This is a genomic window from Thermococcus fumicolans (assembly GCF_055386755.1).
This window is the reverse complement of sequence record NZ_AP042424.1, coordinates 223,056-439,566: the sequence shown is the minus strand read 5'-3', so window position 1 is coordinate 439,566 and position 216,511 is coordinate 223,056. Positions and strand designations below refer to the sequence as shown.

246 protein-coding genes, 2 tRNA genes and 1 pseudogene (2 of these 249 only partly in view) are annotated in these 216,511 nt (G+C 55.2%); 115 read left to right on the top strand and 134 right to left on the bottom strand.

Annotated features, from left to right (window positions below; all coding sequences use genetic code 11):
- Positions 1-882, bottom strand: the 5' portion of a protein-coding gene (locus tag ACZ5AM_RS02405) for a coiled-coil protein (protein ID WP_464915350.1). It extends 24 nt beyond the left edge of the window; the window shows 882 of its 906 coding nt (coding positions 1-882); the start codon lies at positions 880-882; the stop codon falls past the left edge of the window.
- Positions 883-1,018: 136 nt separating this feature from the next.
- Here ACZ5AM_RS02405 and ACZ5AM_RS02400 point away from each other — a divergent pair, with 136 nt between their 5' ends.
- Positions 1,019-1,372: a cupin domain-containing protein gene (locus ACZ5AM_RS02400; protein ID WP_464915899.1), complete on the top strand. Its 354-nt coding sequence runs from the start codon at positions 1,019-1,021 to the stop codon at positions 1,370-1,372.
- On the opposite strand, the gene ACZ5AM_RS02395 is transcribed toward ACZ5AM_RS02400, so the two are convergent.
- From ACZ5AM_RS02395 to ACZ5AM_RS02380, 4 genes are all read right to left on the bottom strand, one after another.
- Entirely contained in the window at positions 1,373-1,957 is a 585-nt protein-coding gene (locus ACZ5AM_RS02395) for a signal peptidase I (RefSeq protein WP_464915349.1), read from the bottom strand.
- Positions 1,958-1,972: 15 nt separating this feature from the next.
- Positions 1,973-2,398: a hypothetical protein gene (locus ACZ5AM_RS02390; RefSeq protein WP_464915348.1), complete on the bottom strand. Its 426-nt coding sequence runs from the start codon at positions 2,396-2,398 to the stop codon at positions 1,973-1,975.
- Positions 2,399-2,595: 197 nt separating this feature from the next.
- Positions 2,596-3,870, bottom strand: a complete 1,275-nt coding sequence (locus tag ACZ5AM_RS02385; RefSeq protein WP_464915347.1) for a tRNA (N(6)-L-threonylcarbamoyladenosine(37)-C(2))-methylthiotransferase — start codon at positions 3,868-3,870, stop codon at positions 2,596-2,598.
- Between the two features lie 48 nt (positions 3,871-3,918).
- Complete coding sequence (locus tag ACZ5AM_RS02380; protein ID WP_464915898.1) at positions 3,919-4,434, bottom strand: CDP-2,3-bis-(O-geranylgeranyl)-sn-glycerol synthase; 516 nt, start codon at positions 4,432-4,434, stop codon at positions 3,919-3,921.
- 98 nt (positions 4,435-4,532) lie between these two features.
- Between ACZ5AM_RS02380 and ttuA the strand changes: the two genes are divergently transcribed.
- Both ttuA and ACZ5AM_RS02370 read left to right on the top strand, forming a co-directional pair.
- Positions 4,533-5,447 (top strand): tRNA-5-methyluridine(54) 2-sulfurtransferase, encoded by a 915-nt coding sequence (gene ttuA, locus ACZ5AM_RS02375; RefSeq protein ID WP_464915897.1) that lies wholly within the window; start codon positions 4,533-4,535, stop codon positions 5,445-5,447.
- Between the two features lie 102 nt (positions 5,448-5,549).
- The gene (locus ACZ5AM_RS02370; protein WP_464915346.1) at positions 5,550-6,209 is read left to right on the top strand and encodes a DUF257 family protein; all 660 of its coding nucleotides are present in this window, start codon (positions 5,550-5,552) and stop codon (positions 6,207-6,209) included.
- Between the two features lie 13 nt (positions 6,210-6,222).
- Here ACZ5AM_RS02370 and ACZ5AM_RS02365 read toward each other — a convergent pair whose 3' ends face one another.
- The 3 genes from ACZ5AM_RS02365 to ACZ5AM_RS02355 all read right to left on the bottom strand — a co-directional run bounded on the left by ACZ5AM_RS02365 (position 6,223) and on the right by ACZ5AM_RS02355 (position 9,551).
- Positions 6,223-8,190: an alpha-amylase/4-alpha-glucanotransferase domain-containing protein gene (locus ACZ5AM_RS02365; protein ID WP_464915896.1), complete on the bottom strand. Its 1,968-nt coding sequence runs from the start codon at positions 8,188-8,190 to the stop codon at positions 6,223-6,225.
- Between the two features lie 67 nt (positions 8,191-8,257).
- Complete coding sequence (locus tag ACZ5AM_RS02360; protein ID WP_464915345.1) at positions 8,258-8,884, bottom strand: diacylglycerol/polyprenol kinase family protein; 627 nt, start codon at positions 8,882-8,884, stop codon at positions 8,258-8,260.
- On the bottom strand, positions 8,856-9,551 hold the full coding sequence (locus tag ACZ5AM_RS02355) for an HAD family hydrolase (RefSeq protein ID WP_464915344.1): 696 nt from the start codon (positions 9,549-9,551) through the stop codon (positions 8,856-8,858). Before ACZ5AM_RS02355 ends, ACZ5AM_RS02360 begins: the two co-directional genes overlap by 29 nt.
- A gap of 94 nt (positions 9,552-9,645) precedes the next feature.
- Here ACZ5AM_RS02355 and ACZ5AM_RS02350 point away from each other — a divergent pair, with 94 nt between their 5' ends.
- Genes ACZ5AM_RS02350 through ACZ5AM_RS02335 form a run of 4 tightly spaced genes read left to right on the top strand, consistent with a single transcriptional unit; the run spans position 9,646 to position 13,660 of the window.
- Entirely contained in the window at positions 9,646-9,891 is a 246-nt protein-coding gene (locus ACZ5AM_RS02350; RefSeq protein ID WP_464915343.1) for a TIGR00304 family membrane protein, read from the top strand.
- Position 9,892: 1 nt separating this feature from the next.
- Positions 9,893-11,080, top strand: coding sequence for a cation:proton antiporter (locus ACZ5AM_RS02345; RefSeq protein WP_464915342.1), 1,188 nt, complete (start codon positions 9,893-9,895; stop codon positions 11,078-11,080).
- A 33-nt stretch (positions 11,081-11,113) separates the two neighbouring features.
- Positions 11,114-12,271 carry a tyrosine decarboxylase MfnA gene (gene mfnA, locus ACZ5AM_RS02340; protein ID WP_464915341.1) on the top strand — a complete coding sequence of 386 codons (1,158 nt, stop codon included), beginning with the start codon at positions 11,114-11,116 and terminating at the stop codon, positions 12,269-12,271.
- Positions 12,272-12,295: 24 nt separating this feature from the next.
- Entirely contained in the window at positions 12,296-13,660 is a 1,365-nt protein-coding gene (locus ACZ5AM_RS02335; RefSeq protein ID WP_464915340.1) for an ATP-binding protein, read from the top strand.
- On the opposite strand, the gene ACZ5AM_RS02330 is transcribed toward ACZ5AM_RS02335, so the two are convergent.
- Positions 13,650-14,510 (bottom strand): cation diffusion facilitator family transporter, encoded by an 861-nt coding sequence (locus ACZ5AM_RS02330; protein WP_464915339.1) that lies wholly within the window; start codon positions 14,508-14,510, stop codon positions 13,650-13,652. The two genes, ACZ5AM_RS02335 and ACZ5AM_RS02330, sit on opposite strands and share 11 nt — an antisense overlap.
- 641 nt (positions 14,511-15,151) lie before the next feature.
- Between ACZ5AM_RS02330 and ACZ5AM_RS02325 the strand changes: the two genes are divergently transcribed.
- Entirely contained in the window at positions 15,152-15,307 is a 156-nt protein-coding gene (locus tag ACZ5AM_RS02325) for a PIN domain-containing protein (protein ID WP_464915338.1), read from the top strand.
- A gap of 192 nt (positions 15,308-15,499) precedes the next feature.
- On the opposite strand, the gene ACZ5AM_RS02320 is transcribed toward ACZ5AM_RS02325, so the two are convergent.
- Positions 15,500-16,096 (bottom strand): TasA family protein, encoded by a 597-nt coding sequence (locus tag ACZ5AM_RS02320; protein WP_464915337.1) that lies wholly within the window; start codon positions 16,094-16,096, stop codon positions 15,500-15,502.
- A 115-nt stretch (positions 16,097-16,211) separates the two neighbouring features.
- Entirely contained in the window at positions 16,212-17,165 is a 954-nt protein-coding gene (locus ACZ5AM_RS02315; RefSeq protein WP_464915895.1) for an NAD-dependent epimerase/dehydratase family protein, read from the bottom strand.
- 64 nt (positions 17,166-17,229) lie between these two features.
- On the opposite strand from ACZ5AM_RS02315, the gene mntA reads away from it, so the two are divergent.
- From mntA to ACZ5AM_RS02295, 4 genes are all read left to right on the top strand, one after another.
- On the top strand, positions 17,230-17,655 hold the full coding sequence (mntA, locus tag ACZ5AM_RS02310) for a type VII toxin-antitoxin system MntA family adenylyltransferase antitoxin (RefSeq protein WP_464915336.1): 426 nt from the start codon (positions 17,230-17,232) through the stop codon (positions 17,653-17,655).
- Positions 17,645-18,079, top strand: a complete 435-nt coding sequence (gene hepT, locus ACZ5AM_RS02305; RefSeq protein WP_464915335.1) for a type VII toxin-antitoxin system HepT family RNase toxin — start codon at positions 17,645-17,647, stop codon at positions 18,077-18,079. Before mntA ends, hepT begins: the two co-directional genes overlap by 11 nt.
- Positions 18,076-19,071: a sugar phosphate nucleotidyltransferase gene (locus tag ACZ5AM_RS02300; RefSeq protein WP_464915334.1), complete on the top strand. Its 996-nt coding sequence runs from the start codon at positions 18,076-18,078 to the stop codon at positions 19,069-19,071. The genes hepT and ACZ5AM_RS02300 overlap by 4 nt, the downstream gene beginning before the upstream one ends.
- Positions 19,072-19,372: 301 nt before the next feature.
- The gene (locus tag ACZ5AM_RS02295) at positions 19,373-20,851 is read left to right on the top strand and encodes a flippase (RefSeq protein ID WP_464915333.1); all 1,479 of its coding nucleotides are present in this window, start codon (positions 19,373-19,375) and stop codon (positions 20,849-20,851) included.
- Here ACZ5AM_RS02295 and ACZ5AM_RS02290 read toward each other — a convergent pair.
- From ACZ5AM_RS02290 to ACZ5AM_RS02260, 7 genes are read right to left on the bottom strand one after another with little or no spacing between them, the layout of a single operon-like run.
- The gene (locus tag ACZ5AM_RS02290) at positions 20,837-22,423 is read right to left on the bottom strand and encodes an alkaline phosphatase family protein (RefSeq protein ID WP_464915332.1); all 1,587 of its coding nucleotides are present in this window, start codon (positions 22,421-22,423) and stop codon (positions 20,837-20,839) included. The two genes, ACZ5AM_RS02295 and ACZ5AM_RS02290, sit on opposite strands and share 15 nt — an antisense overlap.
- A 6-nt stretch (positions 22,424-22,429) precedes the next feature.
- Complete coding sequence (locus ACZ5AM_RS02285) at positions 22,430-23,590, bottom strand: glycosyltransferase family 4 protein (RefSeq protein ID WP_464915331.1); 1,161 nt, start codon at positions 23,588-23,590, stop codon at positions 22,430-22,432.
- Positions 23,591-23,600: 10 nt separating this feature from the next.
- Positions 23,601-24,218 carry a PHP domain-containing protein gene (locus ACZ5AM_RS02280; protein WP_464915330.1) on the bottom strand — a complete coding sequence of 206 codons (618 nt, stop codon included), beginning with the start codon at positions 24,216-24,218 and terminating at the stop codon, positions 23,601-23,603.
- Positions 24,215-25,261: an ATP-grasp domain-containing protein gene (locus tag ACZ5AM_RS02275; RefSeq protein ID WP_464915329.1), complete on the bottom strand. Its 1,047-nt coding sequence runs from the start codon at positions 25,259-25,261 to the stop codon at positions 24,215-24,217. Before ACZ5AM_RS02275 ends, ACZ5AM_RS02280 begins: the two co-directional genes overlap by 4 nt.
- Positions 25,249-25,878 carry a PIG-L deacetylase family protein gene (locus tag ACZ5AM_RS02270; RefSeq protein WP_464915328.1) on the bottom strand — a complete coding sequence of 210 codons (630 nt, stop codon included), beginning with the start codon at positions 25,876-25,878 and terminating at the stop codon, positions 25,249-25,251. The genes ACZ5AM_RS02275 and ACZ5AM_RS02270 overlap by 13 nt, the downstream gene beginning before the upstream one ends.
- Entirely contained in the window at positions 25,875-27,020 is a 1,146-nt protein-coding gene (locus tag ACZ5AM_RS02265; protein WP_464915327.1) for a glycosyltransferase family 4 protein, read from the bottom strand. Before ACZ5AM_RS02265 ends, ACZ5AM_RS02270 begins: the two co-directional genes overlap by 4 nt.
- Positions 27,021-27,024: 4 nt before the next feature.
- The gene (locus tag ACZ5AM_RS02260; protein ID WP_464915326.1) at positions 27,025-28,014 is read right to left on the bottom strand and encodes a glycosyltransferase family 2 protein; all 990 of its coding nucleotides are present in this window, start codon (positions 28,012-28,014) and stop codon (positions 27,025-27,027) included.
- A 58-nt stretch (positions 28,015-28,072) separates the two neighbouring features.
- Between ACZ5AM_RS02260 and ACZ5AM_RS02255 the strand changes: the two genes are divergently transcribed.
- Genes ACZ5AM_RS02255 through ACZ5AM_RS02230 form a run of 6 tightly spaced genes read left to right on the top strand, consistent with a single transcriptional unit; the run spans position 28,073 to position 32,726 of the window.
- Entirely contained in the window at positions 28,073-28,699 is a 627-nt protein-coding gene (locus tag ACZ5AM_RS02255) for an acyltransferase (protein WP_464915894.1), read from the top strand.
- A 2-nt stretch (positions 28,700-28,701) separates the two neighbouring features.
- Complete coding sequence (locus tag ACZ5AM_RS02250; protein WP_464915325.1) at positions 28,702-29,805, top strand: DegT/DnrJ/EryC1/StrS family aminotransferase; 1,104 nt, start codon at positions 28,702-28,704, stop codon at positions 29,803-29,805.
- A gap of 5 nt (positions 29,806-29,810) precedes the next feature.
- Positions 29,811-29,996, top strand: coding sequence for an antitoxin AF2212-like protein (locus ACZ5AM_RS02245; RefSeq protein ID WP_464915324.1), 186 nt, complete (start codon positions 29,811-29,813; stop codon positions 29,994-29,996).
- The gene (locus tag ACZ5AM_RS02240; protein ID WP_464915323.1) at positions 29,993-30,433 is read left to right on the top strand and encodes a type II toxin-antitoxin system VapC family toxin; all 441 of its coding nucleotides are present in this window, start codon (positions 29,993-29,995) and stop codon (positions 30,431-30,433) included. The genes ACZ5AM_RS02245 and ACZ5AM_RS02240 overlap by 4 nt, the downstream gene beginning before the upstream one ends.
- Positions 30,433-31,383 (top strand): UDP-N-acetylglucosamine 3-dehydrogenase, encoded by a 951-nt coding sequence (locus ACZ5AM_RS02235; RefSeq protein ID WP_464915322.1) that lies wholly within the window; start codon positions 30,433-30,435, stop codon positions 31,381-31,383. Before ACZ5AM_RS02240 ends, ACZ5AM_RS02235 begins: the two co-directional genes overlap by 1 nt.
- Complete coding sequence (locus ACZ5AM_RS02230; protein WP_464915321.1) at positions 31,380-32,726, top strand: nucleotide sugar dehydrogenase; 1,347 nt, start codon at positions 31,380-31,382, stop codon at positions 32,724-32,726. Before ACZ5AM_RS02235 ends, ACZ5AM_RS02230 begins: the two co-directional genes overlap by 4 nt.
- Here the strand turns inward: ACZ5AM_RS02230 and ACZ5AM_RS02225 are convergent.
- The gene (locus tag ACZ5AM_RS02225; RefSeq protein ID WP_464915320.1) at positions 32,699-33,814 is read right to left on the bottom strand and encodes a glycosyltransferase family 4 protein; all 1,116 of its coding nucleotides are present in this window, start codon (positions 33,812-33,814) and stop codon (positions 32,699-32,701) included. The genes ACZ5AM_RS02230 and ACZ5AM_RS02225 overlap by 28 nt on opposite strands.
- 99 nt (positions 33,815-33,913) lie before the next feature.
- Between ACZ5AM_RS02225 and ACZ5AM_RS02220 the strand changes: the two genes are divergently transcribed.
- Positions 33,914-35,047 carry a site-2 protease family protein gene (locus ACZ5AM_RS02220; RefSeq protein WP_464915319.1) on the top strand — a complete coding sequence of 378 codons (1,134 nt, stop codon included), beginning with the start codon at positions 33,914-33,916 and terminating at the stop codon, positions 35,045-35,047.
- A 6-nt stretch (positions 35,048-35,053) separates the two neighbouring features.
- Here the strand turns inward: ACZ5AM_RS02220 and ACZ5AM_RS02215 are convergent, their stop codons facing one another.
- Positions 35,054-35,833 (bottom strand): hypothetical protein, encoded by a 780-nt coding sequence (locus ACZ5AM_RS02215; protein WP_464915318.1) that lies wholly within the window; start codon positions 35,831-35,833, stop codon positions 35,054-35,056.
- Positions 35,834-35,884: 51 nt separating this feature from the next.
- On the opposite strand from ACZ5AM_RS02215, the gene ACZ5AM_RS02210 reads away from it, so the two are divergent.
- Positions 35,885-36,862, top strand: a complete 978-nt coding sequence (locus tag ACZ5AM_RS02210) for a TIGR00269 family protein (RefSeq protein WP_464915317.1) — start codon at positions 35,885-35,887, stop codon at positions 36,860-36,862.
- A 154-nt stretch (positions 36,863-37,016) separates the two neighbouring features.
- Positions 37,017-37,214 carry a TIGR04140 family protein gene (locus ACZ5AM_RS02205; RefSeq protein ID WP_464915316.1) on the top strand — a complete coding sequence of 66 codons (198 nt, stop codon included), beginning with the start codon at positions 37,017-37,019 and terminating at the stop codon, positions 37,212-37,214.
- A gap of 59 nt (positions 37,215-37,273) precedes the next feature.
- Here ACZ5AM_RS02205 and ACZ5AM_RS02200 read toward each other — a convergent pair whose 3' ends face one another.
- The gene (locus ACZ5AM_RS02200; RefSeq protein WP_464915315.1) at positions 37,274-38,026 is read right to left on the bottom strand and encodes an RAD55 family ATPase; all 753 of its coding nucleotides are present in this window, start codon (positions 38,024-38,026) and stop codon (positions 37,274-37,276) included.
- Between the two features lie 130 nt (positions 38,027-38,156).
- Here ACZ5AM_RS02200 and ACZ5AM_RS02195 point away from each other — a divergent pair, with 130 nt between their 5' ends.
- Both ACZ5AM_RS02195 and ACZ5AM_RS02190 read left to right on the top strand, forming a co-directional pair.
- Complete coding sequence (locus ACZ5AM_RS02195; protein WP_464915314.1) at positions 38,157-38,759, top strand: hypothetical protein; 603 nt, start codon at positions 38,157-38,159, stop codon at positions 38,757-38,759.
- A gap of 4 nt (positions 38,760-38,763) precedes the next feature.
- Positions 38,764-39,072 (top strand): transcriptional regulator, encoded by a 309-nt coding sequence (locus ACZ5AM_RS02190; RefSeq protein ID WP_464915313.1) that lies wholly within the window; start codon positions 38,764-38,766, stop codon positions 39,070-39,072.
- A gap of 25 nt (positions 39,073-39,097) precedes the next feature.
- Here the strand turns inward: ACZ5AM_RS02190 and ACZ5AM_RS02185 are convergent, their stop codons facing one another.
- Entirely contained in the window at positions 39,098-41,038 is a 1,941-nt protein-coding gene (locus ACZ5AM_RS02185) for a DUF460 domain-containing protein (RefSeq protein ID WP_464915312.1), read from the bottom strand.
- Between the two features lie 177 nt (positions 41,039-41,215).
- On the opposite strand from ACZ5AM_RS02185, the gene ACZ5AM_RS02180 reads away from it, so the two are divergent.
- Complete coding sequence (locus ACZ5AM_RS02180; RefSeq protein ID WP_464915311.1) at positions 41,216-41,542, top strand: hypothetical protein; 327 nt, start codon at positions 41,216-41,218, stop codon at positions 41,540-41,542.
- A 6-nt stretch (positions 41,543-41,548) separates the two neighbouring features.
- On the opposite strand, the gene pcp is transcribed toward ACZ5AM_RS02180, so the two are convergent.
- Positions 41,549-42,157, bottom strand: a complete 609-nt coding sequence (gene pcp / locus ACZ5AM_RS02175) for a pyroglutamyl-peptidase I (RefSeq protein ID WP_464915893.1) — start codon at positions 42,155-42,157, stop codon at positions 41,549-41,551.
- A gap of 61 nt (positions 42,158-42,218) precedes the next feature.
- On the opposite strand from pcp, the gene ACZ5AM_RS02170 reads away from it, so the two are divergent.
- Genes ACZ5AM_RS02170 through ACZ5AM_RS02155 form a run of 4 tightly spaced genes read left to right on the top strand, consistent with a single transcriptional unit; the run spans position 42,219 to position 44,656 of the window.
- Positions 42,219-43,331 (top strand): NAD(P)/FAD-dependent oxidoreductase, encoded by a 1,113-nt coding sequence (locus tag ACZ5AM_RS02170; RefSeq protein WP_464915310.1) that lies wholly within the window; start codon positions 42,219-42,221, stop codon positions 43,329-43,331.
- A gap of 9 nt (positions 43,332-43,340) precedes the next feature.
- The gene (locus tag ACZ5AM_RS02165; protein ID WP_464915309.1) at positions 43,341-43,694 is read left to right on the top strand and encodes an ASCH domain-containing protein; all 354 of its coding nucleotides are present in this window, start codon (positions 43,341-43,343) and stop codon (positions 43,692-43,694) included.
- Positions 43,687-44,166: a ferritin family protein gene (locus tag ACZ5AM_RS02160; protein ID WP_464915308.1), complete on the top strand. Its 480-nt coding sequence runs from the start codon at positions 43,687-43,689 to the stop codon at positions 44,164-44,166. Before ACZ5AM_RS02165 ends, ACZ5AM_RS02160 begins: the two co-directional genes overlap by 8 nt.
- Before the next feature lies 1 nt (position 44,167).
- On the top strand, positions 44,168-44,656 hold the full coding sequence (locus tag ACZ5AM_RS02155) for a ferritin-like domain-containing protein (RefSeq protein ID WP_464915307.1): 489 nt from the start codon (positions 44,168-44,170) through the stop codon (positions 44,654-44,656).
- On the opposite strand, the gene ACZ5AM_RS02150 is transcribed toward ACZ5AM_RS02155, so the two are convergent.
- The 16 genes from ACZ5AM_RS02150 to ACZ5AM_RS02075 form a co-directional block, all read right to left on the bottom strand.
- The gene (locus tag ACZ5AM_RS02150; RefSeq protein ID WP_464915306.1) at positions 44,648-45,067 is read right to left on the bottom strand and encodes a 4Fe-4S binding protein; all 420 of its coding nucleotides are present in this window, start codon (positions 45,065-45,067) and stop codon (positions 44,648-44,650) included. The two genes, ACZ5AM_RS02155 and ACZ5AM_RS02150, sit on opposite strands and share 9 nt — an antisense overlap.
- A complete protein-coding gene (locus ACZ5AM_RS02145; RefSeq protein WP_464915892.1) occupies positions 45,064-46,056 on the bottom strand; it encodes a respiratory chain complex I subunit 1 family protein in 993 nt (330 codons plus the stop codon). Before ACZ5AM_RS02145 ends, ACZ5AM_RS02150 begins: the two co-directional genes overlap by 4 nt.
- A gap of 5 nt (positions 46,057-46,061) precedes the next feature.
- The gene (locus tag ACZ5AM_RS02140) at positions 46,062-47,339 is read right to left on the bottom strand and encodes a hydrogenase large subunit (RefSeq protein WP_464915305.1); all 1,278 of its coding nucleotides are present in this window, start codon (positions 47,337-47,339) and stop codon (positions 46,062-46,064) included.
- Positions 47,336-47,902 carry an NADH-quinone oxidoreductase subunit C gene (locus ACZ5AM_RS02135; protein WP_464915304.1) on the bottom strand — a complete coding sequence of 189 codons (567 nt, stop codon included), beginning with the start codon at positions 47,900-47,902 and terminating at the stop codon, positions 47,336-47,338. Before ACZ5AM_RS02135 ends, ACZ5AM_RS02140 begins: the two co-directional genes overlap by 4 nt.
- Complete coding sequence (locus ACZ5AM_RS02130) at positions 47,895-48,419, bottom strand: NADH-quinone oxidoreductase subunit B family protein (RefSeq protein WP_464915303.1); 525 nt, start codon at positions 48,417-48,419, stop codon at positions 47,895-47,897. Before ACZ5AM_RS02130 ends, ACZ5AM_RS02135 begins: the two co-directional genes overlap by 8 nt.
- Before the next feature lie 4 nt (positions 48,420-48,423).
- Entirely contained in the window at positions 48,424-48,771 is a 348-nt protein-coding gene (locus ACZ5AM_RS02125; RefSeq protein WP_464915302.1) for a hydrogenase, read from the bottom strand.
- Position 48,772: 1 nt separating this feature from the next.
- On the bottom strand, positions 48,773-50,317 hold the full coding sequence (locus tag ACZ5AM_RS02120) for a proton-conducting transporter transmembrane domain-containing protein (RefSeq protein WP_464915301.1): 1,545 nt from the start codon (positions 50,315-50,317) through the stop codon (positions 48,773-48,775).
- Positions 50,314-50,673, bottom strand: coding sequence for an NADH-quinone oxidoreductase subunit K (locus ACZ5AM_RS02115; RefSeq protein WP_464915300.1), 360 nt, complete (start codon positions 50,671-50,673; stop codon positions 50,314-50,316). The genes ACZ5AM_RS02120 and ACZ5AM_RS02115 overlap by 4 nt, the downstream gene beginning before the upstream one ends.
- Entirely contained in the window at positions 50,670-51,104 is a 435-nt protein-coding gene (locus ACZ5AM_RS02110; protein WP_464915299.1) for a Na(+)/H(+) antiporter subunit B, read from the bottom strand. The genes ACZ5AM_RS02115 and ACZ5AM_RS02110 overlap by 4 nt, the downstream gene beginning before the upstream one ends.
- Before the next feature lie 26 nt (positions 51,105-51,130).
- On the bottom strand, positions 51,131-51,427 hold the full coding sequence (gene mbhE / locus ACZ5AM_RS02105) for a hydrogen gas-evolving membrane-bound hydrogenase subunit E (protein WP_464915298.1): 297 nt from the start codon (positions 51,425-51,427) through the stop codon (positions 51,131-51,133).
- Positions 51,424-51,687: a hydrogenase subunit MbhD domain-containing protein gene (locus tag ACZ5AM_RS02100; protein ID WP_464915297.1), complete on the bottom strand. Its 264-nt coding sequence runs from the start codon at positions 51,685-51,687 to the stop codon at positions 51,424-51,426. Before ACZ5AM_RS02100 ends, mbhE begins: the two co-directional genes overlap by 4 nt.
- On the bottom strand, positions 51,684-52,055 hold the full coding sequence (gene mnhG, locus ACZ5AM_RS02095; protein WP_464915296.1) for a monovalent cation/H(+) antiporter subunit G: 372 nt from the start codon (positions 52,053-52,055) through the stop codon (positions 51,684-51,686). Before mnhG ends, ACZ5AM_RS02100 begins: the two co-directional genes overlap by 4 nt.
- Positions 52,052-52,315: a cation:proton antiporter gene (locus ACZ5AM_RS02090; RefSeq protein WP_464915295.1), complete on the bottom strand. Its 264-nt coding sequence runs from the start codon at positions 52,313-52,315 to the stop codon at positions 52,052-52,054. The genes mnhG and ACZ5AM_RS02090 overlap by 4 nt, the downstream gene beginning before the upstream one ends.
- The gene (locus ACZ5AM_RS02085; RefSeq protein WP_464915294.1) at positions 52,312-52,815 is read right to left on the bottom strand and encodes a monovalent cation/H+ antiporter subunit E; all 504 of its coding nucleotides are present in this window, start codon (positions 52,813-52,815) and stop codon (positions 52,312-52,314) included. Before ACZ5AM_RS02085 ends, ACZ5AM_RS02090 begins: the two co-directional genes overlap by 4 nt.
- Before the next feature lie 221 nt (positions 52,816-53,036).
- Positions 53,037-53,252 (bottom strand): hypothetical protein, encoded by a 216-nt coding sequence (locus tag ACZ5AM_RS02080; RefSeq protein ID WP_464915293.1) that lies wholly within the window; start codon positions 53,250-53,252, stop codon positions 53,037-53,039.
- Positions 53,253-53,307: 55 nt separating this feature from the next.
- Positions 53,308-54,717, bottom strand: a complete 1,410-nt coding sequence (locus ACZ5AM_RS02075; RefSeq protein ID WP_464915292.1) for an acetate--CoA ligase family protein — start codon at positions 54,715-54,717, stop codon at positions 53,308-53,310.
- A gap of 183 nt (positions 54,718-54,900) precedes the next feature.
- On the opposite strand from ACZ5AM_RS02075, the gene ACZ5AM_RS02070 reads away from it, so the two are divergent.
- The 5 genes from ACZ5AM_RS02070 to ACZ5AM_RS02050 all read left to right on the top strand — a co-directional run bounded on the left by ACZ5AM_RS02070 (position 54,901) and on the right by ACZ5AM_RS02050 (position 59,758).
- Positions 54,901-55,476, top strand: coding sequence for a winged helix-turn-helix domain-containing protein (locus tag ACZ5AM_RS02070; protein WP_464915891.1), 576 nt, complete (start codon positions 54,901-54,903; stop codon positions 55,474-55,476).
- Positions 55,477-55,494: 18 nt separating this feature from the next.
- Complete coding sequence (locus ACZ5AM_RS02065) at positions 55,495-55,800, top strand: DUF211 domain-containing protein (RefSeq protein ID WP_464915291.1); 306 nt, start codon at positions 55,495-55,497, stop codon at positions 55,798-55,800.
- Between the two features lie 14 nt (positions 55,801-55,814).
- On the top strand, positions 55,815-56,372 hold the full coding sequence (locus tag ACZ5AM_RS02060) for an ArsR/SmtB family transcription factor (protein ID WP_464915290.1): 558 nt from the start codon (positions 55,815-55,817) through the stop codon (positions 56,370-56,372).
- Between the two features lie 167 nt (positions 56,373-56,539).
- Positions 56,540-57,928: an alpha-amylase gene (locus ACZ5AM_RS02055; protein ID WP_464915289.1), complete on the top strand. Its 1,389-nt coding sequence runs from the start codon at positions 56,540-56,542 to the stop codon at positions 57,926-57,928.
- A gap of 267 nt (positions 57,929-58,195) precedes the next feature.
- Complete coding sequence (locus ACZ5AM_RS02050) at positions 58,196-59,758, top strand: hypothetical protein (protein WP_464915288.1); 1,563 nt, start codon at positions 58,196-58,198, stop codon at positions 59,756-59,758.
- Positions 59,759-59,945: 187 nt separating this feature from the next.
- Here the strand turns inward: ACZ5AM_RS02050 and ACZ5AM_RS02045 are convergent, their stop codons facing one another.
- The 4 genes from ACZ5AM_RS02045 to ACZ5AM_RS02030 all read right to left on the bottom strand — a co-directional run bounded on the left by ACZ5AM_RS02045 (position 59,946) and on the right by ACZ5AM_RS02030 (position 62,668).
- On the bottom strand, positions 59,946-60,113 hold the full coding sequence (locus ACZ5AM_RS02045) for a hypothetical protein (RefSeq protein WP_464915287.1): 168 nt from the start codon (positions 60,111-60,113) through the stop codon (positions 59,946-59,948).
- A complete protein-coding gene (locus ACZ5AM_RS02040) occupies positions 60,094-60,552 on the bottom strand; it encodes a translation initiation factor 2 (protein ID WP_464915286.1) in 459 nt (152 codons plus the stop codon). The genes ACZ5AM_RS02045 and ACZ5AM_RS02040 overlap by 20 nt, the downstream gene beginning before the upstream one ends.
- 85 nt (positions 60,553-60,637) lie before the next feature.
- Complete coding sequence (locus ACZ5AM_RS02035) at positions 60,638-62,080, bottom strand: NAD(P)H-hydrate dehydratase (RefSeq protein ID WP_464915890.1); 1,443 nt, start codon at positions 62,078-62,080, stop codon at positions 60,638-60,640.
- A 42-nt stretch (positions 62,081-62,122) separates the two neighbouring features.
- Positions 62,123-62,668, bottom strand: coding sequence for a [protein ADP-ribosylglutamate] hydrolase (locus ACZ5AM_RS02030; protein WP_464915889.1), 546 nt, complete (start codon positions 62,666-62,668; stop codon positions 62,123-62,125).
- A 182-nt stretch (positions 62,669-62,850) separates the two neighbouring features.
- On the opposite strand from ACZ5AM_RS02030, the gene tfe reads away from it, so the two are divergent.
- Positions 62,851-63,456, top strand: coding sequence for a transcription factor E (gene tfe, locus ACZ5AM_RS02025; protein ID WP_464915285.1), 606 nt, complete (start codon positions 62,851-62,853; stop codon positions 63,454-63,456).
- A 33-nt stretch (positions 63,457-63,489) separates the two neighbouring features.
- Complete coding sequence (locus tag ACZ5AM_RS02020) at positions 63,490-64,218, top strand: DUF2110 family protein (protein ID WP_464915888.1); 729 nt, start codon at positions 63,490-63,492, stop codon at positions 64,216-64,218.
- Here ACZ5AM_RS02020 and ACZ5AM_RS02015 read toward each other — a convergent pair.
- The 3 genes from ACZ5AM_RS02015 to ACZ5AM_RS02005 all read right to left on the bottom strand — a co-directional run bounded on the left by ACZ5AM_RS02015 (position 64,208) and on the right by ACZ5AM_RS02005 (position 66,928).
- Entirely contained in the window at positions 64,208-65,254 is a 1,047-nt protein-coding gene (locus tag ACZ5AM_RS02015; RefSeq protein ID WP_464915284.1) for a hypothetical protein, read from the bottom strand. The two genes, ACZ5AM_RS02020 and ACZ5AM_RS02015, sit on opposite strands and share 11 nt — an antisense overlap.
- 84 nt (positions 65,255-65,338) lie before the next feature.
- On the bottom strand, positions 65,339-66,226 hold the full coding sequence (locus ACZ5AM_RS02010; RefSeq protein ID WP_464915283.1) for an Mrp/NBP35 family ATP-binding protein: 888 nt from the start codon (positions 66,224-66,226) through the stop codon (positions 65,339-65,341).
- Positions 66,227-66,406: 180 nt separating this feature from the next.
- The gene (locus ACZ5AM_RS02005) at positions 66,407-66,928 is read right to left on the bottom strand and encodes a ferritin (protein ID WP_464915282.1); all 522 of its coding nucleotides are present in this window, start codon (positions 66,926-66,928) and stop codon (positions 66,407-66,409) included.
- Between the two features lie 303 nt (positions 66,929-67,231).
- On the opposite strand from ACZ5AM_RS02005, the gene ACZ5AM_RS02000 reads away from it, so the two are divergent.
- Positions 67,232-67,843 carry a hypothetical protein gene (locus tag ACZ5AM_RS02000; protein WP_464915281.1) on the top strand — a complete coding sequence of 204 codons (612 nt, stop codon included), beginning with the start codon at positions 67,232-67,234 and terminating at the stop codon, positions 67,841-67,843.
- A 15-nt stretch (positions 67,844-67,858) separates the two neighbouring features.
- On the opposite strand, the gene ACZ5AM_RS01995 is transcribed toward ACZ5AM_RS02000, so the two are convergent.
- Together ACZ5AM_RS01995 and ACZ5AM_RS01990 are read right to left on the bottom strand one after the other, a co-directional pair.
- Complete coding sequence (locus ACZ5AM_RS01995) at positions 67,859-68,932, bottom strand: SLC13 family permease (protein ID WP_464915887.1); 1,074 nt, start codon at positions 68,930-68,932, stop codon at positions 67,859-67,861.
- Position 68,933: 1 nt separating this feature from the next.
- Complete coding sequence (locus ACZ5AM_RS01990) at positions 68,934-69,308, bottom strand: hypothetical protein (RefSeq protein WP_464915280.1); 375 nt, start codon at positions 69,306-69,308, stop codon at positions 68,934-68,936.
- Between the two features lie 228 nt (positions 69,309-69,536).
- Here ACZ5AM_RS01990 and ACZ5AM_RS01985 point away from each other — a divergent pair, with 228 nt between their 5' ends.
- Entirely contained in the window at positions 69,537-70,766 is a 1,230-nt protein-coding gene (locus ACZ5AM_RS01985) for an FprA family A-type flavoprotein (protein WP_464915886.1), read from the top strand.
- Here the strand turns inward: ACZ5AM_RS01985 and ACZ5AM_RS01980 are convergent.
- The 5 genes from ACZ5AM_RS01980 to nikR all read right to left on the bottom strand — a co-directional run bounded on the left by ACZ5AM_RS01980 (position 70,763) and on the right by nikR (position 74,908).
- Positions 70,763-71,509 (bottom strand): ABC transporter ATP-binding protein, encoded by a 747-nt coding sequence (locus ACZ5AM_RS01980; RefSeq protein WP_464915279.1) that lies wholly within the window; start codon positions 71,507-71,509, stop codon positions 70,763-70,765. The genes ACZ5AM_RS01985 and ACZ5AM_RS01980 overlap by 4 nt on opposite strands.
- Entirely contained in the window at positions 71,506-72,540 is a 1,035-nt protein-coding gene (locus ACZ5AM_RS01975; protein ID WP_464915885.1) for a FecCD family ABC transporter permease, read from the bottom strand. The genes ACZ5AM_RS01980 and ACZ5AM_RS01975 overlap by 4 nt, the downstream gene beginning before the upstream one ends.
- 5 nt (positions 72,541-72,545) lie before the next feature.
- The gene (locus ACZ5AM_RS01970; protein ID WP_464915278.1) at positions 72,546-73,664 is read right to left on the bottom strand and encodes an iron ABC transporter substrate-binding protein; all 1,119 of its coding nucleotides are present in this window, start codon (positions 73,662-73,664) and stop codon (positions 72,546-72,548) included.
- Between the two features lies 1 nt (position 73,665).
- Complete coding sequence (locus ACZ5AM_RS01965) at positions 73,666-74,358, bottom strand: FmdE family protein (RefSeq protein WP_464915277.1); 693 nt, start codon at positions 74,356-74,358, stop codon at positions 73,666-73,668.
- Positions 74,359-74,491: 133 nt separating this feature from the next.
- Positions 74,492-74,908, bottom strand: a complete 417-nt coding sequence (gene nikR / locus ACZ5AM_RS01960) for a nickel-responsive transcriptional regulator NikR (RefSeq protein WP_464915276.1) — start codon at positions 74,906-74,908, stop codon at positions 74,492-74,494.
- 87 nt (positions 74,909-74,995) lie between these two features.
- Here nikR and hypA point away from each other — a divergent pair, with 87 nt between their 5' ends.
- The 7 genes from hypA (at position 74,996) to ACZ5AM_RS01925 (ending at position 78,113) form a co-directional block, all read left to right on the top strand.
- A complete protein-coding gene (gene hypA, locus ACZ5AM_RS01955; protein WP_464915275.1) occupies positions 74,996-75,415 on the top strand; it encodes a hydrogenase nickel incorporation protein HypA in 420 nt (139 codons plus the stop codon).
- Positions 75,412-76,161: an Mrp/NBP35 family ATP-binding protein gene (locus tag ACZ5AM_RS01950; RefSeq protein ID WP_464915274.1), complete on the top strand. Its 750-nt coding sequence runs from the start codon at positions 75,412-75,414 to the stop codon at positions 76,159-76,161. The genes hypA and ACZ5AM_RS01950 overlap by 4 nt, the downstream gene beginning before the upstream one ends.
- Before the next feature lie 49 nt (positions 76,162-76,210).
- Positions 76,211-76,531, top strand: a complete 321-nt coding sequence (locus ACZ5AM_RS01945) for a nucleotidyltransferase domain-containing protein (protein WP_464915273.1) — start codon at positions 76,211-76,213, stop codon at positions 76,529-76,531.
- Positions 76,532-76,591: 60 nt separating this feature from the next.
- A complete protein-coding gene (locus ACZ5AM_RS01940) occupies positions 76,592-76,822 on the top strand; it encodes a HEPN domain-containing protein (protein WP_464915272.1) in 231 nt (76 codons plus the stop codon).
- A gap of 79 nt (positions 76,823-76,901) precedes the next feature.
- Positions 76,902-77,144: a UPF0175 family protein gene (locus tag ACZ5AM_RS01935; protein WP_464915271.1), complete on the top strand. Its 243-nt coding sequence runs from the start codon at positions 76,902-76,904 to the stop codon at positions 77,142-77,144.
- Positions 77,141-77,596 carry a PIN domain-containing protein gene (locus ACZ5AM_RS01930; RefSeq protein ID WP_464915270.1) on the top strand — a complete coding sequence of 152 codons (456 nt, stop codon included), beginning with the start codon at positions 77,141-77,143 and terminating at the stop codon, positions 77,594-77,596. Before ACZ5AM_RS01935 ends, ACZ5AM_RS01930 begins: the two co-directional genes overlap by 4 nt.
- Before the next feature lie 31 nt (positions 77,597-77,627).
- Entirely contained in the window at positions 77,628-78,113 is a 486-nt protein-coding gene (locus ACZ5AM_RS01925) for a hydrogenase 3 maturation endopeptidase HyCI (protein WP_464915269.1), read from the top strand.
- A gap of 3 nt (positions 78,114-78,116) precedes the next feature.
- On the opposite strand, the gene mobA is transcribed toward ACZ5AM_RS01925, so the two are convergent.
- Positions 78,117-78,695: a molybdenum cofactor guanylyltransferase MobA gene (gene mobA, locus ACZ5AM_RS01920; RefSeq protein WP_464915268.1), complete on the bottom strand. Its 579-nt coding sequence runs from the start codon at positions 78,693-78,695 to the stop codon at positions 78,117-78,119.
- 101 nt (positions 78,696-78,796) lie between these two features.
- Here mobA and ACZ5AM_RS01915 point away from each other — a divergent pair, with 101 nt between their 5' ends.
- Positions 78,797-79,021: a HypC/HybG/HupF family hydrogenase formation chaperone gene (locus tag ACZ5AM_RS01915; RefSeq protein WP_464915267.1), complete on the top strand. Its 225-nt coding sequence runs from the start codon at positions 78,797-78,799 to the stop codon at positions 79,019-79,021.
- Between the two features lie 2 nt (positions 79,022-79,023).
- Positions 79,024-80,133: a hydrogenase formation protein HypD gene (hypD, locus tag ACZ5AM_RS01910; protein WP_464915266.1), complete on the top strand. Its 1,110-nt coding sequence runs from the start codon at positions 79,024-79,026 to the stop codon at positions 80,131-80,133.
- 49 nt (positions 80,134-80,182) lie between these two features.
- Here hypD and porB read toward each other — a convergent pair whose 3' ends face one another.
- From porB to ACZ5AM_RS01875, 7 genes are read right to left on the bottom strand one after another with little or no spacing between them, the layout of a single operon-like run.
- Positions 80,183-81,178: a pyruvate synthase subunit PorB gene (gene porB, locus ACZ5AM_RS01905; protein WP_464915265.1), complete on the bottom strand. Its 996-nt coding sequence runs from the start codon at positions 81,176-81,178 to the stop codon at positions 80,183-80,185.
- A 10-nt stretch (positions 81,179-81,188) separates the two neighbouring features.
- The gene (gene porA, locus ACZ5AM_RS01900; protein WP_464915264.1) at positions 81,189-82,373 is read right to left on the bottom strand and encodes a pyruvate synthase subunit PorA; all 1,185 of its coding nucleotides are present in this window, start codon (positions 82,371-82,373) and stop codon (positions 81,189-81,191) included.
- Positions 82,374-82,384: 11 nt separating this feature from the next.
- Positions 82,385-82,702 carry a pyruvate synthase subunit PorD gene (gene porD / locus ACZ5AM_RS01895; protein ID WP_464915884.1) on the bottom strand — a complete coding sequence of 106 codons (318 nt, stop codon included), beginning with the start codon at positions 82,700-82,702 and terminating at the stop codon, positions 82,385-82,387.
- A 59-nt stretch (positions 82,703-82,761) separates the two neighbouring features.
- Positions 82,762-83,697: a 3-methyl-2-oxobutanoate dehydrogenase subunit beta gene (locus ACZ5AM_RS01890; RefSeq protein ID WP_464915263.1), complete on the bottom strand. Its 936-nt coding sequence runs from the start codon at positions 83,695-83,697 to the stop codon at positions 82,762-82,764.
- A 5-nt stretch (positions 83,698-83,702) separates the two neighbouring features.
- Positions 83,703-84,887 (bottom strand): pyruvate ferredoxin oxidoreductase, encoded by a 1,185-nt coding sequence (gene porA, locus ACZ5AM_RS01885; RefSeq protein ID WP_464915262.1) that lies wholly within the window; start codon positions 84,885-84,887, stop codon positions 83,703-83,705.
- A 10-nt stretch (positions 84,888-84,897) separates the two neighbouring features.
- Positions 84,898-85,215 (bottom strand): 3-methyl-2-oxobutanoate dehydrogenase subunit delta, encoded by a 318-nt coding sequence (locus tag ACZ5AM_RS01880; RefSeq protein WP_464915261.1) that lies wholly within the window; start codon positions 85,213-85,215, stop codon positions 84,898-84,900.
- 42 nt (positions 85,216-85,257) lie between these two features.
- Complete coding sequence (locus tag ACZ5AM_RS01875; RefSeq protein WP_464915260.1) at positions 85,258-85,815, bottom strand: pyruvate/ketoisovalerate ferredoxin oxidoreductase subunit gamma; 558 nt, start codon at positions 85,813-85,815, stop codon at positions 85,258-85,260.
- A gap of 218 nt (positions 85,816-86,033) precedes the next feature.
- On the opposite strand from ACZ5AM_RS01875, the gene ACZ5AM_RS01870 reads away from it, so the two are divergent.
- Complete coding sequence (locus ACZ5AM_RS01870; protein ID WP_464915259.1) at positions 86,034-86,996, top strand: anion permease; 963 nt, start codon at positions 86,034-86,036, stop codon at positions 86,994-86,996.
- Here the strand turns inward: ACZ5AM_RS01870 and hflX are convergent.
- Positions 86,952-88,265 carry a GTPase HflX gene (gene hflX, locus ACZ5AM_RS01865; protein ID WP_464915258.1) on the bottom strand — a complete coding sequence of 438 codons (1,314 nt, stop codon included), beginning with the start codon at positions 88,263-88,265 and terminating at the stop codon, positions 86,952-86,954. The two genes, ACZ5AM_RS01870 and hflX, sit on opposite strands and share 45 nt — an antisense overlap.
- A gap of 98 nt (positions 88,266-88,363) precedes the next feature.
- On the opposite strand from hflX, the gene ACZ5AM_RS01860 reads away from it, so the two are divergent.
- From ACZ5AM_RS01860 to coaD, 5 genes are read left to right on the top strand one after another with little or no spacing between them, the layout of a single operon-like run.
- Entirely contained in the window at positions 88,364-88,894 is a 531-nt protein-coding gene (locus ACZ5AM_RS01860) for a hypothetical protein (RefSeq protein ID WP_464915257.1), read from the top strand.
- The gene (locus tag ACZ5AM_RS01855) at positions 88,876-89,307 is read left to right on the top strand and encodes a hypothetical protein (protein WP_464915256.1); all 432 of its coding nucleotides are present in this window, start codon (positions 88,876-88,878) and stop codon (positions 89,305-89,307) included. The genes ACZ5AM_RS01860 and ACZ5AM_RS01855 overlap by 19 nt, the downstream gene beginning before the upstream one ends.
- A 33-nt stretch (positions 89,308-89,340) precedes the next feature.
- Positions 89,341-90,318, top strand: coding sequence for a bifunctional N(6)-L-threonylcarbamoyladenine synthase/serine/threonine protein kinase (locus tag ACZ5AM_RS01850; protein ID WP_464915255.1), 978 nt, complete (start codon positions 89,341-89,343; stop codon positions 90,316-90,318).
- Positions 90,309-91,082 carry a DUF835 domain-containing protein gene (locus ACZ5AM_RS01845; protein WP_464915254.1) on the top strand — a complete coding sequence of 258 codons (774 nt, stop codon included), beginning with the start codon at positions 90,309-90,311 and terminating at the stop codon, positions 91,080-91,082. Before ACZ5AM_RS01850 ends, ACZ5AM_RS01845 begins: the two co-directional genes overlap by 10 nt.
- Before the next feature lie 9 nt (positions 91,083-91,091).
- Positions 91,092-91,595, top strand: coding sequence for a phosphopantetheine adenylyltransferase (gene coaD / locus ACZ5AM_RS01840; protein WP_464915253.1), 504 nt, complete (start codon positions 91,092-91,094; stop codon positions 91,593-91,595).
- Here coaD and ACZ5AM_RS01835 read toward each other — a convergent pair.
- Positions 91,570-92,322: a Nif3-like dinuclear metal center hexameric protein gene (locus ACZ5AM_RS01835; protein ID WP_464915252.1), complete on the bottom strand. Its 753-nt coding sequence runs from the start codon at positions 92,320-92,322 to the stop codon at positions 91,570-91,572. The genes coaD and ACZ5AM_RS01835 overlap by 26 nt on opposite strands.
- 98 nt (positions 92,323-92,420) lie before the next feature.
- Here ACZ5AM_RS01835 and ACZ5AM_RS01830 point away from each other — a divergent pair, with 98 nt between their 5' ends.
- Positions 92,421-94,196, top strand: coding sequence for a tRNA uridine(34) 5-carboxymethylaminomethyl modification radical SAM/GNAT enzyme Elp3 (locus tag ACZ5AM_RS01830; protein ID WP_464915251.1), 1,776 nt, complete (start codon positions 92,421-92,423; stop codon positions 94,194-94,196).
- Between the two features lie 26 nt (positions 94,197-94,222).
- Here the strand turns inward: ACZ5AM_RS01830 and ACZ5AM_RS01825 are convergent, their stop codons facing one another.
- Entirely contained in the window at positions 94,223-95,053 is an 831-nt protein-coding gene (locus tag ACZ5AM_RS01825; protein ID WP_464915250.1) for a DUF835 domain-containing protein, read from the bottom strand.
- An 84-nt stretch (positions 95,054-95,137) separates the two neighbouring features.
- Between ACZ5AM_RS01825 and cobO the strand changes: the two genes are divergently transcribed.
- A complete protein-coding gene (gene cobO, locus ACZ5AM_RS01820) occupies positions 95,138-95,665 on the top strand; it encodes a cob(I)yrinic acid a,c-diamide adenosyltransferase (RefSeq protein WP_464915883.1) in 528 nt (175 codons plus the stop codon).
- A gap of 115 nt (positions 95,666-95,780) precedes the next feature.
- Entirely contained in the window at positions 95,781-96,032 is a 252-nt protein-coding gene (locus ACZ5AM_RS01815; RefSeq protein ID WP_014122777.1) for a UPF0147 family protein, read from the top strand.
- Positions 96,033-96,049: 17 nt separating this feature from the next.
- On the opposite strand, the gene ACZ5AM_RS01810 is transcribed toward ACZ5AM_RS01815, so the two are convergent.
- Genes ACZ5AM_RS01810 through ACZ5AM_RS01795 form a run of 4 tightly spaced genes read right to left on the bottom strand, consistent with a single transcriptional unit; the run spans position 96,050 to position 97,694 of the window.
- Positions 96,050-96,613 carry an aldolase gene (locus ACZ5AM_RS01810; RefSeq protein ID WP_464915249.1) on the bottom strand — a complete coding sequence of 188 codons (564 nt, stop codon included), beginning with the start codon at positions 96,611-96,613 and terminating at the stop codon, positions 96,050-96,052.
- 11 nt (positions 96,614-96,624) lie between these two features.
- Positions 96,625-96,873: a type II toxin-antitoxin system HicA family toxin gene (locus ACZ5AM_RS01805; RefSeq protein ID WP_464915248.1), complete on the bottom strand. Its 249-nt coding sequence runs from the start codon at positions 96,871-96,873 to the stop codon at positions 96,625-96,627.
- Entirely contained in the window at positions 96,851-97,075 is a 225-nt protein-coding gene (locus ACZ5AM_RS01800; protein ID WP_464915247.1) for a type II toxin-antitoxin system HicB family antitoxin, read from the bottom strand. The genes ACZ5AM_RS01805 and ACZ5AM_RS01800 overlap by 23 nt, the downstream gene beginning before the upstream one ends.
- A 34-nt stretch (positions 97,076-97,109) precedes the next feature.
- On the bottom strand, positions 97,110-97,694 hold the full coding sequence (locus tag ACZ5AM_RS01795) for a hypothetical protein (protein ID WP_464915246.1): 585 nt from the start codon (positions 97,692-97,694) through the stop codon (positions 97,110-97,112).
- Between the two features lie 77 nt (positions 97,695-97,771).
- On the opposite strand from ACZ5AM_RS01795, the gene ACZ5AM_RS01790 reads away from it, so the two are divergent.
- The 3 genes from ACZ5AM_RS01790 (at position 97,772) to ACZ5AM_RS01780 (ending at position 100,284) form a co-directional block, all read left to right on the top strand.
- Positions 97,772-97,849 (top strand) — tRNA-Tyr (locus ACZ5AM_RS01790).
- A 29-nt stretch (positions 97,850-97,878) separates the two neighbouring features.
- Entirely contained in the window at positions 97,879-98,949 is a 1,071-nt protein-coding gene (locus tag ACZ5AM_RS01785) for a transglutaminase-like domain-containing protein (protein WP_464915245.1), read from the top strand.
- A 192-nt stretch (positions 98,950-99,141) separates the two neighbouring features.
- Positions 99,142-100,284, top strand: a complete 1,143-nt coding sequence (locus ACZ5AM_RS01780) for a M20 family metallopeptidase (protein WP_464915882.1) — start codon at positions 99,142-99,144, stop codon at positions 100,282-100,284.
- Here ACZ5AM_RS01780 and ACZ5AM_RS01775 read toward each other — a convergent pair.
- The 4 genes from ACZ5AM_RS01775 to ACZ5AM_RS01760 form a co-directional block, all read right to left on the bottom strand.
- Entirely contained in the window at positions 100,263-101,093 is an 831-nt protein-coding gene (locus tag ACZ5AM_RS01775; protein ID WP_464915244.1) for a radical SAM protein, read from the bottom strand. The genes ACZ5AM_RS01780 and ACZ5AM_RS01775 overlap by 22 nt on opposite strands.
- A 19-nt stretch (positions 101,094-101,112) precedes the next feature.
- The gene (locus tag ACZ5AM_RS01770) at positions 101,113-101,343 is read right to left on the bottom strand and encodes a type II toxin-antitoxin system HicA family toxin (RefSeq protein WP_464915243.1); all 231 of its coding nucleotides are present in this window, start codon (positions 101,341-101,343) and stop codon (positions 101,113-101,115) included.
- A complete protein-coding gene (locus ACZ5AM_RS01765; RefSeq protein ID WP_456365250.1) occupies positions 101,340-101,570 on the bottom strand; it encodes a type II toxin-antitoxin system HicB family antitoxin in 231 nt (76 codons plus the stop codon). The genes ACZ5AM_RS01770 and ACZ5AM_RS01765 overlap by 4 nt, the downstream gene beginning before the upstream one ends.
- 76 nt (positions 101,571-101,646) lie before the next feature.
- Positions 101,647-105,762 carry an MMPL family transporter gene (locus ACZ5AM_RS01760; RefSeq protein WP_464915242.1) on the bottom strand — a complete coding sequence of 1,372 codons (4,116 nt, stop codon included), beginning with the start codon at positions 105,760-105,762 and terminating at the stop codon, positions 101,647-101,649.
- 131 nt (positions 105,763-105,893) lie between these two features.
- Between ACZ5AM_RS01760 and ACZ5AM_RS01755 the strand changes: the two genes are divergently transcribed.
- Positions 105,894-106,379: a PadR family transcriptional regulator gene (locus ACZ5AM_RS01755; RefSeq protein WP_464915241.1), complete on the top strand. Its 486-nt coding sequence runs from the start codon at positions 105,894-105,896 to the stop codon at positions 106,377-106,379.
- Here ACZ5AM_RS01755 and eno read toward each other — a convergent pair.
- Positions 106,374-107,666: a phosphopyruvate hydratase gene (eno, locus tag ACZ5AM_RS01750; protein WP_464915881.1), complete on the bottom strand. Its 1,293-nt coding sequence runs from the start codon at positions 107,664-107,666 to the stop codon at positions 106,374-106,376. The two genes, ACZ5AM_RS01755 and eno, sit on opposite strands and share 6 nt — an antisense overlap.
- A gap of 127 nt (positions 107,667-107,793) precedes the next feature.
- Here eno and ACZ5AM_RS01745 point away from each other — a divergent pair, with 127 nt between their 5' ends.
- Complete coding sequence (locus ACZ5AM_RS01745; protein ID WP_464915240.1) at positions 107,794-109,053, top strand: CGP-CTERM-anchored Cys-rich protein; 1,260 nt, start codon at positions 107,794-107,796, stop codon at positions 109,051-109,053.
- On the opposite strand, the gene ACZ5AM_RS01740 is transcribed toward ACZ5AM_RS01745, so the two are convergent.
- Both ACZ5AM_RS01740 and ACZ5AM_RS01735 read right to left on the bottom strand, forming a co-directional pair.
- Positions 109,054-109,320, bottom strand: coding sequence for a ubiquitin-like small modifier protein 1 (locus ACZ5AM_RS01740; protein ID WP_464915880.1), 267 nt, complete (start codon positions 109,318-109,320; stop codon positions 109,054-109,056).
- 105 nt (positions 109,321-109,425) lie between these two features.
- Positions 109,426-109,641 (bottom strand): TRAM domain-containing protein, encoded by a 216-nt coding sequence (locus ACZ5AM_RS01735; protein ID WP_464915239.1) that lies wholly within the window; start codon positions 109,639-109,641, stop codon positions 109,426-109,428.
- Between the two features lie 151 nt (positions 109,642-109,792).
- On the opposite strand from ACZ5AM_RS01735, the gene ACZ5AM_RS01730 reads away from it, so the two are divergent.
- Positions 109,793-110,524 carry a hypothetical protein gene (locus ACZ5AM_RS01730; protein ID WP_464915238.1) on the top strand — a complete coding sequence of 244 codons (732 nt, stop codon included), beginning with the start codon at positions 109,793-109,795 and terminating at the stop codon, positions 110,522-110,524.
- Positions 110,525-110,529: 5 nt separating this feature from the next.
- On the opposite strand, the gene ACZ5AM_RS01725 is transcribed toward ACZ5AM_RS01730, so the two are convergent.
- Both ACZ5AM_RS01725 and ACZ5AM_RS01720 read right to left on the bottom strand, forming a co-directional pair.
- Positions 110,530-111,294 (bottom strand): NAD+ synthase, encoded by a 765-nt coding sequence (locus ACZ5AM_RS01725; protein WP_464915879.1) that lies wholly within the window; start codon positions 111,292-111,294, stop codon positions 110,530-110,532.
- Between the two features lie 31 nt (positions 111,295-111,325).
- Positions 111,326-112,693: an ATP-binding protein gene (locus ACZ5AM_RS01720; protein ID WP_464915237.1), complete on the bottom strand. Its 1,368-nt coding sequence runs from the start codon at positions 112,691-112,693 to the stop codon at positions 111,326-111,328.
- A gap of 177 nt (positions 112,694-112,870) precedes the next feature.
- On the opposite strand from ACZ5AM_RS01720, the gene ACZ5AM_RS01715 reads away from it, so the two are divergent.
- Both ACZ5AM_RS01715 and ACZ5AM_RS01710 read left to right on the top strand, forming a co-directional pair.
- Entirely contained in the window at positions 112,871-114,025 is a 1,155-nt protein-coding gene (locus ACZ5AM_RS01715) for a tryptophan--tRNA ligase (protein ID WP_464915236.1), read from the top strand.
- A gap of 72 nt (positions 114,026-114,097) precedes the next feature.
- Entirely contained in the window at positions 114,098-115,915 is a 1,818-nt protein-coding gene (locus ACZ5AM_RS01710; RefSeq protein ID WP_464915235.1) for a M1 family aminopeptidase, read from the top strand.
- Here ACZ5AM_RS01710 and ACZ5AM_RS01705 read toward each other — a convergent pair.
- Entirely contained in the window at positions 115,908-116,879 is a 972-nt protein-coding gene (locus ACZ5AM_RS01705; RefSeq protein WP_464915878.1) for a hypothetical protein, read from the bottom strand. The two genes, ACZ5AM_RS01710 and ACZ5AM_RS01705, sit on opposite strands and share 8 nt — an antisense overlap.
- Before the next feature lie 98 nt (positions 116,880-116,977).
- Here ACZ5AM_RS01705 and ACZ5AM_RS01700 point away from each other — a divergent pair, with 98 nt between their 5' ends.
- From ACZ5AM_RS01700 to ACZ5AM_RS01690, 3 genes are all read left to right on the top strand, one after another.
- Positions 116,978-117,655 (top strand): fumarylacetoacetate hydrolase family protein, encoded by a 678-nt coding sequence (locus ACZ5AM_RS01700; RefSeq protein ID WP_464915234.1) that lies wholly within the window; start codon positions 116,978-116,980, stop codon positions 117,653-117,655.
- Between the two features lie 42 nt (positions 117,656-117,697).
- Positions 117,698-118,042, top strand: coding sequence for a hypothetical protein (locus ACZ5AM_RS01695; RefSeq protein ID WP_464915233.1), 345 nt, complete (start codon positions 117,698-117,700; stop codon positions 118,040-118,042).
- Between the two features lie 122 nt (positions 118,043-118,164).
- Positions 118,165-119,532, top strand: coding sequence for an ATP-binding protein (locus tag ACZ5AM_RS01690; protein ID WP_464915232.1), 1,368 nt, complete (start codon positions 118,165-118,167; stop codon positions 119,530-119,532).
- Positions 119,533-119,536: 4 nt separating this feature from the next.
- On the opposite strand, the gene trm14 is transcribed toward ACZ5AM_RS01690, so the two are convergent.
- The 3 genes from trm14 to ACZ5AM_RS01675 are packed head-to-tail and all read right to left on the bottom strand — an operon-like array spanning position 119,537 to position 122,002.
- Positions 119,537-120,634 carry a tRNA (guanine(6)-N2)-methyltransferase gene (trm14, locus tag ACZ5AM_RS01685; protein ID WP_464915877.1) on the bottom strand — a complete coding sequence of 366 codons (1,098 nt, stop codon included), beginning with the start codon at positions 120,632-120,634 and terminating at the stop codon, positions 119,537-119,539.
- Positions 120,635-120,639: 5 nt separating this feature from the next.
- A complete protein-coding gene (locus ACZ5AM_RS01680) occupies positions 120,640-121,713 on the bottom strand; it encodes a GTPase (RefSeq protein ID WP_464915231.1) in 1,074 nt (357 codons plus the stop codon).
- The gene (locus ACZ5AM_RS01675; RefSeq protein WP_464915230.1) at positions 121,667-122,002 is read right to left on the bottom strand and encodes a TIGR04076 family protein; all 336 of its coding nucleotides are present in this window, start codon (positions 122,000-122,002) and stop codon (positions 121,667-121,669) included. Before ACZ5AM_RS01675 ends, ACZ5AM_RS01680 begins: the two co-directional genes overlap by 47 nt.
- A gap of 92 nt (positions 122,003-122,094) precedes the next feature.
- Here ACZ5AM_RS01675 and ACZ5AM_RS01670 point away from each other — a divergent pair, with 92 nt between their 5' ends.
- Genes ACZ5AM_RS01670 through ACZ5AM_RS01650 form a run of 5 tightly spaced genes read left to right on the top strand, consistent with a single transcriptional unit; the run spans position 122,095 to position 130,245 of the window.
- Positions 122,095-123,549, top strand: coding sequence for a DUF515 domain-containing protein (locus ACZ5AM_RS01670; RefSeq protein ID WP_464915229.1), 1,455 nt, complete (start codon positions 122,095-122,097; stop codon positions 123,547-123,549).
- A gap of 11 nt (positions 123,550-123,560) precedes the next feature.
- Positions 123,561-124,592, top strand: a complete 1,032-nt coding sequence (locus ACZ5AM_RS01665; RefSeq protein WP_464915228.1) for a hypothetical protein — start codon at positions 123,561-123,563, stop codon at positions 124,590-124,592.
- Positions 124,593-124,597: 5 nt separating this feature from the next.
- Positions 124,598-128,227, top strand: coding sequence for an ATPase, T2SS/T4P/T4SS family (locus tag ACZ5AM_RS01660; protein ID WP_464915227.1), 3,630 nt, complete (start codon positions 124,598-124,600; stop codon positions 128,225-128,227).
- A 10-nt stretch (positions 128,228-128,237) separates the two neighbouring features.
- Positions 128,238-129,314, top strand: coding sequence for a type II secretion system F family protein (locus ACZ5AM_RS01655; RefSeq protein WP_464915226.1), 1,077 nt, complete (start codon positions 128,238-128,240; stop codon positions 129,312-129,314).
- Positions 129,315-129,327: 13 nt separating this feature from the next.
- On the top strand, positions 129,328-130,245 hold the full coding sequence (locus ACZ5AM_RS01650; protein WP_464915225.1) for a type II secretion system F family protein: 918 nt from the start codon (positions 129,328-129,330) through the stop codon (positions 130,243-130,245).
- Positions 130,246-130,255: 10 nt separating this feature from the next.
- On the opposite strand, the gene ACZ5AM_RS01645 is transcribed toward ACZ5AM_RS01650, so the two are convergent.
- Both ACZ5AM_RS01645 and ACZ5AM_RS01640 read right to left on the bottom strand, forming a co-directional pair.
- Complete coding sequence (locus tag ACZ5AM_RS01645; RefSeq protein ID WP_464915876.1) at positions 130,256-130,729, bottom strand: FKBP-type peptidyl-prolyl cis-trans isomerase; 474 nt, start codon at positions 130,727-130,729, stop codon at positions 130,256-130,258.
- 94 nt (positions 130,730-130,823) lie between these two features.
- Positions 130,824-131,318 (bottom strand): DUF2118 family protein, encoded by a 495-nt coding sequence (locus tag ACZ5AM_RS01640; RefSeq protein WP_464915875.1) that lies wholly within the window; start codon positions 131,316-131,318, stop codon positions 130,824-130,826.
- A 106-nt stretch (positions 131,319-131,424) separates the two neighbouring features.
- Between ACZ5AM_RS01640 and ACZ5AM_RS01635 the strand changes: the two genes are divergently transcribed.
- Genes ACZ5AM_RS01635 through ACZ5AM_RS01615 form a run of 5 tightly spaced genes read left to right on the top strand, consistent with a single transcriptional unit; the run spans position 131,425 to position 135,322 of the window.
- Positions 131,425-132,276 carry a DUF4129 domain-containing protein gene (locus ACZ5AM_RS01635; RefSeq protein WP_464915224.1) on the top strand — a complete coding sequence of 284 codons (852 nt, stop codon included), beginning with the start codon at positions 131,425-131,427 and terminating at the stop codon, positions 132,274-132,276.
- The gene (locus tag ACZ5AM_RS01630; protein ID WP_464915223.1) at positions 132,266-132,730 is read left to right on the top strand and encodes a hypothetical protein; all 465 of its coding nucleotides are present in this window, start codon (positions 132,266-132,268) and stop codon (positions 132,728-132,730) included. Before ACZ5AM_RS01635 ends, ACZ5AM_RS01630 begins: the two co-directional genes overlap by 11 nt.
- Complete coding sequence (locus ACZ5AM_RS01625) at positions 132,687-133,640, top strand: AAA family ATPase (RefSeq protein WP_464915222.1); 954 nt, start codon at positions 132,687-132,689, stop codon at positions 133,638-133,640. Before ACZ5AM_RS01630 ends, ACZ5AM_RS01625 begins: the two co-directional genes overlap by 44 nt.
- 24 nt (positions 133,641-133,664) lie before the next feature.
- A complete protein-coding gene (locus tag ACZ5AM_RS01620) occupies positions 133,665-134,897 on the top strand; it encodes a DUF58 domain-containing protein (protein WP_464915874.1) in 1,233 nt (410 codons plus the stop codon).
- The gene (locus tag ACZ5AM_RS01615; RefSeq protein ID WP_464915221.1) at positions 134,894-135,322 is read left to right on the top strand and encodes a hypothetical protein; all 429 of its coding nucleotides are present in this window, start codon (positions 134,894-134,896) and stop codon (positions 135,320-135,322) included. The genes ACZ5AM_RS01620 and ACZ5AM_RS01615 overlap by 4 nt, the downstream gene beginning before the upstream one ends.
- Here the strand turns inward: ACZ5AM_RS01615 and ACZ5AM_RS01610 are convergent.
- On the bottom strand, positions 135,319-136,152 hold the full coding sequence (locus ACZ5AM_RS01610) for a carbohydrate kinase family protein (RefSeq protein WP_464915873.1): 834 nt from the start codon (positions 136,150-136,152) through the stop codon (positions 135,319-135,321). The two genes, ACZ5AM_RS01615 and ACZ5AM_RS01610, sit on opposite strands and share 4 nt — an antisense overlap.
- A 154-nt stretch (positions 136,153-136,306) precedes the next feature.
- On the opposite strand from ACZ5AM_RS01610, the gene ACZ5AM_RS01605 reads away from it, so the two are divergent.
- Positions 136,307-137,803, top strand: a complete 1,497-nt coding sequence (locus ACZ5AM_RS01605; RefSeq protein WP_464915220.1) for a carboxypeptidase M32 — start codon at positions 136,307-136,309, stop codon at positions 137,801-137,803.
- Positions 137,804-137,812: 9 nt separating this feature from the next.
- Here ACZ5AM_RS01605 and ACZ5AM_RS01600 read toward each other — a convergent pair whose 3' ends face one another.
- On the bottom strand, positions 137,813-137,995 hold the full coding sequence (locus ACZ5AM_RS01600) for a DUF433 domain-containing protein (RefSeq protein WP_464915219.1): 183 nt from the start codon (positions 137,993-137,995) through the stop codon (positions 137,813-137,815).
- Positions 137,996-138,180: 185 nt separating this feature from the next.
- Between ACZ5AM_RS01600 and ACZ5AM_RS01595 the strand changes: the two genes are divergently transcribed.
- Positions 138,181-138,306: a hypothetical protein gene (locus ACZ5AM_RS01595; protein ID WP_464915218.1), complete on the top strand. Its 126-nt coding sequence runs from the start codon at positions 138,181-138,183 to the stop codon at positions 138,304-138,306.
- 50 nt (positions 138,307-138,356) lie between these two features.
- On the opposite strand, the gene ACZ5AM_RS01590 is transcribed toward ACZ5AM_RS01595, so the two are convergent.
- The gene (locus ACZ5AM_RS01590; RefSeq protein WP_464915217.1) at positions 138,357-138,842 is read right to left on the bottom strand and encodes a THUMP domain-containing protein; all 486 of its coding nucleotides are present in this window, start codon (positions 138,840-138,842) and stop codon (positions 138,357-138,359) included.
- A 61-nt stretch (positions 138,843-138,903) separates the two neighbouring features.
- Between ACZ5AM_RS01590 and ACZ5AM_RS01585 the strand changes: the two genes are divergently transcribed.
- The 5 genes from ACZ5AM_RS01585 (at position 138,904) to ACZ5AM_RS01565 (ending at position 143,865) form a co-directional block, all read left to right on the top strand.
- Positions 138,904-140,094, top strand: coding sequence for a TniB family NTP-binding protein (locus ACZ5AM_RS01585; protein WP_464915216.1), 1,191 nt, complete (start codon positions 138,904-138,906; stop codon positions 140,092-140,094).
- A 4-nt stretch (positions 140,095-140,098) separates the two neighbouring features.
- Positions 140,099-140,632, top strand: coding sequence for a metal-dependent hydrolase (locus ACZ5AM_RS01580; RefSeq protein WP_464915215.1), 534 nt, complete (start codon positions 140,099-140,101; stop codon positions 140,630-140,632).
- Positions 140,633-140,711: 79 nt separating this feature from the next.
- Positions 140,712-141,701, top strand: coding sequence for a thioredoxin-disulfide reductase (trxB, locus tag ACZ5AM_RS01575; protein ID WP_464915872.1), 990 nt, complete (start codon positions 140,712-140,714; stop codon positions 141,699-141,701).
- Positions 141,702-141,856: 155 nt separating this feature from the next.
- Positions 141,857-143,194, top strand: coding sequence for an ornithine aminotransferase (locus ACZ5AM_RS01570; protein WP_464915871.1), 1,338 nt, complete (start codon positions 141,857-141,859; stop codon positions 143,192-143,194).
- 65 nt (positions 143,195-143,259) lie between these two features.
- Entirely contained in the window at positions 143,260-143,865 is a 606-nt protein-coding gene (locus tag ACZ5AM_RS01565) for a hypothetical protein (RefSeq protein WP_464915214.1), read from the top strand.
- On the opposite strand, the gene ACZ5AM_RS01560 is transcribed toward ACZ5AM_RS01565, so the two are convergent.
- From ACZ5AM_RS01560 to ACZ5AM_RS01550, 3 genes are read right to left on the bottom strand one after another with little or no spacing between them, the layout of a single operon-like run.
- A complete protein-coding gene (locus tag ACZ5AM_RS01560; RefSeq protein WP_464915213.1) occupies positions 143,866-144,153 on the bottom strand; it encodes a family 4B encapsulin nanocompartment shell protein in 288 nt (95 codons plus the stop codon).
- On the bottom strand, positions 144,143-144,811 hold the full coding sequence (deoC, locus tag ACZ5AM_RS01555) for a deoxyribose-phosphate aldolase (protein WP_464915212.1): 669 nt from the start codon (positions 144,809-144,811) through the stop codon (positions 144,143-144,145). The genes ACZ5AM_RS01560 and deoC overlap by 11 nt, the downstream gene beginning before the upstream one ends.
- 49 nt (positions 144,812-144,860) lie before the next feature.
- The gene (locus ACZ5AM_RS01550; RefSeq protein WP_464915211.1) at positions 144,861-145,184 is read right to left on the bottom strand and encodes a hypothetical protein; all 324 of its coding nucleotides are present in this window, start codon (positions 145,182-145,184) and stop codon (positions 144,861-144,863) included.
- A 69-nt stretch (positions 145,185-145,253) separates the two neighbouring features.
- Between ACZ5AM_RS01550 and ACZ5AM_RS01545 the strand changes: the two genes are divergently transcribed.
- Positions 145,254-145,952: a ThiF family adenylyltransferase gene (locus tag ACZ5AM_RS01545; RefSeq protein ID WP_464915210.1), complete on the top strand. Its 699-nt coding sequence runs from the start codon at positions 145,254-145,256 to the stop codon at positions 145,950-145,952.
- Here the strand turns inward: ACZ5AM_RS01545 and ACZ5AM_RS01540 are convergent.
- Complete coding sequence (locus ACZ5AM_RS01540; protein ID WP_464915209.1) at positions 145,949-146,860, bottom strand: hypothetical protein; 912 nt, start codon at positions 146,858-146,860, stop codon at positions 145,949-145,951. The genes ACZ5AM_RS01545 and ACZ5AM_RS01540 overlap by 4 nt on opposite strands.
- An 88-nt stretch (positions 146,861-146,948) precedes the next feature.
- Here ACZ5AM_RS01540 and ACZ5AM_RS01535 point away from each other — a divergent pair, with 88 nt between their 5' ends.
- Both ACZ5AM_RS01535 and ACZ5AM_RS01530 read left to right on the top strand, forming a co-directional pair.
- Complete coding sequence (locus ACZ5AM_RS01535; RefSeq protein WP_464915870.1) at positions 146,949-147,398, top strand: molybdenum cofactor biosynthesis protein MoaE; 450 nt, start codon at positions 146,949-146,951, stop codon at positions 147,396-147,398.
- Between the two features lie 94 nt (positions 147,399-147,492).
- The gene (locus ACZ5AM_RS01530; RefSeq protein ID WP_464915869.1) at positions 147,493-148,479 is read left to right on the top strand and encodes an SPASM domain-containing protein; all 987 of its coding nucleotides are present in this window, start codon (positions 147,493-147,495) and stop codon (positions 148,477-148,479) included.
- Here ACZ5AM_RS01530 and ACZ5AM_RS01525 read toward each other — a convergent pair.
- Positions 148,458-149,372 carry an Lrp/AsnC family transcriptional regulator gene (locus tag ACZ5AM_RS01525; protein WP_464915208.1) on the bottom strand — a complete coding sequence of 305 codons (915 nt, stop codon included), beginning with the start codon at positions 149,370-149,372 and terminating at the stop codon, positions 148,458-148,460. The genes ACZ5AM_RS01530 and ACZ5AM_RS01525 overlap by 22 nt on opposite strands.
- Before the next feature lie 55 nt (positions 149,373-149,427).
- Between ACZ5AM_RS01525 and ACZ5AM_RS01520 the strand changes: the two genes are divergently transcribed.
- The 6 genes from ACZ5AM_RS01520 to ACZ5AM_RS01495 all read left to right on the top strand — a co-directional run bounded on the left by ACZ5AM_RS01520 (position 149,428) and on the right by ACZ5AM_RS01495 (position 152,212).
- Complete coding sequence (locus tag ACZ5AM_RS01520; protein WP_464915868.1) at positions 149,428-149,916, top strand: adenosine-specific kinase; 489 nt, start codon at positions 149,428-149,430, stop codon at positions 149,914-149,916.
- Positions 149,917-149,963: 47 nt separating this feature from the next.
- A complete protein-coding gene (locus ACZ5AM_RS01515) occupies positions 149,964-150,518 on the top strand; it encodes an XTP/dITP diphosphatase (RefSeq protein WP_464915867.1) in 555 nt (184 codons plus the stop codon).
- 59 nt (positions 150,519-150,577) lie between these two features.
- Positions 150,578-151,030, top strand: a complete 453-nt coding sequence (locus ACZ5AM_RS01510) for an Lrp/AsnC family transcriptional regulator (protein ID WP_464915207.1) — start codon at positions 150,578-150,580, stop codon at positions 151,028-151,030.
- Between the two features lie 146 nt (positions 151,031-151,176).
- Positions 151,177-151,350 carry a zinc finger domain-containing protein gene (locus tag ACZ5AM_RS01505; protein WP_050003902.1) on the top strand — a complete coding sequence of 58 codons (174 nt, stop codon included), beginning with the start codon at positions 151,177-151,179 and terminating at the stop codon, positions 151,348-151,350.
- A gap of 17 nt (positions 151,351-151,367) precedes the next feature.
- Positions 151,368-151,643: an elongation factor 1-beta gene (locus tag ACZ5AM_RS01500; protein WP_464915206.1), complete on the top strand. Its 276-nt coding sequence runs from the start codon at positions 151,368-151,370 to the stop codon at positions 151,641-151,643.
- 344 nt (positions 151,644-151,987) lie between these two features.
- A complete protein-coding gene (locus ACZ5AM_RS01495) occupies positions 151,988-152,212 on the top strand; it encodes a DUF2283 domain-containing protein (protein WP_464915205.1) in 225 nt (74 codons plus the stop codon).
- Here ACZ5AM_RS01495 and ACZ5AM_RS01490 read toward each other — a convergent pair.
- A complete protein-coding gene (locus ACZ5AM_RS01490) occupies positions 152,209-153,234 on the bottom strand; it encodes a tetratricopeptide repeat protein (protein ID WP_464915204.1) in 1,026 nt (341 codons plus the stop codon). The genes ACZ5AM_RS01495 and ACZ5AM_RS01490 overlap by 4 nt on opposite strands.
- 170 nt (positions 153,235-153,404) lie before the next feature.
- Between ACZ5AM_RS01490 and thsB the strand changes: the two genes are divergently transcribed.
- Positions 153,405-155,045, top strand: coding sequence for a thermosome subunit beta (thsB, locus tag ACZ5AM_RS01485; protein ID WP_464915203.1), 1,641 nt, complete (start codon positions 153,405-153,407; stop codon positions 155,043-155,045).
- Between the two features lie 4 nt (positions 155,046-155,049).
- Here thsB and taw3 read toward each other — a convergent pair whose 3' ends face one another.
- Genes taw3 through ACZ5AM_RS01470 form a run of 3 tightly spaced genes read right to left on the bottom strand, consistent with a single transcriptional unit; the run spans position 155,050 to position 156,215 of the window.
- Entirely contained in the window at positions 155,050-155,643 is a 594-nt protein-coding gene (gene taw3, locus ACZ5AM_RS01480; RefSeq protein WP_464915202.1) for a tRNA(Phe) 7-((3-amino-3-carboxypropyl)-4-demethylwyosine(37)-N(4))-methyltransferase Taw3, read from the bottom strand.
- 30 nt (positions 155,644-155,673) lie between these two features.
- Positions 155,674-156,006: a PIN domain-containing protein gene (locus tag ACZ5AM_RS01475; RefSeq protein WP_464915201.1), complete on the bottom strand. Its 333-nt coding sequence runs from the start codon at positions 156,004-156,006 to the stop codon at positions 155,674-155,676.
- Entirely contained in the window at positions 155,994-156,215 is a 222-nt protein-coding gene (locus ACZ5AM_RS01470) for a hypothetical protein (RefSeq protein ID WP_464915200.1), read from the bottom strand. The genes ACZ5AM_RS01475 and ACZ5AM_RS01470 overlap by 13 nt, the downstream gene beginning before the upstream one ends.
- Positions 156,216-156,354: 139 nt before the next feature.
- Here ACZ5AM_RS01470 and ACZ5AM_RS01465 point away from each other — a divergent pair, with 139 nt between their 5' ends.
- The 7 genes from ACZ5AM_RS01465 to ACZ5AM_RS01435 all read left to right on the top strand — a co-directional run bounded on the left by ACZ5AM_RS01465 (position 156,355) and on the right by ACZ5AM_RS01435 (position 163,696).
- Positions 156,355-157,266, top strand: coding sequence for a radical SAM protein (locus tag ACZ5AM_RS01465; protein ID WP_464915199.1), 912 nt, complete (start codon positions 156,355-156,357; stop codon positions 157,264-157,266).
- 72 nt (positions 157,267-157,338) lie between these two features.
- Positions 157,339-158,325 carry an ABC transporter permease subunit gene (locus ACZ5AM_RS01460; RefSeq protein WP_464915198.1) on the top strand — a complete coding sequence of 329 codons (987 nt, stop codon included), beginning with the start codon at positions 157,339-157,341 and terminating at the stop codon, positions 158,323-158,325.
- A complete protein-coding gene (locus tag ACZ5AM_RS01455) occupies positions 158,318-159,676 on the top strand; it encodes an ABC transporter permease subunit (protein ID WP_464915197.1) in 1,359 nt (452 codons plus the stop codon). The genes ACZ5AM_RS01460 and ACZ5AM_RS01455 overlap by 8 nt, the downstream gene beginning before the upstream one ends.
- 15 nt (positions 159,677-159,691) lie before the next feature.
- Positions 159,692-160,366 carry a hypothetical protein gene (locus ACZ5AM_RS01450; protein WP_464915196.1) on the top strand — a complete coding sequence of 225 codons (675 nt, stop codon included), beginning with the start codon at positions 159,692-159,694 and terminating at the stop codon, positions 160,364-160,366.
- Between the two features lie 38 nt (positions 160,367-160,404).
- Entirely contained in the window at positions 160,405-161,229 is an 825-nt protein-coding gene (locus ACZ5AM_RS01445) for a 7-cyano-7-deazaguanine synthase (protein WP_464915195.1), read from the top strand.
- Between the two features lie 104 nt (positions 161,230-161,333).
- On the top strand, positions 161,334-162,416 hold the full coding sequence (locus ACZ5AM_RS01440; RefSeq protein WP_464915194.1) for an ABC transporter permease subunit: 1,083 nt from the start codon (positions 161,334-161,336) through the stop codon (positions 162,414-162,416).
- Complete coding sequence (locus ACZ5AM_RS01435) at positions 162,413-163,696, top strand: ABC transporter permease (protein WP_464915193.1); 1,284 nt, start codon at positions 162,413-162,415, stop codon at positions 163,694-163,696. Before ACZ5AM_RS01440 ends, ACZ5AM_RS01435 begins: the two co-directional genes overlap by 4 nt.
- An 18-nt stretch (positions 163,697-163,714) precedes the next feature.
- Here the strand turns inward: ACZ5AM_RS01435 and ACZ5AM_RS01430 are convergent, their stop codons facing one another.
- From ACZ5AM_RS01430 to ACZ5AM_RS01375, 12 genes are all read right to left on the bottom strand, one after another.
- The gene (locus ACZ5AM_RS01430) at positions 163,715-164,932 is read right to left on the bottom strand and encodes an alanyl-tRNA editing protein (protein WP_464915192.1); all 1,218 of its coding nucleotides are present in this window, start codon (positions 164,930-164,932) and stop codon (positions 163,715-163,717) included.
- A gap of 2 nt (positions 164,933-164,934) precedes the next feature.
- Positions 164,935-165,687 carry a methyl-accepting chemotaxis protein gene (locus ACZ5AM_RS01425; RefSeq protein WP_464915191.1) on the bottom strand — a complete coding sequence of 251 codons (753 nt, stop codon included), beginning with the start codon at positions 165,685-165,687 and terminating at the stop codon, positions 164,935-164,937.
- Between the two features lie 9 nt (positions 165,688-165,696).
- Positions 165,697-166,464 carry an oxygen-binding di-iron domain-containing protein gene (locus ACZ5AM_RS01420; RefSeq protein WP_464915866.1) on the bottom strand — a complete coding sequence of 256 codons (768 nt, stop codon included), beginning with the start codon at positions 166,462-166,464 and terminating at the stop codon, positions 165,697-165,699.
- Positions 166,465-166,566: 102 nt separating this feature from the next.
- The gene (locus ACZ5AM_RS01415; RefSeq protein ID WP_464915190.1) at positions 166,567-167,214 is read right to left on the bottom strand and encodes a V-type ATP synthase subunit D; all 648 of its coding nucleotides are present in this window, start codon (positions 167,212-167,214) and stop codon (positions 166,567-166,569) included.
- 27 nt (positions 167,215-167,241) lie between these two features.
- On the bottom strand, positions 167,242-168,630 hold the full coding sequence (locus tag ACZ5AM_RS01410) for an ATP synthase subunit B (protein ID WP_464915189.1): 1,389 nt from the start codon (positions 168,628-168,630) through the stop codon (positions 167,242-167,244).
- Positions 168,631-168,635: 5 nt separating this feature from the next.
- Positions 168,636-170,393, bottom strand: coding sequence for an ATP synthase subunit A (locus ACZ5AM_RS01405; protein WP_464915188.1), 1,758 nt, complete (start codon positions 170,391-170,393; stop codon positions 168,636-168,638).
- A gap of 6 nt (positions 170,394-170,399) precedes the next feature.
- A complete protein-coding gene (locus ACZ5AM_RS01400) occupies positions 170,400-170,708 on the bottom strand; it encodes a V-type ATP synthase subunit F (RefSeq protein WP_464915187.1) in 309 nt (102 codons plus the stop codon).
- Positions 170,705-171,808: a V-type ATP synthase subunit C gene (locus tag ACZ5AM_RS01395; protein WP_464915186.1), complete on the bottom strand. Its 1,104-nt coding sequence runs from the start codon at positions 171,806-171,808 to the stop codon at positions 170,705-170,707. Before ACZ5AM_RS01395 ends, ACZ5AM_RS01400 begins: the two co-directional genes overlap by 4 nt.
- A 5-nt stretch (positions 171,809-171,813) precedes the next feature.
- Positions 171,814-172,407: a V-type ATP synthase subunit E gene (locus ACZ5AM_RS01390; RefSeq protein WP_464915185.1), complete on the bottom strand. Its 594-nt coding sequence runs from the start codon at positions 172,405-172,407 to the stop codon at positions 171,814-171,816.
- A gap of 37 nt (positions 172,408-172,444) precedes the next feature.
- Positions 172,445-172,930: a V-type ATP synthase subunit K gene (locus ACZ5AM_RS01385; protein WP_464915184.1), complete on the bottom strand. Its 486-nt coding sequence runs from the start codon at positions 172,928-172,930 to the stop codon at positions 172,445-172,447.
- A 15-nt stretch (positions 172,931-172,945) separates the two neighbouring features.
- Positions 172,946-174,952 carry a V-type ATP synthase subunit I gene (locus tag ACZ5AM_RS01380; RefSeq protein ID WP_464915183.1) on the bottom strand — a complete coding sequence of 669 codons (2,007 nt, stop codon included), beginning with the start codon at positions 174,950-174,952 and terminating at the stop codon, positions 172,946-172,948.
- A 2-nt stretch (positions 174,953-174,954) separates the two neighbouring features.
- Positions 174,955-175,266, bottom strand: a complete 312-nt coding sequence (locus ACZ5AM_RS01375; RefSeq protein WP_464915182.1) for a V-type ATP synthase subunit H — start codon at positions 175,264-175,266, stop codon at positions 174,955-174,957.
- Positions 175,267-175,397: 131 nt separating this feature from the next.
- Between ACZ5AM_RS01375 and ACZ5AM_RS01370 the strand changes: the two genes are divergently transcribed.
- Both ACZ5AM_RS01370 and ACZ5AM_RS01365 read left to right on the top strand, forming a co-directional pair.
- Positions 175,398-176,282, top strand: a complete 885-nt coding sequence (locus tag ACZ5AM_RS01370; RefSeq protein ID WP_464915181.1) for an ADP-dependent ribose-1-phosphate kinase — start codon at positions 175,398-175,400, stop codon at positions 176,280-176,282.
- 60 nt (positions 176,283-176,342) lie between these two features.
- The gene (locus ACZ5AM_RS01365) at positions 176,343-176,630 is read left to right on the top strand and encodes a hypothetical protein (RefSeq protein WP_464915865.1); all 288 of its coding nucleotides are present in this window, start codon (positions 176,343-176,345) and stop codon (positions 176,628-176,630) included.
- Positions 176,631-176,647: 17 nt separating this feature from the next.
- On the opposite strand, the gene ACZ5AM_RS01360 is transcribed toward ACZ5AM_RS01365, so the two are convergent.
- On the bottom strand, positions 176,648-177,922 hold the full coding sequence (locus ACZ5AM_RS01360) for an amidohydrolase family protein (RefSeq protein ID WP_464915864.1): 1,275 nt from the start codon (positions 177,920-177,922) through the stop codon (positions 176,648-176,650).
- Positions 177,923-178,067: 145 nt separating this feature from the next.
- Between ACZ5AM_RS01360 and ACZ5AM_RS01355 the strand changes: the two genes are divergently transcribed.
- A complete protein-coding gene (locus ACZ5AM_RS01355) occupies positions 178,068-178,673 on the top strand; it encodes a CGP-CTERM sorting domain-containing protein (protein ID WP_464915180.1) in 606 nt (201 codons plus the stop codon).
- Between the two features lie 70 nt (positions 178,674-178,743).
- On the opposite strand, the gene ACZ5AM_RS01350 is transcribed toward ACZ5AM_RS01355, so the two are convergent.
- Together ACZ5AM_RS01350 and ACZ5AM_RS01345 are read right to left on the bottom strand one after the other, a co-directional pair.
- Positions 178,744-179,208 carry a thermonuclease family protein gene (locus tag ACZ5AM_RS01350; RefSeq protein WP_464915179.1) on the bottom strand — a complete coding sequence of 155 codons (465 nt, stop codon included), beginning with the start codon at positions 179,206-179,208 and terminating at the stop codon, positions 178,744-178,746.
- A gap of 107 nt (positions 179,209-179,315) precedes the next feature.
- On the bottom strand, positions 179,316-180,089 hold the full coding sequence (locus tag ACZ5AM_RS01345) for an S-methyl-5'-thioadenosine phosphorylase (protein WP_464915863.1): 774 nt from the start codon (positions 180,087-180,089) through the stop codon (positions 179,316-179,318).
- Between the two features lie 116 nt (positions 180,090-180,205).
- Between ACZ5AM_RS01345 and ACZ5AM_RS01340 the strand changes: the two genes are divergently transcribed.
- Entirely contained in the window at positions 180,206-180,934 is a 729-nt protein-coding gene (locus ACZ5AM_RS01340) for a proteasome assembly chaperone family protein (protein ID WP_464915178.1), read from the top strand.
- Between the two features lie 9 nt (positions 180,935-180,943).
- Entirely contained in the window at positions 180,944-181,327 is a 384-nt protein-coding gene (locus ACZ5AM_RS01335) for a DUF473 family protein (RefSeq protein ID WP_464915177.1), read from the top strand.
- On the opposite strand, the gene nucS is transcribed toward ACZ5AM_RS01335, so the two are convergent.
- The 3 genes and pseudogenes from nucS to ACZ5AM_RS01320 form a co-directional block, all read right to left on the bottom strand.
- Positions 181,324-182,082, bottom strand: a complete 759-nt coding sequence (nucS, locus tag ACZ5AM_RS01330) for an endonuclease NucS (RefSeq protein ID WP_464915176.1) — start codon at positions 182,080-182,082, stop codon at positions 181,324-181,326. The two genes, ACZ5AM_RS01335 and nucS, sit on opposite strands and share 4 nt — an antisense overlap.
- Positions 182,083-182,112: 30 nt before the next feature.
- Positions 182,113-183,170: pseudogene (radA, locus tag ACZ5AM_RS01325) on the bottom strand (DNA repair and recombination protein RadA).
- Positions 183,171-183,334: 164 nt separating this feature from the next.
- A complete protein-coding gene (locus ACZ5AM_RS01320) occupies positions 183,335-184,348 on the bottom strand; it encodes a potassium channel family protein (protein ID WP_464915175.1) in 1,014 nt (337 codons plus the stop codon).
- Positions 184,349-185,235: 887 nt separating this feature from the next.
- On the opposite strand from ACZ5AM_RS01320, the gene ACZ5AM_RS01315 reads away from it, so the two are divergent.
- The 5 genes from ACZ5AM_RS01315 (at position 185,236) to ACZ5AM_RS01295 (ending at position 193,287) form a co-directional block, all read left to right on the top strand.
- Complete coding sequence (locus ACZ5AM_RS01315) at positions 185,236-186,480, top strand: ORC1-type DNA replication protein (protein WP_464915174.1); 1,245 nt, start codon at positions 185,236-185,238, stop codon at positions 186,478-186,480.
- Positions 186,480-188,486, top strand: a complete 2,007-nt coding sequence (locus tag ACZ5AM_RS01310; protein WP_464915173.1) for a DNA-directed DNA polymerase II small subunit — start codon at positions 186,480-186,482, stop codon at positions 188,484-188,486. The genes ACZ5AM_RS01315 and ACZ5AM_RS01310 overlap by 1 nt, the downstream gene beginning before the upstream one ends.
- A 1-nt stretch (position 188,487) precedes the next feature.
- Entirely contained in the window at positions 188,488-192,378 is a 3,891-nt protein-coding gene (locus tag ACZ5AM_RS01305) for a DNA-directed DNA polymerase II large subunit (RefSeq protein WP_464915172.1), read from the top strand.
- A 49-nt stretch (positions 192,379-192,427) separates the two neighbouring features.
- On the top strand, positions 192,428-193,111 hold the full coding sequence (locus ACZ5AM_RS01300) for a hypothetical protein (protein WP_464915862.1): 684 nt from the start codon (positions 192,428-192,430) through the stop codon (positions 193,109-193,111).
- A 100-nt stretch (positions 193,112-193,211) separates the two neighbouring features.
- Positions 193,212-193,287: transfer RNA gene (locus ACZ5AM_RS01295), tRNA-Gln, on the top strand.
- 14 nt (positions 193,288-193,301) lie between these two features.
- On the opposite strand, the gene ACZ5AM_RS01290 is transcribed toward ACZ5AM_RS01295, so the two are convergent.
- The 4 genes from ACZ5AM_RS01290 to gyaR are packed head-to-tail and all read right to left on the bottom strand — an operon-like array spanning position 193,302 to position 196,051.
- A complete protein-coding gene (locus tag ACZ5AM_RS01290; RefSeq protein ID WP_464915171.1) occupies positions 193,302-193,649 on the bottom strand; it encodes an Mth938-like domain-containing protein in 348 nt (115 codons plus the stop codon).
- Between the two features lie 4 nt (positions 193,650-193,653).
- Complete coding sequence (locus ACZ5AM_RS01285) at positions 193,654-194,163, bottom strand: NUDIX domain-containing protein (RefSeq protein ID WP_464915170.1); 510 nt, start codon at positions 194,161-194,163, stop codon at positions 193,654-193,656.
- Between the two features lie 20 nt (positions 194,164-194,183).
- A complete protein-coding gene (locus ACZ5AM_RS01280) occupies positions 194,184-195,038 on the bottom strand; it encodes a PfkB family carbohydrate kinase (protein WP_464915169.1) in 855 nt (284 codons plus the stop codon).
- Positions 195,039-195,043: 5 nt separating this feature from the next.
- Positions 195,044-196,051, bottom strand: coding sequence for a glyoxylate reductase (gyaR, locus tag ACZ5AM_RS01275; RefSeq protein ID WP_464915861.1), 1,008 nt, complete (start codon positions 196,049-196,051; stop codon positions 195,044-195,046).
- 133 nt (positions 196,052-196,184) lie between these two features.
- Here gyaR and ACZ5AM_RS01270 point away from each other — a divergent pair, with 133 nt between their 5' ends.
- Positions 196,185-196,970: a hypothetical protein gene (locus ACZ5AM_RS01270; protein ID WP_464915168.1), complete on the top strand. Its 786-nt coding sequence runs from the start codon at positions 196,185-196,187 to the stop codon at positions 196,968-196,970.
- A gap of 21 nt (positions 196,971-196,991) precedes the next feature.
- Here the strand turns inward: ACZ5AM_RS01270 and ACZ5AM_RS01265 are convergent, their stop codons facing one another.
- A complete protein-coding gene (locus ACZ5AM_RS01265) occupies positions 196,992-197,168 on the bottom strand; it encodes a zinc ribbon domain-containing protein (RefSeq protein ID WP_464915860.1) in 177 nt (58 codons plus the stop codon).
- 89 nt (positions 197,169-197,257) lie between these two features.
- Between ACZ5AM_RS01265 and rlmD the strand changes: the two genes are divergently transcribed.
- Entirely contained in the window at positions 197,258-198,538 is a 1,281-nt protein-coding gene (gene rlmD, locus ACZ5AM_RS01260; RefSeq protein WP_464915167.1) for a 23S rRNA (uracil(1939)-C(5))-methyltransferase RlmD, read from the top strand.
- A gap of 84 nt (positions 198,539-198,622) precedes the next feature.
- Positions 198,623-201,190 carry a hypothetical protein gene (locus ACZ5AM_RS01255; protein ID WP_464915166.1) on the top strand — a complete coding sequence of 856 codons (2,568 nt, stop codon included), beginning with the start codon at positions 198,623-198,625 and terminating at the stop codon, positions 201,188-201,190.
- A 29-nt stretch (positions 201,191-201,219) separates the two neighbouring features.
- On the opposite strand, the gene infB is transcribed toward ACZ5AM_RS01255, so the two are convergent.
- From infB to hxlAB, 16 genes are all read right to left on the bottom strand, one after another.
- Positions 201,220-203,025: a translation initiation factor IF-2 gene (gene infB / locus ACZ5AM_RS01250; RefSeq protein WP_464915165.1), complete on the bottom strand. Its 1,806-nt coding sequence runs from the start codon at positions 203,023-203,025 to the stop codon at positions 201,220-201,222.
- A 90-nt stretch (positions 203,026-203,115) separates the two neighbouring features.
- Complete coding sequence (gene ndk, locus ACZ5AM_RS01245; protein ID WP_464915859.1) at positions 203,116-203,640, bottom strand: nucleoside-diphosphate kinase; 525 nt, start codon at positions 203,638-203,640, stop codon at positions 203,116-203,118.
- A 102-nt stretch (positions 203,641-203,742) separates the two neighbouring features.
- Positions 203,743-203,946 (bottom strand): 50S ribosomal protein L24e, encoded by a 204-nt coding sequence (locus ACZ5AM_RS01240; RefSeq protein WP_297064335.1) that lies wholly within the window; start codon positions 203,944-203,946, stop codon positions 203,743-203,745.
- A gap of 2 nt (positions 203,947-203,948) precedes the next feature.
- Complete coding sequence (locus ACZ5AM_RS01235) at positions 203,949-204,161, bottom strand: 30S ribosomal protein S28e (protein WP_062370580.1); 213 nt, start codon at positions 204,159-204,161, stop codon at positions 203,949-203,951.
- Positions 204,162-204,233: 72 nt separating this feature from the next.
- A complete protein-coding gene (gene rpl7ae, locus ACZ5AM_RS01230; RefSeq protein ID WP_464915164.1) occupies positions 204,234-204,605 on the bottom strand; it encodes a 50S ribosomal protein L7Ae in 372 nt (123 codons plus the stop codon).
- Between the two features lie 77 nt (positions 204,606-204,682).
- Entirely contained in the window at positions 204,683-205,933 is a 1,251-nt protein-coding gene (gene truD, locus ACZ5AM_RS01225; RefSeq protein WP_464915163.1) for a tRNA pseudouridine(13) synthase TruD, read from the bottom strand.
- A 3-nt stretch (positions 205,934-205,936) separates the two neighbouring features.
- Complete coding sequence (gene pth2 / locus ACZ5AM_RS01220; protein ID WP_464915858.1) at positions 205,937-206,299, bottom strand: peptidyl-tRNA hydrolase Pth2; 363 nt, start codon at positions 206,297-206,299, stop codon at positions 205,937-205,939.
- 53 nt (positions 206,300-206,352) lie between these two features.
- A complete protein-coding gene (locus ACZ5AM_RS01215) occupies positions 206,353-208,488 on the bottom strand; it encodes a COG1361 family protein (protein WP_464915162.1) in 2,136 nt (711 codons plus the stop codon).
- 61 nt (positions 208,489-208,549) lie between these two features.
- Positions 208,550-209,866, bottom strand: a complete 1,317-nt coding sequence (gene aspS, locus ACZ5AM_RS01210; protein WP_464915161.1) for an aspartate--tRNA(Asn) ligase — start codon at positions 209,864-209,866, stop codon at positions 208,550-208,552.
- A 124-nt stretch (positions 209,867-209,990) separates the two neighbouring features.
- Positions 209,991-210,503 (bottom strand): KH domain-containing protein, encoded by a 513-nt coding sequence (locus ACZ5AM_RS01205; protein WP_464915160.1) that lies wholly within the window; start codon positions 210,501-210,503, stop codon positions 209,991-209,993.
- A 104-nt stretch (positions 210,504-210,607) separates the two neighbouring features.
- Positions 210,608-211,228, bottom strand: a complete 621-nt coding sequence (locus tag ACZ5AM_RS01200) for an HD domain-containing protein (RefSeq protein WP_464915159.1) — start codon at positions 211,226-211,228, stop codon at positions 210,608-210,610.
- A gap of 4 nt (positions 211,229-211,232) precedes the next feature.
- Complete coding sequence (locus tag ACZ5AM_RS01195; protein WP_464915158.1) at positions 211,233-212,042, bottom strand: glutamate cyclase domain-containing protein; 810 nt, start codon at positions 212,040-212,042, stop codon at positions 211,233-211,235.
- Positions 212,039-212,233, bottom strand: coding sequence for a hypothetical protein (locus ACZ5AM_RS01190; RefSeq protein WP_464915157.1), 195 nt, complete (start codon positions 212,231-212,233; stop codon positions 212,039-212,041). The genes ACZ5AM_RS01195 and ACZ5AM_RS01190 overlap by 4 nt, the downstream gene beginning before the upstream one ends.
- A complete protein-coding gene (locus tag ACZ5AM_RS01185; RefSeq protein ID WP_464915857.1) occupies positions 212,230-212,886 on the bottom strand; it encodes an HAD family hydrolase in 657 nt (218 codons plus the stop codon). The genes ACZ5AM_RS01190 and ACZ5AM_RS01185 overlap by 4 nt, the downstream gene beginning before the upstream one ends.
- Complete coding sequence (locus tag ACZ5AM_RS01180; protein WP_464915156.1) at positions 212,855-213,643, bottom strand: FtsZ/tubulin family protein; 789 nt, start codon at positions 213,641-213,643, stop codon at positions 212,855-212,857. Before ACZ5AM_RS01180 ends, ACZ5AM_RS01185 begins: the two co-directional genes overlap by 32 nt.
- A gap of 81 nt (positions 213,644-213,724) precedes the next feature.
- Positions 213,725-214,945 carry a bifunctional 3-hexulose-6-phosphate synthase/6-phospho-3-hexuloisomerase gene (gene hxlAB, locus ACZ5AM_RS01175; RefSeq protein ID WP_464915155.1) on the bottom strand — a complete coding sequence of 407 codons (1,221 nt, stop codon included), beginning with the start codon at positions 214,943-214,945 and terminating at the stop codon, positions 213,725-213,727.
- 307 nt (positions 214,946-215,252) lie between these two features.
- Between hxlAB and ACZ5AM_RS01170 the strand changes: the two genes are divergently transcribed.
- Positions 215,253-216,284 carry a TAXI family TRAP transporter solute-binding subunit gene (locus ACZ5AM_RS01170; protein WP_464915154.1) on the top strand — a complete coding sequence of 344 codons (1,032 nt, stop codon included), beginning with the start codon at positions 215,253-215,255 and terminating at the stop codon, positions 216,282-216,284.
- Between the two features lie 56 nt (positions 216,285-216,340).
- Positions 216,341-216,511, top strand: the start of a protein-coding gene (locus ACZ5AM_RS01165; RefSeq protein WP_464915856.1) for a DUF1850 domain-containing protein. Its footprint extends 237 nt past the window's final position; only the first 171 of its 408 coding nucleotides appear in the window; the start codon lies at positions 216,341-216,343; the stop codon falls past the right edge of the window.

Here is a 216,511-nt window from a genome sequence, read left to right as displayed (position 1 = left end):
GAGGAGCAGCTCGTCCAGGGTGAGCTTCTCACCCTTCTTGAACTTCTCGAGCGCTTCAACGGCCTTCTCGAAGCTGCTGTCCTTCCTGGCCCTCATCCTGGCGACGAGCCTGTAAGCTATGAGCTCCTTGTGCTTCTCGTCGTACTCCTGTATCTTCCTCTCGAGCTCGCGGAGCTCCCTCCTGACCTCCCTGACCTTCTCGCGGAGCTCGACGACCTTGGCGTGGTACTCGTCGGCTTCCTTCTTGACCTCGTCGGCCTGGTTGAAGGCCTTGATCATCATCTCGTGGAACTGCTGGCTCTGGTTTGCCAGCTTCTGTATCTCGAGGCTTATCGCCCTCCTGGCCTTCTTGAGCTGGTCGACCTTCTTCCTGGTCTCGACGAGCTTCTTGTGGAACCTGTCGGCCTGCTGGATTATCTCGAGCTCTGTCGCCAAAACCTGTATCTGATCCACTATCTGCTTCTCCCTCTCGGGCGTTATCTTGGGGTTGGTCTGGAGCTCCCACTCGAGCTTCTCGATCTTCTCCTGGATTTTAGCGGCGGGCATGTTGAGTCTCCTAAGCTGGTTGTACTCGTCCCTCTTGGTGCGGTACTCGAGTATCTCCTGATAGAGGAGGTCGAGTTTAGCGTTAATCTCCTCACGGTTCTTTTTAAGGGCCTGTATCTGGGCATTTATCTCATCGCGCTTGGCCTTGTACTCTCTGCCCTTCTGGCGGAGCTGCTGAACCTCCTTGTTCTTCTCGTCCCTCTTGACTATCCAGCTCTGGAGCTCCTTTTCGAGCTCGTCGAGCTTGGCCCTAATCTCACTCCTCTCCTTTTCAAGGGCCTCGATTTCCTTCTTGATCCTCTTTATTTCCTCTGGATCCACTTTGACCGTTGGCATCGCTCTTACCCCTCTCCATTTTTTAGAACAGGCACTCAAACCGGTTTCTGGTGGGGGAAAGGAAAAACCAAATAAAAACTTTTTGGCCCTAGCCCAAATTTTAAATATGAAGGGGAGAAAATTCTACGGTGATACCATGTTCGTCGGCCACTACAAGGACGTTCCCGAGGAGGAGACCGGTTTTGAGGGGGTCACCATAAGGTGGCTCGTCTACCCAAAGCTCGGAGCTAAGAACTTCGCCATGCGCTACTTTGTTCTCAAAAAAGACGCCGAGATACCGATCCACCAGCACGACTGGGAGCACGAGATCTTCATCATGAAGGGGGAGGGGATAATCACCAACGGCAAAGAGGAGCACCATGTTAAAGCCGGGAACTTCCTCTACGTCCCGCCCAACGAGCCCCACGGGTACAAGGCTCTGACCGAGACCTTCGAGTTCCTCTGCCTCATCCCGGCGAAGAAGGAAGCGGTTCCTGAGGAGAAGTGGTGATCAGAGGTTTCCCCGCCCCGGGAGCTTCCTCGCCCTCCTTCTTACCATATAGATGTCCCTCGACCTCCTGAGCTGGGAGACATGTCTCTCCGACGGTTTTTCCTCTTCCTCCTCGAGGAGAACCCTGACAAGCTCGTAGCCAAGGAAGGCCATTAGGGACAGGAAGAGCACCGTTATCATTAGAGGGGTGTAGTAGTAGAGCCTGCCGACGTAGGGAACCACGAAGAGAACCTTCCCCACCACTTGATCCGGGTAGACCCTCCAGGGGTCGGGGTACTTCCTGTTGTCGCCCCTGGTGACGTAGTAGAGCCCCCCGGATTCATCGTGAGCGATTCCCACGACGCGGTGGGTTATGTGGTAGCTGCTTTCCCCGAGGTCGAGGCGGTAGAGGATGATGTCGCCGGGCTTTACGTGGTGGGTGGGATAGATCACAACGAGATCGCCGGGGTTGATGCGGGGCTCCATGGAGTCAGTCAGTATCACAACGTACTGAAATCCGAACGCGAGGTGGAGAACAGCGACGAAGATCGTGAAGAAGAGGATAGAGGCCGAAAAGAAGGAAAGAATTCTGGAGCGGAGGGTCATTCAGGGGCCTCCAGATCAGCTAGTTATCTCCTGGCCCTGGTAGATTACCTCGACGCTATCTAGTTGTGAGATATCAACCTTGGCACCGTTATCAAAAGAATCTATGTCCACATAGTAGTTGCCGTTGGTGTCCTGGCTAACCGATCCACTGCCAGTAGCGAGGGAATTTCCGTTACTGTCTAAGAGGTGAACGTATACCACAGCATTAGTCTGGACGTCATTTCCGGTTAGATATACCTTAACCCCAGTAACCTGCGAACCATCCGAGCTCAGGTGGAAGTTCACATGGGCAGTTACATCTAGAGCGGTAGGAAACTGTTTACTGTTGGAACCAAGGTTCTGCAGGTTTATGTTAATGCTCGGCACTGCCAGCGCTGCACCGACCATCAGGAAAACCAGCGCGCCCAGCAGGGGCAGGGCCTTCTTAAGCTTCCCATCCATTTAACACCACCTCGATTGAAGTCATCCCCAGGTTTTACGAGCATTCAATATTTAACGTTTTTCCCATCTGTTGTTGTAAAATTTCCAATGGGTATGATTAATCCCTGCCAACCTCCCAAAAGATCATGAAAAGTATCCAAAGTTCACGGGGGGCCTTAGGGAGGTTACAACGAACAAACCGGGCAAATGGAGAAATCTCATCCAAGCCCGCCGAGGAGGTAGGTGGCCGTCGCCCTAGTAACTTTAGCCTCCAAGAGCTCGCCGGGTTCGCCCGAGTCGAGGATTATGTCCTTGTAGTTGAAGGTCCTGCCCTCAACCCCGCCCTTCTTTCCGGAACCGTGAACGAGCACCTCAACCTTTCTGCCCACGTAGGACTGGTTTATCTCGTAGGCTATTGCAAGGCGGAGCCGGTGCAAAAGCCGGGAGCGCCCCTTGACCTTCCATCCGGGCAGTTGCTTCCACTTTGCCGCTATCGTGCCCGGCCTCCTGCTGTAGCGGGAGACGTTTATCTTGTCAGGCCTCACGCGCTTCACGAGCTCAACGGTGTTCTCGAAGGCCTCATCCGTCTCCCCGGGAAAGCCGACTATTATGTCCGTGTTGAGGTTTAAGCCAGGGATTTTCCGCCTAAACTCCCGGACAATCTCCTCAAACTCCTCAACGGTGTAGTTCCGCCCCATTCTCCTCAGGATTTCATTGTCCCCGCTCTGAACCGGCAGGTGGAGAAACTTGTAGACCTTCTCGCTATGGTAGGCCTCGATCAGTTCGTCGAGGAACTTGAGGACGTGGTTGGGGTTCATCATGCCGACCCTGACGCGGAAGTCACCTTCAATGGCCGTTATCTCGTCGAGAAGTTCAGCTAAGTTAGCCCCTATGTCGAAGCCGTAGCAGCCGGTGTCCTCGCTTGAGAGCTGTATCTCCTTGTAACCCCTCGCCAGTGCCTCCTTAACCCACTTGACGACGAGCTCCGGTCTGTAGCTCTTCAGGACGCCCCTCGCGAAGCGCGTCGCACAGTAGGTGCAGGCGTTGAGGCAGCCCTCGCTTATTGGAACCACGAAAGCGACGCCGGACTTCCAGAGGCGCGGGAGTTCGAGCTTGTCCAGGTTCCTCTCGCGCCAGCCCTCGACGCTGACGAGTTTTCCACCCTTTTCAGCCACCTCAATGGCCTCTGCTATCCGGTCTATGCTCTTAACGCCGAGGATTCCAGAAACGCGGGGGTCTATGGCGGAGGGGTTGACGTGGGTGAGGCAGCCGGTGACGATTACCCTCTTCCCGGAGTCGAGGAGCTCCTTTATCCTCTCGCGCATGTGCTTTTCCGTAGGATCCTTTACGGCGCAGGTGTTCACGACGACGTAGTCCGCACTCTCCGGTGTCTCGGCCAGTTCATAGCCCGCCCTAACCAGTATCGCCTCCATTATCTCGCCGTCTGCCTTGTTCCTCGTGCAGCCGTAGCTCTCGACGTGAACCCTTACCATCGGATGGGCGTGGGAAGGGGGGTTTAAAAAGTTGAGTGGGCGGAAGTGTTACCATGGGACGCTCTTCCAGCCCATCCTGTAGGCGAAGTAGTTGGCAGACCAGTGGATAAGGGGCGTTAGGATCAGGAGGGCGAGCATCTGGCCGGAGGAGACCGTTTTGACTGGATACGCGAAGGCCAGGGCGCTTATGAGGAACCCCAGCTGGTCAAGCCCTACTGCAGGGTAGCCCCTCGGGAGGTCGAGGCGGCGCTTTATGAAGCTCCCCACGAGGTCGCCGACGAGGGCGCCGAAGGAGAGGAGAAAGGCCAGCAGGAGCGCAGTTTTAAGGGAGCCGTAGAAGCCTGGGGTCATGTAGTACTGAACCGCGCCGATGAGCGTTCCAACCGCGACGCCCCCGAAGAAACCCCTCCACGTCTTCCCGTCACCGAGGATCCTCCTCCCGTCCCTCCAGTTCCTGCCCCCGTCTATCGGCTTCCCCCCACCGAGAACTACGGGGGAGGCGTTGGCGAAGTAGGCCGGGAGCACGTACCAGAAGGCCCAGAGTATCGATGAGAGCGCGCCCATTGATTTCACCGGATCTTGTTAGAGGGGGCTTTAAAAAGGCTTCCGGTGGAAGTCTTTTTAACCGCAGGGAGGACTCCAACCGGGTGAGAGAAATGCCGATGAAGTGCAAGTTCTGCGACAAGCCGGCCTTCATCAAGCTCCACTACCCGAGAATGTACCTCTGCCCCGAGCACTTCACGGAGTACTTCGAGAGAAAGGTAAAGCGAACGATAGAGCGCTACAAGATGCTCAAGCCGGACGAGAGGGTTCTCGTCGTAGTCAGCGGGGGGAAGGATTCCGCCGTAACGGCTCACGTTCTCAAGAAGTTCGGCTACGATATCGAGTGCCTCCACATAAACCTCGGGATAGGCGAGTACAGCGAAAAGGGCGAGGAGTACGCGAAGAGGCAGTGCGAGAGGATTGGAGCCCCGCTCCACATAGTCCGCGTGAGGGAGCTTTTGGGAGCTGGGATAGGTGAAGTTAGGACGCGCAGACCTACATGCTCCTACTGCGGCCTAACGAAGCGCTACATCTTCAACAAGTTCGCCTACGACAACGGCTTCGATGTTGTAGCGACGGGCCACAACCTGGACGACGAGGCCAGCTTCATCTTCAACAACATAATGAACTGGAACACGCAGTACTTAGCGAAGCAGGGGCCTGTGACGCCTTCGGCCTTTAACGGCAAGCTCGTGAAGAAGATCAAACCCCTCTACGAGGTTACCGAGAGGGAGGTTGTTGCCTACGCGCTCGCCAACGGCATAGAGTACGAGATAGACGAGTGCCCCCACGCGAGGGGAGCGACGACGCTCGAATGGAAATCAATCCTCAACGAGATGGAGGAGAAGAGGCCGGGCACGAAAATCAACTTCGTCAAGGGTCACCTGAGGAAGAAGCACCTCTTTGAAGCCGAGCTGGAGGAGGCGGAGCTTAGGGAGTGCAAGGTCTGCGGCATGCCGTCGAGCGGTGAGGTCTGCTCCTTCTGCAGGTTCTGGGGGTTGGAGAAGCCCCTAAACTTTAAATTAGAGCCGTAGTTTTACCATTGCCTCTCTAAAACCCTTTTTGGGGCAGTTTGGGCACAACGGATTTAAACATAGCGGACGAGTACAGTACAAAGGGCCACAGGGGGATGCAAAATGGGACTGAGGGACTCAGTTATGATCGAGCTTTGGGAATCAATAAGGATGGGAGAAACGGTTCTTTTTGAGAGGGTCGGGGAAGGGGACATAGCGTTTGGCCTCTACCAGGTTCTCGGATGGGCCGAGGACAAGGGGTTCCGGGTAATCGTGGTAGACGTGCTCGACTCCTATCCCACTATGGTCTCCAAGATGGGACTCATGGGGATTAAAGCGGAAAAACTATCGGAGATCGAGGTCATAAAGATCGGCGGATCAAGGAAGTTTGGTAGGGTCATAACCCACATAGAGGAGGTGTCGGAACCGGCCATTATGGCAAGGAAATTCAGAGAGGTCTACAGGCCCATAATAGAAGACCCCAACGGGAAAGTTCTTACCGTCGCGGTTGGCCTTGAAAAGCTCTTCGCCGTCTCGGACCTCAGCATCCGCGAGGTTCAGGTTATAGTGAGTCAGCTGGCCGGCTACGTCGGAAGGCCTAACAGACTCGGCATCTACCTTGTGAAGAGGGGGATGCTTCCGGAGGGCAGGGAGTTCGCGGTGAGCTTGTTGGAGGACATAGCCACTACAGTCATCAGAACGGAGAAGAAGGGGCGCATGACTGAGTTCCACATAGTAAAGTCCCTGAACAAGGAGCTGGAGGGCGTGCTCATAAGGATTTGAAAAACATAAAAATTCAGCGGAGCTCCCGGAACCTCAGCCTGAAGCTTAGCCTTCCCTCAACCGGGAAAAGCAAAGTGTAGCTGACGCCCTGCTGGACGAAGTCCCACCCGCTCTCGCTCTGGCTGAGGGTCTTTATCGGGTACTTCCACACCCTAGCTTTTCTATCGAGCTCTATTCTTGCTTTGCCCATGCCATAGGGATCGTCCACCTCGAAGCCCTCTGCCTCAAACTCCCCAGGCTCTTCCATGACGCTGTGGACCGCTAAGTTGAGCTCGACGCCGAAGAGGGCCTTTACTTCGCTTCTGACGGTGTAGTCGACGAAGAAGCCGTCATCCGTGAGGTGGAAGGTCTTCTCCACCCTAGCAGGCCTTCCCGAGACTGTTCCCTCCCTCTCAAGGGAGATACCACCTTCAAAGAGGCCGAAGTCGTAGGCGCCACCGATGAAGTCGCCGAGCTCAATGTACCGGTTCAGCCTGTACTCGTCGAGGGTCGTCTCCGGCTCGATGAAGTGGTCCTGAAGGATGGCCCTGAGGTGGCTGTCGTAAGCTAATTCGCGCCTTATCTCATCCGGAATCTGCTTCCCGAGCTCGTGTATACTCGCTACGCCCTCCCCGCCTTCCTCCTCCGGCGTCGCCGCCTCCGGAACCTCGTGGTAGTGCTCCCAGCGCCTCGCGAGAACGTCGTTGTAGTTGACGGCCTTTTTCTTTGAGCTGAACTCGAAGAGGGCACCGCCGTAGGCGGGCTTGAAGACCGAGTAGAAGTTTTCGTTTTCCAAAAAGACCTCGTCTCTGCCGTCGAAGTCTATGTCGCGGACAAAGTTTCCAGTGGAGACGCGGGAGTTCGCCCTTATGATGTTCTCCCACACTGCCCTGCGGAGGTGTGGGAGGTAAACGCCGCCAAAGACGCCGTGCCAGTAGGCGTCGTTGCACTGGGCCTTGAGGATGAACTTCCTCGCCTCCGGCTTATCCCGGACGAGCTTGCTCACCATCAGCATGCGCTTGTGCATGTAGTTGCTCTCCGGATACTTGAAGAAGAAGTTCTTCCAGATACCACCGCGGACGAAGACGCGGTACCTCTCGAACTGGTTCTGCTCCTTGAGCCTCTCCACGAACTCAACGAAGAGTTTCGCCTGCCTCGCTGGCAAAGACCACTCGCTCATCTCGAAGTAGGAAGCTATCGGGAGGTAGACCAAGCCCTTCGGCTTGAACCTCGAGAGGTACTCCGAGTAGAGCATCAGGTTTATCCTCTCGTCACTCGAGACCCCCTCAAAGAACTCCCTCAGCCAGCCCTTCTCGTAGACCCACTCGTACGTCCCGGGCCAGACGCCGAACTTCTCGCCGTCATCGTGGAAGACAGCCACCTTGCTCTCATCGCCGTCCTCGAGGGAGTGGAGGTACTCAAGCGTTTTCTCAACGGGCCTGAAGGGGATCAGGTAGCGGAGTTTCTCATCAATCGGGAAGACCGAAATGACCTCACCGCCGTCCTCCGTGTAGTAGGGCCAGTAGAGTTCCTCCTTCGCCAGTCCAGCGCTCATGAAGTGGTAGTCGTCGACGATGACGTACTCTATGCCCGCCTCGCGGAGGCTCTTCACGAGCTCGGGCTGCCAGACGCGCTCCGTGAGCCAGACACCTTTAGCATCGTAGCCGAGCTTTTTGGAAAAGTCCTTCAGAAGCTTTATCTGCTCCAGTCTGTCCTCCTTTGGGATTGCAGCTAAGACCGGCTCGTAGAAGCCGGCCACTACTATCTCGAGCTGGCCCTTCCTCACGAGCGAGCGGAGAAGATCAAGATGTTCCGGCCTGTTCTCGCTCAACCACTCGAGAAGGGGGCCGGAGTAGTGAACGGCGACCTTCATGTTGGGGTACTCCTCAAGGATCTCCATGAAGGGGCGGTAAGACCTGTCGTAGGCGCTCTCAAAGACCCAGCCGAAGTTCCCTAGGGGCTGATGGTTGTGAATGCCGAATATGAAGTTCACCATCGCGATCACCTCTGCATATCACTAGAAGTGATACTGAGATGGCGGTATAAATACTTTGCTCTCCGGGGCGGGATCAAACTAAACTGAGAAGGTAGAGGGCGAGGGCGACGCACACCTGATTGGAGAAGTTGTCGTCCGGCGGCAACTCATAGAACTCCACCAGCGCTCCCGCCAGGGAGCCGAACAGGGCCGCCTTAACGCCGAGGAGGGGGGTTATGACCAGCAGGCCAGTTAGGAAGTAAGCCAGACTCCCCTCAAGGCTCTTCCCGTTGGAGAACCTGTGCCTCCCAAAGTTCTTCCCCACGATAGCTGCCAGGGCATCCCCAAGCGTCGCCAAAGTTACAGCGGCTATCGCTATCGCGCCGCTGAAGAAGTATATCACGATGAGAGAGGCTAGCGCGAAGTAAATATGGGCTGCAACGCCATCCCTCTCGTGAACCCTCTCTATGTCACGGACGTGCTTCTCCAGAACCTCTATTCCGGCCGCCATGTCAGGGTTTATGAGGCGGAGCCTGAGCTTTATCCTGTCCCTGAGCTCCTCGATTATCCTGAAGGGCTCGAGGACAACGAAGGCCGCGAAGGCGAACGCGATGAAGCTCAGGGTGAAGTCCTTACCGGCCACCGCGTAGAGGGCCGGAACAGTTAGCCCGGTGAGGTGGAGGGCCTTGCGTTTAAGCTCGCTTTTTAAGCCCGTGTTCACGTTTTATCACCTCTAGAGCCTGTACCAGGTTCTTAACGACGTAGTCGGCTTTCTTAACACGCCTACGCTTGAAGTAACCCCTGTTCACGAGTATTCCAACGGCACCTATCGCCCTCGCGCCCGCCATGTCGGTGTCGTCCCTGTCCCCGACAACATAGACTTCTCCATCGGGGAACATGGAGAGGGCCAGCCTGAAGTTGTAGGGGGTGAGCTTCGAGTGCCCGGTTTCCCCGCTTATTATCACGCCATCGAGGTAATCACCTATCCCAAGCCACTTTATCTTTTTCCTCTGCCACCTTGAGGAGGAGTCCGTCACGAGGACGATTTTAGCCCCCATCTCCCTAAGCCCCCGCAGGAAAGGGAGGGCATCCGGGTAGAGTCTGAGTTTCGAGAAGAAGACCGAATCAACTATCTGGATGACCTCCGAGAGCTCTTCCTCGTGGATTCTACCGTAGACCCTCCGGAACACCTCCTCGGCTATCTCATCCAGATCCATGCGGTGGAGGGTCTCGAGGCTCTCGAGCTCGCGGTAGCCCTGAAAGAGCAGGTACTTGATCATCTTGAACTTCCTCTTCCGGACGAGGTAGAAGGCGAGCCTCAATAGGGCGCTCTTTCCAGCCTCCCACGTGTTGCACAGTGTGTCGTCGAGATCCACCATAACGAGCATGACGGTCTTCCACCTGTAGGGGGTAGAGGGAGGGGTTAAAAAGCCTAGCGGCGGCAGGTTAAGTTTAAAAGAGCAAAGTCCAGAGGTTCAAGCGATGAAGGGAGAAGCGCTCGTGCTTGCGGGGATCGGGCTCATACTCATAGGCTTCATGCTGGTGTTCATAGGGACGCTCATCTCGGCCTACGGGGGAGAATCGGAGGTAGAAGGTGGGGGCGTGATAATGATCGGCCCCGTCCCGATAGTCTTCGGAACGGGCAGGGGCGCAACGCTCGCGATGATCCTCGCGGTGATCCTGATGATTCTGTGGATCGTTGGGGCCCTGATAGCAAGGAGGGGATGACGTGGACTATTTAGCAGCCCTGGCCCTTCTGCTCGTCGTTGCCAAGAGCCTGGAATGGCTCCTCGAGAAGGCCGAGGTACATCCAATAATAGCCCACGTGGTTACCGGAATAACCCTCGGACCCTTCATTCTGGGAGTAATTCAGCCGAGCGAGCAGCTTGAGGTTCTGGCGGAGTTCGGGCTCATCATGATGATGCTCTACATGGGGCTCACCAGCAACTTCTCGGCCATAGCCCAGAACACGAAGAAGGCCACAGTGGTCGCGGCACTTGGAGTTCTCGTCTCGTTCATCCTGGGCTTCCTCACCGTCAAGATGTTCGGGAAGCCTCTCTCAGCGGCGATATTCGTCGGGGTAACCCTCGGGAACACCGCCATAGAGGTCACCAGCGGCGTCCTCGTTAAGGAGAGGGTGAGGCGGGAGGTTTCCTCAATCCTCATGGGCGCCGCCTTCGCCGACGATATAATGGCCGTCTACCTCATAGGCATAATAACCGCGATGGCCCGGGGAAGCCTCGACGCCGCTTCCTTCGGAATACTCACTCTCAAAATCTTCGCCTTCATAGGGGCGACTCTACTGATATCCGAGCACGTCTTCAAAAGGGCGGGATGGTTCAAGAACATCGTCAGGAACCTCAACGTCTTCTTCACCTTCACCCTCATACTAACCTTCCTCCTCGCGATAATAGCCGAGAAGGCAGGCCTAAACCAGATAATAGGGGCCTACCTCGCGGGCCTAACGATAAGCAGGCTCCGCGAGAGGAAGGACCCAATGGTAGTGACGAGGATAAAGCTCAACGAGCTCATCGGGGATCTGGAGGTAGTACTCACGGAGTTCTTCATACCGCTGTTCTTCATCTACGTTGGGTTAATGTTCAACCCGCCCGTTGAGAGCATAAGCCTTCCCCTGATAGCGGGCCTCTACCTCGCGGCGATCCTCGGGAAGTTCCTCGGCTGCGGCCTCGGAGCTAGGATCTTCGGCCTTAGCTGGGAGGATTCAGCCCTAATAGGCATCGGGATGGGAGGCAGGGGGAGCCTCGAGCTTGCTATACTGACCTTCGGCCTCAACGCCGGGCTGATAGACCAGGGGCTCTTTGCCAGCGTCATAATCGTCTCCATGCTGACGGCCCTCACAACCCCCCTGCTTTTCAAGGCGTACATTAAGAGGCTGAAGTCGCGGGCAAAAGCTTAAATCCTCAGGCCAAGATGAGACGCTGGTGGGAGAATGAAGTTTCCAGTAAAAGGCGAGGACGAGGAGGCTGTCCTGGAGGAGCTGGAGAGAAAGACGGCAGCTGATTTAACTTTCGATTCTGGAAAGATCCTGGGCTCGATGTGCACCTATCCACATCCATTTGCCGTCAAGGTTGTCCAGCGCTACATTGACAGGAACCTCGGGGATCCTGGCCTTCACGTCGGGAGCCAGAGGATCGAGAGGGAAGCCGTTGACATGCTGGCGAACCTTCTCGGCCTTGAGAAAGGCTACGGCCACATAGTTTCCGGCGGAACAGAGGCGAACATCCTAGCGGTGAGGGCCTTTCGAAATTTGAGCGATGCCGAAAAGCCGGAACTCATTCTTCCGGAAAGTGCCCACTTCTCATTTATCAAAGCGGGGGAGATGCTCGGTGTTAAACTCGTCTGGGCGAAGCTCAAAAAGGACTACTCCGTCGATGTCCGGGATGTTGAGGAGAAGATTACGGACAACACCATCGGAATAGTCGGCATAGCAGGAACGACCGGTTTGGGCGTCGTCGATGATATTCCCGCTTTGAGCGATCTGGCTCTGGACTATGGCCTTCCACTTCACGTGGATGCAGCCTTCGGGGGCTTCGTGATTCCTTTCGCAAAAGCTTTGGGCTACGATATCCCAGACTTCGATTTCAGGCTTAAGGGGGTAAAGAGCGTAACCATAGACCCCCACAAAATGGGCATGGTTCCGATTCCAGCGGGCGGAATAATCTTCCGCGAGAAACGATACATAGACACCATAAGCGTTTTTGCACCCTACCTGGCCGGTGGAAAGATATGGCAGGCCACTATAACCGGTACGAGGCCCGGAGCCAACGCCTTAGCAGTTTGGGCGATGATAAAGCACCTCGGCTTTGAAGGCTACAAGGAAGTCGTTAAAAGGGCGATGGAACTGAGCAGGTGGTTTGCTGCTGAACTAAAGAAAATCCCCGGCATCTACCTCGTCCGCGAGCCGGTTCTCAACATAGTCTCATTTGGGGCCGAAGAGCTGGAAAAAGTTGAGGAAGAGCTGAAGAAGCGCGGCTGGGGGATAAGCGCCCACCGGGGCTACATCAGGATCGTGATGATGCCACACGTGAGAAAGGAGCATTTGGAGGAGTTCTTGAGGGATTTAGGGGAGATTACCCGAAAAGCTTAAATTAATAACGCGATATTAAATATCATGATACTAAAATTTATCGACCGGGAGGATGAGTTAAAGGAGCTCGGGAGGCTCTACTCCCAGGATAGAGCCCACTTTATCCTCATCTATGGCAGGAGAAGGATTGGAAAGACTGAACTAGTCAAGCAGTTCATTAGGAACAGGAACTCTTTCTACTTTCTCGCCAGGAAGGAGCCAATGGAACTTGAGCTTGAGAGGCTTGTTAAGAGCTTCAACAGAAAGTTCAACGTCTTTATTGAAGCGGAAAGCCTTGAGGAATTCTTCAAAAAGATAAAAGGCTTTGGAAAGCTAGTCTTCGTGATAGACGAGTTCCCATACTGGGTTGAGGAGGATAAGTCCACGCCATCAACTTTTCAGTACATCTGGGACGAAATTCTCAGAGATTCAAAAGTCATGCTAATCCTCCTCGGTTCTTCCATTTCCACAATGGAAAGCTTAACGAGCTACAAAAACCCGCTTTACGGAAGGAGAACCGCCCAGATTAAGCTTTCAACGCTGAGGTTTTTCCACTTGAAAGAGGCTTTTCCCCGCTACTCTTGGGAGGATCTTGTAAAGGTGTACGGAACGATAGACGGGATTCCGGCGTACCTCCAGTACTTCGACGACTCGCTGAGCGTCGAGGAGAACATAGAACACAACTTTTACAGGAAGGTCAGCGTTCTCTATGAGGACGCTGAGAGACTGCTCAAGGACGAGCTGAGGGAACCTGTTGCCTACCTCAACATCCTGAAGGCCATAAATGAGGGAAAAACGAAGCTCACCGAAATAGCCAATGAAACAAGGATTGCAGTCACGAACCTGCCAAAGTACCTTAAGACCCTCGAGACACTTGACCTTGTTTACAAAGAGTTCCCAGTGACGATGAAAGAGAGAAGAAAGTTCGGAGTTTACAGGGTTAAGGACTTCTACTACCGCTTCTGGCTCCGCTTCGTCTACCCTTACCGCGACGACATAGAGATAGGCGCAATAAGCTTCGAAGACTTCAAGGAGGGCTTTAACACTTACCTAGGAGAGGTCTTTGAGAGCGTTGCAAGAGAGTTCATGATAAGACTGAACAGGAAGAAAAAAGTGCCTTTCAGGTTCACGAAAATCGGACGGTGGTGGGACAAGGAGGAGGAAATCGACCTCGTTGCAATCAACAACATAAACGGAGATACGGGTTTTTTTGAGGTAAAGTGGAAAGAACTAACGGCTAAAAAGGCAGAGAAGATCCTTCAAAAGCTCAGAGAGAAAGCCAACAGGGTGAACGTTAGCGGGGAGAGATATTATGGGATAATCGCAAAACGCATTGATAACAAAGAGAGCCTCAGGGAAAAGGGATACCTTGCATTCGATTTAGGCGATTTCAACACTGCTATTCAGTAACCCCCTTTATATCAACGTGGACGAAGGCCACCTCTACCTCGGGTAGCTCCTCTATGCGCTTCTTCACCTCCTCGCTGACGTCGTGGGCCTCTTTCAGGCTCAACTCCGGCAGCACCTCGATGTGGAGCTCGACGTGAAGCTTGTTCCCAACGTAGTGCGCCCTCAGATCATGAACACCGAGGACGTTTGGAACGCTTAAAGCGCGGTTCCTTATCTCCTTGCAGATTTCAAAGGGAGGGGCCCTTCCCGTGAGGTAACCGACGTTCTCAAGGATTATCTCGAAGGAAACCTTTACGAGGAAGCCCGCCACAACGAGTCCAGCAAAAGCATCACCGCGGGAAAACCCGAGCCTCTGAAGGCCGAGGCCTATGAGGACGGCAACACTGCTCAGGGAATCGCTCCTATGGTGGTAGGCGTCCGCTATTAAAATCTGACTGTTGAGCTTCCTGCCCACGTAAACGGAGTACCGGAACATGGCCTCCTTGACGAGGATCGAGAGAACCGTGACGCCGAGCATGATCCCGTTTACCTCGATCCCCTCGCCGTACAAAAGCCTCACCAGAGAGTCCTTTCCAATCTCGTAAGCAACGAGGAGAAGAGCCTCACCTATAAGAAAGGCAACCAGAGGCTCAAAGCGGGAGTGGCCGAAGGGATGATCCCTATCGGGCGGTTTTGAGGCCACCTTTATCCCGAAGTAGCCCGCGACGCTCGTCACCACGTCACTGATAGAATGGACACCGTCCGATATAAGGGCTATGCTTGAGTAGAGGAAGCCAACTATGAGCTTCATGAGAGCGAGGATAAAGTTGCCAACGATGGAGACCCAAATCGGCTTGTATACATCCTCCATGATATCACCGACCCTCAGGATTCCACCCAAGCCCCCAAACGTTATTGGGTTTTACCGGATGATTAAAAAAGAGGCGGTCAGTCCGTCACTCCCTCGTCACAGCTCGGACAAGGCTGAAGTCATCATCCCGGAGAAAGTCTGGAGGGAAACTTAAAAAGTTAATCAAAGACCAAGCACAGAGAAGAGGGACAAAAACGTTATTTACTATTATCGCTCTTATCTAAACGGGTGGGAGAATGGGAAAGGTGACTGTTGAGTTAAACGTTCCAGACGAAGTGCTCAGGAACATTGATTTGACTAGATAAGATGAATCGTCGAGAGGGAAATAGAGATCGAGTATGCGGCAAAGAAGCTCTTTGGGAGGTTCAGGGAAGTTGACCTCAAAAAGCTGCTCAGAGAGGTGGAGGATGAATGGACAGTTTAGCCGCCTTTGTGGATACAAACGTGATTATAGAACATTTAGCTGGCAATCTCGACATTCCAGAGGTAAGAGAAAAGTTCAACGTCCTCTATTCAAAATAACATTGTCTTTAGTGAATCTCTCATGGTATACCTCGGGGCCCTAACCAGAGAGAGGCCGTATACCCTTCAAACACAATCCACGGCTCATTAAAGCTCACCAAACCGAACTTAGGGACTTGATGAATTTCTTCGAGCTCTTCAAGGAACTGGAGATAAATCGGAGTGTTGAAGAATTTGCCCTCGAATACATAGCAGAATACGGGTTACTCCCAAACGATGCCCTTATCTTAGCAACCTGCAAATTTTATGAGGTCAGATACCTGATTTCACTTTGATAAAGATTTTAGGGAAGCATGCAAAGGAGAAGGAATAACTCTACTAAGTTCGTATGAGGATATTTCAAAAGTTGCCAAAATGGAAAAGAAAATCTAGCCGCTCAGCGATCACCTTTCCTTCCTCACCGGTCGGTTCGCCCATCAATCATCATCGCGTTAGAGGCTTCTCGGCGGGGTTTAAGAGGCTTCCCATCACTGACTCGCCGTGATTATGAGGCCGACCTTAGAAGTGTCGGTGAGGCACTCGTTGCCGGCTGAGGGGGACAGCTGGAAGGTTACCTCGACCTTGAGGACGCCGTCCACAGGCAGTGATCCCGAGAAGATCTGGAGTTCGCTCATGTTGAGCTCCCTCAGGCTCTTCCCGATGTAGTCAGTCAGAACTTTCTCATTGCCATCCAGGGAGACGAGAAAGTCCTTGATTATCAGGTACTTGCTGAGCTCACCAGCATCGGGGGTTTTGTCGACCAAGGCTTCAGCCTTGCTAAGGGCTCCGTCCTCGGCGTCGGTGACGTTGAAGACCATGGCAACGGAGGAGATATGATAATCACCCCGGTTTTTGACGTAGAATGTAACCTTCCTCTCCTCCCCCGGCTGAAGATCGTCGAAGGAGAAGAGCTTGTAGTCGTCGTAGAACCTGCCTCCGTCCCTACTTATGCCAATGTCAAAGTCCCCGGTGGAGATCTGGTTCCCCTCGGACTTTGCCACGTCGCTGAAGTACGAAACCCCGAACTTCACCCCAGCCAGGAACACCAAGAGACCAAGCATCCCAACAACTACAACCCGTTTCATGTTAACCACCTAAAGTAGTTATCAGCTAAAAATCTGAGACGAAAGCTTATAAAGATTTCTATTAAGAATAGTTAAAAATCAACCTTAGAAGACAAGTGATGAAATCAAAAGAGGATTAAAGCGTCGTAAGGAGCTCCCGAACGGTTCTCCTCACTGCCCCGTAGCTGTTAAGCCTTGGTCTCCAGCCGGTTTTCTTTGCCTTCTCTATGCTCAGGCGCATGAACTTAACATCGCCCTTCCAGCCACGGCCGCCGTCAACGCCGCCGGTGAAGCGAAACTTTGGCTTTAACCCCATCTCCTCACTGACTATCTCCGCAATCTCCCTCACGGTTATCCAGTCGTCGTTGCCGATGTTGTAGAAGTCAACGATCTTGTCGCTTTTCTTGAAGTGCTCGAAGATGTGAAGCATGCCCTCAACCGTGTCGCTCACGTGGAGGTAGCTCTTTCTCTGCGTCCCATCCCCGAGTATCTCAAGCTCCTCCGGGTTTCTGCGGAGCTTGTTGATGAAATCGTAGATGACGCCGTGGTTGGAGCGCTCTCCTATTATGTTGGCCAGGCGGAAGATCAAAGCCCTGAAGCCGAAGGTGTGGGCGTAGCCGCTGATTAAGGCCTCGGCGGCAAGCTTCGCCCCTCCGTAAACGCTTATCGGCTCCAATGGGGCGTAGTTCTCGGGAGTAGGAATAACCTCTGCATCACCGTAAACCGTCGAGGAGCTTGTGAAGACTAAGTATTGAACGCTGGAATCCCTCAGGGCATTGAGCAGGTTGTAGGTTATGAGAACGTTGGTCGCGTAGAGCAGTTCGGGGCTCTGGGCGCCGATTCTAACTTCAGGATTGGCCGCGAGATGAAAGACTACGTCAACACCTTCAACTGCCGTTTTAACGGTTCCGGAATCCCTCATGTCGCCTTTAATGAACTCAAACCTTTCGTTATTGAGCCAGCGTTTGATGTTGTCCAGACTACCTGCACTTAGATCGTCGAGAACCAGGACCTCGTTTCCGGCCTCCATGAGTGCATCAACGAGATGGGAACCGATGAACCCGGCACCACCCGTGACGAGGACTCTCATCGACACCACCGATGAGCCTTTGCCGACTACCTCTTAAACTTTGGGGAAAAGCTTTTTTACTCCGATGGCGGGATTTTCAACCATGAAGGAATTCCATGAGCTTCCAAAGGGGGAGAAGGAGGAAATAATCTCAAAGCTCTGGGAAGCCCTGACGGAAAAGGAGGAGGTTCTCTTTGCCTACCTTCACGGCTCTTTTCTTGATGATGAACCATTCAGGGATATTGACGTGGCCGTTTACGTAGAGAAAACAGTTGGTAGATTCTACGAGATGGAGCTGGAGGATGAACTAAGCAGATTGGTGGGCTTTCCTGTAGATGTAAGGATTCTCAACAACGCACCGGTGACTTTTAGGTTCAGGGCCATCGAAGGGAAACTGCTCTTCTCGAAGGATGAAAGGATAAGGTGTATGTTTGAGGAGATGACGATGGCGGAGTACCATGACTATTCTTATTATCTTGAACTTCACAGGAGGGAGGCCCTTGGAATATGACAGGGAGAGGATTACCAGACTAATGGCCGAAGTGAAGAACGCCCTTCAGAGTCTTTACGAGCTTAGGGGGCTAGAAGAAGAGGAATTTCTGAAAAACCGACATTACATCGCAAGTGCCAAGTATAACCTCCTGGTTGCGATTGAGGCATGTATTGATATTGCCTACCACCTTATCTCGAGAAACAAGTTCAGGCTCCCCCGTGACTATGCGGATTCCTTCAGAGTTCTCAATGAGAGGGGGCTTATTGATGACGACCTCACAAAGCGCCTGATATTAATGGCCCGTTTTCGGAACCGTCTACTTCACCTCTACTGGGAGGTCGACGATAAAATGATCTATCGGATAATCTCGGAGGATATAAAGGACATAGAGGAGTTCCTTTCGAGGCTCAGTGAAGTACTCCAGGAGGGGATGAGCCAATGAAGGTTCTCATAATGGCCGGCGGCTACGCAACGAGACTCTGGCCCATAACCAAGGACAACCCCAAGGCCCTGCTCCCGGTCGGAGAGAAGACCATACTGGATCACATAATGGAGAAAGTTGGAGAGCTTGACCTCGAAACGTACATCTCGACCAACCGTTTCTTCGAGGCCCACTTCCGGCCGTACGCAGAGAAGTATGGTGTTGGATTAATCGTTGAAGACACCCTGCACGAGGAGGAGAAGCTCGGCACGGTAGGGGCCATGAAGAAAGCGGTTGATGAGCTCGGACTGGACGAGTATCTGGTCATAGCCGGCGACAACCTGTTCTCTTTCTCACTTAGGGACTTCCTGCGTGCCTACGACGGGAGAACTCTGATAGCGGTCTACGACGTCGGTGACCTTGAACTGGCCAAACGATACGGTGTTGTCGTCCTCGAGGGCGATAAAGTCATTTCCTTCAGAGAGAAGCCCGCACAGCCTCAGTCCACGCTCATAAGCACAGGGGTCTACGCTTTCCCGAAGGCCGTTATGGAGCGCATAGATGAGTACCTCTCCAACGGAAATAGGGATTCGCCGGGCTATTTCATCCAGTGGCTCCTTGAAAAGGGCGAGGAGATCAAAGCATACCGTTTCTCCGATTACTGGTACGACATAGGGTCGGCGGACAGCTACTTAGAAGCCCTAAAAACCCTCCTCAGAGAGAGCCACATCGAGGAGATCCAGATAAGCCCCTACTCCAAGATAATCCCCCCCGTGGTCATCAAGAAGGGTGCCAAAATCCTCGGCCGCTCTATTATAGGACCGTTCGCCTACATAGGTGAGAACTGCATCATCGAAAACTCGGACGTGAGCGACTCGATAATCTTCAGGGACACCATCATCCGGAACTCCACGATATGGCGCTCCATCATCGACGAGAAGTGCGAGATAAGGAACCTCGAGCTGAAGAAGAGCCTCGTCGGTGGCCACGCGAAGATACAGAGGGGGGATTAAATCGACAGACCAGCATTTAAAATGCTCCAGTCTTCCTGTCCGGCAAAATTATTAATGCCCATTCCTCAAAATCAGCGAGGGGATAATTGTGAAGCCTGCTGTAGTGTTTGGAACGAGGCCTGAGATAATAAAACCGAACACTCACAAGAAGAACTCTCAAGAAAGATCCAATCCTAATGGGTATGCACAAGGAGAACAAACTAAAGGTGTAGGAGTTCACGGTTTATCCCATCACAAACGTTGAATATAAAGAATCTCCTCTACAAAACTAAGAAATAATATGCTCCTAGGTGAAGGCCACATGGAAAATGAAGTTATCCAGACACTTCAAAAGATTGCCAGGGGTACTGGGATAGTATTCGTGGGAACTGTTGTTTCAATGCTTCTTGGGTTTCTTAGTAGAGCTATCATAGCAAGATACTTCTCGACTTCAGAGTACGGTATATTTAACCTTACATTGACTGTACTAAGCATAATCCTTGTTGTTGCCACCCTCGGATTCCACAACTCTCTCCCAAGGGAAATCTCATATTACAGAGAAAAAGAGCCCTCAAGAGTCAAGTATCTCATCTCAACGGCATTAGTCATAATAATCCTGAATGGAATCTTATGGACAATAATCATAGCCTTCGGTTCTGAAATAATTTCACAAACCCTCCACGAGAGGATGTTAGTTTATGCCCTAAAAATATCAGCTCTAGCCATTCCGTTCTGGGCACTAAATACAACACTTGTTTCAATATCCCAAGGGTTTGGGAGAGTCCGAGAAAAGATATACTTTCAGAATATATTCTTTCCAGTAGCTTGGTTGATGTTTGTTGTTCTCTCAGTTCTACTAGACCGTCCATTTAATTCGATATTTTGGAGTTACATCATGACTCATCTTATTACATTCTTTGCTCTCCTCTTTGAAACATACAGGATTGGACTTATCGATATAAAGCCATCGTTCGCTCCAGAACTAGGGAAAAGACTCGTTCTTTTTTCTCTTCCTCTGATGTTTGTTGGAATCCTGAACTTTTTGATGACATGGACCGATACACTGATGCTGGGATATTATAAAGGCTCCGAAATCGTGGGGTTGTATAATGCCGCCTCCCCTCTGGCTAGGCTGATTACAGTGTTTTTAGGTTCTGCATCAGTCATATACTCCCCTATAGTTACCCGGTTATACGCTCACAGGAGAATAGGGCACATGAAGCGAGTTTACCAAATTCTCACCAAGTGGATATTCCTACTCACCTTCCCAATGTTTTCTATCATGTTCCTTTTTCCTGATACCACTGTATCCTTTCTTTTTGGTCAGAGATATAGGACTGCCGCCCATGCTCTCCAAATTCTTGCTCTTGGTTTCATGTTCCACACTTTTCTAGGGTTAAATGGTATGACTCTTATAATAATCGGGAAGCCAAAGTTCAATCTTATTGGAGATGTTTTTGCAGTAGTTTCTAATATATCCCTAAACATTGCTCTAATACCAAGATATGGGACAGTTGGAGCAGCTCTCGCCACGACAATTTCCTACTTTGTAGCCAACTTTTTCAGGTCGTATTGGCTTTATAAGGAAACTAAAATCCATCCCTTCAGCTGGAGCTACATGAAGTCCTTTGTAATTAGCTTTGCTTTGTTAGGAATTGTAAAAGCTATGAACTTAAAAGTGGACAATATCTGTTATGTATCTTATATTTTAGTCGGATTCTTGTCCGTTTATTATACTTTAGTCTTATTAAGTAAAAGTATTGACCGAGAAGAGATAAAATTGTTACTAAATTCCCTTTAGTTTTAAAAGTTCTATAGCTTTTCTGAGTTTCTCTTCTCTTACATTCCCTCCATAATATTCCGAACTAACATAATCCGGTTTCCTCCTTGCAAACTCCGAGTTCCTTTCAAAGATTTCCACAAGAACTCGGCCATCCATATCATTTGGAATTGGTAGGCCAAAGATATGGAGTATTGTCGGAGCAATATCAATTATTTCTACTGACCCAACTTCATGCCCTCTTTTAATCCCCGGGCCATGTACAAGGAGTATCCCATCCATGTGGTGGGTGCCAAAAGGGGAGAAAATTTTCTCAACCACTGGGGCATTTAAGTCTAATGACGTTGTTATGCTGTAGCCTCTTTTTAATAGGAACACAATATCAGGAGCTTCATTTAAATATGGGCCAGAATACACTTCCTCTTTTTTATAAATAGCTTCAATAATAGAGTCTCCTGTTTCAGGATCTTTAAAGTCTAGCAACTTCGAGATTAGTTCCTCTCTGATTTTTTCGTATTCTTCCTTATCTTGAACTTTTTCGCGATTAATTGATAGATATTGAGATGCCCCAGTAAACAAGATTCCAGGATAAACAGCGCTTTCACCAAGGTCTATTTCTACAGATGAAGGAGGAAGTTTTGATTTGATAGATACGGGAAGATATTTTCTTATCCACTCAAGTCGAAGTTTTCTTAGGAGTCTCAGAACAGAGGTTTGGGTAATTCCAAGCTTCGTTAAAATTGATCTTTTTGAACCCCCTATATGGACACTTTTCTTTTTAAGCTTAACATATCCCATTTCGTAGAGCCATTTGGTTATGTTAAAAGACTTTTTAAACTCACAAAAACCATGGTCAGACATTAAAATGACGATGGTGTTCCATGGAACAACCTCAAGTATATTACTAAGACTTTTGTCTATTTCAGTATACACTCTGAGTAGTTTCTCTTTATTTTGAAACTGTTTGTGCTGAACTACATCCGTAGCTCTAAATAAAACAAAGAAAAAGTCCCAGGGATAATTTTTCATTAAATGTACAACTACTTCTGTTCTCCTTTGTATTGTTTTTATAAGCTCACTTATAAAGTCCTCAGTATCCCATTTGGTTTTAACTACTTTAGGATCAGGTTCTACAATGTATTCAAGTTTCTCCAGATCCTCCAATATCTCGGGGGGATATACATAGTCTTTAGCATCAGGTGGAGTGAGCATCCCTGAGACCATTATACCGTTAATCTTTTCAGGGGGATATGTGACTGGGTGATTGAGTACTATTGATTTTTTACCCATGAAACTTAGATAATCCCATATCTTTTTTGATTTTATATCAGAAGACCTGACAATACGAACTTTCCCCGTTTTGTTATCAACTGTTACAAAGTTATAAATACCCAGTTTGGCGGGATTCTTACCAGTGGCAAATGAAGGCCAGGCAGGGACAGTAACGGGGGGAAGAGTGCTCTTTAGGATTCCCCAAGAGCTTTCGTTGAGAAGCTTTTTGAAAGTCGGAAGTTTGCCTTTCTCCACAAAAGGAAGAATCACGTCCCATGTGGCACCATCTAAACCAACTACTACAACCTTAACATTAGACATAACACATCACCCAAAGGCCTTATAATATACATCTAAGATTTTCTTCATAACGAACTCCCACGTAAACTGCTCCGCGTACTTCCTAATCTTCTCCCTGTCCCACTTTTTCTCGAGGGCTATTAAAATTTTCTCCGCCAAACACTCAGGGTCGGCTGGTGGACAGAGCAGACCGTAGTCTTCGGAGGTTACTATCTCCTCGCTACCGCCGTTTATTGTAGCCACAACTGGAGTACCAACTGCAAGAGCCTCGAGAACAACTACACCAAAACTCTCACTCAGACTCGGCAACACAAACAAATCAGCAGTGTTCATCCAGTATTTCAATTCTTCATCAGGAACAAAGCTAAGTAACTTAACATGGTTCTGGAGTCCGAACTCGTTTATCCGCTGTTGCAGCTTATCTTTTAGGGGGCCTGAACCACCAATAAAACACAGGACATCATCCCTCTTCTTAACAATGGTTTTCATGGCCTCAATCAGATAATGGAATCCCTTTCTTTCAACAAGTGCACCAAGGGTAAAGATAACCTTAGAGTCCACTGGAAGTTTCAGGTGTTCCCTCGCGGTTATTTTGTCCATTATGGGCAAACGCTCGGGATTAAACCCGTTGGAAATCGAAAAAACGTTGGTATTGAACTCTCTAAGAAGGGGCACGTCCTTTCTGTTAACTCGTATCAACGCATCAGCATTCCGCCACGTCCAGTATATTTTTTCATTTCTCGACTTGTATTCCTCCAAAAGCCAATCCCGGTTTTCGTGTAGTGTGATGACTACCGGCACGTTAAACTTCTCCCCAAGTTTAACCGCGGCATACCCGCTCGGCCAAGTAAAGTGAGCATGTATCAAATCAAACTCAAGCCCGTCCTTCTTAATCACCCTCAAAGCGGATTTAAAGAAGTTATCTCCCAACTTCTTCCTGAAGTAACCAATGGGGACATGTAAAAAGCGCGGAAAAAAGACGCGAACGTTACCGTATTCGTAGTCTTTAAGTATTCTGTTCGTCCCCCACGGCTGGGGGGAGATCACGTAAACGTTTTTGAAATGTTTCCTGAGCTCTTCAACCTGCTCCTTGACGAAGATTCCACCGTAGTGCCTGCCATCTCTGTCGGGATAGGAGTTCGTAAGTATCAGGAGAGTTTTATTCGAAAAAGATGAGATACTACCCATTTTTGTCCACCTACCTGCCTACTTCGTCCACAGAGTGCGCATCACTCCCCCTTACAAAATTCACCCCTGACCAGCCAGCAAGCTTGATCCATTCTTTCGGAGGGAGCTTGTACTTCCCGTTTATCTCCAGCAACACATCGTGACGCTCCATAAGACGGAACACCTCCATGAGCTCCTCACGTTCAAGTTTATAGCCTTTCTTTCTGAGAAAAAGCCCAGGGTGGGCCCAGGTATTCACGTGGGGATTTTTTATCACTTTCTTCAAACACTCAAGATAGAGCCCTCTATCATTGGGAAAACTATGGAAAGCGAATATTGGGTAATCAACATCCTCAAAAAGACTTTTCTCAACGTCAAGGGTGCAGTCGGGGAGGACCTTTGCTTCAAAACCACTCAGAATTATGAGTTCAGGGGACTCCTCTCTCGCCCTTTCAATGTCGCTTAAGAACTCATTAAAGTCATAGCTGAGGTTTTTCCTTACGTGCTCGGTGAAGGCTATCAGTGGGAGGCTAATCTCTTTAGCTCGGGCACACATTTCAAAGACACTGTTTTTGCCGTCAGTGTAGCTGGTGTGAACGTGCCACTCACCGACAAGGAGATACTCCCTGTATTTCATCCAAGTCTTCATATCTCAACCACCCCATCGCCAATCCCAACCCCACCCCAGTACCTTAAAAGCCTCGCACCCCATCTTATTCTAAACTCTGGCAACTCCTCGCCAAGAGCGAGCTTGACGGCCCCGTAGATAATGTTTGCACCAGCTATGGTGGATAGAACCATCGTGCCCTGGATCCTTGGGTTAGACTCAATTATTTTAGGAACCCCGTTTGAATCCTCCTTAAATTGAAGTCCATGAGCGTATTCAAGACCAATCTCCGCGGTTAATGCACGGGAAGACCCTATTATGTCATTTCTACTTTCAACGGTCCCTACGAAAGTTATGCCCGTCCTTATCACATCTCTCCTCCTGGGAACTACAGCATAAACCCGATCTTTAGAGGAGAGTATGTCCACACTGTACTCTCTTCCAGGCAGGTATTCCATCACAAGGAGCTCCGGGAACTCATCCCCAAGTATGCTATGGAGTTCTTCAAAGGTTATCTCAGAACTGTCCGGCTTCGTCTCAAAGAACTTCTTTTTCCTGTCCATCTCTCGATAAACCACTCTAAACCCCCGCATACCGCTCGAAACTGGAGGCTTTACCACGAATGGAAAACCAAGCCTATCAACCGCCTTTTCAAGCGAATTCCAATCGCTCACAAGGTAAAACTCAGGATAGGGCACTCCAAGCCTTTTGGCCACCTTCAGGAGACTATACTTATTGTTCGCGTTGGCTATCGCCATGTAATCTGAAACCGCAACTTTGGTCCCAATTCTCTCGAAGTCTTTCCTATGTTTTGCAAGGGGAAAGAGCTCAGCCGTCACCTGAGGAAGAACTACGTCGACATTTTTCTTCTCGCAGATATCCAGTAGGACAGGTATGAATTCATCCTCCGAAGCAGGTGGAACTCGATAAAATTCATCACACAGATATTTGCCAACTACTTCATCTTTCATATCCACACAAATCGTGGTGATTCCTCGCTTATCCCAGTTCTTCTTGAGAGAGTACAGTGTCCCACGGATTCCTGGAGCCCCAGCACCGGTTATAAGAACCTTTAGATTATCCATCTTATCACCTCAAACGCCTCTGCATACCTGACCCTCACCTGAACACCTCTCGTCCGTGCCCACCCTCTTATGAAATCCTCTGAAAAATAAGGACGATTAAGGGATATCTGACTCTGGTAATGGCTTAGGAGGGCTATCTTCCGGTCAATATGCCTCTCCTCAAGCCTGACGAACAGCTGAGTGTTGAACCTAACGTGGTTCCATGGCAACTCGTAGCTTATTATTGAGGCGCTGTTCTTGAACGCCCTCACCATCTCCCAAGCGACAACCTGATGGTCTTGGTGGTAGTCGTTGAGGGACGGTCCGATCACTAGATCCGGCGAGTACTCCTTCCTTGTCCTGACGAGCTCCTCAAGAACCTCCTGCCTGTGTTCCGGGAGATGCCTTACCCTAAAGTTAAGAATCCTGTACTGTTCACTCTTCAAACCAAGGTCACTAATGACAGACAAGAATTCCCTCCTTAAGGCGTCTCTGGGTATCCCCGGGGGCAGCGAGTCCTCCGCAGTAGAAAATACCACCCAGTAAATCTCATGCCCCTCTTCCAAGAATTTGACCAAAGTACCACCGGCACCAAGCTCTACATCATCAGTATGAGGAGAGAGGAACAGGGCCCTCATTTCAACAACCCCCTATAGAGTTTTGTAAGTTTAAGTTCTTCATTGTTCCAATTCCAGTGTGTCTTTAATACTTCATAATCAAATGGTTTAAAAAATCTCACACTACATATTGCCCGTCTCAGACTCTTTACTGAGTTCCACTCCACGGCCACACCACACTTACACTCACGCACAAAATCCTCGTTCAGGCTGTCTTTGTTAACTATGACAGGTATACCCATAATGCTGGCCTCAAACACTTTCATTGAGATTCCTCGCTTGACATTATCTCTATTTGGAAAAACAGAGAAGACCGTATCACAGAGTAAATAGTAGTTTGGAATTAGCCTATAATCAACGTTTCCAATGAACTCAATATCCAGATCAGGGTATCTTTCTCTCACGATTTGCTTTAATTTTCTGGTAGATCTACCTTCCCCAACCAAGAGCACCTTGTACTTTTCAGGTTCGTGTTTTATGGCTTCAAAAAGAGCTATAAAGTTAGAAACCGTCCTTTGAGGACCAATGAAACCTATGGTGAATTTATCCGGCTTTTTTAGGTTTAATTTATCAAATCTCTCAAAAAACCCAACGTCAGGGACATTCCAGATTGTTATGATCTTTTCTGGGGGAGTTCTCTCTTTTATGTAGTATTCCCTTAATCCCTCATGTACTCCTCCAAGGGACTGAGTTGCAACAATAAGCTGATTAGCATGTATGGCAAAGATCAAATCAATTTTTCTCACAATACCACGAAGAACTTTTTGGAGAAAGCCAGCTCTCCCTTCCATTGAGAAAAACGTAAAGTAAAGATCATGAACATCATAGACCCATCTAATGCCCTTTAAGAGCTTTAGAACGAACCCTAGAACAGCGGTATCGAAGTCATGGGTGTGAACCACATCAGGTTTTAGCTTTAAAATTAGCATAAATGCTTTCAGATAAAAGAGGGGAAGCTTAAGCACCATTGCCGAACCGTATGTGGCACGCGGACCGAGTCTTATCACCTTAATCCCATCTACCACCTCTTCTTCAGGATACCTTCCCTCCCTGTCCCACGCAATAACATAAACCTCATATCCAGCCTTAACCAAGCTCTTAGCCTCTTTGTAAACCCTAGGATCGGGTTTAAAGGGATTGCTAACGGTCATTACTACCTTCATAAGATCACCTGAATGCTTTCTTTCCGAACACCAGCCCCGCTAAGAAGCCGAGGCTTATAAGGTTGTGGAAGAGCCACATCACAGGGGAAAGGGCTAGGGCGTCTAAGTTTTTCGTCTTCCTCCAGAGCCTGAAACCCTCAGCGATAAGTATGAGCCAGTAAAAGGCAAAGAGCCACCGTATAATCAAAAAAGGTACCGCGAGGAACTCGAAGCCCATGAAAACCAGGGGAAAGAGCCAGATGGGAGAGAAGTACCCCTTCCTAATGGCCATGCTCTTAACGGCACCGTAGTTGAAGCTCTGCCTGAAAAAACCCCTCCAGGTTGAGCGGGCGAAGTAGTAGCTTCTAATTTCAGGATTGAAAAACAGTTTATAACCCTTCTTGTTTATCCTGAGGTTGAACTCAAAGTCATCACCAATTATCATATCCTCATCGAAAAACCCCACGTCCTTTAAGATAGTCTCCTTATCGTACAGAGCGAAGGCAACGGTCTTTGCAAAGTGCGGCTGCTCCTCGTACCAGAAGGTGCTCGCACCGCTCAGCGGGGAGGAGTATATCAAAGAAACGAACCTGGCCAGTCTGCTCTCGTAGAGCTTTATTATCTTCCCCCCAACTCCAGCAAGCTTTGACTCTTTTGTCTTAACCCTCAAAAATGTTTCCACGCTCCTTCTCAGGAAATCCCTTTCAGGGTAGGCATGGGCACCGAAGATAATGAAAAACTCCCCTCTTGACTCCCTGATCCCCATGTTGAACGCATAAACCTGCCTCCTCTTTGGATTAATCCTGTAGAACACAAGCCCCGGATACTTCTTTTCAAACTCCTTCACGATCTCAGCCGTTCTATCGGTGCTCATGCCGTCGTAAACCAGAATCTCGTAGCGGTCCTTAGGGTAATCCTGCTTCACCCACTCCTCAAGGCACTTCCTAATATAGCGCTCCTCGTTGTAAGCGGGGATTATGACCGAAACGAAAGGGAACTCATCGTTTTCATCCATCGGTTCCACCGGGGCAACCCTTATATTCAAAGACCGTATCCTACATTCGGTGTTCCCAATGTCAGATGAGCCTAAAAAATATTTCGTCCATCCCCTAGCCGTTGTTGAGGAGGGTGCAGAAATCGGTGAAGGAACCAGGATATGGCACTTCGCCCATGTCAGGAAGGGCGCTAAGATAGGTAAAAACTGCAACATCGGGAAGGACGTTTACATCGACGTTGACGTTGAGATAGGCAACAACGTTAAGATCCAGAACGGAGTGAGCGTCTATCACGGAGTCAAGGTTGAAGACGACGTTTTTCTCGGTCCGCACATGACGTTCACAAACGACCTCTATCCAAGAGCCTTCAACGAGGACTGGGAGGTTGTGCCAACCCTCGTAAAGAAGGGAGCAAGCATAGGGGCGCACGCCACCATCGTCTGTGGGGTAACCATAGGCGAGTACGCCATGGTTGGGGCGGGAGCGGTCGTTACCAGGGACGTTCCGCCCTTTGGCCTCGTCTACGGCAACCCCGCCCGCTTAAAGGGCTTCGTCTGCTACTGTGGGAGAAAACTGAATGAGGAGAACAAAATCGGCGAAGACGAAGAGAATGTCATCTTCAAGTGCTCCCACTGCGGGAGGGAGGTTAAAATAAGAAAGGAAGACTACGAGCGCTATTTAAAAGAGAAAGAGAAGGGGTGCTGAAGATGAGGAATATCCCCATAGCCAAACCCCTCATCGGGGATGATGAGATAAACGCCGTCGTCGAGGTTCTCAAGAGCGGAATGCTCGCCCACGGAAAAGAGGTTGAGGCCTTTGAAAGGGAGTTTGCAAACTATTTGGGGGCCAAGCACGGAATAGCCGTCGCCAACGGAACCGCTGCTCTCGATGTTGCCCTCAAGGCCCTTGGAATAAAGGACGGGGATGAGGTTATAACAACGCCTTTCACGTTCATCGCCACCGCCAGCTCGATCCTCTTCCAGAGGGCCAAGCCGGTTTTCGCGGACATCGACCCAAAAACCTTCAACCTTGACCCAAACGACGTTCTCGAAAGGATAACCGACAAAACAAAAGCAATCCTCGTCGTCCACCTCTACGGCCAACCCGCTGACATGAAGGCTTTCAGGGAGATAGTCGAGGATCACAAGCTCTATCTCATCGAGGACTGCGCCCAGGCCCACGGTGCTGAGTACAACGGCCAGATGGTCGGAACCTTTGGTGATATCGCGGCGTTCAGCTTCTATCCCACCAAGAACATGACAACTGGAGAGGGCGGAATGGTGGTCACCAACGACGATGAACTGGCTGAGAAAGCGAGGCTCATAAGGAGCCACGGACAGAAGGAACGCTACTACCACGTTACCCTGGGCTACAATCTGAGGATGACCAACATTGCAGGAGCGCTCGGAAGGGTTCAGCTGAGGAAGCTGGACGAATGGAACGAAGCGAGGAGAAAAAACGCCGAGAGGCTCAACGAGGGAATATCAAAGATAACCGGACTGACTCCACCTTACGTCGCCCCGAACGTCAAGCACGTCTACCACCAGTACACGATAAGGGTGGAGGAAGAGTTCCCGCTGAGCAGGGACGAGCTTGCAGAGAAGCTTAGAGAGAAGGGAATCGGAACCGGGATCTACTACCCACTGCCCCTCCATCACCAGCCGCTCTTTAAGGAGCTCGGATACGAGCAGGACTGCTGTCCGAACGCGATAGAAGCAAGCAAGAGAGTCCTCAGCCTGCCGGTGCACCCGGCGGTGAGCAGTGAGGACATAAACTATATAGTAAGCGCTCTCGAAGAGCTCTCCAGGTGACGTGAATGGAGGAAATCGAGGTGGTTTACAAAGACGGTGTGTTCGTTCCCATCAAAAAACTCAGGATCAAAGATGGCACTAGGGGAATAGTTATACTCCTCAGGGAGGATACCCTCATTGGAATAGCCAGGAAGCATCGAAAGAAAGTTAAAGAAGACCTCCTGAAGGCATTTGTGGAGGAAAGGCGATGATAGTGGTCGATACTTCTATTTTTATTGACTTATTCTTTGAATACCAGCCCGATAGAACCAGACTTTCAGAAGAGCTTTTCAAGATGATCGAAGGCAAACCAATCTTTGAGCCGGATTTATTCAAAATCGAACTTGCCTCCCAACTCGTGAGGAGGATGAGACAGGACGAGGCAGTGTCAACGGCAGAGGAAACCTTCAAACATCTGAACTTCGTATCCCTGTCCGATATCTTCGAGCTGGCGTTCCTAATAGCAATTGAAACGGGATGCCGTGCGGCAGATTCATTCTACATCGCTGCAGCCAAAACAACTGAATCAATCCTAGTATCGAGCGACAGAGTCCAAGTTGAAAGCGCAAAGAAATTCGGAATAAAGGCGTTTTATCTCCTTGAGGGAGCTGATGTCCTGGAGAGTATTAAGGAGATGGAGGGAGGATAATGCTCCGCGTTGGAGTGGTTGGCGTTGGGATGATGGGCCAGCACCATGCGAGGGTTTACTCAGAGCTGGCCAAAGAGGAAAAAGTCGAACTCGTTGGAGTTGCCGATGCCAACTTTGAGAGAGCAAAGGAAATAGCAAAGAAGTTCGGCACTATCCCCTACGCCGACTATAGGGAACTCGCGAGGGAACACTTGGACGCGGTAACTGTTGCCGTTCCAACTTCTCTCCACAAAGACGTCGCTCTGGAATTCATAAAGGAGGGAACGAGCGTTCTAGTCGAGAAGCCGATAGCAGACACCATAGAAAACGCCGAAGCCCTCATAAGTGCGGCGGAGGAGAGGGGAGTTACCCTGATGGTAGGTCACATCGAGAGGTTCAACCCTGCCGTACTGAGACTCAAGGAGCTGATATCTCAGGGGGAGCTGGGGAAGCTCGTGACCATCAGCGCCAAGAGAGTTGGGCCAATGGCGGCCCGCATACGTGATGTTGGGATAATAATAGACCTCGGGGTTCACGACATAGACGTGATAAGCTATCTCTTTGATGAGAGAGTCAGAACGGTTTACGCAAGGGCCGGAAACGTAGTTCACCCCGCGGGGGTCGAAGACCACGCCCTAATAACGCTCGGCTTTGACGAGGGCACGGGAATAGTCGAGACAAACTGGCTTACACCCCACAAAACGAGAAACCTCACCGTAGTCGGAACCGGTGGAATAGCGTACCTCAACTACATCGAACAGAGCTTAAGGCTCTACAACAGCGACTGGATCAAGGAGGCCAAGATCGAGAAGAGGGAACCCCTGAGGAACGAGATCGAGCACTTCATAGGGTGCGTTGAGGCGGGAAAGAGACCCATTGTTGACGGCGAAGCCGGTTTGCACGCCCTGAAGGTGGCTTTACTGGCCCAAGAGAGCGCAAGAACAGGAAAGGTTCTGGAGGTGAAAGAATGAAGCTTATCGGGCTGGGCAGGGAGCAGGTTAAGGAGGCCTTCAGAAACGGGAAGTTTACGATAGCGGTTTACGGAATGGGCAAGATGGGCCTCCCGCTGGCGGCAGTCTTTGCAGACCACGGGGCCAACGTTATCGGTGTTGACATCAACGAAAAGGTTGTCGAGAGGATTAATAGGGGCGAGAATCACATCAAAGAGGAGCCAGGTCTCAATGAGCTCGTTAGGAAGAATGTCGAAGCCGGAAGACTAAGAGCAACTATCGACGGCGTCTGGGCTGCTAAACAGGCCGACGTTATGGTCATCCTAGTGCCAACCCTTACCGATGAGAGGGGAAACCTAAAGCTTAATCCAGTCTACGATGTTGCCGAGAAGATAAGCCAGGGGCTTGAAAAAGGCGATATAGTCATAACCGAGGCCACCATGCCGCCGGGAACTACGGAGAGCCTCGTCCCGATCCTAGAAAAATCTGGACTTAAACTCGGCGATTTTGGTTTAGCACATGCCCCCGAGAGGACTATGACGGGAACCGCGATAAGAGATATCACCGGCCAGTATCCGAAGATAGTCGGTGCGAGCGACGAGAAGACCCTTGAAGCAGTTATTGGAATCTACGAAACCATCAACAGGAAGGGCGTCGTCCCGATGAGTTCTATAAAGGCGGCCGAGGCAGTTAAAGTCTTCGAAGGCGTCTACCGCGACGTCAACATTGCCCTTGCCAACGAATTAGCTATGTGGTGCGAGGAGCACGGTTTGGATGCCCTCGAAGTGTTCCAAGCTGCAAATACACAGCCCTACTGCCACCTTCACATGCCCGGTGCCGGCGTTGGAGGACACTGCATCCCCGTGTACCCATGGTTCGTGATAAACCTTGCCAGGAAAACCAACCCGAGACTGATCAAGACCGCGAGGGAGATAAACGACTCAATGCCGCACCACGTTGTTGAGCTCACAGTTAAGGCCCTGAACGAAGCCGGCAAACCTTTGAAGGGAAGCAACATCCTTGTTCTCGGCTTGACCTTCAGAGGTGGCGTTAGGGAGTTTATGAAGGCGGCTGCAAAGCCCATCATAGAGGAGCTCAAAGAATGGGGCGCCAACGTTTACGCCTACGATCCACTATGTACAAAGGAAGACGCTGAGCGCTTTGAAGCTGAGTGGAAGGAGGACTTCGATGGAGTTGACGCGATAGTCATCACCGCCGACCACAGGGAGTTCAAGGAGCTAAACCTTGAGAAAATCGCGAAGGAAATGCGCACAAAAGTTATCATCGACGGGAGGAACGTTGTTGACCCTGAGAAAGCTGAGAAGGCGGGCTTCATCTACATGAGGGTAGGACGGGTCAGATAAGCTAGCCAAGCTCTTACCACGTTTTCCCACCCATATCTCACCGCCTGGCTCTTTCCTATCATTCCCATTTTCCTGCCAAGTTTTCCATCATCAAGGAGCGCGAGGAGAGCCCTCCCGAACTCCCCAGCCTCAATAACAAACCCACTCCTCCCGTTCTCCACCAGAAACCTCGCGGCGTTCATAGGGGCATCGAGCGTGATCACAGGAAGACTGGAAGCCATAGCTTCAAGAACAACCATGCCAAAGCCCTCCCTCCTTGATGGGAGTACGAAGACCTTAGATGCCTTCATGAGGGCGATGACGTCGTCGTGAGACTGGAAAAAGCCTGTGAAGGCAACGTTGTTCTTCAGCCCCAGTATGCTGGAAAGCCTCTCAAGCTTTTCCCTCTCTGGACCGTCGCCCACCACAATCGCCTGAACGTCGGGGATTTCCTTTTTCACCTCGACCAGGGCCCTCAAAAGCAGGCCCACGCCCTTTTCGGGAATGAGCCTGCCAACGAAAATAACGTCTGACTCCAGCTCGGCGGGAGGAACCGACCTTATCCTCTCAACGTCAACGCCGTTGGGAATCACAGCCACGGGCTTTCTCAGACCGGCCTCAATTAAATCAAACTTCGTCTTCCATGAAACGGCAACGTGGCGATCAAAGGAAAAGAGCGCCCTCTCAACGGCCTTTCCCACTATCCCAGCGGGACCCCAGTACCCCAGCCAGTAACCCCCCCAGAACTCGTGCCACGTCAGAACGGCGTTTTTGAGGCCCTTTAAAGCCAGCGCTCCGGGATAGAAGAGGTTCTGAACGTCAACGACGTCGTAGCTCTTGAGCTCTTCCCTAACCAGAGGGAGCTTCGACGCCAGTTGGAGCATGGGGAAGGGACTCCTCTTTCCCAAAAGATAAATCTTTCCAAGGGGAGTGAGACCGTGATAGTGAATCCCACTCCGCTCGATTTCAGAGCTCCCCTCCCAGTGCCTGTATCCATAGACATGAACCTCGTGCTTCTTGGCCAGCCTCCTGGCCAGCTCGTAAATCCTCCTCTCAACCCCGCCCTTCACCCACGGGTAGATCACGTCGTAGACGAACGCTACCCTCAACGTCTCCCCCACGCACACCGCCGCATATACTAACGTCGGCAGGTTTATAAGTTAAAGCCCCAGTCCAGTTAAAGGGAGCAGAGCGAGAGGAGATGGGCCATGGTCTCGACTTTAGTGACGGCTCTGGGTGCGATAGCTTTGTTCTGGGTGGCGGTGTACATCCTGTTCAGGGAGAGGAGCAACGAAGAGGAAGGGTTAGCGGTTGATGTGTTCATAATCATGTGGCGCACCAAGAGGCTCCTGGGGTTTATAGACAGGCTCGCTCAGAGGAGCAGAAAGCTCTGGAAGGTTTACGCCGACGTCGGCATAGCGCTAGGCTTCATGGGAATGGCTTACGTCTTCTACGCCCTCTTTAAAACGGCCATGGCCACGGTTCAGACCCACGGAAGGCAGGCCGGAGTTCAGCTCGTAATCCCAGGCCTCACGATACCCCTCTGGTACGGCCTCATAGGGCTGGCCGTCGTCATGATCGTCCACGAGCTGAGTCACGGTGTAACCGCGAGGGCCGACGGACTGCCCCTCAAGTCGGTCGGGCTCGTTCTCTTCTTCGTGATCCCAGGTGCTTTCGTGGAACCGGACGAGGAGGAGCTCAAAAGGGCCCCCCTCCGGACGAGACTCAGGGTGTACGGGGCAGGTTCGCTCGCAAACATAGTGACCGCTCTTATAGCCGTCATGGTGATAAACCTCGCCCTAACTCCCCTGCTCCAGCCGGCCGGTATCGAGGTCGCCGGCGTGGTGCAGGGTGCCCCGGCGTTTGGGGTTCTGGAGAAGGGGGACGTTATAGTCGGGATAAACGGCGAAACGATAAAGACCCTCGAGGACTTCGAGAAGGCAATAAACGGCACGAGGCCGGGTGAAGTCATAACCCTCACGGTTCTGAGGAACGGGGAGGAGAAAAGCCTAAGCCTGAAGCTGGGCGCGAGGGAGAACAACCCCGACAAGCCCTACATCGGGATATACCTGGGCCAGCACTACACCTCGAAGGTCGGCCACGAAGGGCTGATATTCCCGCTCTTCTTCGCGTTCTACTGGATATACATCCTCAACCTGGGAATAGGGCTGATGAACCTCTTCCCGCTCGTCCCACTCGACGGCGGCAGGATGCTCGACGATGTCCTGAAGGAGTACCTCCCAGAGAACGTAGTGAAGCCGGTTAGGTACGCGACGATAGGCGTGGGTTTACTCCTGCTCGCCCTCAACCTCTGGCCGGCCCTCCTGAACTTGGCCAGATAAAAACGCTCAGAGGGGGCGGATCGAGAGGTTCCCCCTGCTGAACCTGAACTCGGCCTCCGACGGGGTGAAGTCGGGGAGCAGGGACTTCCTCACCAGCATCCTCTCGATGCCTGGGGTTCCGGTGGGCTTGAATTCAATTATGTGCTCAGAATACTGCGAGAGCCACTCTATGAAGCGCCTGCTGGCCCTCTCCCTGTTGAGGAGCAGGATGTCTATGGGCCCAACTCCCCCGTTCCTCAGGAGGCCCGCCTCCTTCATCATCATGCCCCTTCTGAGGATCCTCATTGAGGCCTCCTCCCCAAACAGGTCGGGGAGCGCGTCTATCGTGACCGAGATCCTCACAGGGTTCCTGCCGTTCAAACGCTCCTCGAAGATCCTCCCGTGTACCCTCTCCAACTTGGCCAGAAACGTCTCGGAGTCTATCGTGCCGGGATAGTAGACGAAAGGCAGATCAGCCCTAACACCGTAAAGGGACCCTATGATGTCAACTATCGCGAGTCTGCCGAGTTTACCCTCCTCAAGAACGTCGTAGCGCATTGTCAGGGCGTACTTCTCGAGCAGGCTTATTGGAAACGAATAGCTGGTGATAAGTCCAAAGCCGCCGAGCTCGGTCAGCCTCCTGAAGATCTGAACGCCCACAGTCCACCCGAAGGATGAGGCATCGTAGATGACGAGAAGCGTGCCCCCCTCGAGCAACCCTCCGCCGAGCATTACGTCGAGCTCGTCCACCCCTGTCCTCACAACCTTAGGCTTGAACCTTTCGAGAATCTCCTCCATAATCGTCACCAAACCACGTTCCACGCAATCGTTTTTAAACCCATTCACGATCATCGGAACATGGACAGAAAGTGTTCAAAGTGCGGTCGTCCAGCAGTCTATCACGCCCGCTACACCGGGAGGTACTACTGCCACAAGCACTTCAACGAGATGGTTGAAAAGAAGTTCAAGGAGACCGTCAAGAAGTACCGCCTCATCGAGAAGGGCGAGAGGGTAGCGGTTGGGGTTTCCGGTGGAAAGGACAGCGTGGTTCTGATGCACCTCCTGGCAAAGCTCCGAGAGAAGTTCCCCTTCGAGCTAGTCGCGATAACGATAGATGAAGGCATAGCAGGATACAGACCTCCAAGCGTGGAGATAGCGAAGAGGAACGCGAAGAAGCTCGGAATAGAGCACAGGATTTATTCCTTCAAGGAATACATTGGCTTCACGTTGGATGAGACCGTTGAGATAATGGGGAGCTTCGAGAAGGGCGAAAGAGTCGGTGCCTGCTCCTACTGCGGCGTCTGGAGGAGATGGCTTTTAAACTACGCGGCAAAGGACGTCGGAGCCGACAAATTAGCGGTAGGCCACAACCTGGATGATGAAGTCCAGATGTTCATAATGAACATCCTCCGCGGTGACATAGCCCGATTGGGAAGAACAGGCCCCTACTACGAGGAAATCCACCCGGAGCTTGTGCCGAGGATAAAGCCCCTCCGTGAGATTCCCGAGAAGGAGATAGTCCTCTACGCGGTTCTGAACAACATTGAGGTTGATTTAAGCGAGTGCCCATACGCGGTTGAAGCCTTTAGGGCCGAAATAAGGGACTGGCTCAACGAGATGGAAGAAAAGCATCCGGGAACGAAGTATCAAATCCTGCGGAGCTACGACAAGCTCTTCCCGCTCATCGCGAAGACCTACACCAAGAAAACCAGCGAGCTGAACCGCTGTAAGATATGCGGTCAGCCTACAACCGGGGAGATATGCAAGGTCTGCCAGTTCCGCCTTCAGGTCGAGAGGAAGGCGAGGGAAAGGGAACTGACATTCAGGGTCAAGTAATAGGTGGTTATCGTACTGAACAGCTCTTTATAAATACCTGTTTGGCATACTAAACAACCTTTATAAACCAGGCGCCGTGACCTTTCAAATCCTGAGCGATGGAACGTAAATGGGAAAAAGGTGATCGAAATCGTTCCGCTGTGGAGGTTCCTCCTTGAGGGTTATTGAAACACCGATAAGCATGGAAGAGCTCGAAGAACTCAGGAAAAGGAGCAAAGCGGAGGTCGAGCTGGTTCTCCTTGGAAAAATTGAGAGAAACGGCATAACCCTCAACAGGGTCCTGATTGAGGGAAGTCCTGAGGAAATCGAGCGCTTCATAGAGAAGCTCAGACTGGCCAGGGCCGGCGGGTAGTTTATGGAGCTAACTCAGATCACTACTGAGGAAAAAGAAAGCTAAACTAAACCTATTACCTACTCGGTCTTTTCTATCTCCACGTTACCCTTAACGAGGCGGAAGACGTAGCCCTTCTCGTTGGGAACGAAGGTCGGAAGAGGTGAACTCCTAACGAAGAGCCTCTCCTCACTAGGGTTCTCGGTCGGTTCGATCTCTATAACGTACTGACTGTAGAGGGCCATCCACGAGACGAGCTCCTCAGAGGCCCGATTCCTGTTGAGGAGGAATATGTTCAGGGGCCTCTTCCGCTTCTCGCTTATCCTGGCCCTCTCCTTAAGGGCCATCAGGCGCTGAAAAGTCCTTATGAAGTTCTTCTCGCCCAGAAGGAACGCCATGCCGTCGACGGTTACATCTATCCCCACTGGCCTCCTGTCGCCGATGAGGTTCTTCAAGAGCCGCCTGTAGAGCTCTGTGTACTTGGGGACGAAAGTTCCCGTGTCCATTGTTGGATCCGTGTAAACGAACTCCTCAGGGTAGTTTATGCCGTAGAACGACGAGAATATGTCTATGACTGCCAGATCCCCCTTAGCGGCCATAGCCTCTATATCGTAGTTGATCGCACCTAGCTCCATCTTCAAAGGGGTGAGTGGGAGAACGGAATCTATTATCACCCCAAAATCGCCCATCTCGATCCTCCTTCTCAGTATCTCAAGCCCGAGCGCCCAGCCGCGGGAGTAGGTCCTGTAGACTATCAGAAGGTTGCTGTCCTCGAGCAGGCCCCCACCCAAGGCATCGTCGAGAACTGGGATACCCGTGCTGAGGATCTCCATGGAGCCTCACCCCCATGGAGTATGCCCAAGGGGTATTTAACACTAACCTTTGAGGAGGTTGTACTCTGAAATTCAGAGAGAGTCCACGCTATAAATACTATGAGGCCTACCTCAAATTGAGGTGACGCAGATGGAGGAGGTAGAGGAGCTCAGGCAAGTGCTCGAGAGGGTCGAGGGGAAGATAATAGCCGCGGCAAACGTCTACGGGGCGATGAACTTCACCATATGGCTGGTGGCAATGAGCCTGTTCTTCGTCCTCTTGGGATTCGGGCTTTCCAACCCCACAGGAGCCCTCATCTACTGGGGATCGGCGATAATCCTGGGCGTCTACGCGAGCGTAAAGCTCTGGAGAAGGATAGAGAGACTCGCCGGTACGGAAAAGGGAAGAGAAGCTGGGGCGGTTGGAATCGGCGTGTCGTGGGCGATAGGTTCCTTCATCGGCTGGTGGGTGATACCCAACATGACGAACATAGGGGTTAGTGAAGATTCCCGCCTCGCCGTCGGGTTCCTGGTCTTTATAGGACTCTCGCTCCTCGGCCAGTGGTTGGTGATGGGCGGTGGAAAGTGGCACCGCGAGATGATCCCGTCGTTCCTTCTCCCGTTCCTCGCGATTCCGAGGGCAATGGAGATCGAGAGGGCTGCAATACTGTGGGCGGGCTTCGTAGTGGTTGTATCTTACGGTCTAACTGTGCTCCTCTACCTGTACTCGGCCTTCAAGGCCATAGAGCGGTGATAGCATGGAGCCCCTCAGGGAGCTGGTTAAGAACCACGTCCTTGGAAATCCCGTGAGACTGGCGATAGTGCTCTACCTCCTGCCGAGGGGAAGGGCCCTCTTCAAAGACCTCCTGGTAGTCCTAAAGCTCACCCCCGGCAACCTCGATTCCCACCTAAAGGCCCTCGAGAGGGCAGGCTACGTTGAGGTCTACAAGGTCTTCGCAGACAGGCCTAGAACGGCCGTGAGGATCACCGAGAAGGGAGCGATTGAGGCCCGGAACTACATGAGGGCCCTGAAGGAGGCCCTCTCCGCCGTCTCTTCCCCCGATTAAACCGGCCTGTCCACGGGGATCAGGATCAATCCCGCCTCTTCTCCATCTCCCCCTCCGCCTTTCTCATGAGCTCCCTCTTCCTCTCGATGCGGTACTCCTCCACCAGTCTGAGGAACTTCTCGGTTTCCCTCTCGCGGTCTTCCTCCTCCCACCCGGCCAAAAGCTCCTCGATGGCCTTTTCGAGGGTCTCTCTCTCGACGACGGCGAACTCATCGACGCGCTTCACATCCAGCTCTTCACCAGTGAAGAATGGCACATGGGCCTCGCGGAGAACCTCCGCCACAGTTTCTGGCAGGGGCTTCTCGGTTATCAAAGCCCTTATCCCCCTCTCTACCAGCTCCTCAGCTATGGCCTTTCCAGCTCCAGCGGGGTTTATCACGAAGAGGACGTCGCCCCTCCTCAACCCGACTTCACGCTCAATCCTCTCCAGCTCGCGCCAGCTGAGGACCTTCAGAACCTTAAGCGGAACCGCGGAACCGCGCATCTCTACCACGTTCATGCGCTTGACCTGCACTAGGTCTCTGCTGAGACGCTCGATTACTGCCTTAGCTTCCCTCAGCTGCCTCTCGAGGAGCTCTATGCGCTTCACCTTGGCCTCCAGCTCCCTCTCGCGGAGGATCTTCCTCCTAACCTCCTCGTCGTAGTCGACCAGCTTCCTCTCGAGCCTGCCTATCGTCTTCCTCTGCTCTCTGATTATTTCCCTGAGCTCGCGGTTCTCGCTCTCCAGCATCTCTATCCTCTTTTCAAGCTCCCTTATGCGCCTGAGGTAAGGGGTAACGTCCACGCTCTCCTTTGCCTGTTCCTCAGGCCTCTCCTCGGTCTTCCTCTCTCTGAGGGAAACCTTCTGCATCGCCTCGCCGAGGTTGTAGCCCTGTATGACGAGGGCCTTAACTTCCTCAGCCTTCTTCGTCAGGCCGGCTTCCCTGAGCCTCGCATCTATGTGCTCCAGCTTGGGCTTGAGGCGGAGGTAGGCCTTGTAAGCTGCAGCCAAAGCGTCGCGCTGGTGGTCGTCCTCCACGCTGATCCCCAGATTTCTCAGGAGCTCGTTCTTCTCCTCTATCCTGAGGCTCTCCCTGGGGACGAACAGCTGGGCCTTGAAGGAGCGCGCTATCTTCTCGACGAATCCCGGTGCAGGAGAAACGTCGGTAGCAACTATAACGGGGTGCCCTATCTCGCCCACGAACCTGAAGACCTCACCGACAGGCATGTTCCTCTGGCTGTGGAGGGCGACTATCCTTCCGTTCAGGTCTATGGCCGCTATGCCGACTGTTATGCCAGGATCTATGCCAACTATTATGCTCTTCCTCTCCCTTATAGCCTCCTCGCCCTTGAGCGGCGCAAAGCCGAGCTCAGCCCTCTCAACCGGCTGGATCCTGACCTCCACGTCGCCGCCGCGCATCGGCCTTATCAGCCCGGCCAGCTCCTCCCTGCTCGCATAAACCCTGAACTCGCCCCTCGCCAGTCCGTAGTCCCTCTCCTCGGTCTCGAGGTCGAAGGGTATGTCTGCCCTTCTCAGCCTGTCCTCTATCTCGCGCACCTTGTCGCGGACGAGGTTATGCACCCTCTTCCTGTAACGGTCCTGGCTCCAGCCGCCCTTCCCGTGGCTCCTCCCGCGGGTTACCTTTACGATTACCTCATCCTCAAAAGCCAAAACCTCATAGCCGACTCCTTTGCTCGCGAGCAAAGCAGAGAGCTTGGCCTCCTCGTAGGGGTCGAAGCGGTCAAGGGTTCTTATCCCGTGCTCCTTAGCCAGGCTCTGCAGGCTTCTCTGCTCGCCTGGCCGCCCGGTAACTTGGACGAGCTTCGTTTCGGGTGGAAGTGAGCGGAGGAACTTCCTTAGGTCGTCGCCGAGCTCGGTAACGCTGTCGATGGCCACTATGTCCGGTCTCTTGCTCTGGATGAAGCGGATCAAGCGGTAGAGGGTGAACTCACCCTTTCTCTCCAGTTTTCCATTGAACCAGCTCACGACGGCGAACCTCTTAGGGTTCTCGCTTATTACGTCGACTCCGAGGATTAGAATAGGCCCCCACCTCTCATGTCTGGACTAGTCCCGGCCCTTTAAAACGTTAACCAAACGTCCATCTCCGGACATTCAAACCAAAAGGGTTATTTAATCCGAGGCCAACACCGTTCCGGTGGTACCATGAAGATGAGGGTTGTTTTTGACAAGGAGTACGACCTGCTCTCCGGTATCTACAGGGTGCGCGTCAGGGAACTCGAGTTCGACGAGGAGCTCAGGAACGTCCTGGACGGGGTTGATCCCGTGATAAAGGTGAAGGGCGAGGAGGTAAGGCTGTCCGAGCTGAAGGAGCGCTCCTTCGAGCTTCAGACCAGGGAAGAGGCCGAGAAGATGATGGGGGAGATAAGGGGGGCACTCATAGAGGCCCTGAGCGCGCTGATAGCCCGCTTTAGGGAGGCCCAGAGCTTCAACGGCTCTGTTTCGTACGAGATCGACTTTAACGAGCTCTGAATCAAATCACCCTTTCAATTCAATTGAAACCTCCACAGCTTTTCTGACGGCCTCGTTTATCGTTTCCTGGGCCATCGACGGCCTCGGCTTGTCGAGGGCCTGGGCGTGGCTGAAGGGCACGTGTACGAAGCCAGCCTTAGTTTTCATTCCCTCCACAGCTATCGTGTGGAGGGCGGTAAACATGGCCGCGTTGCAGACGTAGGTTCCTGCCGTGTTGGAAATTCCAGCGGGTATCCCAGCGCCTCTCAAAGCCCTCACGATGGCCTTTATCGGGAGCGTTGAGAAGTAAGCGGCCGGGGCACCTTCAAAAACCGGCTCATCCTCCGGAGCAAAGCCCTCGTTGTCGGGCATTGTTGAGTCCATCACGTTTATCGCGACGCGCTCGACGGTTACGTTGGGCCTTCCGCCGGCCTGGCCCGTCATAATCACCACGTCCGGCCTTTCCTCAACGATCAGCCTAGGGAGTACCTCCCTCACCCCCCTGAAAGTCACTGGGAGTCTTTTCTTGACTATCTCCGCCCCACCTACCTCACCGGGAAGGGCTTTAACCGCCTCCCAGGAGGGGTTTATCTTCTCTCCCCCGAAGGGCTCGAAGCCAGTAACCAGAACCTTCATCCAGGCCACCGGAAAGGTTAGGTTTTTAGGCTTAAAAAACCACACCCTCAGAGGGGTGAGCATGAGGTACGACGTTCTCATCATCGGGGGAGGACCCGTCGGAAACTACCTGGCGACTCTTCTCGGGGGAAAGCTCGACGTGGCCGTGGTGGAGAGGAAGAGGTCGTTCGGCGGGAAGGCCTGCACCGGCATAGTGGGCGCCGAGAGCTTTGAGAAACTGGGGTTCCCGAGGGAGGCGGTGGTAAACGAGCTCCGGGGGGCCGTTTTCTACTCGAAGATACAGAGCTTCGAGATCAAGAGGAACTCCCCCCAGGCCTACGTCATCGACAGAAAAACCTTCGAGGCGGCACTCGCAAAGAGGGCCATAAAGAAAGGCGTGGACTACTTCGTAGGGACCACGTTCCTGGGCTTCAAAAGCGGAAGGGCACGGGTACAGCACATGAACCAGACCTTTGAGGTGGAGGCGGACTTCTACGTCGGGGCCGACGGGGTTGCGAGCACCGTCGCCAGGGAGATCGGGGCGAGGAGCGAGGCCGAGTTCCTTAAGGGCTACGAGGTCGAGGTGGTGGGGAACTTCAGGAGGGATTTCACCGAGGTCTGGGTCAACAGGGAGCTCAACCCGGAGTTCTTCTTCTGGGTAACCCCGGTCAGCGAGGACGTTGCCAGAGTGGGGACCTTCGGGGAGCTCGGGGCCTTTGAGAGGTTCCTCCTCGACAGGGGGCTCAAACCTACATCGGTGATAGAGTTCAAGGCAGGATCCGTGGGCCTGGGCTGGAGGAGACCGTGGGTCAGGGATAACGTCGCCCTCGTTGGGGACGCCGCGCTCCAGATCAAGCCGACGACGGCTGGGGGGATAGTGTTCGGCGCACTATGCGCTCACCACCTGGCGAAGGCCATAATCACCGGCGACCTCGGTGAGTACGAGAGGTCGTGCTCTGCCGTTAAGAGGCAGATCTCCTTCGGGCTCAGGGTGAGGAAGGTCTTTAAAGGCATGAGCCAAGAGGGAATAGAGAAGGTTTTTGAGGTTCTTGGCGGTGATGAAGCCCGGGGAGTAATAGAGGAGCACGCCGACTTTGATGATCACCTCAGGACTTTCAAAGCGTTGGCGAAGAAGCCCCGCCTGCTGGCGGCGCTACTGAGGATAAGCCCCTCCCTCATCAGGGCGCTGCTGTGAGGTGATCCCATGGCGACTTGGAGGATGGGCCTGCAGGAGGAGTACCTGATGGCCACAGCCGAGGGCAGGAAGAAGGTTGAAGGCCGCTTATACGACGAGAAGAGGCAGAAGATCAGGCCCGGAGACACGATAATATTTGAGAACCGGCTGATGGTCGTGGTAAAGGACGTGCGCGTTTACTCGTCATTCAGGGAGATGCTTGAGAGGGAGGGCATCGAGAACGTCCTCCCCGGAGTGGAAAGCGTTGAGGAGGGCGTTGCCGTCTACAGGAGGTTCTACCCGGAGGAGAAGGAGAGGAAGTACGGTGTCGCGGCAATAGAGGTAGAACCTATCGGATGGATGGGGGGCGGTCAGGATGGTTGATATGGACGAAGTCGTCGAGAAGCTTTCGAGGCTCAGCTACGAGGACGTTCTGGCTTACTGGGTGAAGAGCGAGCGGGAGGAGGCGGAGTTCTACAAAGAACTGGCAGAGAGGGCCAGAAACCTCGGTCTTCCGGAGAGCCTTGTCGAGACCTTTGAGAGGCTTTCAAAGGAATCGAGGAAACACGCCGATGATTTAGCTAGGATATTCAGGGAGAACTATTCCAGGGAACCGGAGAGCGACGTCCCTCCACTCGAGGTTGTACCGGTCCTCGACAGGTTTGAGAGGGCCGACCAGGTCAGGGAGGTACTCGAGGCGGCCATGGAGAGCGAGCTCATAGCTATGAACGCCTACAGAACCCTGGCGGAGAAGGTGGAAGACCCGAAACTAAGGGAACTCTACCTCAAGCTGGTGGATGTTGAAAGGGGCCACTACGAGGCCCTCAAGAGGGAATACGAGAAGCTGGGTGGTTGAGATGGCAGTGGAGATACTGGACGAGATAAGGAAGCTGAACGAAAGAGAGCTTTTGAGCTACTGGATTAAGGGCGAATACGAGGAGGCGGAAACCTACTGGAAGCTGGCCGAACGCGCGGAAGAGCTCGGGCTTCCGGAGGAGGTCGTTGAAACGTTCAGGAGGCTCGGGAACGAGTCCAAGAGGCACGGCGATGAGCTCCTCAAGATATACCGCGAGGAGTACGGGGAAGAGCTGGCCGATGTGAACTTGCCCAACGTTGAGTCCCTGGACGTCCTCGGCAAGTTCTGGAAGGTCGAGGACCTGAGGGACGTGCTCGAGATAGCCATGGAGAGCGAGAAGCTGGCCGAGACGATATACAGGAAGCTCGCCGAGGAAACCGAGAACCCGAAGCTCAGGGAAGCCTACCTCCGCCTGGCGGAGATAGAGAGGGGGCACTACGGGGCCCTCAAATCCCTGTACGAGTGGAGAAAGAAGAAGGGGCTACTTTGAGTTCTCTTTCCTTTCCTTCGCCTTCTTCTGCTCCTCGAGCTTCTTCCGTATCTCCTCGATTTTCTCCTCCTTGAGCGGGATGAACTTGTCGTCGTGGTTGTCGTAGCTCGCCAGGAGGAAGTCCCTGCTCATCTGGAGCGCTCCGGTCGGACAGACGTCAACGCATTGCCCACAGTAGACGCATCTTGCCGTCCATAAGGCAACCTTCCTGATGTCAGGCAAATAGACGAAGACTCCCGCAGGACAGACGTTGACGCACATCCTGCAGCCGACGCACTTGTCAACGTCGTAGGCTATTATCCCCCTGAAGTCCTCCGGGATCGGAACTGGCTCCGTCTTTGGGAAGAGGTTGGTCGCTGGCTTCCTTGCCAGGTTTCTGAGCACCGTTGGGACTAGTATCGGTGCCCTCACATTATCACCTCCATCGCTATGAGGAGCGAGCCTATGAGCGAAGCCAGGAAGACGTTCTTCCAGAGGAAGTCAACCGCCTGCGTTATCTTCAGCCTTCCGGTCACGGCCCTAAAGACGCTCTCGACGACGAAGAGCAGGGCGAAGACCTTCAGGGTGTGGAAGAGCAGGTCTGCAACGTTTGCCGAGAGACCGGTGAGGCCGAAGTAGTCCGAAATCCCCCAGGGGAAGAATATGGCCACGACGAGGGAGGTTGCTATGTAGGCCTTGAGCGCCTTCGTCAGCTTGAGTAAAGCCAAGTATCTCCCGCTGTACTCAACGAGCAGACCCTCGGCTATCTCCTCCTCGGCATCGGGTATGTTGAAGAACCCGACCTCTATCTCGCTCGCCAGCCAGACGCAGAAGACGTAGAGCAGAATAATCGCCCCAACGAAGCTCATCGGTGTCCCTATCTCCCAGATGTTGTGGGTGTAAAAGATTCCCATGCTGAATGGCTTGTCAACGCCGAGCTTTCCGAGGCGCCACATTATGGCGAAGATGGCCAGCATCATCGCGGGTTCTCTAGACACCATTATCGTCGCTTCCCTGGCCGCTCCTATCTTCGCGTAGGGACTGCCGGAGCTTATCGCTCCAACTATCTTGAAGAAGCTTATGAGGGCCAGGAGGTATATGAAGACGATGACGTCGCCTTTGCCCGCTAAAATTGGCGTGAAGCCCATCGGCGTGTAGGCCAGGAGCGCTATGGCTGTCGCTAAAGCCAGAACCGGAGCGGCCCGGAACATGTAGTTGGCCGTGCTCGGGATTATCGTCTCCTTGCTCGCCAGCTTGAGGAAGTCGTAGAGGGGCTGAACGATAGGCGGCCCAACGCGCCTCTGCATTCTTGCAACTAATTTCCTGTCTATCCCCTCCCAGATCAGCGATGCAAGCGAGACGAAGGCGTAGAGGCCGAGCAGGCCGGCAACCGGGTAAACGATGCTCCCCATCACGTCCATCGCCATCACCTCGAACAGCTCGCCCCTATTGGAGTGGGGTCTCCCCGGATATCGGGGTTTATCTCGCGCGTCTTCTTTATCGAGGCCTTTAGGAGGTCTTTCTCCGTCAGTACCTTCCTCTTACCGTCCTGTATCACGGCAACCCTGTCTGTACAGCTCAGGCAGGGGTCTATTGAGGCAACCGCGACCACGAAGTCAGCCACCTGGTCGCCTATCACTCCCTTCGCCACGGAGAAGAGGTTCGGGAAGGTCGGTTCCCTCGGCTTCCAGCGGAGTGGTCTATCGCTCCCCTTCTTACCGCGGACGTAGTGCACCAGCTCTCCCCTAGGTGCCTCGTACCTCCCTATCCCCTCCCCGTCAATGAGGAGCCTCAGCTTCGCGTAGAGGACGTTGTCCTTTGGGAACGTCTTTATCTTTCCGTCCGGCATGGCGTCGAGGGCGTGCTCTATAAGCTCAAGGCTCCCCCACAGCTCACCTATCCTGACGGCCATCCTGTCAAACACATCGCCCCTCGGCCTCTCGCCCGTAACGTCCTGGGGCATTACAGGCTTTATCCCGAGGTCGGGGTAAACGCCGAGCCTCTCGCTCCACCTAGCGTCATCCCTTATCCCGCTTCCCCTTCCGGTTGGGCCTACCGCGCCCTGCTCCATCGCAACGCGCTTGCTTATTATCGCAGTATCCCTGAAACAGGCCTCTATCGTCGGGTCGTGGAGGAAGGCCTCCTCTATCTGCGGGAATACCTCGCGGTAGTACTTTATCATGTCGAGGATTATCTTTCGCTTCTTCTCGTCTATGTCCCTCCTGACGCCCCCAATGGTCACCATCGAGTAGTTGACGCGGTTTCCGCTGACGGCCTCAAGCGTGTCCATGACCTTTTCTCTCGCCAGCCAGGTGAGGTGGAGCAGAGTGTCGTAGCCTATGTCATGGGCTAAAACGCCGAGGTTGAGCAGGTGGGAGTGGATCCTCTCGAGCTCGCCGACGATGACGCGGATGTACTCGGCCCTCTCGGGAACCTCTATTCCTCCCGCTTCCTCGACGGCCCTCGTGTAGGTGTGGTTGTGCGAGAAACTGCATATCCCGCACATCCTCTCGGCGAGATACATTATCTGGATGTAGTTCCTCCTAAGGGCTATCCACTGGATTCCGCGCAGGTTGTAGCCGAGCTTGACGTCAACGTCAACTATCCTCTCTCCATCTAAGGTGAGTATGAACTTCTCGGGTTCCTCAAGGCCGGGATGAATCGGTCCGAAGGGTATCTTCACCCAGTACTCGACTTTGGTCATGCCTTCTTCCCCCCTTTGAGATAGTAGGGGTGCCCTGCGTTGTGCACCATCTCCTCTGGAACGCCCTTGTCGTCGAGGCGGAGCGGGTATATCCCCCCGGGGAAGTCGTCCGGCAGGAAGAGCCTCCTCTTGTCAGGAGCACCTTCAAAGTCCAGCCCGACCATCTCCATGCCTTCCCTCTCGAACTGGAGGGCTATCGGGAAGATGTCGCTCAGGTCAGGAATCACCGGATTGTCTTTAGGCGCGTGGACGTCGACTATGAGGGAAACCGCCGGTGCGTCGTCGTAGTGGATCACAACGTGACTGAGGAAGCCCAGCTCGTCCCCCCAGTCCTGCTCGATGCCTATCGAGTAGTGGGCCTCACCGTCGAGCTTTTTAATAAAGGCCATCAGCTCGCGGTACTCACTCCTATCAACGCGAACCCAGACCCTCTGCCTTCCCCACTTGTTGGTCTTTACCTGAACTTCCGCCTCCGGGAAGCGCTCCGCTATGGTCTTCGCGACCTTCTCGGCCTTGGTTGGTTCTTTGACCTCGTTTGCCTCATTAATGGGATTATCATTCATTTCCACTCACCTCCGGGGCATTGCCCTTCAGGATTTTAGCCAGCTTTTCCAGTGCCAAAACGACCCCGTGGAGTATCGCCTCTGGCCTTGGAGGACAGCCGGGAACGTAAACGTCAACCGGAATGACGTTGCTTAACGGCGCGTTGGTGAAGGGGCTCTCGTAGAAGACGCTCCCTCCCGTGGGACAGGAGCCAACGGCTATAACTATCTTCGGCTCTGGAGTCTGCTCGTAGACCAGCTTAACCCTCTCGAGGCTTTGGTTTGTCACCGGCCCGGTAACGAGGAGTATGTCCGCGTGCCTCGGACTGCCGACGAGCTTTACACCGAAGCGCTCCGCGTCGTACCTCGGGGTCAGGGCCGCGATTATCTCGATGTCGCAGCCGTTGCAGGAGCCGCTGTTCACGTGGAAGACCCACGGTGACTTCCCGATAAAGCGGCAGAGCTGGGCAATCTTTTTCTCAAGCCTCTCGCGTTCCGGTGAGTTTGAACCTCCGTTAGCTGGAACTTTTATGCTCACTCTATCACCCCCATATCAGCAACACTCCCATAACAAACGCCGTCGTTATCACGAGGTAGCTCGCGTAGTCGGTGAGGAGGCCGGTATGATCCGCCCTGAGTACCGTGAAGAAGCGCTTGAGCGCGTAGGTCAGGCCCCACATGACGTTCCTTCCAGTGTAGTGGCCTTCTAAGTGCTCGAAGCCCGGGATAACCTTGTCAGGATCCTCACCGCTTATGAAAACCTTCGTTCCGTAGCCAACTTCCCTCGTCCCCATCCCGCTCCTCTTAGCCCACTTGTCGAGGAGGTAAGCCAGGATCAGCCCGATGATGAAAACGAAGACGAAGTAGAGCGCATCCCAGTAGCCGAACATTTCACGCACCCCCCAGGAGAGTGCTCACATATGCCATCTGGTTTTCGAGGGCCCTCACTGCCGGGATCATCACCCTGTCGCTTATCTGCCACGGGAAGATGCCCATGACGACTATCGCGACGGCGAGGAGTATTATCGGCCAGAGCATCGTCCCTTCGGGGTCTTTGGCCTTCATGACCCTCTCACCGGGCCTTCCGAAGAAGGTGTAGAGGACCCTGACGTAGGCAGCGGTACAGAAGGCAGTTCCTATTATCGCTATCGCGCCTAAGACGGGGTTGAAGATGGCAGAGCTCTCGTAGATGAGCCACTTGCTCGCGAAGCCGTTGAGCGGTGGCATTCCTATTATTGCAGCAGCTCCGATGAGGAATGCGAAGGTGGTCTTTGGCATGGTCTTTGCCAGGCCGCTCAGCTCGTTCAAATCCCTCGTCCCGAGCTGGTGGATTACAACGCCGGCAATGAGGAAGAGCAAAGCTTTCATGAGGGCGTGGTTGAAGGTGTGGTAGATCGCTCCAGCTAAAGCTATCTCCCCTGTCTGGCTTCCATAAGCTGCCAAGCCAATACCGAGGCCGAGGAGGATGTAGCCTATCTGCCCGACCGATGAGTAGGCTAAGAGCCTCTTCATGTCGGTCTGGATTACGGCCATCGCGTTGCCTACGATTAGGGTTATGCACGCGAATATTATGATGACCCAGCCGACGGTCTTCACGCTTATGCTTATCCCGTAGATGCTGAACAGGATCCTCGTTAAAGCGTAGATCCCTCCTACCTTGATGACCAGGCCGGAGAGCATCGCACTTATCGAGCTTGGAGCGGCGGGATGAGCATCGGCAAGCCACATGTGAACCGGGGAAGCACCGCTCTTGAAGAGCAGGCCGGCTATGAAGAGCGCCAGCGCAACCTTTCCAACGACCGTCGGGTTTTGGGAGAGCTTTAAAGCTAGATACCCCATCGTCAGCGTTCCGTACTGTCCGTAGAGCAGGGCTATGCCGAGCAAAATCAGGGAACTCGCTATCGAGCCGACGAACATGTACTTTATGCCAGCCTCGATGCCCTCCCAGGTGTCGTTCCTGAAGGCAACGAGGGCGTAGCTGGCTATGCTCATTATCTCCAGGAAGACGTAGAAGTTGAAGAGGTCGCCGGTTATCGCTATGCCCAGCATTCCGAGCTCGAGGATTAGGACGAGCGTGTAGTACTTGTCGAGGCCGGTGTCGTGCTTCATGTAGCCGAGGGAATAGAGAACGGCCAGAAAACTGACCAGCGTTACCATGAGGACCATTATCGCCCCGAAGAGGTCGACCTCCCAGACTATCCTCACCGGGAAGTTAACGCCCCGACCGAGCGGGCTCTTCGCCCCGAGGGTGTAGAGGAGTATTTCCTTGTCCTCCCAGACGCCGTAGAACACCGCCGAGCCGACGGCGAGCGTTGCGCCGGAAATCAAGACGGCCCAGGCTCCCCTCGCCTTCCTTCCAGCTAAGCTCACTATCGGCATCGAAAACGCCCCGAAGAGGGGGATGATTATGAGGTACGGTAGAATCCCGCCGTTCATCCCCTCAACCTCCTTAAAGCCCTCACGTCAAGGGTTCCGTAGTGGCGGTAGGCGTTTATCGTCAAAGCAACCGCAAGGGAGAGCACACAAACGCCGATGACTATGCTCGTGAGGACCAGCGCCTGGGGCAGAGGCCCGACCATCGGGCTCTTCAGCGTCTCGTAGCCGGTGTAAATCGGCGCCGTCGGGATTTCATTCAGCTCTATCCTGTAGCCGAGGCTTATGAGGAGCATGTGTATTCCCGAGTCTATGATGTTGAGCGCTAAAATCAGCTTGAGCAGGTTGTTTTTTGCAAGGAAGGCGTAGATGCCGAGGACTATGAGCAGGAAGGCAACTATGAACTGAAACTGTATCATGACCTCCACCTCCTGTAGAGCGCTATCGCGGTGAGGGCGCTGACGAGACCCGTGAAGACCTTTAATCCTACGGCCAGGTTCATTATCGGGAGGAAGCCGGCCGAGAGTAGCGTTCCCGGTTCCCCGCTGAAGAAGGGCCCGTTGTGCCAGAGCGTGTTGTAGAAGAAGGCCACGCCCATTCCGAGCATAGCCGCGCCGAGGAAGGCCAGTCCACCTATTCCCTCAAGGGCCGAGTAGAGGCTCTTGTTGTAGTGCCTCTTCATCTCGTCGAGGCCGAAGGAGACGAGGAAGAGTATTCCGGCTCCCGCTATCGTCGCTCCGCCCTGGAAGCCGCCCCCCGGCGTTAAATGACCGTGCATCACTATGTAGGCTCCAAAGATGCCTATGAGCGGGATTATGGCCCTCGCCGAGGTCTTGACTATGAGCCCCATGTCACTACCGCGACTCGGCCTGCAGGTCATGACCCATCCCCCCTCCAGGGCCTGAGAAGCGCTATGGCCCCCGCTATGGCCGTGAAAAGAACCGTAGCTTCTCCAATCGTATCGTATCCACGGTAGTCGAACACTATGTCCGTGACTATGTTCGTACCGCCGACCTCCTGGATGCCGTGCTGGATGTAGTAGTTGTCAGTGTATCTCAACGAGAGCCACTCCTTTCCCCCCGGCCCGAACTTGAGGCCGTAGTTTGGGTTCGCCACGTAGAGCAGCACGCCCAGAATGAAGAGCAGTGAGAGGTAAGCTACCGTCCTCTTCATGCCCTTCCCTCCCATCTCTCGGTCTTCGCTATGCCGTAAACTACAACGGCCGTAACAACCCCAGCCCCAACGGCCGCCTCCGCTATGGCCACGTCCGGGGCGTGGAGGGTGTAGAACTCAAGGCTCAGGAGCAGGCTCATCGCGGCCGACATAATGGCGGCGGCAAGTAAATCTTTGAAGCGAATGGTGAGGTAAGCGGTTATTAGGACGCCGATCAGGATGATCGCCTGAATCGCCATGTCAATCGTTAAGGCGTTCATTTGCCCTCACCCCCGAGCTTCTCCTCGTAGGCGTCCACGACGGCCTTTGCAGGCCTGTAGCCGCTCAGGTGTGCGGCCTTGGCTATCGCGTGGGCACCGACCGGGTTCGTGAGGAGGAGCGCCACAAGGGCAACGAAGCTATGGAGGGCCATCTGAAGGTACTTCGGGTCACCGGTGACGTGAAGCCTGTAGGCGGCGTGGGTAACCACAGCTAGAACCGCGAATATCGTTCCGAAGGTCGTGCACTTCGTCGCGCCGTGAAGGCGAGTGTAAACGTCGGGGAAGCGGTGCAAAGCGATGCTTCCCAGGATGTTGAAGGTCAGGCTTATCGCCAAGAAGGCATAGATGAGATAGCTTACCCAGTTCACGCCAATCCCCCCTGCAAATAGCGCGCTATGATGAGGGTTCCAATGTAGCTCAGCAGGGCGTAAACGATGGCTATGTCTATGTAGATCGTCCTGTCGTAGGCCGCCCCAAGGAGCACCATACCCGCAACCACCAGCGTGTTGAGCGTGTCCACTCCGACCACCTTGTCGGGGACGCTGGGACCGAGTAGGGCTCTGAGTACAGCCAAGAACGCTCCAACCGAGATTATCAGAGTCGAATAGAAGAAAACCGGCTCTATCATCTTCCCAGCCTCCTCGCCCACCTCTCGAAGGGGCCCGAAACGGGCTCCGAGCTTTCAGGCCTCTCCATCCCCTCTGGAATTTCAATCCAGTGGACGTAGAGGGCTTTTTCGTCAGGACAGGCGTCGATGGTCAGCGTTCCCGGGGTTAGGGTGATGGAATTAGAGAGAATCGTGTATTGGGCCTCGTTCTCAAGCTCCACCGGAACCCTGACGATTCCCGGTCTTATCCTACCGGTTATAACAAGATAAGCGACGTGGAGGTTCGCCTTCACCATCCCCCAGAAGAGAACCGGGACGTAGGCGATCCATTCAATCCACTTCACCGGGTTCAGGAAGCGCGTCGATCTCTCCCCCACGACGTTCCTTGTAACGTACCCGATTATTCCCGCGAATATCAGCCCCGCCACAAGCTCCTGCGTGCTCCAGAGTAGGCCGTTCGTTCCCGCCGTCAGGACGAGCCACATGACGTAGGCGAAGACGAACGCGACAATGAAAGGCAAGCTACCACCTCCCCATTAACGCTTTCCTTTACTCTCGATTGGAACTTCTCGTCCTGGCTTAAAACGCTTTTTTAAAGCTCAGTTTGCCAAAAAAAGGTAGGAAACGCCTTGTTGTAAACCAAAGGTTCATGAGCCTTCATGTTTTATTATATGCAGCGAAGGACTTTAATGGTTTTCGGAGAATAGATTTGGAAGATCAGAGCCCATAGGAACGGGCCGCCTCACACCCGCCTCTCCAAGCTAGCGGGCTTGAACAGGAGACCCAAGGCAAAGAGCAGCGCGAATATGATCAGAATTCCGAGGAAAGCATTGCCAGTTAGCAGGTACGAGAACACGAGGATGTACCTGAACAGTATGATCAGAACGGGAACCAGGAGTATTACCAAGAAGACCTTAAAGTCCTCGACAAAGGAGCGGATCTCCCTTCCAAGCCCCATGCTCGTATCAACGGCAAAAGAGTTTAAATGAATTTCGGAATTAAAGGAGGAGGGATCAAAGCTTCCCGTTCTCCCTCAGCCACTCGCCGTACTTGACGAGGGCGTAGACGGCGTCGACACCGTCCTCGACCGTCTCGTAGACAGGGATTCCCTTGAGCTCGATGTTCCTGGCCATCTTGTGCGGGTAGGCTCCACCCGGGGCGACGAAGACTATCGGCTTGCCGTAGGCCTTCATCCTCTCCATGGCCCCGACTATCCCCTCGTCCAAAGCGGGGCTCTGGAAGAGCGCTATGACCACGAGAACGTCGACGTTCGGATCCTCCAAAGCGTAGCGCATCGCTATCTCATACCTGCTAGACGGGGCGTCGCCGATGACGTCTATCGGGTTCTTGTAGCTCATGTGGTGCGGGAGCTTTCCAGCCTCGATGTCCCTCCTGAACTTCTCGTTGGTCTCCTCGCTGAGCTCCGCGAGCTTCATGCCGCGCTCCAGCAGGCCGTCGCTCATCATGACTCCCGCGCCGCCGCCGTTGGTGACTATCGCCACGCGGTTGCCCTTGGCTGGCCTCTGCATCGCCAAAGCCTTGGCGTAGTTGAAGAGCTGGCGCATGCTTTTGGCTTCTAGAACGCCGGTCTGCTCAAATGCCGCCTGGTATATCCTGTAGGCACCGGCGAGGGAACCGGTATGGGAAGCTGCTGCCTTTGCACCGGCCTCAGTCCTTCCGCTCTTGAGTATGACGACGGGCTTCTTCAGCGTGACCTCCTTGGCGGTGTTGAAGAACTTCCTCCCGTCCTTGACTCCCTCAATATAGCCCGTGATAACGCCGGTCTTCGGGTCGTCGCCGAGGTAGGCCATGAAGTCGCTCTCATCCAAATCAGCCATGTTGCCGAGGCTGATGAACTTGCTCATGCCGATCTTGTGGCTGGCGGCCCAGTCGAGGATTGCAGCACCGAAGGCACCGCTCTGGCTCATGAAGGCGACCTTTCCGAAGGGCGGCCTGGCCTGCCTCTCCGGCGGGTTGAAGTTGCAGTCGAAGCCGTTCTCGAGGTTGGTGACGCCGAGGCAGTTGGGACCGACAACGCGAATGCCCCACTTCTTGGCCCTCTTGACGAGCTCCTCCTCGAGGTCGGCCCTTCCGGCCTCCTTGAAGCCGGCGCTTATGACGACGGCAGCCTTAACGCCCTTCTTACCGCAGTCATCTATGACGTCGGGGACGAACTTGGCGGGGACGGCTATAACGGCTACGTCTATCTCATCCGGCACCTCATGGATGCTCTTGTAAACCGGAAACTTCTTCCCGTTGACCTCTATCTCGCCGCCCTTGACGTTGACGGCGTAGACCTTTCCGTCGTAGCGGAGCGTTATGGAGCGCATTATGGCGTTTCCAACCTTTCCGGGCACGTTTGAGGCACCGATGACCGCGACGCTCTTGGGGTAAAACAGGAAGTCCAGGTTTGGGCTCTCCATGGCAACACCTCCGAGGGTTCTTCGGGGGCCCATATTTAAGCCTTACCTCCCAGACATGGATATTTTGTCCATCAGCCCCCGGGACTTCAGGGAAGTTTACGTATATAAAGGTTTGCCCGGGGCAAAAGAGTTATATTGCCGAACGCTCAAAAAATCATTAGAGCGTTTAAATTGGTGGTGGCAATGGCGAAAGTGAAAGTCATAACGGACCCAGAGGTAATTAAACTGATGCTAGAGGACACGAGGAGGAAAATCCTCAGCCTGCTCCGCAACAAGGAGATGACGATTTCACAGCTCAGCGAGATCCTCGGGAAGACGCCCCAGACGATATACCACCACATCGAGAAGCTCAAGGAGGCCGGTCTCGTTGAGGTCAAGAGGACGGAGATGAAGGGCAACCTGGTTGAGAAGTACTACGGCAGGACGGCGGATGCGTTCTACATCAACCTCTACCTCGGCGATGAAGAGCTGAGGTACTTCGCCCGTTCTAGGCTCAGGACGAAGCTGGAGATCTTCAAGGCCCTCGGATATGAGTTCGACGAGGAGGAGCTGCTCAACGTGATGGACAGGCTCCTGGAGAAGGAGCACGAGTTTAAAACCGAGATCTCCGAGGAGATAGAGGCCAACGAGGAGAAGCTGAAGGAGTTCTCAAACGAGGACATAATCCACGCGATTGAATGGCTCTCGATGGCTAGGATGGGCCGCGACGATGAGATTATAAACCTCCTCAAAAAACTCGGGGAGGTACTGAAAAGGTAGCGGGGGAAGCGATGCGTTATGGGTAAGGGGATAAGGCTTCTCGTCCTGGACGTTCTCAAGCCCCACCAGCCGATAGTCACGGAGCTGGCCCTCGGGCTCAGCGAGCTCGAAGGTGTGGAAGGGGTTAACATAACCCTCGTCGAGATAGACAAGGAGACCGAGAACGTCAAGATAACCGTAGTCGGAGACAACCTCGACTACGACGAGATAGTTCAAACAATAGAGGAGTTCGGCGGTGTGGTTCACAGCATAGACATGGTGGCCGCTGGGAGGAGGATCGTGGAAGAGGAGGAAACCCCACAGGACAAGCTGGAGGAGTACTGAGAGGGGTCGTTGGCATGCGGGAGGTCCTTATAATCACGGATCCAGCGGCGGTCAAAGCAATATCCGATCCAACCAGGTTTTCCATTTTGAAGCTCCTGAGGCAGAGGCCCATGACCATAAAGGAGCTGAGCAATATACTCTCCAAGGACAGGACAACCGTCTACAGGCACATAAAGGCCCTCGAGGCCGCCAGACTGGTGGAGGAGATCGATGACGTGGGCGGAGAGAAGGTTTACTCCAGAACCGCCAGGATGTTCCTGATAAAGGTCGAGCCCGACGAGAGCGTGGACGAATTCCGGCAGTCCTACCTCCAGGTTGAAGCCAGGAAACTGGTCCAGATCATGGAGAAGTCCGGGTTCACAATAAAGGATCGAGAAAAGCTAGAGAGGCTCGCAAAGGAGGTTCTCGACGAGATAGAGATCAGATCCCAGCCGATAATAAAGAGAATCTCCGAGGCCGATATCGATCTAACGGAGGTCGAACTCTTTCACCTCCTGAACATGCTCGTGTTCCTCCAGAGCTGCGAGCTCTGCGGGAAGGCCAGGGAGGTCAAGGCCCTCATCGAGTTTTAAACCCTTTTTCTTGAGGACACCTATTCCAAGATGTTACACGGACAAGGGAGAGTTGAGTGTACTGTTGTGTTCTTCAATGGACATCAACGACAAAACTTAAATATTTCACCATCGGTGATACAAACAAGGACCCGTGCACGGGTACCTTCACACGGAGGGGAATGCATATGAATGCCAAAAAACTGCTCGCACTTTTGTTCGTCCTCCTGGCAGTGGTGGGCATAGCCGCAGTCCCCGCCAGTGCGGCCAAGTACTCCAGCCTCGAAGACGGCGGGGTGATAATGCAGGCATTCTACTGGGATGTCCCGAAAGGAGGGATATGGTGGGACACCATAAGGCAGAAGATTCCTGAGTGGTACGAGGCCGGGATCTCGGCTATATGGATCCCGCCCGCCAGCAAAGGCATGTCCGGGGCGGACTCAATGGGCTACGACCCCTACGACTTCTTTGACCTCGGCGAGTACTACCAGAAGGGGACCGTTGAGACCCGCTTCGGCTCTAAAGGGGAGCTCGTGGACATGATAGACACCGCCCACGCCTACGGGATCAAGGTGATTGCGGACATAGTGATAAACCATCGCGCCGGCGGCGACCTGGAGTGGAACCCCTTCGTGAACGACTACACGTGGACGGACTTCTCAAAGGTTGCCTCGGGCAAGTACACCGCCAACTACCTCGACTTCCACCCGAACGAGATCAAGTGCTGCGACGAGGGGACCTTCGGAGGGTTCCCTGACATAGCCCACGAGAAGAGCTGGGATCAGTACTGGCTCTGGGCAAGTCAGGAGAGCTACGCGGCCTATCTTAGAAGCATAGGCGTTGACGCCTGGCGCTTCGACTACGTCAAGGGCTACGGGGCGTGGGTCGTCAAGGACTGGCTCAGCTGGTGGGGAGGCTGGGCCGTCGGCGAGTACTGGGACACCAACGTTGACCTCCTCCTCAACTGGGCATACGACAGTGGCGCCAAGGTCTTCGACTTCCCGCTCTACTACAAGATGGACGAGGCCTTTGACAACAACAATATCCCCGCGCTGGTGGACGCCCTGAACAACGGCGGAACCGTCGTTTCGCGCGATCCCTTCAAGGCAGTAACCTTCGTCGCCAACCACGACACGGACATAATCTGGAACAAGTATCCTGCCTACGCCTTCATCCTCACCTACGAGGGCCAGCCGGTCATATTCTACCGCGACTACGAGGAGTGGCTCAACAAGGACAGACTAAACAACCTCATCTGGATCCACGAGCACCTGGCCGGGGGAAGCACCAAGATACTCTACTACGACAACGACGAGCTCATCTTCATGAGGGAAGGCTACGGGGACAGACCAGGCCTCATAACCTACATCAACCTCGGGAACAGCTGGGCTGAAAGATGGGTAAACGTCGGAAGCAAGTTCGCCGGCTACACGATTCACGAGTACACAGGGAACCTGGGTGGATGGGTTGACAGGTACGTCCAGTACGACGGCTGGGTCAAGCTGACGGCGCCACCGCACGATCCCGCGAACGGCTATTACGGCTACTCCGTCTGGAGCTACGCAGGAATCGGGTGACCCCTGCCTATCTTCCGTTATTTTTCCCCCTTCTTCAGGCCAAGCGCCTTCTCGGCTCCCGCAGTCAGTCCAACCCGGAACAGCAGGGGTTTTCAGGGGGGAAAGGCTATTGTAATGGAGTGCACAGCAGAGAAAACAACTACCCTCTTCCTTCCAGAGAGCAGTGTTTCGTATTCCCTTGACCGGGCATACAGGTACACTAGAGCTGAAGAGAGACCCTGATGAAAGAAGGACTTTGTGTAAACCCCTTGCTTCAGATGTAACCTCATGAGAGTTCCAAGACTAGCTTGGTTATTTACTAACGTAGATTTATTGAAGTTTTATTTCAAACGGAAAAATTTAAAAGTTGTTAGAGTTAAAATATTAACTGCTAGTGGCTTTGAAGGAGGTGAAATTATTGAAGTGGAAAAACCAATGGCACTCGTATCACTCCTGCTCCTTCTTGTGGGTCTTGGAGTGTACATCAAGGCCTCCCCGATAGGAGGCGTTAAAATCGACGTTGTAGATGCAAACGGAAAGGCAATCACGGACTATGGGACGGTTTATTACTCCGTTTGGACTTTCGATGAAAACGGAAGCTTTGAGGTTTTAAAACGGGGGGTTCTTAAAAGAGGATTGTTCTTTTCAGGAAACACGATAAAACTCTCAAAAGCTGAAACGGAAAAGCTTAGAAAAATAGCCCGAAAAATGGACTCCAAAACGGCCTTCATTGGCATCGACCTGTGGGTCGTTAGGGAGGGAAAGCTCTATACCCTTCCCCCCGCGAGCCTTGAACTCGACGCTTCTGAAGGCGGCCTTTTCGCGGCCAAGTTTTCCCTTCATCTTGACTTCAGAGACGCGGTGATTACTAAGATCACACCCGAAAAAGAGTCCAGTCAGGGAAATCCCGGAGGAAAGGGCTCACAAAAAGAAGAACCGGAGTTCCTTGTACCGATCATTCCCAGAGAGTACAAGTGGGTGACCGTTGCTGAGAACTCCTACTCAGACGTCAGGATCCCGGTTTTAATCATTAGAAACATGGCATGGTCCGACGTTACCGGAACCCTCCAGATTGGAACTTCTCAAAGCGATTATATAGGGCCAGAGGTAACCGTGGCCTTCGGAAAGCTTATATCCAAGAAAACCACTTTTGATCCAAGCTCGATAAAGCTAAAAGCCCTTGGAAGGTCCTTTACAAACTGGTACAGAGGGGGCAGCATACTGACCGTTCCGAAGGAGAAGATCTGGGGTTATGTGTGGATTAAAGGAAAGATACACTACATCTACCAGCAGGAGTACGTTTGTGGGATCGGAGCTGAACCTGGTCTCCCCGGCTGCGAACCAACCGGGAACGAAAGGTACATAGCAAAGATCGACGAGTTCTCGATCTCGGGTAAGTACGGCAAGGTTTTAAATATAGAATCCGGAGCCACACTTGAACGTCCTCCGTACCTCCCACCCTTTGATACCCTCGAGCAGTCCCCAGCACTCGAAGGGCCCGTAGGAAGGGATGTGTACCTCGAGAACTTCTTCGAGGAGATTTACCATGAAACCTATGGCTACTCCTTTGGAATTGGTGTTCCGGTTGGTGCCCTCATTAACGTTCTAACCGGCCACTCCCTGCCACCTTGGGTCGATACCCTTGTGGTAGGTTTCAGTGCCAAGGGGGAGTCCCATTATGCCATAATGGGAGAAGTTCGCAACAACGGCCCCACGGGGTCAGTAAGGTTCATAGGCTACAAATCCAGTTACAAAATGTCGATACCCCTGAAAAAGAGCTGGTGGGAATTTTGGAAATCCGATCACGTCGCCACCAATGTCCCCGTAGGATTTTTCATTGATGTTCGGTGACTTCTTCTCCCAGTCCGACCCCGAACAGAAGGAGCGTCCAGGGGAGCGAGATTATCGCAGGGGAGTACGGATAGAACCCGAAAATCCACACGAATACACTAGAGGCAGGAACCACGGCAGAGAAGACGAACCACACCCTGCTTTCCAGGGAGCAGTGTCCCGAATCCTTGTAAGAAATGCAGGCCAGTCACATGACTACCGAAAAGCCCACCCAGAAAACGCCCCCAGTAATGAGGAAGGACTCAAGATAGAACCCACCGCTTCCAAAGTACCCGCCGAGGAGGACCAGCACGAGTTCGGCAATCCACCAGCGGAGAAATAAGATAGGAGAAACCTCAGCCCCGTACAGCTTCATCAAAACCACTGTCAGTGAACTGCGCCTTAAGTATCCTCTCCTTTTCCTCCCTGCTGAATGGATAGCCCGCGTCGGTGAGGAGCTTTGCGGCCAGAAGTGCAAAGAGGAAACCCGCCAATCCGAGGACTACGAGGTTTCCATCAAACCACCTTCCCAGTAGTGCGGCAGTTATAGGGATGAACCCTATCATATAGCGCGCCATCAGGAGGTTGCCGGCTATTCTATCGGCCTCCCTTTGAGGGTACACCCTCGACAGCGTTTGCCACTCTCTGCGGTAGAGGTACAAGATGATGGGCGTCATCGCAAGCAGCCACAGGATGCCGTACTCAACGCCTATTTCTTGGCCGTACTTTCCGAAGAGCACCACCAACACCTCAGCCGCAACCAACCGCGTAAGAAAATTATGGATGAACTTCCTGTTGTGAACGTACTCCCTCATCATTGTATCCCCAAGGACCATGCCATAAAAGTATTTAAAAATAACGGATCCAGAGTAACCCATCACTGCGGAGCCAAATGCCATCTTAGAATTCTTCCACCCACTTCACGGCCTTTGGAATCCTCCCTGCAACCTCCAGAGCCGTGAAGTTCTCCCCTAGTTCCTCCTTCACCATATCTCCAGCGAGGCCGTTGAGGAACGCTCCAACCGACGCTGCCCTCAGCGGATTGTTTCCAAGAGCGAGCAGAGCACCGACGAGTCCCGCTAGGACATCACCAGTTCCACCGGTGGTCATTCCCCTGTTCCCTGTCTTGTTGTACTTCCAGGTCTTCCCGTCGCTTACGATGTCGTAGGGGCCTTTGAGGAGTATCACACCGCCTATTTCCCCGGCTTTCTCCATCACAAGCTCCGCCTTCTCAGCTAGGGAGCCCTCTGGCTCCACGCCGAATAAAACCTTGAATTCGCCGGCGTGGGGCGTTAGAACGAAGGTCTTACCATTTAGAACGCTTAAATCCTCAGCAATCGCCTTCAGCCCGTCGGCGTCTATGACGAGTGGCTTCTCACAGTGTTTCACGAACTCCTTAACAAAGGCTTTGGTTTCTTCCTTGAGGCCGATTCCCGGGCCGATGACGATGGCGTCTGCCTTCTTGGAGAGTTCAATCAGGGCATTCACGTGCCCCGGGGCGAAGTTCCTTCCCTCCACCGGCCTCAGGATCAGGTCTGGGTCGCTTATCCTCCCCGCGGAATACTCGGGCATCGCTAAATAAACGAGATCCACCAGATAAGAAGCGGCTTTGGAAGCGAGGTAAGGTGCCCCAAAGTAGTCCTCGCTCCCACCTATTACGAGTAACCTACCGTTCTGCCCCTTGTGCTGGCCTTTCTTCCTAAGCGCGAACTTGGCATCGCCCGGCCCGACGAGGTGGTAAAGCTCCCTCGGATAGCCTATCTTAACCACAACGCGCTCAAAGCCGTTGTATTCCTCCTTGTCCCATTGGAAGGTTACTGCAAAGTCAGCTTTAACGCGGATTTTCGATGGGTAGCCGCTCGGCAGGTCGATGCTGACTATCTTGGCCTTTCCCGCGTGCTCGTTTATCCTCTCTATCGCGGAGCGTATCGGTTCGCGAGGTTCGCCTTTCGTTCCAGCTCCAAGGAGAGCATCGACGATGACATCGAAGCCGGAGAGGTCGAGCGACCTTACGTAGGAGGAGTCCTTCAGAACCTTGATTTCTACGAAATCCAGCTTTTTGATAATCTCCCAATTGTGTCTGGCCTCCTCGCTCCTTATCTTACTCTCGTCACCGACGAGAAAGAGGGTAACCTCGTTGTCGAAGCTGAGGTGCCGAGCGGCAACGAAGCCGTCGCCGCCGTTGTTGCCGGTTCCGGAGAAGACCGCTATCTTAAGGCACTTCCCAAACTTCTCCTCAATAGTCCGCGCAACACCAGAGCCGGCGTTCTCCATGAGCTGGTAAGGGGTTATGCCGAGCCACTTCGCGTTGATGTCCCAGATGTAGACGTCCTCGATGCGCATGAGCATCACCCAGTTAGGATTAGAAAGGGAAGGGATAAAAACTCATCTGCCAATCGCTTTTAGCGCCCTCTCGTAATCTCCCTTTGAGTACAACACAAGATAAACCTTTTCAACGCTCCCCGCTTCCCTTCCAAACTCCCCAACGACCTCTTCAAAAGTCCTCACTACCTCCTCAAGAGGGCAACCGTAGATGCCGGCGCTTATGGCCGGGAAGGCTATACTCTTAACGCCGAGTTCTTCCGCCTTCCTCAGAGCGCCGAGAATCGCCTTCCTGAGCTTCTCCTTTTTGTCTTCGTCCCAGACGCCCCCGCAATAGGGGCCGACGGTGTGGATAACGTATCTTATCCCAAACTTCTCAAGCCTTAATGCAGGCGTCACGACTACCTCCCCGTGCTCTATTGAGCTTTTCCCGAGCTGCTCGCGCATGGCCTCCTTGCTTAGCCGGATGTACTCCCCCGCGTCTCCAGCGGCGGCTTTCGCTATGGCGTAGGCGACACCGCCGCCGTGCTCTAGGTACTTGTTGGCCGCGTTCACTATGGCCTCCGCCGGGAAGCGGGTTATATCGCCTTGAACTACCTCGAACTCCATGGCAACCACCTGAGACCTAAGGAAATTGGGCTTAAAAGCCACTCGGAAAGCTTACACGATGGACAAATTGAGACACTAGGGTAACCGTTTCGACAAAAATCTATATATACTGCTTCGCCCATAACTTCATATTGAGTGCTCCCTTGGGGCAGGATAAAATTGGGTTCTTGGAGGTCGTCCAAGTGGCAGGAAAAAAGAGGACGAACAAGGAGCTCATCGATCTCGCGATGGAAATCGGCGGTGAGGAAGCGGTCGAGGTAGTCAAGACCCTCCAGAAGAAGAAGGACATAACCGACGAGGAGCTCGCGGAGATAACCGAGATCAGGATAAACACCATCCGCAAAGTCCTCTACACCCTGTACGACATGGGGCTGGCCGATTTTAAGAGGATCCGCGACAAGGAGACGGGCTGGTACTATTACTACTGGAACCTGGACCTGAGGAGGCTCCCCGAGATAATAAGGGCCAGAAAGATGAAGGAGCTCAACAAGCTCAGGGAGATGCTCGAGGAGGAGTCCGGGGAGATCTACTACTGGTGCGGCACGCCCGGTCATCCGAGGCTAACTTTCGACGAGGCGATGGAGTACGAGTTCCAATGTCCGATCTGCGGCCAGATACTGATGCAGCACGACAACAGCGAGATAGTGGCAGACCTCAAGAAGAGAATAGAGGAGCTTGAGATAGAGCTCGGCCTCAGGGAGAAGCCCAAACCCAAGAGAAGCCAGAAGTCAAAGTCCAGAAAGACGAAGAAGACCTCCAAGTCCAAAACTGCAGAAGCCGTTGCCTGAATGGTTTCCTAATGAACTTCGGGGATGGTGAGGATGCAAGAGGTAGTTATTCCTGAGAAGGTTTACGGTGACAGGAGCGGTTTTTTGAAGCTTGACAAAAAGCTCAAGGCCCTCTTCGGCGATCTCGACGTCGAGTGGAAGCTGTCGGCTGTGACCAAGAACTGGGTCAGGGTTTCGCTCGAGGGGGAGGACGAGGAGATAAGCGCCAACCTAGTCCGGGACGAGTTCGGGGAGATACCCCAAAGCCTCAGGGCCATCGAGGAGGGGCAGGTTTACAGGGGGAAGCTTATAGACCTCGGAAAAGTGGGCTACGGTGCCTACGTGGACATCGGGATCCTGAGGCCGAGGCCAAAGGACGCCCTCATACCCCTCTACTACCTCAAGAGAACGTTCGGAGAAAAGCCCGTGAGGCAGCTGATAAGGGAACTGGGGTGGGTGGACTACCTGCCGCTGGAGGTCGAGGTCAGTAAAGTCGAGTTCGGGGCCAGGGAGGTCGAGGTGGCCCTGAGCGAGAAACAGCTCAAAAGGATCCGTTCTTGGCTCGAAGACGGCCACGACAAGCTTTTCATAACCGGGACGGTGAGCGAGAACGTTGAGAGGGCCCTCATAAAGACGGGCCATGGAAGGGACGTGAAGAGGGTTGAGGAGCTAGGCCTGATGGAGACCATGCTCGTCCTCAAGAAGGGCACTCAGGCCCCGGGGATAATCAAGGAGATCGGGCCCCACCTGAAGGGCGCCCTGATGGGGGCCATCAAGTTCTAGTCCTCGCCTTTACCCTCCTCCCCTCTATGTTCCGCAGGTGGTAGACCATTCTAACCGAGAGTACCGTGAGGACTATCACCGCGTAGGGGACCAAATCGGGGTTCAGAAAGAGTCCCAGCAGATAGGCCATTAGAAGGAGGAGCAGGAAGGGGGTGGGGCCCTTTGTGTTGCCGAGGATGGCCTTAATCCCCCGGACCTTGAAGGTGACGGTATAGCCGAGGAGCGCGAGGGGAACCAGGGTCTGGGCGGCAACTTCATCCAAAGACAGTGGAACCCATGAGGACTGCACCAGCGGGCCGGTCTTGCTCAGGAAAAACAGCCCCGCAAGCACGAAGGCCATGTACGCCGCGTTTCTCTTCTTCCTCGGGAACGTCAGGACAAAGGCGAAGGGAACCGCTATGGCCCAGGGCTGGGCGGCTATCGCCAAAACTGTAACGGCCGCCAGAAGGAGAGTCTGAAGGGTCGCGGTAAGGACGTTGGGCGAGAAGACCAGGGAAGTTGCGATGGCCAGGGACAAAACGAACGCCGTCAGCCCGAAGATCTGGGAATGGGGCGGGTACAGGATGTCACGGAAGAACGGGATCGAGAACAGCATACCGAAGACCAGGAAGCCGAGATCCCTCGAGTGTTTTGGGGCCGTGTAGAAGAGCCCGCTAACCAGCAGGAGCAGGATGTAGACGTAGACGTAGAAAGCCGTCTCGGGGGAAACCTGAAGGTCCACGAACCCGAGCTTTGACAGCGAGTTGTTGATGCTCGAGAGAAAGCCGGAGGGAACCTCGGGGGACGAGTTTATTATCCAGAGCGCAAGCAGGGAAACCGCGAGGAGGTAGAAGACACCCGTGTACTCACCGCTCTTCCTAAGGGAGTAGAGAAACACCACAACCGTTGCAACGGCTATCCCTGCAAAAGCGAGGACTCCCCGGACGGGAAAGGTAAGGCCGCTCTGGGCAGTGAAGGATGGGGCTGAGAACGTGATACCGCCGAGCAGAAGGATCGGAACCATTGAAGTCACCACGGGCTTGGAGACCGGCCTCATCCCATCCCCCAGAGCCACTGGGAGGAAGTCGTTAAAAAGTTAATGCAACGCTTAGCGTGCGAAAAAGAGGAGAAATTCGAAGGCTCACTCCGAGCTCTCCCCGCCCTTCATCTCCTCCAGCTTCTCCACGAGCCTGTCGACGATCTCCATGAAGGCCTTGGCAGACACAGTGTCCTCATAGAGGACTATCGGGATTCCTGCGTCGCTCGCTTCCCTCGCCTTGAGGTCTATCGGTATCTCACCGAGGAAGTCGACGCCCTCCTTCTCGGCGAGCTTCCTTCCGCCGCCCTTGCCGAAGATGTCTATCTCGTTGCCGCAGTGCGGGCAGATGAGGTAGCTCATGTTCTCGACTACCGCTATGTAGGGCACTTCCATCTTCTTCATCATGTTGACGGCCTTCCCGGTGTCGAGCAGCGCTACCTCCTGCGGGGTGGTGACTATCACAGCGGCGTCGAGCTGAAGACTCTGGGTGACTGTGAGTATCTCGTCGCCGGTCCCGGGCGGGAAATCGATTATCATGAAGTCGAGCTCTCCCCACTTGACGTCTCCGAGGAGCTGCTTTATTGCCTTGGTGACGAGAGAGCCACGCCAGATTATCGGCTGGTCCTCCGGAACTAGGAACCCCATGCTCATGACCTTTATCGGGGTGACCTGTCCGAGGAAGTCGTTCATCGGCGGTATCATCTCGAACCTGCCGTCCTCCATCTTCTCGGCTAGAACGTCAGCCTTCTCAACGCCGAGCATCTTGGCGACGTTCGGGCCGTGTATGTCCGCATCCAGGATTCCAACGAAGTAGCCCTTCTTAGCCAGGGCCGCCGCGATGTTGACCGCGACGGTACTCTTCCCAACGCCGCCCTTACCGCTGAGGACGGCTATCTTGTACTTCCACTTCGCCTGCTTCTCGTTTATCCTCTGGGTGAGCGGGTCGGCACCGAGACCGCCTATGTTGAGCGTGGGAGCTTTGATCGTCATCTTTCAACACCTCCGGCTTAGGTTGCCCTAAGGGACTTAAAAGCTTTGCCCAGATAGTTGTCAGCGTTACACACGTTTGGGTAAGGACTTGAGAGTTTTTCAGCTTGTCCCCGCGTACCAGCGGTTCCCTTCGGTCCCAGGATGTATACAGAAAGAGTGGAAAAGGTGAAAAGTAGGAAATCAGGCCTTGGGGTTCAGGAAGGATCTGAGCTGAGCACTTCTCGCTCCGAGCTCCCTGTCGAGCATGAAGATTCCCTGCGGGCTGTCGCCGATTATCTTGAGCTTGTCGACGATGGCCTTAGTTGTAGCTTCCTCCTCGACCTGCTCCTCCACGAACCACTGGAGGAAGTTGTAGGTCGCGTGGTCGTTCTCCTCCTTCGCCAGGTCGACCAGCTTGAATATCGACTGGGTAATGCCGACCTCGTGGAGGTAAACGGCCTCGAAGGCCTTGAGCGGACTCTCAAATTCCCCCTTCGGCTTCTCTATCCTCTCAAGCTCGACCTTTCCACCGCGGTCGAAGATGTAGTCGTAGAACCTGAGCGCGTGCCCGAGTTCCTCCTCCGCTTGGGCCTCCATCCAGCTGGCGAAACCGTCTAGGCTCTTGTCCCTGAAGTAGGCCGCTATACCGAAGTAGAAGTACGCCGAGAAAAGCTCCTTGTTGAGCTGCTCGTTGAGTGCCTTAAGCATTTTTTCACTGAGCATTACAATCACCTCATCTTTTTCTCGTTTTCGAACCTTATAAGTTTATCTATCGAACTCCAATGAGGGATTGCCAAAATGAACTCATTTGAGTTATTTGTTGACATCTTTTCTACAAAGCAAGCCACTGAGAAATTAAAATGTTAAAATTTTGTCTTTATTTTCGACTTATCTTGCCATTGCTCCGGCGAGATTTTAGATTAGCCTATCAAAAGTTCATTAGGGAAACCGAAAAAGTTATATTCCCCAACATCACTGGCCATAAACGAGAACAAACCCCCACGGCGGGTAAAGGAGGGATGTGAAATGGCGAAGACCACCTTTGAGGAGGAGATCTATCTGAGGGCTTTGACCGGAAGGCTCGTCGGAAAGGCCCTTGCCGACCTCGGACTCAACAAGGTGGCCGTTGTTGCCAGCAGGAACATAATCTGCTCGAGCATAGCCACCGCCACCGAGGCGACCTTCATAACCCTCAGCGGAGGAGTCACCTACCACTTCCTGGCCGAGAAGGGCAGGGAAGAGGACATAGCGGAGCGCGTCAAGGCCTTCGCTCCACAGGTCACCGTCCTCCAGTTCGGCGGTGAGACACCGATAGAGGAGACCAAGGAGATATTCGTCGAGACCCTCAGGGGGTTCGCCGAGAAGGACGTTCCCGGAGCGTTCGTCGTCCACGTCAGGATATTCGCCGCTGGAGGCCTCGCCAAAGCTTTGGAGGACGAGAAAATCAGGGAGTACTTGAGCAAGAAGGACCTCTTCGTCTACACCGTCGGCTTCGACGAGGGGAAAGTTTATCTCAACAAGATAATCCTCGAAGGCAAGGAGATAAAGCTGGAGAAGATAGCGGAGTACCAGGTTACGCTGGAGCACGCCGACCTGCTCAACCGCTCCCTCAAGGACAGGAGCGTTACCTTCGCCTGACCTCTCTTCTCTTTCTTACCACAGCAGAAGGACCGCGAGGATCAGCGCGGCCAAAAAATAGGGCACGGAAATCCTGTGAAAGTCCTTCAGGCTTATCCCTGCTATTCTGACCGCTATGAGGTTCGCCAGCGAGCCGATTATAAAACCCGTTCCGCCGGCGTTCACACCAACCGCCAGCGGGAGCCATTCGGGTTTTGAGCCGATGAAAAGAACAGTCGCGGGAACGTTGCTTACGGCCTGGCTCAGGAGCGACGAGGCAAGCAGGAGGGAAACTCCAGCGTGGGGAAAGGACAGGCCAAGGGAAGCTATGATTGACGAGACCTCGCCGAAGTCGACGAATATCAAAGCGAAGGTGAGAACCAGTACCCAGTCGAAGGCGAGCAGGGCCTCACGGGAGAAGATTAACACGACAAAGAGTGTTAGAGGAAGAGTCCAGAGCGCCCTTCCAGTTTCTGCCAGAATAACGCCCGCCACAATCAGCAACAGGGCCGAGAGGAAGGCTTTCTTTCTGAGAGGGACCACCGGGATTTCCCCCACCTCAAGCCTTCTATCCCTCAAGGAGAGCGCGAAAGCCAGGAGGAGCAGAAGCCAGAGGAGGACGAATGGAAGCATGGCCCGGACGAAAGCCCCGACGGGGAGACCGTAGGTCTGCCAGATTATGACGTTCTGCGGGTTCCCTATCGGCGTTAAAGCTGAACCGGCGTTGGCCGCTATGGCAGAGAGAGTAACGGCTTTGGCCTTGTCTATTCCAGAAAGCTCCGAGGTGAGGGCCACCAGCGGTATGAAGACGAGCATGGCCGTATCGTTCATTATAAGAGCCGAGGTTAGCGCTATGACGGGCAGGAGGATCAGCATCAGCCTCCTCTCGGAGCCGGACGAGAGGGCGATGAGCCTTGATGAGAGCCGAACGAAAACCCCGGAAAGCTCGAGGGCCTTCGAGGCTATTATGAGCGAGGTTATAAGCGAGAGGCTTTCCCAGTCGATTAAACCGGGCGTCCTATGAAGGAGTGAGGGATCGAGGAGAAGTAGGACTAGGTAGAGCGAGAGAAGGGAAAGGAAGAACCACTCCCTCCTGGCGAATTTCCTGATCCTACAGTCCGTGCCTCCTCACCTCTTCCGTAAGGCCGTAATCCGGCACAAGCTCTTCTCCATTCCTGCTCACGCGGACGTGGAGGACTATAAAGCTTCTCCATGCCAGGGGCACGACCCAACAGTCCTCCGGCTCCCTGAACTCGCAGGCATCTATAACTTTCAGCCCTTTCAGGACTTCCTGGGCTTTCTCCTCAACGGAGGAGCATTCAAAACCCTCGAAGTGGCCGGGAAAGCCCTTCGGCAGCGGCGTCCCGCTTAATGGGTTGAAGTGCATCCGGTCTATCGCGAAGTCAAGGTAGAGGACCGGGACGTCTATTCCGTCGGGCCTTTCTATGGGCTTTCCAGGCCTGAAGAACGGAAGGGCTTTTTTCACAAGCTCTATAGCTTTTTTCGCGTCTTCTCCGCTTGGCGGCTCACTCCTTCGGGGAGACCAGCGAATGGGTGGTAAGGGGGAGGTCATGGTGCCCACCATTGAATAATATCCCGTAAGAGCGTATAACCTTACCCCTCCACCTCCCATCCCAGAGTTCCTCCTTCGAATCCCAATTTTTCCAGTGAAAACCTTTTTATATATCCCTTCGAACTTCCTACGGTGATGCAGATGGCCAACGTTAGGGTTGAGCAACTCCTCACAGATCCTGAACTGTACATCATCCGCGTTGACGATGATGAGATCAGGTACTTCGAGGCCACCTGGGACATCCCGGAGGGCATAACTTACAACGCCTACCTCATGAAGCTCGACGGTGCAGTCGTTCTCTTCGACGTCAGCAAGAGGGACTACTCCGACCTCTTCATGGAGGCACTGAAGAAGCTAGTTGATCCAAGGGAGATAACCCACATAATAGTCCACCACACCGAGCCTGACCACAGTGGAGCGTTGCCAAAGCTCCTCGAGGAGAACGGCTACAAAGCTCAGGTAATAGGCACTACCTTTGCCAGGAACCTCCTCCAGGGCTTCTACGGCGATAAAGTCGTGGAGAACTTCAAAATCGTCAAGGACGGCGAGGAGATTCAGGTAGGGGGCAAGACCTTCCGCTTCATAACCGTTCCCTGGCTCCACTGGCCGGACACGATGATAACCTACGTGGTTGAGGATAAGCTCATCTTCTCTTGCGACGCCGGCGGCGGCTACGGGATTCCAGATGCGATAGACGACAGCGACGAGGAGGTCGTTAAGGAGTACCTACCGCACGTGACGAAGTACATCGTCACGGTCATCGGCCACTACCACAAGTACATCGTCCAGAACATCAAGAAGCTCAAGGGGCTCGGCATAGTGGACGAGGCCAAAATGATATTGCCGGGCCACGGTCTCGTGTGGAGGAAGAACCCAAGGGGAATCTTTGAGCACTACGAGCGCGTTGGAGCAGGGGTCCCCACCAAGGACAAGGTCCTCGTAGTTTATGACTCCATGTACGGCTTCGTCGAGAGGAGGATGCAGATAGTTATCGACGAGCTGAAGAAGCTCGGCAAGAAGCCCGTAGTTTACCGCTTCACGGACAAGGAGGCCCCAGCGGTGAGCGACATCCTAGGCGAGGTTCCGGACAGCGAAGCGATAGTAATAGGCGCCTCCACTTACGAGGCCGAGATACACCCGCGCATACGCTACGCCCTCTACGAGATACTCGACAAAACCAACTACGAAAAGCCGGTTCTGATCGTTGGCGCCTTCGGCTGGGGTGGAGTTGCGGCGAAGAAGATAGAGACCCTCATCAGCAGGAGCAAGTTCGACCACGTTGCCACCGTAGAGAGCAAGGGAATGCCGACAAAGGAGGACGAGGAGAGGCTGAGGGAGGCCGTTAAAAAGCTGGTGGAGTGGATAGGCTAAACGGGCACGACGAGGGGGATTCCCCCCACCTCCTCTATCACAACGTCTACCCCGTAGACCTCGCGGAAGAGGGAGGGCTTCAGTATCTTCCTCCCGCCGTCCGCCACTATTTCTCCATTCTTCATGAAGATGAACCTTTTAGCAAAGCGGAGGGCTAGATTAACGTCGTGCATGACCACTATCGCGGTTCTGCCCTCCCGCGAGAAGTCCCTCGCGAGCTTCATAACCTCGAGCTGGCTCCTTATGTCGAGGTTGTTGGTGGGCTCGTCCATCATGAGAATCCTCGGTTCCTGAGCCAGTGCCCGGGCTATGCAGACCTTCTGCAGCTCCCCGCCGCTCAGCCGGTTGGTGTTCTTGAGGGCGAGGCTCTCTATCCCCATTCTTCTGAGTGCTCTCCTGACGGCTTCGATATCCTCTCGCGAAGGCCTCAACCCCATGTAGGGCCTCCTCCCGAGGAGAACGGTGTCAAAAACCGTCATGAAGCCCGGCTCCGTCCTCTGCGGGACGTAGGCCATTACCCTCGCCAGCTCATCCCGCGTGTAGTCCCCTATGGGCCTCCCGAAAACCTTCACACCCCCGCAGTTCAGGATTCCGGATATACACCTCAGGAGGGTGCTTTTGCCGGCCCCGTTGGGCCCGAGTATCGCGACGAACTCATCCCCCTCGATCTCGAGGTCTATCCCCCTGAGAACCTCGGCGCCGTTGTAGGAGAACCTGAGCCCGTGAATCTCCACGGCCTTCATCTTCTCCCCTCCATCCTCACGAGGAGGTATATGAACGCCGGTGCCCCGAGGAAAGACGTCACTATTCCGACCGGGAGAACCATCGGGGCCAGGATCAGTCTCGCAACCGTGTCGGCCGTCACGAGCAGGAGCGCACCGGCCAGGGCGGAGAGCGGTATCAGGAAGCGGTAGTCACCGCCGGCGACGAGCCTTATGGCGTGCGGGGCTATAAGCCCTATGAAGCCGATAACCCCGACGAATGCAACACTGACTGCAGTTATCAGCGCCGCGAGGAAGGTCGATATCAGGCGAACCCTCTCGACGTCGACGCCGACGCTCTTCGCAACCTCCTCGCCCATTGCGGACGCGTTGAGGTCCCACCTCTTGATGACGAAGTAGATGAAGACAGGGGTGAAAACAAGAAGCATTATGCCATCTTCCCTCCAGGTGGCCCTCCCTAGGTCGCCGAAGCTCCAGTAGACCATCGCCGCCAGCTGGAGCTCGTCGGCGAAGTACTGGACGAAGGTGGTGAGCGCGACGAAGAGGGAGCTCATGGCAACGCCGGCGAGGATTATTGCCTCCGGCGAGAGCCCCTTGAGCCTCGCTAGAATCAGAATTACCCCGACAGCGGTCATGGCGCCGATGAAGGCGAAGATTACAACGGCGTAGGGGTTGTCCAGGGATATCCTCCCAGAGCTCTCGGCGTAGCCGGCCCCGAGGATTATGGCCAGGGAGGCGCCGAACATAGCCCCGTGGGAGACGCCCATCGTGAACGGGGTCGCCAGCGGGTTCCTCAGGAAGCCCTGCATAACGGCACCGGCAACGGCCAGGGCCGCCCCGACGAGGAGGCCGGCCACTATGCGGGGCATGCGGACCTTCCAGACAACTAGGAGGGCGCTCTCGCTCCCCTTTCCAAGGAGTGCGCCGAGAACCTCCCGGAGGGAGATGTAGTATGAGCCGTGTGAGAGGGAGTAGAGGCTGACCAGAATGGTAAAGAGGAGAAGTAAGAGGCCAATGGAGAGCTTTCTCGCCACGTACCTCTCGTAGTCCATGGCCATCACGGGGAGGTCGGCAGTGAGTACTTAACGGTTCCGTTCTCCAGGTCTATCTTCCCGAAACCGCCGAACTGCTCGGCCATATCCTTGTAAACGGGCTTTCCGAGGAGGAACTTGTAAATCTCGTCGGCCTTTTCCGCGGGGTCGACGTCGCTGAAGCGCTCCGGGTAGAGGACCTTGCCGATGTAGTATGCATCTGCCAGGGCCGTTCCCACGTTGGTGGTGTAGAAGTTGAACGGGAGTAAGCTGTAGACGTTGCCGTTCTTCACAGCGTCCAGCGAGTTGTAGAAGTCGGGGTTCTTCCTGTAGTCTTCGAGGACAAGCTTCAGCCCTCCCTCGTCGATGAAGATGTAGTCCGGCTGCCACTCGAGGAGCTTCTCCTTGTCTATCGAGTGGTGGCCTTTGCCGAGTTCGTCGGCGACGTTGTCTGCGCGAACCGCTATGAACGGCGGATACGCCCCTTCGGTGCTCTCTATGCCGTGGGCGCCCTTGTAGCCTATCCCCCCGACGTAGACCTTCTTGGGCTCCACGCCCTCCGTGCGCTTTGAGAGGTCGTCCTGGACGGATTTGATGAAGTTGATGACCTCCTCCGCCCGCTTCTCCTTTCCGAGTATCCTGCCTGCTAGCTTGAGGGACTTGAAGAGCTCCTCGTCCTCGAAGGTTGCCAGCTCGCCGTAGCTGAGAACCACGACCGGAATTCCGGTCTTCTCCTCTATCTCGTCTGCCGTCTTTCCGTCCACGTAGGTCAGGAATATCACGTCGGGCTTCAGCTTTATGAGGGCCTCGAAGTTTGGAAGTTTCCCGGGTCCGCCGGGTCCTATGCTCGGCAGGTTCCTGAGTTCGGGGTGGGCTATGATGTAGGGCCTCCCGAAGTTGTAGCGCTTCTCGAAGTCTTCAACACCAACCACCATGTCGCTCGCGTTGAGGTAGACGATGAGCCTCAGTGCACCCGGGCCGGCAGCGACAACCTTCGTCACCTTCGCCGGCACCTCGACCGTTCTCCCAAGGGCGTCCGTGACGGTCACGGTTCCCTTTCCCGCCTCGGCGGTTTTTGTGCTCCCTATGCAGCCGCTAACTGCGACCACCAGAAGGATCAGGAAGAGGGAAAGCAGTTTCTTCATCTCAATCCCTCCCTCCGAGTTCGATTACTCCCCTGCCAACCACGCCGGGATAGCTTTCCCCGGCACAGCGGAGGCAATACGGTTTCCCATCCACGTAAACCGCCCTCGTCTCCATGACGAGCTCCCCGCAGCTGGAGCAGCGGGCGCTGTCGAATATTGGCGCCTGCTCTATCGGTGGCACTCTAACGCGCTCGACCTTGAACTCCTCCCCCGGCAGGTGGAGCATTTCCTTCGCTATCTCCTCCCAGAGCTCCCAGAGACGCTTCCTCTCCTCATGGGTTCCCCTTCTCTCCCTGACGACTTTGTTGAAGAGCTCCGTCGCCCCGGGCGGATAATACTTGGCCAGCCTCTCCGCGTCGGCGTAGACCCTCACCCCCTCCCAGGTCGAGCGCTTCACGAGAGTCAAAGCGGTTTTTCCGAGGTCGAGGTAAACCAGCGAGTTGTTCCCGAGGGTGCAGCCCGTCGTAACTTGCACGCCGTCGGTGAAGCAGCTGTTCACCTCGACTATCGCGAGAATGCTCTCGTCAACGCTGCCGGAGTAGTCGAGCCTTCCAACGCCGAGTTCCTCCATCGCCAGGAGGGAGGCCCTTATGCCGAGCGCGAGGTATGGACAGACGTGCCCGTGGAACTCCCTCGCGTACTCGAGGATTCCTTCGGCGTCCCTCTCTTCGACGAGTCTGTTGAGCGTGAGCATGGTATCACCATCTCTAGATAAAGTAGCACGCTTTTTAATCATTTCTAGAATTTGGTGTTATGAACCGTAGGTTTCAAACATCAATCAGGGAAGAATCCAGATGGAGAAAACAAGATCCGCCTCAGGACAAACCTCAGACCAGCTCCCTTCCCGTGCACGTCATCACGAGCTTGCCGTGCTTTACCCCTTTCAGGCTCAGAAGCCTGTCCGCTATCTCCTTTATCCTGTTCGCCTTACCCCGGACGATAACGACCTCGAGGCAGTTGTGCTCGTCCATGTGGACGTGGAGGCTCGAAACTATCTCATCAAGGTAGTCATGCTGCATGTCGAGGAGTTCTTTAACGACATCGGCCTCGTCGTGGTTGTAGAGCAGGGTTATGGTTCCAGCAACTTCAGCATCGCCTTCCTCCCACTCGTGCCTGACTATGAAGTCGCGCATCATGTCCCTTATGGCCTCGCTCCTGTTGACGTAGCCCTTCTCCTCGATGATCCTGTCGAACCTCTCAAGCAGCTCCTCGGGAACCGAAACGCCGAAGCGAACAACGCCCATGGTCACCACCTGAAGCGTTGAGTTCAACGTATGGTTTTCAACTCCACCCTTTTTAAGGTAGCACCCTCAACATATTCCGGTGATACCATGCACGAGTGGGCACTGGCTGATGCCATAGTGAGAACCGTTCTCGACTACGCCCAGAGGGAGGGGGCAAAGCGCGTCAAGGGCGTCAAGGTTGTCCTCGGAGAACTCCAGGACGTAGCGGAGGACATCGTTAAGTTTGCCATGGAGCAGCTCTTCGCAGGAACAATGGCGGAAGGAGCTGAGATAATCTTCGAGGAGGAAGAGGCCGTCTTCAAGTGCAGAAACTGCGGCCACATCTGGAAGCTCAAGGAAGTAAAAGATAAGTTCGACGAGCGCATTAAGGAGGACATACACTTCATTCCCGAGGTGGTGCACGCGTTTTTGGCCTGCCCAAAGTGCGGGAGCCACGACTTTGAGGTCGTCCAGGGCAGGGGCGTCTACGTCGCCGGGATAATGATAGAGAAGGAGGGAGAGGCATGATTGCCGGAATAGACCCGCGTGAGATAGCGATAAACGCGAGACTTGAGAACGTTAAGAGGATCATTCCCGTCGTCAGCGGGAAGGGTGGAGTTGGAAAGTCGCTCGTTTCAACTACCCTCACATTAGCCCTAGCCGAGAAGGGCTACAAGGTAGGATTGCTGGACCTCGACTTCCACGGGGCCAGCGACCACGTCATCCTCGGCTTCGAGCCCAAGGAGTTCCCAGAGGAGGACAGGGGCGTTGTCCCGCACACGGTTCACGGAATCAAGTTCATGACGATAGCCTACTACACCGAGGACAGGCCAACGCCGCTCCGCGGGAAGGAGATAAGCGATGCTCTCATAGAACTGCTCACGATAACCCGCTGGGACGAGCTTGACTACCTCATCATCGACATGCCGCCCGGCCTCGGCGACCAGCTCCTCGATGCCCTCCGCTTCCTCAAGCGCGGCGAGTTCCTCGTCGTCGCGACACCATCAAAGCTCGCCCTCAACGTCGTAAGGAAGCTCATAGAGCTCCTGAAGGAAGAGGGACACAGCGTCATTGGGATCGTCGAGAACATGAAACTCCATTCGGAGCAACTCGACGACGAGAAGGACGTTGAGGCTTTGGCGAAGAGGTTCGGAATCCCCTACCTCGGAGGGATACCGTTTTACCCGGAGCTCGATGCGAAGATCGGAAACGTTGACGAGCTGATGAAAACGGAGTTCGCGGGGAAGATAAGGGAGATAGCGGGGAAACTCTGAGCGAAAGGGTTTTTTCCAGTTCTTCAAATTTATTCCTGAGGGCTGAGGGATGAATAGAAGAGAACTCATCAAGACAACTGTCGTCGAGGTCTGCAGAGAGCTTGAGGTGAGGTTAGAGGAGGTTATTCTCTTCGGCTCCCGCGCAAGGGGGGATTTTAGAAAGGACAGCGACTGGGACATCCTCATAGTTACCAAGAGAGACCTCGACTGGCGGGAGCGCCTCCGCCTCAGCGGGGAGGTCAGGAAGAGGCTTGCAAAGAGGGGGATGCCCATTGACGTTCTCATAATATCCAGAGAGAAACTTGATAGACTCAAAAACGACCCGGGCTACATCTACCGCTATGCCCTCTCGGAGGGAATAAGGGTATGAGCTACGAGAGGTGGATAAGCAAAGGCGAGGACGATCTCAGAGTTCCTGAAGGCTTTTCTCGTGAAGGCAAGCAAACCAGTTCCCAGAACCCACGACATCGCTTACCTGATTGAACTCTGCAAGGAGATAGACCCCTCTTTTGAAAGGCTCTACGATATGAACGCTCACTACCTCTCGGATTTTGCCGTTGAAGTTAGATATCCGAGCTACTACACTGTCCCCAAGGAGATTGCCGCTGAGGCGATAGAGACGGCAAGAAAAGTTTTGGAGTTCGTGCTTGAGAGGATTTGAGGCATTTCACTAATTTGCTTTCATTCCAACATGCGAAATCCCTATAAATTTCCGCACAAAACTTCGCCTTGGTGGGAGTATGGAGAGCGTAACTTTCAGAGAATTCCGCGAGTTCCTTGGTCCCGAGTCGGAGAGGGAGCTAATTCTTCTTGCCGCCATTGAACTCTATCGCGAGGGAAAGGTAAGCCTCGGGAAGGCTTCTCAGCTCGCTAACTTGAGCGTGAGGGAGTTCCTTTACGAACTGAGAAAGAGGAACGTTCCGATAAACTACACACGGGAAGAGGCCGAGGAGGACATAAGGCTCATAGAGGGTCTGGAATGAAAGTGGTTTCTAACACAAGTCCGTTGATTGGACTTTCCAACATTGGACAGCTTGAAATTCTTCGCGATGTTTTTGGCGAAGTCGTAGTTCCGCCGGCAGTAGGGAGAGAATTCGGGGAAGAACTTCCTGAGTGGATAACCGTTAAGGCTCCGGAGAACAGGCTTCTCATCCAGGTCCTTTTAGAGTCCCTTGGAGACGGTGAGTCCGAGGCAATAGCCCTTGCAATTGAACTTAACGCCGATTTTCTAATCCTTGACGACCTCAAGGCCAGGAAGATTGCACGAAAGCTCGGGGTTAGAGTAATTGGAACGGCGGGCCTTCTACTGCTCGCAAAGAGGAGAGGAGTCATAAAAGAGGTGAAACCTCCCCTAATGGAACTTGTGGAGAAGGGCTTCAGGATTTCAAACGAGGTTGTTGACGTCATACTCAAATCCGCTGGTGAGATGGATTAAGCTGGCAAATGCCTGAAAGGAGAGTATAACCATGAACGCCCTCGAAGAAATCTTTGAAGGGAAAAAGCGGATCGTGATCTGCGGCATCGGGAACGACATCCGCGGGGACGACGCCTTCGGCGTCCTCGTCGTTGAGAGGCTCAAGGAGCTCCTCGACAATCCAGACGTCCTCGTTCTGAACTGCGGCGAGGTGCCGGAGAGTCACGCAGGGAAGATCACGGCTTTTAAGCCGGAGCTGGTGGTATTTGTGGACGCGGTTGACTTTGAGGGTGAAAGGGGTGAGCTGATCATCACCGACCCGGAGGGGACCCTCGGTGACGCGGTCTCGACCCACGGCCTTCCTCTGAGGGTGCTCGTGGGATACCTCAAGACGCAGATCAGCGCGGATTTCGTGCTGATAGGATGCCAGCCAGGTTCAACCGGCCTCTTTGAGGAGCCGAGCGAACTGATAAAGGAGAGGGCGGAGAGGCTCGCTGAGCTACTCGCGGGGATCCTAGGCATGAACAATCAGAAATAAGGTTCAGAGGTTTCTCCCAATCTTTCTCAAATCCTTCCTCGTGTTAACGTTGAAGAAGCTCCCGCGCCACTCCGCAGGAAGGCTTTCGATTTCGATGTAGCATGCTTTGCTCTCCCTTATCGCGCGGTTTATGGCATACTGGCCGGCCTCAATCTTTTCCTCAAGGAAGTCCTTAAAATCGGCAGAATAAGCCGCATGGAGGGGTTCGAGGTAGCCGTTGCTCCAGCGGGGAACGCAAACATGTTTTTTGGCCGTCTTAAAGCGCTTGACTATAAAATCAACGAACTCCGGAACGAGGAGGGGCATGTCTCCGGCAGCGACGAAGGCGTCGCCGAGGGAGAGGGCCGTATAGATTCCCCCGATAGGTCCGACGGAGAGCCCGTCAACTACAACTTCATAGCCGAGTTTCTCCAGCTTTCCAGCGTTCCGGGGAGAGGCCACTATCACGACCTCGTCTATCCTGTCGGCAGATTCAAGCCTCTCGATTGTATGGAGGATAAGGGGCTTTCCGGAGACCCTGAAGAGGAGCTTGTCCCCGCCGAAGCGCTTTCCCGAGCCACCAGCCAGAACCGCGGAGAGCATGTTCGGGGTTTGGGTTCGGGGTTTTTAGGTTTGCGGTTTCAAACCGTAGGTTTAAAAAATCCCTAAAAAGGGCCGCGAGAACTAGTCACAGGTGGGAGAAAATGTGCCTGGCCGTTCCGGGGAAGATCATCGAGATCGAAGGAAAAACGGCAATAGTTGATTTCGGCGGTGTTAAGAGGGAAGTCCGCCTCGACCTACTCCCAGACGTCGCAGTGGGCGATTACGTTATAGTTCACACGGGCTTTGCGATAGAGCGGCTCGATGAGAAGCGCGCCCTTGAGATACTCGAGGCATGGGCCGAAGTAGAGAGGGCCTTGGAGGGTTGAGGATGGAGCCGCTGGAGGTTTTCAAGGATAAGGAGATGGCCCAGAGGGTACTCAAGGAGATACGCGAGGAGGCCAAAGGCCTCGAAGAGCTCCGCTTCATGCACGTCTGCGGGACCCACGAGGACACGGTAACCAGATCAGGAATCCGCTCGCTCCTGCCCGAGAACGTTAAGATCGTCAGCGGACCCGGCTGCCCGGTCTGCATAACCCCCGTCGAGGACATAGTCAAGATGCGCGAGATAATGAAGCGGGCCTACGAGGAAGGCGAGAGGATGATCCTAACGACCTTCGGCGACATGTACAAGATCCCCACGCCGCTGGGCAGCTTTGCCGACATGAGGAGCGAGGGCTACGACGTCAGGATAGTCTATTCGATCTTCGACACCTACAAGATAGCGAAGGAGAACCCGAACAGAACTGTGGTCCACTTCAGCCCCGGCTTCGAGACGACAACAGCTCCAGCCGCCGCGATGCTCAACGCGGTCGTGGATGAGGAACTGGAGAACTTCAGGATCTACTCCGTCCACCGCCTAACTCCGCCGGCCGTTGAAGTCCTCATAAAACAGGGGACCCGCTTCCACGGCCTCATCGACCCCGGCCACGTCTCGACCATCATAGGCGTGAGGGGCTGGGAGTACCTGAGCGAGGACTACGGTATTCCCCAGGTTATAGCGGGCTTCGAGCCCGTTGATGTGCTCATTGCTATTCTCATGCTCATCAGGATGGTGAAGAAAGGAGAGGCCAAGATACTAAACGAGTACACCCGCGTTGTCAGGTACGAGGGCAACGTAAGGGCCCAGGACCTCATAGAGAAGTTCTTCGAGGTCAAAGATGCGAAGTGGCGCGCACTTGGAGTCATTCCAAAAAGCGGCCTCGAACTGAGGAAGGAGTGGAAGGAGCTTGAGATAAGGACCTACTACGACCCGGAGGTGCCCAAACTTCCGGACCTCGAAAAGGGCTGTCTCTGCGGGGCAGTGTTGAGGGGGCTGGCCCTGCCTACCGACTGCCCGCACTTCGGAAAGACGTGCACGCCCAGGAGCCCGGTGGGCCCATGCATGGTATCCTACGAGGGAACCTGCCAGATATTCTACAAGTACGGGGCGCTGTTCTGACGGTCTCTTCTCCCTATCTTTGCCAAACTAAGGGAAAAAAGAGAACAAGTCACTCCTCCGGCTTCGGGAGGGTGACGTCGACGCCGAGAACCTTCCACATGGCCTTGATCTGCTCGCGCATCTCGTCTATTGCCTCGGGCCTCTTGAAGAGGTGCTTGAACCTGCCCTGGAGCTTGAGGTACTCCTCGATGGGCTTCTTGAACTCGATGGCGACAACCCTTCCTCCCTCGCGCTTGACCTTTGCCCCTCCTCCCGGTGCCTGTATCTTGATGTTGAAGAAGTCGCCGTTCTCGATCTCGAAGAGAGGCCAGACACCGGTCTCGATGGCAAGGCGAGCTATCTCAACGCCCTTCTCGAGCGGGCTCTTCCAGCCGGTCGGGCAGGTGCAGTGGACCTGCACGAAGGCCGGGCCGTCGAGTTTAGCTGCCTTCTTCATCTTCTTGACGAAGTCGAAGGGGTTGCCTATGCTCGCGGTGGCGACGTAGGGTATCTGGTGGGCAGCTGCTATAAGAGCCACCCACTTCTTGGGCTTGTCCTCACCGATGGAGTACTTGCCGGGTGGTGAGGTGGTGGTCCAAGCTCCGTAGGGGGTTGAGCTTGAGCGCTGGATTCCGGTGTTCATGTAGGCCTCGTTGTCGTACATCAAATAGACCACGTTGTGCCTCCTCTCGAGCATACCGCTGAGGGCCTGCATGCCTATGTCGGCGGTTCCACCGTCACCGCCTATAGCTAATATCTTGCCCTTCCTTCCGAGCTTCTTCCACGCCGCTTCAACACCGCTGGCTGCAGCGGCGGCGTTCTCAAAAGCCACGTGAACCCACGGGGCCTTCCAGGCGGTGTACGGGAAGACGGCTGAGACGACCTCCATACATCCGGTGGCCTGGGCTATTGCGAAGGCGTTCGGATCACCGTACTTCTCCTCCATGGCCTCGCTGAAGGCCTTGGTGGCTAGTTTAAGAGCGGTAGCACAGCCACAGCCGGCACAGGCGGCGTGGCCCGGCGCCCAGTACTCGCGAGTGGTAATCGGGGGCTTTCTAACGGCCATCTTCCTCACCTCACAGTATCTCCTTCCTCAGGCCTATCCAGTTAACCTCGCTAAACTCCTCACCGTTGAGGGCCTTCTGGGCTATCGCTAAAGCCTCGTCGAGATCCTTGAAGGTAACGTCCCTGCCACCGAGGCCTAGGATGAAGTCAACGAGTATCGGCTTCTCCTTCTGGTTTACCAGAGCCCTGCTGAAGTCCTGGAAGAGGGCTCCGCCGACGCTGAAGGTGACGTTCTTCTCGAGCAGAGCGAGAACCTTGGCCTTCTTCGCGAGCTCCCTGACCTCCTCGGTCGGGAACGGGCGGTAAACGGTGAGCTTGGCGGCTCCAGCTTTAATGCCCTTCTCGCGGAGGCTGTCGACGTAGTCCTTGACGGTTCCCGCTAGGGAGCCCATGGTGACGAAGATTATCTCCGCCTCGTCAGTTCTGTACTCCTCGATCTTGCTGTACTTCCTGCCGAACTTCTTCGCGAACTCCTTAAAGACCTCGTCGATGACCTTCTTGGCGTTCTCGTTGGCCTCCCAGACGGTGTATCTAGCCTCCATGTAGTGGGCTGGGAACGCTAAGGTACCCTGGGTTATCGGTTTAGCGGGGTCGAGGTAGGCGTGCTTCGGCTCGTACTCGCCGAGGAACTCGTCAACTACCTCCTGGTCGGGAATCTCGACGGGCTCGACCGTGTGGGTGAGGATGAACGCGTCGAAGCCGACCATTGCCGGAAGGAGAACCCTCTCGTCCTCGGCGACCTTGAAGGCTATCAGGATGAGATCTAAAGCTTCTTGGTTGTTCTCGGCGTAGAACTGAAGCCATCCGGTGTCGCGCTCGCTTATGGTGTCCTGCCAGTCGTTCCAGATGTTTATCGGCGCGGAAAGGGCACGGTTTCCGACGGCGATGACTATGGGAAGCCTCATGCCCGCGGCTATGAAGAGTACCTCGTGCATCAAAGCCAGACCCTGGGAAGCTGTGGCAGTGAAGGTTCTGACGCCAGCTGCTGAGGCACCGACACAGGCCGAGATAGCGGAGTGCTCGCTCTCGACCTTGATGAACTCGGCGTCGAGTTCGCCGTCGGCGACGAACTCACTTATCTTCTCCGGAACTAGCGTCGAGGGAGTGATGGGGAACGCGGCTATAACCTTCGGCTTGGCGAGCTTAGCGGCCCAGGCGGCCGCCTCGTTGGCCTTCATAACGGTCCTTATCGGCATCTTTCACCACCTCACTTGGTCTCCCTAACCATTACTATTGCATCGGTCGGGCACTCGTTCGCGCAGATGCCGCAACCCTTACAGTAGTCGTAGTCGAAGACCGGGTAGTTCTCCTCGTCGAGGTAGATAGCCGGCTCAGGGCAGTAGATGTAGCAGAGGTAGCAGCGGACGCACTTGTCCCTGTTGAACTCCGGCATGAAAACTCTCCACGAACCGGTCTTGTTTATAACGCTGCTTCCCGGTATTGTTGCTATCGCTCCAGGGGTCATCTTTTCGCTATACTCCTTCTGAACCCTCTCGATGTCGGCCTTAAACGGGCTCTCGGCCATATGTATCACCTCGGGTGAGTTATCAGATCCACACTTAAACTTTTTCAAAGATAAAAAGCTCAGCCGAAGACCTCGGCGAGCTTCTTGAGCTTCTCCCACTCGCGGTTGACCCACTGCTGGAGGGTCTCGATGTCCTCCTTGGTCATGTACTTGAAGCGGCCCTGGTACTTGAGGAACTCCTCTATCGGCTTCGGCTCCTTCTTCGTCGAGGGCATGTTTATCCTGTACTTACCGTTCTCGTACTCGAAGAGCGGGAAGTAGGCTGTCTGAACCGCTAAGCGGGCTATCTCGATGCTCTTGTCGGTCGGGCTTCTCCACCCGGTCGGGCACGGCGCGAAGAGCTGGATGAAGCTCGGGCCGGGTATCTTCTGGGCCTTCTTGAGCTTCCTTATGAAGTCCTCTGGATAGGCGATGCTAGCGGTAGCGGCGTAGGGGATCTCGTGGGCTATGACGATGTCGATGACCTTCTTCTTGTGCCGCTTTTCTAAGAAGTGCCTCTTTCCTCCCGGCGTGTTGGTCGTCCAGGCTCCGTAGGGGGTCGAACCGCTCCTCTGGATTCCAGTGTTCATGTAGGCCTCGTTGTCGTACATGATGTAGACGGCATCGTGGCCCCTCTCGAGGAAGCCGCTCAAGGCCTGCAGGCCTATGTCAGCCGTACCGCCGTCGCCGGCCCAGCCGACGACCATGACACCGTCTTCTCCCTTGACCTTGTAGCCAAGGGCCTTCAGAGCAGCTTCAATTCCGCTCATAACGGCGCCGGTCGTCTCAAAGGCGGTGTGGAAGAGGTTCGCGTCGAGGGTGTTGTAGGGCCAGGCACCGGCTATGATGGTCGAACAGCAGGCAGGTATGGTAAAGATCGTCTTCTTTCCGTAGGCCTTGAGGACGTAGCGCAGTCCGAGTGATGCGCCACAGCCCTGGCAGGCTGTGTGACCGGCGTAGAAGTGCTCCTCCGCCGGCAGGGTAAGCCTTTTCTTAACGCTCTCGGGGATCTCCATCTTTCTCACCTCTTAAGGTGGTACCACTCCACCTCTCTATCAAGCTCGCCCTTCTCGATGATGGCCTTCATGTTCTCGGCTATCGCCTTGACGTCCGGAACCGTGAAGTCCCTGCCGCCGAGGCCGACTATGTAGTTCTTCATGAGGGGCCTCGCGCCGGTGTTGTAGAGCGCGCCCTTGGCCTCGTTGAAGAGTATGCCCTCCTGGCCGAAGGAGAAGTTCCTGTCGAGGACGGCTATGCCCTTAACGCTCTCGGCTATCTCAATGAGCTCCTCCTTCGGGAACGGGCGGAACCACCTCACCTTGGCGTAGCCGACCTTGTAGCCCTCCTCCCTGAGGATGTCAACGGCCTGCTTGACGGTTCCCATGAGCGAGCCCATGCCCATGAAAACGAAGTCGGCATCGTCGATGTAGCCGGTCTCGATCATGCTGCTGTAGTCCCTGCCAAAGCGCTCGCCGAACTCCTTGCCCACTTCCTTGATCACCTTCTTGGCCTCTTCGTGGGCCTTGGCGAGCTTGTAGCGGAACTCGTAGTAGTCGGCCGGAGTCGCTAGGGCACCGACGGCAACGGGGTTGTCGAAGTCGGTGAGGGTGTAGAGCGGCTTCCTCGGCGGGAGGAACTCGTCGACGAGCTCCTGCGGGATCATCTCAACGACGTCGTAGGTGTGGCTCAGTATGAACGCGCTCTCGATGACCATTATCGGGACGTTCACAGTTTCGGCTATTTTGTAGGACATGAGGACGCCGTCGTAAACCTCCTGGTTGTTCTCGGCGTAGAACTGCATCCAGCCGGTGTCGCGCTGGGCAAGCGAATCTGTCTGGTCGTCCCAGACGCTCCACGGGGGAGCCATGGCACGGTTGACGTCGACCATGACTATCGGTAATCTCGCTCCGCTCGCCCAGTGGAGCATCTCGTGCATCAAAGCGAGACCCTGGGCAGCTGTTGCCGTGAAGGCCCTCGCACCCGTGGCGGAGGCACCTATGGTCGCGGCCATGGCCGAGTGCTCGCTCTCAACTGGAACGTACTGGATGTCGGCCTCGCCGTTGGCTATGAACTCGGCTATCTTCTCGATGATGCTCGTCTGAGGTGTGATGGGATAAGCGGCAACGACCTGGACGCGGGCGTGCTTGACCGCGTAAGCGGCCGCGTAGTTTCCGCTCACAACCTTCCTAATGGGCTTGTACTCCATAACCAACACCTCACTTCTCCTCTTTCTCCATCGTTATCGCCTTGGTCGGGCACTCGTTCGCGCAGATGCCGCAGCCCTTACAGTAGTCGTAGTCTATGCCTATGTAGCCGTCCTCGCGGATGTATATTGCCGGCTCCGGGCAGAACTTCCAGCAGATGTAGCACTTGACGCACTTGTCGTCGTCGACAACGGGGATGAACGTCCTCCAGTCGCCGGTGAAGTTGCTCAAGGTAGTCCCAAGGCTTATCGGGGCCTCGGGGTACTGCTCAACGGAGGTAAACACCAGTTTTTTTGCCTCCGCTTTCTTTTCTCCAAACAACGTGTTCAAACTCCTCCCCTCCTCTCAAGGAATAAGGATTAAAGCGGAAAATCAGAGCTCGTAAACGACGGTCTTGTTGAAGGCCTCTTCAGCGGCCTTGGCGTTCTTCTCGCCGAGCGCTCCAGAGAAGGTCTCCTTGATGGCCTCCTGCACGCTCTCGAGCTTGACGACTCCCGCGGCCTTTGCCACCGCACCGAGGATGGCCGTGTTGGTGATCGGCAGGCCGAGGACGTCGAGGGCTATGCCGGTTGCGTCGACTAGGGCCAGTTTGCCGGGCTTCTTCTTGAGCTTCTCGAGGACCTCCTCCTTGCTCTTCTCCGTGTTGACGATGACTATTCCACCGTCCTTGAGACCGGCGGTAACGTCGACGGTGTCAAGGAGCGATGGGTCGAGGACGACGACTATGTCCGGCTCGTAGATCTGGGTCTTTATCCTTATCGGCTTCTCGTCTATCCTTGTGAAGGCGGTGACCGGGGCACCACGCCTCTCGACACCGAAGAACGGGAACGCCTGGACGTACTTTCCTTCCTTGAACGCTGACGAAGCTAGAATGTTCGCGGCGGTAACGGCACCCTGTCCACCCCTACCGTGAAAACGTATCTCGATCATACTTCCTGCCTCCTTGAGGTTTTTCAATGTGGCTTCAACCGTTACATTTATTTGCCTTTCGGTATTGGCTTAAGCTTCCCTCGGCAGGTGCCTTTGGGTAATCGTGAACACAAGAGGGCGCCGATGGTTTGTTAAAAGCAGGAATTCACGAAGAAACTTCGAAAAAATTTAAATAGACTACCCACCCCCATATAGACTATATAGCCGGGGGGAGTGGCATGGAGGCGGTTGGAATAGCGATGGTGGCAGTGGCCTTCTACATCGCGTGGAACATAGGCTCGAACGACTCGGCCAACGCCATGGGTACGGCAGTCGGGGCCGGGATCCTGAGCCTCAGACAGGCTACCCTCACGATAGCCATCTTCACCCTCATGGGGGCCTACCTGAGGGGATACAAGGTGATGAAGACTGTGGGGAAGGGGATAGTCCCCCCGGGGTACCTGACGGTGGAGCTGGCAGCTATAGCGCTCCTCTCGGCAGGTGTATGGGTTACCATAGCCACTGTCAAGGGACTGCCGGTCTCGACAACGCAGGCCATAGTCGGAGGCGTCCTCGGCGTCGGGCTCAGCATAAGCGCCCCCGTCAACTGGAGCACGATGGCGAAGATAGCCGGGGCCTGGGTCTTCTCCCCCGTGCTCTCAGGGATCCTCGCGGCGATCCTCTACAAGTTCTACGGGTGGGTTATATCCCACATCAAGACGATCTCAACGATTGAGAAGCTCTACAAGGCCCTGGCCATCCTCGGGGGATCTTACATGGCCTTCAACTTCGGGACGAACGAAGTCGCCAACGCCTCGGGCCCCATAGTGGGGGCGGGCTTCCTCGAGCCCAAGGTCGCAGGAATCCTCGTGGCCCTGAGCCTGGCCATGGGGGCCCTGACCTTCAGCTACGCCGTCATGCACACTGTCGGAAAGAAGATAACCTCCCTCGGGCCGGTCTCGGCCTTCGCGGCTCAGTTTGGATCGGCGATCTCCGTGAGCCTCGCCAACCTCATCGGCCTCCCTGTGAGTTCGAGCCAGGCCATCGTGGGCGGAGTTGTAGGGGTTGGCCTCGCAACGGGGCAGAGCGTGGACAGGAGGATCATAAAGGACATCCTCTTCGGATGGGTTGCCACCCCGACGGTGGCGGTCGTAATTTCACTCGTAATCTTCAGGCTCTTCCACGCCGTTGGCCTCGCCTGATGGGTGCTCTATCCTCACCCCAAGCTTGGTTAGCTCCTTTATCATCCCCACCTGGACGAGGGCGTCAACCAGGGTCTCCTCTCCGTAGGAGACGTCCAGAACCTCCCCTATGGACTCGAGGAGACCCAGAACTTTTCCAACGTCAGCCTCCGGAGGCACGACCACCCTGAACCTCCTGTATTTTGGGAGGCTTGGGATCAGTTCCTCCAGGGCGCGGTAGAGCTCGTCGAGTATGCCGAGTTTCGCCGAGATGCCGACGACCGCCTTGACGTTGGGAGCCGCTTCACCTGTCAGCTCGATTATTCTCCTCCTCTTCTCCCCAACGTCCTCCCCAGAGGTGAGGTCGATCTTGTTGAGAACAACCACCGTGGGCTTGTCCAGGGCCTTAAGCTCCCTCAGAACCCTCAGCGAGGCCAGAAACTTCCTCCTGATCTCACCCCAGGGCTCGCTGACGTCGAGGACGAGCAGGACGACGTCGGCCTTGACTATCTCCTCAAGGGTCGAGTGGAAGGCCTCTACGATGAAGGGCGGCAGGTTGTCTATGAAGCCAACCGTGTCGGTAACAAGAACCCTCTTCCTGCCGAGTTTGAACCTCCTGGTGGTTGTGTCCAGGGTGGTGAACATCTGCCGCCTCGCCTCAACCTCCTCTCCCGCCAGGGCGTTTAGGAGCGTTGACTTCCCCGCGTTGGTGTAGCCCGCTAGGGCAACGAGGATAAAGCCCAGCTCCTCCCTCCTCTTCCTCTTGACCTCCCTGTCGGCCTTGACCTTCTCAAGCTCCTTCCTTATCTTTCCCATCCTGTAACGGATGTGTTTGAGGTACTGCTGCGTTTGATACTCACCCATACCCTTGAATCCCGCCCTGTCTCCGAGCTTTATCCTCCTTATCGCCTCCTTCACCAAGGGCACCTCATACTGGAGCGAGGCGAGCTCGACCTGGAGCTTGGCCTCCTTTGAGTGCGCCCTCTTCTCGAATATCTCAAGGACGAGCTGCCAGCGGTCGATGACGTCAACCCTAAGTTCCTTCCAGAGGTTGTAGGCCTGGCTTGGCGTTAACTTGTTGGCGAAGACAACTTTGTCCGGCTTCAGTTCTCTAACGAGCTCCTTTAGCTCCTCGAGCTTTCCCCTTCCGATGTTGTACCGCGGGTGTTCATTCCTGTTCTGCTCGACCACAGCCAGCACTTCGTAGCCCGCGCTCTCCAGAAGCTCCTCGAACTCCTCCCTGCTGAGCCTCTCGCGCCTTGAGTTCCTTATGACCCCGATGACACGCATGTTACTTCCACCGCCCCAGAGTTTAAAAAGCCTGCAGTTCAGGGAAATACTACAAAAAGTTTATAATCCGTGCACGGGTGAAGAGTATTGGTGGTGGGATGAAAAAGGCTACGTCAATGCTCATAGTCCTCGTGATCCTCACCTGCCTCGCCGGCGGCTTTTATGTAGCGTACGCGAACTCCGCCGTTCATCCCACGATTGCCCCCTTTGATGTAATACGGGACCATGAGGTCAATCCTGCCTTTGGGTGGGAGGAGAAATATCTGGGAGATTCAAGAATACCGGTGAGGTACGATGCCTTCCTAGAGTACGCTCCCGGGAAGAGGGTGCCCAACTTCATAGTCTTCTCGTTTCCAAGCGTTGGCGGCCGAGAGGCCATAAAGGACATCAGGGTTTACCTGTGGTACTCCCTTTTCAACGCCTCGAACCAGACCCCGCCCCAGGGTATGCTCGCCCTCAACAACACCGTTCCCCACGGCAAAGCGACGGGCGAGGAAGTCTTCGAGGTCTCCTTCACCTACCGATCCAAAAAGGGACTTCGGAAATACGAATACGCGTTAAATCCCGCCGGTGGCGTCGTTGAATTCTCGACCAAGGGTGCGGGCAGCCTTTGGTCCGTTGGGATATAAACTCCCTCCAGGAGGGCTTGATCAAGGGCTCCGGAACCCCAGACTACCTCCCGGATAACGTCACGGGTAAATTCCGCTACCTCGGCGTGATAACTGTCAGGCCCCTAAACAGCACGATTCCCCAGACGATCATAGCGGTTCTTTCAACCAACGGGACCCTAGTCGAAGGACTTCAGAAGAACGAGGGGACGGGGGTTCTAATAGCCGCCCTGGTGGTTTTCGACTATCAGGAAAGGGAGCTGGGCTGGAAGAGCTGGAACGGCATACCGTACATTGGGATAAAGCGTACTGAGACAATCAAAGTTGTCTCGTTCCTCCTCGGCGACAACGCCGAGACCATCGGGGACGACGGCTTTATGTACCCCCTCCCGGTCGTGGATTTCAGCTATCATCTCAACGTCTCCAGGGGATAACCTTTTTAACGGCTTTTCGATAGTGGGGCCCGTATGATAGCTCTCGGGATTGAGGGAACGGCCCACACGCTCGGCATCGGCGTAGTTACTGAAGAGAAGGTTCTGGCCAACGTATTCGACACCCTAACCACCGAGAGGGGCGGGATCCACCCAAAGGAGGCCGCCGAGCATCACGCGAGACTTTTGAAGCCTCTGCTTAAAAAAGCCCTAAAAACTGCAGGGATAACGCTCGAAGACGTCGATGTAATAGCCTTCTCACAGGGGCCCGGCCTCGGTCCGGCCCTCCGTGTAGTAGCGACGGCCGCGAGGGCCCTTGCGATAAGGCACAACAAGCCGATAGTAGGGGTGAACCACTGCATCGCCCACGTGGAAATCACTAAAATGTTCGGAGTTAGGGATCCTGTCGGTCTGTACGTGAGCGGCGGAAATACGCAGGTTCTGGCTTTGGAAGGCGGCCGCTACCGCGTGTTCGGGGAAACTCTGGACATAGGCATAGGCAACGCCATAGACACCTTTGCGCGCGAGCTGGGGATAGGCTTCCCGGGCGGGCCGAAGATTGAGAGGCTCGCTCAAAAGGGCGAGCGCTACATTGAACTCCCCTACGCCGTCAAGGGGATGGATTTGAGCTTCTCCGGGGTCCTTACTGAGGCTGTCAGGAAGTACAGAACCGGGAAGTACCGCGTCGAGGACCTGGCCTACTCCTTCCAGGAGACCGCCTTTTCCGCTTTGGTCGAAGTTACTGAGAGGGCAATAGCGCACACGGGCAAGGACGAGGTTGTGCTAGTTGGGGGCGTTGCAGCGAACAACAGGCTCCGCGAGATGCTCAGGACAATGGCCGAGGACAGGGGAGTAGACTTTTTCGTCCCGCCCTACGACCTCTGCAGGGACAACGGTGCCATGATAGCCTACACAGGACTGAGGATGTACCGCGGTGGGGTAAGGTTTAAAATAGAGGATACCGTTGTGAAGCAGAAGTTCAGGACCGACGAGGTCGAAGTTGTATGGAGCTGACCGTTTCATACGTCCGTTTGATCTATGACATCGTCCTCCTTCTAGCAATGGGTTACATCTGGCTGTTTTTTGCCAAGAGGTGGAACAGGTACACGTCGGAGCTGAGGCCTTTCGTCAGAAACGCCACGATATTCCTGGGCCTTGGAGTCATAGGAAGGTTACTGGATCTGATAACCGATTTTATGAACGTCCCCCAGCAGGACAACCTGTTTGTTGGACTCTACGGGATCTCAATCCTCGGGGTCATCTACACAATGGTCGACTACATGCTCCTTCTGGAGAGGAAGTACCTCCCAACCCGCGTTCCGGTTACTTCAAAACCTACCTCCCAAGACAGCCGTCTGAAGGGTGCCTATTTGGCCTTCGGCTCCAAGTCGAAGATGGTGGACATATTCAACCTCATAAGATCCCTGAAGCTCCCGACCCTCGCCTTCACAAGGAACCCCCAGCTATACAGCGGGATGGACTTCGTAGCCCCGGTTTGGGTTACCCAAGCCACAGACAGGGGCGTGCCCCCGACGAAGCTCCACGTGATCCAAGATCAGGCCATAAGCTTCGTCCGCGAGAACCCCGAGTCCGTGGTGCTCATAGACTGCCTCGAGTACCTCCTTCTCTACAACGACTTCACCTCCGTCTTCAAGTTCCTCGTGAACCTCAAGGACCACCTTCTCCCGGCCGGCGCCGCACTAATAGTCATCGTGGACGAGAACGCCCTCGACGAGAGGCAGAAGGCCCTCCTTTTGAGGGAGTTCGAGCCCCTGTGAGGGATCCGGATGGGGAAAAAGCCATACAGAAAAGTGGTAGTTGGGGGAACCTTCGACAGGCTCCACCTCGGCCACAAAGCCCTTCTGAGAAAGGCCTTTGAAGTAGGGAAGTACGTCTACGTCGGCCTAACCTCGGACGAGATGATAAAGGACAAGCCCTACGCCGAAAGGATTCTGCCCTACGAGATCCGCCTCAGGGATCTCCTAAAGTTCTTCGAGGTCAACGGCTACTCCAACTACCGCGTTATAAAGATCCATACCGCTATAGGCTTTGCCGACAGGATGAAGGGCCTTGAGGCCATAGTCGTGAGCGAGGAGACCTACAAGGGAGCATTAATCGTCAACAGGGCGCGGGAGGAGAGGGGATTGAAACCCCTGGACATAGTCACCATAAAGCTGGTGAAGAGCAGGATCGGGCCGAAGATCAGTTCATCCCTCATACGGGCCGGCCTCATAGACCCCTTCGGGAACCCGCTGAAAAAAGAAATCAAAGGCCGGTCGGCTCGTCTATGAAGAAAACCTCCAAGTCAAACCGCTCCTTCAGCAGTCTCATAAGGGCCCTCACTCCAAGCGTCTCGGTCTTGTAGTGACCCGCAACGAGGACGCTCTGCGGAAGGTCTACGGCGGTTAGGTAGTCGGTGTGTCCAAATTCGCCGGTTATCAGGAGGTCTATCCCCTTCCGATAAGCCTCCTCCAGGGAGAACGCTCCGGCCCCGCTGACCGCTCCAACCGTTTTGATTTCCCTCTTCCCGAACTCGTAGGTTTTTACCGTTGCGTCGAGCTTCTCCGCCAACGTCTGCGCGACCTTCTCTATCGGCTCGGGCTTTTCGAACTCACCCCAGAAGCCTACGCTCAAGCCCCTGTACTCGCCGAAGGGGCCCTTCGGCTCCAAGTCGAGCAGTCTCAGCAGTTCTACGTTGTTTCCGACCTCGGGGTGGGCATCGAGCGGAAGGTGAGCGACGTAGAGGTTCAAACCGCTCTCCATAAGGGCCTTAAGCCTTTTGTAGTGTATTCCGGTTACGTAGTTCAGCCCGCCCCAGATCATGCCGTGGTGGACGATGAGCATGTCCGCCTTTTCTTTGACGGCCCTCCCGATGGTTTTTAGGGTGGTGTCAACGGCGAAGGCAACGCGCCCAACTTCTTCCTTCCCTTCGACCTGCAGGCCGTTGCTCGACTTGTCGGGGTAGGCCGAAATCTGGAGGTACTCATCGAGGAATGAAACGAGTTCGTCGCGGTTCATCTTCTCACCTCTATTCACTTGGTGAATTATTCACTAACTGAATATGTCCGGCAAACCCTTTTAAAACCGCCTGGCAAGTTGGGTCGAGAGGGAGGTATATGGACGGCGAGAACTTCAGGAGGGCAGTTGAGGATATAGCGAGAGCTGTCTTAGCCGGCGAGATAAAGAGCAGAGAAGAGCTCAACCGCTACAAGATAGCCGTCTCCAGGAAGTATCATCTCTCAAAGATTCCGGGCAACTCCGACATCTTAAAGGCCATCCCCGAGGGGGAGCGCGAGCGCTTTAGGGATCTGCTCAAGAGGAAGCCCACCAGAACCATAAGCGGCGTGGCAGTTGTGGCAATGATGACAAAGCCCTTTCCCTGCCCGCACGGGCGCTGCATTTACTGCCCCGGCGGGCCAAGCGTCGGCTCCCCTCAGAGCTACACGGGCAAAGAGCCCTCTGCTCTTCGTGCAGTCCAGAGTGCCTATCATCCTTACATCATCATGATGCGCAGGTTAAAGCAGCTAACCGACATAGGCCACGACGTGGACAAGGTCGAGGTGATAATCCAAGGAGGGACTTTTCCAGCCGTTGACCTCGATTACCAGGAGTGGTACGTAAAATGCGCCTTCAAGGCGATGAACGACTTTCCGTATTTCAAAGACATCGAAAACCTCGAGGAGAAGCTCGTACGGCTGATAGTCAAGAGAGATAAGTCCATCTTTGAGGAAGACCCAAAGTTCAGGGAGGCCTGGCTTAAAACCCACAGGAAGCCCTACTACTACCTTGAGGACGAGCAGAGGAGGAACGAGAGAGCAAGGGTGAGAATGGTTGGCCTGACGATAGAGACGCGCCCGGACTGGGCCTTCGAGAGGCAGATAGACAGGATGCTCCGCTTTGGAACAACGAGGGTGGAGCTGGGCGTTCAAACGGTCTTCAACTTCATCCACGAGAGGACAAAGAGGGGTCACGGCGTCGAGGAGATAGTCAAGGCGACCCAGCTTTTGAGGGATGCAGGCCTCAAGATCAACTACCACATAATGCCAGGTCTTCCGGGGAGCAACTTCGAGAGGGATCTGTACACGTTTAAGGCCATCTTCGAGGATTCCCGCTTCAGGCCCGACATGCTCAAGATATACCCGACGCTTGTGACGGCCGATGCGCCGCTCTACGCCTGGTACAAGGCCGGCAAATACCGCCCGTACACGACGGAAGAGGCCGTTGAGCTGCTCGTTGAGGCCTACAGGCACTTCCCTAAGTGGGTCCGCGTCATGAGGATTCAGCGCGACATCCCGGCCAAGCTCATCGTTGCCGGCGTCAAGCACTCCAACCTGGGCCAGCTCGTCTTTAACGAGCTGATTAAGCGCGGTATAAGGCCGAGGGAAATACGCTTTAGGGAAGTCGGCCACCAGATGGAGAAGTTCGGAATCGAGCCTGAAGTGGAGCACATCAAGCTCCTCCGCGAGGACTACGATGCCGCCGGAGGAAACGAAATCTTTCTGAGCTTTGAGGACGTGAAAAACGACATCCTCATAGGCTTTCTTAGGTTAAGAATTCCGAGCGAAAAAGCTCACAGGAAGGAGATAAACTGCTGTCCGTCGGCGATAGTGAGGGAGCTCCATGTCTACGGCCCGCTCGTGCCGATAGGGGGCAAACCGAAGTACGAGTGGCAGCACCGCGGCTACGGAAGGGAGCTTTTGAGCGAGGCAGAGAGGATAGCGAGGGAGGAGTTCGACGTGAAGAAGATGCTCGTAATAAGCGGCGTTGGAGTCAGGGAGTACTACAGAAAGTTCGGCTACAGGAAGAACGGCCCCTACGTGGCTAAGAGGCTCGATAAAGGCTACGCTGAGTACAAAAAGAGCAGGGAGTTCGACGGCCACCTGAACACCTGATCCTTCACTTTTGCCAACGGAAGGCCTCAAGTGGAAATGCCCTCCATGAGCCCCGAGACCTCGGAAAGCTCCGACCTTATGAAGGCGAACACCCTATCGCTGACGGCGTTTTTGTCCACCGCGATCAGGAGGACCCCCCTGTTCAGTGAAGCTAAGTCCTTAAGGCTGGTTATGAACTTCAGGATAGCGTCGTCCCCGTTCTCAAGGATCAGGTACTCGAGGCAGTCGATGAGGATGACCTTGTCCATGTCGGTGGCCTCGAGGAAGCCCCTGAGGTGCTCCAGAAGGTAGGGAAGGCGGGTCGGATTTACGGCCCCCTCGCCATCAACCTTCGAGATCCAGAGCACGGGCACCCTCTTGAGGCCGAGCTTTCCGCGGAACATCTCCGGCGGCTCGCGGCTCACGGCGATCGCGGGAAGGTGAAAGCGCTTGGTGAGAACCTGGAAAGCCCTGTAGACTTCCTCAACATCGCCCCAGTAGCCGCCGTAACGGAGGTTCTCGGCGGGTTCGACGGCGATGGGGACTATCATGTACCGGCCGCGGCCGAAGGGCACGTATGTGAGGAAAGAGGAGAGGAACAGGAACAGGGCCCCTCCAACGAGGAGGATCGAGCGGATGGTGTAGAAGGTCTGGTTCGAATCTAAGATCGTCGTCCTGAGGAGAACGCCTATAACCTGGGCAATCGAGACCAGGGTGAACGCCAGGATGAGCATATCAAAGACGCGGGAGAAATACTTGAACCCCATGTTGCTCTTCGCGGTCTTGGCCATGAACACCAGCATCACGACTATCGAAGCGGAGAGAACGAGAACTATGAGGTCCCTGATGAAGTAGCCCCACGAGATTACTTCAACCATAGTAGACAGTTCGCGACGGGAATATTTAAACCATGCGTCCGGAAGCGTTTTAACGTGATGGATCAATTATCCAAGGGTGAGCACATGACGTGGAGGGAGAAGCTCGGTCTGGTCCACATCTACACGGGCAACGGAAAGGGAAAGACGACGGCGGCTTTGGGCTTAGCCGTCAGGATGCTGGGTTCGGACGGAAAAGTCATGGTTATACAGTTCATGAAGGCCCCTAGGGCCTATGGGGAGCAGAGGAAGATCGAAGAATGCGGGGCGGCAATAGAGTCGTTCGGCCTTCCAAAGTTTGTCCACGGAAAGCCCGAACCTGACGACATAGAGGCGACTAAAAAAGCCCTTCAGCGCGCGAAAGAAGTGGTCTCGAGCGGCGAGTGGGATCTCGTGATCCTAGACGAGGTGTGCGTCGCCCTGGGCTTCAAGATGCTAGACGTAGAGGAGGTGGAGGAGCTCATCAGGAACAAGGCCCCGAAAACGGAGCTGGTCCTCACGGGCCGCTACTGTCCGGAGGAACTCTTTGGGCTAGCTGACTACGTAACCGAGATGAGGGAGATAAAGCACCCCTACCAGAGGGGCGTCCTGGCGAGGAGGGGCGTCGAGTACTAGAGTCGGAGGCGAGGGAGGTTTCGACGATTGACCGAAAAGCTTATTTAGTGAGGCGAGTTTAGAATACACGGGGAGATTTTAGTAACAATTCTTAAGAAAAGTGGGGGGTGAGAGGATGAGCGAGCTGATCCAGCAGATCGTGCAGGTTCTCAAGGAGCAGGTCGTCCAGGACACGGTCGTTCCGAGGAACATAAGGCGCGCCGCCGAGCAGGCCATCGAGGTTCTCCTCGACGAGAGCAAGGAGCCCGCTGTTAGGGCCGCCGACGCCATAGCGATCCTTGAGGAGATAAGCGAGGACCCGAACATGCCGATGCACACGAGGACTATCATCTGGGAGGTCCTCGGTGCCCTCGAGCAGGTTAAGTGAGCCTTTGGTTTTTCCGCTCATTTCCTGCTCAGGTACCACAGCTTCGCGCTCTCCTCAACCAGTTCGGCCTTGTAGAATGCCTCCCTAAGGCTCTTTCCAACGGTTACGATACCGTGTTTTGCCATCAAAACTGCGTCCGATTCCCCAATGGCCTCCGCCACGACCCTGGCCAGCTCTTCAGTCCCGGCCGGCCTGAAGGGCGCGACGGGTATTTTTCCGAGGTAGAGTTCCGCCTCGGGCGTTATTATCGGCAGCTCCCCCTCGTCTTCGAGCAGGGTAGCCGCGACCGTCGCGTACGGCGGGTGGAGGTGGGCTATGGCTTTTACGTCCGGCCTCTTTCTGTAAACCGCCAAATGGAGGCGGTACTCCGAGGAGGGCCTTATGGCTGAGAGCTGCCGTCCGTCCATGTCTATGAGAGCGACCTGTTCGGCCGTCATGTCGTCCATGACCGCTCCGGTGGCTTTGATGAAGACCAGTTTTCCCTGCCTGATGCTCAGGTTCCCGCCGAAGGCGGCAGTCAACCCGCGCTCGTGGGCTTTCTTTGAGTATAAAACGAGCTGACGCTTAACCGTCCGAGCCATAAGATTCACCCCTAAAGTTTCTTCAACATTTCAACGAGCTCATCCTTCGGGATCCCGTTCCAGATGGAAACCTTGCCCAGAATATCGTTGAGGGTGCCCTTGGCGATTTCCCCGTGATAAGGAACCGTTATCTTGTGGGTTCCCACGGGGGTTTGTTTCTCAAGCCTTACGTGGCTACCCCTCTGTCTCACCACCCTGTAGCCGAGTTTTTCCAGGAGTTTTATCAGCTTTTCTCCGCTAACTACTGGCAGTTTGCTCAACGCGGGGCACCTCGAACTGTGAAAGTGTCATGACGATTATCTCCTCTCCCCTCTCGATTTCCTCCTCAAAATGCAGCTCAACGGCCTCACGGAGATTTTCCATGAGCTCATCCAGTGTTTTTCCCTGGGTGAATATATCCTCCCCAATCCCCCGAGCACACCAGTACTCGCCGTCAAAATAAACGTCGAACTTAACTATCATGCTCCCACCAACATACTCTCCGGGCTGCCGGTACTTATACCTTACCTCTAACCCTGACTCCATAGCCGCAGTCCCGACAGTATGCCCTCTCTCCCTTCCAGGCCAGCTCGCCGCCGCAGACGGGGCATGTACCGAGCTTTCCGCTCCCCTTCCAGCGCTCGTAGGTCTCGCGGTCGATGACGAGGAACGGGCCTTCGTCGTCTTCCTCAAAGTGGCCGAGAACTGGGTTGCTCTTAAGTTCCAGTGTCTCGGCGTCGATTATAACTGGCTCCAAACCTATGTTGCCCTCGTATTCGAGGTCGTTAGCTGGCAGTATCTCGACTATGAAAGCGTTGAGCTGCCTGTCTCTGTACGCGATGACCTCGAGTGCATCGCTCAGCTCGCCGCTCGCGGAGATGACGTCGATCACGAGGGCCTCCCCCCTGGGGAGGACGATGGCCATAACCTCCCCGCTCCTGAGCAAAGCCACCCCGCGGTCGAGGCAGCTCTCCTCAAGTCCCATCCCCTTTAGAATCCTCCTCACGTCGTCCCCGCCCGGCAAACTACCGCTCTCCATTATCCTCTCGCCGAGCTCCTTCGCAAGGGGCATAGCGAGGTTGACCGGCTCGTACACCTTCATGCTCCCACCGTCCCGGGGTCGGGAGAAAAATTTATAAACCTACCCCGGCCACTAAGGAACGGGTTGCCCAGTAGGGTCCCGCGGTAGCCTAGCCTGGGAGCGGCGGCGGACTGTAGATCCGCAGGTCCCCGGTTCAAATCCGGGCCGCGGGACCACCAGAAATCAAATTCTCGGGGCCTTTTCAATGAAGCGCGCTGTAAAGGTACTAGAGGTTCTCACCTGGGTTCTAGTTCTCCTTTTGATAGGGGTTACCCTCGACGTTTCCTTCAACGACGCGAGGCTTTCAAGGGAATACCTCCCCCACGTAGTCGTCGAGAAGATCGAGGCACTCCAGGAAAAGACCCGGGCCCTAACGGGGATAAACGACCCCGTGAAGGAGGCCTTTGAGAGGTACCTGAACGAGCCCCGGGAAACGGCGGTTCTGGAGAACCTTTCATCCAAACTCAAAGGGAGGGATTTAGTCGAGTCCACGTGGAACATCCTTCTCTGGGAAGACGAGCACGTAAGCTACGACTACGGGAGAACCGAGCCCCAGTTCCGGCCACCCTCAGAGGTTATCCGATCCGGAAAGGGCATCTGCGGGGACTACAGCCTCCTCACAGCCGGTCTCCTTCTGGCCATGAACTACTCCCCCGTTTACGTCCTGGCGATAGAGTTCAACGACTCCGACGTCGGACACCTGACGGCGGCCATTAAGGTGGAGGACGAGTACCTCGTGGCCGACCAGCATCCACCCCTCATGGATCTCGCCGCCTACTACAGACACTGGGCCGTTTACGGGGCAAACGTTACCGGGAAGAGACTCCACATAGACCACGCCGATCTCTACGGGGTGTACTCGGAGAACGGCAGGGTGGAGGTCAGGTACCTGGGAACCCTAAGCCCGGCCGATTTCCTCAGCGAGGACTACAACATGAGCTACGAGGACGTTAGAAAGCTGGAGTGGAGCATCGTATCCCTGATCCGGGAGAAATATCCCAGCCTGAAACCTAATCCAGTTCTGGAAGGCTCTGAGAAAGCCGATTCCCCACCGAGGGGCTACCGATCGGTTTCCATATTCGAGGGCGTTTTTCCTGCCTACGCGGACTACTACCTCCCTCAGACCCACGGGGAGTTCTCACGGTTGATAGTCGACACCATCCTGACGAAGGACGACCTCAGGGGGGCACTGGAGCGATCGGACTCGTTCTGGGTGAAGGTCGAAACGGACGGCCCCTCGCTGAGGGTGATCGTCTACGCGGGCAGGAGAATGTGAATGGAGGATCTCCAATTTCCGATCGTTTGTACAACGATCCAAGGTTTTATTGTAAACTCTCCAATATAACCGCTTTTTGATGATAATTTCCCAGAGTTGTGAAAAGGCAACTGGATATTTCCTAATGAAATCCCCGAAAACCCTAGAAAGACATTTAAACTTTAAGTTCTAAGTTCTACCACGGTGGGTGTCATGGAGGTAGAGTTATTAAAAGAACTTGTCTCAATACCATCGCATTTTGGAAACGAGAAAAAAATCTCGGAGTTCATCGGGTCTTTTCTAGAGGAATACGGGCTCGCCGTGAAGTACCAAGAGGTTGAAGGTTTTGGAAGCAACGTCATCTCCCGCATCAAAGGAAAGAAGCTCACCGTTGTTCTGAACGGACACATGGACACCGTCGGAGCTGGGGACGGGTGGACGCGCAACCCGTGGGGCGAGGTAGAAGGGGACAGGTTCTACGGCCTCGGAAGCGCCGACATGAAGGGTGGGCTTGCAGCCCTGATGAGCGCGTTTGTTGAGGTGTCCCTGCTCCCAAAGAGGAAGAGGCCAACGGTGGTTTTCACCGCGGTCGTCGACGAAGAAGGCTATTCCCGTGGGGCGTGGCGGCTGATAGAGAGCAGGGAGGTAAAGGACGCCGACCTAGTCCTAGTGGGGGAGCCAACGAACGAAAGTCTGATGCTCGGCGCGAGGGGGAGGTTCGTCATAAAGCTGCGCCTGCGCGGGAAAAAGGCCCACGCTGCACGTCCCGAAAAGGGAATAAACGCGATAGAGGAGCTCTCAAAGCTCCTATCCCGCCTCCCCAGCATAAAGACGAAGAAGCACAGAAGACTTGGATCGGGCTCATACTGCACCCTCTACGTGCACGGGGAGGCCGATGGCCTAAGCGTCCCTGAAGTGGCGGAGGCCGTTGTGGACAGGCACGTTGTTATAGGTGAGGATTGGGAGAGGGTAGCCAGAGAGCTGAGGAAGGCCGCCGAAAGGGCTGGAGTAAGGGGGGAGCTTGAGGTAGAGAGGTTCCCACGCCCGACCCCGGACATGCTCCCCTACGCCATCAGGGAAAACAACCGCTTCGTTTCACTCCTGGAGAAAACGTACTCCCTTCTCTGGGGGAAGACTCCAGAGAAAACCTACGGGAAAAGCGTCGGGGACTTCAACTACTTCGGAACATATCTGGGCGTGCCAACGATCGTCTTCGGGCCGATCGGGGGCAACTGGCACGGCTCCGACGAGTGGGTCAGCATAACGTCCGTCCAAAGGGTGAGGAAAACTTACGTGGAGTTCCTTAAGGCCCTGGGAAACTCCGGTAGGACGAATCACATAACGCAGCACTCGTAGATCATCTCTACTTCTCTAAGCGTTTTCGCCCACTCTATCACCTTCCTCGGGGGGTTGGTCAGCCTATCAACGCCAGCCAAAACCGCCCCCCTGTCGAAGTCGAGCCTCCATCTTCCGAGGGGGCGCATACAGCCTATGCTCAGCTCGCCCTCGAAGCGCTCGCGAGCGTACCTAACCACGTCGAGGCTCTCTTCCACCGAAGGCTTTGGGACGCCCTCCATCTCGGTTCCTTTCGTCGGAATGAGCACGTCCAAGACGATGACGTCTATTGGATACTCAACCAGCATGTCTATCGCCTTGTACTCCCAGTGGATCCTCCCGAAGTCCAGGCCGATGGTTATGTGTGGTGCAACCTTGATTCCGTTCTCTGTGAGGAGATCTAGGATTCTGATATAGTCCCTGACTGTTTTGTCTATCTTGTAGACCCGCTTTATCACACCATCGTCGCCCACGAAGTCGAGGGAAACGACATCAACCCAGCGGAGCCATTCCAGGTCGGCCTCGTCGATAAAGCCAACGTGGGCGTTGAGCTTTAGGTTCGTTCTTCGCTTTATCTCCTTTATCTCGTCCGCGTAGAAGTCGAGGGGAACCTTCAAACGACCATCCATCCCACCGCTCAGCAGACAGCCGAGGTAGCCCTTCCTGTCGAGGTCGAGGCAGTAGTTCAAGAGTTCTCTCCGCTCGGGCTTCCTCATGCCCTCTAAGTAGTGCCTACCGCAGTGGGCGCAGTTTAAAGCGCAGGCGTTACCCGTAACTGAGATAGAGGGAAACTTTATTCCTGGGATGTAAATTTTGAGCTTTCTTTTCATTGTATCACCTCAAAACAGGCTAAGGGTCGTCTAGGAGCTCAATAAATTCCCTAACATCCAGCCCGGCTTCTCTGATTATCGCCCTCAAAAGGCCAGTCTTTAGCCTTCTGTGGATCGGAACCACGATCAGCCTTCCGTCTCGTCCTTCGAGTACCACATGCGAACCCTTCTGCCTAACAGGCCGGTAGCCCACCTTTTTCAGGGCTTTTATTGCATCAGTCCCAGAAACATCGCGGGGGAGCTTGCTCATACCGATACCTCTACCACGGCGCTCTCACGGTGTTTTTTCAGGAGTTCCCTTTGGGCCCTCTTGAGTTCCCTTTCCTCCACGGTTTCGAGGTACAGCTCTATAGCTTCTCTGATGTTTTTCAGGGCCTCCTCCTTTGTCTCGCCTTGGCTGAAGCAACCGGGAAGAGCGGGGACGTAGGCCACGTATCCGCCTTCGGGCTGCGGCTCAAGGATGACCTTAAGCTTCATACCACCACCGTGAGGATTTAGAAGGCGAGGCTTAAAAATCTAAAGGAAGCCAAAACGGAAAAAATATGAAAGGAAATCACTTCCTCCCTTCCCCGTGGTTCTTGAACAGCGGCCACCAGGCCTTCTCTCCGAAGAGGCTCATGAAGGCAGGGCCTATGAAGTAGACCGCCATCGTAGCCGTCAGCAGGATTCCAGCCGCTAATGCAAAGCCGATCTCCCTGGTTCCCCACGTACTGCTGAGCATCAAAGCTCCGTAGGTGCTCGCCAGAACCACCGAAAGGCCTATGACGAGCTTGTCCATGGTTCCCGCTGCAACTATGAGTGCTTCGTCGGGCTTTCTGCGCTCGAACTCGTCCCTGGCTTTGACGAGGTAGAAGCTGTTGTAGTCTATGCCGACTCCCATCAGCACGACGAAGACCATGAGCGGCAGGAACCACATGACATCCTGACCGAAGACCCTCTCGAAGAGCCACGTCGAGACCCAGATGCTCGTCATAACGCCGAGGAATATGGTGATCATTGTGGAGGCAACCGCCGGTAGTCCCTTGAGCGTCGGGATGAGCGAGAGGAACATCAGCACCAGAGCGACTGGGATTATCCTGTGCCAGAAGATGTCGTTTATCCTGTCCGTTAGATCCATCGAGAGCGCCGCCCCACCGCCAACTAGGCCATCTCTAATCCTCGGGTTCTTCTCCGCCAGCTCCCTGACGTAGGCCCTAAGCTCCTTCACGAACTCCCTGGCCTCTTTGTCCGTCGGCCTGTAAACGGTCTCGACCTGGAGAAGCACCTTGTCCCCCTTCGACGAGATAAACCTGTCGCCGCCGAGGGCCTTTACGGCCGAAAGAGTTAAATTCTGGACTGGTTCTCCGTAGGGCCTCGTTGGCGAGTAGACGGCCTTAACGCCCTCCATTGAAGCGATGTGGGTAGTAACCTCGTCCACGAGCTTGAGATCAGCGTTGGTAACGTTGCCGTTGAACTCGATTATCACGTAGTTGGGCGACATGAGTGAAGCTCCCAACTTTTCCTCGCTGAGAGTCATGAACTTGAGCGTATCGCTGTTCTCGGGCAGGAAGAGGCTCATGTCGTGGGTTCCCTTGAAGGTGAGGAAGGTGTAGGTTGCTGGAGCCGCTATTAGGAGCGCTATTACCAGGACGAGCTTTGCGTGCCTGATGACCCATTGGGCAATCTTGCTCCTCTCGTGGACGTCCATGGCACTTACGTGCCTTATGTGCCTCGGCCACCAGAACCAGCTCTTGTCGCCTATCAGCGCTGTTATGGCCGGTATGAAGGTCAGACTTGCCAAAAGAACCGTGATTACCGCCAGGGGCGCTATTATGCCCATCTGCTGGAATATCGGAAACTCCCAAGCTAGGATGAAGCTCGCGAAGGCTATGATGTCTGTGAAAGCACTGGCCAAAACGGCATCTTTAGCCCTCCTCAGCGCTTCTGCCACGGCTTTCTCGTGCTCGTAGCCTTCAGCAAGATACTCCTTGAAGCGGTGGACGTAGTAGGTGGAGTAATCTATACCAAGACCCAATGCGGTCGTTATCGTCAGCATCTGGGCCCAGCTCCCCATGTTCAGGATCCCGCCCCTGGCGAGCAGGTAAGCTATTCCCAGGGCTGTGAGGGCAGAGGTCGCAACGCCAGTGAACGGCAGGAAAGTCGCGAGGAGGGCCATTCCCATGAGGACGAAGAGAACCACGAGGGCCATTATCATGCTCGCCCTGGTTGTAGTGCTGTTGTCCCTCTTGCCGTACTCGGTCATCTCGTGCATCTGTATTACCGTTCCTCCGAGGGCACCGTCGACGTCAGGGAAGTACTTCCCGAACTCCTCAAAGACTATCTTTTTGACGAGAGTAGCGTTTTCCGCCCGGTATTTGTAGAGGTCGTCGCTAGGGCCGGGCCTTCCGCGCGGGACGAATGTTATGAGCATCGTCATGTTGTCGTCGCTCTTGAGCATCCTCAGGTAGGTTCCAGCCTTCTCCTTCACCGTCGGGAAGAGCTCTTCCGCCAGGGGCCTGACGTCATCCCCTGTCATCGCATCCGGCTCGTCCTTGAAGCGGAAGGCGATGTCCACTAGCTTCGACGCGTTGAAGGTTATCTCTATGCCGTAGGGGTTGTTGCTCGCGTAGGAAGTGACGAAGGACTTGACGGCGTTTTTGACTAGGCCAGCTATTTCCTCACCGCCCATCGGGTAGTTCCTGACGACCCCCTCCGTGATGTTGAGGAAAACCCCTTTGAACTCCTCGGGAACGCTCACGTTGGCGTTTTCCATCCGCTCCCTCGCCCCTTCGAGGAACAACTCCTCGGCGAGCTCCCTCGGCTCGGCCCCCTCGTAGAGTTTCTTTACGATCTCCGAGACGTTGAACTCTGCATTTCCTCCCATCTTTGAGGCCAGAGTCGAGACCACTTTTACAGTCGCATCCTCAAGCCTTTCGCCGCCGATTATTCCCTCCGGGTCTTCGGTAGCAGTTTTGGTTATCAACTCGGCGAGTTCGTCGGCGTTTGGAACGCCTTTGCTCCTCAACTCTCCAGCTAGGCCGGCCTTAAGCATCTGGAGGGCGATCCCATCGAGAACTCTTTCATCTCCGTTGCTCTCGTATATTTCCTTCAGCAACCTTTCATCAACGTTTATGCCCATGCGGGCTGTTATGGTTTTGAGGACCGAGATAGTCGCTTCCTCAAGAACACCCGGGTCTTTCGAGAGAACTCCAGTGGCGTTTTCGTCGTAACTCAAAACAGTGTCAACTATTGGCCGGGCGAACTGAGAAGCTCCACTTGGGAGGTTTTCCTCAATGCCCGCGAGGAGGATGTCCCTCTCAAGATCCTTCGTCGGGCCCTTCACCAGAAGCTCCAAAAGGACTCCCTTCGCGTTCGGGAGCTTAGAGATCGGATTGTTTGATTCACTACCCATGAGCAAGAGGGCGACCTCAACGGTGGCGTTCTCAACGGCTTTAGCGATCGGGTTCGGACCGAGCGAGATTGCAGCCTCGACTATTTCGGAGAAGGTCTCCGCATTCAGCGTTCCAAAGCCCTCAACCTCGACCGTCTGGTTGCTCCGAGCTATCACCTCCGGGAGGCTCTGCAGAGCGGAGGTGGCTATGCCGGAAACCGCCCCCTCGAGCTGATCTGCCGGCATGTTCTGGAGGGCGTACTCGCTTCCGGCTTTTTCGTCGAAGGCCTCGACACCGAAGTAGAAGGCTTTTCCATAGGCCTCAACGAGCGGAATCTGCTCCTCTTGAGAGCCCGCCTTTACGATGCCTTCAGTTACGTTGGCAAGGAATGGATCTGTGACGGCACCGCTCCCAGCGCTGGTGTAGACCGGGTAAACCGAGTTGAAGACCGCGTAAACGAACTCCGGTGTCGTTCTAGTCCGGTTGACTATCGCCTGCGCCTCGGCCTGAGTGAGATTTCCCCTGTCATAGGCTCCGCTTGCCAGAATGGCCCTGTGGACGGCTATAACTCCCATGTAGGTCTTCCCGTAGGTCAAGTTGAGGGCGTAGAGACCGGAATTCAGGTCAGCCAAGGTGGAGTTGAGGGATCTGAGCATCCCGGCTGTCGAAGTGAGGTTGCCGTGAAGGGAGACGTAAGCCACGTCCGTCTGGTTCAGCGCGTTCCTGAGGAGAACCGTCTGGTTGTAGAGGGAGGTGACGTTTCTCTTCAACGCCAGATAACCCTTCGCGGCACCGACGAGGCCGTTTTTAACCATCTCAGTGGTGTTGGAGAGCCCGTAGGTCAAGTTGAGAACCCGGCCAAAGCCCTCCTCGCTCTGAAGGGCGGTTGAGTAAAGAACCCCCGTGAGGTTCGCTGTCATTCTGGTGAGGTTCAGGGTTAAATCGTAGGTCATGTTCCAGAGCTCGTTGAGGGCGTCGTAGTAAGAGGTTACGTTGTCGGCGTATTTGCCTTCAACGCGTTCCTTGAAGGCGTAATAAGCCCGCCTGGTTCTCTCGTCGTTGACGCTCACGTTCGTGATGAGGAGGTAGGTGGTGTTCTCGTTCTGGGCTTTGGAGAACTCCTCGGACATTATGTCCTGAACCTTCACGGACTCGATCTGGTTGGAGAACATCTGCTCCTCGCCGTAGTTGGTAACCTCGCTCAGCTTAGCGGCGAGAGGCGACATTACGACTATGAGCACGACCCACGTGAGGAGCACGAGCTTGGCGTGCTTGGCTATCCATTCGTTCCAGGCCATCGCAACCACCCCAAGACTTTTAAACAGTTGCCGCATATATGTCAACTGTAAATCTATCTTTATCAAATATGTTTAATTCAGACATATATGGGTCGGGTGAAGTTTATAAGCCTTTCGCCGGTGGTGGGAGCATGTCCTCGGATGAGAGCATCGTAAGAAACCTCTTCACGGTCCCCCTGAAGAACCTGATACTCCTCATAATAGGCCTAAAGGGTGAAACCCACGGATACGAGATCCTGAAGGAGATAGAGACGATATCCTTCGGGAACTGGCGGCCCAGCCACGGAAACCTCTACACGATGCTCAACAAGCTGGCGGAGGAGGGCCTCATAGAACCCAGGGAGGAGTACCGCGGAAAGAGGAGGATCGTGAAGTACCGCCTCACCGAGAAGGGCTGGCTCTACCTCAGGGAGGCCAACGAACTGGCCCTCAAGTCACTCTACCTGGCCGTTCAGTACCACGAGCGGCTGAGGGAGAAGCTCAAGGAGAGGGGGTACGGGAAGGAGATAGCGGCCACGGCCATAGACAGCTACATAGAGCTCCTGGACAGCATCATAAAAGTCTTAGAGGACAAGAAACGTGAACTGAAGAACCTAAAAGAGAAGGGAAGATCATAGGAACGGGTTCCTGAACTTCCTGCCCGGATAGACGGCTATCCCCTCAAGCTCCTCTTCGATTCTTATCAGCTGGTTGTACTTGGCGTTCCTGTCGCTCCTCGCTGGTGCACCGGTCTTTATCTGGCCGGCGTTGAGGGCGACCGCTATGTCTGCTATGGTTGAGTCCTCGGTCTCCCCCGAGCGGTGGGAAACGACGACGCCGTAGCCAGCCCTAAAGGCCGTGTAAGCTGCATCGATGGCCTCGCTGAGGGTTCCTATCTGGTTGACCTTCAGGAGGAGCGCGTTGGCCGCTCCCATTTCGATGCCCTTTCTAATGCGCTTCGGGTTGGTAACGAAGAGGTCGTCGCCGACGATCTGTATCTTGTTTCCGAGCTCCCTCGTTATCATGGCGAAGCCCTCCCAGTCCTCCTCGTGGAACGGGTCCTCGATGGAAACTATCGGGTAGGCCGAGACAAGCTCCCTGTACAGCTCGAGGAGCTCGCCCCTGTCGTACTCCTTTCCTGCAACGACGTACCTGTCCTTGTCCGGGTGGAAGAACTCGCTCGAGGCAGCGTCGAGGGCGAAGGCTATCTCGTCGCCCGGCTTGTAGCCGGCCTCCTCGATGGCCTTTATCAGAACCTCGAGCGGCTCGGTCGTTTCCTTCATCGGCGGGGCGAAGCCGCCCTCGTCGCCGACGTTGACGGCGTTTTTACCGTACTTATCAGCTATGACGCCCTTGAGGACGTGGTAGGTCTCGCTAACCCACCTTATGGCCTCCCTGAATGAGTCGGCCCCAACCGGCATTATCATAAACTCCTGGAAGTCGAGCTCGTTGCCCGCGTGAACACCACCGTTGATGACGTTGCTCATCGGGACGGGCATGACGTAGGCGTTGGTTCCGCCGATGTACTGGTAGAGGGGTAATCCTAAAGCGTTGGCAGCTGCCTTGGCAACGGCCAGAGAAACGCCAAGGATAGCGTTGGCACCGAGGTTGCTCTTGTTCTCCGTCCCATCGAGCTCGAGCATGAGCATGTCGATGTCCCTCTGCCAGGTGACGTCCATGCCTATTATTTCGGGCGCAATTATCTTGTTGACGTTCTCGACGGCCCTCCTGACGCCCTTCCCGTGGTAGCGCTTTCCTCCATCGCGGAGCTCGAGGGCCTCGTGGGTCCCGGTGCTTGCTCCGCTTGGCACCGCTGCACGGCCCATGCTGATCGGAGTGTAGACCTCGACCTCAACGGTCGGGTTTCCCCTGCTGTCGAGTATCTCCCTCGCTATAACGTTCGTTATCTCGAACGGGTTCTCCATACCAATCACCTCGGGTGATAACTCCTCCCACCAACTTATAACGCTTTTGAAGGCAACGCTTCAAACGACTTTGAAGCCATGGTGCCCCTTAAATACGATGACGCCGAAATAGACAACGGTGGGTCCCATGAGAAGGCTCACGGGGCTTGTGATCATCCTGCTGATGCTCTCCCTTCCCCTGGCCGCGGCCTGTTTCAACCCGGGCGACAGGTACGCGGTCGAGGTAGCGCTGAACAAGCCGGGGGTGGGGTACAACCCCGATGCAAGCGTTCCGAGCATTCTAACTGTGGGAGACAGAACCTTCCTCATGAAGGTGTGGAACGACGACAAAGGGCCACACGTGAGGGTGGAGATCCCAATGAAAAGGGAGATGGGGGCTTACTGGAGCTACTCCGGGGCTCTCGTGATCACGGGGGAGAACCTGAGCCAGCTGACGAAGATGGGCTGGGTCGGAACGTCGATAGTCAAAAACGGTTCGAGCGTCAGCGTATTCAAAAAGGACAACGTGACCCTGAAGATCATCTTTCCGAAAAAGGAGTGCAGTTCAGATTCGGACTGCGCCACGGGGGGCTGTTCGGGAGAGATCTGCGCCCCCAAATGGGAGGCCGGGAAGATCGTCTCGCCGTGCGTCTACGCCAGGTGGTACGAGTGCTTCAGGTTAACCAGCTGTGGCTGCGTCAACGGGCTCTGCTCCTGGAAGCCTAACCCTGCCTTCGAGAAGTGCCTCAAGGAGCATGGGGTCGACCCTAGCAAGGTTATACGGGCCGGAAGGGCGAGGGTTGAGGCAAACGGACCGGATCCAGAAGAGCTTGAGGGGGCGTTGAAGGAGTTCTTCAGCGTTGTAGGAATAAACTGCACAGATCTCACCCTCCTCTCAGGCTCAAGGGAGGGGCCAGCGTACAGCCCGGAAGAAGTGAGCGCGTCAGAGGTCCTAAAAGCCGCGCTTGGGGAGCTCCTAAAGGCGGGAGCTATAGATGGACTTAGCGATAAAGATATTGAGGACATATCGAGCGTCGCGAACTGGGGCGATGCGGGCTGGAACTCCCACATAGGCTGGTACGAGACCAAGAACGGAACCTACGCATGGGTACCCTACGACGAGAGCAAGGATCCACAGCTCGTGAGGTGCAGAGGAGGTCCGGGGGCAGGAAACGCCTCGGCCGGCTGGGTTGGGCCGCCGGTTCAGAGTAACGGCTCTTCATCGGGCTCTGTTAGTCCCGAAACGGGTGAGCTCAACCCCGGGGGCGAGGCCAACGTGACTCCGGTCAACCAGGCGGCGGAACCCTACGAACCGAAGACGAACGCCGGGGGGGTGAAGACCATCTGCGGCCCGGCATCCCTGATCGGACTGAGCCTCATTTGGCTCTTGTTGAGGAAAAAGAGGTGATCAGCCGCCGCTGACCGGCGGGAAAAGCGCTACCACGTCTCCCTCTTTCAATGTTTCGTCGAACCTCACGTAGCGACCGTTCCTTGAAACGTTGACGTCAGCGAGATCATCGTCCTCGGCGAAGACCTCGTTTTTAAGAACTGGATGGCGCTCCTTCAAAACCTCTATCAGATCCATAACGGTTGCCCCCTCGGGGAGCTCTACCTCCTCCTCGCCCTTTCCAACCAGGGAGCGGTACCTAGCGAAGTACCTAACCGTGACCTTCATGACCCCCACCAAGAGGAGGTTGTTGAAGGCATTAAAAAACGTTTTCAAAGAAGTTTAAAAAGAGGTTAGATGCCCTTAAAGGGCGTGAGTAGTGAGACTAAACCGTCAGATAACTTCACCGAAGGCGAACTTCCTCTTGACGGAGTTGATAACGATCTCAACCTCGTCCCCGACCTGGGTGTTCGGGACGAATATGACGAACCCCTTTATCTTGGCGATGCCGTCACCGCCCTTTCCGAGGCTCTCGATCCTGACCCTGTATCTCTCCCCAACCTTCACGGGGGCTTCGTTCCCATATCCACCAAATCTATCTCCATACATACCTAACACCAACTTTCCAATCTTTAGGGCCCTCTCGAAAGACTCCGAGAAGAGTCCCAAGTCAGGTTCGCGGGAGAGTATATAAAGGTTTGCATTGGAACCCACTAGCAAAATTTAAAAAGATCCAACTTCAACTCAGGTTGGTGATTTTATGAAGCTAAGGGTTTTTGCTCTAATACTCCTCATCGTACTATCAGCCGGCTGCATACACGGCAGCAACGGGGGAAGCAAAGATCTGAAGCCCCTGAGATTTGAGGTGGTGGCCGGAGATTCAGCCAGCTTCAACAGCTCAGTGCTGGAAGCTTATCGCCTGTTTTTGGAAGTTCACAGGTACTACCTCGCCAACGGATGGAACCACAGCGTCGACCTAACCAAAGAAATCCCCATTGTTCTGGTGAAGATGAAAAACGGCTCAAGAATAACGGCTTTCAACCTATCAGACAACGTTTTCGTCCTGGTTCCAACCGACGAGAACAGGATCTACACCTGCCACTGCGCCGACGGAAGCGTGGTGGGCTTCAGGGTGAAGGTCACCAAAAAGAACCCCGTGGTGATCCGTGATTATTACATCAACTACGACGTCAAAAAGCTCGATGAGGGGGAGTACAACTTCTCAATCATAGGGTTTACCGTCACCAAGGTGACCTTCGACGGGCGGAACTACACAATACGAATCTACCCACGTCCGGTCAACATCCAGACCCCGAACGTGATCATCAGCTCCACCAACGGCATCGACTTCTTGGTGAAGCTCACGGGAGAGTCCCAGTCGAACGTTGAGACGGAGTTCGGCTTCATCCCGCTGGTGATCTCAGACGGTACGAGAAACGCCACCCTAACCACTCTGCCCCTCGACCTTGGGTTTTTGGAAAAAGGAGGATAACCCTTTCAAAACTTTGGACCCAGAGGGAGTCTCCTCTTGTGTTCACTTTTTCTCACTAGGCTCTCAACGTACTCGACCCTCTCGACTGGAACCCCGAGCTCCTCCGCTATTTCCTCCTTCGGCATTCCAAGGTCGACGAGGCGCCAGAGGATCTCGTCCAGTAGGCGGTAGCTTATCCCGAGCTCGTCCTCGTCAGTCTGCCCCTCCCAGAGGCCAGCTGTCGGCTTCTTCTCGATTATCCTCCTCGGAACCCCGAGAAGCTTTGCAACCTCCCAGACCTCGGTCTTGTAGAGGTTTATGAGAGGCGCGTAGTCGCTCGCACCGTCACCCCACTTGGTGAAATAGCCGGTGAGAAACTCGCTCCTGTTGCTGGTTCCAAGGACGAGACGGTTGAGCTGATTGGCGTGGGCGTAGAGCAGGACCATCCTAGTCCTGGCCATGACGTTGCCGAGGGAGCGCTTGTCGGGCTGAAAGCCGAGCTGGGAAACGAAGGCGTTAACGATGGGTTTTATGCTAACTGTCTTGTACTCTATCCCAAGGCTCTCGCAGACGAGTTTAGCGTCTTCTACGTCCCCGTTCTCGTAGTAGGGCATTATCAGACCCATAACCCTGTCCTTTCCAAGGGCCTTCGCGGCGAGGTACGCGACGGTTGCGCTGTCGATCCCGCCGCTTATCCCGATCACAACCCCCTCCGAGCCAGCCTCAGCGACTTTTTCCCCGATGAAGCTCACCAGCTCCCCGATGACCTTTTCATAGTCAAGCTCCCTCATCCTCACCACCGTTCCCCATTGGGGGTGAAGCTTAAGCGTTTTTTGGTGGTGCCAGGAGTTCTCTAAAGTCCCCAAGATCAAACGCCAACTCGAGCTTCCCCTTCCCTTCTATCCCCTTCGCGACTATCCCAAAGCGCTTTTCGTAGTCTTTGAGCCCCACAAGTTCAGCCTTTTTCTCGAGGCGGTTCAGGATCCTCCTTGCATCGCCCAAGCTTAAGTCTCTCCACTTCACCTCAACGAAAAGGGCCCTCTTTTCCCTCTCGTTCAGCGCGACGATGTCAATCTCCTCACCCTTATGCCACCACCTTCCTAGCTTCGTGAAGCGGAAGGGCAGGAGCTCTCTCTGGTTGGCCTCTATAAGGAACTCCCTCGCGATTCCCTCGAAGGGCTTTCCGAGGAATGCGTTGAAGTTCCTCTCGAAGTCATCCACTGCCGCCTCGAGGAAGTTCCCCTCGATTTCCTCGTAGTAGGGGTTCACGAAGCGCGACCAGAAGAGGAAGTAGTTGTCCGCTATCTCGTAGATCCCCCTCTTCCCGAAGAGGGGCGTGACCTTCCTGACTATCCCAAGCTCACCGAGAACCCTCAGGTAAGGGACCACTTGGTTCTCCTTCATGTAGCAGAAGTTCGCTATCTGGGTGACCTTAGTGTTCCCCCGCGCTATCGCCTCAAGGATCGTGAGGTATGTGGAGAGCTCCCTCAGCTCCTCGCTAAGCAAAGCCCTGGCTTCCCTGAAGAGGAACGAGGACGGATTGAAGAAGTTGGCTTTTATCTCCCCCTCGACGTTATCCCCGCTGAAGAACTCGAGGTATTTGGGGGTCCCGTTCGTTACAGAGTATATCTTCACCAGATCGTCCATCCTGCTCGAACCGAACCACTCGATCAGGTGTTTGAACCTCAAGGGCTGAACCTTGATGTTCGCGTCGCTCCTCCCGTAGATGGGGCTCGAATAGTTGAAAAATTCTCTCTCGAGGAGGGAAACGTACGAACCGGACACGACCACGAGTGCGTTCAAATCCTTGTTCTCCTCGATTGCCCTGGAGAGCTCACTCAGAATTCCGGCTTCTTTTTTGATCAGGTATGAGAACTCGTCCAGAACTACGAGCACCCTTCCTTCGGTCATTTTTTTCAGAAGGGCGAAGAGGGACGGGAAGTCCTGGATCTCGACGTTAAAGCCTACAAATTCCGAAACTTTCCTCGAGAGGAGTTTGAAGTTGTATCCCCGAGGCTTGTCCTCGAATATGACGAATATTCGCTTCTTTCCTCTTGAGAACTCCTCCAGGAGTCTAGTTTTTCCAACCCTTCTCCGTCCGTACACAAGAACCAGGGTTAGGCCTTCCCTCCCCCAGAGTTTCTCGAGGACACCGAGCTCCTCCTGCCTATTGACAAATTCTCTAAGCATGATTATATAAACGAGATTATAGTTTTTAACCCTTTCGATCTAAAGCCTCCAAAAACTTTAAATCCTCCTCCTCCCCTTCTTACCCCATGCGCGGTGGTCGCTTTTGGCCCTGGTGAAATACTCTCCATGACCGCCCTATTCTGGAGTTTTGTTTCCACTGGAAACGGAGGTGTTTGAATGGACGACTTCAAGGTTACCCCCTGGGACGTTGAGGGTGTGGTGGACTACGCGAAACTGATAGAGCAGTTCGGAACCAGCCCGCTAACGGACGAGCTGATAGAGAAGACGGCGGAACTGACAAAGAGCGAACTCCCGATATTCTTCAGGAGGAGATTTTTCTTCTCCCACAGGGACTACGACAAGGTTTTGGCCGACTATGAGAGCGGAAAGGGTTTCTTCCTCTACACCGGCAGGGGCCCAAGCGGGCCGATGCACATAGGGCACATAATACCTTTCTACGCGACCAAATGGCTCCAGGAGAACTTTGACGTCAACCTCTACATCCAGATAACCGACGACGAGAAGTTCCTCTTCAAGGACAAGCTCACCTTTGATGAGACCAAGCGCTGGGCCTACGACAACATCCTCGACATCATAGCGGTCGGCTTCGATCCCGATAAAACCTTCATCTTCCAGAACAGCGAGTTCACGAAGATTTACGAGATGGCCATCCCGATAGCCAAGAAGATAAACTACTCGATGGCCAAAGCGGTTTTCGGCTTCACCGACCAGAGCAAGATCGGAATGATATTCTACCCGGCGATACAGGCGGCGCCGACGTTCTTCGAGAAGAAGCGCTGTCTCATCCCTGCGGCCATAGACCAGGACCCCTACTGGAGGCTCCAGAGGGACTTCGCCGAGAGCCTCGGCTACTACAAGACGGCCGCTATACATTCTAAGTTCGTGCCCGGCTTAACCAGCCTCGGCGGCAAGATGAGTGCGAGCAAGCCTGAAACTGCCGTCTACCTCACCGACGACCCGGAGGAAGCCGGCAAGAAGATATGGAAGTTCGCCCTGACTGGAGGAAGGGCCACCGCCAAGGAGCAGCGCGAGAAGGGAGGAGAGCCTGAGAAGTGCGTCGTGTTCAAGTGGTTCGAGATATTCTTCGAGCCGGACGACGAGAAGCTCATGGAGCGCTACCGCGCGTGCAAGAGCGGAGAGCTGCTCTGCGGCCAGTGCAAGCGCGAGCTGATTGAAAGGGTTCAGAAGTTCCTCAAGGAGCACCAGGAGAGGAGAAAGAAGGCCGAGAAGCAGGTCGAGAAGTTCAAGTACACCGGCGAACTCGCGAGGGAGCAGTGGGATAAGGCCATTCCGGAGGCGTTGAAGGGCTAGGCAGATTTTTTAATCTTACCCCTCAAAACCTTTTTATACTCCTGGGGGTCTAGCTTTTCTCGAGGGATACGAATGAGGAGGGCCCTTCTGGCGTTCCTTCTTATCCTCGCGGTTCTCCTGAGCGGTTGCCTGGGAGGCTCAAACACCCCAACAAGCACCACTCCCACGACGGGTTCAAGCTCCCGGCCCATGACATCTTCCCCCTCATCGAGCTCAACCACGACACCACCAGGGGAGGAAAAGGCCCCGCTGAAGTTCCTGTACCCGGAATCCCCAAAGGTCGTGAACTGGAGCTACGATAGAGGCTACGACTTCTTCGCCAGCGAATACTCCAAGGTCCCGTACTCCCAGTACGGCAACATAACTGTGAACTACTCCTACGGCGTCTTCTACGGAAGGTACGAGTTCGTGCTCACCAACTTCACGTCGGGGACACTGTACCTGGCCGCCCTCACCACGCCCAACAACCCCCTCGCCCTGAACATAACCATCGAGGGCGTCCCCCTAAACCTCTCGAGGGTTGACCGCTACCACGTAGCGATCCCCGATGAGGAAGGGGTCGGCATCGACTTCTACGCAGTCAACGTTTCCACGAACCTCACGACGCTGAGAGGTGTCGCCGAGTACGAGCTCCGCTACATGGAGAACGAGAGGTACATACTCTCCCTGACAAGCAGGGACATCGGGTTCGGAACCGACTTTTCCTGGTGGGAGTTCGCCTCCAGGAACGCGAGTATAAGGGTGATCCCGGAGTTCCCCAAGGACACGGTCTTCGTGCTCTTCTACGGGGGCATAATCCGCTCAGGCATGGAGGTCACCTACACGTCCCCGCTCAAACCTCACGGCGGGCTCACCCTCTACCTCCAAAATATGGAATGGAAGGGCTTTGAGTGGGGCGGAATAAACTTCACGGTCTACTTCACCCCCGATATCTACAGCGACGACGGCTTTGAGCTGATCAAGAAGGAGCTCATCTTTGCGATGGACCTCTACAGGAACATGACCGGTGTTATCCCCACAAAGAAGTTCGACGCGATGTTCTACCCCGGTTTCAGCCAGGTCATAGCCAAACGCCTCGGCACTAAGGGATTCGCGATGAACTTCGGGCACGCCATAATAATCAACTGTCCGGCCGACATGGAGGACTCCGCAACCAACTACGCCTCCTTTATATTCCACGAGGTTGCCCATGAGTGGGCCGGTCCTTACATTTCCCTAGACCTCAACGTTCACAGGCTGGTTGAGCCGCTGGCAACCTTCATGCAGATGGAGGCCTACGGCAAGTGGAACCCGGACGACTACCTCCGCTGGCTGAACGACAAGGAGTACACGACCCTCAGGTACGGAAATATGAGGACCTTCTACGACTCCCTGGGCCCCATAAACAAGTACACCGTCTACGTTCTCTACTACAGGGGAGCCTTCACCCTGCGCTCCCTGAGGTTCGTCCTCGGCGAGGATAACTTCTCGAGGGTGTTCAGGGGGATCTTCGAGAGGTTCCACACCACCCAGTGCAAGAACATCACGATGTTCGAGGACACCATCGAGGAGCTGAGCGGGAAAAACCTCGACTGGTTCTTCAGCGAGTGGTTCAACTCAACCCTCTATCCGGACTACAACGTGACCGGTCTAAGCCTAACTGGGGGAGCAGGTGGCTACAACCTCACCTTCACCGTAACCGACGCCAGCAACTTCACGATGCCAGTCCCGGTGAGGATCTACCTCGAGGACGGGGACTTCAGGGACTACAGGGTTTGGGTGAACGGTACCGCCAGGGTGAGCATTGAACTGCCCGAAAAGCCAGTGAAAATCGTCATCGACCCCGAGGAGGTCATGGCCAACGTAAACAGGGAGTTCGAGACCAACGGGATAAAAGTAAAGGTCAACTAGAGCCAACCCCCTTTTCCTCACCTCTCCTCTTTTCCTCGAACTCGACCTTAAAGGGAGAGGTCTCAACCACGTCCCTCCCTAGTGGGATATCCAAAACTGCCTTCAGCTCAAAGCTTCCGTGCCCCATGATCACGGGCCCGTTCCACAGCTTTCCAAGTATCGAGCGGGGCGTGACTGAGCCGTAGTGCGTGAATACCACAGTTTTCTCCCCGGGTAGCGTTGAGAAGCTGAAGTCGAAGCCCTTCCCCTCCGCAACCCTCCGCCAGAGGCCGCCGGAGCCGACCTCAATCCTAACCTTCCGGGCCTTCGAGAGTTCGGCCCAAACGCTGCCGCGGAGGAACTTTCCATCACCTCTAAAGCTCACTTGAGCCATGTCGTTGCCCTTGCTCAGAGTAATCTGGCCGTCCCCTCTAACAGTCCCCCTGTCGGTTAAAACGATTATGAGGGAACCGTCGTACCTGCCGCCCCTGATCCTCAGCGCGGGCGCCTCGATGATCCCAGTGCCATCCGGACGGAGCTCAACGCGGAAGGGGCCCTCTGGAAGCCTTGCTTCTAAGCCGCGCCCCCTCTCCTCAGTCCTAAAGCTCCTCCTGGTGCGATACCTCCTGCTGCTCGTGGTCCCAGAGCCCGTGGTGGTGTGCTCGTACGTCCAGTAGCCCTCAAGGAAAACCCTTCCCACCTCGTAGTCAACTTCCTCAGGAAAACCCACTGAGGTCTCCGAGAGGGAAGCCTCCTTGAACAGGGCGGATGCTTTTCTACCACCACCCAAAACAACGGCCCCCTTGGCAAAGAGCACAACCAAAATCAGCACCGGAACCAGGATAAAAGTCAGGGAAAACCAGGTAGGGATCAGAGAGGAGGCCGAGCCCAGTATTGAAAGGGCCATGAAGAGGAAGAAGACCGTGAAGACCGTTCCGACAACCATAACTCCGAGAGGATTCTCCTTGACGAGCACCTTTTTCATGATGACCACCGTACTTGAATGGACAGGTGATTTATTACCTTTTCCCATCGTAGGGAAAAGCTTAACTCAGCCCGCCTCAAAACAACTTGGGTGATAGGATGGTCCGCCTTCCGTTTAGGGACGGCTTCTACGAACTAAGACCGAGTAAGATAGTGGCACTAGCTAAAAACTACGTCGAGCACGCGAGGGAGATGGGTAGCGACGTTCCGGAGAAGCCCGTCTTCTTCCTAAAGCCACCGAGCGCGCTGATAGGCCCGGGCGAGCCGATAATCCTCCCGAGGATTAGCAGGCGCGTTGATCACGAGGTCGAGCTGGCGGTGATAATCAGGAGGCGCGCAAAGCGCGTTCCGGCCGAGAAGGCGATGGAATACGTTCTCGGCTATACCATACTCCTCGACATCACCGCGAGGGATCTGCAGGCGAAGGCGAGGGAGAGGGGCTTTCCGTGGAGCATGGCCAAGGGCTTCGACACCTTCGCGCCGGTCGGACCGAGGATCGCTGACAGACGCGAGTTAAACATCGAAGACCTCGAAATCGGCCTCAAGGTGAACGGTCAGCTAAGACAGCTCGGAAGGACGAGTGAGATGGTCTTCAAGGTTCCCGAGCTCATAGAGTACATAAGCTCCGTTATGACGCTCGAACCGGGTGACATAATAGCCACTGGAACCCCCGCGGGGGTTGGCCCGCTGAGGCACGGAGATAGAGTCGAGGCGTGGATTGAGGGCATTGGAAGGGTCGAGTTCGACGTTTTAGCGGAGGGTTCGATACTCTGCTGAGAAACTTTTTTAAGTTCTTCTCCCCTGACTTTATAGGGTGGTATGGTGGAGGGACGCTCTGCGGTGTTTGCCCTTCTCCTGATTGCGGCGGTTCTCTCGGCCGGATGCATCGAAGGAGGAAACTTCGTCTACTCCAAGGGAAAGAGTCTCTCTCCCGGAGACTCGCTTAGCTATGCCTTCAGAGGGCCTGCGAACCTGACGGTCAAGGTAAGCTCGAACGTCCCAGTTGGGGTTATAATAGTCGGAGACAGCGGCGTCCTGAAGGATTTTGGAGAGACGAGGAAGGTAGACACCGTCGTTCAGCTCCCCAAGGGGAAGTGGAAGGTGATAATCAAAAATCCGGGGAATGGGAGGGCGGTTCTTGACATCGAGATCAAGGGTCGCTGATATTGTCTTTTTCCCTATGGCCAGAGGATCTCAACAGGGCCCGAGCGCCTTCGTGGACGGCAGTTCATAAGTTCGTGGTTTGTGGCAAAAGTCTTAAATAGTTATAGGTCGAGTATAATACCATGCCAATAACTTTCGTTGACAGGGAAAGTGAGCTCTCCTTCATGGAGGAGCTCTGGGAAAGGGACAACTCCTTCCTTCCAATATACGGGCGGAGAAGAGTAGGGAAGACCCGCCTGGTGAAGGAGTTCATCAAGGATAAGCCAGCCGTCTACCACCTTGCCAGAAACAGCACCTACCTCGACAACCTGAGGGACTTCGCGGGGGCGGTTCTTGAGAGGTACCCCAGCCCTTACCTCACCCCGGAGTCGTTCTCAAGCTTTGCGGACGTTTTCAGGTACCTGAGCGAGAAAGGGAAAATCGTGGTGGTGATAGACGAGTTTCCCTACCTCATTCAATCGGACAAGAGGGTTCTCAGCGAGTTTCAGTACATTGTGGATGAGGTTGTGAGGGCTTCCAAGCTTCACCTTATCCTCGTTGGTTCAAGTGTTGGCATGATGGAGGAGCACGTCCTGAGCCAGAAGAGTCCGCTCTACGGCAGGAGGGACGGCCAGATAAGGCTCGAACCCCTTGATTTCTTCAACTCATGGCGGCTCCTTAGAGTTGACCTAGAGGAAGCGGTGAGGATATACGGCGTAACCGGGGGGATTCCAGCCTACTTAATTCTCTTCAGCCGCTTTGGTGATGTGAAAAGGCTCGCGTTCAGCAAGCAGGGCTTCCTCTACGCTGAGGGGGATTTCCTCCTTTCGAGCGAGCTGAGGGAGCCAAAGGTTTACAAGCTAGTTCTTAAAGCCATTGCAGAGGGAAGGACACGCTTCAACGAGATAAGCACCTTCACTGGGATACCCCGCTCGAACCTCTTCAAGTACGTCGAAGTCCTTGAGAGGCTCGGCTTTTTAAAGAGGGAAAAGCCGATAACGGCCCCTCCTAAGACCAAGAACACCCGCTATAGGATATCCGACAAATACATCCGCTTTTACTTCCGCTTCGTGGAGAGGTACAGGGATGAAGTGGAGCTTGAGAGCCTCGACTTCTGGGAGGAGTTCCTCGAGGAGTACAACGCCTATCTCGGCGGGATATTCGAAGACGTCGCGAGGCAGTTCTTGGTGGGGCTGAATAGGGTTGGAAAGTTACCGTTCCGATTAACGAAAATCGGGCGCTGGTGGCACAAGAACGAGGAGATTGACTTAGTGGCTTTGAACGAGCGGGAGAGGAGGGCTTTGCTCGTCGAAGTCAAGTGGAAAGACCTGAGCGTGAGGGAAGTGAGGGGAGTTCTCAAAGACTTAGAGAGGAAGGGTGAGTTAATTGGACTGGACGGCTGGGAGAAAAGCTATGGAATAGTGGCGAAAAAAGTCGAGGGTAAGGGGCGACTCAGGGAAAACGGCTTTTTCACGTGGGATTTAAGCGACTTTGTCGAGCTACACCCGTAGTCCCTCATTCTATCACGTAGGTGTGCACCATCAGCCCGCCGTGCCCGATGAGCCTGTGGTGGGTGATTTTGAACCCGTTCTCGGTTATGGCCCTCTCTATCGCCCTCTTCTCCGTCGTTATGAAGACGCCGCGCTTCTCGAGGACTTTCGCGAGTTCGGAAAAGAACTCCGTGTAGAGCTTCGGTATCATGCTTTTCCTCCCGATTTTGAGGCCGTAGGGCAAATTGCTCACGGCGAAGTCAACGCTCTCAACGTACTCACTGAGCTTTGTGGCATCGCCGAGGATGAACTCTATTTTCTCATAAACGCCGGCGCTCAGGGCGTTCATCTCCGCCCCGCGGAGGTGCTTCCGGTACTTTTCGAGGCAGATTATCCTTCCATCGTAGCCCCTCAGGGCCAGCTCGATCGGAATCGTCCCGCTTCCACAGAACGGGTCTATGAACGAACCTCCATCCGGATTGGCCAGCTCTATAAGGGCGTTCGCTATGCTGGCCTTTAAGTGAGCGGGGTGGTCGTAGACGCGCCAGGGCCTCTTGTGGAGTGAGGAATCGCCGGTCGTGTCTATCCCGAGGAAGAAGACCTCCCCCACCAGCTCTGCACGGAAGATCACCGCCGGGTGGTCGAGGTTGACCTTCGGAGTTCCGAAGCGGGAGAGACGGTCGAAGATTGCCTTCCCAACGGTCTTTGAGATGTCCAGGCTCGTTATCTTATGTTCTCCCTTCCGGAAGGGTCTGACCGCAAAGGACTCGCTCACCTTCACAAAGCGCTCCACTGGAAGCTCTGAGACGAAGTCCCCTATCCTCTTGAGGGCCACCTCCGGTTCCTCTTCCCCGATGCCCTCAAAGCGCGCACTCGCTATCTCCATGATCACGCGGTGGAGGAGCCTGGAGCGTTCGTTCAGGTACGTGACAACGCTCAGCTTCCTCTTCCTTCCCTTCTCGTCGGTGTAGAAGGCCTCGCCGACCTCTGCTAAAACCCTTCCTTCAACACCCAGCGGCCTCTCCTCCACCCGAAACGGAACTCCAATTTTGTCCAGCAGTGAACGAACCTCTTCACCCGCCAAGTCCTCAATTCCCCTCGACGTCGTCAGCAAAAGCCTCATACCCATCACTCCATTATCACCACTACACCCTTCCACTTCTTTCCGAAGCACTCGCTCGCGAGGACGTGCTTCCCAGTCAGCTCCTCCAGGAGCTTTATCCCACCGTCGCACTTCTTGAATCCCGTTGCTATGCCAACCGTGAAGCCCTCTATCTCCCTGACTCCGACGCGCTTCTGGTTGTCAAGTTTCTCCCTCAGCTCGTCCCCGTACTTCCAGAGGATTCTCCTCGGGTCGAGGAGCAGGTCGTTCTCAATCCCGTCCAGGACGTCCTCGAAGTCCCAGGCGAACTCGCTCTTCTTCCCTTCCTCCTTCCCGAAGAGGGTGAAGCGGCCGGTCTGCCACTCGCGGAGGAACCAGCGGGCCGTTTCTTCCAAATCCACCTCGCCACCCGACTTTATCAATCCCCTCTTTTCGCCTATCTTCCGCAGTATCTCCTCCTCACTCTCGAACTCTTCAATGCCGAACTTCTCGGTTATCGCTTCCTTTCTCGTCTCCAGGATTCTCCCAATGAGCTTCAGGGCCGGTTTGACCGGTTCCTCTATCTTGTCGGCCGGAAAGCCTCCTTTGATGACAAGCTCGTCAAAATCATCTATAGGCACAACTCCCGGGCTGTCGAGGAGCCATATCCTCTTGCTCAGCCTTATGAGCTGTTTTCCCTTCGTGTAACCTGGTATTGGAGCGGTTCCCACCGCCCTCTTGCCTTTCAGAGTGTTTATTATCGTGCTCTTTCCCACGTTGGGGTAGCCAATTAAAGCTACTTTCACCCTCTCCTGCTCCTCGAGGAGGGGCCTCGCGAGCTTTTTGATCTCCCTCCGCAGGATTCCGGTCCCCTTCCTCTCCCTCGCGCTTATGAAGACGACCGGAATCTCGCTCTTCCGCTTGTACTCCTCGGCCCACTCCTTCGGCACCAAGTCGGCTTTATTCATGACTATGAGGAGCGGCTTGCCGTCTTCCATGATAATGTTCTCAAGCTTCCTGTTCCTCGTTCCGATGGGGTCCCTCGCGTCGACGACCTCGACTACAACGTCGGCCTCATCTATTACCTCCCTCACCACTCTCCAGGCTTTCCTCGCCTTCATCTCGCACCACCGTTATCTCGAAGATGACCGTCCCGCCGTCCGTGTACGGCGGCCCCGGGTCGAGGCACTGGACGTAGGCTTTCTCTCCCCTGCCAAGCCCTAGTTCGCTCGGCTTAATACCCTTTCGCAGCGCAACTATGTACGGCAGCAGCGATGCGAATGCATGGGTGCACACCGCGTCGGTCTCCTCGAGGTTTGTCGCAGGCCCTTCGATGACTATCCTGTCCCCAAGGCGAAAAACTGGGCACTTTCCTCGGATTTCCACCACGCGGATCTCCAACCGCTCCATAATCTCACCGAAATCTAAATAAAGATTGGAGTTCAAAAGGCTAATTGACTTAAAGAAAGGGTATTACGATAACCCCTACGGTGGTGTTAACGGTGGCTGAGGATATAGAGGCCAAAATCCGAAGGCTGAGAGAACTGGGCAAGGCAAGCGCCGAGCCCGAAACCCCTCCGACTCCCACTCCAACACCGGGACCCTCACCCAAAGCCAGACCGCCTCGCCGTGTGAGGCGTCTCAGCAATATTAGAGAGCGCGAGAGGCGTAAGAGGATCATCATAGGCGCTTCGATCATTATCATTATCATCCTGATAGCTTCCTTCGCCGCGTACTCCTGGTACTCAAATAAAAAAGCGGAAGAGCTCACAAGGGCAAAGCAGAACAAGCTCAACGAGCTGAACGCCTATTTTAAGGGGCCGATCCTAAACACCAGCTACGGTGCGGCAAAGTACCAGGAGTTGAAGGCCCAGATACAGGCCGCATCTTCAGTGGATCAGGTGAACTCGATAGACATAAAGTCGGCCTATCAGGAGGTATACCAGAAGTACCAGCAGGAGCTAGCTGAGAAGAAGAAACAGGAGGAACTCAAACTTCTGAACCAGGCGAAGGAGAAGAAGAAGGAGGAGATAAAGCTCGCCTTCCAGTCCCTTCTGAGCCAGCCCCTTCCCAAGGACATAAGAGACCACGCGCTTCAGGTTCAACAGTCGCTTCTGGAGGAAGTCAATGCCTCAACGCTACCTGCACAGGTTAATGCTATTGACCCAACACCGTACCTCCTCCAGCTCTGGAGGGAGTACTACAACTACAAGATCGACTCCATAAGCGGGGACTACGTCGTCCTCGAGTTCAACGGAAAGAAGAAGATATACACCAAGGATCAGGCGAAGGCCATCATCGGAAGCGTTATGAACTACACAGAACTCATCAGGTACAACGTCGAGGAAGTCAGGTTCGTGAAAATAGCCCTTCTCCTCACCAGGGACAGGGTCGTTGGAGGGTTCCTGAAGCCGGGAGCCAAGGTCATGATATTCGCTCAGAACGCCACCGCAAGGCAGTACAGGGAGATAGCAGACCTCGGATACGTTGACACGGTTCTCCTACCGGCTGACGCGGGGATAATAAACCTGAACGAGCAGCAGGGAAGCAGCAGTTCGAGCAGTTCGAGCTCTAGCAGTTCAAGCAGCTCAAGTTCCCAGAGCTCAGCCAACGCGGGCGACACAACGGTCTCCACAGGTGGAAGCTCGAGCAGTTCAAGCAGCTCAAGCCAGAGCTACTCCGATTCCACCGCGGCATCGTACTACTACTCCGTCAACCTCGGGGAGATCATGAAGGCCATATCCTCGGGCAAAATACAGGGATCGGAGGAGGCCCTGAAGCAGCTCGAGAACTACGGGGACAACCTTCTAGCCCTTGAGAAATCGCTCCAGCTTCAGAACGTTCCCAACGGCGTTCCATTCCTCGTGATCGTTGAGGTTCCCTCGGTCTACGTCCCGGACGTCCTCACACACCTGAACACGGTCTACATCGGCGAACTCGTTGAAGAGAGAACCTAGGGGTGAGGAGAATGAATCCATCCCGCTTCTTCCCCCTTGTTTTGCTTTCATTGTTGTTCTTGTCCCTCCCGGCCCTGGCCGAGACCTACACCCTGCCGGGAGGGGACTACAATAACATAGGCCTAAAGGGGGAGCTAGTTCTCGACTTTAACGTAACCCTCATCAACCTGGCCCCGTACCCCAAGTTCGTCGTGGTCAACCCGTTCTACGACTTTCAGGTGTACCGCCTGAACAACGACGAGGCCATGATCGGGTACAAAAACGAGACTACGGGGCAGATGGTGCACATACTGCCCCCCGACCTCTCAAAGAACACCCTCAACTACCGCGTCGGCTTCTGGATATACCCCTACGAGACCGTCAAGGTTGCCTTCAGGATAACCCAGAAGCACCACTACACTCTCCATCTCAAAGACTACTCGGACTCCTGCAACGGCAACGTGGGGATGGAGTCACTGGACTACGAGAACGGAACCCTGAGGAGCGGTGTTATAGGCAAAGTCGACGATCTCAGCACCCCCGTATGTGGCGTCGTCTACCCCCAGCTCCTCAACTACCCCCTCGTCGTCAGGTTCAACGAGATAATGCCCTCAATGGACGGGTACGTTAAAATGCTGAAATACGAGGGCGTCGTTAAGATGGAGCTCACGGACGTCCCGGACATGCCCGACGAGAACAGCACGCCGCGTTATGACTTCCCGCTTTTCTTCGCGGTCTCTGAACCCGTAATAATACCCAACGCAACTGCCTTTGGATACGAGCCAACGTACTCCATGAACTTCAGCGAGTACATGGACTTCATACTCGGGTACCGCGGGCTTAAGGTTCCGGAAACTCAGAACAGCAGGCCACAGAAAAAAGAGAACGGCCTCTTCAGGCTTACCAACAGGCTTCTCTCGGGCACGACGATACCTGAAACTCCAAAACTCCCAACCGTAGAAAAGGCCCCCCTGGACTTCCACGTCTGGGTGGTTTACATGGGGGAGGGGGTTAATACACTGGAAATAACATATCGTGTGAGATGGGATAATTACTCCGGGTGAGATTTGTGGTGGAGAAGAAGAAAAAAGGCCTCTCCGGATCCTGGATAGACGAGATACTTGGGGGAAAGAGCGATCCCCTAGCGAGTGTTTTGGGAAAGGAGACTGAGGAGAAGGAAAAAAAGGAGGGGCCCCTTCCTTTCATCGGAGGAGGAAAATCCCCGCTGGACGAGATACTCGGGAAGGGCGAGGAGACAAAGGAGGAGAAAACCAAAGAGCCGGCCCCATTAATACCAACGGGAAGCTCAAACCCACTGGAGAGCATTCTAGCGTCCCCACCCAAGGAAGAGAAGGAAAAGCAAAAACCAAGGCCAAAGACCGAGGGCAGTCCGCTAAAGGCAGTCCTAGGGGCCAAGAAGACTGAAGCTCCCAAGCAAAGGGAGGCAAGGGGAACGGGCTCGACCGGTGTTGATCTCCTCGGCCAGATTCTGGGGGCAGGAACGAAGCCTCAAGCTGCTCCCCCTAGGCCGCAAAAGCCAGCCCCACCGCTACCACTCCCGAAGCCCAAACCCTCCCTGGGACTTCAGAGCATCATCAGCGAGACCAAGCCGGAGGAGCTAACCTACGGGGGGAGGGCCAAGGTTCTGGACGCCTACGGAAACGTCAGGATACTGAAGGTCAAGGGGGAGCCCGTACCGATATACGAGCTGAGACTGCCAAAGCTCTCAAAGGACGAGGAGAACCTAGTACGTCAGGTTAGGGAGAGGGCCATAACGGAGATTCAGATAGACCCAACGCTCATCCCGAACTACGAGGAGAGGCGCAAGATATTCATGAGGGAAGTCAAGAGGATGCTAAAGGAGAGCGCCCCGAACTTCTCCGAGGGGAGGATAGAGCTCCTGGCAAACCTGATAGTCCAGAACATGCTCGGCTACGGCCTATTAGATCCCCTTGTGAGGGACGACAACCTCGAGGAGATAATGGTCATCGGAACCGGGAAGCCCGTCTACGTGTGGCACAGAAGGTTCTACATGTGCAAGACCAACATAGTCTTCAAGGAGGAGAGGGAGATCCTCAACATAATCGAGAGGATCGCCAGGGAGGTCGGGAGGAGAATAGACCAGCAGAGCCCGCTCCTCGACGCCCGCCTCCCGGACGGAAGCCGTGTCAACGCGACCATACCCCCGATAAGCCTCGACGGCCCGACTATAACCATCCGTAAGTTCAAACGCGACCCCCTCACCATAATCGATCTCATCAAGTACGGGACGATGAACACCGACGTCGCCGCGTTCCTGTGGATACTGGTGGATGGCCTCGGCGTGAAGCCAGCGAACATACTGGTAGCCGGGGGTACGGGCTCCGGTAAGACCACGACCCTGAACGCCCTGGCGATGTTCATACCCCCGAGCGAGCGCGTGATAAGCATCGAGGATACCGCGGAGCTCCAGCTACCAGTCGAGCACTGGGTAAGGCTGGAGACGAGGCCTCCAAACCTCGAGGGCAAGGGAGAGGTCACCATGGACGACCTCGTCAAGAACACCCTCCGTATGCGTCCCGACAGGATCATCGTCGGTGAGGTTCGTGGGCCGGAAGCGAGGACGATGTTCACAGCCATGAACACGGGGCATAATGGCGCCCTCTACGACTTCTCGGTCATCCAGCTCTCGGACGGACGCTTTGAGCTCATCGGTGATCTGATAGAGAAGCTCTTCGGGAAGTACTCCGACAGGGTGAAGACCTACAAAGACCTGGAGTACGTTGAACTGGACGAGGAGGATCGCTTTGAGGTCGTGAGCGTTGGACCGGACCTCAAGGCAGGAAAGCACATCGTTTCCAGGGTCTGGCGGAGGAAGGTGAGGGCGGGCGAGAAGCTCCTGAGAATAAGGACGAGAACCGGAAACGAAGTCATACTCACAAAGACACACCCGTTCTTCGTGTTCTCGGACGGCGACGTCGTGAGGAAGGAGGCCGAAAAGCTCAAGCCCGGGGACAGAGTTGCGGTGATGCTCAACCCGCCGAAACCGCCTCAGAGAAAGGCGATAATAAATCCAGAGGTCTACGCCGGGATAAGCGACTACTACCTCGTCCCCAACGGAAAGGGCATGGTAAAGGTTCCGAACGATGGCTTACCACCTGAAAAGGCCCAGTTCCTCCTCTCGGTCAACTCGAATCCAGTTAAGATCGTCAGAGAGGTGGATGAAAGGTTAGCCTACGCGGTCGGCGTAATACTAGGTGACGGCTACCTCTCCTCTGACGGTTACTACCTCTCGGCGACCTTCGACGACCCAGCCTACATGGGGGCTTTCGTCGATTCCCTCTCTGCTCTCCTGCCGGAGAGTGCTCCCTCAATCAAGGACAACGGAACGAGCAAGGTGGTAACATACGGCTCCAGGATCTTCGTGGACTTCCTCTCGAGGGCCTTTGGAATCCCCCTGGGGAAGAAGGGCAGCTGGGACGTCCCCCACCTGGTTCTCTCGAACGATGACCTGATGCGCTATTTCCTCGCGGGACTCTTCGACGCCGACGGCTACGTCGATCCAAGCGGACCCTCCATAGTTTTAACTACGAAGAGCGAGAACGCGGCGAGAAAGGTATGGTACGCCCTCCAGAGGCTCGGCATAATAAGCACCGTTACGAGGGTCAGGAACAGGGGCTTCAAGGAAGGTTACATCTTCCGCGTCACCATAAGCGGCGTCGAGGATCTCAGGAAGTTCCGCTCTCTCATTCCGCTCCGCCATTCGAGGAAGAGGGCGAAGCTCGACGAAATCCTCGCGGAGAAGAGATCCTACCGCGGCAGGAGAACCTACCGCGTGCCGATTTCAAGCGAGATGATAAGGCCTCTCCGCCTCAGGCTCGGCCTCAGAGTCGCGGAACTCTCTAAGCTGGCCTCCCACTACGCAGGAGAGAAGGTTTCGGAGAGTCTCATAAGGCACGTTGAGAAGGGCAGGATGGGCGAGATAAGGCGCCCCGCACTGAAGGGAATCGCCCTGGCGTTCCAGCGGATAGCCAGCGATATTGGAGATGAAGACGCGTGGGTGATGGCAAAGCGCCTCCAGCTCATAGCGGAGGGCGACGTTTATTGGGACGAAGTCGTGAGCGTTGAGGAGGTCTCACCCGAAGAGCTTGGAATAGATTACCTTTACGACTTAACCGTCGAGGACGACCACAACTACGTGGCCAACGGCATACTCGTCTCCAACTGCATGGGCACGATCCACTCCAACAGCGCCCGCGAGACCATCGTCAGGCTCGAAAGCCCGCCGATGAACGTCCCGAGGATAATGATACCGGCCCTCGATATCATCCTAATGCAGGTTAGGTTCAACAGCAGGAAGAAGGGAACGGTGAGGAGGGTAACCGAGATAGCCGAGATATCGGGCATAGAGGGGGAGAGCATACAGCTCAACAAGCTCTACAAGTACGACCCTGCCAAGGACGAACTGGTGCCCACCGAAGTTCCAAGCAGGATCATGAACGAACTCTCCCGCCACACTGGAATGAGCATAAGCGAGCTCGAGATAGAGAGGGAGAAGAGGAAGATAATCCTCGAGTGGATGATAGAGAAGGGCATAAGGAGCATTGAAGACGTTGGCCACTACATCAAGATGTTCTACATCGACGAAGATGCTTTGCTGGAGAAGATAGAGAAGGAGAGCTCCCCCCAGGTTCAGGAGCAGATCAGGAACATAACGTGAGGGGATGACCATGGGGCTCATGGAATCCTTCCTCAATTTTCTCGAAAGGCTCGGCGCCACGACCCTGGAGGTCACGGAGAGGCCCATCAGGAAGATCCCCCAGGGGAAGACCATCCAGGAGAGGCTTAAATCCCTCAAAGAGCTTCAAAAAGAGATAGAAGAGACCACCGAGAGCGAAAGGGAAAAAGAGATTGATGAAATCGTCGAATGGAGGAGGAAAGAGATACAGGCATCCTTTGGGGAAAGGCTAGCTGAGGCGGTTCTATCGAGGTTCAAGGGCCCAGTGCAATCCCTCACGTACTCTATAAAGGGGCTCGACTACGACCTCTACAGGGCCAACATAAGGATGACCAAGGAGAAGTACGTGGCGCTCATGCTCGTAACGGCCGCCTTCGCAGGAATATTCGGGTTCCTTTTTGCCCTGCTCATGATGATGGACCTCTTCACCAGCACTATGATAGGGCTCCTCGGGTTCATCGGGGGCTTCCTCTACATGAGGAACTACCCCAAGATAGTCTGGAAGAGGCGCGTGGCCGAGGTGGAGAAGGCCCTCCCGTACGTCCTGCGCCACATAGCTTCCCTCCTCAGTGCTGGAGTCGGTATCGCGGAAGCCCTCGTCTCCGTGTCAAAAGCGGATTACGGGGTTGCCTCGGAGGAGTTCGAGCTCATAGTGAGGGACATGAGAACGGGTTCCTCTTTTGAGGAGGCCCTTGAGAAGTTTGAGGAGAGGATGGCCTCGGAGAGCGTCAGCAGGGTGGTGAAGCAGATACTGAGGGCGATAAAGTTCGGTGGAAACCTGGCGGAGATCCTCTACAAGATGGCGGAGGATTTCGCCTTCGAGTACAGGATGAAGCTGGTGGAGTACGTCCAGAAGGTCAACGGTATAGCCTTCGTCTACATGTTCATGACCATAGTCATGCCGACCATGTTCATCGTGGCCATCCTAGCGGGTTCATCCTTCAGCGCCGCAGGTGGAGGCGGGGGACTGGCGATGCCTCCTGGAGCATTGGCCGTGATACTCCTGTTCGCGTTCCCGATGCTGTCCCTGATAATAGTCACGATGATCAAGCGCGGTGAGCCGAGGTGAGGGGGGAACTGTAATGGCGCAGAAACAGAGGTCTCAGAGGTTGGGCCTCCTGCTGACGAGGGCCCTCGAGAGAGTTATCCCAGAGAAGTGGCTCAAAAGGTACGAGATATTCATATACTCCGCCGGAATAGAGTTCCTGGCGATAGAGTACCTGCTGGTGTCGATCCTGATGGCCGTGATCCTCGGAACGGCCACTATGATACTGGCCCCGGTCAAATACGGGATCGCGGTTCTCGTTGCGGTCTTCCTTGGAATGGCGTTCGCCTACCCATACTGGAGGATCGCCAAGAAAGTAGAGGAGATGGAGAAGAACCTCCCGGATGCTTTCTTCTACATGGCAAGCTCGCTGAGGGCGGGCATATCTTTCTCGGAAGCCCTTGAAGACCTGACCACCGCAAAGTTCGGGGCCCTCACCAGCGAGTTCAAGAGGGTCGTTAACGAGATAAGGAGGGGCCGCTCGACCGTAGAAGCCCTCAGGGCAATGGCCATCAGGAACAAGAAGTCCCCGGTCATATACCGCTCCCTCATGATAATCATAGAGGCCCTCGAGAGGGGCGCGCCGATGAGCGACGTTCTGGTGTACGTCGCCAACGACGTTAGGGAGATACTCAGGATAAGGCAGGAGAGAAAGGCCTCAACAGGAATGCAGGCTATGTTCTTCATCATCACGAGCGGCTTCGTCGGTCCTGCCATAATAGGGATCGTCGGGAAGATCATGGGGCAGATGATAACGGGACCAGCCGCCGCGGACATACCTACGGTACTCAACATCCTGTTCGGCTTCGTCATCATTCAGGCCATAGTCTCTGGTCTGGGAATAGGGGTCATCAGGGAGGGCAAGTTCTCGGCTGGGATAAAGTACGGCATACTCCTGGCGATAATGGGGGCGGCGGTCTTCCAGGGTATGAAGGTCGTCAGCATAGGGTTCTAAAGAAAAGGGATCAGGCCCCTTCGGCCCTCTTTTTAATCTCCACGACCTCTATCTCGAAGACGGCCGTCTTTCCGGCGAGGGGATGGTTGAAGTCGAGGGTAACGGTGTCCCCTTCGACGGACACTATCTTAGCTATCCCCGAATCGGTCATGACGTACATCCCCTCCACCGGCTCAAGGCCCGCGGAAGTGAACTGCTCGAGCGGAACTGGAATTATGAGCTCATCCTTGGGAAGGCCATATCCTTTCTCCGGTGGAACTGTGACGGTCTTTTTCTCGCCGACCTCCATCCCGATGAGGGCCTCCTCGATTCCGGGTATTATCTCGCCCTCGCCGATAGTGACCCCGATGGGGGCGTACTCGCGCTCCTCAACGAAAATGTCGTTCTCCCTGGCGACGTCCTCGTAGGAGGTGTCAAAGACCTCACCGTTCTCGTATCTGCCGGTGTAGTTGAACAGAACAAAATCTCCAACTTCAACTTTCATTTCCTTCAGCTCCAAAATTGCTTTCATGCCACCTAGACGGGCGCCCTTATAACGCTTTTGGTGTCTTTCGGCGAAACGGCAAAAAGAAAAAACCTCACTCCTCAGGGAGGAGGTAGTAGACGTAGTGCGGCCGGTTCGTTATCTCGTCGATGAACACAACCGTTCCCGTCTTCGGGGGTTTGAGGTAGTGCACTTCCCCCTTTCTTGTCGTCACCGCCGCGAAAGCATCCCCCGTCCTGACCCTGTTGCCGACGTTCGCTATCAGCGTCTTCGTGAACCCCTCAACTGGGAGGAGAAGAAGCCGATCCCCTTTCCGCAGGTATATCCTAGTTCTGCGATCCGGGAGGACCAGGACGGCGTCCGCAAGCATTTTCCCTTCCATCCTGTCAACGTAGAGGTAAAAGCGGTCGTAGACCTCCTTTCTCAGGAAGGTGGCCTTATAAGGGCTCACGAACTCCGGGAGCCTCTCCCCCTTCCCAAGCCACACCTCAACGTTGTCCTGGATGACAACGCAATCTTCCACGGCGGTTGAATCTTTCAGACAGTCCTCGGGCCGGGATTCAACGTAAAGCCTGGGGATTCTCTCCATGACCATCACCAGCCCGAGATCCCCTTTTGAGGTTTTAACGTTGCCGGTTTTCATTTACTCCACAGTAAAATTTTTTAAGGCGCAGGGCATACGGCAATCGATAAAAATGTCCATTAGAGCAAGGACACTGACAATCATGGCGATCATTTTGACCCTGATGACGCTTACCTTCAACTACACGATAAGATCAAGCGAGTCGAAACCCCACAGGTCCGGGCCGGTGGTGTGGTCCATCCTCCTCTCCCTCGCGGTCATAATGTCGATCATCGTCATAATCCTGCTCTTCCTGAGCTGGGAGGACATCAAGCTCAAGAGAAAGGACCTCTACAGGGAAAGCGTTCTTTCCCACATCGTGCGGGGTGTTTTGATAGCCTTCCTAGCTCTGTTGGCCATCCACTTCATAAGGGGCGGCTCCACTACCCGCCCCCTCATGAACCTAACCAACAACACCACAAACGGCACAGGTAAGGTAGGCATACCCCAGTCGTTCAACGCCTCCACCGGTCCCAACATAACCGGAGGGGGAGGGATAAACAACACCGCCTGGATAGGCTACGTGGCGGCTATTGCCCTCATCGTCACGCTCGCGGTGTTTGCAGTTAGGTACTACAGGGACGTCATGAAAAGGAGGGAGAGAAGGAAGATAAAGGAGAAGGCGGAGGCCTTCGACAGGAAGCTCGAAGATGCCGGCCTCGACATGTTCTCGGATCCTCGCGAGGCGGTAGTCGGGATATACAAAAACGCCGTCCTCTGGCTCGAATACCTGGGACTTCCCTACAGGGAAAGCTGGACCCACTGGGAGCACGTTGAACACGTAAAGTACAGGAGGGAGGCGTTCCTGACGCTAACGAGGCTCTTCGAGAAGGCCAAGTACGCCCCGGAAAAGGTCACCTGGGAGGACGCGGAGGAGGCCCTGAAAGCCTACAACGAGATGAGAGGTGATCTCGGTGAGGGTTAGCAGGGCCTTCATAGCGCTGACGACCATCCCAGCAATAGCGGGCATAGCCCTGGGGGCATACGCGCTGCGCTGGCTCTCGGTGCTCCTGCTGTCCTTCATAACAATCGCCTACCTCTTCGGTCACGAGCTGAAGATTCACTACGCGGTCAGGCTGGGCAGGGACGAGGTCAAGAGGAAGAGCGAGTTCGAGAGAACCCTCAACATGGTGAAAAAGGCCCAGAAGGGGGCAGTCTCGAGGAGCCTGATCGAGGAGAACATAATCGAGATCTACATGACCCTCTCGGACAACCCCGCCGAGGTCTATCAGAGGCTCCACGCGGAGCCCAACGAGGCTCTCTTGGAGTTGAGGAAGGGGGGAGACTTTCTCGACAACCTTGAAAGAGCTCTGGAGATCGTGGAAGGTGAGATAAATGAAGGTGGAGGAAGTCAGCTTAAAGGGAAACCGGGTTCTTGAAGAGGTTAAAAAGGCCATAGTCGGCAAGGACGAGGTACTCAGGCTTATACTGACCACCATACTGGCGGATGGACACATACTGCTCGAGGACCTGCCGGGCCTCGCGAAGACCCTCATGGCCAAGAGCTTCGCCAGAGCTTTAGGAGTCCAGTTCACACGCGTCCAGTTCACACCCGATCTGCTCCCCAGCGATATCCTAGGCGTTTCCGTATTCAACCAGAAAACCCTGGAGTTCGAGTTCAGGAAGGGGCCTGTCTTCACAAACGTCCTCCTCGCGGACGAGATAAACCGCGCCCCGCCGAAGACCCAGTCGGCTCTGCTCGAGGCCATGCAGGAGAGGCAGGTGACGGTTGAGGGCAACACCTACGTCCTGCCGAAGCCCTTCATCGTCATAGCCACCCAGAACCCGATAGAGCAGGAGGGGACCTACCCCCTCCCCGAGGCCCAGCTCGACCGCTTCCTTGTTCGCCTCAGGGTGGGTTACCCGCTGAAGGATGAGGAGGTGGAGATACTCCGCAGGAGAATGGCGAGGAAGAAGGAGGAGGTCGACATAAGGCCCGTAACCACCCCCGAGGAGGTCGTCGAGATGCAGAGGGCCATCGAAGACGTCTACGTCAGCGACGCCATCCTGGAGTACATAACCGATATTGTAACTGCAACGAGGGAGGACAAGAAGGACATCGAGATTGGAGCGTCTCCCAGGGGCAGCCTGGCCCTCCTGAAGCTCTCCAGGGCCTACGCGGCCTTGGACGGGAGGGACTACGTAATTCCCGACGACGTTAAGAAAGTTGCCGTCCCGGCCCTGAGCCACAGGCTCATCCTCAAGCGCGAGCTCTGGTACACCAGGGTCTCCCAGGAGTCCATCATGAAGAAGCTCCTCGACAGAGTCCCGGTTCCAAAATTTGAGTGAGGGACCACCGTGACCGCGGAAGAGATGAGGCCCGAGCTCACAGAGAGGGCAGCAGAAACTCTCCTGGCCATGTGGATGATAGCGGTCTTCTCCTTCGTCTTCCTTAGATGGGAGCTGGTCTACCTCACCCTCCCGTTCCTCTGGGTCTTCTTCGTGGCGCTATTCTTCTTCAGGCCCGTGATAAGCATAGAGGTAGCGAGAAAGATCCCCCACAACAGGATCCTCGAGGGAGAAACCGTTGAGATAGTCCTGAAGATAAAGTCCAACGTCAGGATACCGAGCCTCAAGGTCATCGAGGATCTCCCGGAGGGCCTGGAGCTTCTGAGAGGAAGCAAAGAGTACGTGCTCTCCCTGGGGAGAGGGGAGGAGAAGGAGATAAGGTACCTGGTGCGCGTGAAGAGGGGGATCCACGAGTTCAACGGCGTATGGGTCAGCTACCGCGATCCCTTCGGCTTCTTCAAGTTCGACCGATTCATGGAGCACTACACCGAGCTGATAGGGATGCCAATCATAGAGGACGTCCCCACCCCCTACTCGACGAAGGGAACCAAGATAACCACCGGACCCCTGCCTTCCCCGAGGGTGGGGGAAGGGGTGGAATTCCACGCCATCAGGGAGTACCAGCCCGGCGACCCGCTCAAGATAATCAACTGGAAGGCCACCGCAAGAACCGGGAAGATAATGTCCAACGAGTACGAGAGCGAGAGGAAGGTGGACGTCATATTCATAGTCGATGCCTCATACAAAGGCGAGGACGTTTTCGACTACCTCATCAGGGGGGCGGCATCCCTCATGCTCAACGCCCTCAACAACGGAACCAGCTTCGGCCTCCTCCTGGCGGAAGCAGTCCCGCTGTGGGTCAGGATCGACTACGGCAAGAGGCACTTCTTCAAGTGCATAGACTTCCTCAGCACGGCGAGGCCGGACAGGAACAACATGATAGCCTACCAGGTGGAGCACCTCATACGCTCCCGCTTCCCGCCGAGGGCACAGCTTGTGTACTTCTCAACGCTCTCGACCGAGGAGAGCCAGGAGGCCCTGAGAACGATGGCCGCCTACGGCTACCGCGTCGTCGTGGTGTCGCCCAATCCATACAGCACCTTCGAGCCCAAGAGCAGGGAGGAGGAGCTCGCCCTCAAGCTCCTCGACCTCAAGAGGAAGGCCCACCTGAGGAAGCTGGCTGCCCACGGGATAATAATCGACTGGGACGTCAGGAAGCCCCTCAAAGCGGCGATAGGCGAGGTGATCAGGATATGAGGAGGCCGAAGAGGCGCTTCTATTCCACCATCCCCCTGATCCCAGCGGTCTACATGCTCTACGCGGTCAGCAGCTGGAGCCTTCTCCTCCTCCCACTAGCGTTCATAGGGATCCACTGGCACTTCTTCGGGATGCTGTACCTCATTGGGGTCGGGGCGCTCCTAATCTACAAAAACGTCGGGGGTGTTTACGGACTCAGCGTCGTCATTCTGGCCCTCCTGGCGGTGGAACTTGGGCAGATGGACAGGGAAAGGGCACCGCTGGAGCACTACGCCGTCATGGTCCTCTCGGCGTCTCTGAGTATACCCACGTACATGATGATGAGGGCCATAGCCCCGGTTCTTCCAAGGCTCGAGATAACTGCGGTCGCAGTTGGCATAGTGCTGGCCCTGTACGCCTTCACGAAGCTCGCCGGGGAGGGTTAAACGCTCCAGCTCCCCTCTTTTTTCAGCACTTCCCTGGCCCTCTCGAGGCCGAGCCTTACGCACTCCTCCACCGGTTTTCCCTGCGAGTAGCCGGCGAGGAAGCCGCCGGCGAAGGCATCACCGGCCCCGGTTGGGTCAACTATCTCTTCCTCGCCTACCGGAAACGCCGGAAACTCCCTGAACTCACCATCGTAGAGCAGAACGCCCCTCTCGCCGCGCGTTATCACAACCAGCTTCGCCCCCCATTCGTGGAGAACCTCAGCCGCCTCCCTGACGGTTCCGGCCTCCGTTATGGTCAACGCTTCCCTCTCGTTTGGGAAGAGCACGTCAACGCGGGAAACTATCTCCCTCATCAGGTCTTTCCTGGTTCTGTAGTCCTCCATATAAGTCGGGTTGAAGTCGAGGCTTATCCTCTTCCCCTCGAGCCTTTTAAGGGCCTTCAGCTGCTCCTCCGGCGGGATAGGGGCTATGTGGAACACGCTTGAGTCCAGGTACTCCTCGGGAATCGGGGTCTCGCCCATCCTCTGGGCGACGCCCATGTCAACCGGGGCATCAACACTCCCGTCCTCGTGGTAGATCATGTAGATGTGTATCGTCTTCCCGGGGAGGATTTGAACGCCCCTAATATCGAGGATCGAGGCCAGCTTTTCGAGCCACTTCCTCGGAAAGTCCTCGCCGACCTTGGTGACCAGCCCTACTCTAGCGCCGGCCAACGCCGCCGAAGTGGCTACCGCGGCCGCTGCCCCTCCAGGCAGGAGCACCTCCGGCTTTCCGGGTATGCGTATGTGGTCTATTGAGACGTGACCGAGCACCACCAAGTCGAACCCCATTACCATCACCGTCCCCTTTTCACGTGGTAGGCCGCCGCCTTTAAGCCGTTTCCGGTGGTAGTAATTTGGTTCCTACTCTCACCGTTCAGATCTTCATCGAAAAGGTTAAAAGCAATCCGCTGAAAATTTTTCAGAAGTCAACGGAGGGGTAGGTATGGAGAGCGTCTTCCAGAACGAGACTATAAAGGAGATCCTGTCAAGGTACAGGAGGATATGGGCTATCGGCCACGCCCAGAGCGTCCTCGGCTGGGACATGGAGGTCAACATGCCGAGAGAGGGAATCCTTGAGCGCTCCGTTGCCCAGGGCGAGTTAAGCGTTCTCAGTCAGGAGTTCCTGCTCAAGCCTGACTTTGTCGAGCTCGTGGAGAAGGCCAAGGGATTAGAGCTCAACGAGTACGAGAGGGGCGTAGTTAGGGTCCTCGACCGCTCTATAAGGATAAGCCGCTCGTTCCCACCGGAGTTCCTCAGGGAGGTCAGCGAGGTAACGAGCCAGGCCACGAAGGCGTGGGAGGAAGCGAAGAGGAGCAATGATTACTCCAAGTTCGAGCCCTGGCTCGACAAGATCATCGATTTAGCGAAGCGCGCCGCCGACTACCTCGGCTATGAGGAGGAGCCCTACGACGCTTTGCTCGACATGTTCGAGGAGGGGACCACCACCAGGGACGTAACGAGGATGTTCGACAAGCTCGAGAAGGAACTCAAGCCCCTCGTCGAGAAGATAATGGAGGAGGGCAAGGTTCCGAGGGAGCACCCGCTTGAGAAGGAGAAGTATGAACAGGCCCAGATGGAGCGCGTTAACCTCTGGATCCTTGAGAAGTTCGGCTTTCCGCTCGGAGTCCGCTCCCGCCTGGACGTCTCGGCCCATCCCTTCACCACCGAGTTCGGGATAAGGGACGTCAGGATAACGACCCGCTATGAAGGCTACGACTTCAGGAGGACGATTCTAAGCACTGTCCACGAGTTTGGACATGCCCTCTACGAGCTCCAGCAGGACGAGAGGTTCATGTTCAGCCCGATAGCCGGTGGAGTAAGCCTTGGAATCCACGAGAGCCAGAGCAGGTTCTGGGAGAACATCATAGGAAGGAGCAGAGAGTTCGCCGGGCTAATCTATCCTGTCCTCAAGGAGAACCTCCCGTTCATGGCCAACTACACCCCGGAGGACGTCTACCTCTACTTCAACATGGTCCGCCCGGACTTCATAAGGACCGAGGCCGATGTCGTCACCTACAACTTCCACATACTGCTCCGTTTCAAGCTCGAGAGGATGATGCTCAACGAGGGCGTCAAGGCCAAGGACTTGCCGGAGCTCTGGAACGAGGAGATGGAGAGGCTCTTGGGCATAAGGCCGAAGACTTACTCGGAGGGCATCCTTCAGGACATCCACTGGGCGCACGGAACGATAGGCTACTTCCCGACATACAGCATAGGAACGCTCCTCGCGGCCCAGTACTACTACCACATCAAGCGCGACATCCCGGACTTCGAGGAGAAGATAGCCAAGGCAGAGTTCGAACCTATAAAGGCCTGGCTGAAGGAGAAGATACACCGCTGGGGAAGCATCTACCCGCCGAAGGAGCTCCTCAAGAAGGCCATCGGCGAGGAGCTGAACCCGGACTACTTCGTAAGGTGGGTGAAGGAGAGGTATCTGTGATTTCTCTCTTTAACTTTTCAGAAGGGCTTCCAAATCCTCCCTCGTTAGCTGAGGATAGTTTTCCAGGATATCTTCGAGGCTCCACCCGTTGGCCAAGAGCTCCAGTATGAAGTGAACTGGTATCCTCGTGCCTTTAATGACTGGTTTTCCTCCCATCTTTTTTGGGTCGATCTCGATTCTCTCCATGCCCATCACATACCACTCAGTTAATGCCTCTTAAAGAGATTTTCAAGATAAGAGACAACGCTTAAATTATGAGGCGTGCACGCAATGCACTGATGAGAGATGGCCAAGACTATAACGATTTCGAACGACGTTTACAAAGAGCTCCAGCGTATTAAAGAGAAAAAACTTTCAGCGAGCTTCTCAAGGAGCTTTTGAGAGAAAGGGAAGGCAATACCTACGCCTTAAGACGCCTCGCCGGAATTTTGAACGAGGAAGAATACGAGGAAGCCAAAGTGAGGATCAGAGGGATTAAGGAGACATTTAACGGATGGGCCTAACAAATTCCAGAGATTAAGAATCCAAAAAGTGAAATCCTAATGGAGTCGCCTCAATCCTCAACCTCGAACTTCAAGACCTCATCCCTCCTCAGAACCCCTATTCCGGCCCTCTTCCCAATAACCTCAACAACCACCACCCAGTCCGGGCTGGAGAGGTTCACTTTCAAACCGTACTCCCCCACTATCCTGGAACCCACTGCCCTCTCTATCTCCTTTTCACCGAGCTTCCTGTTCCCCCTCACCTTCGCCCTTACGGCGAAGGTCCCGGTTTTTCCTTCCATCAGCTCGACGGCCTTCTCCTCGATCTCCTCAAGCCTAGCAGGAAGGATACAGTCAAGCGGCGTCACCCTCTGGAGTGCCTGAGTTTCGAAGGAGAGAAGCTTTTCCACTGTCTCATCCCTGCCCAGCGGCGTCTCGGCCACTAAAACCCCCCTCCAGTCCGTTCCCCTGACCCGAACTTTGCCAAGGGCCCATTCCAGTTCGAGTATCGCATCCCCCTCCCTCCCGGGGGGACAGGTTACGATAAGAACCACCATCTCGGCTCACCAGTGGACAAACTTTTATATCCCAACCGACAAATTAACCCGGGTGGTTTAAATGGAGAGCGAGGAACTTAAAGTTTATCCCGTTCAAACGTACGAGATCTACGGCCTCTCAAGGAACCCCTTCGAACAGCTCGCGAGTGAAGGGATAGAGGACGTCGAAGCGATTCACGTTTATCAAGAGGTCGACATGAGGCTCTCCATGATAATCTCCGAGGTGATAGGGAACAAGAGCTCGATAGCCATGAGCGTCGTCGGGCCGCTGGGGATGGGGAAGACCCAGAGGCTGAAGAGCATCGCCAAGGCAATAGAGCGTGAGGGCGGGAAGGCGATATACGTCAAGGTCGACACAAACGACATCCTCAAGCTCACGCGCGACATCTTCTACGCCCTAAAGCCGCCGAGGAGCAGGACGAACATATTCCTCGAAAACCTCAGCAGGAAGCTGGGCTTCATAGACAGGCTGGAGAAAATGCTCAGCGACACTAAGGAGTACAAGAGCAGGGACATAGCGGAGCTCCTCGTTGAGCAGCTCAGGAAGTACCCCTACTCGGCCCTTCTTCTGGATGAGCTCGAGAACATGCAGGGAGCTAGAGAGCAGGAGAAGATACAGTTCTTCGAGATGCTCAGGCACGTTATAAGCACGATGCCCCCAGGGTGCATAGTTGCGTTCGCATGCATCCCCGAGGCCTACGAGGAATACACCAAGATTTTCCCGGCCTTCTTCATGCGCCTCCACTACGAGTTCAAGCTGAGGCCGATGAGCGTCGAGGAGACCTTCGAGCTCGTGAAGAAGAGGCTCAACCGCGTCAGGGTGAGGGACACCGACGATCCGATATACCCCTTCACGGACGAAGCGATAAGACTTATCCACGACCTCGCCAAAGGCAATCCGAGGCAGATCCTAAGGTTGCTCCACTACGTGCTCAGCGAAGCCGCAAAGAGAGCCTTCGACCCCATAGACGAGCTGGTCGTGACGACCATTCTGGAGGAGCCCAAGAGCCTCGAGGAGTACATCAGGAGGGTTCCGAAGGACTACCGCGAGCTGGTTGAGGCCATAGTGGAGAAGTTCAACGGCGGACCGGTTAGCTACATAAGCGTCGCGAAGGAGCTGAAGAAGCCTGCCAACCAGGTGTACGAGGCCCTGAACAGGCTCGTGACCATAGGCTTCCTCGTTGGGGATCCAGGAGGGAACTACAAGGTCCCGCACTACGTCAGGAAGTTCCTCGAGGAGAAGGGGGAGTGATGCCTTGCCGAACTACGACACCCACGTGCTCTCAGGGATAGTTACATATCCGCTCGCCGTGGCCCTCGCAGGGATACTCAAGGAGTACGCAGGTATCCCCTTTGAGTTCACTTCGATTGCCCTCATCCTCGGTTACGCACTCTACGTGCTCGGGGCGGACCTGCCGGACATGGACCACCCGAACGCGCTGCTCCACAGAGGAACGAAACCCATAGTGGCGGTTGCAACCGGGAGCGCCGTTTACCTCCAGGCCCTCCACTGGTTCAGCTTCACGGAGGAATGGCTCAACCAGACGGCCGCTTGGGTTGTAGGAGTTGTGGGCGCGGTGATCGGCTGGTTCGGCTTCACGTGGATCATGCCCAGGCACAGGGGGGTTGTCCACTCCCTCCTCTTCGCCGCCCTGTACGGCTTCCTAGCCTACCTGCTGGGGGCCTTTGGGCTGGGGATGAAGGTGGGGGAGAGCCTCTACCTCGGCCTCGTGTCGTTCCTGGGCTACACCCTGCACCTGACCCTCGACGGTTCACTCAAACTCGTCTGACTTTTTTCTTTGGGCTACCCAACTCCGGGCAATAATGCTTTTAAATAGTCCACGTTAGGAAAGCCCGGAGGTGGGAGAAATGTTCAGCCTCGGTGGCTTTTCACGCGGTGGGGAGTACGAGAACAAGACCTGGGACGTTCTCATCATAGGAGCAGGCCCGGCCGGCTTCACGGCGGCGATATACGCGGCACGCTTCGGTCTCGAAACGCTGATCATAAGCAAAGACTTGGGCGGAAACATGGCGTTAACTGATCTCATAGAGAACTACCCAGGATTCCTGCAGATCAGCGGTTCAGAGCTCACCAACAGGATGCACGAGCAGGTCAAGAACCTCGGCGTCGACGTCGTCTTCGACGAGGTCGAGAGGATCGATCCGGCGGAGTGCGCCTACTACGAGGGCCCGTGCAAGTTCGCGGTCAAGACCAAGAACGGCAAGGAGTACAAGGCGAAGACGATAATCATAGCAGTTGGAGCGGCACCCAGAAAGCTCAAGGTTCCGGGAGAGGAAGAGCTGACCGGAAAGGGCGTCTCCTACTGCGCCACCTGCGACGGCCCGCTCTTCAAGGGCAAGAAGGTCATAGTGGTTGGGGGAGGAAACACGGCTTTGCAGGAGGCGTTATACCTGAAAAGCATAGGCGTTGACGTAACGCTAGTCCACAGAAGGGACAAGTTCAGGGCCGACAAGATACTGCAGGACCGCTTCAAAGAGAGCGGTATTCCAACGATACTCAACACCGTCGTGACCGAGATAATAGGGAAGGACAAGGTCGAGGCTGTAAAGCTGAAGAACCGCATTACTGGAGAGGAGACCGAGATGAAGGTGGATGGAGTCTTCATCTTCATCGGATACGAGCCAAAAACTGATTTCGTCAAGCACCTCGGCATAACCGACGAGTACGGCTATATCCCGGTCGACATGCACATGCGCACAAAGGTTCCGGGAATCTTCGCGGCAGGAGACATAACCAACGTCTTCAAGCAGATAGCTGTGGCAGTAGGCCAGGGAGCGATAGCGGCCAACTCTGCCAAGGAGCTCATCGAGGAATGGAACTCAAAGACCGTGGAGTGAGTTCCGTTTCCCCTTCTTTCCTCTCGGCGTTTCTTGCATTCCCCTTCACCCAGTTGAGGATTTTCGGGGTTTTCCCGAAAATTTTTCGGTCAAAAATGTTCATTGATGAACACAGGCTTATATAGGGGAAATCCAAGGAGGGAGCGGTGATGCAAATGGTGGTGAGGCCAAGCGTTAAGGAACTCCCCGGGCCGAAGGCCAAGGAGATAATCGAGAGGAACTTCAAGTACCTCGCGACCACAACCCAGGACCCCGAGAACCTCCCGATAGTCATCGAGCGCGGAGAGGGGATAAGGGTCTACGACGTTGACGGAAACGTCTTCTACGACTTCGCGAGCGGTGTCGGTGTCATAAACGTCGGACACTCCCACCCGCGCGTGGTTGAGGCGATAAAGAAGCAGGCCGAGAAGTTCACCCACTACTCCCTGACGGACTTCTTCTACGAGAACGCCGTCATCTTGGCCGAAAAGCTCATAGAGCTCGCCCCGGGAGACATCGAGAGGAAAGTGGTTTACGGCAACAGCGGTGCCGAAGCGAACGAAGCGGCTATGAAGCTCGTCAAGTACGGAACAGGTAGGAAGCAGTTCTTAGCGTTCTACCACGCCTTCCACGGAAGGACCCAGGCCGTTCTGAGCCTCACAGCTAGCAAGTGGGTCCAGCAGGACAGGTTCTTCCCGACGATGCCGGGAGTTACCCACATACCTTACCCGAACCCCTACAGGAACACCTGGGGAATCGACGGTTATGAAGAACCCGACGAGCTGACCAACCGCGTTCTGGACTTCATCGAAGAGTACGTCTTCAGGCACGTCCCGCCGCACGAGATTGGCGCGATATTCTTCGAGCCGATACAGGGTGAGGGTGGCTACGTTGTCCCGCCGAAGGGCTTCTTCAAGGCCCTCAAGAAGTTCGCCGACGAGTACGGAATTCTTTTGGCGGACGACGAGGTTCAGATGGGTATCGGAAGAACCGGCAAGTTCTGGGCCATCGAGCACTTTGGCGTTGAGCCTGACCTCATTCAGTTCGGTAAGGCCATAGGCGGCGGTCTCCCGCTCGCCGGTGTCGTCCACAGGGCGGACATAAGCTTCGACAAGCCCGGAAGGCACGCAACGACCTTCGGCGGCAATCCAGTTGCCATAGCCGCTGGAATCGAGGTCGTAGAGATAGTCAAGGAGCTCCTCCCGCACGTCCAGGAGGTTGGAGACTACCTCCACAAGTACCTCGAGGAGCTCAAGGAGCGCTATGAAGTCATCGGCGACGCCCGCGGATTGGGACTTGCCCAGGCCGTTGAAATCGTCAAGAGCAAGGAGAGCAAAGAGAAATACCCAGAGCTGAGGGACAGAATCGTTAAGGAGTCAGCCAAACGCGGATTGGTGCTCCTCGGCTGTGGAGACAACAGCATACGCTTCATACCACCACTCATCGTGACGAAGGAAGAGATAGACGTCGCGATGGAGATATTCGAGGAGGCCCTCAAGGCTTCCCTCGGGTGATTTCCCTTCTTCTCCATTTTGAGAAAAAGATTTAAGCCCCAAGGGAGACCCCTTCTGGGATCGGAATGGAGATCGGTGTGGGAACCCTCAAGGTCGTCTCGCTGCTGGCCGTTATAGCCTACGTGACCTTCGTCTTCAGGAACAGGAGGAAGTTCAACCTGAGCATGGATCTGATAATCCCGATAACGACCCTCTCCCTTGTTGTAACCCTAACCCTCCACGTTCTGGGCAGAAAAAGCCTCCCGGACGGGTCGTTCCTCACGCTAGGCTATGCTGGGTTTTTCTTCTTCTCCCTAGCCTTTGGCGAGCTGGCTGGGATAGCGGCGGCCATGGGGCTCGTTGCGGGCGAGCACATCATAACCCCCAACCCCAGGGACACCATAGTAATGCTCCTCCTGACGACCCTCGCAGGGGGGGCGATGGGAAGGATAGGGAGGAAGGGGGATGAGTTCTCAACCCTCCTCCTGGGATCTATAGTTGGGGGAACGACGGTAGTCGGGGGCGCATGGGCCTACCTCTGCGCCCTCAAGGGGTTCCCCTTCGAGAGGGCTGCGGAGGCTCTTGCACCGACCGTGGTTTCCATCACGACCGCGGTCCTACTAAGCACGGCCCTAGTGGCGGGGGCAAGAAAGCTAGAAAGGTGGCCAAGCCCAATAGAGAAAAGGGACTGATCAGAGCTTTTCTATCTCCTCCCAAACGTTCTCCTCGACGAGGAGGGGCTCTATGGAAATCCGCTTCGAGGCCTTCCTCATCTGGCCAAGGTACCGGGAGTCGGCTATGACGGCGTCGAACTCGAGCTCCTTGACCACGTAAACGGAGAGCCCAAAGAGGTCGACCACTTCCCCAGCGTGCTCCATGAAGCCGGGCCCCGCCAGCAAAACGTCCGGCGAGAGGCCGTCCTCCTTGAGCTCCTGGGCGGCCCTCTCTATTATCTCGAGGATCTCCTCCTTAACCGGCATCCCGTGCCCCCTCCACTATCCGGACGCCGCTCGATGTCCCAATCCTGGTTGCACCGGCTTCTATCATCGCCAGGGCCTGCTCGTAGGTTCTTATTCCTCCAGCGGCTTTGACGCCCATCTCTTCCCCTACAACCTTCCTCATCAGCCTGACATCCTCGACGGTCGCTCCACCCGTGCCAAAACCTGTTGAGGTCTTCACGAAGTCCGCTCCGGCCTCTTTAGCCAGCTCGCAGGCCTTGACCTTCTCCTCCTCAGTCAGATAGCAGGTCTCGATGATGACCTTGACCTTCGCTCCCCTCTCGTGGGCCACCTTAACGACCTCGGCTATGTCGTTCCTGACGTAGTCGTAGTCCTTATCCTTCAGAGCACCGATGTTGATGACCATGTCGAGCTCGTCGGCACCGTCTTCCAGGGCTTTCTTGGCTTCGAAGACCTTGACCTCCGTCGGCGTTGCCCCGAGCGGAAAGCCTATGACGCTGGCCACTTTTACGTCGGCCTTCTTCTCTTTCAGGTACTCCTTGGCGAGCCTGACGCGGTAGGGGTTGACGCAGACAGCGTAGAAGCCGTACTCTATCGCCTCATCACAGAGTTTCTTTATGTCCTCGGAGGTGGCGTAGGGCTTCAGGTTCGTGTGATCAATATACTTGGCGATGTCCATCCCCTTCACCCCCGTGTAGGTTTGAGTCTAGGGGTATATAGCAATTTTGCTACAACATGGTACCCCTAAGGACTTCGGTGAACTCCTTGGAGACCTCGTCGTCGCCGAGATCAGGCGTGACCTCGCCCTTTATAACCCGCTCCAGAAACCGAACGGCGTTCTCCCAGCACTCATCAAGCCGCTCCCCCTTTGGGATGGGGTTCCTCACAACGTACCACCTGCCCCTCCCGTGGTGGTAGACGGCTATTCTGGGGATGTACTCGAAGTCCATGAAGGTGTTGTCGAGGGTGAGCTCTATCCTGAAGTCACCGATCTCAAGGTAGCCTTCCTCCAAAAGCTGTTCCCTAGCCTCGTCCCACTCAATCCTCTCCACGACCCACACCCCGGAGCCAGTTGCCAAAAGGGTGATAAACTCCCGGAAGAAAAAGGTTTGGGTGGTACGATGCTGGGCGAGAGAGACCTCGAGAGGTACGACAGGCAGATCATGGTGTGGGGCGCTGAGGGACAGGAAAAGCTGAAAGCCGCGACCGTCGCCGTGGTTGGCGTGGGTGGCCTCGGCTCCCCCGTGGCCTACTACCTAACAGCCGCCGGGGTGGGGAGGATAATCCTTGTGGACTCTGAAAAGCCCGAGCTCAGCAACCTAAACAGGCAGATACTCCACTGGGAGGAGGACGTCGGGAGGAACCCCAAACCCGAGTCTGCCGCTTGGAAGCTCAGAAGGTTCAACTCGGACGTCGAGATAATCACGTACACCGGGAGGCTAGAGGAGGGGAACATCGGGGAGGTTCTCGGAGAAGCGGATGTGATAGTCGACTGCCTCGACAACTTTGAAACGAGGTTTTTGCTGGACGACTTCGCCCAGAAAACCGGAAAGCCCCTCGTTCACGGGGCCGTTGAGAAGACGTACGGCCAGGTGACAACGGTGATTCCGGGAAAGACCAAGGGGCTGAGGGAGATATTCAAAAACGTCTCGGGGAGAAAGGAGGGAAAGTTCCCAATAATAGGGGCCACCGCAGGACTCGTTGGTTCCATCCAGGCAATGGAAGTCATTAAACTCATCACGGGTTTTGGAGAGCCCCTCCTCAACAAACTGCTGATCGTGGATCTGGCATACAACACGTTTGAAGTCGTGGAGCTCTAGCTGGACGGGGGTGAGAGGTCTAAGTCCCTATTCACCTCGAGGATCCGGAACCTTTCCTTCACGACCCCCCTCTGACTCATCACCCACGACCCATCCTGAGACGCGTGTGAGAGCTCGAACCCGACCTCGAGCTCGCCGGAGACGACCCTGCCACCGACTATTTTCACTGATATCCTAGGCTCAAAGACCGAGACCCTGGAGCCTTCGGGGGCCCCAACGGTGCTCCCTATGATCCCCAGTAGATCATCCCTGACGCCCGAGCACCTCACCTCAAAGTTTCCCCCAGAACCCGAGACGTTGCACAGCCCCATGTCGAGGGCGTGGAGGACCAGGGAAACTGGGTTGAACTTAAGAAGGTTCGACAGGGCGTCGAACCCCTCATCGCTTCTCCCGACGTGTTTCCAGGTGCCCAGGGAGTTCACCCACGCCTCATCCTCTATCAGGACGATCCTGACGGTAGCCTTCCCACCGGCGGGATAAGTGAAGACGCTCATGTTCACCTCCATCTCACCGTCCGCAACGTCGAAGAAGGCCGAGGCATTTGAGAACACGGAGACGCTCTCATTTCTGAGGAAAGAACCGGCCTGAACCGAGGCAACCGAATCAACGCTCGTGTTGATCTCGGCCAGATAACTGGAGATCGAGCCGAGTATCTCCTCGACCTCACTGGGGGGGGAAGGGGAAGAAGTCGTGGGAACGGTGGTACTGGACGTGGTCGCTTTTATCGGGCTCGTCGTGGTGTGGGAGGGAGAGCTTGAGGTAAGCGGGGCACTGGAGGTGGTGCTGGAAGTAGGCTCAAAACTGGATGTAGTTGTTCGAGGGGATTCGTCGTGACCTCCAGTTATACAGCCAGAGGCGACGATTGAAAGGATGATCATCATAATGACAAGGAAAGCCACCCTGCGCATGGGACCACCGAGTCCTCTTGGCTACCCCTCTAAAAAACCTTCCGGAAACCTAATTAAACGCGGGGGCTAAAAAGGCGTGGTGATCGTGATGGAGCCGAAGAAGGTTATGGTCACAGAGGAGGGCTTTGACCTCAACAGGGCGGTAAGGATAGTCTCCATACCTGAAGCCGGAGGGTACGTAATCTTCCTGGGGAAGGTGCGCAGCGAGAACAAGGGCAGGAGGGTGGAGAAACTCGTATACGAGGCCTACAGAGAGATGGCCGAAGAAGAGATGGGGAGGATAAGGGGCGAGGCCCTGGAGAAGTTCCCCATACTCGACATGCTCATCTGGCACAGGGTGGGGGAGCTGGGCGTCGGGGAGGATACCATACTGGTCATAGCCAGCGGAAAGCACAGGGAGGAGGCGTTTGAAGCCTGCCGCTGGGCGGTCGATGAGGTCAAGCACAGGGTTCCGGTCTGGAAGAAGGAGGTCACGGAGGAGGGTACCTTCTGGATAGAGGGGGACAGGATGGTTCCCGAGGATTACCATAAAGCATAGTTTTCCATGTTTTTGTAACTATCTTTGATGGTATACAAAATCCGAATAGAAAAAGTATATATACTATGGCCGCCAGCTCTTTCTGGTGGGTCCAATGGCGGAGGCTGTTGGAGTCAAAGTTGAGAGCCTGAGCCCTGCTCAAACCACAGTGAAGAGGGAGCCCCTAGTCGTGGGAAAGCCGCCGTGGTCCGAGATCCCCCACACCGGAGGGGTAGAAAGGCTTATACTCCAGCTTGGATCCGGAAAGGGAAAGTTTGACGAGATAAGCGGGATACCCAGGTCGATTGGGTGCATAGGAAACAACAGGTTCCTTCTCAGAAGGAAAAAGCTGACTCCGGAGGAAGTGACGAGGATCCTGGGCGAGTTCAAGTCCATGGGCGGGAACGAGGTCTGGATAACGAACTACGATGGGGTGGAAGATCTCCAGCACGCCGTCCGGGTGGCCGTTGATCTCGGCATCCAGAGCGTCAACGCCACCGTTCTCTTCGAAGATCTAGACGGGATAGAACCGATCGAGGGGGTCAACTACATAGCGGAAGTTGAGTACGACGTTGATAAGATAATCTCAGCGTCCATGAAGCTGTGGGTGGGGGGTCTGCTCGTCACGGTGCCCCCAGACAGACTCCAAGAGGCAACCGTGCTTCTCCAGAAGGTCAAGGGGGACAGCGACCTCGAGGTTTACCTGGACGTCCTCTACCCAAGATCCGTCCGGGAGCTCACTTTCAACCTCATAGAGGTTCGCAAAAACAGGAACGAGACCAGCAACAGATACCACGACTGCCTGGCCGGCACGGTGACCGTTACCGGTGACGGCTACGTAACCCCCTGTCCCCTGCTCAGGAACTTCGTCGTGGGAGACGTAAGGGAGAAGAGCCTTAGGTGGATTGTAGGGAGGAGCAAGAAGATAAGAGGGTTCTGGACGCTGACAAAGAACGAGGTGGAGGGCTGTTCAACGTGCCCGTTCCGCTACCTCTGCCACGACTGCAGGGCGATTGAGTACCAAGTAACCGCCGACATCAGGGGGATAGAATACTGCCCCCTCATCGTCTCATCGGAGGCTCAGAACTCGAGAATCGAATGATAGCCGCTTCCGTCCTCTTTTACCATCCTCGAGAACCTCTGCATTGGGTACATATCAAGGAGATCCGCCAGAATGTCAAAATACTCAACCCCAACTTTGTCAACGTAACTGCTGAACTCAAAGAGCCTCTCAGCAAGATCCTCCCTCGACGAGAAGTAGAGCTCCAAAAGATAGCCCTCCCCCACGAGAACACCAACGGTTATCTCGTACTCCTTAAACTTGTTCAGAACCTCCTCATGGAGCTCCTTCGTTATTCCGATTACCCCCCTGTCGTAGCCCTCGTACTCAATGACGGCTATGTATTCAATCAGGATGTCCCTCTTTATGAGCCTGTCGATCATGTACTTTACCGTTGGCCTGCTCTTCCCCAGCCGCCTTGCTATCTCGGAGAGGGGCGTGCGGGCGTCCCACTTGAGTATGTCCATCAGGACGGCGTACGAATAGGGAAGGTCCCATTCTCCGAAGTTGTCGTCACCGGAGGGGGGATATGCGCGAACCTCGTAGTATTCGTAGTCGTCCGAGTACTTCTCCATGACCTGGTCCAAGAAACCAACCTGCTCCTTTGGAACGTGAAGAACCGTAGCGAGACCGTTTTTAAAGCCAAAAAGGGCATCGGCGTGAATAAAAAATGGGTTTCTCAGGACTCTCTTCGCGGTGTCCCTGAGCTCCTCCTTGGGAACGGAGAGAAAAGCCACGTAGCTCTTAAGCCCAATCTTCTTTATGTCGTACATAGCGTTGACCGTTATGTACTTCCCGTAATACTTGTCGTAGATCCTCTTCAGGCGGTAGTAGTCGATACCCTCGGCCTGGGATATCCTCCTCAGGCTCTCAGTGGGGTACCTGTTCAAAATGTCAGCCAGGAGCTCGATTTCATCCCAGTTGACCTCGGCCATGGCCTTCCACGAAAAGGTTAAAATCGAGAACGTTAAATTTTTATCGGTGGTGAAGATGGTCAAGATAGAAGTGGTTGACATCGAGAAGCCAGAGGGCGTCGAGGTAATAATCGGCCAGGGTAACTTCTCAATATTCACCGTCGACGACCTTGCCAGGGCCCTTCTGACGGCCGTGCCAGGGATAAAGTTTGGGGTGGCAATGAACGAGGCAAAGCCCCAGCTCACCAGGTTCACAGGAAACGATCCAGAGCTGGAGGAGCTCGCGGCAAAGAACGCGGTTAAGATAGGCGCCGGCCACGTCTTCGTTATACTCATGAGGAACGCCTTCCCGATTAACGTCCTCAACACCGTCAAAAACCACCCTGCCGTGGCGATGGTCTACGGAGCCAGCGAGAACCCGTTCCAGGTCATAGTGGCAGAGACCGACCTGGGGAGGAGCGTCCTCGGTGTCGTTGACGGGAAGGCCGCGAACAAGATAGAGACCGAAGAGCAGAAGGCTGAGAGACGCGAACTCGTGGAGAGGATTGGCTACAAAATCGATTGAGGGCAACTTTTTTAGTCCCCTCCCCCCTCATTCTCCCGGTGTTACCCATGAGGATAGCCTTCGTAACGTCGAACCCCGGGAAGGTTGAGGAGGCCAAGAAGTTCTTCAGGCCCCTGGGTGTGGACGTCTACCAGCTGCGCTTTGAGTACCCCGAGATCCAAGCCGACACCCTAGAAGAGGTGGCCGAATACGGGGTCAAATGGCTTGCGGAGAGAATCGACGGACCCTTCTTCCTCGACGACTCGGGCCTCTTCATAGAAGCCCTAAGTGGGTTCCCGGGCGTTTACTCGGCGTACGTTTACAAGACGTTGGGTTATCAAGGGATTCTCAAGCTCCTTGAGGGAGAAACAAACAGGAAGGCCTACTTCAAGAGCATCGTGGCCTACTGGGACGGCGAGTTGCACACCTTTGAAGGCCGCGTCGATGGGGAGATCACTAGGGAGCCCCGTGGCGAAGGGGGATTCGGGTTTGACCCGATATTCAGACCGATGGGATTCAACAGAACCTTTGCCGAAATGACAACGGAGGAGAAGAACAAAATATCGCACCGGGGGCTGGCGTTAAAGGCCTTCGCCACATGGCTAAAAGAAAACCTTAAATAAGGGAAGACAACCAAAATACAGGAATTAAAATTGAACAGGTGACAGGGACGGGATCCGCGATGCCAGGCCAGCTGGATGAAATCGATATGAGGCTTCTTGAAGAGCTGAGGAGGAACGCGAGGGAGAACATAGCCACCCTAAGCAAAAAGCTCAGAATTCCAAGGACGACCGTCCACTACAGGATAAAGAAGCTCGTCGATGAGGGCGTCATAGAGAAGTTCACCATAAAGCCGGACTACAAAAAGCTCAACCTGGGGACCACAGCCTTCATCCTGGCTAGATACGATCCCGAGTCGGGAATAAACCAGAGGGAGGTCGCTAAAAAAGTGGCTACCCTCGATGGGGTGTACGAGGTCCACATAATAACCGGGGAGTGGGATCTCCTCATAAAGGTAAGGGCGAGCAACTCGGAGGAGATAGGAAAGATCGTCATAGACAAGCTCAGGGAGATCAAGGGGATCGGCCAGACCGTGACGATGGTCTCTTTCGTCTCAGTAAAAGAGGAGATCTGAGGACAGGGGCGATGATTGGCGTTCTCCTTTCTGATTTTGTGATGACGCGAGGTTTGCTGAGCCCTCTTCGAAAGATTTATAAAAGCTCCCCCGGAACGGTGAGCAGTGGGTAAAAACCACCTTTCTTGGAGGTGTTCGCAGTGGAGATGAAGTTCGAGATACCCGTATGCACCTCATGCGGAAAGGAGATAACCCCAAGGGAGCACGCCACCCACTTCGTCTGCCCCAACTGCGGTGAGGCGATAATCTGGCGCTGCGAATCCTGCAGGGTGTTAAGCGTCCCCTACAAGTGCCCGAAGTGCGGCTGGGAGGGGCCGTGAGCTAGGAGGTGAAGGAGATGGCAGACTACAACCTCGTTGGTGTTATAAAGGTCATGCCGACCGACCCAGAAGTGAACCTCGACGAGCTCGAGGAGAAGCTCAAGGCAGTTATCCCCGAGAAGTTCGGCTTGGCGAAGGTCGAGCGCGAGCCCATCGCTTTTGGCCTCGTTGCCCTCAAGTTCTACGTCCTCGGTAGGGACGAGGAGGGCTACTCCTACGACGAGGTCGCCGAGCTCTTTAGGCAGGTCGAGAACGTCGAGAGCGCCGAAGTTGAGACCGTTTCGAGGATTTGAGGGCTTTCGTCCTTTCATAACTTTTCTAAACTATCCGAAAAGGTTTTAGGGTTTGGTGGGTTTACATTATCTGAAGTCATATGGAGGTTATCCTGACTGAGCACGCATGAGACTAAAAGAACGGAGAATAACCCTAGACGAGGTTGCTCGTGTTGTGATGTCCCCCACTAGAAAGTTCTATGACCTTAAAACCACTCACTTGGTAGCGATTGAACCGAGGGATAATGAGGGACAATGGCTCATAGTAGCAGATGACAGAGAGAGATCATAACTGTTATTTCCAAAAGTAAGAGCTTGAATAAAATCATCATGAACCGGCTTTCATCCCGGAGGTGGGTTGAGATATGAAGGTTAGATACGATCCAAAGGCGGACATACTCTATATTCTCATCAGGGAAGGTCCAGTTGCCGATACCGACGAAGTTGATGAGGACGTGTGGTTTGAGTATGACAGAGAGGGAAACGTCATTGGGATCGAGATCTGGGGTGCAGGGGAGAGAGTAATACAGAAGAGCCTTCTGGAAATAGAAAAGTACGTAAAGACTGCTAACGAAGGTGCAAAGGTCTAAAGCCCCAAACTCAAGCTCAGCTTCGGCCTCTTCCACTCGTCAAGTATCGCTCTAAGCTCCTCGTTCTCTACCTTCGAATAAAGCTCGTCGAAGTGCTTCTTCGCCCCATCGTCCCCGGCCTTCCAGCGGGCGAGCTCGCCTATCGCCCTGAAGAAGTAAGCCGTGTCGTCCTCGAAGAGCTCTGCGAAGGACTCCATGTTCCTTGCAACCACGTCGTAGGAACCCTCGTTGAACAGCCCTTCGATGAAGTCAACGAGCGTGTCGAATACGAGGCCAAAAACATCGTCGCTCACGTTTATGGCCTTGAGGAGGGCGTCGCGAAGGGCCTTGAAGGCCTTGTCGTACTCCTCCCTGCCCGCCCATATCTCGGCCTCGATGAGCTTCGCGTTTATCTCTATCTCGTCGTCCCTCGGGTTTCTGAGCACCTCGCGGATGAGCGCCTCAGCCGCATCGTATTCGCCCAGCTCGTACCTGAAGTGTGCCAGATCGAGGAGGCTTATCATGTGGTTCTTCTCGTCGCCTATGCGCTCGAAAATCTCCCTCGCGCGCTCCATCAGCTCTATTGCCTTCTCGGTTTCTCCGAGCTCGTCGTAGTTAACCGCTAGGTTCGCCAGCGTAAGCCCTATCTCCTTGTCGTTCTTAAGGACCTCCTCCTCGTGCTCTAGGAGCTTTTGGTAGACCTCGATGGCCTTCTCGGGCATCCCAAAGTGCTCGTAGGCATCAGCAAGGTAGTAGAGGGCTGTCGCATACTCCTCGGGGTCGTCCTTCTTGAGTTCGACGAGGCGCCTGTAGAGGTCTATGCCCCCCTCGATGTCGTCGAGGTGCGCATAAACGTGCGCTATTTCGTGCGCCAGATCGTAGGGATCCTCGCACTCCACCGCTACGTCTTTGAGGCGCTCCAGTTCCCTTTTGAGGGTTTCCTCGTCCTCTATTGAGTCCACATAATCGTCAAAGAGCTCAAGCAACTTCTCGCAGTCTTTCTCTCCCAAGGCTTTCTCCCACTCGGTCTTCACATCGGTCATCTTCAACCACCCGCCTTCGGTTGGCCGAACGGGTTAAAAATGTATTCTTCTTCATCCCTGGCCTAACCGAAAACTTTATAAATAGTCCAAAGGAACGATAATGCGGAAGCACTAATTGTAACTAAAACTTATCCTCCCCTGAAAAAAGAAACGGAAGGGGGTGAGGGGAGATGGCCCAGCTCGCTGGACAGCCGGTTGTTATTCTGCCCGAGGGAACCCAGAGGTACGTTGGAAGGGACGCCCAGAGGCTCAACATTCTCGCCGCTAGAATTATCGCCGAGACCGTTAGGACCACCCTCGGTCCCAAGGGAATGGACAAGATGCTCGTCGACAGCCTCGGTGACATAGTCATCACCAACGACGGTGCAACCATACTCGACGAGATGGACATCCAGCACCCTGCTGCTAAAATGATGGTCGAGGTTGCCAAGACCCAGGACAAGGAGGCCGGTGACGGTACCACCACCGCCGTCGTTATCGCTGGCGAGCTCCTCAGGAAGGCTGAAGAGCTTCTCGACCAGAACATCCACCCGAGCATAGTCATCAAGGGTTATGCTTTAGCTGCCGAGAAGGCCCAGGAGATACTCGACGAGATAGCCAAGGACGTCGACGTTGAGGACGTCGAGACCCTCAAGAAGGCCGCCGTCACGGCCATCACCGGTAAGGCCGCCGAGGAGGAGCGCGAATACCTCGCCAACATAGCCGTCGAGGCCGTCAAGCAGGTCGCCGAGAAGGTCGACGGCGTCTACAAGGTTGACCTCGACAACATCAAGTTCGAGAAGAAAGAAGGTGGAAGCGTCAAGGACACCAGGCTCATCCGCGGTGTCGTCATCGACAAGGAGGTCGTCCACCCGGGAATGCCGAAGAGGGTTGAGGGTGCTAAGATTGCCCTCATCAACGAGGCCCTCGAGGTCAAGGAGACCGAAACAGATGCCGAGATCAGGATCACCAGCCCGGAGCAGCTCCAGGCCTTCCTCGAGCAGGAGGAGAAGATGCTCCGCGAGATGGTCGAGAAGATCAAGGAGGTTGGCGCCAACGTCGTCTTCGTCCAGAAGGGTATCGACGATTTGGCCCAGCACTACCTGGCCAAGTACGGCATAATGGCCGTCAGGCGCGTTAAGAAGAGCGACATGGAGAAGCTCGCCAAGGCCACCGGTGCCAAGATCGTCACCAACGTCCGCGACCTTACTCCAGAGGACCTCGGTGAGGCCGAGCTCGTCGAGCAGAGGAAGGTTGCTGGGGAGAACATGATCTTCGTAGAGGGCTGCAAGAACCCGAAGGCTGTAACAATACTCATCCGCGGCGGCACTGAGCACGTCGTCGATGAGGTCGAGAGGGCCCTCGAAGATGCAGTCAAGGTCGTCAAGGACATCGTCGAGGACGGCAAGATACTCGCTGCTGGCGGTGCCCCCGAGATCGAGCTTAGCATCAGGCTCGACGAGTTCGCCAAGGAGGTCGGCGGCAAGGAGCAGCTCGCCATCGAGGCCTTCGCCGAGGCCCTGAAGGTCATCCCGAGGACCCTTGCCGAGAACGCCGGCCTCGACCCGATCGAGACCCTCGTTAAGGTCATCGCCGCCCACAAGGAGAAGGGCCCGACCGTCGGTGTCGACGTCTTCGAGGGCGAGCCGGCCGACATGATGGAGCGCGGCGTCATAGCGCCGGTCAGGGTCACCAAGCAGGCCATCAAGAGCGCCAGCGAGGCGGCTATAATGATCCTCAGGATCGACGACGTTATAGCTGCCAGCAAGCTCGAGAAGGACAAGGAGGGCGGCAAGGGCGGAAGCGAGGACTTCAGCAGCGACCTCGACTGAAGTTCTAACTCTTCAACTTTTCTATCTCTTCTTCCAGTCTCTTCAGCTTCCCCTTGAACCTTCTAAGCTGAGCGTTGGCTATTTTCACAATTCTCCCGACGTACTCTTCATAGACCCACAGTTCACCGTTCTCGCCGAGCGGCACGTCCATCCTCTCGGTGGAGCGTATCTCCACGAGGAGCTTTTTGTGGCTGACGCTCTTGATGTTGCTGTATTTAAAGCCGAGACCTATCGCGAGGTTGAGCAACTTCACCGCATCATCCATAGTCCTAGCCGCCACGTGAAGGATCGGACTCCTCACCAAAAACCAGAGCTGGCCGGTTTTGTGCTTTCCGATGGCCCCAAGGACTTCCTCGACGGAAACCTCGCGGTGCCACTTGCCGAGCCAGACCGAATTGAGTTTATCGCCGAAGTAGGGCATCTCCATGACGGAAATCCTGCCCGAGCATGAGCTCGTGGTGAAGTAGTTATCGAGGGCGTTGATCTTCTCGAGGAGTGGAATTATGTCACGATCTACCTTGTCCTCGGCCAAAGCTTTTCTGAGGCCTTCCATTGCTTTCTCCTTCTGCTCCCCAAAGTTCTCCGTGTAGAGGAACATGGTGGTGGGTTAGTGTTGAGTATTTAAACTTTAACGCTCGAGAAGAATCAGCTTGAGCTCTGAGACCTCCGCGATGGCCAGGAAGTCTGAATCGTACGTTATCAGTTCCTCCCCGCGGTTTATGCATATTGCAGCGATTAGGAGGTCTGCGAATCCCCTTGGCTCTCCTTTCTTGAGGAGCTCCTCTTGAAGTCTGTGGGCGAGAATATAATCGTCCAGAATCGGGAACAGGACGCTTCTATTGAACTTTGAGTACCTTGCAATCCGCGGGAACTCGACAAAGGTGACTCCTGTGATGTCCTCTGTGATTTCCTCCTTCCGTCTCACCCTCTCGATAACGGCGTTAGTATCTAAGACAGCCACTTCAACCGCCTTCTGTCCTTTTCTCTGATGTTCTCGATTTCTGGGGGTATCTCGACCTCCTCCTCGGTTTCGGATATACCCAGGAGTTTCCTAAGCTCGCCTATGCTTATTTTCTCGGGCGAGCTCTCGATCAGTGCCCGTATGAACGCGTCTTTAAACTTCTTCTCGTCCACCCAGTCAGGAACCGAAATCGTCAATATTTTGCTCATCTCAACACCCACTGTAGAGTTCTGATTCCAGTTGGTTTTAACTTTTTCCTGAATTCCCCAGAAAGATCAAAACACCCACTTCCCACATCAGTCCAGCCAATCTTTTAAAGAGCTTTTCGATTGGTGGGCAGGTGGTGACATGGGGGTAAGAATGAGCTGGGAAGAATTTGCAAGAAAAATGGGTGTCGAGCCTCAAATCTTGGAAAACAAGGAGGCGAGACTGCTGAAGCAGTTCGTAATGGATCTTAAGTTTCCAACCCACTGTCAGGGCTGCCAGGGACTTGACTTGAGCAATCCCAATCCCGTTCATCACCCGAGCTACGAATTAACGCCCGCGTGCAACCACGACTGCATATTCTGCTACTCCAACGTCGCGGTGAAGCTCGGAAAGGCGCCAAAGCCGGGCTACTACGGCTGGGATAACCCGTACGCGATAACCGTTTCCCAGTACGGTGAGCCTTTGCTAAGCCCACGCATCGTCGAGGTCAACAGAATGCTCCGCGAGCGCTTTCCCAACGCGAGGCTAGATTTACAGACCAACGGCTCGCTTTTGACCGAGGAGCTGTGGGAGAAGCTCGACTTCGATCTGGTGATGATAAGCCTCGACGCCGCTTCGCGAGAGAAGCACCTCAAGATCACGAACGCCGACACCTTCGAGGCCGTTGTAAACGCCCTGAAAATAGTCGGAAGCGACAAGAGTGTCCGCTCCGTTGTGAGAACGATCTTCATGCCCGGCATAAACGACGAGGACATACCGAAGATAGCCGAGCTGGCCGCTTCCCTGGGGATAGACGAGATGATGCTCCAGCCCCTTACAATTCACGAACTGAACGTTGAGAGACTTAAGAAGGCCGGCCTCGACTTCGAAAGGGCGGAGAGCGTGAGGGAGTTCCTGAAGGCTGCTATGGAGGCCAAAAAGTACATAGACGTCCGCATAAGCGGCTGCCAGCTAACTATCTACAGGACTATGGATCCGCTGACGCTCTTCAGCGCTAAGAGAATCGCGAGGGACGTTGTGCCCCTAGTGAAGAGGGAGAGAAACGTTCCCTGATGTTACAGACTTTTTATTTTTCAACCTACTTCTGTTCCCACAAAAGTTTATAAGTTCAACTATCAACCAGAGATGGGGTCAATTATGAGGATCGTTAGGGACGTTCTGCTAAACCTGATCCTCATAACCCTCGCCCTTATCCTCACGGCCTCGATAATAGCCCTGGCCGAGGAGAACGTAAACAGGGCGACCGCAGAGGGCAAGGGGCTCAACCTGGGAAAAGCCGCCGGCGGGAGCAGGGTTGAGGAGATAAAACAAAGCGTCAAGTTCTACTTCAGGCACACGTGGGATGAGCTCACAGGCAGTAAGAGGGGAGAGGCACTGAGGGCCATCGGGCTTACCTTCGCGGTACTCACCATGACCATGCTAATCATATTCCTCCTGGGCCTCTACTGGGGCCTGAGGGCGGGATACAGGGGCGGATGGTCCGACAGGGTTCTCTCGGCGTTAGCACCGATATTCTCTGGCATACCAGCGTGGTTCTGGGCTCTTCTGTTCCTCTGGACGCTCTGGTGGAAGTGGGACATAGGGGCCGTGAGCTACGCAAACAGGCTCCTCGAAGCGAAGAGGAACGGCGAGCCCGAGATACTGGCCCATCTCAGCGCCCTCCTCATCCCCGTCTTGGCCCTGACCCTCTCCAACGTCGTGGTGTACGCCTTCAGCGTCAGGAACCTCGTCAAGAGGGAAGCCGGCCAGGAGTACTTCTTCATCGATACCCTGAAGGGCCTCCCAGAGGGGAGGATAATGAGAAAGCTCCTCAGGACCGTCCTGCCCTCGTTCCTAACCTTCACGAGCTACAACTTCCTCAACCTCATGATCAACGGCATGGCCGTCGAGAAGCTCTTCGAGGTTCCGGGGATCGGGAAGACCCTAGCGGACTCGGCAACTGTCATATACGTGCCCAACGAGTTCGGCGAACTGAAGATACCTGAGTTCATCTTCGACGGGGCGAGCGTGTTCTTCGTAACGTTCGTCATGGCGGTCTTCTACTTCCTCAACTCGACGATACTCGAGGCCCTCTACCTCCACCGGGACCCGAGGAGGGAGATCAATGAGTAGGGGCCAAAGGATCCCGAGGAAGGTTTTGATCGCCCTCACGATTATATCTATCTACGTCGCAACCTCGATCATCGGCCCCATGCTCCTCAACGGGGATGACGTCAGGAACTGGAACAACCCAGGCTACTGGGACAGAAACCCCAAGGCAAAGCCCCCGGAGTGGTATGGAAGGCTCAAAGGCCTCCCTCCATCGGAGTGGCTTAAAGGTGTTTACAGGGACGGGGAATACGTCTTCGTCTACGACTTCCACTACAGAACGGCGCCCGACGACGTGGTCCTCTTCCTGAAGACCGAGAAGTCCATCGAGGTCACCCTTACGACCCCAGACAACGAGACCATCAGGCTCTTCAGGGGCTCCCCAAGTCTGATGAACTACACCCTCCACCTGAAGAGGAACTACCCCCTCTTCGAAAAGCTGGCCAGGGAAAGGTGCGGTATGGAGACTATGGGCCAGTCATTCATAGGCAAGAACGTCTTCAACACGATATTCTCAAGGCCCAAGGAGGACTGCCTCAGCAACCCCGACCCCCTTCCTGGGAAGTACACGGTCGTCGTAAGGGCGGCTGATTCACCGATAATCCGCGCCATCCACGGTGGAAAAGTTCCGAAGCTGGAACCCAATGAGAGCATCAGGGTTTTCGTCGCCGGACAGAGTCACGGCCTCCTCGGGACCGACACGCTGGGACGTGACGTCTGGATCGGGTTCATAGGGGGGATGCGGGAAACCCTTGTGATAGCGTTCGCCGGGGCTTTGATATCGGTCGGGCTGGGCCTCTTCCTCGGAACCCTCGGGGCCATAGACGGAAAAGCCGGAACCGCCTCGAACCTCGCCTCCCGCTTTCTGACGGTGCTCCCGACCCTTCCCCTGGCGATGGTAACCATAATAGCGCTGGGCAGCATCAGGCTCGAGAACGCGGTCTACGTCATAAGGGTTCAACCTCTGGCGGTCTCGCTCGTTCTGGGAGTCCTGCTGACGGGCAGCGTCTCAAGGAACGTTCGGGCAATAGTCAAGGAGGAGCTGAGGAAGGAGTACGCCGAGTCCTCGAAGGCCCTAGGGGGGAGCCTGAGGTGGATTCTCAAAAAGCACGTTTCAAAGGTTCTGGTACCCTACACGCTCGAACAGCTGGCCCTGGCGGTTCCGGGCGTCATCGCGTTTTTAACGCTGCTCGGTTTCTTCAACATCTCGCCCGGGTTCAACTGGAGCACGCTGATGAGCCAGACCATAGTGTACAACGCCAAGTACCAGTTCCTCTGGTGGCAGGTTCTCCCGATAGGGGTCTCCATGGGGCTCCTGGCGCTCTCCTTCGTGGCAGTGGCCAACTGGATCGAGGAAGAGTTTATTAAGATCTAAGCGCAGGGGAAAATCATGATCGGCACCACCATCGCGGCGGGCTTCCTCCTCTTGGTCTTCATAGGCCTCAACCTCATGCTCCTCATGGCCAGAACGATGGCCGGGCTCGGGAGCGCGGCCTGGAAAAAGATCTTCAGAATTGAGGTGCCCGAAAACGAGAAAAAATCCTACGAGACACTCCAGACGGTTGCGTGGCTGGCAGCGGGGGCATGGGGCTTCTGGGAGCTCAGAGGAACCAGCCTGCTGGCGGCGTTCCTCGCGTTCTTCGCCTTCAGGAGCGGTTTAAACGTCTCGAAAACCCTGATCTATGCACTACACGACCAGAAAGTGGTTAGGGAGCAGTACAGCGAGGGAAAACTGCTCTCGGTAATAGGAACGGCATCCGCGGTATCGCTCCTGCTGGAGGGTCTCTTCGTGGTAGTCCTGGCGATAGCGTACAAAGCACTGTCAGCGATAACGCAATCGGGCATCAGCGCCGGAAACCTCGTCCTGTACCTCTGGCTCTCGGGCCTCGCTTTCGGCGCGGCTTCGGCGTTGCTGGTGGCCAGGAACAACCGGGGGATCCTCATGAAGAACGCCCTCCCGATCGTGGTTTTCTTCTCGGCCAGAACCGGAAAGAAGAAGGCGGAGGAGGGCGTTGAAAAGTCCAAGGAGATCGCGAGAAAACCCCTCAAAAAGCTGAAGGGTTAAACCGTTTGATTTTTTAAGGTTCCCTCCAACCATCCCCCATGCTCAAGTGCTCACTCTGTGTTCACGACGAGAGAACTGCGAAGATCGACGTAATAAACGGAAAGCCTATCTGTCGAGAGTGTCAAGTCTACCTAAAGCACCCCATAGACAGGGACGCGGTAAGGAGGGAGCTGGAAGAGCTCATGAAGAAAGTCGATAAAGCCATAGTTGCCTACTCCGGAGGGAAGGACAGCGTGGTTGCACTTTACCTCGCAAAAGAGGTCTACGGCGTCAAGGAACTCGAGGCGGTTATGATAGACCACGGCCTCATGGCGGAAGAGGCCATAGCGAACGCCCGTAGGATAGCGGAGCATCTCGGGGTTCCGTTCAAGCTCCTCAGATACGACTACTCCGACATCTTCCGCGAGGCCCTCATGAAGGCCGAATCGCCGTGCAGGAGATGCTCCAAGAGGACGATGGAGAAGCTGAGGAAGTACGCGCTGAGAAACGGCTACCGATACATAATCACCGGCCACGAGTTACCATTCGGCCACCGTCCTTACAGGCTGATGTCCGGTGGTGTGACCCAGGTAAGGCTCCTCTCAATGATGACCGAGGAGGAGCGCTTTGAAATACTCAAAAAGCTCCCCTTCGAGTTCCCGGAGCTGCCGGGTTATACAACCAACTGCCTCGTTCTCGGCCCGGCCCTCGAACTCTACTGGGAAAAGCACGGCCACAGCTTCGAGCACAGGAGAATAGCCGCGCTCGTGAGGTACGGGCTGATGCGCCGGGAAAGGGCCGAGAGGGAGCTTGAGAGGCCCAAGGTGCCCGAGTGGCAGAGAAAGCTCGTCTTCGAAAAGCTAGGGCTGAACAGCGGGAGTTAACCGAATACCCTTTGGAATTTGTTCATGATTGATTTTTATCTTTATCTTCAACGTCCAACATAGCTGAACTCGCAGGTTTTAAATGAAGTGCGTAACCGTTATAAATGATTAACATCAGAGTAAAACCGGGGTGTCAGATGTCCAAAAGATGGCACGTATACATAGGAATATTCATCAAGAACCTCCTGATTCTAGTCCTGATCCTTATCGTGTTCGGCTATATCGTGGCCATGGGGGAGGCGAAGGCCATGGTCTACAACAACGACAAACTCTACAGGCAGAACCTCATGAGGCTCAAGTACGAAAACGCCACCGGGAACATCGAGGAGAAGGCCGAAAAGCTGACGGAAAAACAGCTCGGTGTCGACGACAAATGGAAGCTAGTAAAGGGGTACTTCAACTGGACCTACTGGTTCCTCACCCACCCGAACGAGAGAGACCAGTACGGAAACCCGCTCTACTCCTACCTCGTCAAGAGCCTGATCCTCCTGCTTCTGACGGCGGCGATGATAGTACCCCTCGGGCTCTACCTAGGGCTAAGGGCCGGTTACAAGGGCGGCAAAGTCGACAAGGTCATAACAGCGCTCGCCCCGCTCTTCTCGGGAATCCCCTCGTGGTTCTTAGCTATCCTCTTCCTGTATCTTTTCTACTGGAAGCTGTCGGTGTTCCCAGTGGACTTCGAGAGGTACTTGAGGGATGCTTTCATAAACGGTAGCCCCACGGCGTTGGCATACTTGGCCGGTATGATCCTCCCCGTGATAACGCTCGTAACTTCCCTCGTCTGGGACTACGCCTTCAACGTACGCAACTTCATAAAGTTCGAGAGCGAGAGCCCCCCCGTCCTGTACGACAAGGCCAGGGGCCTCCCCGATGGGAGGATAATGAGGAAACTCCTCAGAACCAGCTTTCCCTCGTTCCTGACCTTCACAACCTACAACTTCCTCGACATCCTGGCTAGCGTTTTGGTCGTTGAGCTTATCTTCGACATTCACGGCGTTGGATGGCTGATGGGAATGTCCCTGAGGATCGTTAAGGAGGAAGTGGAGGGCGTGAAGATATTCTACTGGCCCAAGGAGCTGTTCTTCGCGACCTTCGTGATGATGCTCCTGTACTTCATAACAACGGTCGTTCTGGAGAGCCTCTACGTCAGGCTCGACCCGAGGACAAGGAGGGAGATGAACCTATGAAGCGAAGGCCGTCCCCCAAGCTCACGATCTCCCTAGCCATCATAGGGCTCTACCTCCTGGGCGCCCTACTAGCTCCTCACTTCGTCAACAAGGATGACATCGACAACTGGTACAACGGGAACTACTGGCTCAAGAACCCCAAACTCGCACCACCGGAATGGGTCAACCTCTTTGGCTCCAAAGAGCCCCCAAACACTGTTCTCAAGCCCACAAAGGAGGAGGGAAGACTGCACGTCTTTGAGTACGACTTCCACTACCCCCGGGCCCCTCAGGACATAAGGATAGTGTTCAACAGAACCAGGTTTGAGAGGATAAGGATAACCCTGACGACGCCTGAGGGCAAGAGCTACGTTCTCTACAACTCCCTCATAGTGGAGGAAATATCCCTCAGGACAAACGTTAAGAAGCTCATCGAGATCGGAAGGGAGAAGGGAATGGACGTCACCGAAACCGACGTTCTTTTTGGGGACGCTCTAAAGCCACTGTTCTTTAAAAACGAGAGCGGGAGGATAGTACCAGACCAGGGGAAGTACAGGATCACGATCGTATCGTCGGCCAAACCCCGGGTCTTTGTGGTTGGAAGGGTCTATGGCCTGATGGGGACGGACGTCAAAAGGCGGGACCTGTGGGCCGGGTTCCTGTGGGGACTCCGGGAGACCATGATACTAGTACTCCTCACGAGCCTGCTGGCAACTTTTATCGGAACCCTGCTCGGGATAAGCGGCGGCCTTAGCGGGGCAGCCGGGGTATTTTCCGACGCAGTCTCGAAGATCTCGGCCATAACTCCCCTGCTCCCGGTGATGATCGCCCTCGTCCCTGTGGAGGGAGAGGTGGGGCCCAACGGGGTGCTCCAGATGTCCATGGGTTCGTTCATCCTGATACTGGGCTTCCTGCTCTCAGGCAAGATATCGAGGAACGTAAAGGTGATGGTGGAGACGGAGATCAAGAAGGAGTACATAGAGTCCGCCGTGAGCCTCGGTGGGGACAGGTGGTGGATACTGAGGAACCACATACTTAAAGTCGTCATCCCGTACGGGGTATACCAGCTAACGCTGTTGGTTCCGAGGGTGGTGGCCCTGATCTCACTGCTGGGCTTCTTCAGGGCCACCCCGGGTTTCAACTGGGGAACGCTGATGGCGTCTGTGGTGATAGAGAACCCACACGTGACCATCTACTGGTGGGAGGTGCTGCCAATAACCCTCGCCCTCGGGATATTCGCCCTCGCCTTCGTGCTGATCAACAGGGACATGGAGGACAGGATGTCCCTAGAAAAGATCTAAGGAAAATCGCCGGGACTATCAGGAGAGGGCCCCTTTCAGCTTTTCCAGGGCTAAGTCCATGACGTCCTCCGGTCTCACCTTAAATCCGCCGCCCCTGGCCAAAACCTCGCTACCACCCCCGCCACCGCCGGTTTCCTTCAGAACCTCCTGGAGGAGCTCGTTCATTGCCAATCCTTCAACATCCTTGTTTTTCGCAAGGATAACGTAGTTTTCCCCGACGAGAACGGCAACGGTGTTGGGGTTCTTGTCAACGAGGTGAACCACGAAGGCCTGGGCGTCCTTTAGGGGAGCGCTCTCCAGGTGCGCAACGACCCTGACACCGCCGATTTCTTGAGCGTCCTTGAGCAAAGCTCTCGCCTTCCACTCCCAGAGGCTTCTCCTGAGGAAATCCTTCTCGGTTTCGAGCTCTTCTAGTTCATTCTTCAGCTCCCTAACCCTTTCAACGAGCGGGCGGTTCTTGTTGGGCATCTCGTCAAGACTTGCCCAGTAGTCTTTCAGCATGTCGTTGAGGTACCTAAAGGCCCTGTTGCCGCAGACGAACTCTATCCTCCAGAGGTTCCTGCTCTTTTTATAAACGTTGACGACCTTTATGAGGCCGATCTCGGAGGTGTTCTTAACGTGGGTTCCCCCGCAGGGCGTAACGTCGACCTCTCCTATCCTAACTATCCTTACCTTGTCCTTCACCTTGCTGACGTGTTTTCTCAGTATGGCCACGACGTCGTCGGGTAGGTATTTGTACTCCTCAACAGTGACTGGAAGACCCTTAGAAACGATCTCGTTGGCCTCAATCTCGGCCCTCTCAATCATCTCCCAGTCGATCTCGCCGTCGACCTCTATCTTGTTGTAACCCTCGAATATCTGAAAGCCCGTCGTTTCTAGGCCGTAGAGCTTTTTGAGAACCGCTGAGAGAACGTGCTGGCCCGTGTGGTTCCTCATGTTCTCGTATCTCCGCTCCCAATCGAGGGCCATTCTAACGCTGTCACCTGGCTTCGGAAGCCTTCCCTCAAGCATTCCCTCGTGCCACACATCCTCGGTTTCCTTAACGTGCTCAACCGTTACTTTGAAGCCGTTGCCCTCTATGATTCCTCTATCCGACGGCTGGCCGCCGCCTTCCGGATAGAATATCGTCCTGTCGAGCCTAAGTGCCACTCTACCGTTCCCGAGGTCTTTAACCTCGAGCACACGGGCATCGGCTTCTTTAAGGTAAGGATCGACGTAAAAGAGCTTCTCAACCATCCTCAACCACCACCGCTCTCTTTGGCGTACTCACTAGCTAGCATACGCAGAAGGGAAGCCAGCTCCTTGTTATACCTGTCCTGCATCTCCGAGAACTTCCTGAGGGCGATAGCTATTCCGTCAAGCCTCCTGATGTCGTTCACTATCTCCTCCTGCTCCTTCGAGATCTCGCTCAGCACGTTGCTCAGCTCGACTATGACCTCTATATCCCTCCCGAGGATGTCGGTTCCCTCCTTAATCCGATCCATGACGTCGAGGGCCCCCCTGAGGGTCTCAAGCTGGCCCATGACCTTGGTGTTGAACTCCTTTATCTCGTTGGCCAGGTTCATGGTCTGGATTGCCATCTTCCTTATCTCCTCTGCAACCACAGCAAAACCTCTTCCAGCATCTCCAGCCCTAGCAGCCTCGATAGAAGCGTTTAAGGCCACCAGGTTCGTCTGCTTCGCAACGCTCGCTATCGAGTCACTTATCCTCGATACGTACTCGAGGTTCTCGACGAGGGTGTTGAATTCCTTGGCAAAGACCTCGAACCTCTGGAAGAATGGCAGGAACTCCCGCTGGAAAGTTTCAAGCTCCTTCATGACCTGGGAGAGTTTCTCGATGTTGCTCAAAATGACGGCGTTGTTCTCAAGGAACTTGCCGCTTATCTGATCTGCCAGCTCGTCGATTATCTTGCTAGACTCCCTGCTCGAGGTTTTTATCCTAACGGACTGTGCGAGGGCACTGGAGGCTTTTTCGAGGCTTCTGATGTCCATAGTATCACCTCAGCGGTAGAAGTCTATACCGCATTTGAGGTTCTCCAGGAAGTCAAAGAACCTGCTCACGTACCTCTCGGGGATTATAGCCCCGTGCTGGGGGAGAACGGCCTTAATCTCCAGCCCGCGAATCCTGCTCAGCCACGCCCTTATGGCCTTGTTGCTGCTCATGAGCCTCTCGTGAACGGGCTTCATGGCCTGTATGTGGCGCTCCATGTTCTCCACTACGATGTAGGGCTCATCGAGGAGGGCTATGCCGATATCTCCTGAGAACAGGAACTTGCTCCTGCGATCGTATATCGTGAAGTGGCCCGGGCTGTGGAGGAAGTGCGCCGGGATGAACTCCAGAGTCGTTGCGCCGAAGCTCATGGTCTCGCCTTCGTCCGGGAGCTCGTGGGTAACAGCTCTAGCGTCCTCGAAGCCGAAGTGCGGAAGGAACCTGGTCCACAGCCAGTGGGTTATTATCTTCGCGTTACTGACCTCCCTCCAGAGGGGCAGGCTTCCGGCAACATCGGGATCCTGGTGGCAGATGTAGACGTACTCGATGTTCCTGGGGTCAACGTACTTGGACGCGTTGGCGAGAACCTTCGAGAAGATCTTATACCCCCCAGGGTCTATGAGGATCCCCTTGCCCCTGCTGACTATGAGGTAGGTGTTGACGTCCACGTCCTCGCTGCCCTCCTGGGTCCCGAGGTACACAACCAGGTGCTCCTCATCCCTGTAGAGGACGTGATCCTTTCTGGGATCGAGGCCGGGTTCTATGAAGTACTCGCCCATGCACACCACCGATAATTCTAGGAGAAAAGCATATTTAAGCGATTTGCCTACATAAACACCTACATAAACGGGAGGAGAAATATGGGGGGCCAAAAGGCCGTATCAGGAACCCTGGCTCCTCGCTTCGATCAAAGCTTTAACCCTCTTGAGCCTGAAGAAGTTCTCGCGCTCCATCTCGTCCAAGCGTTGCTTGATGAACTTTACGGTCGCCTCCATGCGCGGTATTATGATGTACTCCAGCGCGTTGACGCGCCTTTTGGTGGTTTCGATCTCCTTGGCGAGCCTCTTGAGGGTCTCCTCGACCTCCGCAAGGCGAACTGCCAAGTCGAGAACTTCCTCGAACTTCTCGGCGGCAGTGTCGACCAAGGGGCTCGTGGAAACGAAGGCGTAGCCCCTCTCTCCGGCGCTCCTCTTGAAGCTCTCGGCCTCTATGAGCGGAACCGGAACACCCATGACGTTCCTCTGCCTTATCTCGACCTCCCTGTTTGGGCTGACCGCTAGGGCCGCCTCCCTAATCTGCAGGGTCCCCACGTCGAGCTGTGCCTTTGTGAGGGCCTCAAAGGCGGCCTCCATCTTCCTGTTGAGTTCCTCCCTGAGCTGGAGGGCCTCGTCGTAGATAGTGAAGAACTCCATTACTAAAGCGTCCTGCTTGTCCTTGAGGAGCTTGTGGCCCTTCTTGGCGAGGGTGATGCGCCTCTTGAGGTTGAGGAGCTCCATTCGCGTCGGCTTCACGTTGAGCAACTCTGCCATCTCGACCACCTAAAAATTTGAAGGGCGTTAAGCCCTCTTCCTGTACTTCGGGTGGTACTTGAGGATGTACTCCTTCCTGACACGCTTCAGCTCGCTCTCAGGAAGCTCTGCCAGGAGTTCCCAGCCGAGGTCGAGGGTCTCGAAGATGCTCCTGTCCTCGTCGTAGCGCTGGGCGACGAATTCACGCTCAAACCTGTCCGCAAACTTGAGGTACTTCCTGTCGGTCTCGCTGAGGGCCTCTTCACCGACGACGGCGACGAGGTCCCTGAGCGACCTTCCTTCTGCGTAGGCCGCGTAGAGCTGCTGGCTGAGCTGTGGGTGATCTTCCCTGGTCATTCCCTTACCAATGCCGTCCTTCATCAGACGGCTGAGGCTCGGGAGAACGTCGATGGGCGGGTAGATACCCTTCCTGTGGAGTTCTCTGCTGAGGACTATCTGGCCCTCGGTGATGTAACCGGTGAGGTCCGGAATCGGGTGGGTGATGTCGTCGTCGGGCATCGTCAGGATAGGCACCTGCGTGATCGAACCCTTCCTGCCCCTGACACGGCCGGCACGCTCGTAGATTGTGGCAAGGTCGGTGTACATGTAACCCGGATAACCGCGCCTTCCGGGAACCTCTTCCCTCGCCGCTGAAATCTCACGGAGGGCCTCGGCGTAGTTGGTCATGTCGGTGAGGATGACAAGCACCTGCATGTCGTAGTCGAAGGCGAGGTACTCGGCGACGGTGAGGGCCATACGCGGGGTGATGATGCGCTCGATGGCCGGGTCGTCGGCGAGGTTGAGGAAGAGCACTGCTCTCTCTATGGCACCGGTCTCCTCGAAGCTCTTCTTGAAGAAGTTGGCCTCCTCGTAGGTGATACCCATCGCCGCGAAGACGACGGCGAACTGCTCCTCCTCACCGAGGACCTTCGCCTGCCTGGCTATCTGGGCCGCGAGCATGTTGTGCGGCAGTCCAGAACCGCTGAAGATGGGCAGCTTCTGGCCGCGGATGAGGGTGTTCATTCCGTCTATCGCGCTCACACCGGTCTGGATGAAGTCCCTCGGGTAGGCACGGGCGACAGGGTTAAGCGGCGCGCCGTGAACGTCGCGCCTGTCCTCCGGGATGATCTCTGGTCCTCCATCAATGGGCTTACCGATGCCGTTGAATATCCTTCCGAGCATGTCCATTGAAACGGGAACCTTGAGGGTCTCGCCGGTGAAGCGGACGCGCGTGGTCTTGACGTCCAAATCGCGGGTACCCTCGAAGACCTGGACGATGGCCATGTCCTCCCTTGCCTCGAGGACCTGTCCCTTCCTCTTCTCCCCGCTCTCGGTCTCAATCTCGACGACCTCACCGTAGGCGACGCCCTTGACGCCCTGGACGATCATGAGCGGCCCGTAAATCTTGCTAACGGTTGAGTACTCCATTCCCGGCATCAGCATCACGCCCCGTACTTCTTAAACAGCTCCTCAAACTGCTGGTTGGTTTCCTCGATGAGAGCCTTGACCTTCTCAACCTCGGGCTCGTACTTCATACGGCCTATCTTCTCCCTGACCGGGAGCTTGGCTATCTCGTCGACCGGGACACCGCGGTCAACCGCTTCCATCGTCTTCTCGTAGAAGTTGAGGATGACGCGCATCATGGTGACCTGCTTCTTCGGCGGGCAGTAGGTGTCGACCTCGTCGAAAGCGTCCTGCTGGAGGTAGTCCTCACGTATCATCCTGGTGACGATGAGTATGGCCTTCTCCCTGTCAGGTAGTGCATCGGGACCTACGATACGGACAATCTCCTGGAGCTCGGCCTCCTTCTGTAGGAGGGCCATCGCTGTATCGCGCATCTTCCTCCACTCTGGGTCAACGTTCCTGTGCCACCAGTCCTGTATCGAGTCGACGTAGAGAGAGTAGCTCCTCAGCCAGTTGATTGCCGGGAAGTGCCTTCTTCTAGCCAGGTCAGCATCGAGCGCCCAGAAGACCTTGACGACACGGAGGGTGTTCTGGACGACAGGCTCGCTGAAGTCACCGCCGGGCGGTGAAACGGCACCTATGACCGAGACACTGCCGATTCTCTCGTCGCTTCCGAGGGTCACAACGCGACCGGCCCTCTCGTAGAACTCCGCTATCTTCGAGGCGAGGTATGCTGGATAACCCTCCTCACCGGGCATCTCCTCAAGCCTTCCCGAAATCTCACGGAGCGCCTCGGCCCACCTGCTCGTTGAATCGGCCATCAGAGCCACGTCGTAGCCCATGTCCCTGAAGTACTCGGCGATGGTGATTCCGGTGTAGATTGAAGCCTCACGGGCAGCGACCGGCATGTTCGAGGTGTTGGCTATGAGGACCGTCCTCTCCATGAGGGGCTTTCCGGTCTTCGGGTCCTTGAGCTTCGGGAACTCCTCGAGAACGTCGGTCATCTCGTTACCGCGCTCACCGCAGCCGATGTAAACTACCACCTGGGCGTCACTCCACTTGGCCAGCTGGTGCTGGGTGACGGTCTTACCGGAACCGAACGGGCCTGGAATGGCAGCAGTCCCACCCTTGGCCTGGCTGAAAAAGGTGTCTATCGTTCTCTGTCCGGTGATGAGCGGAACCTCGGGCGGGAGCTTGTTCTTGTAGGGCCTCTTGACACGGACGGGCCACTTGTGGTACATCTTGAGCTCCTCTATGCTGCCATCGGGCTTCTTGACCTTGGCTATGACCTCCTCGATGGTGTAGTCGCCCTCCTCGGCGATCTCGACTATCTCTCCCTCAACCCACGGGGGAACGAGGATTCTGTGCTCGATGATGCTGGTCTCTGGAACCACACCGAGGATGTCGCCGCCGACGACCTTGTCGCCGACCTTGACCTTCGGAGTGAAGTGCCACTTCTTGTCCCTCGGCAGGGCCGGAGCGGTGAGACCCCTCGCTATGAAGTCGCCGCTCATCTGCCTAAGAACCTCAAGCGGCCTCTGGATACCGTCGTACATTGCAGTGAGCAGTCCCGGACCGAGCTCGACGCTGAGCGAGGCACCGGTTCCCTCGACCGGCTCGCCGGGTCTTATACCGGCGGTCTCCTCGTAGACCTGGATGACTGCCCTGTCACCTTCAAGGCGGATGATTTCTCCTATGAGACCCATCTCTCCAACGCGGACGACCTCGTACATCTTCGACCCTTTCATGCCGTCGGCAACGACCAGCGGACCGGTAACGCGAATTATCCTTCCCATTTCCCTTCACCTCTTCAGCTCAACACCAATCGCCCTCCTAACTATCTCCCTCAGCTGGGCCTCTCCAAACCTCGAACCGGACTTGTCCGGCACCTGAAGGATGATCGGAAACTTGACCTCGGGGATCTCCATCCTCTGGGCAAGCCCCTCAGTTATCAGGATTATCCCGACGTCTCCACGCCCTATAAGCTCTCTGAGCTTGTTGTTAGCCCTCTCCAGTTCAAGGGGGTCCGATCCAAAGGAGTAAACCTCGTGAACACCGGCCAGCTTGAAGCCCAGGGCCGTGTCAGGATCCCCCATCACAGCTATCTTCATGCCGCCTCCTCCCCGATAATCGCTTTGATTCTCTCGGGCTCGACTCCATCCGCTATCAGCTTCGCAACCGCCTTGAGCTTCCTGACCTCCCGCTCCTTCTTCATTATGTAGGCCAGCGGCGTCGCCACGCTGAGCGGGTAGAACCTCGTGAGCTCTCCCATCCTCCGGAGCAGGTGCTCCCAGAGGGCGTTCTCAACGACGCTGAGGTCGTTTTCGGCCCTCTCCCTGACGTCCCTGAGGACCTTCCCGTACTTGGTGGAGTCGAGCTCGGCCAGGGCCATTCCCAAGTCGTCAACGTTCAGAGCCGGGTCGAGCTTAACGCTTCCACCAGGTATCAGGTGGGGCTTGATGGCCTCCCCAGGAAGCCCAGCCCTCTTGGCCCTCAGCACTGTCATGACGTTCTTGATGTCGATCTTGGTTCTCACGAACTCCTCAAGTATGGTCCTCTCCTCGTCCTTCTTTGAGAGGGCGTAGGAGAGGAGCTTCGAGTAGTAGACCCTGTAAAGGGCGGTCTCAAAGTCGCTGACCCCCATCTCCCCGAGGAGAAGCTTCTGGTAGAGTTCCTCGTACGGCGTGCCCTCGAGGATGACGAGTATCTCCTCCATGGTCTTCGCCTCTGCCATGGCCTTGACCTTGGGAACCATGGTGCCTATCTCAACGATGTAGTCAACCGCCGGCTCCCCCTTGATCTTGGCCTTCACCACGTTGGCTATGTTCCTGACGTCCCACTCCTCAAGCAGTAGCCTGAAGAACCCGCTCACCCTGTCCGGGAGGATCTCCTCCATGAGGAGGTACGTCGAGGCCAGGGCCCTCTCGAAGGCCTTCTCGATCTCCAGGGGATCCTCTGAAACTGCCCCCAGGTGGGCCTTGTAGTCGGTGTCCTCGAGGTTGACTATGAAGTTCTGGAGCGTTCTGCTCTCGGCCAGCTCGTTGAACCTCTGGTCAGTCAGGAGTTTGGCCTCCATGGCGTTTATCCTCGCGTTAGGGTAGGAGTAGGGGGTGTACTTCCACAGTATCTTGTAGGTCTTCCAGCCAAGCCAGGTGAAGATCACCCCGAGGGTCGTGTCGAGTATTGCAGTTACGGTGCCCTCTGCCCCCATGTCCCTCACCCGAAGAGAGCCTTGGCTATCTCGGCCCTGAGCTCGTTACCCATCCTCTCGATTCTGGCATCGAAGGTGTTGTCAACCCTGACCTTCCCTTCCCTATCCTCGACTATGAGGCCGCCGATGACCTCAATGGGCTCGCCAAGTGAGACCTCTACCCCAACCGCCCTTGAGAACTCCTCCATCCTGGACTCCAGGAGGCTGAGGGTCCTCTCGTTGGACCTCACGACAACCGCGCTGACCCCGAGTTCCCCAACGGCTTCTTTGGCCAGCCTCACTAGAACCTCGAAGTACTCGTCATCCGGAAGGCTTGCGAGCCTCTCCCTCATGGCGCTGAGGACCTCGGCTATGAGCCCCTCCTGGACGGCTAGCTTCTTCTTCCTGACCTCAAGGCGGGCGTTGGCGATTATCCTCTGCTTCTCTATCTCGGCCTGGGTCTTGGCCTTCCTGAGTATCCACTCGGCCTGTGATCTGGCCCTCTTCTCGGCCTCGGCCTTTATCCTCTCGGCCTCTTCCCTGGCTTCGCTGAGTATGTACTGAACCTTCTGCTCCGCCTCCCTGTGGATCTCCTGGATTATGAGTTCTGCACCCTCCATCTCCACTCCTCCGTTGGTTAATGGAAAGGGAAAGGGTTCAGAGGCCAACGCCGGTGGCTATCATGATGAGGGCACCGACGAGACCGAAGATGGCCATGGTCTCGGCCATAGCGGCGAATATGATTCCCTGGGTGAAAGTCTTCGGGTTCTTGGCGACGGCACCGATGCTGGCGCCGGAGATGATACCCTGCGGTATGGCCGAGAGGCCGGTGAGGCCGACGGTAAGGCCGGCTCCCATGAGGATGGCGCTCTTAACTATGTTGTCCATGGTGGCCTGGGCGAACTTGAAGCTGCCGCCTATGATGCCGGAGCTCATCAGGATCAGGAACAGGGTGATGAGCCCGTAGATGCTCTGGGTCATTGGCAGGCCCTCAAGGATGAGGGCGTTCTTGAAGTTCTTCTCGTCCTCTGCCACAGCCCCTGCCGCAGCTGCACCTGCTATACCAACGCCGAACGCCGAAGCCGCACCAGCTATTCCCGCCGCGAGGGCGGCTCCAAGGGATACGTAAACTATCGGATCCATACCTCAAACACCTCCTCATTCGGTTCCAGTTTCGACCTTAAGCTTTGAAACTTCCCTCCTCGCCCTGAAGGGCTCGAAGGGCTTGCCATCACCTGAGTAGAACGTTCCAAAAAACTCAACGTACTGAAGACGGAGAGAGTGAACGAAGGCTCCGAGGGCGTTGATGGCGGTGGAGAATATCTGACCGCCGAAGAACAACACCACTCCGAGGATCGGGCCCAGGTAGAGGAACTTGACGCCCCATATCATCTGAACCAGGACGTTGATGACCATCGCTATTCCGCTGGTAGCTAGGGCCAGCGCCATCAGCCTAGCGTAGCTGAGCCACGTTCCCACGAAGCCGAAGAAGTCCGAGATAAGCAGCAGGGCCGCTAGGCCGCCGTTGCTGACCACTTCCCCGACCGCGAAGAGCAGGAGCCCTGCCCCGAACAGCACCTTGGCACCGCTCATGAAGGCTGGAACGTCCTTTCCTGTGGCGAAGAGCACTATGGCCAGGATTATGAGCATCCACGAGAGCTGGTCGAGTAGCGCGCCCCTCTTGTCGCCGTTCTTCCACTTGACTATGAAGCCCAAGGTATAACCTACGAAGAGGTGGGCCAGACCTATCGCGAGCGCCAGTATGAGCACGAACATCGGGTCCTTGAGCGGGTCTGTTATGCGCCACATCTGGAAGTTTGGATTCCCAGTCAAGGTGGCGCCCACTATGTCCAGCGCGTTCCCGAAGAAGCTGCCGAAGAGAGCGCCCATGGCCATGGTGAAGAACGAGCTCCAGAGGAGCGTGTAGGAGAACTTGTAGGTTCCGTCGTTGAACTTCCTGTGTCCCTTGACCAGCAAAGCCGCGACGATTCCGACGATGAGACCGTAGAGGAAGTCGGTGAGCATGAAGCCGAAGAAGAACGAGTAGGTGAACGCTATTATCGGCGTCGGGTCGATCTCGTTGTACTTCGGGACGCCGTACATCTCGGTGAGCATCTCAAAGGGTCTGGCCCAGCCGGGGTTCTTGAGCTTTATCGGGATCTCGTCGAGTTCCTCCTCGCTCGGCTTCTTGAATGAGACGTAAACCTTGCCCTCGGTGATCCTCTTTATCCCCTCCTCCACCTTGCCCGCGTCCTCCTCCGGAACCCAGCCGGTCAGGGCGAATGTCATGTTGGTTCTGGCGAGCATGCCCAGGGCGTTGGCCTTGTTGCGCTCGTTCTCCATGAGCTCGAGGTAGAACCTGACGTCGTCGTAGTACTTCTCGGCTATCCGTTCGGCCTCTCTGTGGGCCTCCTCAAGCTCCTCCCTCTTCCTGGCCAACTGCCTGCTGTACTCGGAGAGGAGCTCCCTGGGAGTTCCCTCCCCTTCCGGAACCTCGATCCTCTCGAAGGAGTGCTTGGCAAGAACCGGGTTGACCTTGTCGTAGTCCTTGGAGAGGAAGGCGACCGCCATAACAACGCTGTCCTTGAGGCTCTTGGGGACTATCACGATCCTGCCCTCGACGGACTTCTTGAGCTCTTCCTCGAGGGCCGGGAATTTTGCCCTGTCAACCGTCCCAACGAGGACGGTGACGGTTCCGGAGTGCCTGAGGTAAGAGGAGTCAACGTTGAACGCCGACAGGAGCTCAAGGGTCTCTATGCTCGACTTTATCCTCTCGATCTCGGTGTTTATGGAGTTTATCTTTGCCTCGGTGGCCCTGATGACAGGCTCAACGTTATCCAGGAACCTTTCAGTGTCCTTTATGAGATCCTCAATGCTCCTGTAGGGGTACTCCCTCTTCTCGGGTTCGGGCGGGAAGATGAACTCCTTCAGGCCACCGCCCTTTCTCGGAAGGTGCGCCCTGAGGAACTCGGCCATTCGTGAGATCGTTATCGCGTAGGAGGCGGCCTTCCTGTAGAACTCGTTGGGGGCGTCCCTCTGGGCTATTCCCACATCCACCTCCCGGATTTCAATGACACCGGCCTCGTGGAGGTAGGTAAGCAACCTGTCCCTGTACCTCTCAAGGGTTATGAGCTCGACCTTGAGCATCGGAGCCGGCCTGAACATGCTCAACTCCCTCTCACAAGTTCTATGGCAGCGGAGACGGCCTTCTCGAAGTTCTGAGTGGCCCTAACCTTCATGTCCTCGATCTCCCTATCTCCCTCGGCGAGGATCCTCTTGGCCTCCTCCTCACCCTCCTTACGGGCGCTCTCAACGAGGGCGTCCCCTTCCTTACGGGCAGACTCAAGGATCTCTTCCTCAATGGCCCTGGCTTCAACCTTGGCGTCTTCAACTATCTTCTTAGCCTCTCCCTTCGCGGCCTCAATACGCGCCTCTGCCTCCTTCTCCGCATCAACAATGCGCTTGATGACGTCCTCCATGATCGGCCCCCCATGATATTGAAAACAGGCTCAGTTTCCGTTTTGGCTAGCCTAACCCACTTTAAATAATTTGTGGTCTGGCAGGAAAAACCAGATAAGGGGCGAGGACAACTAGGATGGGGGGAGGAAAGATGGAAGTCATTGGTATCGGAAACCTCAACTACGACATCATAATGCTGGTTGACAGGTTCCCCGAGTTCCACGAGAAGATAGCGGCCAAAAAAGCGTTCTTCGGACTTGGAGGAGCTGCAGGGAACACGATAACCTGGCTCGCTCACATGGGGGTAAAGACGGGCTTCATAGGGGCCGTCGGAAACGACGAGATAGGCGAGTCCCACCTGAGGTACTTCAGGAGCATAGGGGTCGATACCGGGGGCATAAAGGTAGTGGACGCCCCGTCTGGTGTCGCAATAGCCATAATCCATGGGGAGGACAAGAGGATCGTCAAGTACCTGGGGGCAAACGAGAAGAGGGAGATCGACTTCGAATACCTGGGAAGGGCCAAGCACGTCCACCTGTCCTCGAACCCAGAGAGGATAATAGTAGAGGCCGTCAACTTCGCCAGCGAGAACGGTATAACAGTCTCCCTCGACATCGGGGAGGCCAGAATACCCGCCGGCGTGGAGGAGAAGATAGACTACCTCCTGATGAACGAGGACGAGTACAGACGGAAGTTCGGCTCCCTTGACCCAAGCCTCTGCGGGGCCAAGAACCTCATCATAACCCTGAACGGTGGTGGGGCCCTAATCAGGGGCGCGGACGGAGAGGTCGAGGAGATAAGGGGACTGAGCGCCAAAGTGGTAGATTCTACCGGTGCCGGGGACGCTTTTGACGCCGGCGTGGTGTACGGCAGGCTGAGGGGCTGGTCTTTGAGGGACTCGGCGAAGCTCGGAATGCTGCTGGCATACCTAACGGTTCAAAAAGTGGGAGCCAGAAGCGCCGTGGTCCCGCTGGAGGACATCGCGGAGACCGCCAAGAGGCTGAACCTCGACCTCCCGTTCAGTCGGAACCCTTAAAAATTCAAAGCCTAAAAGGTTTAGAGAGACTTAAGATCATTAAGCGCGGAGGTGGATCCCGTGGAAATAATCATCGACAACTTCAAGCCCAAGGTAACGAGGCCTTTCAAGCGGAAAAACGAGTACTGGATCAAGCTCATCCTTTCTGAGGGGGAGGAGTACATCATGAAGTTCAAAACCCCTTTGGAGGCTGAAGACGCTATATACGGCATGCTCGATGATCTACAGGTCTACGGGGGGAAGGTGAAGCTCAAGCTCCGCGAGGGAAACGTTATAGAGAAGATAGACGTCCTCGAGCTGTACAAGCCCTCGGCAAAGGAACTGGTCCAGGAGTACTTCGGGGGCTGATTTTTAAAATCTTAAATTCAAAGCAAACTGCCCACCGCCTTTTCTGCCTCCCCCAAGATTTTCTCCTCGTCGAGGGTGAGCACTTCCCTGTCGAGCATGAGGATTTTCCCATCCACTATCGTCGTCTCGACGTCGTTTCCGTTCGCTGAGTAGACGAGGTGGCTGATGACGTTGTTTATCGGCCTGAGGTGAGGTTTGTTGAAGTCGATTATCGCCAAGTCAGCGAGGTAGCCCTCCTTTATCATGCCCGCCTTGATTCCGAGGGCCTTTGCGCCGTTGAGCGTGGCCATCCTGAAGACGGTTTTGGCATCGGCAACAGTGGGGTTTAAGTTGTGCACCTTGTGGAGGAGGGCGGCTAACTTCATCTCCTCCAGCATGTCGAGGTTGTTGTTGCTGGCGGCTCCATCGGTGCCGAGGCCGACGTTGACGCCGGCGTTGAGGAGCTTCTCTATGGGCATGACACCGCTTGCCAACTTCATGTTGCTGCCGGGGTTGTGGGCGACGGTAACGCCGTGCCTCGCCAGAATCTGAACGTCCCTGCTGTCAAGCCAGACACCGTGCGCTATTATAACGTCCTTTCCCCAGAAGTCTATCTCATCGAGGAGCTCAACGGGGCTCTTGCCGTAGCGCTCGAATATCCTCCCGACCTCGCTCATCGTTTCACTCACGTGGATGGTTATGAGCTTCCCGTGCTCGCTCGCGAGCTCTCTCACGCGCTCAAGCAAAGCCAGGGAACAGGTGTATGGTGCATGAGGTCCGAATACGAACCGAACCCTCTCGGATTTCAGCTTCTCTATCTCCCTCATCTCGCGGAGCGCTTCCCTTATCTCCTTCTCCGTCCTCTCGGGATCGCCGAGGTCTATCATGCCGTAGGAGAGGTACCCCCTCAGGCCGCTCTCAAGGACGGCTTCACCAACGGCGTCCATGTGAAAGTACATGTCGAGGAAGGTAGTAGTGCCGGTCTTTATCATCTCAAGGGCACCGAGGTAGGCCCCGACCTTTATGGTCTCCCCCGTCAGCTTCGCCTCCCTGGGCCAGATGTGCTTCTCAAGCCACTCCATGAGAGGGAGATCGTCGGCCAAACCCCTGAGGAGCCCCATCGGCGAGTGGGTGTGAAGGTTGACGAATCCAGGGGAAACCACCCTCCCCGTGGCGTCTATAACCGTGTCGGCGCCCTCTTTTATGTTCTTGGCCACCTTCACTATCCGGTTTCCCTCTACCAGAACGTCAGCCTTGACGACCTCGAAGTCCTCGCCGTAGATAACGTGACCGTTCCTGATGAGAATGCTCACGGGCATCACCTCTTAAAGGGGAGTGTTTCCGGTGGAAGTTAAAAAGGTGTCGAGACCTGGCCACACGGTTTTGGACAGTTAGTAAGAGTTATAAACAACTTTAGTCAATGTTTATTCTGCACGAACTAAAGGGGGTGAACTAACCATGAATAAAAGAGTGGTTTTTGTTTTCAGCATAATTGTGGCCCTCGGTTTAGTTTTACCTGCGATAAACGCGGCTTCAACAACCAGCAACCACCCGCTAAAAGAAGGCGACTGGTTCAAGTACAAGGTACACTTCAAGGCAAGCGGGGGCGGGGAGAAGATAGAGGGAACAGTCCACATAAAATACGAGGTGATAAAGGTCGATGATAACGGATTCACGGTCAAAATCACAGACATCTCCGGAGACGTTGACAAATACAAGGAGGTCTTCGGGGACGACATAGAAAAAGTCGGGGATACCAGAACTATACCCTGGGACAAAGACCCCAGCGACGGAGACATATACGCCGACCCGTCCAAACTCCCCAAAGACGGAAAAGTGGACATAACGGGAGGCCTCATAGAGGGATACGCCAAATACGACACAAAAACGGGGATACAAAAAGAGGGATCCGGGGAGGCCAACCTCTTCGGTTTTTCCATCTCGATAACAGTGAAGCTGGAAGACTCGAACGTGGTTAAAGGCAGCGGTGGGGGCATCTGCGGCCCAGCGGCAATAGTTGGACTGGGCATGATCCCAGTGCTGATGAAGAAAAGGCGATTTTAAACCCCCTATCATTTTTTGTCCATCATCCCAACCTCTCGGGTTTCTTCTTAAAGAAGAGGGTAAAGCGAAATCAGAGTGGAACCCAGAGTCTCCAGGAATAGGGGTTGAACTCGTTGTAGTGATCCCAGATGGATGCATAGCCTGCCTCAACAAGCCACTCGTTGACGTTTAAAGCGTAGCCGTAATACCAGAACGGGAGGTATACGACCGCCACGACCCTTCCGTAGTGGTCGGTCTCGTAAACGTCGTCAACGTCGAGGTAGACGTAGCGGCCGTAGGTGTCGAAGAGCCACTCCAAAGCCGCCTTGGATTCCTTTCCTTCGTCGGTGTATATCTCCGGGGCGTTTATGTCGGCGAAGCGGACTTTGAAGGTCTCTCCCGCGCGGTAGCCGTAGTAGGAGTGGAACCAGACGGTGTCGCCGTCGACGACCTTGGTGACGTAGCCATAGGCCTGAAACTCGTAGGCGCTCGCAAAACCAGAGAGCAGGAAAACCACAGAAATCACTATGGAAGCAAAGATTACACCCCTGCGCATTTAAGACCACCAGAAGCCAGATGGAGAGAACGCTTAAAAATTTTTGCCATAGCTGTCCAAAAGTGAAAATAAACGCGTTAAAATGAACATAAAAACGGCAAGAAGTATCAGACGAACATGCTCTTCAGCACGTCGGCACAGCCGCACTTCCTCTCCTCCGGAATCCTCGGGATGGCCTTCTTGAGCAGCTCCTGGACCTTGTAGTTGTTCTCTGCCATGACCTTGAGAACCTCCTGAGCATCCACCGGCTTGTCGGCCCAGACGTCGTAGTCTGTAACGGTGGCGATGTTCGCGTAGCACATTCCGAGCTCGCGCGCGAGGTTTATCTCCGGGACGAGGGTCATTCCGATGATGTGGGCGTACTGCCTGAACATGAAGCTCTCGGCCCTCGTCGAGAAGCGCGGGCCTTCAATGCAGACGTAGGTGCCCTTCTCGTGAACTGGGAAACCGAGCTCCTTTGCCGTCTCATAGAATATCTTCCTCATCTCGGGGCAGAAGGGGTCGGCCATCGAGACGTGGGCCACTCTGGGACCGTTGTAGAAGGTGTACTCTCTCTTCTTCGTGAAGTCGATGAACTGATCTGTTATGACGATGTCGCCCGGCTTGTACTCCTCGCGGAGCGAGCCGACGGCGGTAACTCCTATGACGCGCTCAACGCCGAGCTCGTGGAGCGCCCAGATGTTCGCCCTGTAGGGAACCTCGTGCGGCGGGAACTCGTGGTTCTTCCCGTGCCTCGGGATGAAGGCAACCTCCACGCCCTCGATTTCGCCTATTTCCACTGGAGCGGACGGCCTGCCGTAGGGGGTGTGCACCTTCACCGTCTCCTTGGGCTCGAAGACGCCGTAAACCCCAGAACCGCCGATGATACCGATCTTCACCATAGACATCACCCTGTAAAAATACCGCCCGAGTTATTTAAGGGTTGCCTTTCCAGTGGAAAGGGAACTCCGAAAATTTAATAACCTTTTGGAATTAAATTCTTCGGGGGTGCTGGAGGATGGGAAGCGAAAAACCCGTCAATATAGTTCTGCCGGAGATCGAGCGGCCGATCCTGATAGAGGGCTATCCCGGCGTTGGACTGGTCGGCCACATAGCGGCGAACTTCCTCGCCAAGGAGCTCGGGATGGAGATGATAGGCTACGTCGAGAGCCAGTTCATCCCCCCGATGGCACTCATCCTCGAGGGAAAGCCGAACCCTCCCCTGCGCTTCTACGGGAAGGACAACATAATCGTCGCCGTCGCCGACATATACGTCACCCCAACGCTCGTCAACGAGATAGTCAGGGAGCTCGTTTCTTACCTGAGGGAGAGAAAGGCGGAGAAGGTCATCTCCATGGGCGGCATAGGGATAGGCTTCTTCAAGGAGAGGATGGACGTCTGGGGCGTCGGGGCAAGGGATGAGCTCAACAGGGAGCTCGAGGAGAAGGGGGTCAAGCTCCTTCAGTACGGCTCGATAATGGGGATGAGCGGCAGGCTTCTTCTGGAAGCGAGCAGGAACAACCTGGACGCCTACGTCCTCCTCGGGGAGACCTTCGGGGACAGGCCGGATCCAAAAGCGGCCGCCAACGTTATTGAGGCCCTCAAGAAGCTCGTTCCGCTGGAGGTGTCAACCGAACCGCTACTCCAGGAGGCGAGGGCCATAGAGGAGCAGCTCAGGAGGATGCACGAGCAGATGGAGCAGGCGAGGAAGAAAGCCGAAAAACAGTACGAGAGCATCTACCTGTGAGGTGGGAGCATGGAGGCGGTGGTCTTAGCGGGTATCTCTCGGCGCGTACTGGACGAGCTGATGAGGAACCCCTATAGAACCATTGAGCTCAGGGGCGCGAGGAACGTCCTGGCCGTCGAGGAAGCGCTGGAGAAGGCCATGAGACTCTTCTTGACCTACGACCCCTTCAGCGACGTTGACGTTGGTACTGAGGGCCTTCTGGCGGAGCTCCTCGGCATGGAAGAGCTTGAGACTAGAATACCTTGGGAGGAGAGCGACGAGAGGGAGGTCACGGTCTGCAGGGCCAGGATCAGACTGGTTGGCCTCGGAAGGGTCGTTGAAATCAAAAGGCGGCGCAACATGATAACCGTGGAGATCCGCGAACTGATGCCTCAGGAGATGGGGATGGGCTAAAGGAGCGTCGTCTGTCGGCCCTTGGATTTTCCAGAACGCTTTGGGGGTTCAAGCTTACGGAACTCCAGGCCCTCCTTTTCGAGGAGCTTTTTCGCCCCGGAGGTTAGGGATGGCGCCACAAGGATCCCCCTAACGCTTTCCCCGTGCTCCTCCCTGAGGGCCTCAACGTAGCGCTTGAGCTGGCTGACGGCGTGGAGTTCCGCCCTGCGCCTCTTCAGCTCGAGCACAACCAGATTGCCGTCCGAGTCCCTCCCGAGGATGTCAACGATGCCGTGCTTTATGGGCTTCTCGCGGAAGAGGGGCTTGAAGCCCGGCTCTATGAGCCCGGGGTTTTCAAAGATTAGCTCCGCCATCTCGGCCTCGCTTCCCGTCAAAGCCAACTCCTCATAGTCCTCGGCGCGGAAGAGGGAAACCAAGTAGACCTCCTCAAGTTCCACCTCCAGAACCTCCCTAGGCTTCCTACGGACGGACACTAAAACGGGTCTCTCGCGAAGTTCAAGCCTCACCCTGCTGCCAGGGGGCTGCCAGTTCACGGGCTCCCTCTTCCTGCTCTGATGTATGAGAAAGGACCCGTCGGGCTTGATGATTATAACCCTGTCCCCGGGCCCGAGCTCGCTCTTGGCCCTGCCGTCGTAGTGAACAGTACAGCGGGCGAAGATCGTCAGCAAAGCCTCGCTAAGGAGGGCTGAATCAACGATTTTAACTAGCTCCTCCGTGGAGGGGTTCACTGAAACAACGACCTTGTCAAGGGACATGGAGAAAAGTCCGGGGGGAGGTTAAAAAGTTTAATCCTCCGCCCCCTTCTCGGTTATCCTGAAGACGGCTTCACCCTCAGGCAGGTGGGGGCTGTCTATCAGCCTAGCAACCCTCTTCCCGGCCTTACCCTTTCTCAGGTAGATCCTGAGGGTCGCGGAGTGCGCTAAGATGTGGCCGCCGACGGGCCTCGTCGGGTCACCGAAGAAGGCATCTGGCTTCGCCTGAACCTGGTTGGTCACGAAGACCGCTATGTCGTAGAGGTCAGCGAGGCGGTGGAGGTCGGCGAGGTGCTTGGCCAGCTTCTGCTGTCTCTCCGCCAAAGTCCCCCTGCCGACGTACTCGCTCCTGAAGTGGGCCATGAGGGAGTCAACGACGAGCAGCTTTACCGGCCTGTCCGTCTCGGCCCTCTCCTTGATTATCTCCTCGGCCTTCTCAACGAGGAGCATCTGGTGATTGCTGTTGAAAGCGCGAGCGACGTAGATGTTCTTCAGAACCTCGTCCGGATCGAGGCCGCGGTTTTCAGCTATCTGCCTTATCCTCTCGGGCCTGAAGGTGTTCTCCGTGTCGATCCAGATGACCGAACCTCCGAGGCCTCCCTCCTCGGGGGGCTTCTGTACCATAACAGCTAGAGTGTGGGCGAGCTGAGTCTTGCCACTGCCAAACTCTCCAAATACCTCCGTTATGCCTGAGTCTCGATTCCACCGCCGAGGAGCTTGTCGAGGCTCTTGCTCCCTGTGGAGATCTTGCCTATGGTGGTTCTCTTCTGCATGTACTCGTCGGCCCTCATAAACGTCCCGATGTTGGCGGCTTCCCTAGCAGCTTGGATTATCTTGAGTGCAGCACCCTCGCTTATTCCCGCGATCTCCTTGAGCTCCAGGGGAGAAGCAACTGCTATGGCCTCGATTGTGTCGTAGCCCGCCTCACGGAGCTTCTCGGCAGTGGCTGGACCAACTCCGGGCAGATCCTCAAGGTTTTTAACTTCCTTTTTACCGGATGAGCGTGTCTTAGGCTCTGGCTCGCCCTCAACAACCTCGAGCTCCTCGAACTCCTCGAGCTCTTTAATTTCATCCTTCTTTTTCCGGGCCATCATCATCACCGTCTGGAGTACCCTCTGTGGGGGTAAAAGCGGGAGGGTTAATATACTTTTCTCAGAGATTGGGTTGGGAAGTCCTAGGGCTTTGGACAGGCTTAAGGGCAAAATGAAGGGAGGGATAAACCAGACGACGTTAGAAACACCGGAACCATCCCGGATTATGGCCCTGAAGTCCCCACCCGCCGGATGACTATGAGCTTGGCCCCACGGGGGATTTCCTCGTCCAGGGACGGGTTCAGAACGGGGGAATCCATGTAGTAGCCCATCAGAAAATAGCCCTCCTCACGCAAGCTGCGGAAGGCCTCGATGTACTTCTTCCCCCAGAGGTCTGGCCTTGAGAGGACCGAGATATCGTACCTCCCGAAGGAAGTTGTGATGTCGTCTATGACGTCCACGACCTCGGGCTCAAAGATGGAACTGGCCAGCAGCCTTCCCGCAAAGCTCCTGCTCAGTATGACGCGATCGGCCCCTGCCTGCTTTAGAAGCTCCACGCTCTCCCCCCTGAGGGCCTCCACCAGGACCTTGGCCCCGGAGAGCCTCTTGACCATCAGGGTCGTGAAAACGGCCTTGGAATCGTCCTCCAGTGCGAGGATAACGTGCGATGCCCTCTCAACGCCCGCCCGCTTTAGGGTGTCCTCACTGGTGGGATCACCCACGAGGACCTCTATTTCCTCTGGAAGCTCGACTTTCTTTCTCTCATCTTCGTCCGGGAACACGACAACTATCGGCTTCATCTCCGCCTCCCCGCGTTCAATGGCTGAAAGCAGCTCGTTGACGCAGCTGGGTATCGTGTTGCCCTGACCTATTATCAGATAGTGTCCGGAGTAATTAACCCTGTGCATCCCCATCATCCTCCTGAGTGAAGATGAGATAAAGGACTCGGCAAGAATCGATACAAGTGCAGTGAACGTTGAGATCCCGGCCACCGCGGCAACCATCGCAACTGCCCTTCCCACGGGAGTGGTGGGGGTAACGTCCCCGTACCCAATGGTGGCCATTGTTATGACCGCCCAGTAGAGGGCCGTGTAGAAGTCCACGCCCTCGGAGTACACGAAGAGAATGGCAAACAAAAGCGCCAAAAGAACGACCGCCCCGGCTATCTTTATCAGCCTGTTCCTGCTGACTTTGACCTTCACCTGAAGGAGCCGCCTGACTACCGTCACCGGGAGCATGGTGGTAGTTCTCAGGAGGACTTAAAAACATCACTGGGCGAATTGAAGGCCCCCCTCCACTGGAAACAGAACCCCGTTTCGATGGCCATCTTAAAAACCCCCCAGAGTTCCATTTCCACTGGAACTGGGATACGGAAATGGACGCCTTTCAACGGATGAAACAGGTAAAGTCCGAGTTATAAAGCCGTTTTTATTACGTAAATATCGATTTGTTCAGCCACTTAAATTTAAATTCCATCGTTAGTTCAATTCTTCAGTTTATTTACACTTCTTAAATGATCATTGTTCATGGAAAAAAATAAAAAAAGAAAAAAGCAGAGAAAATGGGAGTGTTTACACCAGAGCTAACGAGATAAGCGGGTGTATTCGTATCCCGGTTCCACAGGAAATACAACCCCCTGGGGGACAAGTTTTGTTTAACCTCTCAAAAGACTTAAACATCATCGTTTGCATATAATACGCATTTCTGGTCATCAGTGTCTTCGTTTTTATGTCCACACATGTCCATTCTTCTTTCAGTGGAAATCCCCCTTGCCATCTGAAGGCTAGTTTGTATTTGTAAAAATCAGTGTACACGACTGTACATTAAATCTCCCGCGTTTCCTGTGGAACCTTGTCTATCCACTGGAAACATAACCCTCCTTTGGACAACTTCCTGATCAACAAACGATATAAACCCCTCACTGCAATCATGGTTTGCTTTCCACTGTGACCGGTGCTTCGGGTGGAAATCCCTGATCATCTGGTGTCAAACTCGTGACTATATGAAACACATAGTATAAACAATGATGGTCTAGATGCATGAACTTAGTCGTGTTGGGTTGAAACACCGTCGTCGTGCACAATGGGGAGTTTCATTTCCAGTGGAACTCAAATCGGTGGTGGCTATGAACGACTACCTCGGCTCGATATTCGAGAAGTACCTTCACGCGAAGAAGATATTCAAAAACAAGGAGGTCCTTAGACACAGTTATACTCCGAAAGAGCTCCCCCACAGACGCGAGCAGATAGAGGAGCTCGCCCATATTCTGGTTCCGGTTCTCCGGGGTGAGACGCCTTCTAACGTTTTCGTCTATGGAAAGACCGGAACCGGTAAGACCGTTACCATCAAGTTCGTCACCGAAGAGCTGAAGAGGATATCCGAGAAGTACCAAGTTCCTGTGGAGGTCATATACATAAACTGTGAGATAGTCGACACCCAGTACCGGGTTCTGGCCAATATAGTCAACTATTTCAAGGCTGAGAGCGGCGTTGAGGTGCCCCTTGTCGGCTGGCCTACGGATGAGGTCTACGCCCGCCTCAGGGAGGTCATAGACGCCAAGGAGCGCTTCGTTATAATAGTCTTGGACGAGATCGACAAGCTCGTGAAGAAGAGTGGGGACGACATACTGTACTCCCTTACTAGGATAAACACCGAGCTATCGAGGGCCAAGGTGAGCATAATAGGCATCTCCAACGACCTCAAGTTCAAGGAGTACCTGGATGCCCGCGTGCTCTCAAGCCTGAGCGAGGAGGAGGTCGTGTTCCCCCCTTACGATGCGAACCAGCTCCGCGACATACTCATGCAGCGTGCCGAGGATGCGTTCAACGAGGGGGTTCTCGACGATGCCGTGGTCCCGCTGTGTGCCGCTTTGGCCGCGAGGGAGCACGGGGACGCCAGGAGGGCCTTGGATTTGCTCCGCGTGGCAGGAGAGATAGCCGAGCGCGAGGGGGCCAGCAAGGTAACCGAAAGGCACGTGTGGCTGGCGCAGGAGAAGATAGAGCAGGACACCATGGAGGAGGTTATAAAAACACTTCCCCTCCACTCGAAGGTCCTCCTCCACTCCATCGTCCTCTTGGACGAGAACGGTGAGCTTCCAGCCAACACGGGTGACGTCTACTCCGTTTACAAATCCCTCTGCGACTACATCGACCTCGACCCCCTGACCCAGCGCAGGGTCAGCGACCTGATAAACGAGCTCGACATGCTCGGCATAATCAACGCCAAGGTGGTGAGCAAGGGCCGCTACGGGAGAACCAAGGAGATACGTCTCAACGTAACGCCCCACAAGGTCAAGAAGATCTTCAGCCAGGACGACCAGCTCAGGCCCCTCCTCACCGTCAACCTCTCCCGCCAGAGGAGGCTGATCTGATGCTGGTTGAGGACTTGCTCAAGAGCGGCTATCTAATAACCCCTCCCGCCTACTACCTTCTCGAGCCCCACTACAAGAAGGACTTCACCCTCGCCGAGCTGATAAAGTTCACCAAGTCGGCCGGTTCGTTCATAGTGACGTCTAGGGTGGCCGAGGAGTTCCTCCGTTCCAAGGGTTTGGTTTCCACTGGAACTGAAGAAAGCGCTTCCATTGAGGTTGCCGCCGATGAAGTTGCCGAAGGGGAACCCCCGACTCCCTCGAGACAAGTCGATCTCGATACCGTCCAAGAAAGTTCAATTTCCACTGGAAATCCCCCTCAAGAAGTGGGATTCGAGCCCTCTAATCCTCAAAATCTGGGAGAAAATGGGCCATTTTCTGAGGGGGAGAGTTTAATTTCCACTGGAACTTCTCCGCCGTCTACCCCTCAAGACGTCGTCATGGACGAAGAAATTGGGGATGTGGACGGGACTGAGGACGCGAGTTTTCCACTGGAAACCGAGGGCTTCGTCCCGGCTGAAGTCGAAGACGAATCGAACGGAAACGGGTACTCCGATGAGAACGGGAACGGTGTTAAACCCAAGCTGGTTTACGGTGATTACGGCGTCCCCATAGCTTACGTTGAGGAGGAGACCCCCGAGGGGAAGAAGAGCTACTCGACCTACGAGGACGTCGTTATCTCCCCGCGCGAGGGGTTCCGCTATTTGGCCGAGGAGATCCCCGAAGACGCGGAGGTCGTTTTTGACGTCAAGAACTTCAAGTTCTCACCTCCAAAGGCAAAGAACGCCGCTGGTAAAGAGGGAGAGTTTCTGGTGGAGGCCTATCGCTCCCACTTCCGCTCCCGTCTCAAGAGGATGAGGAGGATCTTCAGGGAGAACCCCGAGATCGGGGGGATAATCGATATCGGGAAGCTCAGTTACGTCCAGCCCAACAGCGATGTAACCGTCGTTGGCCTCGTAAACGAGAAGCGAGAAACTGCCAAGGGCTTTATCCTGGAGCTTGAGGACGCGACGGGCAGGGTCAAGGTCTTCATAAACCGGGAGCGGGAGGACGCTAAGCTAGTGATGGAGATAATGCACGACGCGGTTGTGGCGGTAACCGGAAGGTACTCGGGCAGGGGCATGATCTTTGCCGACAGGCTCTACCTCCCCGACGTCCCGAAGTTCAAACGAACTAAACCCCCACTGAAGGAGAAGGTCTACGCCATACTCCTGAGCGATATACACGTTGGGAGCAACAAGTTCTGCGAGGAGGCCTTCGTTCGTTTTCTGGACTGGCTGAACGGGGACGTTGAGAACGAGGCCCACGCGGAGCTCGTGAGCAGGGTCAAGTACCTAATCATAGCGGGGGACGTGGTCGATGGGATCGGAATCTACCCCGGTCAGTACGACGAGCTCGCCATCCCCGACATCTTCGATCAGTACGAGGCGCTCTACAACCTCCTCAGAAACGTTCCAAAGCATATCCACACCTTCATCGGGCCCGGGAACCACGACGCGGCCAGGACCGCCCTGCCCCAGCCCGGCTTCTACGAGGAGTACGCGAGACCGCTCTTCAAGCTGAAGAACACCACCATAATAAGCAACCCCGCTGTCATAAGGCTCCACGGTAGGGACTTTCTCATAGCTCATGGAAGGAGTATTGAGGACGTCGTCACCGAGATTCCCAATCGGAGCCACCACAGGCCCGCGGAGGCAATGGTCAACCTCCTCAAACTCCGGCACCTTGCCCCAACCTTCGGCGAAAAGGTTCCCATAGCGCCGGATCCTGAGGATCTACTTGTCATAGAATCCGTTCCTGACTTGTTCCAGGCAGGCCATGTTCACGTTCTCCAGCACAAGATCTACAACGGGGTCTTTCTGATAAACACGGGCACCTGGCAGGCCCAGACCGAGTTCCAGAAGATGGTCAACATCATGCCCACCCCTGCTCGCGTCCCTATAATAGACGTTGAGACCGCCCGCCTGAGGGCCGTTGTCAACTTCGACCAGTTCTGCGAGGGTGTGTAAAATGTCCGGGGAGCTCTACTCAACCGAGATGAAGTCCTACTTCGAATCGCTCCAGCGCGAGATAGACAGGGCCTACGAGATAGCGAGAAAAGCGAGGGCCCAGGGAAAGGACCCCAGCCTTGAGGTCGAGGTTCCCCAGGCTACAGACATGGCCGGCCGTGTGGAGAGCCTCGTCGGGCCCAAAGGCGTTGCCGAACGCATAAGGGTTCTCGTCAAGGAGTACGGAAAGGAGCTGGCTTCGCTCAAGATCGTGGACGAGATAATCGAGGGCAAGTTCGGCGATCTGGGGAGCAAGGAGAAGTACGCGGAACAGGCCGTTAGGACAGCCCTCGCGATCCTCACGGAGGGAATCGTTTCCGCTCCTCTCGAGGGTATCGCTGACGTTAAAATCAAGCGCAACACCTGGGCCGACAACAGCGAGTATCTCGCTTTATACTACGCCGGGCCTATACGGAGCTCCGGCGGAACCGCTCAGGCCTTGAGCGTCCTCGTTGGTGACTACGTGAGGAAGAAGCTCGGCCTCGACCGCTTCAAGCCTAGCGAGGAGCACATAGAGCGCATGGTTGAGGAAGTCGACCTATACCACCGCGCGGTCACGAGGCTGCAGTACCATCCCGAGGCCGACGAGGTTAGGCTCGCCATGAAGAACATCCCCATCGAGATAACCGGTGAGGAGACTGACAAGGTGGAAGTGAGTCACAGGAACGTCCCCGGCGTCGAGACCAACCACCTGCGCGGCGGAGCTATTCTCGTTTTGGCCGAGGGCGTCCTCCAGAAGGCCAAGAAGCTCGTCAAGTACATAGACAAAATGGGAATTGAAGGGTGGGACTGGATAAAGGAGTTCGTCGAGGCAAAGGAGAAGGGCAAGTCGGCTGAGGAAAAGCCCTCTGGGGATTCCAAGGCCGAGGAAGCGGGCAAAGAGGAAGTGAAGGAAAAGGTCGAGAAGGGCTTCTACTACGAGCTTTACGAGCGCTTTAAGGCCAACATCGCGCCTAACAAAAAGTACACCAAGGAGATAATCGGCGGCAGGCCCCTCTTCGCTGAGCCATCGACCAACGGCGGTTTCAGGTTGAGGTACGGTCGCTCCCGTGTCAGCGGTTTCGCCACCTGGAGCGTTAACCCGGCCACAATGCTCATACTCGACGAGTTCATAGCGATCGGAACGCAGATGAAGACCGAGAGGCCCGGAAAGGGCTGTATAGTCACGCCGGCCACAACCGTCGAGGGGCCGATAGTGAAGCTCAAGAACGGCTCCGTAGTTAAGGTGGACGACTACGAGACCGCTCTAAAGGTGAGGAACGAGATTGACGAGATCCTCTACGTCGGCGACGCCCTGGTGAACTTCGGAGACTTCGTCGAGAACAACCAGACGCTTTTGCCGGCGAACTACGTCGAGGAATGGTGGGTTCAGGAGCTGGTTAAAGCGATAGCGGACACCTACGAGGTCGAGCTTGAGCCCTTCGCCGAGAACCCACGAGAGGCCGTTGAGGAAGCGGCCGAGTACATCGAGGTCGATCCAGACTTCCTCTGGAAGCTCCTCCGCGACCCACTGCGCGTTAGGCCGGACGTTGAAACTGCCATACACCTCTCCAAGGTCCTCGACGTTCCGTTCCACCCGTACTACACCCTCTATTGGAACACTCTGGAGCCTGGGGAAGTTGAGGAACTCCAGAAAGCTTTGGTGAACGCCCAGATCGAGTGGGACGAGTTCAGGAAGAACAAGTTCGCCAGGAAAGTCGTCCTCGACAACGACACCAAGATCAAGCGCTACCTTGAGCTCTTAGGCCTCCCGCACAGGCTAGAGCGGACGGAAGACAGGAGGAAGGTCATCGTAATCGACTACCCCTGGAGCGCGGCCCTCCTCACCCCCCTTGGCAACCTCGAGTGGGAGTTCAGGGCGAAGCCGTTCCATACCGTCATCGACATAATCAACGAGAACAACCGGATAAACCTCCGCGACAGGGGAATAAGCTGGATTGGGGCGAGGATGGGAAGGCCGGAGAAGGCCAAGGAGAGGAAGATGAAGCCGCCCGTTCAGGTGCTTTTCCCCATCGGTTTGGCCGGAGGCTCGAGCAGGGATATCAAGAAGGCCGCCGAGGAGGGAAAGGTCGCGAGCGTTGAAATAGCCTTCTTCAAGTGCCCGAGCTGTGGCCACGTGGGGCCGGAGCACCTCTGCCCTCGCTGCGGAACGCGGAAGGAACTCCTCTGGCACTGCCCCAGGTGCAACGTTGACTACACCAAGAGCGAGGCTGAGAACTTCGACTTCCGCTGTCCAAAATGCGGCGTTGAGTTGAGTCCCTACGCGAGGAGGACGATAAAGCCCTCGGAACTCCTTAGACAGGCGATGGAAAACGTCAAGGTCTACGGCATCGACAGGCTGAAGGGCGTCCAGGGAATGACCTCCGGCTACAAGATGGCCGAACCGCTCGAGAAGGGCCTCCTCAGGGCGAAGAACGACGTCTACGTCTTCAAGGACGGCACCATCCGCTTCGACGCCACAGATGCCCCGATAACCCACTTCAAGCCAAGGGAGATAGGGACGAGCGTTGAAAAGCTCCGCGAACTCGGCTACACCCATGACTTCGAGGGCAAGCCGCTTGAGAAGGACGACCAGATACTGGAGCTCAAAGTCCAGGACGTTATACTGCCCTACGAGGCTGGAAAATACCTCCTCAAGGTAGCCCGCTTCATAGACGACCTCCTTGAGAAGTTCTACGGCCTTCCGAGGTTCTACAACGCCGAGAAGATGGAGGACTTGGTTGGACACCTCGTGATAGGCCTCGCCCCGCACACTTCAGCGGGAATCATCGGGAGGATAATCGGCTTCTCCGACGTTCTGGTCGGCTATGCCCATCCGTATTATCATGCCGCGAAAAGACGCAACTGCGACGGAGATGAGGACAGTGTAATGTTACTTATGGATGCACTTTTGAACTTTTCACGTTACTATCTGCCCGAGAAGCGCGGCGGCAAGATGGACGCGCCGTTGGTCGTCACAACGCGCCTCGACCCGAGGGAGGTCGACAGTGAGGTCCACAACATGGATGTCGTCCGCTACTATCCCCTCGAGTTTTACAGTGCCACATACGAGATGAAGTCGCCGAAGGAGGTAAAGTTCATCGAGCGCGTCGAGGACAGGCTCGGAAAGCCTGAGATGTACGAGGGGCTGAAGTTCACCCACGATACGGATGACATCGGCCTCGGTCCGAAGATGAGCCTGTACAAGCAGCTCGGCGACATGGTCGAGAAGGTGGAGCGCCAGCTCGCTTTAGCCGAGCGCATTCGCGCGGTTGACGAGCACCACGTGGCCGAGACAATAATCAACTCCCACCTCGTCCCCGATCTGAGGGGTAACCTCAGGAGCTTCACGAGGCAGGAGTTCCGCTGCGTGAAGTGCAACACGAAGTACAGGAGGCCACCTTTGACCGGGAAGTGTCCCAAATGCGGCGGCAAGATCGTTCTGACCGTCAGCAAGGGTGCAATAGAGAAGTATCTCCCAACGGCGAAGATGCTCGTTACGAAGTACAACGTTCTGGACTACACGAGGCAGAGGATATGCCTGACCGAGAAGGACATAAAAACGCTCTTCGAGAACGTCTTCCCTGAGAGGCAGAGGACCCTCATGGGTTTCTCTGCGGACGTTTGTGAGAAGATGATCAAGGAGAGAACTGGAAAGTCCAACGGAAAGAACGGCTACCTCGACGAGCTCAGGGAGAACGGGAAGCCTAAGCGAAAGTCCGGGGAAGGGAAAAAGAATGAATCTGCTTCTTCCAAGCGCTCTAAGGGGGATACAAAGTCGTCCCCTGGACTGAAGAAGATAGTTGGAAAGGAGAAGCCCTCTCCAAAGAGGAAGAAACGGGGCATAAGCCTCGACGAGTTCTTTGGCTCTTAGCTTTTCCGTTAATCATATATATGATAACGCCGCTTTATCTCCGGTGGAAATGCAGGGGTTCAAATTGCTCCCCAGCGTGGCCTACCTCCGCGTTCAGAGGCAGGCGTTCATCGGCTACTCCATGCCCCTGGCCGGCTGGATAGGCGAGTACATGGTAAACTATCAGAGGCTGCCGAGGCCGCGTTTTGTCCACAGGGCCATGGGAAAGCTGGGCTTTTCCCTGGCTGGGGAGGAGAGGGATGAGAGATATATAACCCAGTTCTTCACCAAGGGGTCGGTTTCAGTAATCGCGAGCTGGGACGTCGAGAGGGAGGCCCTTTTCCTCCAGCTCATTCCGCTCCGCTCTAGGCTCTCTAGGGGCTTGACGATACGGGCTGAGAACATAGAGTTCTACGACCAGTACGTCGTTTCCATTGAGCCTACCAATAGGCTTCCCCCTGGGGTTAGGGGCATCGGGGTAAACGCGCTTATCTTAGAGGAGTTCTACCCCATCGAGACCCCCTACTGGGGCATGCTCCACGAGGACTGGGAGAGCGAGCTGAACCTTGTGGTTATGAGGGACGAAATCTACGACAGGCTGAAGCGCGAGGAGTATCGCTGCCCCGTCTGCTTCTCGCCGCTGAGCGAGGAGGACGGTGTTCTGAAGTGTCTAAAATGCGGCTTCGTCTACGCTCCGGAGAACGACTTTGAGAGGGTCATGGAGACGTTCACCGTGGGGGAGTTCGCGTTTTAGAACCTTTGAGATTTCAAAGCTTCACCCGAATTAGCGGTTTTGATACCGTGAATTGCGGTCCTAAACTTTATAAGCTCCCCCTCCGCTCTCTCTATCGGGCAGCCCCGTGGTGTAGCGGCCAAGCATGCGGGACTTTGGATCCCGCGACCCGGGTTCGAATCCCGGCGGGGCTACCATACCCGTTCTCCCATTAGCAGGTCACGTGAAATATCGCCAGAACCCTCTTTCTTCCCCTGAATTCTTCAAAATACTCAAGCGCCTCTGGGGTGGGCTTCTCTATGATCTCCTTTCCCCTTACCAGCTCCCTGCTCTCGGGAAGGAGGGAAAGCATTCCGTACATTCCGGTTCCCACGAGCAGGACGTCAAAGTCCTCCTTCAGGTACTCCCTCAGCTCCTCCGGATCGAGCTTGTGGCTCGTGCCGTGCTTCCCCTTGCTGATCCACTTTTTCCTCTTTTCAACCCTCCCGCTCGGATAAACGACAACGTCGTGATCGTAGGCCTTTCCGTCTATGACTATCCTCCCGAACTCCCCCTTCATAGTATCACCTCAGGCTCAGCGCATCCCTCAGGATCCTCTCGTGGTCAAAAGCTAGGGGAAGGCTGAAAACTTCATCCACGGGCACCACGTGAACTTCCTTTGCGTCGTCCCCCGCTCTTGCTTCCCCCAGCCCCAGGGCCAGGAAGGCCACGGTTACCGTGTGCCCTCTGGGATCTCTGTTTGGATCGGAGTAAACCCCCACTAGTCTAAGAAGCCTCACATCCAGGCCCGTTTCCTCCTTGGCCTCTCTGACCGCGGCCTCTTCAACGCTTTCCCCGTACTCAACGAAGCCCCCTGGAAGGGCGTAGCTGTCTTTGAACGGGTCGCGTCCCCGCTTTATGAGGACGACGCTGTTTTTGTACAGTATGACGAGATCGACCGTCAGGCCGATGCACCTGTGGAGTTCCGCTTTCAGCTCGGGGTGCTTCTCCCCTATGAACTCCTTCAGCTCCGCTCTAACATGGGAGATGTCGTACCCCTTTGGGGTCTTTAGGAGGAGAACGTAGCGGTCCATCACCTTCACCCGCTAATTCTTCATGGCTCAAAGTTTATATCGCTAAGCCTCTCAACTTCCACCTTCATCGCCATCTCGTCAACCTTCTCACTGCTGAAGTCAAAGCCTCCCTCCCCGAGGAAGAGGGCCGTGAACGCGTTTGCCCTCTTGAGGGCCTGGATAAACGGGCACTTAGAGTAGAAGTAAGAGAACGCCGCCAGGAACACGTCCCCTGCTCCCGTTGACTCGACGACCGTCACCTTAACCGGGCGGTACCTGTACCTCCTTCCCCTCAGATAGGCCGTCCCTGGCTCGGGCCCGTTTGAGACAAGGAAAACCTCAACATCCCTAGGGGACAGGCCCTTGAGGTAACCGAGCTCCCCTATGTCGGAATGGACGACCCTGGCCCCCTTCATGAACGACGCCTCTACCTCCACGAGTCTCACCTTCCCGATCTCTGGGGCCCTCAGGAACCCCTGAACGTCCAGAGATACCGGGAACCCCTTTCCTATGAGGCCGGCGACTTCGCTGGGATCCACCTCCCCCGCCACTGGGTTAATCAGGATCATATCAAAGCCCCTGGCGGTAGGTTCAACACCCTCTATCCTGGATGCCCTTGAGAGAAGACGGAGCTCCCTCCTGTTCCCGTCGGTATACCTGAGCTCGTAGGACGTACTCGAGTCTGACTGGATTATCTTGAGTGAAATTCCCCTCTTTTCAAGATTGTTGAGCCATTCCTCCGGAAATTCCGGCCCTATGCTAGTCAGAATTTCAACGTTGCAAAACCTGGAGAGGGCGAGGGCCGAGTAGTAGGCACCTCCCCCAATTCTGGTCTCGGTTCTACCTCCCGCAACTATCCTGTCGATGACTAAGTGGCCGACGACGAGGCACTTCACACCGATCACCCTAGGAAACCAGGCTTCCTAACTTTTACGACCTCCCTGTTGACCAAAGTTGGTGGGATCTCGCCCATCTTGAAGGCTATGAGGTTTCTAGCAACCAACTCCGCCATGCCCTCCCTTGCACCAAAGGTGGCGCTGCCTATGTGCGGCGCTAAAACCACGTTCTCCAGCTTGAACAGCTCCTCATGGTAGTACGGCTCTTCTTCAAAGACGTCCAGGCCTGCCCCGGCTATCCATCCCTCTTTCAAAGCTTTCACCAGTGCCTCGGTATCCACCACCTTTCCGCGCGCTATGTTTACCAGGATCGCGGTAGGTTTCATAAGCTTGAACCTCTCCTCGTTTATCATGTGATAGGTCTCCTTCGTGAGCGGAACCGCCAAAACCACGAAGTCGCTCTCCCTCAGCAACTCATCCAGCGGTCTGAACTCCGCGCCAAGCTCTTTCTCGGCCTCTGGCTTTCTGCCCCTCGCGTTGTAGAGTATCCTCATGCCAAAACCCTTAGCGCGCCTCGCTACCGCCTGCCCTATCCTCCCGAAGCCGACGATTCCTATCGTCTTGCCGTAGACGTCGTGGCCGAGGAGCATGAGCGGATGCCAGGCGACCCCCTTCCTCTTCCACTCTCCGGAGCGGACGAAATTATCTGCCTCAACGAGCCTTCTTGCGGTAGCGAGCAAAAGCGTCCAGGCGAAGTCGGCGGTGGCGTTCGTGAGCACATCGGGCGTGTTTGTGACGTATACGCCGCGCTTCGTGGCCTCCTCAACGTCAACGTTGTCGTAACCAACGGCGTAGTTCGCCACGATCCTCAGCCTCGGGGCGGCGTCTAAGACTTCCCCGTCTATTCTCTCGCTGAGCATCGTGACGAGTGCGTCAACGTCCCCAACCTTTTCGAGGAGAACCTCCCTTGGTATCTCCCCCTCTTCCTCCCAGACCTCAACATCGAAGTGCTCCTCGAGGAGTTTTATGCCGTTCTCGGGGATCCTGCGGGTTATGAGTACCTTCGGTTTCATTGCCCTCACCAAAGGTATCTGGGAGCCTGTTTTTAGAAGCTTTTCTTCGGTCGTACTTCTTCCGGTTGCATCCTAGAGTCACGTTCGTTAAATTTTTAAGAAGTCATCAGAGTACTCTTAGAGGTGATAGATAATGATTTTTGGAAGGAGAAACAAGTCAAAATTCATAGACGGAATCGGTCGCGGTACTCACCTTGACAGCGTCTGCGTGAGCCAGGATTCGGGCATCAAGCTGATCGAAGACGCGATGGCTAGAAGATATCCAAGTAGGCGGGCTGTTTTTGAAAAGAAAAAGTTTCTCGGGTCTGAGAGGCTGGATTTTGAGGTCGTGGACGTTCCACTGGCGGAGGGGCTCAGTTTTAGGGTTGTAAAGCAGGGTCACATTCCAGTAACGGCCTTCCCCGTTCTTGAAGGCGTGGGGGTGGAGTTTGGCATCGATGAGGTTCTGGAGTGGAAGAAGTGGCCTGAGGCCGACATAGCGGGGAGCGTGATCAACGAGTACTCCCCAGCGCTCGTCTTCTACGCAACGGACTACGTTGAGAAGAAGGGAACCTACCTGGGCTCCGAGCGGGTACGCGTTAAACTCTCCTTCTTCGTCTACCCCGGAACAAGCGGCGAGATGCGGAGGGAGAAAACTAGGCTCCCCGACGGGAAGGAGGTCGTCATCGACCTCAACGAGGCCGAGATACTCCTTCCTGCTTCCGCGAGCTTGAGGGCCTTTATCGATGACTACATCATGACAGCCCACGTGCTCGAAGTGAATGAGGTCTCAACCCCCTGCGGGGATGGCTACATCATGCTGCTCAGCAACGAGCCAATCGGCAGGATAAAGGCCTTCGCACTCAAAGAACGTCTGTCAGGGGAGGTCGAGAAGGGCGCCAGCCTAAAGCTCGTCGGCTGGCTTCAGGGTGGGCTTTGATTTAAAAATTTAAAGCGGGGTTCAATCGAAGTCCCATATAGTCCTTCCCTCGTAGAAAAGCATGACGTAGCCGCAGTTCTTGCAGATGACTATCTTCACCTTATGCGCCGTAAAGCCCCACTTGCTGTCCAGTTTGCCCTCTTCGACTTGAAACTCCGTCCCACCGCACAGGGGACACACCAGCTGACGCTTCTCCATGGTTACCACCGGATTCGGTTTGGATTTAAACTCTAAAAAGTTTTTGTTCGGGAGGCAACTTTCTTAAGAATGCGCTCCAAGTGAAAGCTATGAGTGTGAATGGCTGGATATGTGGGGTCAGCGACGACGGCCTCGGCGTGCTGGAGTTAGAGGATAGGAAAGTCTACGTACCGTTTGCCTACCCCGGAGATTGTGTGAGTGTCAAAAGGGTGAAGCGCCGCTTTGGAAGGAGAATCGCTGCCGATTTCAATCTCCTGGAAGAGTCCCGTCTGAGAAGGACTCCCCGTTGTCCCCACTTCGGAACCTGCGGCGGCTGCCTCTGGCAGGGACTGAAATACAAAGAGCAACTGGGGCTGAAGGCGGGGATTTTCGAGAAAGTCACCGGAATAGGGGCGGAGATAAAGGGCTCACCAAAGGTCTGGGGCTTTAGAAACGCCAGCAACTTCATAGTCACGACCTCCGGAACCGGGTTGAAATCTTACGGAAGTCCCTCAAGCGTGGTGAACTTGAGGGAATGCCCGGTTTTCTCTAAGAAAACTCCCGAATACCTACGCGCGCTCAGGGATTTTCTGGGAGAAACCGGTTTGAGGCCTTGGAACCTGAAGGACAAAACCGGCGACGTCCACTACCTCCAAGTGAGGGAGGGGAAGTTCACCGGCGAGGTCATGGTGAACGTTATCGCCCACACAGAACCTTCGGAGGAAGTTCTGGACGCTTTCAGAGACTACTTCTCCTTCGCGGATTCCCTCTACTGGAGCCTGAAGCGTGATGAGCGGGACGACCCGCGCGGCGAGGCCGAGCTTATAGCCGGAAACCCCTACATACGCGAGAGAATTGGGGACGTTACCTACCTGATACACCCCAACAGCTTCTTCCAGACGAACAGCTACGCCCTGCCGCTCCTCCTGAAGGCGGTGGAGAGATTCACGGACGGAGAGAGGGTTCTTGACCTCTACTCGGGAATCGGCACCTTTGGGGTATGGCTGGCTAAGAGGGGGTTTAAAGTAGAGGGTGTAGAGCTGAACCCCTTCGCAGTGGGGATGGCAAGGAAAAACGCCGAAATCAACGGTGTTGACGCCGTCTTTGGGGTTGGAAGGGCCGAGGAGACACCGATGGGGGACTACGACACCGTAATCGTCGACCCACCGCGGAAGGGACTGAAGGAGGCGGCCGATTTGCTCGTGGAAAGTGGGGTCGAGAAGGTCGTTTACGTCTCCTGCAATCCGAAAGCGTTCAAACTCGACTATGAAAGGCATCTGAAAGGGGTCTATCGCGTTGAGAACGCCGTTCTCATCGACATGTTCCCCCATACCCCCCACGTCGAGGCCGTGGTGGAGCTCGTTCGAGGGTCGGGAGATCCAAAACTTTAAATATTATTCCGTTGAACCTGAATAAATGTAAAGTCCAAGTGGGATTTTCTTCTTTTCCCGGGCTTTACGTTTGGGGTGAGCATTATGGGAAAGTACCATTCGGTTTTAGCCCTTCTCGTTATAGGGTTAGTTTTTATGAGCGGCTGTGTAAGCGGGCCAGGTGGGGGAACCTCAACTGAAACCCGTAGTAGTCGGACGGGATCAACGACATCGGAAACGACCCCCGAGGGAACCGAGGTTTCAACCACGACCACAGCCACGACGTCCCAGCATACGACGACAACCTCCACGACGACCACGACCGAAACGCACACCCAGGTTCCAAACGAAAGCGTTCAATACGACGAGGACGGAAACGTCCTCTGTGGGGGAGATCCCGACCCTGACTCAGGCTGCGAGGCCAACGAGACTAACGATGGTAGCGGTCCCGGCTTCTCGCTTCCCGACGATGTGGTGCTCAACATAACTCTCCAGCCCGTTCTCAAGCCAATGCCGATTCGCACTCCAAACCTAACTTACACCGGGCCTTTAAGCTCGATGGCAAGCGTTCCAGGGGAAAACGAAACCATAGAATGGATTTCAGTCCTGACGTCCTCGACCGACCCCGGGAAGAACCTCGTCATAACGCTCCACTTCAGGAACGAGAGCCTTTTAGGCGAGTACATCCACCCTGAGACTTTCATGAACCCCCAAACCGGCGAGAAGATAACGTACGAACCCACGGTCATCAGGATTGAAGAAGGCGGCGAGTTCGGAAAGCGGTGGGAGGTCCACCTCTACGGCGGGATAAAGGGCCGCTTCACGCTCTACAGGGTGACGGGGAGTGGGTTGGAGGAACTCCAGAGTGGAGAGGTAAGTTTCCATGGCTCGTCGGCGAGCTTCACAATCGAAAACTTCTCGGAAATCTTCCCCGAAAAGGTTCTCCTCAGGGTTCACGCCGTTCCGATGAGCGGGACCATGCCCGAGTTCAACTATCCCTCGGAAAAGTCCTTCGTGCTAATTGCCCCGAAGGGGGTGATAGAGTACCAGGAGAGCGCGTTCTTCGGCATCGAGGGCGAACCGGTGAGTCTCAGGGCGACGGCGAACGGCCACGACCTGAGCTTCGACTTCTACCTTGAGAAGCCGGACGACTGGCTCCCCTTCACGGCCTACATAGACAGCACGGACGACGGGAGGATAAACTGGGTCCTGAAGGTGTCTGAAGATGGCTTCAGGCTCCTTGACTCCAACGGGAACCTCTTCCGCGAGGGGCCTGTGAAAACGGAAGATACCCAGCTCGGCAGAAAGGTCAGCCTGAGGATTGAGAACATCTTTGGTTTAATCCCCTGGAGGAGCTTCCGCTTCTGGCTCGCGAACTGGATAGACCGCTTCCCGGCCAAGAGCAACCTCTGGTTAGATGCAGAGAACGGAATGTCCATCGAGAAGGACGTCGATAGCTACCTGGTCGTCGTTGTCGAGGACGTCTTCATAAAGGGCAACAAGGACCGGGCCGAGGGCGAGATACAGCTCTCCTCGTGGGCCTACGGCGTCAGCTGGCCGCAGGGCAAGCTCTACCCGATAAACTACAGCATGATTTACACCTTCGGTTATCCAGTTGCCCACTGGGTTGAGGCGAAGGACAACAGCAGGCTCCTCTACCACGACGAGAGGGCGACGGGAAGCCTTGGAAGTGCGTTCGTCAACGGCTACCCGATAATCGCGATGCCGATGGAGGAAGCCGAGAAGTACCGCATCATCGTCCTCGAAACAGCAGGCTGGGACAGGGACGAGCCCGGTGACTACGTCACCAAGAGCGTGGGTTTCTTAACGGACGTCGCCGTCGGAATGGCCACCGGGGAGATAGGAACGATAGCCGAGTACGCTTACAAAGGGGCCACCTGGATGAACTGGCTGGCAACGGGCCAGAGCGCCGACGACTTCTGGGGAAGCGTCTTCGAGTGGCTTGCTGGAGCGGAGCCGGACAAGGTCGGCAACGCCGTCTACATCCTCAGGCCCAACGAGGCCGACTTTACAAGGGGCTACCGCGTGGTTTCGGAATCCAGGGACGGCAACATGCGCGTTACATACGTCATCTACGAGGTCGAGGTGCCGAGGATACTCTACAGGAACCACCTGAAGGCGGAACTCCTCGGGGTGAGCTTCACCAAGGACACCGAGCCTGGAGACGACGAGTATTACTACTACGCAAGGGCCTGCTCAGGCTTCGTGGGCAACGGGGAAACGAGGGGACTGAAAGGGATTGAAGTTGACGTGGCGGTTCCCGATGGCTACGCCTACTCCTACCCGGTGCGCTCCGAGGAAGGATTAACCTTCCACCGGGGTTCCTGCGCCGATTCAAAGCTCCCGCACAGGCACGTCCTCGGGAACAAGGTAAGATTGGACTCGGACCTCGTGATGCTCGAACTGGACGATGCCAGAGTTCCCTTCCTCTACATGGAGTACGCCGGCTGGGAGAGCGATTCCGGAAAGTGGGGCAACGACGACGATCCGATGGGCAACGTGGGGATAACCATACTCTTGGATGATGACTACCTCGACTGGGAGAAGACCTCCGCCGTTCCGACCAAGTACTGGTCGCTGAGCTATTCCGTCTGCGGTGTTTCCGGCGGCTGTTCCGAGGTCTGGTTTGGATTGGATGTGAGGGAGGACTGATTTTTCTTTTTCTTTAAAAATGAGGAGAATCAGACGGCCTTCCAGAAGGGATCCTTCTGGGCCTTTACTTTTGCCGTCATCTTCAGTGCCTTTATGTCCGTCTCGTCAAGCTCGTTCTTGAGCTGCTTGGCGAGCAGGATGACGTCGTTCTTGCTTACGTCCACGTAAAGCGTCTCCCCTGGATGGATGTGCCTGCCGACGATAGCTCCCTCGATTGCTATCGCGACGGCGTCGCCCTTCTTGGCCTCCTGGACGAAGTCGTTCTTGTTCTTTATGGACTTTATAACCCCCGCTTTCTCCCCGTTCTGCTTGATGAGGACAACGCCGGGCCTTATCCTGCCCTCGACGACCTCAACGCCGACTATTGCCGGCTTGCTCCTCCTGAAGACGTAGCGCTCGTCCGGGTAGAGGCGGATAACTCCCGGGAAGGTCACGTTCTTTAGGAGTTCGCGCTTCTTCCTCTCTTCCTGCTCCTTGACCCACGCCTCGTAGTCCTCTATGAGCCTGTAGATGATGTTGCCGACGAAGATGGGGACGCCCTTGGCCTTCGCTACTTCCTCGGCGTCCTCGTTCACCTTCACGTTGAAGCCGAGAACCACACCGTACTTCTCATCCTCGTCCCTGACGCTCAGGGCCTCCATCACGTCGGTCTTGCTGATGTTCCCGACGTCAGCCTTCCTTATCGGGATGTTCTTCTCGCCAAGCTCCTTGCTCAGGGCCTCAAGCGAGCCGAGGGTGTCTGCCTTTACTATGACGCCGACCTTTCCTGTGCTTATTACGACGCTCTGTATCTGGCTCAGGATTTCTTCTTTGGCTTTCTCGATCTCCTCCTCGGAGCGGGCGGCTATGACGGGTGAACCCGCTAGGGCCTCTTCAAGACCGGGCGCGGCTATCTTTATGCCCGCTGCAGCCGTGACCTCGTCAACCTGGTCGAAGCGGAAGCGCGGATCCCTAATCTCGTCGAGGGGTTTTGGCTTGAGCAGGGCGCGGATTTTGGTGACTATGGCTTTGTCCTTTCCGCCGACTACTATGGTATCGTCCTTCCTCAGGGTCCCGTCGTAGACGATGACGTCTATGGTGGTTCCCAATCCGAGCTCCTCGCGGACTTCGAGGATCGTGCCCCTCGCCGGTCCTTCGACCTCTATCTTCAGTTGCTCCTCTAGATACTTCTGGCTGAGACCAGCTATCAGAACCAGAAGCTCGGGGACGCCAATGCCGTACTTGGCGGAGATCGGGACTATCGCCAATTCGCGCGTGAAGTTCTGGACGCGGTCGAAGCGGTTCGCCTGGAAGCCCATCTCGTAGAACTTCCCTATCAGCTCCCAGAGTTTAGTTTCGAGCTCTTGCTGCGCCCTCTGGTCCTGCTTCTTGATGTTGACCAGGAAAGGCTCGTCCTCCTCGACCTTCCAGCCCTTTATCCTGTCTATCTTGTTCGCCGCAACTATGAAGGGCGTTCTGTTCTTCCTTAAGATCTCGATGCTCTCTATCGTCTGGGGCTGGAAGCCCTCGTTGATGTCCACTATGAGGACCGCGAGGTCCGCTAAACTTCCACCACGGGCACGCAGGCTGGTGAAGGCTTCGTGACCGGGCGTGTCGATGAAGAGCAGTCCGGGGAGTTTTATCTCGCCCTTCCAGAGCTTGATGAGAGGTCCAGCGAGCTGTTTAACCGTATCGATGGGAACTTCTGTCGCGCCTATGTGCTGGGTTATTCCGCCGGCTTCTTTACGCGCTACATTAGTATTTCTAATACGATCAAGCAAAGTGGTTTTTCCGTGATCCACGTGTCCGAGAACCGCGATGATGGGCTGTCTAATCCTCTTCGTCATTTCTCTCACCTCTGACACTAACTCAGGTGGGAGCTTTTAAAGGGTTCGGCGCGTAGGAGATCAGGAAGAAAAACCAATGGAGAAAGCCGGAGAAAAGTTCTAGCGCTCCAGGCAGTTCATACTGTCGAGGTACTCCCTCTTCGCCCTCGCGTGGGTGTGGTAGAACCAGTCCGCCGCCTTGCAGTACTCGAAGAGCTCCTCGGGCTTGAAGTAGAGGTTTATCTCCCTCTCAGCGCTTTCAGGGCTGTCGCTGGCGTGAATGACGTTGTATATTGAATCGCCTATATCGAGGCCATAGTCGCCGCGTATGCTTCCAGGTTCAGCGTCCTTTGGGTCGGTGGCGCCTGCCATCTTTCTGACGACGCTTATCGCGTAGCGCCCTTCAACCACCATGACGACGCTCGGGGCCTTGGTGATGTAGTCTATAAGTCCCTCGAAGAAGGGCTTGCCCTTGTGCTCCTCGTAGTGCTTCTCGGCAAGTTCCCTGTCGATCCATATCATCTTCATCCCGACGATTTTGAGGCCCCTCTTCTCAAAACGGCTTATGATTTCGCCCATGAGTCCCCTTACAACGGCGTCGGGCTTCAGAATAACGAGGGTTCGCTCTATCTGCTTGTCGGCCATAGGCAACACCAGTTGTAGAATGGAAAACCGGTTAATAGGTTTTTTGGAGAACGATCAACGGGTCTCAATAGAAAACGCCAAAATCGGAGGAAAAGAAGGAAATCACTTCCTCTTGGCCCTCTGGAGCCTGGCCTCCTGGAAGGCCTTGGTCCACTTGAGCTTTCTGGGATTGCGTCCCATGAAATAGAGCTTCTCGCACTTGCTGGAGCAGAAGAACAGGACTCTGCCGTCGTTCCTGACGAACATCTTGCCCGTTCCAGGTTCGAACTCCCTTCCGCAGTAGGAGCAGACGTTCCAGCGGGCCATCTTCAACGCCTCCTCCTGATTTCTCTCGCCTCACGCTCGGTCTCCCTGAGTATGACTATGTCGCCGACGCGGACCGGGCCCTTGACGTTCCTCCTGATGACGCGGCCCTTGTCGCGGCCCTCAAGAACGCGAACCTTGACCTGAGTAACGCCACCGGTGACGCCGGTCCTTGCGACTATCTCGATAACCTCAGCCGGGTATCCTTCGTCGCTCATTTCTCACACCTCTAAAAGTTTCCCTCGCAGAGATGAACTTAAACCTTTCCACGAGTGAAGGGGAAAAGGAGCTCACTTCATGAGCTCCTTAACCTTCATAGCGATGTCCTCAACGAGCTCGCGGGCCTTGCCGGGCTCAATGATGGCAACGCTGGCAGCGGGAACCTCGAGCCCGGCGGCGGCACCGAGCTCCTTCTTGCTCGGGACGTATATGTACGGTATCTCCTTCTCCTCGCACAGCGGCGGGAGGTGGGCAACTATCTCCTCCGGGTCAACGTCCTCGGCTATGATAACGAGCTTGGCCTGGCCCCTCTCAACGGCCTTGGTCGTCTCGTTGGTGCCCTTCCTTATCCTTCCGGTGTCGCGAGCGAGCTCGACAGCCTCAAGGGCCTTCTCAGCGAGCTCCTGCGGAACCTCAAACTTGACGTAGCTCGGCTTCGCCATCTTTCATCCCTCCGGAATCCTCATCGTTCATCGAGTTGTCAAGGTAGAAAAGCGGATTCCTTTTTTAAACCTTTCCTTCAGTGATCCTTCATGATCTCCCTCAGGACGCTCGTGGCGTAAACACCTTTGGGAAGGAAGAAGCGGAAGCACATGCCAGTTTTGGGAACGTAGCCGTAAGTCAGCCCGAGCGGCCTTATCAAGAGTTCCCTCCGCCCGCCGGGCTCGGCCATCGGCTTCGGGAGCTTCTTGAAGATCTCAAGTGAAAGTCCCTCCTCTTCGAGGATCTCCTCCTCGAGCCTCCCAGGTATGCCCTTCGCACGCCTCATGGCGAAGCCGAAGAGGGGTCCAGAAACCATGGCCTGGCTTCTCCTTATTTTCTCGTTCACGAAGTCAACGTTGGTCTCAGTAACGCGGTAGGTTCTGTCGCGGTATGGGATTCTCCCCTTCACCTGAACCACGATGTCTCCAACGAGAGCCTCGTTGAGGGGCAGCCCCTCCTCAATGCGCCTCGAAATGTAGAGGTTGAAGAGGTAGCTCTGGTAGGCGTGGATGAAGATGCGCATTATCGGGAGCGGCAGGCTTAAGAAGGCCCTCCTCCAGCTTCCGGTTTCCTTGTAGCGGTGGAGCATGGTCCTCTCGTATCTCAGGAAGTTGGGGAACTCCTCCAGCGCCCTGTCCACGTCGCCGGTCTCCCAGAAGCGCTTTCTCGCCTCGTCCCCCTCCATACTTCCGTCGGCGTAGCCGAGAAAGAGCCTCGCCGCCTCGTCAAATTTTCCCTGAAGGAGGAGCTTACCGATAAGGTGGTTCACAACGCGTCTCTCGCCAAAACGCTGGTAGCCGAAGTAGTTCGGGAAGCCCCCTTTCTCACGGAGCTCGCCAACTATTTCCTTCGTCCTCTCAAAGGCCTTCTCAGAGGTATCCCTTACGATTATTCTGAAGCGGTTCCCGAGGAGGTAACCGAGCTTGATGAAGCGACCGTAGGAGACGAACCTCAGTTCGATGTCCCTTATTTGAACGCCCTCAACCTTCTCCTTCGCTTGGGCAGGCACGCTTATGTACTGGTAGGTCACCGCGTGCCTGTCCTTCGTTCCGGCGAAGCCTACATCGCGGTGCCTTATCCCTGCCCTTTTGGCTATCTCCTTTATAGCTGTCATCGTGTCCCAGTTCTTCTTTTTGAGGAGAAAAACCGCGTGCTTTCTTCCCTCGAAGATGGAAGGCAGGGGGTCTTCTATGACTAAAAAGTCCTCAGGCCGAGCCTTTATCCTCCCGCCTATCCCGGGAGTCTCGCTCAAGTGATGGAACTGGGAGAAGAACTCGCGGTAGTCCATGCCTCACACCAGCTTCAGATGTCCGGTTACCTTATCCACCAGCTCCTCCGGGGCGGGACCAACGGCCAGAACCGTAATCGTTCCGGGGGGAATCTCTGTTAAGCCCGCGTCCCTTATGAGGGCCGTCGGGATGCCTAGTTTTTCCGCCTCTGCCTTGAGCTTGAAGAGCTCCTCTAGGTTCTCGGCCTTCACCACGACCTTCTTCTGCCCCTCATGGAACCAGGCCCTGAACCACTCCGGCCTCTCCTTCTGGGCCTTGAGTGCAGCCGTAACGGCCCCGTGGGCAACCTGGACCGCGAACTTACCCTTGCTGAGCTTTAAGTCCTTCCGCGAGACTATGACCTGCTTGTACTTGAAGACCGTCATGAGTGACACCGAGGATGGCTTGAGGGATCCCCTTTAAAAATTTTGGAAAAAGGTCAAACCTTTCTCTCCTGCTGTTTTCCTCCCTCACCGGGCAAGCTCTCGCGGACGAGCTCGAGGCGGAGCTCCCTGAGGAGGACTTCCAGCTCGTCCCTCTTCCACTTCTTTGGCAGTCCTCCGGGCCTGCTCTTGCGCTTCCTGAGGAGGAACCTCCTGAAGGTCTGGACCTCGCGGTAGTAGCCGTAGGCCAGGTAGGCGAGTACGATGGTCAAGACTGCCAGAACCACTGCCGTTATCTTCCAGTAGTTGGTCTCCTTCGGAAGGTAGGGGGAGATCACGCCGTATAGTGCCTTGGCCAGGCCTCTCTGGTTCGTGGAGTTCTTCAGGCTCTCGTTCACAAAGCCCGGAAGCTCACTCTCGCTCGGGTAGACGTGGACGATCTTCTCCTTGACTACGACCTTGGGGGGAACGGTGTCGACCACCAGGACGGTTCCTAGGTCGAGCTCGTGCTCCCCACCGAGCGGGTCTTTGTAGGTTATCGATGCCCTTATCGGGAAGCGGCCGGTTTCTAGCGGCCTGACCTGGAGGCTCTTCTCGACGTTTTCCCCTGCCCTAACGGTGCCGAGGTCTATGAGGGCTGGACCCGCTATTCCCTCGGGGTAGTCCAGGTGCAGGACGGCGTCAGTGATGTACTCGAAATCCGGACTGCTCCCAACTGCCGAGAGGTTGAAGAAAACGTTCACAGAGCTTCCGTTCTCAGCGTGGACGTAGGAGCTTCCCCCTGAGGTTGCGTTGGAGCCGAGTACCGTAACCCTGAGTCCGGGAACGCCGTACACCCTAACGACCACCGGCGTCGAGTTTACCTGGACCCTGTCCCCTGACTCGCTGTAGTAGGTTGCGGTTATTCCGGAGATCTTGAACTCCCCTGGAACCGTTGACCTGAGGACGTAGACCATGGCCGGCACCTCTGAGTAGGGGCCGAGGTCCCCGACGGACCACCCGGTCTCGTTGCCGACTAACTCGAAGCCGCTGGGGATCGGCGCGGCCACGATGAGGTTGTGAGCTGTGCCCGGCCCTTCGTTGGCGACTTTTATGTAGACGGCCACCTCCCTGCCGACTAAAAGCTTCTCCGGTACCGCGTTCACCGAGACGCTTACGTTGGCAGGCCTCGGCGGTACTGAGACTGTCGAGCCCGTTGGGGCGTATATGCCGATGTCAACCCTGCGGTGCTCCAGATCGGCTCCGTAAAGGGAGATCATGACCGGTATTCCCGGAACTTGAACCGGGCCGGAACCGGGCTCTAGGGCGATTTTTCTCGATACAACGGTTCCGTTGACGGCGCTGAACCTGATGTAAAAGCCGATCCTCGTTATTACTCCCGCTCCACCGGACACCTCGGACACCTGCAGGGTTACAGTACCCTTCTCGGTTTCCACCGTTGCGGTCTCGTTGAAGAGAATGTACCCCCTGTAAGCTTCAAAGTATAGCGTTGGTCCCTCTGGGGCGGGCTGTGAGCCGTTTCCGGCCGGGATCTTCTTCAGGGTCAGGTTCTCAGCGTCCAGTGCCGGGAGGTAGATGTTAAGGACCGCGGCCTCAGGGGTGGCGTCAACAAGCTGGACGCCGAGGTAGTTGACGTAGGGGAGTCCCGGGGAGAGACCGTAGTCGAAGCTCCTCATCTGCCCCTTGACTAGGTTGAACCGGAGGAAGTCCTTGAGGGGCGGGAGCTTGACCCCTATCGAGGCCCCGTTGGTCCAGGACGAGACGAGCTTTATCATCGCGTTCCTGTTCAGTACTATAGTCTCCCCGGGGGTCATCTGAACCCCACTGCGGACTTTTCTAAGGGGTGAGGCTATCGATATCGTTATCCTCCCGTTTTCCCTGTCTATCGCGTTCACGGCCACCTCGAAGATCTCGGCGTCTTTGGAGGGGAAGTAGCCGGTTTCGCCTTCCTTCAGGAATAGGAGCTGTGCACCTCCACTGTATGAGACGCGGACTGTCACGAGGCTCCAGTTCGTGCTCACGTCGTAGAACTGGATCGTGTAGTTGGCTATCTGGACGCTGTCGCCGAGACCGAGTGTTATCGGCGATATCTCTGCCTTCACAGTGCTCTCAGCTCCAGCCACCGGGACGTAGAACGGGATCAGGAGCAGGACGAACAGAACCGGGAGAACTTTAATTCTACCTTTTAGCATCACGACTCGCCTCCGTCCGTGCTGAGATAAAAACGACGAAAAAGTATAAAGGCGTTGTGGATTAGGGGGTCAGCCTCTTCCTGTCCCTCGGGAAGAGGATGACCTCGCGGATGTTTGCCAAGTTGAGCATCTGCTTTATCAGCCTCTCCGCACCGAGGCCGAAGCCGCCGTGCGGCGGCATGCCGTAGCGGAAGGTTCTGAGGTAGAACTCGAAGTTCTCTGGATTGAGTCCCTTCTCCCTTATCTGCTCTTCAAGCACATCAACGCGGTGCTCCCTCTGGCCGCCGGAGGTTATCTCCACTCCCCGGTATTCCAGATCAAAGGCCCTGCAGATTTCTGGCCTGTCATCGTACTTCATTATGTAGAACGGCTTGGCCTCGCTCGGGTACTGGTAGAGGAAGTAGAGCGGAGCGTTCTCGTTCTCGAGCATGTACTTTCCGAGGAGCTTTTCTCCCTCAGTGTCTATGTCCTCTCCCCACTCTATCTTTTTGCCGAGGTCAGACAGGATTTCAAGTGCCCTGTCATAGCTCACGCGCGGGAAGGGCAGTTTAGGTTCTTCAAGCTCGAAGTTGAGTATCTCAAGCTCCTTCGCGTTGTGCTCGCGGACGTAGTTGATGGTGTGAGCCACGAGCTGTTCGAGTAGCTCCATTACCTCCTCCTCGCTCTCGATGAAGGCCATCTCGGCGTCAATGCTCCAGGCCTCGTTTAAATGCCTGGTCGTGTTGTGCTCCTCGGCCCTGAAAATCGGCGCTATTTCGTAGACCCTGTCCAGGCCAGAGGCCATCATAATCTGCTTGTAGAGCTGCGGGCTCTGGGCAAGGAAGGCGTCCTTCTCGAAGTACTTCATCGGGAAGAGCTCTGTTCCGCCCTCGGTCGCCGTCGCGATTATCTTCGGCGTGTGGATCTCTATGAAGCCCTCGCCGTGGAAGAAGTCCCTAACCGCTTTGAAAACGCTCGAGCGTATCTTGAAAATCGCCATTACCTCGGGCCTTCTGACGTCCATGAAGCGGTTGTCCAGGCGGGTGTCGAGTTCCGCCTTGACCTTACCAGTGGGATCGAGCGGGAGCGGGCTTTCAGCCCTGTTGAGGACCTCAAGCTTCTCCGGCAGGATTTCAAAGCCTAGCTTCGCCTTGGGCGTGAAGTTGACGATGCCTTCCACCGCTACAACGTCCTCGCTGTTGAGCTTCGGGATGAGCTTGAAGATCTCCTGGCTTACCTTCTTCTTCGGAGCGGTTATCTGGACTATCCCCTCCCTGTCCCTCAGCCAGAGGAACTTGATTCCTCCCAGATCCTTGATCTCCCACACCCAGCCGGCAACCCTAACGCGCTGGCCGTTGAGTTCCTCGGTGATCTCGCTCGAGTAGTGCGTCCTGTACATGGTTCATCCCCTGAAGGAGTAGGGGCGAGCTTTTAAAGGTATTCTATTGGCTCTTGAGAAATAGTTTCACGGGCGTTCTTCGGTGAGTACGGAAGAATGCGCCAGTAGAAAAGTGAAAAAAGCCTCAAATGAATGAGATCTTTACTTCCTTTCCGGCTATCTGGGAGAGGATGCTCTCGAGGAGCTCTGGCTTCTCCGGGAGCTTCTTCGATTCTCTTCTCGGGATGAGGATCTTGTAGTACTGGCCGCCGCCCGGCTTGTAGACTACGTTGACCCCGAAGACCCCCGCCGGGTAGAAGAGGTCCGTTGCCAGCTTCTTGAGCTCCTCCGGGCTCTTGGCCTCGATGCCCTCTATAACCCTGACCCTCTTCCCGAGCTCCTTTACGAGGGTCTTTATGTTCTTTCCGCCCTTCCCTATGACGATGGGGACGTCCCCTTTCCCGACGACTATGACGATCAGGTCCCCTGCCTCCACTGCCTTCTTGAACTCCACGTCAACGTCACCGAGAAGCCTGTAGAGAAGCCTCGAAACTTTAACGTCGAGCTCTGATATTATACCTTCCTGGAGCTTCTTCTCGTCAGCGGGGCAGAGAATACCGTCAGTTTTTAGACACACCTCACAGATCGGCGCCTTCATCCTCTCACCTCCTCAGAATGACCATGAACGGGTTAAACTAAATTCCGGGAGGTCTTTAAAAACCTTATTATGCCCGGAAACCGGGAAGAAAAAGGCGGGAACAGTTAAAGTTCCCCCTCGATCTCCTTCCTTATCCTCTCGATGAACTCCTCTGTAAAGCGGTGCCTCTCCTCCGCGACCCTCCTGGCGGCCTCCGTGTACATGAGGTCCCTGAGCTTCAGTATCTTCTCCTCAAAGTGCCTCAGGGAGGCCTCTACGTCCCTCCCGTGCTCGCCCGAGTACATGAAGACCCTAGCGATCCCTATCGCCCCTATGGCGTCGAGCTTGTCGGCGTCGCTCAGGATCTTAGCTTCCAGAGTTCTCGGCTCAGGGCCGCGGGAGAAGCGGTGCGCCTCTATGGCGTGTGCGACCTCCTCAACCTTTTCCTCCGGATAGCCGAGGCCCCTTAGAAACCTCCTGGCTATCTTAGCCCCCTCCAACGCGTGATCCTCGATTTTGCCCGAGTCCTCCAGGGGCCTTGCAACGTCGTGGAGGAGGGCCGCCAAGGCAAGCACTTCAAGATCTGCGCCCTCTTCCCTCCCGAGGTGTAGGCAGAGGTTAAAAACGCGCTCTACGTGGCTGAAGCCGTGGGTTCCCTCCCTCTCGAAGAAGCTTTTGGCGAACTCGCGCGTCCTCTCTATCAATGCCCTGCTCTTCTCGTCGGGTATGAACTCCTCCAGCTTCATTACCTCACCCCAGGGCCTCACCCACAATCCCCTTTAAAAGCTCAACCATCCTGGTGTGGAGGCTTAGGGAGATGCCGTCGACGCTGGCGCTTGCCCTTTTAGTAACACCGTCTATCAGCCCGGCGCTGGCCATAGCCCCGATTACTTTTCCCTCGTCCCAGTCCCGGAGCAGGTTCTCCCCTGCCTCTATCGATGCCTCCGCCACGAGCCCGTAGGCACCCCAGTTCGAGACGGCCGAGAGCACGAGCTCGTCCGTCTCCACGGTGCTGGCTATCCTCTCTCCCAGTGGTACGTTCCCAGCGACCAGATCCATCACCTTCCCCATTCCCACCTCGTTTCCCCCGTCCCCGATGCCGATTGTGGGTATCCCCGTTTCCCTGGCCTCAATAAAAACCCGGTCAAAGAGCTCCCTCTCTATCACAGCCCCGCTCATCGACCTCGCTTTTCCGTCCCTTCCCCTTCCGGGGGTTTCGATGCCAACGAGGAGGGAATAGTCGCATGGGTCTGGATTCCGGGCGAAATTTACCCCGAAGGGCCTCAGCGCTGTCTCCACCTCGGGATAGGTCAGTATCTCAGCCTTCCCGCCCAGCCTTTCGATCGCTTGAGCTACCGCCAGGGCCCCCGGCGGACCGTCGGTTTCGGCGATCATCTTCGGGGGTATTGGGAACCCCGTCACTATGAGAACTCTTTCCGCGTTCTCCAGCATGAGGGAGGCCGAATCCTTGAGGAAGTCGAAGTTCCTCCTCCGGTACTCCAGGTAGAGCCTCAGAACCCCCCTCCCGCCGACGTCAGTGTTTATGAGGTGCGCTATCATCGACCGTTTTCCTCCGCTTCGTAGACAACGATTTTAACTTTCTTTCCCTTCACGGCCTCCTTAAGCCTCCACCAGAGCTCGGTGGGCTCTTCACTCCTGTGCGTCAGCTCCTGGCCGTTCTCCAGCCTGACCCTCTTCTCCTCGTACTTCACGAAAACCCCTTCCTCCTCAAATATCGGCTTTCCGCTCATTCCACCACCTCCACTATTTTCCTCAGCTCGTGAAGGGTCCTTACCCTGAAGTCCGCGAGGTGGTAATCCGTTCCCCCATCCCTCGCTATCCAGACGCTCCTCATCCCCACGTTCTTTCCTCCGTACACGTCCTGCCAGAGGGAGTCCCCGACCATGAGCGCCTCGGGGGGTTCGGCCCCAAGGGCCTCCAGGGCGTAGAGGAATATCTTGGGGTCCGGTTTTATGGTCCCAACGTCGTCCCTCGTGACGACCACGTCGAAATACTTTGAGAGCCCCGTGAGTTCCAGCTTGAGCCTCTGATACTCCGGCCCGCTCGTGACGACGCCCAGTTTTATCCCCTCCTCCCTCAGCCACTCAAGAACGGGGACTGTGTCGGGGTAGACCTGGAGTTTGTGGGGGTACCTCCGGAGTATCTCCTCGTACCTCATGTCCAGCCCGAAGAGCCTGAAAAAGAAGTTCCAGTCGTGCCAGTCGTAGGTTTCCCTCCTAGCGAATATCTCATCGAGGAAGCGTTTTCTGGCCTCCTCCTTGCTGATCCCAAGCCTCTTCGAAAGCTTTTCGTAGACCTGGGGAAGGAAGAGCTGGATAAGCGGCATCTCGGTCAGGAGGGTGTGGTCTATATCAAACAGCACCGCCTTTATCCTTCCCGTCATCTTCACCGTCCTCCCACGTCTTTACCAGTAACGCCAGTATCTCCATCCTGCTTTGGATCCCGTTCTCTGTCGCCATCCCCCATATTATGTCCTTCTTCCTCAGGAGGTCGTGGAACCTTTTGAGGACCGAGTGTGCCTCTTTAAGAGCGACGTCATCCCTGGCCAGTGTAACGACGATGCCACGATCCCAGAGGCCCCAGTGCCAGTCGAAGTCCACCCTCCTGAGGAGGCGCAGTATACCCACGTTCCCTCCTTTGACGACCGTGAAGAAGTCGGCGTAGTCTACGTTTATGAGCATCTGGCTCTCGAGGTTTTTGTGGAGGTGCGTAATGGCTCTTGCTATGACCCCCGAGGCCTTTTCGTAGGCCTCGGCTAGGGGTGTCCTCTCGTCGAGGAACTCCCAGAGGGAGTCGTAGAACACAGTATCGAATCCATCCGCCCACTCGGGCTTCTCTTCCTTCACCAGCTCCCTCTTCGGCGTGAAGACGTAGGCGAGCTTGGTAGAGCCCTCCGGACTGCTCTCGGTCATCAGCTGGAGTATCTCAACGTTAACGGGCTTGTCCTCAGTTACTATCCACAGGATGGTGTTCTCGGGGAGGGAAGAGAAGAACGAGGTTATCCTCTCCCTGTAAACCCTCGTCCTCAGGAGGTAGTGCCCGGGGTTTACCCTAACCTTGACCACGTCGGACGTTATTCCATCGACCACGTTGGCCCCAACGCCGCCTATTCCAGCAAAAACGTGGGTGAACCCTATCACTTCTTTCCCCTAACGATTAGAACGGAGGGGGAATTAATAAAGTTGACCTTTGGGATGAAGTGGAGAAAGGGAAAAAGGGATTCACTCGAGCGTCGCGTGCTTCCTCTTCATGTCCTTCTCGGTCTTCTGGAAGGTGGCCATGAGGAGTGCTATCACGCCGTCCAGGAATATCATCGTCGAGTCCTCGAAGAGAGTTCCCATCGGGGCGATCCACTTGTACTTCGTGAGCATCTGACGCGCTATGTAGTCGGTCGGGACGTCGCTCTTCGTCCTGCCGGGTATCTCGACAACTACATCCGCCAGCTTGCCCAGCGTAGAGACCGCGTAGGATGTTATCGCTACGACCTTCCCGCCCTGCGCCCTCGCTATCTGCGCGGCGTCGACTATGCTCTTGGTCTCTCCAGAGCCGCTTATCGCTATGAGAAGGTCCCCTGGTTCGAAGGCCGGCGTTATCGTCTCGCCGACGACGTAGACGTTGAAGTCGAGGTGCATCAGGCGCATCGCGAAGGCCTTGCCAACTAAACCGCTCCTCCCGGCGCCGTAGATGAATATCTTGTTGGCCCCTATCATGGCGTCGACGAAGCCGCGAACCTGCTCCAGCTTGAGGCTTTCGGCAACGCCGTTTATGTGGTCAGTTATGTCGGTCATGGCCTTCTTTATGGTCATCATGTACTCGCCCCAGAAGAGGTCTATTATCTTCCTGGTGATCTCCTCTGGGTTTTTGGCCTTCGTTATGGCCCCGCCGACTATTATTATCGTTGCACCGAGCTCTATGACCTTTGGAATTGTCTCGAGGTTCAGGCCGCCCGCAACCGCGACCGGGACCTTGACGGCCTTTACGACCTTCTCAAGGTCCTCGAGCGGGCTCTTACCCTGAACCTGTTCGTCTATGCCCGTGTGGACGAGTATGTAGTGAACGCCCATCCTCTCGAGTTCCTTGGCGCGCTTCACCTTGTCCTTGACGCCTATGAGGTCTACCATGACCCTTATCCCGTAGCGCCTGGCCACTTCAACCGCGTCCATTATTGTCTTGTCGTCGGCAACTCCGAGGATAGAAACAACGTCCGCACCGTGTCTCGCCGCCATCTCGACTTCGAGGGCACCGGTGTCCATGGTCTTTAGATCGGCGACGATCTTCCTGTCCGGGAAGCGCCTCTTCATGAGCTCGACCGCGCGCATTCCCTCCTTCTTGATGAGCGGTGTGCCAACTTCGAGCCAGTGGGCACCGCCGCGGGCGGCTTTCTCGGCAATAGAAAGAGCCTGATCTATGTCAGTCAGATCGAGTGCAACCTGAAGTATCATCCCCTCGCCTCCGAGGATTTTTCAGGAGATGGTAGTCACGTTCTCTTTTAAACGTTTGGGGATCGAGACGTGTTTAAACAAAAAAGCGGCAAAAACTAAGCCTCGTGGCATCATAAGTACACTCGTTCGAAGTCCGCTCTAAGAGATATTCATCTGAGCCCAATAAAATTTTGGAAACGGACGGAATTCATGAAAAATGATCGATTTACCCGTTGGTAAACGTAAAGTATATAAACGGGCGTGCTCACATCTTTTGATGTTAATGAACTGTTTAGTTGTTTGAACGACATGTTTGGAGGTAAGGGACATGAAGTGGAAAGCGGTTGGTTTGATAGTCGTGCTGGTGTTTGCCGTCGTAGCCGCCGGCTGCATTGGCGGAGGCGGAGAAACAAAAACTTCCTCAAGCAGCCCCGGTGGGGGGAGCTCCAGCTCTAGTGGGGGCTACACTGGAACCATAACCATATACACCGGCGGAACGAGCGGTGTTTACTTCCCGCTCGGCTCGAAGTACGCCGAGATACTCAATAAGAACGGCGTTAAGGCCAAGGCCGTGACGAGTGGAGCCAGCGTCACAAACGCCAAGGCGATAGGAGAAGGTAAGGCCCAGGCTGCCATACTGCAGAACGACGTTGCGTATTACGCTTACAAGGGTCTCTACATGTTCGAAGGGAAGGCAGTGACAAAAATCCGCGGCGTTGCGGCCCTTTATCCTGAGACCGTCCAGTTCGTCGTTAGGGCGGACAGCGACATTAAGAGCCTCGAGGATCTTAAGGGCAAGAGGGTCGCCATAGGTGCAGCCGGAAGCGGTACAGCGGTTGCCGCGGAGCAGATACTTAAAGCTGCCGGTGTCTGGGACAGCATCGAGAAGGTCAACCAGAAGTTCAGTGAGGCCGCCCAGAGCCTGAAGCTCGGGCAGATAGACGCCGCGGTTATCGTCTCTGGAGCCCCCACCCCTGCCGTCAACCAGATAGCTGTTCAGACTCCCGTTAGGGTTCTCCCGATCCCCGACGACATCCTGAACAAGCTGAAGTCCCAGGGGTACATCTTCTACGTCCGTCAGGTTCTCCCGAAGGACACCTACAACGGAATGAACGAGGACACCCCAACGCTGGCCGTTAAGGCAATGCTCGCGGTAAGCGCAGACCTACCGGACGACGTCGTCTACAAGATGACCAAGATACTCTTCGACAACCTCGACGAGCTCCACAAGGTCCACGCCAAGACCAAGTACATAAGCCTCGACACTGCCCTCGACGGTATGAGCATCCCGCTCCACCCAGGGGCCATCAAGTACTACGAGGAGAAGGGCATTAGCGTTCCGGCCGAGCTCAAGCCGTGAAGCGGGTGAGGTCGTTGAGGGGACCTCTTCCCCTTCTTTTCCTGTTCCTGCTGCTGGTGCCCTTATTGGTTCCGTCTTATGCCCTCGTAATAAGCGATGGGCACTCATCACGCGTATACCGCCTGGGGGATGTTAGGGTGGAGATAGACTACGTCCACAGCGTCGAGAGGAGCGAAGTCAGAGAGGTTCTGGAGGCCAACTCAAGCGGTCTCTACGCTAGGGAGATG

Coding starts and splice junctions, on each gene's coding strand:
- ACZ5AM_RS02400 (WP_464915899.1), top strand. CDS start 1,019: ATGTTCGTCGGCCACTACAAGGACGTTCCCGAGGAGGAGACCGGTTTT.
- ACZ5AM_RS02395 (WP_464915349.1), bottom strand. CDS start 1,957: ATGACCCTCCGCTCCAGAATTCTTTCCTTCTTTTCGGCCTCTATCCTC.
- ACZ5AM_RS02390 (WP_464915348.1), bottom strand. CDS start 2,398: ATGGATGGGAAGCTTAAGAAGGCCCTGCCCCTGCTGGGCGCGCTGGTT.
- ACZ5AM_RS02385 (WP_464915347.1), bottom strand. CDS start 3,870: ATGGTAAGGGTTCACGTCGAGAGCTACGGCTGCACGAGGAACAAGGCA.
- ACZ5AM_RS02380 (WP_464915898.1), bottom strand. CDS start 4,434: ATGGGCGCGCTCTCATCGATACTCTGGGCCTTCTGGTACGTGCTCCCG.
- ttuA (WP_464915897.1), top strand. CDS start 4,533: ATGAAGTGCAAGTTCTGCGACAAGCCGGCCTTCATCAAGCTCCACTAC.
- ACZ5AM_RS02370 (WP_464915346.1), top strand. CDS start 5,550: ATGGGACTGAGGGACTCAGTTATGATCGAGCTTTGGGAATCAATAAGG.
- ACZ5AM_RS02355 (WP_464915344.1), bottom strand. CDS start 9,551: ATGCTCGTTATGGTGGATCTCGACGACACACTGTGCAACACGTGGGAG.
- ACZ5AM_RS02350 (WP_464915343.1), top strand. CDS start 9,646: ATGAAGGGAGAAGCGCTCGTGCTTGCGGGGATCGGGCTCATACTCATA.
- mfnA (WP_464915341.1), top strand. CDS start 11,114: ATGAAGTTTCCAGTAAAAGGCGAGGACGAGGAGGCTGTCCTGGAGGAG.
- ACZ5AM_RS02335 (WP_464915340.1), top strand. CDS start 12,296: ATGATACTAAAATTTATCGACCGGGAGGATGAGTTAAAGGAGCTCGGG.
- ACZ5AM_RS02330 (WP_464915339.1), bottom strand. CDS start 14,510: ATGGAGGATGTATACAAGCCGATTTGGGTCTCCATCGTTGGCAACTTT.
- ACZ5AM_RS02325 (WP_464915338.1), top strand. CDS start 15,152: ATGAATTTCTTCGAGCTCTTCAAGGAACTGGAGATAAATCGGAGTGTT.
- ACZ5AM_RS02320 (WP_464915337.1), bottom strand. CDS start 16,096: ATGAAACGGGTTGTAGTTGTTGGGATGCTTGGTCTCTTGGTGTTCCTG.
- ACZ5AM_RS02315 (WP_464915895.1), bottom strand. CDS start 17,165: ATGAGAGTCCTCGTCACGGGTGGTGCCGGGTTCATCGGTTCCCATCTC.
- mntA (WP_464915336.1), top strand. CDS start 17,230: ATGGCGGGATTTTCAACCATGAAGGAATTCCATGAGCTTCCAAAGGGG.
- ACZ5AM_RS02300 (WP_464915334.1), top strand. CDS start 18,076: ATGAAGGTTCTCATAATGGCCGGCGGCTACGCAACGAGACTCTGGCCC.
- ACZ5AM_RS02295 (WP_464915333.1), top strand. CDS start 19,373: ATGGAAAATGAAGTTATCCAGACACTTCAAAAGATTGCCAGGGGTACT.
- ACZ5AM_RS02290 (WP_464915332.1), bottom strand. CDS start 22,423: ATGTCTAATGTTAAGGTTGTAGTAGTTGGTTTAGATGGTGCCACATGG.
- ACZ5AM_RS02285 (WP_464915331.1), bottom strand. CDS start 23,590: ATGGGTAGTATCTCATCTTTTTCGAATAAAACTCTCCTGATACTTACG.
- ACZ5AM_RS02280 (WP_464915330.1), bottom strand. CDS start 24,218: ATGAAGACTTGGATGAAATACAGGGAGTATCTCCTTGTCGGTGAGTGG.
- ACZ5AM_RS02275 (WP_464915329.1), bottom strand. CDS start 25,261: ATGGATAATCTAAAGGTTCTTATAACCGGTGCTGGGGCTCCAGGAATC.
- ACZ5AM_RS02270 (WP_464915328.1), bottom strand. CDS start 25,878: ATGAGGGCCCTGTTCCTCTCTCCTCATACTGATGATGTAGAGCTTGGT.
- ACZ5AM_RS02265 (WP_464915327.1), bottom strand. CDS start 27,020: ATGAAGGTAGTAATGACCGTTAGCAATCCCTTTAAACCCGATCCTAGG.
- ACZ5AM_RS02260 (WP_464915326.1), bottom strand. CDS start 28,014: ATGGATGAAAACGATGAGTTCCCTTTCGTTTCGGTCATAATCCCCGCT.
- ACZ5AM_RS02255 (WP_464915894.1), top strand. CDS start 28,073: ATGTCAGATGAGCCTAAAAAATATTTCGTCCATCCCCTAGCCGTTGTT.
- ACZ5AM_RS02250 (WP_464915325.1), top strand. CDS start 28,702: ATGAGGAATATCCCCATAGCCAAACCCCTCATCGGGGATGATGAGATA.
- ACZ5AM_RS02245 (WP_464915324.1), top strand. CDS start 29,811: ATGGAGGAAATCGAGGTGGTTTACAAAGACGGTGTGTTCGTTCCCATC.
- ACZ5AM_RS02240 (WP_464915323.1), top strand. CDS start 29,993: ATGATAGTGGTCGATACTTCTATTTTTATTGACTTATTCTTTGAATAC.
- ACZ5AM_RS02235 (WP_464915322.1), top strand. CDS start 30,433: ATGCTCCGCGTTGGAGTGGTTGGCGTTGGGATGATGGGCCAGCACCAT.
- ACZ5AM_RS02230 (WP_464915321.1), top strand. CDS start 31,380: ATGAAGCTTATCGGGCTGGGCAGGGAGCAGGTTAAGGAGGCCTTCAGA.
- ACZ5AM_RS02220 (WP_464915319.1), top strand. CDS start 33,914: ATGGTCTCGACTTTAGTGACGGCTCTGGGTGCGATAGCTTTGTTCTGG.
- ACZ5AM_RS02210 (WP_464915317.1), top strand. CDS start 35,885: ATGGACAGAAAGTGTTCAAAGTGCGGTCGTCCAGCAGTCTATCACGCC.
- ACZ5AM_RS02200 (WP_464915315.1), bottom strand. CDS start 38,026: ATGGAGATCCTCAGCACGGGTATCCCAGTTCTCGACGATGCCTTGGGT.
- ACZ5AM_RS02195 (WP_464915314.1), top strand. CDS start 38,157: ATGGAGGAGGTAGAGGAGCTCAGGCAAGTGCTCGAGAGGGTCGAGGGG.
- ACZ5AM_RS02190 (WP_464915313.1), top strand. CDS start 38,764: ATGGAGCCCCTCAGGGAGCTGGTTAAGAACCACGTCCTTGGAAATCCC.
- ACZ5AM_RS02180 (WP_464915311.1), top strand. CDS start 41,216: ATGAAGATGAGGGTTGTTTTTGACAAGGAGTACGACCTGCTCTCCGGT.
- pcp (WP_464915893.1), bottom strand. CDS start 42,157: ATGAAGGTTCTGGTTACTGGCTTCGAGCCCTTCGGGGGAGAGAAGATA.
- ACZ5AM_RS02170 (WP_464915310.1), top strand. CDS start 42,219: ATGAGGTACGACGTTCTCATCATCGGGGGAGGACCCGTCGGAAACTAC.
- ACZ5AM_RS02165 (WP_464915309.1), top strand. CDS start 43,341: ATGGCGACTTGGAGGATGGGCCTGCAGGAGGAGTACCTGATGGCCACA.
- ACZ5AM_RS02160 (WP_464915308.1), top strand. CDS start 43,687: ATGGTTGATATGGACGAAGTCGTCGAGAAGCTTTCGAGGCTCAGCTAC.
- ACZ5AM_RS02155 (WP_464915307.1), top strand. CDS start 44,168: ATGGCAGTGGAGATACTGGACGAGATAAGGAAGCTGAACGAAAGAGAG.
- ACZ5AM_RS02145 (WP_464915892.1), bottom strand. CDS start 46,056: ATGGACGTGATGGGGAGCATCGTTTACCCGGTTGCCGGCCTGCTCGGC.
- ACZ5AM_RS02140 (WP_464915305.1), bottom strand. CDS start 47,339: ATGACCAAAGTCGAGTACTGGGTGAAGATACCCTTCGGACCGATTCAT.
- ACZ5AM_RS02135 (WP_464915304.1), bottom strand. CDS start 47,902: ATGAATGATAATCCCATTAATGAGGCAAACGAGGTCAAAGAACCAACC.
- ACZ5AM_RS02125 (WP_464915302.1), bottom strand. CDS start 48,771: ATGTTCGGCTACTGGGATGCGCTCTACTTCGTCTTCGTTTTCATCATC.
- ACZ5AM_RS02120 (WP_464915301.1), bottom strand. CDS start 50,317: ATGAACGGCGGGATTCTACCGTACCTCATAATCATCCCCCTCTTCGGG.
- ACZ5AM_RS02115 (WP_464915300.1), bottom strand. CDS start 50,673: ATGATACAGTTTCAGTTCATAGTTGCCTTCCTGCTCATAGTCCTCGGC.
- ACZ5AM_RS02110 (WP_464915299.1), bottom strand. CDS start 51,104: ATGGGGCTCATAGTCAAGACCTCGGCGAGGGCCATAATCCCGCTCATA.
- mbhE (WP_464915298.1), bottom strand. CDS start 51,427: ATGAAGAGGACGGTAGCTTACCTCTCACTGCTCTTCATTCTGGGCGTG.
- ACZ5AM_RS02100 (WP_464915297.1), bottom strand. CDS start 51,687: ATGAACGCCTTAACGATTGACATGGCGATTCAGGCGATCATCCTGATC.
- ACZ5AM_RS02090 (WP_464915295.1), bottom strand. CDS start 52,315: ATGATAGAGCCGGTTTTCTTCTATTCGACTCTGATAATCTCGGTTGGA.
- ACZ5AM_RS02080 (WP_464915293.1), bottom strand. CDS start 53,252: ATGGGGCTTGGAAGGGAGATCCGCTCCTTTGTCGAGGACTTTAAGGTC.
- ACZ5AM_RS02075 (WP_464915292.1), bottom strand. CDS start 54,717: ATGGAGAGCCCAAACCTGGACTTCCTGTTTTACCCCAAGAGCGTCGCG.
- ACZ5AM_RS02070 (WP_464915891.1), top strand. CDS start 54,901: ATGGCGAAAGTGAAAGTCATAACGGACCCAGAGGTAATTAAACTGATG.
- ACZ5AM_RS02065 (WP_464915291.1), top strand. CDS start 55,495: ATGGGTAAGGGGATAAGGCTTCTCGTCCTGGACGTTCTCAAGCCCCAC.
- ACZ5AM_RS02060 (WP_464915290.1), top strand. CDS start 55,815: ATGCGGGAGGTCCTTATAATCACGGATCCAGCGGCGGTCAAAGCAATA.
- ACZ5AM_RS02055 (WP_464915289.1), top strand. CDS start 56,540: ATGAATGCCAAAAAACTGCTCGCACTTTTGTTCGTCCTCCTGGCAGTG.
- ACZ5AM_RS02050 (WP_464915288.1), top strand. CDS start 58,196: ATGAGAGTTCCAAGACTAGCTTGGTTATTTACTAACGTAGATTTATTG.
- ACZ5AM_RS02045 (WP_464915287.1), bottom strand. CDS start 60,113: ATGAAGCTGTACGGGGCTGAGGTTTCTCCTATCTTATTTCTCCGCTGG.
- ACZ5AM_RS02040 (WP_464915286.1), bottom strand. CDS start 60,552: ATGAGGGAGTACGTTCACAACAGGAAGTTCATCCATAATTTTCTTACG.
- ACZ5AM_RS02035 (WP_464915890.1), bottom strand. CDS start 62,080: ATGCGCATCGAGGACGTCTACATCTGGGACATCAACGCGAAGTGGCTC.
- ACZ5AM_RS02030 (WP_464915889.1), bottom strand. CDS start 62,668: ATGGAGTTCGAGGTAGTTCAAGGCGATATAACCCGCTTCCCGGCGGAG.
- ACZ5AM_RS02020 (WP_464915888.1), top strand. CDS start 63,490: ATGCAAGAGGTAGTTATTCCTGAGAAGGTTTACGGTGACAGGAGCGGT.
- ACZ5AM_RS02015 (WP_464915284.1), bottom strand. CDS start 65,254: ATGAGGCCGGTCTCCAAGCCCGTGGTGACTTCAATGGTTCCGATCCTT.
- ACZ5AM_RS02010 (WP_464915283.1), bottom strand. CDS start 66,226: ATGACGATCAAAGCTCCCACGCTCAACATAGGCGGTCTCGGTGCCGAC.
- ACZ5AM_RS02005 (WP_464915282.1), bottom strand. CDS start 66,928: ATGCTCAGTGAAAAAATGCTTAAGGCACTCAACGAGCAGCTCAACAAG.
- ACZ5AM_RS02000 (WP_464915281.1), top strand. CDS start 67,232: ATGGCGAAGACCACCTTTGAGGAGGAGATCTATCTGAGGGCTTTGACC.
- ACZ5AM_RS01985 (WP_464915886.1), top strand. CDS start 69,537: ATGGCCAACGTTAGGGTTGAGCAACTCCTCACAGATCCTGAACTGTAC.
- ACZ5AM_RS01980 (WP_464915279.1), bottom strand. CDS start 71,509: ATGAAGGCCGTGGAGATTCACGGGCTCAGGTTCTCCTACAACGGCGCC.
- ACZ5AM_RS01975 (WP_464915885.1), bottom strand. CDS start 72,540: ATGGACTACGAGAGGTACGTGGCGAGAAAGCTCTCCATTGGCCTCTTA.
- ACZ5AM_RS01970 (WP_464915278.1), bottom strand. CDS start 73,664: ATGAAGAAACTGCTTTCCCTCTTCCTGATCCTTCTGGTGGTCGCAGTT.
- ACZ5AM_RS01965 (WP_464915277.1), bottom strand. CDS start 74,358: ATGCTCACGCTCAACAGACTCGTCGAAGAGAGGGACGCCGAAGGAATC.
- nikR (WP_464915276.1), bottom strand. CDS start 74,908: ATGGGCGTTGTTCGCTTCGGCGTTTCGGTTCCCGAGGAGCTGCTTGAG.
- hypA (WP_464915275.1), top strand. CDS start 74,996: ATGCACGAGTGGGCACTGGCTGATGCCATAGTGAGAACCGTTCTCGAC.
- ACZ5AM_RS01950 (WP_464915274.1), top strand. CDS start 75,412: ATGATTGCCGGAATAGACCCGCGTGAGATAGCGATAAACGCGAGACTT.
- ACZ5AM_RS01945 (WP_464915273.1), top strand. CDS start 76,211: ATGAATAGAAGAGAACTCATCAAGACAACTGTCGTCGAGGTCTGCAGA.
- ACZ5AM_RS01935 (WP_464915271.1), top strand. CDS start 76,902: ATGGAGAGCGTAACTTTCAGAGAATTCCGCGAGTTCCTTGGTCCCGAG.
- ACZ5AM_RS01930 (WP_464915270.1), top strand. CDS start 77,141: ATGAAAGTGGTTTCTAACACAAGTCCGTTGATTGGACTTTCCAACATT.
- ACZ5AM_RS01925 (WP_464915269.1), top strand. CDS start 77,628: ATGAACGCCCTCGAAGAAATCTTTGAAGGGAAAAAGCGGATCGTGATC.
- mobA (WP_464915268.1), bottom strand. CDS start 78,695: ATGCTCTCCGCGGTTCTGGCTGGTGGCTCGGGAAAGCGCTTCGGCGGG.
- ACZ5AM_RS01915 (WP_464915267.1), top strand. CDS start 78,797: ATGTGCCTGGCCGTTCCGGGGAAGATCATCGAGATCGAAGGAAAAACG.
- hypD (WP_464915266.1), top strand. CDS start 79,024: ATGGAGCCGCTGGAGGTTTTCAAGGATAAGGAGATGGCCCAGAGGGTA.
- porB (WP_464915265.1), bottom strand. CDS start 81,178: ATGGCCGTTAGAAAGCCCCCGATTACCACTCGCGAGTACTGGGCGCCG.
- porA (WP_464915264.1), bottom strand. CDS start 82,373: ATGCCGATAAGGACCGTTATGAAGGCCAACGAGGCGGCCGCCTGGGCC.
- porD (WP_464915884.1), bottom strand. CDS start 82,702: ATGGCCGAGAGCCCGTTTAAGGCCGACATCGAGAGGGTTCAGAAGGAG.
- ACZ5AM_RS01890 (WP_464915263.1), bottom strand. CDS start 83,697: ATGGAGATCCCCGAGAGCGTTAAGAAAAGGCTTACCCTGCCGGCGGAG.
- porA (WP_464915262.1), bottom strand. CDS start 84,887: ATGGAGTACAAGCCCATTAGGAAGGTTGTGAGCGGAAACTACGCGGCC.
- ACZ5AM_RS01875 (WP_464915260.1), bottom strand. CDS start 85,815: ATGATCGAGATACGTTTTCACGGTAGGGGTGGACAGGGTGCCGTTACC.
- ACZ5AM_RS01870 (WP_464915259.1), top strand. CDS start 86,034: ATGGAGGCGGTTGGAATAGCGATGGTGGCAGTGGCCTTCTACATCGCG.
- hflX (WP_464915258.1), bottom strand. CDS start 88,265: ATGCGTGTCATCGGGGTCATAAGGAACTCAAGGCGCGAGAGGCTCAGC.
- ACZ5AM_RS01860 (WP_464915257.1), top strand. CDS start 88,364: ATGAAAAAGGCTACGTCAATGCTCATAGTCCTCGTGATCCTCACCTGC.
- ACZ5AM_RS01850 (WP_464915255.1), top strand. CDS start 89,341: ATGATAGCTCTCGGGATTGAGGGAACGGCCCACACGCTCGGCATCGGC.
- ACZ5AM_RS01845 (WP_464915254.1), top strand. CDS start 90,309: ATGGAGCTGACCGTTTCATACGTCCGTTTGATCTATGACATCGTCCTC.
- coaD (WP_464915253.1), top strand. CDS start 91,092: ATGGGGAAAAAGCCATACAGAAAAGTGGTAGTTGGGGGAACCTTCGAC.
- ACZ5AM_RS01835 (WP_464915252.1), bottom strand. CDS start 92,322: ATGAACCGCGACGAACTCGTTTCATTCCTCGATGAGTACCTCCAGATT.
- ACZ5AM_RS01830 (WP_464915251.1), top strand. CDS start 92,421: ATGGACGGCGAGAACTTCAGGAGGGCAGTTGAGGATATAGCGAGAGCT.
- ACZ5AM_RS01825 (WP_464915250.1), bottom strand. CDS start 95,053: ATGGTTGAAGTAATCTCGTGGGGCTACTTCATCAGGGACCTCATAGTT.
- cobO (WP_464915883.1), top strand. CDS start 95,138: ATGACGTGGAGGGAGAAGCTCGGTCTGGTCCACATCTACACGGGCAAC.
- ACZ5AM_RS01815 (WP_014122777.1), top strand. CDS start 95,781: ATGAGCGAGCTGATCCAGCAGATCGTGCAGGTTCTCAAGGAGCAGGTC.
- ACZ5AM_RS01810 (WP_464915249.1), bottom strand. CDS start 96,613: ATGGCTCGGACGGTTAAGCGTCAGCTCGTTTTATACTCAAAGAAAGCC.
- ACZ5AM_RS01800 (WP_464915247.1), bottom strand. CDS start 97,075: ATGATAGTTAAGTTCGACGTTTATTTTGACGGCGAGTACTGGTGTGCT.
- ACZ5AM_RS01795 (WP_464915246.1), bottom strand. CDS start 97,694: ATGAAGGTGTACGAGCCGGTCAACCTCGCTATGCCCCTTGCGAAGGAG.
- ACZ5AM_RS01785 (WP_464915245.1), top strand. CDS start 97,879: ATGAAGCGCGCTGTAAAGGTACTAGAGGTTCTCACCTGGGTTCTAGTT.
- ACZ5AM_RS01780 (WP_464915882.1), top strand. CDS start 99,142: ATGGAGGTAGAGTTATTAAAAGAACTTGTCTCAATACCATCGCATTTT.
- ACZ5AM_RS01775 (WP_464915244.1), bottom strand. CDS start 101,093: ATGAAAAGAAAGCTCAAAATTTACATCCCAGGAATAAAGTTTCCCTCT.
- ACZ5AM_RS01770 (WP_464915243.1), bottom strand. CDS start 101,343: ATGAGCAAGCTCCCCCGCGATGTTTCTGGGACTGATGCAATAAAAGCC.
- ACZ5AM_RS01765 (WP_456365250.1), bottom strand. CDS start 101,570: ATGAAGCTTAAGGTCATCCTTGAGCCGCAGCCCGAAGGCGGATACGTG.
- ACZ5AM_RS01760 (WP_464915242.1), bottom strand. CDS start 105,762: ATGGCCTGGAACGAATGGATAGCCAAGCACGCCAAGCTCGTGCTCCTC.
- ACZ5AM_RS01755 (WP_464915241.1), top strand. CDS start 105,894: ATGTCCTCGGATGAGAGCATCGTAAGAAACCTCTTCACGGTCCCCCTG.
- eno (WP_464915881.1), bottom strand. CDS start 107,666: ATGGAGAACCCGTTCGAGATAACGAACGTTATAGCGAGGGAGATACTC.
- ACZ5AM_RS01745 (WP_464915240.1), top strand. CDS start 107,794: ATGAGAAGGCTCACGGGGCTTGTGATCATCCTGCTGATGCTCTCCCTT.
- ACZ5AM_RS01740 (WP_464915880.1), bottom strand. CDS start 109,320: ATGAAGGTCACGGTTAGGTACTTCGCTAGGTACCGCTCCCTGGTTGGA.
- ACZ5AM_RS01735 (WP_464915239.1), bottom strand. CDS start 109,641: ATGTATGGAGATAGATTTGGTGGATATGGGAACGAAGCCCCCGTGAAG.
- ACZ5AM_RS01730 (WP_464915238.1), top strand. CDS start 109,793: ATGAAGCTAAGGGTTTTTGCTCTAATACTCCTCATCGTACTATCAGCC.
- ACZ5AM_RS01725 (WP_464915879.1), bottom strand. CDS start 111,294: ATGAGGGAGCTTGACTATGAAAAGGTCATCGGGGAGCTGGTGAGCTTC.
- ACZ5AM_RS01720 (WP_464915237.1), bottom strand. CDS start 112,693: ATGCTTAGAGAATTTGTCAATAGGCAGGAGGAGCTCGGTGTCCTCGAG.
- ACZ5AM_RS01715 (WP_464915236.1), top strand. CDS start 112,871: ATGGACGACTTCAAGGTTACCCCCTGGGACGTTGAGGGTGTGGTGGAC.
- ACZ5AM_RS01710 (WP_464915235.1), top strand. CDS start 114,098: ATGAGGAGGGCCCTTCTGGCGTTCCTTCTTATCCTCGCGGTTCTCCTG.
- ACZ5AM_RS01705 (WP_464915878.1), bottom strand. CDS start 116,879: ATGAAAAAGGTGCTCGTCAAGGAGAATCCTCTCGGAGTTATGGTTGTC.
- ACZ5AM_RS01700 (WP_464915234.1), top strand. CDS start 116,978: ATGGTCCGCCTTCCGTTTAGGGACGGCTTCTACGAACTAAGACCGAGT.
- ACZ5AM_RS01695 (WP_464915233.1), top strand. CDS start 117,698: ATGGTGGAGGGACGCTCTGCGGTGTTTGCCCTTCTCCTGATTGCGGCG.
- ACZ5AM_RS01690 (WP_464915232.1), top strand. CDS start 118,165: ATGCCAATAACTTTCGTTGACAGGGAAAGTGAGCTCTCCTTCATGGAG.
- trm14 (WP_464915877.1), bottom strand. CDS start 120,634: ATGAGGCTTTTGCTGACGACGTCGAGGGGAATTGAGGACTTGGCGGGT.
- ACZ5AM_RS01680 (WP_464915231.1), bottom strand. CDS start 121,713: ATGAAGGCGAGGAAAGCCTGGAGAGTGGTGAGGGAGGTAATAGATGAG.
- ACZ5AM_RS01675 (WP_464915230.1), bottom strand. CDS start 122,002: ATGGAGCGGTTGGAGATCCGCGTGGTGGAAATCCGAGGAAAGTGCCCA.
- ACZ5AM_RS01665 (WP_464915228.1), top strand. CDS start 123,561: ATGAATCCATCCCGCTTCTTCCCCCTTGTTTTGCTTTCATTGTTGTTC.
- ACZ5AM_RS01655 (WP_464915226.1), top strand. CDS start 128,238: ATGGGGCTCATGGAATCCTTCCTCAATTTTCTCGAAAGGCTCGGCGCC.
- ACZ5AM_RS01650 (WP_464915225.1), top strand. CDS start 129,328: ATGGCGCAGAAACAGAGGTCTCAGAGGTTGGGCCTCCTGCTGACGAGG.
- ACZ5AM_RS01645 (WP_464915876.1), bottom strand. CDS start 130,729: ATGAAAGTTGAAGTTGGAGATTTTGTTCTGTTCAACTACACCGGCAGA.
- ACZ5AM_RS01640 (WP_464915875.1), bottom strand. CDS start 131,318: ATGGAGAGAATCCCCAGGCTTTACGTTGAATCCCGGCCCGAGGACTGT.
- ACZ5AM_RS01635 (WP_464915224.1), top strand. CDS start 131,425: ATGTCCATTAGAGCAAGGACACTGACAATCATGGCGATCATTTTGACC.
- ACZ5AM_RS01625 (WP_464915222.1), top strand. CDS start 132,687: ATGAAGGTGGAGGAAGTCAGCTTAAAGGGAAACCGGGTTCTTGAAGAG.
- ACZ5AM_RS01620 (WP_464915874.1), top strand. CDS start 133,665: ATGAGGCCCGAGCTCACAGAGAGGGCAGCAGAAACTCTCCTGGCCATG.
- ACZ5AM_RS01615 (WP_464915221.1), top strand. CDS start 134,894: ATGAGGAGGCCGAAGAGGCGCTTCTATTCCACCATCCCCCTGATCCCA.
- ACZ5AM_RS01610 (WP_464915873.1), bottom strand. CDS start 136,152: ATGGGGTTCGACTTGGTGGTGCTCGGTCACGTCTCAATAGACCACATA.
- ACZ5AM_RS01605 (WP_464915220.1), top strand. CDS start 136,307: ATGGAGAGCGTCTTCCAGAACGAGACTATAAAGGAGATCCTGTCAAGG.
- ACZ5AM_RS01600 (WP_464915219.1), bottom strand. CDS start 137,995: ATGGGCATGGAGAGAATCGAGATCGACCCAAAAAAGATGGGAGGAAAA.
- ACZ5AM_RS01590 (WP_464915217.1), bottom strand. CDS start 138,842: ATGGTGGTTCTTATCGTAACCTGTCCCCCCGGGAGGGAGGGGGATGCG.
- ACZ5AM_RS01585 (WP_464915216.1), top strand. CDS start 138,904: ATGGAGAGCGAGGAACTTAAAGTTTATCCCGTTCAAACGTACGAGATC.
- trxB (WP_464915872.1), top strand. CDS start 140,712: ATGTTCAGCCTCGGTGGCTTTTCACGCGGTGGGGAGTACGAGAACAAG.
- ACZ5AM_RS01570 (WP_464915871.1), top strand. CDS start 141,857: ATGGTGGTGAGGCCAAGCGTTAAGGAACTCCCCGGGCCGAAGGCCAAG.
- ACZ5AM_RS01565 (WP_464915214.1), top strand. CDS start 143,260: ATGGAGATCGGTGTGGGAACCCTCAAGGTCGTCTCGCTGCTGGCCGTT.
- ACZ5AM_RS01560 (WP_464915213.1), bottom strand. CDS start 144,153: ATGCCGGTTAAGGAGGAGATCCTCGAGATAATAGAGAGGGCCGCCCAG.
- deoC (WP_464915212.1), bottom strand. CDS start 144,811: ATGGACATCGCCAAGTATATTGATCACACGAACCTGAAGCCCTACGCC.
- ACZ5AM_RS01545 (WP_464915210.1), top strand. CDS start 145,254: ATGCTGGGCGAGAGAGACCTCGAGAGGTACGACAGGCAGATCATGGTG.
- ACZ5AM_RS01540 (WP_464915209.1), bottom strand. CDS start 146,860: ATGCGCAGGGTGGCTTTCCTTGTCATTATGATGATCATCCTTTCAATC.
- ACZ5AM_RS01535 (WP_464915870.1), top strand. CDS start 146,949: ATGGAGCCGAAGAAGGTTATGGTCACAGAGGAGGGCTTTGACCTCAAC.
- ACZ5AM_RS01530 (WP_464915869.1), top strand. CDS start 147,493: ATGGCGGAGGCTGTTGGAGTCAAAGTTGAGAGCCTGAGCCCTGCTCAA.
- ACZ5AM_RS01525 (WP_464915208.1), bottom strand. CDS start 149,372: ATGGCCGAGGTCAACTGGGATGAAATCGAGCTCCTGGCTGACATTTTG.
- ACZ5AM_RS01520 (WP_464915868.1), top strand. CDS start 149,428: ATGGTCAAGATAGAAGTGGTTGACATCGAGAAGCCAGAGGGCGTCGAG.
- ACZ5AM_RS01515 (WP_464915867.1), top strand. CDS start 149,964: ATGAGGATAGCCTTCGTAACGTCGAACCCCGGGAAGGTTGAGGAGGCC.
- ACZ5AM_RS01510 (WP_464915207.1), top strand. CDS start 150,578: ATGCCAGGCCAGCTGGATGAAATCGATATGAGGCTTCTTGAAGAGCTG.
- ACZ5AM_RS01505 (WP_050003902.1), top strand. CDS start 151,177: ATGAAGTTCGAGATACCCGTATGCACCTCATGCGGAAAGGAGATAACC.
- ACZ5AM_RS01500 (WP_464915206.1), top strand. CDS start 151,368: ATGGCAGACTACAACCTCGTTGGTGTTATAAAGGTCATGCCGACCGAC.
- ACZ5AM_RS01495 (WP_464915205.1), top strand. CDS start 151,988: ATGAAGGTTAGATACGATCCAAAGGCGGACATACTCTATATTCTCATC.
- ACZ5AM_RS01490 (WP_464915204.1), bottom strand. CDS start 153,234: ATGACCGATGTGAAGACCGAGTGGGAGAAAGCCTTGGGAGAGAAAGAC.
- thsB (WP_464915203.1), top strand. CDS start 153,405: ATGGCCCAGCTCGCTGGACAGCCGGTTGTTATTCTGCCCGAGGGAACC.
- taw3 (WP_464915202.1), bottom strand. CDS start 155,643: ATGTTCCTCTACACGGAGAACTTTGGGGAGCAGAAGGAGAAAGCAATG.
- ACZ5AM_RS01470 (WP_464915200.1), bottom strand. CDS start 156,215: ATGAGCAAAATATTGACGATTTCGGTTCCTGACTGGGTGGACGAGAAG.
- ACZ5AM_RS01465 (WP_464915199.1), top strand. CDS start 156,355: ATGGGGGTAAGAATGAGCTGGGAAGAATTTGCAAGAAAAATGGGTGTC.
- ACZ5AM_RS01460 (WP_464915198.1), top strand. CDS start 157,339: ATGGGGTCAATTATGAGGATCGTTAGGGACGTTCTGCTAAACCTGATC.
- ACZ5AM_RS01455 (WP_464915197.1), top strand. CDS start 158,318: ATGAGTAGGGGCCAAAGGATCCCGAGGAAGGTTTTGATCGCCCTCACG.
- ACZ5AM_RS01450 (WP_464915196.1), top strand. CDS start 159,692: ATGATCGGCACCACCATCGCGGCGGGCTTCCTCCTCTTGGTCTTCATA.
- ACZ5AM_RS01445 (WP_464915195.1), top strand. CDS start 160,405: ATGCTCAAGTGCTCACTCTGTGTTCACGACGAGAGAACTGCGAAGATC.
- ACZ5AM_RS01440 (WP_464915194.1), top strand. CDS start 161,334: ATGATTAACATCAGAGTAAAACCGGGGTGTCAGATGTCCAAAAGATGG.
- ACZ5AM_RS01435 (WP_464915193.1), top strand. CDS start 162,413: ATGAAGCGAAGGCCGTCCCCCAAGCTCACGATCTCCCTAGCCATCATA.
- ACZ5AM_RS01430 (WP_464915192.1), bottom strand. CDS start 164,932: ATGGTTGAGAAGCTCTTTTACGTCGATCCTTACCTTAAAGAAGCCGAT.
- ACZ5AM_RS01425 (WP_464915191.1), bottom strand. CDS start 165,687: ATGGACATCAGAAGCCTCGAAAAAGCCTCCAGTGCCCTCGCACAGTCC.
- ACZ5AM_RS01420 (WP_464915866.1), bottom strand. CDS start 166,464: ATGGGCGAGTACTTCATAGAACCCGGCCTCGATCCCAGAAAGGATCAC.
- ACZ5AM_RS01415 (WP_464915190.1), bottom strand. CDS start 167,214: ATGGCAGAGTTGCTCAACGTGAAGCCGACGCGAATGGAGCTCCTCAAC.
- ACZ5AM_RS01410 (WP_464915189.1), bottom strand. CDS start 168,630: ATGCCGGGAATGGAGTACTCAACCGTTAGCAAGATTTACGGGCCGCTC.
- ACZ5AM_RS01405 (WP_464915188.1), bottom strand. CDS start 170,393: ATGGGAAGGATAATTCGCGTTACCGGTCCGCTGGTCGTTGCCGACGGC.
- ACZ5AM_RS01400 (WP_464915187.1), bottom strand. CDS start 170,708: ATGAAGATAGCTGTGATGGGGGATCCTGACACGGCCCTGGGCTTCAAG.
- ACZ5AM_RS01395 (WP_464915186.1), bottom strand. CDS start 171,808: ATGGGGGCAGAGGGCACCGTAACTGCAATACTCGACACGACCCTCGGG.
- ACZ5AM_RS01390 (WP_464915185.1), bottom strand. CDS start 172,407: ATGGAGGGTGCAGAACTCATAATCCAGGAGATCCACAGGGAGGCGGAG.
- ACZ5AM_RS01385 (WP_464915184.1), bottom strand. CDS start 172,930: ATGGATCCGATAGTTTACGTATCCCTTGGAGCCGCCCTCGCGGCGGGA.
- ACZ5AM_RS01380 (WP_464915183.1), bottom strand. CDS start 174,952: ATGTTCAGGCCGGCTCCGATGCTCAAGGTCGAGCTCATAACCCTTGAG.
- ACZ5AM_RS01375 (WP_464915182.1), bottom strand. CDS start 175,266: ATGGAGGACGTCATCAAGCGCATTGTTGATGCGGAGAAGGAGGCAGAG.
- ACZ5AM_RS01370 (WP_464915181.1), top strand. CDS start 175,398: ATGGAAGTCATTGGTATCGGAAACCTCAACTACGACATCATAATGCTG.
- ACZ5AM_RS01355 (WP_464915180.1), top strand. CDS start 178,068: ATGAATAAAAGAGTGGTTTTTGTTTTCAGCATAATTGTGGCCCTCGGT.
- ACZ5AM_RS01350 (WP_464915179.1), bottom strand. CDS start 179,208: ATGCGCAGGGGTGTAATCTTTGCTTCCATAGTGATTTCTGTGGTTTTC.
- ACZ5AM_RS01345 (WP_464915863.1), bottom strand. CDS start 180,089: ATGGTGAAGATCGGTATCATCGGCGGTTCTGGGGTTTACGGCGTCTTC.
- ACZ5AM_RS01340 (WP_464915178.1), top strand. CDS start 180,206: ATGGGAAGCGAAAAACCCGTCAATATAGTTCTGCCGGAGATCGAGCGG.
- ACZ5AM_RS01335 (WP_464915177.1), top strand. CDS start 180,944: ATGGAGGCGGTGGTCTTAGCGGGTATCTCTCGGCGCGTACTGGACGAG.
- nucS (WP_464915176.1), bottom strand. CDS start 182,082: ATGTCCCTTGACAAGGTCGTTGTTTCAGTGAACCCCTCCACGGAGGAG.
- ACZ5AM_RS01320 (WP_464915175.1), bottom strand. CDS start 184,348: ATGCTCCCGGTGACGGTAGTCAGGCGGCTCCTTCAGGTGAAGGTCAAA.
- ACZ5AM_RS01315 (WP_464915174.1), top strand. CDS start 185,236: ATGAACGACTACCTCGGCTCGATATTCGAGAAGTACCTTCACGCGAAG.
- ACZ5AM_RS01310 (WP_464915173.1), top strand. CDS start 186,480: ATGCTGGTTGAGGACTTGCTCAAGAGCGGCTATCTAATAACCCCTCCC.
- ACZ5AM_RS01305 (WP_464915172.1), top strand. CDS start 188,488: ATGTCCGGGGAGCTCTACTCAACCGAGATGAAGTCCTACTTCGAATCG.
- ACZ5AM_RS01300 (WP_464915862.1), top strand. CDS start 192,428: ATGCAGGGGTTCAAATTGCTCCCCAGCGTGGCCTACCTCCGCGTTCAG.
- ACZ5AM_RS01290 (WP_464915171.1), bottom strand. CDS start 193,649: ATGAAGGGGGAGTTCGGGAGGATAGTCATAGACGGAAAGGCCTACGAT.
- ACZ5AM_RS01285 (WP_464915170.1), bottom strand. CDS start 194,163: ATGGACCGCTACGTTCTCCTCCTAAAGACCCCAAAGGGGTACGACATC.
- gyaR (WP_464915861.1), bottom strand. CDS start 196,051: ATGAAACCGAAGGTACTCATAACCCGCAGGATCCCCGAGAACGGCATA.
- ACZ5AM_RS01270 (WP_464915168.1), top strand. CDS start 196,185: ATGATTTTTGGAAGGAGAAACAAGTCAAAATTCATAGACGGAATCGGT.
- ACZ5AM_RS01265 (WP_464915860.1), bottom strand. CDS start 197,168: ATGGAGAAGCGTCAGCTGGTGTGTCCCCTGTGCGGTGGGACGGAGTTT.
- rlmD (WP_464915167.1), top strand. CDS start 197,258: ATGAGTGTGAATGGCTGGATATGTGGGGTCAGCGACGACGGCCTCGGC.
- ACZ5AM_RS01255 (WP_464915166.1), top strand. CDS start 198,623: ATGGGAAAGTACCATTCGGTTTTAGCCCTTCTCGTTATAGGGTTAGTT.
- ndk (WP_464915859.1), bottom strand. CDS start 203,640: ATGGCCGACAAGCAGATAGAGCGAACCCTCGTTATTCTGAAGCCCGAC.
- ACZ5AM_RS01240 (WP_297064335.1), bottom strand. CDS start 203,946: ATGGCCCGCTGGAACGTCTGCTCCTACTGCGGAAGGGAGTTCGAACCT.
- ACZ5AM_RS01235 (WP_062370580.1), bottom strand. CDS start 204,161: ATGAGCGACGAAGGATACCCGGCTGAGGTTATCGAGATAGTCGCAAGG.
- rpl7ae (WP_464915164.1), bottom strand. CDS start 204,605: ATGGCGAAGCCGAGCTACGTCAAGTTTGAGGTTCCGCAGGAGCTCGCT.
- truD (WP_464915163.1), bottom strand. CDS start 205,933: ATGGACTACCGCGAGTTCTTCTCCCAGTTCCATCACTTGAGCGAGACT.
- pth2 (WP_464915858.1), bottom strand. CDS start 206,299: ATGACGGTCTTCAAGTACAAGCAGGTCATAGTCTCGCGGAAGGACTTA.
- ACZ5AM_RS01215 (WP_464915162.1), bottom strand. CDS start 208,488: ATGCTAAAAGGTAGAATTAAAGTTCTCCCGGTTCTGTTCGTCCTGCTC.
- aspS (WP_464915161.1), bottom strand. CDS start 209,866: ATGTACAGGACGCACTACTCGAGCGAGATCACCGAGGAACTCAACGGC.
- ACZ5AM_RS01205 (WP_464915160.1), bottom strand. CDS start 210,503: ATGAAGGCGCCGATCTGTGAGGTGTGTCTAAAAACTGACGGTATTCTC.
- ACZ5AM_RS01200 (WP_464915159.1), bottom strand. CDS start 211,228: ATGAAGCTGGAGGAGTTCATACCCGACGAGAAGAGCAGGGCATTGATA.
- ACZ5AM_RS01195 (WP_464915158.1), bottom strand. CDS start 212,042: ATGATAGCGCACCTCATAAACACTGACGTCGGCGGGAGGGGGGTTCTG.
- ACZ5AM_RS01190 (WP_464915157.1), bottom strand. CDS start 212,233: ATGAGCGGAAAGCCGATATTTGAGGAGGAAGGGGTTTTCGTGAAGTAC.
- ACZ5AM_RS01185 (WP_464915857.1), bottom strand. CDS start 212,886: ATGACGGGAAGGATAAAGGCGGTGCTGTTTGATATAGACCACACCCTC.
- hxlAB (WP_464915155.1), bottom strand. CDS start 214,945: ATGATACTTCAGGTTGCACTCGATCTGACTGACATAGATCAGGCTCTT.
- ACZ5AM_RS01170 (WP_464915154.1), top strand. CDS start 215,253: ATGAAGTGGAAAGCGGTTGGTTTGATAGTCGTGCTGGTGTTTGCCGTC.